At 45.3% G+C, this 211,990-nt stretch carries 223 protein-coding genes, 9 tRNA genes, 11 pseudogenes and 3 riboswitches; of the genes and pseudogenes, 167 read left to right on the top strand and 76 right to left on the bottom strand.

What is annotated here, in order from left to right:
- Positions 1-103 precede the first annotated feature (103 nt).
- Positions 104-1,582 carry a peptide MFS transporter gene (locus AC3WTF_RS11165; RefSeq protein ID WP_492314259.1) on the bottom strand — a complete coding sequence of 493 codons (1,479 nt, stop codon included), beginning with the start codon at positions 1,580-1,582 and terminating at the stop codon, positions 104-106.
- A 278-nt stretch (positions 1,583-1,860) separates the two neighbouring features.
- Between AC3WTF_RS11165 and AC3WTF_RS11160 the strand changes: the two genes are divergently transcribed.
- Complete coding sequence (locus AC3WTF_RS11160; protein ID WP_007410253.1) at positions 1,861-3,606, top strand: right-handed parallel beta-helix repeat-containing protein; 1,746 nt, start codon at positions 1,861-1,863, stop codon at positions 3,604-3,606.
- A 92-nt stretch (positions 3,607-3,698) separates the two neighbouring features.
- Here AC3WTF_RS11160 and AC3WTF_RS11155 read toward each other — a convergent pair whose 3' ends face one another.
- Positions 3,699-3,920 (bottom strand): YczF family membrane protein, encoded by a 222-nt coding sequence (locus AC3WTF_RS11155; RefSeq protein ID WP_007410254.1) that lies wholly within the window; start codon positions 3,918-3,920, stop codon positions 3,699-3,701.
- A 121-nt stretch (positions 3,921-4,041) separates the two neighbouring features.
- Between AC3WTF_RS11155 and gerKA the strand changes: the two genes are divergently transcribed.
- The 10 genes from gerKA to AC3WTF_RS11105 all read left to right on the top strand — a co-directional run bounded on the left by gerKA (position 4,042) and on the right by AC3WTF_RS11105 (position 14,829).
- Positions 4,042-5,682 (top strand): spore germination protein GerKA, encoded by a 1,641-nt coding sequence (gerKA, locus tag AC3WTF_RS11150; protein WP_007410255.1) that lies wholly within the window; start codon positions 4,042-4,044, stop codon positions 5,680-5,682.
- Positions 5,669-6,895, top strand: a complete 1,227-nt coding sequence (locus AC3WTF_RS11145) for a Ger(x)C family spore germination protein (protein ID WP_015239146.1) — start codon at positions 5,669-5,671, stop codon at positions 6,893-6,895. The genes gerKA and AC3WTF_RS11145 overlap by 14 nt, the downstream gene beginning before the upstream one ends.
- Before the next feature lie 24 nt (positions 6,896-6,919).
- The gene (gerKB, locus tag AC3WTF_RS11140; protein ID WP_032866961.1) at positions 6,920-8,038 is read left to right on the top strand and encodes an endospore germination permease GerKB; all 1,119 of its coding nucleotides are present in this window, start codon (positions 6,920-6,922) and stop codon (positions 8,036-8,038) included.
- 168 nt (positions 8,039-8,206) lie between these two features.
- Positions 8,207-9,532 (top strand): LLM class flavin-dependent oxidoreductase, encoded by a 1,326-nt coding sequence (locus tag AC3WTF_RS11135; protein ID WP_029326230.1) that lies wholly within the window; start codon positions 8,207-8,209, stop codon positions 9,530-9,532.
- A gap of 13 nt (positions 9,533-9,545) precedes the next feature.
- Positions 9,546-10,037, top strand: coding sequence for a GNAT family N-acetyltransferase (locus AC3WTF_RS11130; protein ID WP_003156352.1), 492 nt, complete (start codon positions 9,546-9,548; stop codon positions 10,035-10,037).
- Between the two features lie 28 nt (positions 10,038-10,065).
- Positions 10,066-10,857 (top strand): amino acid ABC transporter substrate-binding protein, encoded by a 792-nt coding sequence (locus tag AC3WTF_RS11125; RefSeq protein WP_012116791.1) that lies wholly within the window; start codon positions 10,066-10,068, stop codon positions 10,855-10,857.
- Positions 10,858-10,879: 22 nt separating this feature from the next.
- Positions 10,880-11,554 (top strand): amino acid ABC transporter permease, encoded by a 675-nt coding sequence (locus AC3WTF_RS11120; protein ID WP_020955318.1) that lies wholly within the window; start codon positions 10,880-10,882, stop codon positions 11,552-11,554.
- Positions 11,555-11,567: 13 nt separating this feature from the next.
- A complete protein-coding gene (locus AC3WTF_RS11115) occupies positions 11,568-12,317 on the top strand; it encodes an amino acid ABC transporter ATP-binding protein (protein ID WP_042634818.1) in 750 nt (249 codons plus the stop codon).
- Positions 12,318-12,334: 17 nt separating this feature from the next.
- Complete coding sequence (locus tag AC3WTF_RS11110; protein ID WP_007410263.1) at positions 12,335-13,486, top strand: M20 peptidase aminoacylase family protein; 1,152 nt, start codon at positions 12,335-12,337, stop codon at positions 13,484-13,486.
- A complete protein-coding gene (locus AC3WTF_RS11105) occupies positions 13,483-14,829 on the top strand; it encodes an MmgE/PrpD family protein (protein WP_007410264.1) in 1,347 nt (448 codons plus the stop codon). Before AC3WTF_RS11110 ends, AC3WTF_RS11105 begins: the two co-directional genes overlap by 4 nt.
- 103 nt (positions 14,830-14,932) lie before the next feature.
- Here the strand turns inward: AC3WTF_RS11105 and AC3WTF_RS11100 are convergent, their stop codons facing one another.
- Entirely contained in the window at positions 14,933-15,616 is a 684-nt protein-coding gene (locus AC3WTF_RS11100) for an ABC transporter ATP-binding protein (RefSeq protein WP_326245585.1), read from the bottom strand.
- A 14-nt stretch (positions 15,617-15,630) separates the two neighbouring features.
- Positions 15,631-17,067 carry an ABC transporter permease gene (locus AC3WTF_RS11095; RefSeq protein WP_061581761.1) on the bottom strand — a complete coding sequence of 479 codons (1,437 nt, stop codon included), beginning with the start codon at positions 17,065-17,067 and terminating at the stop codon, positions 15,631-15,633.
- A gap of 212 nt (positions 17,068-17,279) precedes the next feature.
- Here AC3WTF_RS11095 and yclJ point away from each other — a divergent pair, with 212 nt between their 5' ends.
- The 4 genes from yclJ (at position 17,280) to phrC (ending at position 20,787) form a co-directional block, all read left to right on the top strand.
- Positions 17,280-17,963: a two-component system response regulator YclJ gene (yclJ, locus tag AC3WTF_RS11090; RefSeq protein ID WP_007410267.1), complete on the top strand. Its 684-nt coding sequence runs from the start codon at positions 17,280-17,282 to the stop codon at positions 17,961-17,963.
- The gene (yclK, locus tag AC3WTF_RS11085) at positions 17,950-19,383 is read left to right on the top strand and encodes a two-component system sensor histidine kinase YclK (protein ID WP_161968256.1); all 1,434 of its coding nucleotides are present in this window, start codon (positions 17,950-17,952) and stop codon (positions 19,381-19,383) included. The genes yclJ and yclK overlap by 14 nt, the downstream gene beginning before the upstream one ends.
- Positions 19,384-19,535: 152 nt before the next feature.
- The gene (locus AC3WTF_RS11080; RefSeq protein ID WP_007410270.1) at positions 19,536-20,684 is read left to right on the top strand and encodes a Rap family tetratricopeptide repeat protein; all 1,149 of its coding nucleotides are present in this window, start codon (positions 19,536-19,538) and stop codon (positions 20,682-20,684) included.
- Positions 20,668-20,787 (top strand): phosphatase RapC inhibitor PhrC, encoded by a 120-nt coding sequence (phrC, locus tag AC3WTF_RS11075; RefSeq protein ID WP_003156334.1) that lies wholly within the window; start codon positions 20,668-20,670, stop codon positions 20,785-20,787. Before AC3WTF_RS11080 ends, phrC begins: the two co-directional genes overlap by 17 nt.
- A 149-nt stretch (positions 20,788-20,936) precedes the next feature.
- Here phrC and AC3WTF_RS11070 read toward each other — a convergent pair whose 3' ends face one another.
- Together AC3WTF_RS11070 and AC3WTF_RS11065 are read right to left on the bottom strand one after the other, a co-directional pair.
- Positions 20,937-21,047: a YjcZ family sporulation protein gene (locus tag AC3WTF_RS11070; RefSeq protein ID WP_369878517.1), complete on the bottom strand. Its 111-nt coding sequence runs from the start codon at positions 21,045-21,047 to the stop codon at positions 20,937-20,939.
- Positions 21,048-21,126: 79 nt separating this feature from the next.
- A complete protein-coding gene (locus tag AC3WTF_RS11065) occupies positions 21,127-22,491 on the bottom strand; it encodes an aspartate kinase (RefSeq protein ID WP_020955323.1) in 1,365 nt (454 codons plus the stop codon).
- Positions 22,492-22,904: 413 nt separating this feature from the next.
- On the opposite strand from AC3WTF_RS11065, the gene AC3WTF_RS11060 reads away from it, so the two are divergent.
- The 4 genes from AC3WTF_RS11060 to AC3WTF_RS11045 are packed head-to-tail and all read left to right on the top strand — an operon-like array spanning position 22,905 to position 26,513.
- A complete protein-coding gene (locus AC3WTF_RS11060) occupies positions 22,905-23,858 on the top strand; it encodes an ABC transporter permease (RefSeq protein ID WP_015239156.1) in 954 nt (317 codons plus the stop codon).
- Positions 23,848-24,795: an iron chelate uptake ABC transporter family permease subunit gene (locus tag AC3WTF_RS11055; RefSeq protein ID WP_014416905.1), complete on the top strand. Its 948-nt coding sequence runs from the start codon at positions 23,848-23,850 to the stop codon at positions 24,793-24,795. The genes AC3WTF_RS11060 and AC3WTF_RS11055 overlap by 11 nt, the downstream gene beginning before the upstream one ends.
- Positions 24,789-25,547, top strand: coding sequence for an iron ABC transporter ATP-binding protein (locus AC3WTF_RS11050; protein ID WP_003156330.1), 759 nt, complete (start codon positions 24,789-24,791; stop codon positions 25,545-25,547). Before AC3WTF_RS11055 ends, AC3WTF_RS11050 begins: the two co-directional genes overlap by 7 nt.
- Positions 25,548-25,568: 21 nt before the next feature.
- Entirely contained in the window at positions 25,569-26,513 is a 945-nt protein-coding gene (locus AC3WTF_RS11045) for a siderophore ABC transporter substrate-binding protein (protein ID WP_007410275.1), read from the top strand.
- Positions 26,514-26,554: 41 nt separating this feature from the next.
- Here the strand turns inward: AC3WTF_RS11045 and AC3WTF_RS11040 are convergent, their stop codons facing one another.
- The 4 genes from AC3WTF_RS11040 to AC3WTF_RS11025 all read right to left on the bottom strand — a co-directional run bounded on the left by AC3WTF_RS11040 (position 26,555) and on the right by AC3WTF_RS11025 (position 30,083).
- Positions 26,555-27,979, bottom strand: a complete 1,425-nt coding sequence (locus AC3WTF_RS11040) for an MDR family MFS transporter (RefSeq protein WP_032866944.1) — start codon at positions 27,977-27,979, stop codon at positions 26,555-26,557.
- Between the two features lie 17 nt (positions 27,980-27,996).
- Positions 27,997-28,872, bottom strand: a complete 876-nt coding sequence (locus AC3WTF_RS11035; protein WP_492314258.1) for a TetR/AcrR family transcriptional regulator — start codon at positions 28,870-28,872, stop codon at positions 27,997-27,999.
- Positions 28,873-29,032: 160 nt separating this feature from the next.
- Positions 29,033-29,779, bottom strand: a complete 747-nt coding sequence (gene nfsA / locus AC3WTF_RS11030) for an oxygen-insensitive NADPH nitroreductase (RefSeq protein ID WP_015416815.1) — start codon at positions 29,777-29,779, stop codon at positions 29,033-29,035.
- A 16-nt stretch (positions 29,780-29,795) separates the two neighbouring features.
- A complete protein-coding gene (locus tag AC3WTF_RS11025) occupies positions 29,796-30,083 on the bottom strand; it encodes a putative quinol monooxygenase (RefSeq protein ID WP_003156323.1) in 288 nt (95 codons plus the stop codon).
- A 141-nt stretch (positions 30,084-30,224) separates the two neighbouring features.
- On the opposite strand from AC3WTF_RS11025, the gene AC3WTF_RS11020 reads away from it, so the two are divergent.
- A complete protein-coding gene (locus AC3WTF_RS11020; RefSeq protein WP_012116810.1) occupies positions 30,225-30,539 on the top strand; it encodes an ArsR/SmtB family transcription factor in 315 nt (104 codons plus the stop codon).
- Positions 30,540-30,566: 27 nt separating this feature from the next.
- On the opposite strand, the gene gabR is transcribed toward AC3WTF_RS11020, so the two are convergent.
- Positions 30,567-31,976, bottom strand: a complete 1,410-nt coding sequence (gabR, locus tag AC3WTF_RS11015; protein ID WP_095352400.1) for a MocR-like transcriptional regulator GabR — start codon at positions 31,974-31,976, stop codon at positions 30,567-30,569.
- Between the two features lie 107 nt (positions 31,977-32,083).
- Here gabR and gabT point away from each other — a divergent pair, with 107 nt between their 5' ends.
- The 4 genes from gabT to gdh all read left to right on the top strand — a co-directional run bounded on the left by gabT (position 32,084) and on the right by gdh (position 36,709).
- A complete protein-coding gene (gene gabT, locus AC3WTF_RS11010) occupies positions 32,084-33,391 on the top strand; it encodes a 4-aminobutyrate--2-oxoglutarate transaminase (protein WP_492314257.1) in 1,308 nt (435 codons plus the stop codon).
- Between the two features lie 105 nt (positions 33,392-33,496).
- Positions 33,497-34,885 carry a succinate-semialdehyde dehydrogenase gene (gene gabD, locus AC3WTF_RS11005; RefSeq protein WP_007410282.1) on the top strand — a complete coding sequence of 463 codons (1,389 nt, stop codon included), beginning with the start codon at positions 33,497-33,499 and terminating at the stop codon, positions 34,883-34,885.
- A 154-nt stretch (positions 34,886-35,039) separates the two neighbouring features.
- Positions 35,040-35,903, top strand: coding sequence for a RhaT/GlcU family sugar-proton symporter (locus AC3WTF_RS11000; RefSeq protein ID WP_003156317.1), 864 nt, complete (start codon positions 35,040-35,042; stop codon positions 35,901-35,903).
- A 20-nt stretch (positions 35,904-35,923) separates the two neighbouring features.
- Positions 35,924-36,709 carry a glucose 1-dehydrogenase gene (gene gdh / locus AC3WTF_RS10995; protein ID WP_007410286.1) on the top strand — a complete coding sequence of 262 codons (786 nt, stop codon included), beginning with the start codon at positions 35,924-35,926 and terminating at the stop codon, positions 36,707-36,709.
- Positions 36,710-36,754: 45 nt separating this feature from the next.
- Here gdh and AC3WTF_RS10990 read toward each other — a convergent pair whose 3' ends face one another.
- The 3 genes from AC3WTF_RS10990 to AC3WTF_RS10980 are packed head-to-tail and all read right to left on the bottom strand — an operon-like array spanning position 36,755 to position 39,612.
- The gene (locus AC3WTF_RS10990; RefSeq protein WP_039062620.1) at positions 36,755-37,366 is read right to left on the bottom strand and encodes a YcnI family copper-binding membrane protein; all 612 of its coding nucleotides are present in this window, start codon (positions 37,364-37,366) and stop codon (positions 36,755-36,757) included.
- Positions 37,367-37,378: 12 nt separating this feature from the next.
- The gene (locus AC3WTF_RS10985; RefSeq protein WP_061582004.1) at positions 37,379-39,007 is read right to left on the bottom strand and encodes a copper resistance CopC/CopD family protein; all 1,629 of its coding nucleotides are present in this window, start codon (positions 39,005-39,007) and stop codon (positions 37,379-37,381) included.
- 32 nt (positions 39,008-39,039) lie between these two features.
- Entirely contained in the window at positions 39,040-39,612 is a 573-nt protein-coding gene (locus tag AC3WTF_RS10980) for a DeoR family transcriptional regulator (RefSeq protein ID WP_032870800.1), read from the bottom strand.
- Positions 39,613-39,788: 176 nt separating this feature from the next.
- On the opposite strand from AC3WTF_RS10980, the gene AC3WTF_RS10975 reads away from it, so the two are divergent.
- The 5 genes from AC3WTF_RS10975 (at position 39,789) to AC3WTF_RS10955 (ending at position 43,788) form a co-directional block, all read left to right on the top strand.
- Positions 39,789-40,130: a hypothetical protein gene (locus tag AC3WTF_RS10975; protein WP_003156306.1), complete on the top strand. Its 342-nt coding sequence runs from the start codon at positions 39,789-39,791 to the stop codon at positions 40,128-40,130.
- A gap of 175 nt (positions 40,131-40,305) precedes the next feature.
- A complete protein-coding gene (locus tag AC3WTF_RS10970; RefSeq protein WP_492314256.1) occupies positions 40,306-41,745 on the top strand; it encodes a PTS mannitol transporter subunit IIBC in 1,440 nt (479 codons plus the stop codon).
- A gap of 24 nt (positions 41,746-41,769) precedes the next feature.
- A complete protein-coding gene (locus AC3WTF_RS10965; RefSeq protein ID WP_012116817.1) occupies positions 41,770-42,201 on the top strand; it encodes a PTS mannitol transporter subunit IIA in 432 nt (143 codons plus the stop codon).
- A gap of 1 nt (position 42,202) precedes the next feature.
- The gene (locus AC3WTF_RS10960; protein ID WP_007410292.1) at positions 42,203-43,324 is read left to right on the top strand and encodes a mannitol-1-phosphate 5-dehydrogenase; all 1,122 of its coding nucleotides are present in this window, start codon (positions 42,203-42,205) and stop codon (positions 43,322-43,324) included.
- A gap of 68 nt (positions 43,325-43,392) precedes the next feature.
- Positions 43,393-43,788: a 3-hydroxyacyl-ACP dehydratase FabZ family protein gene (locus AC3WTF_RS10955; RefSeq protein ID WP_003156298.1), complete on the top strand. Its 396-nt coding sequence runs from the start codon at positions 43,393-43,395 to the stop codon at positions 43,786-43,788.
- Between the two features lie 38 nt (positions 43,789-43,826).
- Here AC3WTF_RS10955 and AC3WTF_RS10950 read toward each other — a convergent pair whose 3' ends face one another.
- Positions 43,827-43,991, bottom strand: a complete 165-nt coding sequence (locus tag AC3WTF_RS10950; protein WP_003156294.1) for a YczO family protein — start codon at positions 43,989-43,991, stop codon at positions 43,827-43,829.
- 127 nt (positions 43,992-44,118) lie between these two features.
- On the opposite strand from AC3WTF_RS10950, the gene AC3WTF_RS10945 reads away from it, so the two are divergent.
- The 9 genes from AC3WTF_RS10945 (at position 44,119) to AC3WTF_RS10905 (ending at position 51,529) form a co-directional block, all read left to right on the top strand.
- Positions 44,119-44,868 (top strand): Cof-type HAD-IIB family hydrolase, encoded by a 750-nt coding sequence (locus AC3WTF_RS10945; RefSeq protein ID WP_007410293.1) that lies wholly within the window; start codon positions 44,119-44,121, stop codon positions 44,866-44,868.
- A gap of 205 nt (positions 44,869-45,073) precedes the next feature.
- Positions 45,074-45,838: a 5-oxoprolinase subunit PxpA gene (locus tag AC3WTF_RS10940; RefSeq protein WP_020955332.1), complete on the top strand. Its 765-nt coding sequence runs from the start codon at positions 45,074-45,076 to the stop codon at positions 45,836-45,838.
- A 22-nt stretch (positions 45,839-45,860) separates the two neighbouring features.
- Positions 45,861-47,075: an NRAMP family divalent metal transporter gene (locus AC3WTF_RS10935; RefSeq protein ID WP_007410295.1), complete on the top strand. Its 1,215-nt coding sequence runs from the start codon at positions 45,861-45,863 to the stop codon at positions 47,073-47,075.
- 4 nt (positions 47,076-47,079) lie between these two features.
- Positions 47,080-47,874, top strand: a complete 795-nt coding sequence (locus AC3WTF_RS10930; protein ID WP_492314255.1) for a putative hydro-lyase — start codon at positions 47,080-47,082, stop codon at positions 47,872-47,874.
- A 29-nt stretch (positions 47,875-47,903) separates the two neighbouring features.
- Complete coding sequence (gene pxpB / locus AC3WTF_RS10925) at positions 47,904-48,635, top strand: 5-oxoprolinase subunit PxpB (RefSeq protein WP_012116821.1); 732 nt, start codon at positions 47,904-47,906, stop codon at positions 48,633-48,635.
- A 2-nt stretch (positions 48,636-48,637) separates the two neighbouring features.
- Positions 48,638-49,645 (top strand): 5-oxoprolinase subunit C family protein, encoded by a 1,008-nt coding sequence (locus AC3WTF_RS10920; RefSeq protein WP_124693436.1) that lies wholly within the window; start codon positions 48,638-48,640, stop codon positions 49,643-49,645.
- Positions 49,646-49,662: 17 nt separating this feature from the next.
- Entirely contained in the window at positions 49,663-50,412 is a 750-nt protein-coding gene (locus AC3WTF_RS10915; RefSeq protein ID WP_047935226.1) for an IclR family transcriptional regulator, read from the top strand.
- Positions 50,413-50,476: 64 nt separating this feature from the next.
- Positions 50,477-51,118 (top strand): spore germination lipase LipC, encoded by a 642-nt coding sequence (gene lipC, locus AC3WTF_RS10910; protein ID WP_047935228.1) that lies wholly within the window; start codon positions 50,477-50,479, stop codon positions 51,116-51,118.
- 195 nt (positions 51,119-51,313) lie between these two features.
- Positions 51,314-51,529, top strand: a complete 216-nt coding sequence (locus AC3WTF_RS10905; protein WP_369719110.1) for a YczI family protein — start codon at positions 51,314-51,316, stop codon at positions 51,527-51,529.
- Here the strand turns inward: AC3WTF_RS10905 and AC3WTF_RS10900 are convergent.
- The gene (locus AC3WTF_RS10900) at positions 51,500-51,820 is read right to left on the bottom strand and encodes an antibiotic biosynthesis monooxygenase family protein (protein WP_003156282.1); all 321 of its coding nucleotides are present in this window, start codon (positions 51,818-51,820) and stop codon (positions 51,500-51,502) included. The two genes, AC3WTF_RS10905 and AC3WTF_RS10900, sit on opposite strands and share 30 nt — an antisense overlap.
- Positions 51,821-51,976: 156 nt before the next feature.
- Between AC3WTF_RS10900 and AC3WTF_RS10895 the strand changes: the two genes are divergently transcribed.
- From AC3WTF_RS10895 to amj, 9 genes are all read left to right on the top strand, one after another.
- Positions 51,977-53,980 carry a penicillin-binding transpeptidase domain-containing protein gene (locus AC3WTF_RS10895; protein ID WP_047935229.1) on the top strand — a complete coding sequence of 668 codons (2,004 nt, stop codon included), beginning with the start codon at positions 51,977-51,979 and terminating at the stop codon, positions 53,978-53,980.
- Between the two features lie 113 nt (positions 53,981-54,093).
- On the top strand, positions 54,094-54,996 hold the full coding sequence (locus AC3WTF_RS10890) for an aldo/keto reductase (protein WP_025284247.1): 903 nt from the start codon (positions 54,094-54,096) through the stop codon (positions 54,994-54,996).
- Positions 54,997-55,295: 299 nt separating this feature from the next.
- Positions 55,296-57,380, top strand: a complete 2,085-nt coding sequence (locus AC3WTF_RS10885; RefSeq protein WP_047935231.1) for a BglG family transcription antiterminator — start codon at positions 55,296-55,298, stop codon at positions 57,378-57,380.
- 222 nt (positions 57,381-57,602) lie between these two features.
- Positions 57,603-59,117: a class I adenylate-forming enzyme family protein gene (locus tag AC3WTF_RS10880; RefSeq protein WP_007410305.1), complete on the top strand. Its 1,515-nt coding sequence runs from the start codon at positions 57,603-57,605 to the stop codon at positions 59,115-59,117.
- A 158-nt stretch (positions 59,118-59,275) separates the two neighbouring features.
- The gene (locus AC3WTF_RS10875; RefSeq protein ID WP_020955337.1) at positions 59,276-60,136 is read left to right on the top strand and encodes an SDR family oxidoreductase; all 861 of its coding nucleotides are present in this window, start codon (positions 59,276-59,278) and stop codon (positions 60,134-60,136) included.
- A gap of 12 nt (positions 60,137-60,148) precedes the next feature.
- Positions 60,149-60,652, top strand: a complete 504-nt coding sequence (locus AC3WTF_RS10870; RefSeq protein WP_007410308.1) for a D-lyxose/D-mannose family sugar isomerase — start codon at positions 60,149-60,151, stop codon at positions 60,650-60,652.
- Positions 60,653-60,739: 87 nt separating this feature from the next.
- A complete protein-coding gene (locus AC3WTF_RS10865; RefSeq protein WP_020955338.1) occupies positions 60,740-61,363 on the top strand; it encodes a GNAT family N-acetyltransferase in 624 nt (207 codons plus the stop codon).
- Positions 61,364-61,369: 6 nt separating this feature from the next.
- Positions 61,370-61,792, top strand: coding sequence for a pyridoxamine 5'-phosphate oxidase family protein (locus AC3WTF_RS10860; protein ID WP_003156270.1), 423 nt, complete (start codon positions 61,370-61,372; stop codon positions 61,790-61,792).
- A 497-nt stretch (positions 61,793-62,289) separates the two neighbouring features.
- The gene (gene amj, locus AC3WTF_RS10855) at positions 62,290-63,099 is read left to right on the top strand and encodes a lipid II flippase Amj (RefSeq protein WP_012116831.1); all 810 of its coding nucleotides are present in this window, start codon (positions 62,290-62,292) and stop codon (positions 63,097-63,099) included.
- A 37-nt stretch (positions 63,100-63,136) separates the two neighbouring features.
- Here the strand turns inward: amj and AC3WTF_RS10850 are convergent, their stop codons facing one another.
- Positions 63,137-63,427 (bottom strand): DUF3817 domain-containing protein, encoded by a 291-nt coding sequence (locus AC3WTF_RS10850; RefSeq protein WP_003156265.1) that lies wholly within the window; start codon positions 63,425-63,427, stop codon positions 63,137-63,139.
- 176 nt (positions 63,428-63,603) lie between these two features.
- Here AC3WTF_RS10850 and lrpC point away from each other — a divergent pair, with 176 nt between their 5' ends.
- The 10 genes and pseudogenes from lrpC to AC3WTF_RS10800 all read left to right on the top strand — a co-directional run bounded on the left by lrpC (position 63,604) and on the right by AC3WTF_RS10800 (position 78,055).
- Positions 63,604-64,038, top strand: a complete 435-nt coding sequence (gene lrpC, locus AC3WTF_RS10845; RefSeq protein ID WP_007410180.1) for a transcriptional regulator LrpC — start codon at positions 63,604-63,606, stop codon at positions 64,036-64,038.
- Between the two features lie 63 nt (positions 64,039-64,101).
- Positions 64,102-66,288 (top strand): DNA topoisomerase III, encoded by a 2,187-nt coding sequence (locus tag AC3WTF_RS10840; RefSeq protein WP_047936382.1) that lies wholly within the window; start codon positions 64,102-64,104, stop codon positions 66,286-66,288.
- A gap of 233 nt (positions 66,289-66,521) precedes the next feature.
- On the top strand, positions 66,522-67,607 hold the full coding sequence (locus AC3WTF_RS10835; protein ID WP_047935242.1) for a hypothetical protein: 1,086 nt from the start codon (positions 66,522-66,524) through the stop codon (positions 67,605-67,607).
- Positions 67,588-68,435, top strand: a pseudogene (locus AC3WTF_RS10830) (diguanylate cyclase domain-containing protein). The gene AC3WTF_RS10835 and the pseudogene AC3WTF_RS10830 overlap by 20 nt, the downstream one beginning before the upstream one ends.
- Positions 68,425-70,152 carry a DUF2334 domain-containing protein gene (locus AC3WTF_RS10825; RefSeq protein WP_076851406.1) on the top strand — a complete coding sequence of 576 codons (1,728 nt, stop codon included), beginning with the start codon at positions 68,425-68,427 and terminating at the stop codon, positions 70,150-70,152. The pseudogene AC3WTF_RS10830 and the gene AC3WTF_RS10825 overlap by 11 nt, the downstream one beginning before the upstream one ends.
- Entirely contained in the window at positions 70,145-71,407 is a 1,263-nt protein-coding gene (locus AC3WTF_RS10820; protein ID WP_017419244.1) for a glycosyltransferase family 2 protein, read from the top strand. Before AC3WTF_RS10825 ends, AC3WTF_RS10820 begins: the two co-directional genes overlap by 8 nt.
- A 5-nt stretch (positions 71,408-71,412) precedes the next feature.
- Positions 71,413-73,518, top strand: coding sequence for a cellulose biosynthesis cyclic di-GMP-binding regulatory protein BcsB (locus AC3WTF_RS10815; RefSeq protein WP_492314254.1), 2,106 nt, complete (start codon positions 71,413-71,415; stop codon positions 73,516-73,518).
- Positions 73,519-73,652: 134 nt separating this feature from the next.
- Positions 73,653-73,799, top strand: a riboswitch (cyclic di-AMP (ydaO/yuaA leader).
- 156 nt (positions 73,800-73,955) lie between these two features.
- On the top strand, positions 73,956-75,776 hold the full coding sequence (locus AC3WTF_RS10810) for an APC family permease (protein ID WP_007410187.1): 1,821 nt from the start codon (positions 73,956-73,958) through the stop codon (positions 75,774-75,776).
- Between the two features lie 53 nt (positions 75,777-75,829).
- Positions 75,830-76,276, top strand: a complete 447-nt coding sequence (locus AC3WTF_RS10805) for an NUDIX hydrolase (RefSeq protein ID WP_007410188.1) — start codon at positions 75,830-75,832, stop codon at positions 76,274-76,276.
- A 57-nt stretch (positions 76,277-76,333) separates the two neighbouring features.
- A complete protein-coding gene (locus AC3WTF_RS10800) occupies positions 76,334-78,055 on the top strand; it encodes a pyruvate oxidase (protein ID WP_014416943.1) in 1,722 nt (573 codons plus the stop codon).
- A gap of 115 nt (positions 78,056-78,170) precedes the next feature.
- Here AC3WTF_RS10800 and AC3WTF_RS10795 read toward each other — a convergent pair whose 3' ends face one another.
- Entirely contained in the window at positions 78,171-78,584 is a 414-nt protein-coding gene (locus AC3WTF_RS10795) for a GNAT family N-acetyltransferase (RefSeq protein ID WP_007410190.1), read from the bottom strand.
- 478 nt (positions 78,585-79,062) lie between these two features.
- On the opposite strand from AC3WTF_RS10795, the gene AC3WTF_RS10790 reads away from it, so the two are divergent.
- From AC3WTF_RS10790 to AC3WTF_RS10765, 6 genes and pseudogenes are all read left to right on the top strand, one after another.
- Positions 79,063-79,224: a hypothetical protein gene (locus AC3WTF_RS10790; RefSeq protein ID WP_007410191.1), complete on the top strand. Its 162-nt coding sequence runs from the start codon at positions 79,063-79,065 to the stop codon at positions 79,222-79,224.
- A gap of 21 nt (positions 79,225-79,245) precedes the next feature.
- Positions 79,246-79,915 (top strand): annotated as a pseudogene (locus AC3WTF_RS10785) (XkdQ/YqbQ family protein); the annotation flags it as partial.
- Positions 79,912-80,178: a DUF2577 family protein gene (locus tag AC3WTF_RS10780; RefSeq protein WP_047935247.1), complete on the top strand. Its 267-nt coding sequence runs from the start codon at positions 79,912-79,914 to the stop codon at positions 80,176-80,178. The pseudogene AC3WTF_RS10785 and the gene AC3WTF_RS10780, both read left to right, overlap by 4 nt.
- Positions 80,179-80,271: 93 nt before the next feature.
- Positions 80,272-80,970 (top strand): aspartate/glutamate racemase family protein, encoded by a 699-nt coding sequence (locus tag AC3WTF_RS10775; protein ID WP_007410193.1) that lies wholly within the window; start codon positions 80,272-80,274, stop codon positions 80,968-80,970.
- 98 nt (positions 80,971-81,068) lie between these two features.
- Positions 81,069-81,493 (top strand): annotated as a pseudogene (locus tag AC3WTF_RS10770) (DUF2634 domain-containing protein).
- Positions 81,486-81,650, top strand: a pseudogene (locus tag AC3WTF_RS10765) (baseplate J/gp47 family protein); the annotation flags it as partial. The pseudogenes AC3WTF_RS10770 and AC3WTF_RS10765, both read left to right, overlap by 8 nt.
- Before the next feature lie 250 nt (positions 81,651-81,900).
- On the opposite strand, the gene AC3WTF_RS10760 reads toward AC3WTF_RS10765, so the two are convergent.
- The 4 genes from AC3WTF_RS10760 to AC3WTF_RS10745 form a co-directional block, all read right to left on the bottom strand.
- Positions 81,901-82,458: a hypothetical protein gene (locus tag AC3WTF_RS10760; protein ID WP_047935249.1), complete on the bottom strand. Its 558-nt coding sequence runs from the start codon at positions 82,456-82,458 to the stop codon at positions 81,901-81,903.
- A gap of 95 nt (positions 82,459-82,553) precedes the next feature.
- Positions 82,554-83,132 carry a hypothetical protein gene (locus AC3WTF_RS10755; RefSeq protein ID WP_020953893.1) on the bottom strand — a complete coding sequence of 193 codons (579 nt, stop codon included), beginning with the start codon at positions 83,130-83,132 and terminating at the stop codon, positions 82,554-82,556.
- A gap of 224 nt (positions 83,133-83,356) precedes the next feature.
- Positions 83,357-83,623, bottom strand: coding sequence for a hypothetical protein (locus tag AC3WTF_RS10750; protein WP_014416946.1), 267 nt, complete (start codon positions 83,621-83,623; stop codon positions 83,357-83,359).
- Between the two features lie 105 nt (positions 83,624-83,728).
- Positions 83,729-85,006 (bottom strand): Nramp family divalent metal transporter, encoded by a 1,278-nt coding sequence (locus AC3WTF_RS10745; RefSeq protein ID WP_094032124.1) that lies wholly within the window; start codon positions 85,004-85,006, stop codon positions 83,729-83,731.
- A gap of 655 nt (positions 85,007-85,661) precedes the next feature.
- Between AC3WTF_RS10745 and AC3WTF_RS10740 the strand changes: the two genes are divergently transcribed.
- Positions 85,662-86,015: a hypothetical protein gene (locus AC3WTF_RS10740; protein WP_007410203.1), complete on the top strand. Its 354-nt coding sequence runs from the start codon at positions 85,662-85,664 to the stop codon at positions 86,013-86,015.
- A gap of 58 nt (positions 86,016-86,073) precedes the next feature.
- Here AC3WTF_RS10740 and AC3WTF_RS10735 read toward each other — a convergent pair.
- The 3 genes and pseudogenes from AC3WTF_RS10735 to AC3WTF_RS10725 form a co-directional block, all read right to left on the bottom strand.
- Positions 86,074-86,289 (bottom strand): annotated as a pseudogene (locus tag AC3WTF_RS10735) (DUF2188 domain-containing protein); the annotation flags it as partial.
- A gap of 57 nt (positions 86,290-86,346) precedes the next feature.
- Positions 86,347-86,754, bottom strand: coding sequence for a DUF5360 family protein (locus AC3WTF_RS10730; RefSeq protein WP_007410205.1), 408 nt, complete (start codon positions 86,752-86,754; stop codon positions 86,347-86,349).
- Positions 86,751-87,116, bottom strand: coding sequence for a DMT family transporter (locus AC3WTF_RS10725; protein ID WP_007410206.1), 366 nt, complete (start codon positions 87,114-87,116; stop codon positions 86,751-86,753). The genes AC3WTF_RS10730 and AC3WTF_RS10725 overlap by 4 nt, the downstream gene beginning before the upstream one ends.
- Before the next feature lie 166 nt (positions 87,117-87,282).
- On the opposite strand from AC3WTF_RS10725, the gene AC3WTF_RS10720 reads away from it, so the two are divergent.
- The 4 genes from AC3WTF_RS10720 (at position 87,283) to AC3WTF_RS10705 (ending at position 89,389) form a co-directional block, all read left to right on the top strand.
- Entirely contained in the window at positions 87,283-88,089 is an 807-nt protein-coding gene (locus AC3WTF_RS10720; protein ID WP_012116852.1) for an EcsC family protein, read from the top strand.
- Positions 88,090-88,189: 100 nt separating this feature from the next.
- On the top strand, positions 88,190-88,561 hold the full coding sequence (gsiB, locus tag AC3WTF_RS10715; protein ID WP_012116853.1) for a glucose starvation-inducible protein GsiB: 372 nt from the start codon (positions 88,190-88,192) through the stop codon (positions 88,559-88,561).
- A gap of 133 nt (positions 88,562-88,694) precedes the next feature.
- Positions 88,695-89,036, top strand: coding sequence for a cupin domain-containing protein (locus tag AC3WTF_RS10710; protein WP_042634851.1), 342 nt, complete (start codon positions 88,695-88,697; stop codon positions 89,034-89,036).
- Complete coding sequence (locus tag AC3WTF_RS10705; RefSeq protein WP_047935251.1) at positions 89,030-89,389, top strand: DUF4937 domain-containing protein; 360 nt, start codon at positions 89,030-89,032, stop codon at positions 89,387-89,389. The genes AC3WTF_RS10710 and AC3WTF_RS10705 overlap by 7 nt, the downstream gene beginning before the upstream one ends.
- A gap of 36 nt (positions 89,390-89,425) precedes the next feature.
- Here AC3WTF_RS10705 and AC3WTF_RS10700 read toward each other — a convergent pair whose 3' ends face one another.
- Entirely contained in the window at positions 89,426-90,247 is an 822-nt protein-coding gene (locus tag AC3WTF_RS10700) for a manganese catalase (protein WP_014416954.1), read from the bottom strand.
- A gap of 84 nt (positions 90,248-90,331) precedes the next feature.
- Positions 90,332-91,384 (bottom strand): TRAP transporter substrate-binding protein, encoded by a 1,053-nt coding sequence (locus AC3WTF_RS10695; RefSeq protein WP_047935252.1) that lies wholly within the window; start codon positions 91,382-91,384, stop codon positions 90,332-90,334.
- 80 nt (positions 91,385-91,464) lie between these two features.
- Between AC3WTF_RS10695 and dctS the strand changes: the two genes are divergently transcribed.
- From dctS to AC3WTF_RS10655, 8 genes are all read left to right on the top strand, one after another.
- Positions 91,465-93,087, top strand: coding sequence for a two-component system sensor histidine kinase DctS (gene dctS, locus AC3WTF_RS10690; protein WP_014416956.1), 1,623 nt, complete (start codon positions 91,465-91,467; stop codon positions 93,085-93,087).
- Positions 93,062-93,733, top strand: a complete 672-nt coding sequence (gene dctR, locus AC3WTF_RS10685; RefSeq protein ID WP_003156219.1) for a two-component system response regulator DctR — start codon at positions 93,062-93,064, stop codon at positions 93,731-93,733. Before dctS ends, dctR begins: the two co-directional genes overlap by 26 nt.
- Positions 93,734-93,841: 108 nt before the next feature.
- Entirely contained in the window at positions 93,842-95,098 is a 1,257-nt protein-coding gene (dctP, locus tag AC3WTF_RS10680) for a C4-dicarboxylate transporter DctP (RefSeq protein ID WP_012116859.1), read from the top strand.
- 185 nt (positions 95,099-95,283) lie between these two features.
- Positions 95,284-96,333, top strand: coding sequence for an AI-2E family transporter (locus AC3WTF_RS10675; protein WP_047935254.1), 1,050 nt, complete (start codon positions 95,284-95,286; stop codon positions 96,331-96,333).
- A gap of 101 nt (positions 96,334-96,434) precedes the next feature.
- Positions 96,435-97,361, top strand: a complete 927-nt coding sequence (locus tag AC3WTF_RS10670) for an ABC transporter ATP-binding protein (RefSeq protein ID WP_007410216.1) — start codon at positions 96,435-96,437, stop codon at positions 97,359-97,361.
- Positions 97,354-98,121: an ABC transporter permease gene (locus AC3WTF_RS10665; RefSeq protein ID WP_007410217.1), complete on the top strand. Its 768-nt coding sequence runs from the start codon at positions 97,354-97,356 to the stop codon at positions 98,119-98,121. Before AC3WTF_RS10670 ends, AC3WTF_RS10665 begins: the two co-directional genes overlap by 8 nt.
- 94 nt (positions 98,122-98,215) lie before the next feature.
- Complete coding sequence (locus AC3WTF_RS10660) at positions 98,216-98,551, top strand: hypothetical protein (RefSeq protein WP_007410218.1); 336 nt, start codon at positions 98,216-98,218, stop codon at positions 98,549-98,551.
- A gap of 114 nt (positions 98,552-98,665) precedes the next feature.
- Positions 98,666-99,811, top strand: coding sequence for an acyl-CoA dehydrogenase family protein (locus tag AC3WTF_RS10655; protein ID WP_047935257.1), 1,146 nt, complete (start codon positions 98,666-98,668; stop codon positions 99,809-99,811).
- Between the two features lie 25 nt (positions 99,812-99,836).
- On the opposite strand, the gene fbpB is transcribed toward AC3WTF_RS10655, so the two are convergent.
- Together fbpB and AC3WTF_RS10645 are read right to left on the bottom strand one after the other, a co-directional pair.
- Positions 99,837-99,983, bottom strand: a complete 147-nt coding sequence (gene fbpB / locus AC3WTF_RS10650) for a Fur-regulated basic protein FbpB (RefSeq protein WP_003156206.1) — start codon at positions 99,981-99,983, stop codon at positions 99,837-99,839.
- Positions 99,970-100,149, bottom strand: a complete 180-nt coding sequence (locus tag AC3WTF_RS10645) for a Fur-regulated basic protein FbpA (RefSeq protein ID WP_003156203.1) — start codon at positions 100,147-100,149, stop codon at positions 99,970-99,972. The genes fbpB and AC3WTF_RS10645 overlap by 14 nt, the downstream gene beginning before the upstream one ends.
- 213 nt (positions 100,150-100,362) lie before the next feature.
- On the opposite strand from AC3WTF_RS10645, the gene AC3WTF_RS10640 reads away from it, so the two are divergent.
- Positions 100,363-101,256 (top strand): cation diffusion facilitator family transporter, encoded by an 894-nt coding sequence (locus tag AC3WTF_RS10640; RefSeq protein ID WP_032866894.1) that lies wholly within the window; start codon positions 100,363-100,365, stop codon positions 101,254-101,256.
- Here AC3WTF_RS10640 and AC3WTF_RS10635 read toward each other — a convergent pair.
- Positions 101,253-101,570, bottom strand: a complete 318-nt coding sequence (locus AC3WTF_RS10635; protein WP_003156200.1) for a thioredoxin family protein — start codon at positions 101,568-101,570, stop codon at positions 101,253-101,255. The genes AC3WTF_RS10640 and AC3WTF_RS10635 overlap by 4 nt on opposite strands.
- A 153-nt stretch (positions 101,571-101,723) precedes the next feature.
- Here AC3WTF_RS10635 and AC3WTF_RS10630 point away from each other — a divergent pair, with 153 nt between their 5' ends.
- The 5 genes from AC3WTF_RS10630 to AC3WTF_RS10610 all read left to right on the top strand — a co-directional run bounded on the left by AC3WTF_RS10630 (position 101,724) and on the right by AC3WTF_RS10610 (position 108,123).
- Entirely contained in the window at positions 101,724-102,809 is a 1,086-nt protein-coding gene (locus tag AC3WTF_RS10630) for a D-alanine--D-alanine ligase (RefSeq protein WP_047935259.1), read from the top strand.
- Positions 102,810-102,885: 76 nt separating this feature from the next.
- Positions 102,886-104,256 carry a UDP-N-acetylmuramoyl-tripeptide--D-alanyl-D-alanine ligase gene (locus AC3WTF_RS10625; protein WP_492314253.1) on the top strand — a complete coding sequence of 457 codons (1,371 nt, stop codon included), beginning with the start codon at positions 102,886-102,888 and terminating at the stop codon, positions 104,254-104,256.
- Positions 104,257-104,586: 330 nt separating this feature from the next.
- Positions 104,587-106,071 carry a degradosome RNA helicase CshA gene (cshA, locus tag AC3WTF_RS10620; protein WP_015239193.1) on the top strand — a complete coding sequence of 495 codons (1,485 nt, stop codon included), beginning with the start codon at positions 104,587-104,589 and terminating at the stop codon, positions 106,069-106,071.
- Positions 106,072-106,187: 116 nt separating this feature from the next.
- Positions 106,188-106,667: a PH domain-containing protein gene (locus tag AC3WTF_RS10615; RefSeq protein WP_007410226.1), complete on the top strand. Its 480-nt coding sequence runs from the start codon at positions 106,188-106,190 to the stop codon at positions 106,665-106,667.
- Entirely contained in the window at positions 106,657-108,123 is a 1,467-nt protein-coding gene (locus AC3WTF_RS10610) for a PH domain-containing protein (RefSeq protein WP_129003779.1), read from the top strand. Before AC3WTF_RS10615 ends, AC3WTF_RS10610 begins: the two co-directional genes overlap by 11 nt.
- On the opposite strand, the gene AC3WTF_RS10605 is transcribed toward AC3WTF_RS10610, so the two are convergent.
- Positions 108,120-108,719 (bottom strand): rhomboid family intramembrane serine protease, encoded by a 600-nt coding sequence (locus tag AC3WTF_RS10605; protein WP_020953896.1) that lies wholly within the window; start codon positions 108,717-108,719, stop codon positions 108,120-108,122. The two genes, AC3WTF_RS10610 and AC3WTF_RS10605, sit on opposite strands and share 4 nt — an antisense overlap.
- Before the next feature lie 92 nt (positions 108,720-108,811).
- Here AC3WTF_RS10605 and acpS point away from each other — a divergent pair, with 92 nt between their 5' ends.
- The 14 genes from acpS to AC3WTF_RS10535 all read left to right on the top strand — a co-directional run bounded on the left by acpS (position 108,812) and on the right by AC3WTF_RS10535 (position 119,584).
- Positions 108,812-109,177 carry a holo-ACP synthase gene (gene acpS / locus AC3WTF_RS10600; RefSeq protein ID WP_007410229.1) on the top strand — a complete coding sequence of 122 codons (366 nt, stop codon included), beginning with the start codon at positions 108,812-108,814 and terminating at the stop codon, positions 109,175-109,177.
- Between the two features lie 164 nt (positions 109,178-109,341).
- Positions 109,342-110,349 carry a LolA family protein gene (locus AC3WTF_RS10595; protein WP_007410230.1) on the top strand — a complete coding sequence of 336 codons (1,008 nt, stop codon included), beginning with the start codon at positions 109,342-109,344 and terminating at the stop codon, positions 110,347-110,349.
- Between the two features lie 116 nt (positions 110,350-110,465).
- A complete protein-coding gene (gene alr / locus AC3WTF_RS10590) occupies positions 110,466-111,635 on the top strand; it encodes an alanine racemase (protein WP_061581784.1) in 1,170 nt (389 codons plus the stop codon).
- A 119-nt stretch (positions 111,636-111,754) separates the two neighbouring features.
- On the top strand, positions 111,755-112,036 hold the full coding sequence (endB, locus tag AC3WTF_RS10585; RefSeq protein WP_003156188.1) for a type II toxin-antitoxin system antitoxin EndoAI: 282 nt from the start codon (positions 111,755-111,757) through the stop codon (positions 112,034-112,036).
- A gap of 5 nt (positions 112,037-112,041) precedes the next feature.
- Positions 112,042-112,392, top strand: coding sequence for a type II toxin-antitoxin system endoribonuclease NdoA (gene ndoA, locus AC3WTF_RS10580; protein WP_003156187.1), 351 nt, complete (start codon positions 112,042-112,044; stop codon positions 112,390-112,392).
- A gap of 117 nt (positions 112,393-112,509) precedes the next feature.
- Positions 112,510-113,331: an STAS domain-containing protein gene (locus AC3WTF_RS10575; protein WP_003156182.1), complete on the top strand. Its 822-nt coding sequence runs from the start codon at positions 112,510-112,512 to the stop codon at positions 113,329-113,331.
- Between the two features lie 4 nt (positions 113,332-113,335).
- On the top strand, positions 113,336-113,701 hold the full coding sequence (gene rsbS, locus AC3WTF_RS10570) for an RsbT antagonist protein RsbS (protein ID WP_003156180.1): 366 nt from the start codon (positions 113,336-113,338) through the stop codon (positions 113,699-113,701).
- Positions 113,702-113,703: 2 nt separating this feature from the next.
- Positions 113,704-114,105 carry an anti-sigma regulatory factor gene (locus tag AC3WTF_RS10565; protein ID WP_003156178.1) on the top strand — a complete coding sequence of 134 codons (402 nt, stop codon included), beginning with the start codon at positions 113,704-113,706 and terminating at the stop codon, positions 114,103-114,105.
- A gap of 11 nt (positions 114,106-114,116) precedes the next feature.
- On the top strand, positions 114,117-115,124 hold the full coding sequence (locus tag AC3WTF_RS10560) for a PP2C family protein-serine/threonine phosphatase (protein ID WP_007410233.1): 1,008 nt from the start codon (positions 114,117-114,119) through the stop codon (positions 115,122-115,124).
- Between the two features lie 63 nt (positions 115,125-115,187).
- Entirely contained in the window at positions 115,188-115,517 is a 330-nt protein-coding gene (gene rsbV / locus AC3WTF_RS10555; protein ID WP_003156176.1) for an anti-sigma factor antagonist RsbV, read from the top strand.
- The gene (rsbW, locus tag AC3WTF_RS10550; RefSeq protein WP_003156173.1) at positions 115,514-115,996 is read left to right on the top strand and encodes an anti-sigma B factor RsbW; all 483 of its coding nucleotides are present in this window, start codon (positions 115,514-115,516) and stop codon (positions 115,994-115,996) included. Before rsbV ends, rsbW begins: the two co-directional genes overlap by 4 nt.
- A complete protein-coding gene (gene sigB / locus AC3WTF_RS10545; RefSeq protein WP_003156171.1) occupies positions 115,962-116,750 on the top strand; it encodes an RNA polymerase sigma factor SigB in 789 nt (262 codons plus the stop codon). The genes rsbW and sigB overlap by 35 nt, the downstream gene beginning before the upstream one ends.
- Positions 116,750-117,352 (top strand): phosphoserine phosphatase RsbX, encoded by a 603-nt coding sequence (gene rsbX / locus AC3WTF_RS10540; RefSeq protein WP_007410234.1) that lies wholly within the window; start codon positions 116,750-116,752, stop codon positions 117,350-117,352. Before sigB ends, rsbX begins: the two co-directional genes overlap by 1 nt.
- 72 nt (positions 117,353-117,424) lie before the next feature.
- Positions 117,425-119,584 (top strand): Tex family protein, encoded by a 2,160-nt coding sequence (locus AC3WTF_RS10535; RefSeq protein ID WP_047935263.1) that lies wholly within the window; start codon positions 117,425-117,427, stop codon positions 119,582-119,584.
- A 9-nt stretch (positions 119,585-119,593) separates the two neighbouring features.
- Here AC3WTF_RS10535 and cmpA read toward each other — a convergent pair whose 3' ends face one another.
- On the bottom strand, positions 119,594-119,707 hold the full coding sequence (cmpA, locus tag AC3WTF_RS10530) for a cortex morphogenetic protein CmpA (RefSeq protein ID WP_003156164.1): 114 nt from the start codon (positions 119,705-119,707) through the stop codon (positions 119,594-119,596).
- Positions 119,708-119,806: 99 nt separating this feature from the next.
- Between cmpA and AC3WTF_RS10525 the strand changes: the two genes are divergently transcribed.
- From AC3WTF_RS10525 to AC3WTF_RS10490, 8 genes are all read left to right on the top strand, one after another.
- Positions 119,807-120,256: a SprT family protein gene (locus AC3WTF_RS10525; RefSeq protein WP_020953898.1), complete on the top strand. Its 450-nt coding sequence runs from the start codon at positions 119,807-119,809 to the stop codon at positions 120,254-120,256.
- A 135-nt stretch (positions 120,257-120,391) separates the two neighbouring features.
- Positions 120,392-120,466 (top strand) — tRNA-Asn (locus AC3WTF_RS10520).
- 3 nt (positions 120,467-120,469) lie between these two features.
- Positions 120,470-120,560: transfer RNA gene (locus AC3WTF_RS10515), tRNA-Ser, on the top strand.
- Positions 120,561-120,579: 19 nt separating this feature from the next.
- Positions 120,580-120,654, top strand: a tRNA-Glu gene (locus tag AC3WTF_RS10510).
- Positions 120,655-120,665: 11 nt separating this feature from the next.
- A tRNA-Gln gene (locus AC3WTF_RS10505) sits at positions 120,666-120,740 on the top strand.
- Positions 120,741-120,773: 33 nt separating this feature from the next.
- A tRNA-Lys gene (locus AC3WTF_RS10500) sits at positions 120,774-120,849 on the top strand.
- A gap of 8 nt (positions 120,850-120,857) precedes the next feature.
- Positions 120,858-120,939: transfer RNA gene (locus tag AC3WTF_RS10495), tRNA-Leu, on the top strand.
- Between the two features lie 68 nt (positions 120,940-121,007).
- Positions 121,008-121,091: transfer RNA gene (locus AC3WTF_RS10490), tRNA-Leu, on the top strand.
- A 434-nt stretch (positions 121,092-121,525) separates the two neighbouring features.
- On the opposite strand, the gene AC3WTF_RS10485 is transcribed toward AC3WTF_RS10490, so the two are convergent.
- Complete coding sequence (locus tag AC3WTF_RS10485; RefSeq protein ID WP_007409585.1) at positions 121,526-121,975, bottom strand: hypothetical protein; 450 nt, start codon at positions 121,973-121,975, stop codon at positions 121,526-121,528.
- 685 nt (positions 121,976-122,660) lie between these two features.
- Between AC3WTF_RS10485 and AC3WTF_RS10480 the strand changes: the two are divergent.
- Positions 122,661-122,819: pseudogene (locus tag AC3WTF_RS10480) on the top strand (cystatin-like fold lipoprotein); the annotation flags it as partial.
- A gap of 71 nt (positions 122,820-122,890) precedes the next feature.
- Here the strand turns inward: AC3WTF_RS10480 and AC3WTF_RS10475 are convergent.
- Positions 122,891-123,361: a MauE/DoxX family redox-associated membrane protein gene (locus AC3WTF_RS10475; RefSeq protein WP_032866860.1), complete on the bottom strand. Its 471-nt coding sequence runs from the start codon at positions 123,359-123,361 to the stop codon at positions 122,891-122,893.
- 244 nt (positions 123,362-123,605) lie between these two features.
- Positions 123,606-124,109 carry an RrF2 family transcriptional regulator gene (locus AC3WTF_RS10470; RefSeq protein ID WP_004393007.1) on the bottom strand — a complete coding sequence of 168 codons (504 nt, stop codon included), beginning with the start codon at positions 124,107-124,109 and terminating at the stop codon, positions 123,606-123,608.
- Positions 124,110-124,305: 196 nt separating this feature from the next.
- On the opposite strand from AC3WTF_RS10470, the gene AC3WTF_RS10465 reads away from it, so the two are divergent.
- The 7 genes and pseudogenes from AC3WTF_RS10465 to AC3WTF_RS10435 all read left to right on the top strand — a co-directional run bounded on the left by AC3WTF_RS10465 (position 124,306) and on the right by AC3WTF_RS10435 (position 128,654).
- The gene (locus AC3WTF_RS10465; RefSeq protein ID WP_007409582.1) at positions 124,306-124,947 is read left to right on the top strand and encodes an FMN-dependent NADH-azoreductase; all 642 of its coding nucleotides are present in this window, start codon (positions 124,306-124,308) and stop codon (positions 124,945-124,947) included.
- A gap of 8 nt (positions 124,948-124,955) precedes the next feature.
- Positions 124,956-125,810, top strand: a complete 855-nt coding sequence (locus AC3WTF_RS10460; protein ID WP_047935316.1) for an NAD-dependent epimerase/dehydratase family protein — start codon at positions 124,956-124,958, stop codon at positions 125,808-125,810.
- 85 nt (positions 125,811-125,895) lie between these two features.
- A complete protein-coding gene (locus tag AC3WTF_RS10455; RefSeq protein ID WP_025284278.1) occupies positions 125,896-126,525 on the top strand; it encodes an FMN-dependent NADH-azoreductase in 630 nt (209 codons plus the stop codon).
- A 49-nt stretch (positions 126,526-126,574) separates the two neighbouring features.
- Positions 126,575-127,015: a GNAT family N-acetyltransferase gene (locus AC3WTF_RS10450; RefSeq protein WP_047935318.1), complete on the top strand. Its 441-nt coding sequence runs from the start codon at positions 126,575-126,577 to the stop codon at positions 127,013-127,015.
- Between the two features lie 79 nt (positions 127,016-127,094).
- Positions 127,095-127,388, top strand: a pseudogene (locus AC3WTF_RS10445) (NAD(P)H-dependent oxidoreductase); the annotation flags it as partial.
- Between the two features lie 421 nt (positions 127,389-127,809).
- The gene (locus tag AC3WTF_RS10440) at positions 127,810-127,923 is read left to right on the top strand and encodes a response regulator aspartate phosphatase (protein WP_157870126.1); all 114 of its coding nucleotides are present in this window, start codon (positions 127,810-127,812) and stop codon (positions 127,921-127,923) included.
- A 206-nt stretch (positions 127,924-128,129) separates the two neighbouring features.
- On the top strand, positions 128,130-128,654 hold the full coding sequence (locus AC3WTF_RS10435; protein ID WP_047935320.1) for an NAD(P)H-dependent oxidoreductase: 525 nt from the start codon (positions 128,130-128,132) through the stop codon (positions 128,652-128,654).
- 187 nt (positions 128,655-128,841) lie between these two features.
- Here AC3WTF_RS10435 and AC3WTF_RS10430 read toward each other — a convergent pair whose 3' ends face one another.
- Complete coding sequence (locus AC3WTF_RS10430; protein WP_076982829.1) at positions 128,842-129,000, bottom strand: ester cyclase; 159 nt, start codon at positions 128,998-129,000, stop codon at positions 128,842-128,844.
- A gap of 475 nt (positions 129,001-129,475) precedes the next feature.
- Here AC3WTF_RS10430 and AC3WTF_RS10425 point away from each other — a divergent pair.
- From AC3WTF_RS10425 to AC3WTF_RS10405, 5 genes and pseudogenes are all read left to right on the top strand, one after another.
- Positions 129,476-129,845, top strand: a pseudogene (locus AC3WTF_RS10425) (BCCT family transporter); the annotation flags it as partial.
- Positions 129,846-129,883: 38 nt separating this feature from the next.
- Positions 129,884-131,287 carry an MFS transporter gene (locus tag AC3WTF_RS10420; protein ID WP_007409580.1) on the top strand — a complete coding sequence of 468 codons (1,404 nt, stop codon included), beginning with the start codon at positions 129,884-129,886 and terminating at the stop codon, positions 131,285-131,287.
- 339 nt (positions 131,288-131,626) lie between these two features.
- The gene (locus AC3WTF_RS10415; protein WP_020955368.1) at positions 131,627-131,938 is read left to right on the top strand and encodes a MarR family winged helix-turn-helix transcriptional regulator; all 312 of its coding nucleotides are present in this window, start codon (positions 131,627-131,629) and stop codon (positions 131,936-131,938) included.
- 160 nt (positions 131,939-132,098) lie between these two features.
- Positions 132,099-132,450, top strand: a pseudogene (locus AC3WTF_RS10410) (cystatin-like fold lipoprotein); the annotation flags it as partial.
- Between the two features lie 125 nt (positions 132,451-132,575).
- Entirely contained in the window at positions 132,576-133,001 is a 426-nt protein-coding gene (locus AC3WTF_RS10405) for a MaoC family dehydratase (RefSeq protein WP_007409577.1), read from the top strand.
- A 265-nt stretch (positions 133,002-133,266) separates the two neighbouring features.
- On the opposite strand, the gene AC3WTF_RS10400 is transcribed toward AC3WTF_RS10405, so the two are convergent.
- The 3 genes from AC3WTF_RS10400 to AC3WTF_RS10390 all read right to left on the bottom strand — a co-directional run bounded on the left by AC3WTF_RS10400 (position 133,267) and on the right by AC3WTF_RS10390 (position 134,384).
- On the bottom strand, positions 133,267-133,608 hold the full coding sequence (locus AC3WTF_RS10400; protein ID WP_492314252.1) for an MmcQ/YjbR family DNA-binding protein: 342 nt from the start codon (positions 133,606-133,608) through the stop codon (positions 133,267-133,269).
- A 54-nt stretch (positions 133,609-133,662) separates the two neighbouring features.
- Positions 133,663-133,851: an AAA family ATPase gene (locus tag AC3WTF_RS10395; RefSeq protein ID WP_232321972.1), complete on the bottom strand. Its 189-nt coding sequence runs from the start codon at positions 133,849-133,851 to the stop codon at positions 133,663-133,665.
- Positions 133,852-133,940: 89 nt separating this feature from the next.
- Positions 133,941-134,384 carry an Rrf2 family transcriptional regulator gene (locus AC3WTF_RS10390; RefSeq protein WP_007409574.1) on the bottom strand — a complete coding sequence of 148 codons (444 nt, stop codon included), beginning with the start codon at positions 134,382-134,384 and terminating at the stop codon, positions 133,941-133,943.
- Positions 134,385-134,581: 197 nt separating this feature from the next.
- Here AC3WTF_RS10390 and AC3WTF_RS10385 point away from each other — a divergent pair, with 197 nt between their 5' ends.
- The gene (locus AC3WTF_RS10385; RefSeq protein WP_032870355.1) at positions 134,582-135,220 is read left to right on the top strand and encodes an NAD(P)-dependent oxidoreductase; all 639 of its coding nucleotides are present in this window, start codon (positions 134,582-134,584) and stop codon (positions 135,218-135,220) included.
- A 196-nt stretch (positions 135,221-135,416) separates the two neighbouring features.
- Positions 135,417-135,542 carry a hypothetical protein gene (locus AC3WTF_RS10380; RefSeq protein WP_256994856.1) on the top strand — a complete coding sequence of 42 codons (126 nt, stop codon included), beginning with the start codon at positions 135,417-135,419 and terminating at the stop codon, positions 135,540-135,542.
- 315 nt (positions 135,543-135,857) lie between these two features.
- Here the strand turns inward: AC3WTF_RS10380 and AC3WTF_RS10375 are convergent, their stop codons facing one another.
- A complete protein-coding gene (locus AC3WTF_RS10375) occupies positions 135,858-137,093 on the bottom strand; it encodes a toll/interleukin-1 receptor domain-containing protein (protein ID WP_085341756.1) in 1,236 nt (411 codons plus the stop codon).
- Positions 137,094-137,341: 248 nt separating this feature from the next.
- Here AC3WTF_RS10375 and AC3WTF_RS10370 point away from each other — a divergent pair.
- Positions 137,342-137,415, top strand: a pseudogene (locus tag AC3WTF_RS10370) (class D sortase); the annotation flags it as partial.
- Positions 137,416-138,112: 697 nt separating this feature from the next.
- On the opposite strand, the gene AC3WTF_RS10365 reads toward AC3WTF_RS10370, so the two are convergent.
- Positions 138,113-139,087, bottom strand: a complete 975-nt coding sequence (locus AC3WTF_RS10365) for an NAD(P)-dependent alcohol dehydrogenase (RefSeq protein WP_012116887.1) — start codon at positions 139,085-139,087, stop codon at positions 138,113-138,115.
- 177 nt (positions 139,088-139,264) lie between these two features.
- On the opposite strand from AC3WTF_RS10365, the gene AC3WTF_RS10360 reads away from it, so the two are divergent.
- Entirely contained in the window at positions 139,265-139,600 is a 336-nt protein-coding gene (locus tag AC3WTF_RS10360; protein WP_085341757.1) for a winged helix-turn-helix transcriptional regulator, read from the top strand.
- Between the two features lie 542 nt (positions 139,601-140,142).
- On the opposite strand, the gene desA is transcribed toward AC3WTF_RS10360, so the two are convergent.
- On the bottom strand, positions 140,143-141,171 hold the full coding sequence (gene desA, locus AC3WTF_RS10355; protein ID WP_032866854.1) for a Delta(5) desaturase DesA: 1,029 nt from the start codon (positions 141,169-141,171) through the stop codon (positions 140,143-140,145).
- A gap of 177 nt (positions 141,172-141,348) precedes the next feature.
- On the opposite strand from desA, the gene AC3WTF_RS10350 reads away from it, so the two are divergent.
- Together AC3WTF_RS10350 and cspC are read left to right on the top strand one after the other, a co-directional pair.
- Positions 141,349-141,447, top strand: a complete 99-nt coding sequence (locus AC3WTF_RS10350) for a molecular chaperone TorD family protein (RefSeq protein ID WP_108725306.1) — start codon at positions 141,349-141,351, stop codon at positions 141,445-141,447.
- Positions 141,448-141,893: 446 nt separating this feature from the next.
- On the top strand, positions 141,894-142,097 hold the full coding sequence (gene cspC, locus AC3WTF_RS10345; RefSeq protein ID WP_003156143.1) for a cold shock protein CspC: 204 nt from the start codon (positions 141,894-141,896) through the stop codon (positions 142,095-142,097).
- A gap of 662 nt (positions 142,098-142,759) precedes the next feature.
- Here cspC and AC3WTF_RS10340 read toward each other — a convergent pair.
- A complete protein-coding gene (locus AC3WTF_RS10340; protein ID WP_032866853.1) occupies positions 142,760-143,221 on the bottom strand; it encodes a CarD family transcriptional regulator in 462 nt (153 codons plus the stop codon).
- A 572-nt stretch (positions 143,222-143,793) separates the two neighbouring features.
- Between AC3WTF_RS10340 and AC3WTF_RS10335 the strand changes: the two genes are divergently transcribed.
- On the top strand, positions 143,794-144,474 hold the full coding sequence (locus tag AC3WTF_RS10335; protein WP_047935342.1) for an aspartate/glutamate racemase family protein: 681 nt from the start codon (positions 143,794-143,796) through the stop codon (positions 144,472-144,474).
- Positions 144,475-144,582: 108 nt separating this feature from the next.
- Here AC3WTF_RS10335 and AC3WTF_RS10330 read toward each other — a convergent pair whose 3' ends face one another.
- Positions 144,583-145,152 (bottom strand): DUF2812 domain-containing protein, encoded by a 570-nt coding sequence (locus tag AC3WTF_RS10330; protein WP_007409565.1) that lies wholly within the window; start codon positions 145,150-145,152, stop codon positions 144,583-144,585.
- Positions 145,139-145,456, bottom strand: a complete 318-nt coding sequence (locus AC3WTF_RS10325) for a PadR family transcriptional regulator (RefSeq protein ID WP_043021443.1) — start codon at positions 145,454-145,456, stop codon at positions 145,139-145,141. Before AC3WTF_RS10325 ends, AC3WTF_RS10330 begins: the two co-directional genes overlap by 14 nt.
- Before the next feature lie 352 nt (positions 145,457-145,808).
- Here AC3WTF_RS10325 and AC3WTF_RS10320 point away from each other — a divergent pair, with 352 nt between their 5' ends.
- Together AC3WTF_RS10320 and AC3WTF_RS10315 are read left to right on the top strand one after the other, a co-directional pair.
- Positions 145,809-146,714, top strand: a complete 906-nt coding sequence (locus AC3WTF_RS10320; RefSeq protein ID WP_020955383.1) for a bifunctional helix-turn-helix transcriptional regulator/GNAT family N-acetyltransferase — start codon at positions 145,809-145,811, stop codon at positions 146,712-146,714.
- Between the two features lie 16 nt (positions 146,715-146,730).
- Entirely contained in the window at positions 146,731-148,023 is a 1,293-nt protein-coding gene (locus tag AC3WTF_RS10315) for an MFS transporter (protein WP_047935344.1), read from the top strand.
- 94 nt (positions 148,024-148,117) lie between these two features.
- Here the strand turns inward: AC3WTF_RS10315 and cotR are convergent, their stop codons facing one another.
- Positions 148,118-149,083 (bottom strand): sporulation hydrolase CotR, encoded by a 966-nt coding sequence (cotR, locus tag AC3WTF_RS10310; protein WP_047935346.1) that lies wholly within the window; start codon positions 149,081-149,083, stop codon positions 148,118-148,120.
- Between the two features lie 214 nt (positions 149,084-149,297).
- Here cotR and AC3WTF_RS10305 point away from each other — a divergent pair, with 214 nt between their 5' ends.
- The 5 genes from AC3WTF_RS10305 (at position 149,298) to AC3WTF_RS10285 (ending at position 152,893) form a co-directional block, all read left to right on the top strand.
- Entirely contained in the window at positions 149,298-149,774 is a 477-nt protein-coding gene (locus AC3WTF_RS10305; RefSeq protein WP_020955386.1) for a DinB family protein, read from the top strand.
- 35 nt (positions 149,775-149,809) lie between these two features.
- On the top strand, positions 149,810-150,175 hold the full coding sequence (locus tag AC3WTF_RS10300; protein ID WP_020955387.1) for a cupin domain-containing protein: 366 nt from the start codon (positions 149,810-149,812) through the stop codon (positions 150,173-150,175).
- A 162-nt stretch (positions 150,176-150,337) separates the two neighbouring features.
- On the top strand, positions 150,338-150,523 hold the full coding sequence (locus tag AC3WTF_RS10295; RefSeq protein WP_007409558.1) for a hypothetical protein: 186 nt from the start codon (positions 150,338-150,340) through the stop codon (positions 150,521-150,523).
- Between the two features lie 301 nt (positions 150,524-150,824).
- Positions 150,825-151,145, top strand: a complete 321-nt coding sequence (locus AC3WTF_RS10290; protein ID WP_032866846.1) for a hypothetical protein — start codon at positions 150,825-150,827, stop codon at positions 151,143-151,145.
- Positions 151,146-151,546: 401 nt separating this feature from the next.
- Positions 151,547-152,893 (top strand): FAD-binding oxidoreductase, encoded by a 1,347-nt coding sequence (locus AC3WTF_RS10285; RefSeq protein WP_032866845.1) that lies wholly within the window; start codon positions 151,547-151,549, stop codon positions 152,891-152,893.
- A 115-nt stretch (positions 152,894-153,008) separates the two neighbouring features.
- Here the strand turns inward: AC3WTF_RS10285 and AC3WTF_RS10280 are convergent.
- Positions 153,009-153,431 (bottom strand): annotated as a pseudogene (locus AC3WTF_RS10280) (VOC family protein).
- 192 nt (positions 153,432-153,623) lie between these two features.
- Between AC3WTF_RS10280 and AC3WTF_RS10275 the strand changes: the two are divergent.
- Together AC3WTF_RS10275 and AC3WTF_RS10270 are read left to right on the top strand one after the other, a co-directional pair.
- A complete protein-coding gene (locus tag AC3WTF_RS10275) occupies positions 153,624-154,565 on the top strand; it encodes a cation diffusion facilitator family transporter (protein WP_007409554.1) in 942 nt (313 codons plus the stop codon).
- A gap of 63 nt (positions 154,566-154,628) precedes the next feature.
- Complete coding sequence (locus tag AC3WTF_RS10270) at positions 154,629-155,666, top strand: flavin-containing monooxygenase (protein WP_007409553.1); 1,038 nt, start codon at positions 154,629-154,631, stop codon at positions 155,664-155,666.
- 99 nt (positions 155,667-155,765) lie between these two features.
- Here AC3WTF_RS10270 and AC3WTF_RS10265 read toward each other — a convergent pair whose 3' ends face one another.
- Entirely contained in the window at positions 155,766-156,398 is a 633-nt protein-coding gene (locus tag AC3WTF_RS10265) for a hypothetical protein (protein WP_007409552.1), read from the bottom strand.
- A 305-nt stretch (positions 156,399-156,703) separates the two neighbouring features.
- On the opposite strand from AC3WTF_RS10265, the gene AC3WTF_RS10260 reads away from it, so the two are divergent.
- The 10 genes from AC3WTF_RS10260 to AC3WTF_RS10215 all read left to right on the top strand — a co-directional run bounded on the left by AC3WTF_RS10260 (position 156,704) and on the right by AC3WTF_RS10215 (position 165,261).
- Positions 156,704-157,498 (top strand): dihydrodipicolinate synthase family protein, encoded by a 795-nt coding sequence (locus AC3WTF_RS10260; RefSeq protein WP_020955390.1) that lies wholly within the window; start codon positions 156,704-156,706, stop codon positions 157,496-157,498.
- A gap of 143 nt (positions 157,499-157,641) precedes the next feature.
- Positions 157,642-157,845 (top strand): hypothetical protein, encoded by a 204-nt coding sequence (locus tag AC3WTF_RS10255; RefSeq protein WP_007409550.1) that lies wholly within the window; start codon positions 157,642-157,644, stop codon positions 157,843-157,845.
- 150 nt (positions 157,846-157,995) lie between these two features.
- Positions 157,996-159,045, top strand: coding sequence for a Cfr family 23S rRNA (adenine(2503)-C(8))-methyltransferase (locus tag AC3WTF_RS10250; protein ID WP_007409549.1), 1,050 nt, complete (start codon positions 157,996-157,998; stop codon positions 159,043-159,045).
- Positions 159,046-159,154: 109 nt separating this feature from the next.
- The gene (locus AC3WTF_RS10245; RefSeq protein WP_032866838.1) at positions 159,155-159,535 is read left to right on the top strand and encodes a YdeH family membrane protein; all 381 of its coding nucleotides are present in this window, start codon (positions 159,155-159,157) and stop codon (positions 159,533-159,535) included.
- Between the two features lie 87 nt (positions 159,536-159,622).
- Positions 159,623-159,726: riboswitch (TPP riboswitch) on the top strand.
- Between the two features lie 77 nt (positions 159,727-159,803).
- Positions 159,804-160,268, top strand: coding sequence for a TIR domain-containing protein (locus AC3WTF_RS10240; protein ID WP_032866832.1), 465 nt, complete (start codon positions 159,804-159,806; stop codon positions 160,266-160,268).
- The gene (locus tag AC3WTF_RS10235) at positions 160,265-161,275 is read left to right on the top strand and encodes a thymidylate synthase (protein ID WP_032870385.1); all 1,011 of its coding nucleotides are present in this window, start codon (positions 160,265-160,267) and stop codon (positions 161,273-161,275) included. Before AC3WTF_RS10240 ends, AC3WTF_RS10235 begins: the two co-directional genes overlap by 4 nt.
- Positions 161,272-162,030, top strand: coding sequence for a class I SAM-dependent methyltransferase (locus AC3WTF_RS10230; RefSeq protein WP_007409545.1), 759 nt, complete (start codon positions 161,272-161,274; stop codon positions 162,028-162,030). The genes AC3WTF_RS10235 and AC3WTF_RS10230 overlap by 4 nt, the downstream gene beginning before the upstream one ends.
- A 14-nt stretch (positions 162,031-162,044) precedes the next feature.
- The gene (gene thiD, locus AC3WTF_RS10225) at positions 162,045-162,863 is read left to right on the top strand and encodes a bifunctional hydroxymethylpyrimidine kinase/phosphomethylpyrimidine kinase (protein ID WP_007409544.1); all 819 of its coding nucleotides are present in this window, start codon (positions 162,045-162,047) and stop codon (positions 162,861-162,863) included.
- An 8-nt stretch (positions 162,864-162,871) separates the two neighbouring features.
- On the top strand, positions 162,872-164,110 hold the full coding sequence (locus AC3WTF_RS10220) for an HAD-IIA family hydrolase (RefSeq protein ID WP_020953905.1): 1,239 nt from the start codon (positions 162,872-162,874) through the stop codon (positions 164,108-164,110).
- A 188-nt stretch (positions 164,111-164,298) separates the two neighbouring features.
- The gene (locus AC3WTF_RS10215) at positions 164,299-165,261 is read left to right on the top strand and encodes an arsenic resistance protein (RefSeq protein ID WP_053104555.1); all 963 of its coding nucleotides are present in this window, start codon (positions 164,299-164,301) and stop codon (positions 165,259-165,261) included.
- A gap of 59 nt (positions 165,262-165,320) precedes the next feature.
- Here the strand turns inward: AC3WTF_RS10215 and AC3WTF_RS10210 are convergent, their stop codons facing one another.
- Positions 165,321-166,370 carry an NAD(P)-dependent alcohol dehydrogenase gene (locus tag AC3WTF_RS10210; RefSeq protein ID WP_007609682.1) on the bottom strand — a complete coding sequence of 350 codons (1,050 nt, stop codon included), beginning with the start codon at positions 166,368-166,370 and terminating at the stop codon, positions 165,321-165,323.
- A gap of 159 nt (positions 166,371-166,529) precedes the next feature.
- On the opposite strand from AC3WTF_RS10210, the gene AC3WTF_RS10205 reads away from it, so the two are divergent.
- Both AC3WTF_RS10205 and AC3WTF_RS10200 read left to right on the top strand, forming a co-directional pair.
- A complete protein-coding gene (locus AC3WTF_RS10205; protein WP_007409338.1) occupies positions 166,530-166,934 on the top strand; it encodes a MerR family transcriptional regulator in 405 nt (134 codons plus the stop codon).
- Between the two features lie 223 nt (positions 166,935-167,157).
- Positions 167,158-168,447: a Na+/H+ antiporter NhaC family protein gene (locus AC3WTF_RS10200; protein WP_039062685.1), complete on the top strand. Its 1,290-nt coding sequence runs from the start codon at positions 167,158-167,160 to the stop codon at positions 168,445-168,447.
- A gap of 30 nt (positions 168,448-168,477) precedes the next feature.
- Here AC3WTF_RS10200 and pdxR (AC3WTF_RS10195) read toward each other — a convergent pair whose 3' ends face one another.
- The gene (gene pdxR, locus AC3WTF_RS10195) at positions 168,478-169,860 is read right to left on the bottom strand and encodes a MocR-like pyridoxine biosynthesis transcription factor PdxR (RefSeq protein WP_047935352.1); all 1,383 of its coding nucleotides are present in this window, start codon (positions 169,858-169,860) and stop codon (positions 168,478-168,480) included.
- Positions 169,861-169,977: 117 nt separating this feature from the next.
- On the opposite strand from pdxR (AC3WTF_RS10195), the gene AC3WTF_RS10190 reads away from it, so the two are divergent.
- A complete protein-coding gene (locus AC3WTF_RS10190; protein WP_047935354.1) occupies positions 169,978-170,598 on the top strand; it encodes an FMN-binding negative transcriptional regulator in 621 nt (206 codons plus the stop codon).
- Positions 170,599-170,646: 48 nt separating this feature from the next.
- On the opposite strand, the gene AC3WTF_RS10185 is transcribed toward AC3WTF_RS10190, so the two are convergent.
- The gene (locus AC3WTF_RS10185; protein WP_047935356.1) at positions 170,647-171,009 is read right to left on the bottom strand and encodes a hypothetical protein; all 363 of its coding nucleotides are present in this window, start codon (positions 171,007-171,009) and stop codon (positions 170,647-170,649) included.
- 226 nt (positions 171,010-171,235) lie between these two features.
- A complete protein-coding gene (locus tag AC3WTF_RS10180) occupies positions 171,236-172,426 on the bottom strand; it encodes an MFS transporter (protein ID WP_025284320.1) in 1,191 nt (396 codons plus the stop codon).
- Between the two features lie 259 nt (positions 172,427-172,685).
- On the opposite strand from AC3WTF_RS10180, the gene AC3WTF_RS10175 reads away from it, so the two are divergent.
- Positions 172,686-173,264 (top strand): TetR/AcrR family transcriptional regulator, encoded by a 579-nt coding sequence (locus AC3WTF_RS10175; RefSeq protein WP_007409331.1) that lies wholly within the window; start codon positions 172,686-172,688, stop codon positions 173,262-173,264.
- 77 nt (positions 173,265-173,341) lie between these two features.
- Here AC3WTF_RS10175 and AC3WTF_RS10170 read toward each other — a convergent pair whose 3' ends face one another.
- Positions 173,342-174,226: a DMT family transporter gene (locus tag AC3WTF_RS10170; protein WP_007409330.1), complete on the bottom strand. Its 885-nt coding sequence runs from the start codon at positions 174,224-174,226 to the stop codon at positions 173,342-173,344.
- Between the two features lie 126 nt (positions 174,227-174,352).
- Between AC3WTF_RS10170 and pdxR (AC3WTF_RS10165) the strand changes: the two genes are divergently transcribed.
- Positions 174,353-175,741, top strand: coding sequence for a MocR-like pyridoxine biosynthesis transcription factor PdxR (pdxR, locus tag AC3WTF_RS10165; protein WP_047935360.1), 1,389 nt, complete (start codon positions 174,353-174,355; stop codon positions 175,739-175,741).
- Positions 175,742-175,806: 65 nt separating this feature from the next.
- Here the strand turns inward: pdxR (AC3WTF_RS10165) and AC3WTF_RS10160 are convergent, their stop codons facing one another.
- The 10 genes from AC3WTF_RS10160 to AC3WTF_RS10115 all read right to left on the bottom strand — a co-directional run bounded on the left by AC3WTF_RS10160 (position 175,807) and on the right by AC3WTF_RS10115 (position 182,782).
- On the bottom strand, positions 175,807-176,106 hold the full coding sequence (locus AC3WTF_RS10160) for a spore coat protein (protein ID WP_014417026.1): 300 nt from the start codon (positions 176,104-176,106) through the stop codon (positions 175,807-175,809).
- Between the two features lie 15 nt (positions 176,107-176,121).
- On the bottom strand, positions 176,122-176,319 hold the full coding sequence (locus tag AC3WTF_RS10155) for a hypothetical protein (RefSeq protein WP_007409327.1): 198 nt from the start codon (positions 176,317-176,319) through the stop codon (positions 176,122-176,124).
- An 18-nt stretch (positions 176,320-176,337) separates the two neighbouring features.
- Positions 176,338-177,474: a zinc-dependent alcohol dehydrogenase gene (locus tag AC3WTF_RS10150; RefSeq protein WP_032870411.1), complete on the bottom strand. Its 1,137-nt coding sequence runs from the start codon at positions 177,472-177,474 to the stop codon at positions 176,338-176,340.
- A gap of 18 nt (positions 177,475-177,492) precedes the next feature.
- On the bottom strand, positions 177,493-177,861 hold the full coding sequence (locus tag AC3WTF_RS10145) for a spore coat protein (protein ID WP_003156070.1): 369 nt from the start codon (positions 177,859-177,861) through the stop codon (positions 177,493-177,495).
- A gap of 17 nt (positions 177,862-177,878) precedes the next feature.
- Entirely contained in the window at positions 177,879-178,124 is a 246-nt protein-coding gene (locus tag AC3WTF_RS10140; protein WP_007409324.1) for a hypothetical protein, read from the bottom strand.
- A gap of 149 nt (positions 178,125-178,273) precedes the next feature.
- The gene (locus tag AC3WTF_RS10135) at positions 178,274-178,417 is read right to left on the bottom strand and encodes a hypothetical protein (protein WP_157680796.1); all 144 of its coding nucleotides are present in this window, start codon (positions 178,415-178,417) and stop codon (positions 178,274-178,276) included.
- A gap of 107 nt (positions 178,418-178,524) precedes the next feature.
- Complete coding sequence (locus tag AC3WTF_RS10130) at positions 178,525-179,247, bottom strand: gamma-glutamyl-gamma-aminobutyrate hydrolase family protein (protein ID WP_015239265.1); 723 nt, start codon at positions 179,245-179,247, stop codon at positions 178,525-178,527.
- Between the two features lie 125 nt (positions 179,248-179,372).
- Entirely contained in the window at positions 179,373-181,004 is a 1,632-nt protein-coding gene (gene abc-f / locus AC3WTF_RS10125) for a ribosomal protection-like ABC-F family protein (protein ID WP_061047202.1), read from the bottom strand.
- A gap of 277 nt (positions 181,005-181,281) precedes the next feature.
- A complete protein-coding gene (locus tag AC3WTF_RS10120; protein WP_007409317.1) occupies positions 181,282-181,809 on the bottom strand; it encodes a GNAT family N-acetyltransferase in 528 nt (175 codons plus the stop codon).
- A gap of 115 nt (positions 181,810-181,924) precedes the next feature.
- Entirely contained in the window at positions 181,925-182,782 is an 858-nt protein-coding gene (locus AC3WTF_RS10115) for a YitT family protein (RefSeq protein WP_003156057.1), read from the bottom strand.
- Positions 182,783-183,064: 282 nt separating this feature from the next.
- Between AC3WTF_RS10115 and AC3WTF_RS10110 the strand changes: the two genes are divergently transcribed.
- Both AC3WTF_RS10110 and AC3WTF_RS10105 read left to right on the top strand, forming a co-directional pair.
- On the top strand, positions 183,065-184,198 hold the full coding sequence (locus tag AC3WTF_RS10110; RefSeq protein ID WP_014304447.1) for a glycerol dehydrogenase: 1,134 nt from the start codon (positions 183,065-183,067) through the stop codon (positions 184,196-184,198).
- Positions 184,199-184,343: 145 nt separating this feature from the next.
- The gene (locus AC3WTF_RS10105) at positions 184,344-185,555 is read left to right on the top strand and encodes a Bcr/CflA family efflux MFS transporter (RefSeq protein WP_015239269.1); all 1,212 of its coding nucleotides are present in this window, start codon (positions 184,344-184,346) and stop codon (positions 185,553-185,555) included.
- Between the two features lie 28 nt (positions 185,556-185,583).
- On the opposite strand, the gene fabF is transcribed toward AC3WTF_RS10105, so the two are convergent.
- A complete protein-coding gene (fabF, locus tag AC3WTF_RS10100) occupies positions 185,584-186,819 on the bottom strand; it encodes a beta-ketoacyl-ACP synthase II (protein WP_492314251.1) in 1,236 nt (411 codons plus the stop codon).
- 108 nt (positions 186,820-186,927) lie between these two features.
- On the opposite strand from fabF, the gene AC3WTF_RS10095 reads away from it, so the two are divergent.
- On the top strand, positions 186,928-187,767 hold the full coding sequence (locus AC3WTF_RS10095; protein WP_007409314.1) for a helix-turn-helix transcriptional regulator: 840 nt from the start codon (positions 186,928-186,930) through the stop codon (positions 187,765-187,767).
- Between the two features lie 41 nt (positions 187,768-187,808).
- On the opposite strand, the gene AC3WTF_RS10090 is transcribed toward AC3WTF_RS10095, so the two are convergent.
- Together AC3WTF_RS10090 and AC3WTF_RS10085 are read right to left on the bottom strand one after the other, a co-directional pair.
- On the bottom strand, positions 187,809-188,552 hold the full coding sequence (locus tag AC3WTF_RS10090; RefSeq protein ID WP_015416927.1) for a sulfite exporter TauE/SafE family protein: 744 nt from the start codon (positions 188,550-188,552) through the stop codon (positions 187,809-187,811).
- 157 nt (positions 188,553-188,709) lie between these two features.
- On the bottom strand, positions 188,710-189,168 hold the full coding sequence (locus AC3WTF_RS10085; RefSeq protein ID WP_047935368.1) for a GNAT family N-acetyltransferase: 459 nt from the start codon (positions 189,166-189,168) through the stop codon (positions 188,710-188,712).
- Positions 189,169-189,299: 131 nt separating this feature from the next.
- Here AC3WTF_RS10085 and AC3WTF_RS10080 point away from each other — a divergent pair, with 131 nt between their 5' ends.
- From AC3WTF_RS10080 to AC3WTF_RS10065, 4 genes are all read left to right on the top strand, one after another.
- Positions 189,300-190,121, top strand: a complete 822-nt coding sequence (locus tag AC3WTF_RS10080) for a MerR family transcriptional regulator (RefSeq protein ID WP_015239273.1) — start codon at positions 189,300-189,302, stop codon at positions 190,119-190,121.
- A 215-nt stretch (positions 190,122-190,336) separates the two neighbouring features.
- Positions 190,337-191,209 carry a DMT family transporter gene (locus tag AC3WTF_RS10075; RefSeq protein ID WP_047935370.1) on the top strand — a complete coding sequence of 291 codons (873 nt, stop codon included), beginning with the start codon at positions 190,337-190,339 and terminating at the stop codon, positions 191,207-191,209.
- Between the two features lie 174 nt (positions 191,210-191,383).
- Entirely contained in the window at positions 191,384-192,001 is a 618-nt protein-coding gene (locus AC3WTF_RS10070; protein ID WP_007409309.1) for an NUDIX hydrolase, read from the top strand.
- Positions 192,002-192,036: 35 nt separating this feature from the next.
- Positions 192,037-192,819, top strand: coding sequence for a class I SAM-dependent methyltransferase (locus tag AC3WTF_RS10065; RefSeq protein ID WP_007409308.1), 783 nt, complete (start codon positions 192,037-192,039; stop codon positions 192,817-192,819).
- Between the two features lie 48 nt (positions 192,820-192,867).
- Here the strand turns inward: AC3WTF_RS10065 and AC3WTF_RS10060 are convergent, their stop codons facing one another.
- Positions 192,868-193,926, bottom strand: coding sequence for a tartrate dehydrogenase (locus tag AC3WTF_RS10060; RefSeq protein WP_007409307.1), 1,059 nt, complete (start codon positions 193,924-193,926; stop codon positions 192,868-192,870).
- Between the two features lie 182 nt (positions 193,927-194,108).
- Here AC3WTF_RS10060 and AC3WTF_RS10055 point away from each other — a divergent pair, with 182 nt between their 5' ends.
- On the top strand, positions 194,109-194,795 hold the full coding sequence (locus tag AC3WTF_RS10055) for a GntR family transcriptional regulator (protein ID WP_007409306.1): 687 nt from the start codon (positions 194,109-194,111) through the stop codon (positions 194,793-194,795).
- Positions 194,796-194,935: 140 nt separating this feature from the next.
- Positions 194,936-196,129: a macrolide family glycosyltransferase gene (locus AC3WTF_RS10050; RefSeq protein WP_007409305.1), complete on the top strand. Its 1,194-nt coding sequence runs from the start codon at positions 194,936-194,938 to the stop codon at positions 196,127-196,129.
- 57 nt (positions 196,130-196,186) lie between these two features.
- Here the strand turns inward: AC3WTF_RS10050 and AC3WTF_RS10045 are convergent, their stop codons facing one another.
- The gene (locus tag AC3WTF_RS10045; protein ID WP_007409304.1) at positions 196,187-196,441 is read right to left on the bottom strand and encodes a hypothetical protein; all 255 of its coding nucleotides are present in this window, start codon (positions 196,439-196,441) and stop codon (positions 196,187-196,189) included.
- 229 nt (positions 196,442-196,670) lie between these two features.
- Between AC3WTF_RS10045 and AC3WTF_RS10040 the strand changes: the two genes are divergently transcribed.
- Both AC3WTF_RS10040 and AC3WTF_RS10035 read left to right on the top strand, forming a co-directional pair.
- A complete protein-coding gene (locus tag AC3WTF_RS10040) occupies positions 196,671-196,940 on the top strand; it encodes a hypothetical protein (RefSeq protein WP_007409303.1) in 270 nt (89 codons plus the stop codon).
- A gap of 136 nt (positions 196,941-197,076) precedes the next feature.
- Positions 197,077-198,435 carry a serine hydrolase domain-containing protein gene (locus AC3WTF_RS10035; protein ID WP_492314250.1) on the top strand — a complete coding sequence of 453 codons (1,359 nt, stop codon included), beginning with the start codon at positions 197,077-197,079 and terminating at the stop codon, positions 198,433-198,435.
- Positions 198,436-198,487: 52 nt separating this feature from the next.
- Here the strand turns inward: AC3WTF_RS10035 and AC3WTF_RS10030 are convergent, their stop codons facing one another.
- Positions 198,488-198,661 carry a hypothetical protein gene (locus tag AC3WTF_RS10030; protein ID WP_165458413.1) on the bottom strand — a complete coding sequence of 58 codons (174 nt, stop codon included), beginning with the start codon at positions 198,659-198,661 and terminating at the stop codon, positions 198,488-198,490.
- A 196-nt stretch (positions 198,662-198,857) separates the two neighbouring features.
- Here AC3WTF_RS10030 and AC3WTF_RS10025 point away from each other — a divergent pair, with 196 nt between their 5' ends.
- Positions 198,858-199,424, top strand: coding sequence for a YdhK family protein (locus AC3WTF_RS10025; RefSeq protein WP_032870442.1), 567 nt, complete (start codon positions 198,858-198,860; stop codon positions 199,422-199,424).
- Between the two features lie 51 nt (positions 199,425-199,475).
- On the opposite strand, the gene AC3WTF_RS10020 is transcribed toward AC3WTF_RS10025, so the two are convergent.
- Positions 199,476-200,636: an MFS transporter gene (locus tag AC3WTF_RS10020; RefSeq protein WP_007409299.1), complete on the bottom strand. Its 1,161-nt coding sequence runs from the start codon at positions 200,634-200,636 to the stop codon at positions 199,476-199,478.
- 54 nt (positions 200,637-200,690) lie between these two features.
- Positions 200,691-200,790, bottom strand: a riboswitch (purine riboswitch).
- A gap of 177 nt (positions 200,791-200,967) precedes the next feature.
- On the opposite strand from AC3WTF_RS10020, the gene AC3WTF_RS10015 reads away from it, so the two are divergent.
- From AC3WTF_RS10015 to AC3WTF_RS10005, 3 genes are all read left to right on the top strand, one after another.
- A complete protein-coding gene (locus AC3WTF_RS10015; RefSeq protein WP_015239282.1) occupies positions 200,968-201,684 on the top strand; it encodes a GntR family transcriptional regulator in 717 nt (238 codons plus the stop codon).
- Positions 201,685-201,805: 121 nt separating this feature from the next.
- Positions 201,806-202,492, top strand: coding sequence for a FadR/GntR family transcriptional regulator (locus AC3WTF_RS10010; RefSeq protein WP_015239283.1), 687 nt, complete (start codon positions 201,806-201,808; stop codon positions 202,490-202,492).
- On the top strand, positions 202,482-203,696 hold the full coding sequence (locus AC3WTF_RS10005) for a CynX/NimT family MFS transporter (RefSeq protein WP_012116961.1): 1,215 nt from the start codon (positions 202,482-202,484) through the stop codon (positions 203,694-203,696). The genes AC3WTF_RS10010 and AC3WTF_RS10005 overlap by 11 nt, the downstream gene beginning before the upstream one ends.
- 59 nt (positions 203,697-203,755) lie before the next feature.
- Here the strand turns inward: AC3WTF_RS10005 and AC3WTF_RS10000 are convergent, their stop codons facing one another.
- The 6 genes from AC3WTF_RS10000 to AC3WTF_RS09975 form a co-directional block, all read right to left on the bottom strand.
- On the bottom strand, positions 203,756-204,070 hold the full coding sequence (locus tag AC3WTF_RS10000) for a DMT family transporter (RefSeq protein ID WP_007409295.1): 315 nt from the start codon (positions 204,068-204,070) through the stop codon (positions 203,756-203,758).
- Positions 204,070-204,399: a DMT family transporter gene (locus tag AC3WTF_RS09995; RefSeq protein ID WP_003156023.1), complete on the bottom strand. Its 330-nt coding sequence runs from the start codon at positions 204,397-204,399 to the stop codon at positions 204,070-204,072. The genes AC3WTF_RS10000 and AC3WTF_RS09995 overlap by 1 nt, the downstream gene beginning before the upstream one ends.
- A 72-nt stretch (positions 204,400-204,471) precedes the next feature.
- Positions 204,472-205,053: a TetR/AcrR family transcriptional regulator gene (locus AC3WTF_RS09990; RefSeq protein WP_007409294.1), complete on the bottom strand. Its 582-nt coding sequence runs from the start codon at positions 205,051-205,053 to the stop codon at positions 204,472-204,474.
- Between the two features lie 116 nt (positions 205,054-205,169).
- On the bottom strand, positions 205,170-206,732 hold the full coding sequence (locus tag AC3WTF_RS09985; protein WP_015239284.1) for an APC family permease: 1,563 nt from the start codon (positions 206,730-206,732) through the stop codon (positions 205,170-205,172).
- A 237-nt stretch (positions 206,733-206,969) separates the two neighbouring features.
- A complete protein-coding gene (locus tag AC3WTF_RS09980; protein WP_007409292.1) occupies positions 206,970-207,824 on the bottom strand; it encodes a manganese catalase family protein in 855 nt (284 codons plus the stop codon).
- 111 nt (positions 207,825-207,935) lie between these two features.
- Entirely contained in the window at positions 207,936-208,403 is a 468-nt protein-coding gene (locus tag AC3WTF_RS09975) for an SRPBCC family protein (protein ID WP_020955414.1), read from the bottom strand.
- 127 nt (positions 208,404-208,530) lie between these two features.
- Between AC3WTF_RS09975 and AC3WTF_RS09970 the strand changes: the two genes are divergently transcribed.
- The 4 genes from AC3WTF_RS09970 (at position 208,531) to AC3WTF_RS09955 (ending at position 211,840) form a co-directional block, all read left to right on the top strand.
- Positions 208,531-209,532, top strand: coding sequence for an NADPH:quinone oxidoreductase family protein (locus AC3WTF_RS09970; RefSeq protein ID WP_020955415.1), 1,002 nt, complete (start codon positions 208,531-208,533; stop codon positions 209,530-209,532).
- Positions 209,533-209,959: 427 nt separating this feature from the next.
- The gene (locus tag AC3WTF_RS09965; RefSeq protein WP_020955416.1) at positions 209,960-211,378 is read left to right on the top strand and encodes a sugar porter family MFS transporter; all 1,419 of its coding nucleotides are present in this window, start codon (positions 209,960-209,962) and stop codon (positions 211,376-211,378) included.
- A 303-nt stretch (positions 211,379-211,681) separates the two neighbouring features.
- Positions 211,682-211,758 (top strand) — tRNA-Arg (locus AC3WTF_RS09960).
- Positions 211,759-211,766: 8 nt separating this feature from the next.
- Positions 211,767-211,840: transfer RNA gene (locus tag AC3WTF_RS09955), tRNA-Gly, on the top strand.
- The last annotated feature ends 150 nt before the right edge of the window (positions 211,841-211,990 follow it).

The following is a 211,990-nucleotide window of genomic DNA, read 5'->3' as shown; positions in this document are numbered from 1 at the left end:
CTAATTTCGGATAACAACGATCCGTTTTCAAACTTGAAGGTGTTTTTTGTTTGTCTCATATTATGGGGTCAGTCCCACGATTCCGCAGGCTTTTCTTTATCTGTTATTGAACGCCTTTCATCGCCCGTTTAATGACGGGAGACAGAAGAATCAAAATAATACCGAGAATGATCGAAACAAGACCGATTGAGCCGAAGTAGGCCGCTTCAGAAATCTTATCAAACAAACCGACTACTTTTGCGTTCAGGGCTTGACCGCAGGCGTTTGTTAAAAACCACATACTCATCGTCTGCGCTGAGAAAGCGGCAGGCGCAAGTTTCGTTGTGACGGATAAACCGACCGGTGAAAGGCAAAGCTCACCAAGCACAACCAAAAGGAAGCTGAGCACAAGCCAAAGCGGGCTCACAAGCTCGCCGCTTCCGCCCATAACCGGAAGCGCCATGACTAAAAATGATAATCCGGCAAGGATAATGCCGATCGCGAATTTAATCGGTGTTGAAGGCTGGCGTTTGCCGAGCTTCATCCAGATCCAGGCGAACACCGGCGCGAAAATAACGATGAATAATGGGTTCAGAGACTGGAACCATGAAGACTCAAGATGCATGCCTGCAAAGGAAAGTCTCGTGCGCTGATCCGCATATAAAGCAAGAATCGTCGCGCCCTGCTCCTGAATCGCCCAGAACATTGCCGCTGCAATAAACAGCGGAACATAAGCCGCAAGCCGTGATTTTTCCGTTTTCGTCGCTTTTTTGCTCGTGAACATCACGATAAAGTAAATAACCGGAATGACAATGCCGAGGATACTGACGGTGTCAATCACACGCTGGATCGTCAGCCAGCCGGTTTGAATCAGAACGATAATAACGGCTGCTGCGATGACCACTCCGATTCCCGTGCCGATCACTGATGATTTAGAAATCGGATTCGGTACATTGGAGCCTGCTTTGCCGAGGTATTTCTTTCTCGTAAGAGCGAAAACAATCAGTCCGAGGAACATACCGGCCGCGGCGCATCCGAAGCCTAAGTGGTAGTTGTACTTCTGTCCGAGTGTTCCGACAATTAGCGGCGCAAGCAATCCGCCGAGGTTGATCCCCATGTAAAAGATGCTGAAACCTGAGTCGCGGCGCTCGTCTTCCTTCGTATATAAATCTCCGACAACGCTGGATACGTTTGGTTTAAGCAGGCCGGTTCCGATAATGATCAGAGCCATGCTGGTAAAAAACGCCGCCGTGCTGCCAGGGAAGGCAAGAGCGATGTGCCCGAACATAATTAAAATTCCGCCGTAAAATACGGTGTTTGCCGTGCCGAATACCCGGTCGGCCAGCCATCCGCCGATGACGCTCGACATGTATACGAGAGACCCGTATATGGACATGATGGCAACTGCGGTCGTTTTATCAAAGCCGAGACCGCCATGAGCGACTTCCGTGTATAAATAGTAAAGCAATATGGCTCTCATACCATAGTAGGAGAAACGCTCCCAAAATTCGGTGAAAAACAGTGTGAACAAGCCGCGGGGATGACCGAAAAAGCCTCGTTGCGGCACAGTTTCTGTTATAGAATCCTTATCAATAGATGCCACCTGAGCCAACCCTTTCTTAAAAAAGTGTATTACAAAAATCATATTCTTATATAATACTTGTGTCAATATAATTTATACTGAATTCAAAAAATTCCAGAATGAAAAGATATTAAAACGTTGAATATAGACGAATTCTCCTAATTCCAATGACTTATTTTGTTATATTATCTGACTAAACTATCTTTATAAACTTTTTTAATAAAATTTAAAGTATGTACAGGCGGAGCGGGATATGGCGGAATAAGATGACAATAAGAGAGGAAGGAGGAGATTATCACTTGCCGAATCGTATATTGGATATAACGGATTGCGGTGTGGCGGCAGACGGAAAAACCGACGTGACGGGCGCCATCAACCAATGCTTGGCCAGGGCCGTCAGCGAAGGCTGTCATACGGTGTTTTTTCCGCCCGGAACGTATAAAATCAACGGCACGTTTGGCGGCGACAGCAGCCAGCCGTTTCGGAACGCCGGGATTAACGTGCCGAGCCATCTCTCCATCGTTTTAGATCCGGAATGCACGATTAAAGTGGCGCCGAACAGCTCCTGGGGCTACTCGGCTTTCTATATAGGCAGGCGGGAAAATGTCACCATCACCGGCGGCCGGATCATCGGGGAACGGGATGAACACACGTATACCAATGTCCCTTTGCGGCCGACCCATGAATGGGGGTTTGGCATCTGTATAGAAGGCAGCAGCAATGTGCTGATCGAAAATGTGAAGATTTCGGATTTTACGGGAGACGGCATTATTGTCAGCCCGCTCGGGTTAAAAACAAACAGTGATTACGAAACTTCAGAACAGGTGACCATCCGCCGCTGTGAGATCAGGCAGTCAAGGCGAAACAACATTTCAATCACCGGCTGCAATACCGTTACGGTGGAAGAATGTGTGATTGAAGACGCCGGGCAAGGGAACGGAACGGCTCCGAAATTCGGAATCGATATTGAATCGTACGGAGAAGGCGATATAGATTATGAAGAAGCTCTTCATATTACAGTCCGCAACAACTTCTTTTCCGGAAACGCCGCAAGCTCAGTCACCAATTTTAACGGATATAATGTGTTAATTGAAGGAAATCATTCCGATAACACGATCAGCTACGGGTATGGGGCACATACCGTCATTTCGGGGAATGTCTTCTTTCGGTCAGACGGAGGTTCAAGGACCGCAATCGCCGGACAAGGTGTGTCACAAGGACAGGACAGCAGCAATGCCGTCATTTCCAACAATCTGATTACCGGTTTTTCCACCGGAATAGATGTAAGGGGAAAAAGCGTCCTCGTCACCCATAACAAAATCAATCAATTTGAAAATACGGGCATTTCCGTCTATCAGGCAGAAGATGTAACCGTTGACGGCAATGTCATTGAAAACGGACGTTCCGAAACGAGACGAAGCACGGGGATGCGGGCGACGCTGTCCGAAAACGCCGTCTTTACGAATAACACTCTGAATCAGGTGACAGACGGAATCACCATGTCGGCCGGCAGTATCATCGTGAAACAAAATGTGCTGAAATCGTTCAGCCGGGGCATATGGGTCACAGGCGGAAATGCCGTTATTGAAGGAAATACGCTCATTCCGAATGCGTATCAGGGCGCCGCGGAGTCCTATGCCGTATCTGTGACAAATGACGCCAGGGCTGTCATCAAGGGAAATCTCTTCAAAAGCTACAAAAACTATCCCATTTTCAGTTCAACATCCTCGGGAACCTCTGTCATCAGCAACCGCTTTGAATCATCACCGCTTATCGTTACCGTGTATCTGAATTCAGGCACGCATGAAGTCATAGACAATACGCTCACGATCAACCGAACGGCGGGCAGCCCGATCGGCATCTATCTGAACGGAGCCTCAAATTCCCTCGTGTCGGGCAATACCATCAACAACCTTTCCGCCGCTTCTGCTTCCGCCATCCAAACCAATTCCTCCGCAAGTACTAAAATCATCGGCAACCGCATTATCAAAGGCGTCATTGTGAAACACACGACAGATACGGACAGCGGAAATATCGTCATCTGAAAACAATCTGCATCGGAAAAATAAAAAGAACACATGAACTCCGAAAGAAGGAGGGATGTGTTCTTTTTTGACACAATACAGCCGTGCGCCTGTCAGGCATCTTTTTTACCTGATTTATATAAAACGATCATTTCTCTGATTAAAAAGAGGGCGAATAAAAACAGCATCAGCCATTCTGAGAAGGTGGTCAATTTAAAAGCGGACAGGTTGTTTTGGACCGCTCCATAGAAACTGAAACCTTGCAGCATATCTATCGTTACTGAAATGATCAGACAGGCAGCCAGCAAAAAAAATGAAACCCCCAATATTTTCATGCGCATCACTCTCCCTTTTTATCCTTTTCGATTACACAGAACTTATACAGACTTTCCGCCGTGCATAATCTTTTGCCGTACAGGAAGAATATGAAAAAAACGAGGAAAGGTTTTTTGCGATATGCCGCCATTTTTTAAGCAGAAGAAACAAAAAAAAGCCGATCAAAACGACCGTGACAATGAAGGCAGAAAAGAAGCGGACAGCCAGCCGGACAAAGAGCGGGATGAGCCGATCTCCCTCAGCTTAAAGCAAAATATGAAGAAGCTGTCTGGGAGGTTCGGCAACAGTGCCGATGTCGTCATCCGCCGGCTGAAAATCGGAAAAGAAGAGCTTCCGGCCGCAATTGTGTATATCGCCGGTTTGGTAGACGAACAGCTCGTCAGTCAATCCCTTCTGGAGGATTTAATCGACATCCCGTCCGTTCAGCCGGAACAAGCGGTCTGCCTGATATACGATAAAACGCTTGCGATCGGCGGGGTGAAAGAGGAAGAAAAATGGAAAAGTCTTTATGCCGGGCTGGTGGCGGGCAGCACGCTCATTTTTGTCGACGGGGCTGACAAGGCGCTGATCGCCAGCACGGAAGGGGGAGAGCACCGGTCCATTCAAGAGCCGAGCACTCAGGTCTCTTTCCGCGGTCCGCGGCAGGGATTCACTGAATCTCTGCAAACCAATATTTCCATGATCCGCAGGTATGTAAAAACGCCTGATGTATGGGTTGAAAAAATGGAGATCGGACACGAAACGAATACGGATGTCGCGCTGATGTATATTAACGGAATTTGCGATAAAAAGCTGATTAAGGAAGTCCGCAAGCGGCTGAAGCACATTGACATCGACAGCATTCTGGAATCCGGCTACATTGAACAGCTCATTGAAGACGCGCCGTTTTCTGTGTTTCCCACCGTATATCATACGGAGCGGCCGGACGTTGTGGCGGGGAATCTGCTGGAAGGACGATTTGCGATTATCGTGGACGGAACGCCGTTCGTTCTCATCGCGCCGGCCTTATTTATTCAATTTTTTCAATCCGTTGAGGATTATTATTCACGATTTGATATCGCCACTAGCATCAGGGTGCTACGGGTTTTGATCTTCTTCATTTCACTGGTGGCGCCGGGGATTTATGTGGCGGCGACGACCTTTCACCAGGAAATGATTCCGACGCAGCTACTGATTGTCATCGCGGCTCAGCGGGAGACGGTGCCGTTCCCGGCCGTGATTGAAGCGCTGACGATGGAAGTGGCCTTTGAGATTCTCAGGGAGGCGGGTGTCCGGCTTCCGAGAGTTGTCGGCTCCGCCGTTTCCATAGTCGGAGCGCTTGTCATCGGCCAGGCCGCCGTACAGGCCGGCATTGTTTCCCCAGCCATGGTTATCGTCGTCGCCCTGACGGCGATTGCCAGCTTTGCGACCCCGGCTTTTGACATGGCGATATCTGCGCGGCTGATCCGGTTTCTCTTTATTCTGTCGGCGGCGGTCATGGGATTTTACGGGCTGATTCTGGGCATTATCATGATGTTTGTCCATCTGTGCGGCCTGCGTTCATTCGGATTTCCGTATATGTCCCCGCTCGCTCCTTTAACCCCGGGCGGGTTGAAAGATTCCCTCCTCCGCGCCCCGTTATGGGCGGATGAAAAAAGGCCGGGACTGCTCGTGCAGGAAAACAACAGGCGCCAGGGGGAACATCAAAGACCGAAACCGGAGACATCCAGAGGAATGGTTAATAAAGATGTAGAAGAGGGCGACGGTAATGAAAAGACGTAAATGGATGCTTATCCTTTGTACGATGGTTTCCCTTATGTTTGTATCCGGATGCTGGGATAAAAGGGAGCTGACCGATTTAGCGGTGATCTCCGCCATCGGTATTGACCGGACCGAAACGGGAAAATACGTCCTTCACTTGCAAATTATCAATCCGGGAAACGTGGCCGGCGGTCTGCAGGGCGGCGGAGCGGGAGACCGGCCTCCGGTTTCCGTCTATTCGGTGTCCGGAGACAATATGACGGAAGCTTTGAGAAAAGGCTCGATGAAAGTGTCCAGAAGGCTCTATTTTGCGCATACGAATCTCGTGGTGTTCAGTGAAAAACTGGCGAAAGAGGAAGGGCTCAGTTTTATTCTGGACAATCTTGACCGCGACACCGAATTCAGGACGACCGCAACCGTTGTGATCGCGCATAATTGCAAGGCTGAAGACATTATTAAAGTGCTGACGCCGATTGATAAAATCCCTTCCAATAAAGTGAACAAGACGCTCAGCTTCACGCAGGAACAATACGGCAGAGTCATTAAAACCAACCTTCAGGACGTTCTGATTGATCTCGCTTCTCCGGCCGGGTCGCCGTTTATTCCGGGTTATGAAATGCACGGAGACGATAAAGCCGGTCCTACGATGGAAAATACGCAGACAACTGAACCGAAAGCAGTGCTGTCAGCGGACGGACTGGCGGTGTTCAAAAAGGATGGGAGGCTGGATTACTGGATTGAGGATAACGACAGTGTGGGGGCTGTATGGCTGCTCAATAGGATCAAGCATACGTTCATCAATGCGGATTGGAAGAACGTGAAGCATGCAATCAGTCTGCAGGTCACCCGCCAGAATACAAAAGTGACGGCCACTTTTCCGAACGGAAAACCGCATATTCACGTGCATGCTCAGGTCGAGGGGCTGGTGGACGCTGTCAGATACCCTTTCCATCTGTCTGATCCGCAAGTGCTGATGACGATGCAAAAGGCGCTCAGCGTGCAGCTTGAGAAAGATATCACCAAATCGATTGAAGATATAAAAGCCCATAAGAATGACTTCGTCGGCTTCGGAGACCTGATCTATCGGAAGCATCCGGACAAATGGAAAAAGTTCAAAGGGAAGTGGGATGAAGAATATTTCCCCAATCTCCCCGTAGATGTCAAAACGGAAGTCATTATCAGAAGAACGGGCTTGCGGAATAATCCTCTCTCAGACAAGCTTGAGCATGATTGATTTGAGGAGAAAGGAGCGAAGCGTATGGAAAATGCGAAAATCGGCACGCGTCAGCTGTTTATTATGATCATTTTGTTTGAATTGGGCAGTTCGTTATTGATCCCGCCGGGCACGATGGCCGGGCGGGATGCGTGGCTGTCCGTGCTTCTCGGGTGCGTTATCGGTCTCGGACTTTTCTACGTTTATCAGGCGCTGTATCAATTTTTTCCTGAGTCTTCTCCGAGAGATTACATGAACGAACTGATCGGCAGACATCTGAGCTGGGCGGTCTCCCTTCTTTATATTCTCTATTTTGCTTATATCGCCGCCCGCGTATTGCGGGATTTTGGCGAAATGCTTGTCACCTTCGCCTACCAGGACACGCCGCTTTTAATTGTGAATGCCATGCTGATGATCGCCGCGATATTTGCGGTCAGAAAGGGAATTGAAGTGATAGCGAGAGCCGGCGAGCTGCTGTTTGGCATTATGTATTTCCTGACAGCCGTCGGGCTGATCCTCATTATCAGCTCAGGCACGATAAACCTCAGATTTCTCCAGCCCGTTTTAGCGGAGGGTGCAGGAACGGTCATTTCTTCCGTGTTTAAACAGACGATGTTCATCCCGTTCGGTGAATTAATCGTGTTTGTCATGATTTTCCCTTATTTAAAAGATCGGAAAAAGGTGAAGAAAACCGGCTTTCTGGCGATTATCATCAGCGGGCTGTTTTTGGCAATGTCAGTGGCGATTAATATTTGTGTGCTGGACGTCAACTTAATGCTCCGCTCTCAATTTCCGCTGCTGAGCACCATACAGACAATTAAAGTGGAAGAGTTTTTAGACCGGCTGGATGTCTTTTTCATGCTCGTGCTCGTCATCGGCGGTTTTTTCAAAGTCAGCCTTTTTACATATGCGGTTGTCGTGGGCGTGTCCACGCTGTTTAAAGAAAAAAATCCGTCCCAGCTGGCCTTCCCGGTCGGATTGGGGGTGCTGATTCTCTCCATCAGCATCGCAAGCAATTTTTCGGAACACATGAATGAAGGCTTAAACATTGTGCCGATCTATATTCATCTTCCGTTTCAAGTGCTGTTCCCCGTTTTGCTGCTTATCATTGCCGTTATTAAGAAAAAGGTCAAAGGGACCGTCTATACAGTTTCGAAGAAATAACCCGGCCGGTGCGCCGGGTTTTTTAAAAAATCATGATTTTTGTCTTAATGCATTGACAAACTTGCGTGACAATTGTACATTTTGATTTATTCTTATAAATTTACTAGGAAATATAGGTTTAGTGGTGTTAATATGTTCCGAACCGTATTTCAGAATAGAAGGAGATCCATCATGACAAAGAAAAAAGAAATCAAACTCGGTGTGTTTCTCGCGGGCACCGGCCATCATGTCGCTTCTTGGAGACATCCTCAGGCACCGGCGGACGCGAGCATGAATTTGGATTATTTCAAAGAATTGGCGAAAACAGCGGAGCGGGGGAAATTGGACATGCTGTTTTTGGCGGACAGTTTATCAATAGACGGCAAATCACACCCGAATGTGCTGACGCGCTTTGAGCCGTTTACGCTGCTGTCGGCGCTCGCTCAGGTCACATCCCGCATCGGTCTGACGGCGACCGCGTCTACCACATACAGCGAACCGTTCCATATCGCGAGACAATTTGCATCGCTTGACCATCTTTCCAACGGCCGCGCGGGCTGGAATGTCGTCACATCTTCGATTGAATCGACCGCGCTTAATTTCAGCGGCGAAAAGCATCTTGAGCACCATCTCAGATATCAGCGCGCGGAAGAATTCGTTGAAGTCGTCAAAGGATTATGGGATTCGTGGGAGGAAGACGCCTTTATCCGTGACAAAGAATCAGGAGCATTTTTCGATAAAGACAAAATGCATGAATTGAACCATAAAGGAACATATTTCTCCGTGAGAGGGCCGTTAAATGTTGCCCGCACACCTCAAGGGCGCCCGGTCATTATTCAGGCCGGATCATCAGGAGACGGAAAAGCGCTGGCCGCCAAAACGGCGGAGGTCATTTTTACCGCGCAAAATCATTTGGAGTCCGCGCAGGAATTCTATCAATCTATTAAAGAACAAGCGGCTTCTTTCGGCCGTGATCCTGAAAAAATCGCGATCATGCCGGGAATTTTTCCCGTTATCGCCGATACCGAAGAAGAAGCGCAGGCAAAATATGAAGAGCTCCAAGACCTCATCATTCCGTCTGTCGGACTGAACATTCTGCAAAACTATCTGGGCGGCGTCGACCTTTCCGCCTGCCCGCTTGACGGCCCGCTGCCTGAATTGGATGCGGATGCGTCGAATGCCGTTAAAAGCCGCTTCAAGCTCGTTCAGGAGATGGCCAAACGCGATAACATGACCATCCGCGAGCTGTACAAATATGTGGCGGGTTCAAGAGGCCATCATATCTTTGTCGGAACGCCAGAACAGCTTGCCGATAAGATGGAAGAATGGGTCGGAAAACAAGCTTGTGACGGCTTCAACATCATGCCGCCGCTTTTGCCTGAAGGTCTCACTCTTTTTGTAGACAAAGTGATTCCGATTTTACAAGAACGGGGCGTGTTCAGAAAAGAGTATGAAGGAACGACGCTCAGAGAACATTTCGGACTGGAAAAACCGGCAAACCGATATGCCGACTAAAGGAGGGCTCATCATGTCAAGACAATACCGGCTCGCAACGGAGGCAGACGCTGATGAGCTGCTTTCACTGACACTGCGGGCGTATGAACCGATCCGCAAGCTCGGCATCAACTTTGCCGCTGCCACGGCGGATAAAGAACTCGTTTTGAATAACATACAAAAAAACGCCTGTTACGTTTTGGAGGAAGACGGCCGGATTCTGGCGACGATTTCTCTGCGGATGCCGTGGGGGCCTAATCCCGGGCCGTACGGTGTTCCTCATATTTGGTGGTTTGCCGTCGATCCTGAAACCGGAAAAAAAGGGACGGGCTCAGACATGCTGGAGTGGCTGGAGAATACAGTGCTCCGCGACACATTAAAAGCGCCTTTCGTGTCACTGGGCACAGCGGACAAGCATCCGTGGCTGATCGGCATGTACGAGCGAAAAGGCTACGTCCGTGCAGGCGAAAAGGATCTAGGAAAAGGGCACATCACCATTTATTTAAAAAAACAATTGCAGGATTAACATATTCATAGAAAAAGGCGGGATTTCAATGAAAAAGAAAACATGGGCTTTGCTGCTGTCTGCCGCGCTTTTGGCGGTCTTATCAGCATGCGGAAACGGAAAAGAAAGCGAAGGCGGCGATAATGTATTGCATGTCGGCGCCACGGGACAAAGCTATCCGTTCGCATATAAAGAAAACGGCAAGCTGACCGGCTTTGACGTGGATGTCATGGAAGCCGTCGCGAAAAAAATCAACATGAAGCTGGACTGGAAGCTGCTTGAATTCAGCGGTCTGATGGGAGAGCTCCAGACCGGCAAACTCGACACCATCTCTAACCAGGTCGCTGTCACGGACGAACGCAAGAAAACGTATAACTTCACAGAACCGTATTCGTATGCGGGCACTCAAATCGTCGTCAAAAACGATAACAAAGACATCAAATCAGTCAACGATCTAAAAGGAAAAACAGTGGCGGCCGTTCTGGGCTCAAACCACGCGAAAAACCTTGAGAGCAAGGACCCGGATAAAAAAATCAATATGAAAACGTATGAAACACAAGAAGGCACGCTGAAAGACGTGGCTTACGGACGGGTTGACGCTTATGTAAACAGCCGCAGCGTCCTGATCGCCCAGATCAAAAAGACCGGTCTGCCTCTGAAATTAGCAGGAGACCCGATTGTCTATGAAAAAGTCGCTTTCCCGTTTGCGAAAGATGCGGCTCACGATAAAATCCGCAAAAAAGTAAACAAAGCCATTGAAGACCTGCGAAAAGACGGCACGCTGAAAAAGCTGTCTGAAAAGTACTTTAAAGAAGATATCACAACAGAAGCAAAGCATTAAGAAACGGCGGTGAAAATCGAGAATGAACAGCATTGATTGGGGATTTATGTTTTCAGCTTTTCCCGCGTTAATCGAAGCCTTGCCGATCACATTACTAATGGCCGTCGCGGCCATGGTATTTGCCGTGATCGGCGGCCTTATATTAGCGCTTATCACAAAAAATCGTGTTCCTGTGCTTCACCAGCTGTCAAAGATGTATATTTCATTTTTCCGGGGCGTGCCGACGCTCGTCCAGCTTTTCTTAATTTATTACGGCCTGCCTCAGCTGTTTCCCGGAATGAGCAAGATGACGGCGTTAACTGCGGCGATTATCGGGTTAAGCCTGAAGAATGCCGCCTACTTGGCTGAAATCTTCCGCGCGGCGCTCAATTCAGTCGATGAGGGGCAGCTTGAAGCCTGTCTGTCTGTCGGAATGACAAAATCCCAGGCGTACAGACGAATCATTTTCCCGCAAGCCGTCAGAAACGCGCTTCCCGCGACGGGAAATACGTTTATCGGCCTGTTAAAAGAAACATCGCTCGCCTTTACATTAGGAGTGATGGAAATGTTCGCCCAAGGAAAAATGTACGCATCAGGCAACCTCAAATATTTTGAGACGTATTTAGCCGTCGCGGTCATGTACTGGATTCTTACGATTATTTACAGTGTGCTGCAGGATCTGCTCGAACGGGCGATCAGCAAGCCTTATCGCACATAGGAGGAGGCTCAGGATGATACAAGTCAGACATATTCGAAAAGCATTTAAAGACCTTACCGTACTTGACGGGATCGACCTTGAGATCAAAAGCGGCGAAGTCACGGCCATCATCGGCCCGTCAGGCTCGGGAAAATCAACGCTCCTCCGTTGTTTGAATCTGCTGGAGCGCCCGGATGACGGCATCATTGAAATCGGTGATGCAAAGCTGAATGCAGCGTCCTATTCGCGCAAAGACGTTCATAAGCTTCGCCAGCAGACGGCGATGGTGTTTCAGAATTACAGCCTGTTCAAAAACAAAACCGCCCTGCAAAATGTGACAGAGGCGCTGATCACCGCGCAAAAGAAACCGAAAAAAGAAGCGGAACAGATCGGTATGGATCTGTTGAGGCAAGTCGGTTTAGAACACAAAGCGGACAGCTACCCGATTACGATGTCAGGCGGGCAGCAGCAGCGGATCGGGATTGCGCGTGCCTTGGCCGTTGATCCTCACGCGATTTTACTGGATGAACCGACTTCGGCCCTTGACCCTGAGCTTGTAGCCGGGGTGCTCCAAGTCATCAAATCAATTGCCGAAAAACAGACAACCATGATCATCGTCACGCATGAGATGGCTTTTGCTCGTGAAGTGGCCGACAAGGTCATATTTATGGCGGACGGACGCATCATCGAACAGGGAACGCCGGAAGAGCTGTTTGACAATCCGCAGAACGAACGGACGAAAAAATTTATTAAGCAAGTGGGAGAGCCCGCCGAACTTGTCTAAGAAGGGAAGAAGAAGAAATGGCAAATGAAACGTATGAATCATTAAACAAACGTTTAATCAATATCCGCCGCGACCTTCATGAACACCCTGAGCTGTCAGGCGAGGAATACGAAACGACGAATAAAATCCGCCGCTGGCTGGAGGAAGAAGGAATCACGGTTCTTGATATGCCGAAACTTCAAACCGGAGTGATCGCTGAAATCAAAGGAGACAAAAGCGGCCCCGTCATCGCCGTCAGAGCGGACATCGACGCACTGCCGATCGAAGAGAAAACAAACCTTCCGTTTGCTTCGCGCAACAGCGGCGTGATGCACGCCTGCGGCCATGATTTCCATACGGCATCTATCCTCGGCACGGCTTTTTTATTAAATGAGAGAAAGCATGAGCTGAAAGGAACGGTGCGGTTTATTTTTCAGCCCGCGGAAGAAATCGCCGCCGGAGCAAGACAGGTCATTGAAGCCGGCGCGCTTGACGGTGTATCGGCGATATTCGGCATGCATAACAAACCTGACCTCCCCGTCGGCACGGTCGGTCTGAAAGAAGGCCCGCTGATGGCGAGTGTCGACCGCTTTGAAATCACTGTTAAAGGAAAAGGCGGCCACGCCGGAATCCCTGATAACAGCATTGATCCGATTCAGGCGGCAGGGCAGATTATCGGCGGCCTGCAATCAGTTGTCAGCAGAAATATCAGCTCGCTTTATAATGCCGTCGTCAGCATCACAAGAGTTCAAGGCGGCAGCTCTTGGAATGTCATCCCGGACCATGTTGAAATGGAAGGCACCGTCCGGACGTTTCAAAAGGAAGCGCGTGACGCTGTTCCGAAACATATGAAGCGGGTTGCCGAAGGAATCGCAGCCGGATTCGGGGCAGAGGCTGATTTCCGCTGGTATCCTTACCTTCCGTCAGTGATGAACGACGCCCGTTTCATACAGGCGGCGGAACAAACGGCTGAAAGCCTCGGGCTTCAAACCGTTCGGGCAGAACAGTCGCCCGGCGGGGAAGACTTCGCATTATATCAAGAAAAAATCCCCGGCTTCTTCGTCTGGATGGGAACAAACGGAACGGAAGAATGGCACCATCCCGCCTTCACACTCGACGAAAAAGCGCTCCCGGCAGCGGCTGAGTTTTTCGCCCGGCTTGCCGTCAACGTATTGGAGCAGACGGAATGAATACGGAAAATCTGACGGCCGGACTTGCTCAGGCCGTCATGTCGTCTGTGCCGGAAACATCCGCTGAAGCGATGAAAGAAGCGCGCAAAGGACTGCTTGATTTTACAGCGGCAGCTTTTGCGGGGAGACGGGATAAAGGAGTTGAAAAGCTGGTAAAACTGGCCGAAGAAGAAGGCGGGGTGCCGATAGCGCCGCTTATCGGCAGAAATCAAAAAACCACGCCGTCCCAATCCGCGCTCATTAACGGATTCATCGCACATGCGCTTGATTTTGACGATGTTCATTCTGATGTAAGAGGACATCCGAGCGCAGTCATCCTTCCGGCTTTGATTGCAGCCGCATCAGCCGGCCGGATAGACAAGAGCCGCTTTCTCGGTGCTTATGTGACGGGAATCGAAGTGATGGCGCGGCTCGGCGAGTCAGCTGGAAGGCATCATTACGAGAAAGGCTGGCATAATACAGGAACGTTAGGTGCCATTGCGGCCGCATGCGCCGTCGGATTCGCGGAGAATCTGAATCAAAACCAATTGCAGAAAGCAATCGGGTTTGCGGCTGCCCGCTCCGGAGGCATGAGAGTGCAATTCGGGACAGAAATGAAGCCGCTCCACGCCGGACTGGCCGCTCAAGCCGGGTTGTTCGCCGTAAAGCTTGCAAAGGCCGGTTTCGGCGGCTCAGTTCATGCGCTCGACGGGGAGAAAGGTTTTTTCGGACTGTACGGCGATCTTGAACGGGCAGAAACCCTCCTTGTAAGCGGGTGGGGAAAACCTTGGCGGATTGTGAGCCCGGGACTTTGGTTTAAGGTTTATCCGTTTTGTTCGGCGGCTCATCATGCGGCGGACGCCATTCTCAAGCTGAAGGCCGAACATGGTCTCACTTTCGGCCAAACGGAACGGATCGACGTGATTTATCCGCCGGGCGGTGACGCCGCATTGACAGAACGGCGTCCGAAAACAGGCGAAGCGGGGCGGTTCAGCGTGGAATATGTGATCACCTTAGCTTTGCACGGTAAGGATTTTTCAGTTGAACATTTCACATCCGAGCCGATTCCGGAATCCCTTCAAAAAGGATTTGAGCGGATTCACCGCAGTTGCGATGACCAAATTCAGCCGGCTGACAACGCCGTTCCGAAGGGCCGTTTTACAATTGTACGGGTCACGGCTTCCGGCGGTCATGTCTATGAAACACGTATCGACTGTCCGAAGGGAGCGCCGGGAAACGGTCTTTCTGAAAAAGACATTGAAGACAAACTCCGGCTCGCTTTGCCGGGAGAAGAGAAAAAGGCGGAAGAATTGATCAAAGCAGCCGGACAATCAAATATGGACCGTTATTTACAGCTGATATAAATAAAAAGAGCGGGGGGATGCAGCCCTCGCTCTTTTTACGTTCACTTCTATTGAATAGGGGGATATAGGGTGCGCCCCTGTCTGCGCTGGCAGGGGCGCGGTATCAGGAAACGGCCGTGCCGTTTTCTGATACCGTGAAACTTCCTCTTGATAAGCGGATGTTGATATCCGAAACTTTGGCAATTTGTTCGTCGTGCGTAACCATGATGACGCATTTGCCGTCTTTATGCGCCAGATCCTGAAAGAGCCGGACGATTTCCTTTGACGTATCCTCGTCGAGATTTCCCGTCGGCTCGTCCGCGCAAATCAAATCCGTGTCACAGCAGAAAGCCCGCGCAATTGAAACGCGCTGCTGCTGTCCGCCGCTTAATGTCAGCACCCGCTGACGGGCCTGCTGTTCGGTGATGCCGACTTTTTTCAGCATGCTGAGCGCGAACGCATCTTTGTTGTTCTCCTTAGAGCCGGTGATCTCCATCGCCGTTGTGACATTCTGGAGCGCCGTCATATACGGGATCAGTTGATAAGATTGAAAGACGATAGAGACATATTGATTTCTGAATTTGGTTAATCCGATTTTGGAGATGTCTTTTCCGTTATAAAGGATGCTTCCCTCTTTAGGTGTGTCAAGGCCGCCCGCCAGAGACAGAAACGTTGTTTTCCCCGTTCCGGAGGCGCCGGCAATTGTGTAAAACTTCCCTTTTTCAAAGCTGATCGTTATATCCTGAAACAGCGGCTGTGATTTGTCTTGGTACCAGTAGCCGGTCTGTTGAAAGGTTAATAGGCTCATTATGCTGCCTCCTCTTATTCCTGCTTGGTCAGGATCGTTTTAGGGTGAAGCCGCATGACTGATACAGACGGCAGTAATGTGGCGATGACGGCAATTGCGACGCCGATCCCGCCAAGAATCAGAAGGTCATTCAGCGAGACGTTTACCTGCATTGTACTGATGACATCCGCGCCGGATGAATGCTGACCGAACATGCCGCCTCCCCGCAGCATTTCTCCTCCGCCCCAGCCGCTTGTTTGCTGCTGTGAATCATCGGCTGAGCTGACTTGCTGGGAAAGAAGCTGATTTCCGAGCTGATTCGCCACAAGCTTGCCCGTGACGGATGCGATCCCGATGGCAATAACGGCGACAACCAGAATTTCCGTTAAGAATTGTCCGATGAGCTTCCAGCGCTTTTCGCCGATCGCCATCAAGACACCCATTTCATACTTGCGTTCCCTGATCGCCATCATCACGATCAACCCGAGAATGACCGCACCCGCGATGGATACAAGGTATACCACGTTTTTAGAAAATGACGCGACATTTTCAATCGGGCCGACCATTTGCTGATACACCTGATCATTTGTCGTCAGCGCGTAGGTTTTATCATCTATAGATGTTTTTTTCGCAGCCGCAACGAATGAGTCAATATATTTGGCATCATCCATATAATAAACAGCTGAGCTGATTTTGTTTTTGTTATCAGACCCTTTTAACGCCGCCGCGGCGGTGTAAGGCGTATAGATTTTATTGTCAGGATTTAAGAATGAAAAATGCTGTGCCTGATCGGCTCCTGATGATGTTGTTTTATAGATTCCCACAATTTTAAGCTTCGTTTTCTTAGAATCATCCGCTGCTGAGGAAACGGTAATGGAGCCGCCGACCTTCAGCTTGTTTTGATCTGCCAGCGTTTCATTAATCACGGCGACTTTTCCGTCCGCATCTGTTTTTGTGATGGCGCGGCCGTCAGTGATTTTTGAGCTCCCGCCTGTGAAATCATCAAGCAATGCCGTAGAGAGCACGCCTTCGATCGAGATATCAGCTGAAATCATCTGTCTTCCGCCGCCTTGAAAACGGCCGGCGCCGGAACTGTTATCGGCTGATTCGCCTGAGCTTTTTATCGCATCAAAGCTTTCTGCATTTGCTGACGCTGTCGTGAGGAAGTTGTAATTTTTAACATGCTGTAAAGATGTAAGCTTCTTGGCATCTGAGACGGAAATCGGCGTTGATTCAAACGTCCTCTTTTCACCGTCTTTTTGCTGCTGCGCCATTTGCTTTTGGCGGTCAGCCTGGAGTGTGACGCTCCCGCCGAGCTGCTGCCTTGCCAGTTCGCTTGATTTCTTTGCCGCTGACTGGATCGTAAGACCGGACAGGACAAAAATGCAAATCACTGAAAACACAACCAGCTGCAAAAATGTTTTTCCCTTTTTTGCCTTCATGCTCCAAAAGGCTCTTTTTATAAAGTTCATGTCTGTTCCTCCGTGTGGGTGTCAGATCTTGTAAAAATGGCCTTCTTTAGCACCGGCCATCCGATATGTATATAGTAGGAGAAATGTATGAAAAAAATATGAACAAACTATTTCCGGGTGATGAAATAAAAACTAACAATTGTGAAACCCGAAAACACCCGGGTAAAATGGTGCTATTATAAGAAAAAGCGTCAAGATAAGCGGAGGAACCAATGAAGATATTAATGATAGAAGACAATATAAGCGTATGCACCATGACAGAAATGTTCTTTTTTAAAGAAGGATTTGAAGCCGAATTTGTCCATGACGGAGTGGAAGGCTATCAGCGGTTCACGGAAGAGGACTGGGATTTGGTCATTCTGGACATTATGCTTCCATCCATGGACGGAGTGACGATCTGCCGGAAAATAAGAGAGACGAGCAGTGTGCCGATTATTATGCTGACCGCAAAGGATACGGAGTCTGATCAGGTGATCGGGTTTGAAATGGGGGCGGACGACTATGTCACCAAGCCGTTCAGCCCGCTGACGCTAGTAGCGCGGATTAAAGCGGTGATCAGAAGATACCGGGCGACGGGGCAGGCCGTAAAAAGCGACGACTTGATCGAAACGGCGTGTTTTTCAATCAATAAGAAGACGCGGGAAGTGTTTCTGCACGGAAAACCTGTCGAGAATCTGACGCCGAAGGAATTCGATCTGCTCTTTTATCTCGCACAAAACCCGCGCCAGGTTTTTTCGAGAGAGCAGCTGCTTGAGCAGGTGTGGGGCTATCAATTTTACGGCGATGAACGTACGGTTGATGTTCATATTAAACGGCTGCGCAAAAAACTGTCCAGTGAGGAAAAACCGTTTTTATATACGGTGTGGGGGGTAGGATACAAATTTGATGAGGATTAAATACTTATATCAGCTGCTGTTAAGCCATGTCAGCATTTTGATTTTGGCCTTTTTCATCATCATTTCCCTGTTTTCGCACTTTGTGAAAGATTTTGCGTATCAAAATAAAGTGGATGAGCTGTCTTCTTACGCGCAGCAGATCACAAGTGAGCTGAACGGCCGCGATCTTGATCTGCGCCGCCTGTATCCGTATCAGGACATGTTAAAAACGCGCGAGACCAGGTTTATTATTTTCGATGAACATCAGCGGCCTTACTTTTTTCCTGACGATATGCCGCCGCGCGAGAAGCTGAAAAGTAAAGAGTGGCACATGCTGAAGCAAGGGAAAACCGTTCAGATCAGAGCGGAGATGAACCGTTTTAATACAGAAGGTTTAGAAGTATCGCTTGTCGCAAAGCCGCTTTTTATCAACGATCAATTTAAAGGCGCGGTGCTGCTCGTGTCTCCCGTCAGAGGGGTCGAGCAGATGATCAGCCAGGTCAACCGCTATATGTTTTACGCGATCATCAGCACCCTTATCATCACGATTCTGCTGAGCTGGCTTTTATCTAAATTTCACGTCAAGCGGATTCAGACATTGCGGGATGCGACCGGAAAAGTGGCATCCGGTGATTACGATATTTCGCTCAAGAACAGCGGCGGCGATGAAATCGGCATGCTGGCGTCTGATTTCAACACCATGGCCAAAAATCTGAAGCAATCGAGAGAGCAGATTGACCGCCTTGAAAAACGGAGGCGCCAATTTATCGCCGATGTCTCCCATGAGCTGAGAACGCCTTTGACGACCATTAACGGACTTGTGGAGGGGCTTAACAGCAACACCATCCCGGAAAAAGATAAAGAGAAATGCTTCTCGCTGATCAGCGAAGAAACGAAGCGGATGCTCAGGCTCGTGAAAGAAAACCTGGATTATGAAAAAATCAGATCCCAGCAAATCAAACTGGACAAGCTCAGTCTGCCGCTCATCGAGGTGTTTGAAATTATTAAAGAGCATCTCAATCAGCAGGCGGAGGAAAAACAAAATCAGCTGCGGATTCAAGTGGAGGATGGCGTCAAAGTGTTCGCCGATTATGACAGGCTGATCCAGATTCTCGTCAACATCACGAAAAACAGCATTCAATTTACGCAAAAGGGAGACATCACGCTGCGCGGGTATGAAGGCTATAAAGAAACGGTGATTGAAATCGAAGACACCGGGATCGGCATCTCCAAAGAGGAAATTGAGCATATATGGGAGCGGTTTTATAAGGCGGACGTGTCCCGGACGAATACGGCATACGGCGAATACGGACTCGGCCTGTCCATCGTCAGGCAGCTCGTCGAAATGCACAAGGGCACGATAGATATTGACAGCGAAAAAGGAAAAGGCACGACCTTTACAATCCGCCTTCCGCTGAATACGAAACATGAATCATCTTGAAAGCGGCGGTCCCGTCTGGCCGCCGTCTGTTTTAACTCCACTCGGAAAATTGCGCTCTGCCGAAACAAAGTTTGCGTGTTTTTCGGGATGGAAAGAGACGGAAACGTGATAAAATAACTGGTAAACAGGTCTTGGATGGGGAGGGTGAAGGAATGAAGAGCGGGTTAATTCCTTCTTCAGCAGTCGGGCAGAAAATTAACGAGTGGTATCGATACATCAGAACATTCAGCGTGCCGGATGCGGAGATCTTGAAGGCCGAGATCAAACAAGAGCTTGACCATATGGAGCCTGATTCGAACTTAGTGCTTTATTATTCCCTCATGGAATTTCGCCATCAGCTGATGCTGGACTACTTGGAGCCGCTGGAAAAACTGAAGATAGAAGACCAGCCGACCCTGTCGGAAATTCTTGATAACATTGATAACAGCCAGGCCGGCCTCAAAGGGCTTCTCGATTATTACGTCAACTTTTTCAAAGGCATGTTTGAATTTGATAAAAGAGAATTTATCTCAGCGATTACATATTATAAACAAGCTGAGAAAAAACTGGCCTTCGTATCGGACCACGTGGAACGGGCGGAGTTTTATTTTAAAGTGGCCGAAGCTTATTATCATATGAAACAAACGTATTTTTCTTTGATACATATAAAAAACGCTTATGAAATTTACGTAGAGCAGGACACATATAACGTCCGGATCATTCAATGCCATTTTGTATTCGGCGTCAATTTAATGGATGAAAGGCGCTTTGAACAGGCGGCCAAACATTTTCAGCACGCTCTGCAAATGGCCGAAAAAGAACAAAAAGCGCAGCTTGTCGGGAGGGCGCTGTATAACCTCGGACTGTGCTACTACAATCAGGACCGCATCGGCGAAGCGATTCCGTACTTTGAACGGGCGGTCGATACATTTGAATCACAAAGAATCGTCAATTCTCTTCCTCAAGCATATTTTCTAATCACACTCATTTACTTTAAACTCGGAAAAAAAGAAAAAGCGTCGGAATATCACAAGCGGGGATATGAATATGCTAAAGAAACAGACGATCCCGTTTATACGGTAAAATTCGAATGGCTGCAGGCTCTGTATCAGGCGAAACCGGATGAGGAAACAATCAGCGCGTGTTTCCGTTACCTGGAAGATAAAAATTTATACGCCGATATAGAGGATTTAGCACTAGAAGCAGCTAAATATTACTATGAACAAAATTGCTTTAAAATTTCTTCTGACTATTTTCTGAAAGTCGAAGAGGCAAGGAAACAAATACAAAGGAGTGAGGGTTTGTATGAAATTGAAATCTAAATGGTTTGTTATTTGTTTAGCAGCCGCCGCGATTTTTACAGTGACAGGTGCAGGCCAGACAGATCAGGCTGAATTCCATGTAGCTGAAAGAGGAATGACGTGAGGAGAAAATAACCAGAACAAAGGAAAAGACTGCCCGAGAATGTTCCCGGCAGTCTTTTTTTTGCGCGGCCGGACTTGGACAGCGGCGGAAAACAAAAGAAAACGCCGCAGGTCAAAACCCGCAGCGTCCTCATATAGACGGAGTGATGTTTAGAAACCGCCAACGAAGGCAGTACCTACAATAATCAACAGGATAAATAAAACAACGATCAAAGCGAAAGAGCTGACTCCAGAATATCCTGACATGAGCTTCACCTCCATATTGTCTATACCATACAATATGTAAAAGAAGCTGCTTTGTAAGGGATATTAGTGGACAAGAGAAAAAAGAGGCGGTGTCCTATGAGAGTAAGACTCCGGCGAAAAATTCATCATACAGTGCCCGCACCGCGTGTTTTTCCTGTTCTTCTTTCACTCCGAACATCATGCTGACTTCCGATGACCCTTGATTAATCATCTCGATGTTGACGCCGGCTTCCGACAGTGCTTTGGATGCCCTGGCGGTTGTGCCGACATTATGGCGCATCGCTTCCCCGACGACCATAATCAGCGCCAGATTGTGCCTGACTGTGACTTCATCTGCTTGAAGTTCCTGCTTCAGACGGGTGACGAGCCTGTGTTCCAGTTCTGAGTCCATCTGATTGTGCCGAAGGATGATCGTGATGTCGTCAATGCCGGATGGAACGTGTTCATACGTCAATCCTTCTTCCTCCAAAATGTGAAGGGCTTTGCGGCCGAAACCGATTTCCCGGTTCATTAAATATTTGCTTATGTAAATGCTGCAAAAGCCCGTGTCGCTTGCGATGCCGATGACTGGCCCGTTCGTATTGTCACGGCTGCTGACGACGCGTGTTCCTTTCGCATCCGGATTATTCGTATTCTTAATCTGAACGGGGATGCCGGCCCGAAATGCGGGAATCAGCGCTTCATCATGAAAAACGGAAAATCCGGCATAGGAGAGCTCACGCATTTCCCGATACGTCAGTTCGTTAATTTCTTTCGGATGCCGCACGATTGACGGGTTGACGGAATAGACGGCGTCCACATCAGTAAAGTTTTCGTACAGGTCGGCTTTTAAGCCGCTGGCGAGAATGGAGCCGGTAATATCAGAACCGCTCCGGGAAAACGTCACAATCTCATGCTCCTTCGTGTAACCGAAAAATCCCGGAAAAATGATCAAGCCTTCACGGTTTCTCAGACGGTACAAATGACCATAAGACTCGGGGAGCACCTGCGCGCTTCCGGGTTCATTCGTCACAAACAGCCCCGCTTCTTTCGGACTTACGTATTCCGCTTTCACGCCCTGCCGTCGGAAGTAGGCTGCGATCAGCTTCGCGTTGTTGTCCTCGCCGCTCGCCTTCACCGCATCCATATATTGTTCGGGATTGGTTTTACAGCTGTTTAAAAGAGCGAATAGGTCACTGCGGATTCTTTCTATAATAGAGAAATCCAGGTTCAGCTCACGCGCGATGGCGGCGTACCGTTCAATGACCGTTTCGGCAAGCTCGGGCGCTGCACCTTTTTGCAAATAATGCTCCGCACAGCGGATTAACAGATCCGTCACCTTTGTATCGTCCGAGAAGCGTTTTCCCGGCGCCGATACGACGACGGCTTTCCGCGCGGGATCAGCCGTCACGATTTGAAACACTTTCTCAAGCTGGGCTCCTGACGCAAGAGAGCTGCCTCCGAATTTTACAACTTTCATGATTTACATCCCCTAATATTTAAATTTTCTCACAAATTTAATTTTTATTATCTCTCTTTCAAACATGTAAATCAAGGATTTTTTCTACGTGGGGAGAACATTTGTATTTTCATGGAGGAATTTTGCCGCTGTTTGTCAGATTTGTTTCCCTCAAGCGTGTCATCATGTGCAAAAAATGATAAGCAGCCAAATGAAGGTTATAGAAAATCCTGCAAATTCTTGATAGACTGATTGTAAGATAATTTAGTGTACGGCCCGCGGATGACCGCTTTTGAAAGCAAAACTGTATTGACTGCGCTTGGAAAGATGATAAGATTATAATTGTCGTTGATAATGATAATCATTACGAGTGGGATATATGGGAGTTGTTTGGCAATCAGTCATACCGTTTGTGATGGGTGCAGGGAGGCAGCATGAAGCTACGTTACTTACTTTTGCTACTGGCGGTTTTGGCGTGTACTTCTATATTTATCGGTGTAGAAGATTTGTCGCCGCTGGATATTTTTCATTTAAATAAAGAACAGGCAGGTACATTGTTTGACAGCCGGCTGCCGCGTTTGGTGAGCATTATCATCGCCGGCATGAGCCTGAGCATCTGCGGATTAATCATGCAGCAGATCAGCCGGAATAAATTTGTATCGCCGACGACTGCGGGGACGATGGACTGGGCAAGGCTCGGAATCTTGATTTCATTAATGCTTTTTACGTCAGCGAGTCCGCTTGTGAAAATGTCTATCGCTTTCGTTTTCGCGTTGGCGGGGAATTTCCTTTTCATGAAAATCCTCGAGAGAATCAAGTTCAATGATGCGATTTTTATTCCTCTCGTCGGTTTAATGCTTGGGAATATTGTCAGCTCAATCGCCACGTTTATCGCATATAAATACGATCTGATCCAAAACCTGTCATCATGGCTGCAGGGAGATTTCTCACTGGTCGTCAAAGGCCGGTATGAGCTTTTATATCTGAGTATCCCGCTGGTGATCATCGCTTATGTGTATGCAGATAAATTTACGGTGGCGGGAATGGGAGAGAGCTTTTCCGTCAATCTCGGCCTGAAATACAAACGCGTCGTTAATATCGGTCTGATTATCGTGTCGCTCATCGCTTCACTGGTGATCCTGACCGTCGGGATGCTGCCGTTTCTCGGTTTGATCATTCCCAATATGGTGTCGATTTACAAAGGGGACAACCTGAGGAGCAGCCTGCCTCACACCGCTCTGCTGGGCGCTGTTTTTGTGCTGTTTTGCGACATTTTGGGAAGGGTGATCATCTTCCCGTACGAAATTTCCATCGGCCTGATGGTCGGTGTTATCGGCAGCGGCATCTTCCTGTATATGCTGTTAAGGAGAAAAGCATATGAGTCATAATAAAAAAATTACGCTGCTGGCGGCGCTCGCCATGATATGTATCGGATTCTTCCTGTTCTACGGACTGGGCAATTGGGAATACTCCCTGCCGAGACGATGCTTCAAAGTGCTTGCCATGATGCTCACCGGAGGAGCGATCGCGTTTTCAACGGTCATCTTCCAGACGATTACAAATAACCGCATACTGACACCGGGCATTTTAGGCCTCGATTCCCTGTATATGCTCATTCAGACCGTCATCGTGTTCCTGTTCGGTTCAATGAATATCGTCATGATGAACAAAAATCTTAATTTCGTCATCTCCGTCGGGCTGATGGTGCTCTTGTCCCTCGTTTTGTATCAGCTCATGTTTAAAGGCGAGGGGCGGAACGTGTTTTTCCTTCTGCTTGTCGGCGTCGTGTTCGGCACGCTGTTCAACAGTCTGTCATCCTTTATGCAGATGCTGATTGATCCGAATGAGTTCCAGGTTGTTCAGGACAAAATGTTTGCCAGCTTTAACAATATCAACACCGATCTTTTATGGTTTGCCGGTGCTGTCTTTCTTCTGACGGGCATTTATGTCTGGCGGTTCACGCGGTTTTTTGACGTGCTGTCGCTCGGCAGGGAGCACGCCGTCAACCTGGGGATTGATTACGATAAGCTTGTGAAACAGATGCTCATTGTCGTCGCCATTCTTGTGTCTGTCTCTACGGCTCTTGTCGGGCCGATTATGTTTTTAGGACTGCTTGTCGTCAATCTGGCGAGAGAGTTTTTAAAAACCTACAGGCACACGTATTTAATCGCGGGTTCTGTCCTGATCAGCATCGTCGCGCTCGTCGGGGGCCAGTTCGTCGTGGAGAAAGTGTTCACGTTTTCCACGACGCTGAGCGTCATCATTAATTTTGCCGGCGGGATTTATTTTATCTATCTGCTGTTAAAGGAGAATAAATCATGGTAGAGGTCAAAAATGTAAGCAAACAATACGGAGGGAAAACCGTCCTTGAGAAAACGTCTCTATCCATTCAAAAGGGCAGGCTCACCTCATTTATCGGTCCGAACGGCGCGGGAAAAAGCACGCTGCTGTCTATCATGAGCCGGCTGATTAAGACGGATTCCGGGGAAATCACGGTCGACGGGCAAGAGATCGGGGCCTGTAAAAGCAACGATCTGGCAAAAAAAATCAGCATCCTGAAGCAGACGAACCAAATCAATATCAGGCTGACGATTAAAGACCTGGTCAGCTTCGGCAGATTTCCGTATTCCCAGGGGAAACTGACGGATGAAGATTGGGTGCATATCAACCAGGCACTCAGTTATATGAAGCTGGATGACTTAAAGGATAAATATCTCGATCAGCTCAGCGGGGGCCAGTGCCAGAGGGCGTTTATCGCGATGATCATCGCTCAGGATACGGACTATATTTTTCTCGATGAGCCGCTGAACAATTTAGATATGAAGCATTCCGTTGAAATGATGAAGCTGTTGAAGCGGCTTGTGGAAGACTTCGGAAAAACGGTCGTCGTAGTGATTCACGATATCAACTTCGCATCCGTATATTCAGACCATATCGTTGCACTGAAAAACGGCCGGATCGTCAAAGAAGGGCCGGCGGAGGAGATCATTGAAACCTCCGTGCTTGAAGATATTTATGATATGACCATCCCGATTCAAGAGATTGACAGTCAGCGGATCGGTGTGTACTTTTCTTAAAAACCAGATGAGGTGAAAATCATGAAAAAATTCGCATTGCTATTCATTGCGCTCGTTACGATTTTTGTTGTTTCTGCATGCGGAAACGGGGACAAAACATCAGGCAAATCAAAAGAAACAATCACAATCAAAGATGACCTGAACAAAGAAGGCGTCAAAGTGCCGAAGAATCCGAAAAAAGTCGTCGTATTCAACTTCGGAATGCTGGACACGATGGATGAACTGGGTTTACAGGATCATGTGGCGGGGCTTCCGAAACAAAACATTCCAAAATACTTATCTTCATATAAAAGTGATAAATACACCAATACAGGCGGTTTAAAAGAACCGGATTTTGAAAAAGTCGCGGATATTGACCCGGATTTAATCATTATCGCTCACAGACAATCTGATTCTTATAAAGAGTTCTCAAAAATCGCGCCGACGATTTACCTTGATGATGACTATACAAACTACGTTGACAGATTCAAGCACAACACCGAAGTGATCGGCAAAATCTTTAACAAAGAAAATGAAGTGAAAGATAAGCTTGCGAAAATTGACAAATCCATTGCGGATCTGAAGAAAAAGACAAGCAGCACGGATAAAAACGGGTTAGTGGTGATGGCGAACGACGGCAAAATCAGCGCGTTCGGATCTAAATCAAGATACGGCTTCATTCATGATGTGTTCGGCGTCAAACCGGCTGACAAAAACATCGAAGCCTCATTGCACGGACAAAGCATTTCTTATGAATATATCGCCAAAACAAACCCTGATTATATGTTTGTCGTTGACCGCGGAACAGCGATCGGCACAAAATCTTCAACAAAACAAGTGGTTGAAAATGATTATGTAAAATCGGTGAAAGCGGTGAAAAACAACCATGTTGTCTACCTTGATTCAGCTACATGGTATTTATCAGGAGGCGGCCTGGAATCCATGGCGCAAATGGTGAAAGAAGTTAAAGACGGAATCGAGAAGTAAAAAAAGAACCCGGTCACATACGTGATCGGGTTCTTTTTGGTTTACCGCGTAACGGCCTGCTGCTGCTCGGGCTGACGCGGTTTTTTCTTCAATATAAAAGATAGGAGGAAGCCGGCCAGCGCGATGCAGGCGGCTACGACAAATGCCGCATTCATGCCGTGCAGGGCGGCGTTTGCCGGAGTTGTCGCATTTGCGTGCGCGGCCTGGCTGCTCATCACGGAAACTAGCAGCGCCGTACCGATAGAACCGCCGACTTGGCGGACGGTATTGTTCATGGCTGTGCCGTGCGGAATTAAGTGGCGCGGCAGGGCGTTGATTCCCGCTGTCGTCACCGGCATCATAATCATGGCTGTTCCCAAAAGCCGCGCGGTATAAACGACGACAATCCAAATAAGAGACGTCGAGTCCGTCAGATTCATAAACGGCAGGGACGTGAGCAGGATGATGAAGAATCCGGTCATCGCAAGGCCCTTTCCGCCGATTTTGTCAAACACCCGGCCGATAAACGGAGACATCATCCCCATGACAATCGCGCCCGGCAAAAGCATTAATCCGGTATCAAACGCGGATACGCCCCGGACTTTTTGCGTGTAAAGCGGGAGAATGGTTTCCGTTCCGATCAGCAGCGCGAAAACAAGCGTTCCGAGCAGGGTGGTCAGGCTGAAAATCCCGAAAGAAAACACGCGGAATTCCAGCATCGGTTTTTTGAGCTTCATCTGTCTTGCGATAAAGAAAATCAGCGCGACCGCTCCGACAAGCAGCGAAGTCAGCACTTCAGCACTGGTCCATCCTGAGGAACCGGCGCTTGAGAAGCCGTAAAGCAGACCGCCGAATCCGAGGGTCGATAAGATCACGGATAAAATATCAATCTGTGTTTCTCGTAATGTCGTGACGTTTTTCATCAGAATAATCGCTAAAAGCAAATCGATGACTGCGATCGGGAAGATAATATAAAACAAAGACCGCCAAGAGAATGCTTCGACCGCCCATCCGGAAAGCGTCGGGCCGATCGCCGGCGCGAACGAAATAACCAAGCCGACCATACCCATGGCGCGGCCGCGCTTTTCCATCGGGAAAATCGTGAGAAATACCGTCTGCATGAGCGGCAGCATAATTCCGGCGCCGGCCGCCTGAATAATCCGGGCCGTTAAGAGCACCGGAAAGTTCGGGGCGAATGCGCCGACAATGGTGCCCGCCGTGAAAATACTCATGGCGGAAATCAAGAGGGTGCGGCTTGTGAATTTCTCTATTAAAAACGCGGTAATCGGAATCAAAATCCCGTTCGTCAGCATAAACGACGTTGTCAGCCATTGCGCTTTGTTGGCGTCTATATTGAAGTCATTCATAATGTGCGGCAGCGCCGTAATAAGCAGTGTCTGGTTCAAAATGGCGACGAACGCACCCGCCAAAAGAATCCCGACAATGACAGAGCGGTTGTATGGTGCAGTTTTAATACTCTTATTCAAGCTGATTCCTTCTTTCTTTATAGTTTGAGCAATGTTTTAACGGCTGCAAGCGGCTGGTGCAGCGGTCCGGCCTGCTCCAAATAACCGATGAGCGCTTTGATGAGAAAATCCCGCGGCTGTTTGTCCGCTGATTCTTTCTCCAGCATAGCCGCCGCGGAAGCGAGTCCTGCGGCGTCATATTTTTCCTCCGGAAGGGCTGAGACGGCTTCTTTCAGTTCCTTCAGGCTTTCAGCCAGCAATATGGTTTTGTCTTTCGGCTCAAATGAGGAAGCGGAGGCGATATAAAGGTCAATCATCTCCTGAGGCAAAGCGGTTTCGGCTGTCCTGTTTTCGACGATGAGATTGAGGTGGCGGATGATAAACTCCGTGAGCGGCTCCAGGGCGAGCGGTTCTTTTTCCAGCTTAATCAGCGTGATGCATTCTCTCAGGAGCCCTTGCAGGACGATTACCAGCTCCCATACATAAGGAATAATGTCTTCACCGTACGTCTGAATCAGTGAATCGCGATGCCAGCAGATAAAGGTGGAGCGGGCCCTGTGAATATGCCGTTTTACCCGTTCATTAATGGAAGAGGGGCTTCCGTACATCAGCATATTAAAAAACTGCTGATTGCGCCTGAAGCCTTCAAGCTCAGCCATCAGTTTTTTGGCAAACCGTTCCTCAGGGGAGAGGCTTGTTTCTTCATTCAATAATGAAGCGGCGGCTACCATCTGTTTCTGGTTAAAATCGAGCAGCTCCAGGAGCAGGTCTTCCTTTGATTCAAACAGCTTATATAAAGACGCTTTGGAGACTTTGCACTCCTCTGCGATCGCCTGCATCGAAACCGACGAAAAGCTTTTCCCGGAAAAAAGCTTCCTTGCCGCCAGCAGAATATCCGTTTTCTTATCATTCATAAGCCCAGATTCCTTCTTTCGTCACAATAGAAAACCCATCGGTTCACAGAAAACCAATGAGTATATGATGAAAATATTAACAAAAATTTTTACATAGTGTCAACGTTTTTGTTTGAGAAATAGAAAAAACCTGCCGGAGTGTTCCGGCAGGCTGATACGTTTATTTATCCGTCTTAAATCCTTGTTTTTCAAGCATTTCACGAATGTGAGGATAATAAACCTGCTTATAGTAGGAAGTGATGCCTTGTGACCAGTTTCTTGTTTCCTGTCCGTCGGTGCGTTTTTTCATGTATTCGGACATCTGCTTGTCATAGGCCTCGATATGGGTTCTTACATCTTCTTCTTGATACGTTTCATGATGCAGAACGGCTGCTTGCGGCAGACGCGGTTTTTTCGCGGAGCGGTCTGCCGGATGGCCGATGACGAGACCGGAAACCGGGAAAACGTATTTCGGAAGTTTCAGCAATTCAATGAGTTCGTCAGGTTTGCCGCGCACGGCGCCGATCGGCACAGTGCCGAGTCCCATTGATTCAGCCGCAGCCGTTGCCGTACCCAGCGCAATCCCGACATCTACGGCTCCGACTAGAACGGACTCTAAACCGTTCGTGATCTCAAGCGGTGTATCATTATATTCTTCAAGCGCAATTTTGGCGCGGTTAAAATCAGCGCAGAATAAAAGGAAAACAGGCGCTTGGTCAATCCACGGCTGGCCGCCGGCCAATTCGGATATTTTTTTCTTCCGCTCCTTATCTTTCACCGCAATAACGGTAAATTGCTGGCCGTTAATGGAAGTCGGCGCTGCCTGAGTTGCTTGGATGATAAGGTCCAGCTGCTCATCCGATACGGGTTCATCTGTGTAGCTGCGGATGGAACGGTGGTCTGTTAATATTTGAAGGACTTCGTTCATGTCATTCATCCTTTCGTTACTCTGACAGTTCTGTGCGGACGACGTCAAGCGGCGCACTCAGCACTTCTTTTGCTTTTGCCACGAATCCTTGGAAATGGTCAGTTGCGTTGTGGAATTTCATCGCTTCTTCATCTTTCCATTGCTCAAGCATAACGAATGTATTTTCCTCACCGACTTTTTCGAAAAGATCGTATTGCACATTTCCTTCTTCCGCGCGTGAATGCTGAACAAGTGATTGCGCTTCTCCTAAAAATTCCTCGCGTTTATCCGCTTTTACTTTCATGTAAGCCTGTAAGACGATCATTGTTATTCCTCCTGATTGGGTTTATTTGTTATAGTTCGAATATTATCGAACTAACTGTAACATGTTTCGCTGCGAATGGTAAAGGAAAAACCCTCACCGCCTAAATTGTCACCCGCCGATGATCTGTGTTACATTTGACTCATGAACATTCCAAACCATCCTGAAACCGAACGCTTACAGCTGACAAAGGTTCTTCATGCTCTGAGTGATCCGCTCCGCTTAGAGCTGGTCAAACAATTGGCGGAAACAACAGAAAAAACGTGCGGAACCTGCGCTGATGTCCGGGTCGCTAAATCAACGCTGTCCCATCACTTCAAAGTGCTGCGGGAAGCGGGGATCGCCCAAGTGCGCATAGACGGGAAGCACCGTTATTATTCCCTGCGCAAAGATGATTTACAAGCGGCGTTTCCCGGCCTGTTGGAGGCGATTTTGCAGACAGAACCGGACCGCTGGTAAATAAGTCCCCGAATTCCGGGGGTTTTTTTATGCGCCGAAAACCGCCCGGTAAAGCCTGTAGACGCCTTCTTGAATATCGCTCTCCTTCAGGCGTGCGAACCCCAGGATAAGCTGCGGTTTGTTTGAATCGCCTCCCGCTTTCAGACGGAACCGGCTCATCGCAAACAGATCGAGCTGTTCTGCATCCGCCCGTGCCAATATCTCTTTTTCTGAACGGGCGCATTCAAACTCAGTGACAAAATGAAGCCCCGCATTGGCGCCCTTTACACTGATTCTTTCTCCGAATGTTTCTTCCAAAGCCGAAATGAGGCATTCCCGCATGTTCTTATAATGCTGCTTCATCTTTTTAATATGTTTCTGATATTCACCTGAGTCGATAAATTCTTTCAGCGCGAGCTGGGCAAGCGTGCTGCACGTATGCAGGTCATACGTTCTCTCTTTGAACGTCCGCAAAAGCCCGGGCGGCAGAACCATATAGCTGATGCGCAGACCTGGGAAAAGGGATTTTGAAAAGGTCCCCATGTATATGACATTTTGAAACCGGTCAAGGCTTTGAAGCGCCGGTATCGTATCGGCGTCATATTTAAATTCACTGTCATAATCATCTTCAATGATGAAGCGGCCGTTCTGTTCGGCGGCCCAGTTTAAAAGCTGAATCCGCCGGGAAGCCGGCATGATCACGCCTGAGGGGAATTGATGGGAAGGCGTGGTGATCAATACAGAGGGCCGGCGTTTTTCGATTTCGTTCATGGACATGCCTTTTTCATCAAGGCTGATCGTCGCAACCTTTTTCCCGAGGTTTTGCAGCAGCCGGTACATCCTCATATATCCCGGGTTCTCCATGGCGTAGAGCGCGTCTTTTGGCAGCAGTTCCGTCAGCAGCTGCATCAGCATTTGTGTGCCCGCTCCGAGCACGATTTGTTCCGGGCGGCATGTAACGCCCCTTGTCAGGGAAATAAGCCGCGAAATTGTTTCACGGACTTCATATAAACCTTGAGGATGGACGAGTTCTCCGAGTGTATGAAATGAACGGGCGGCTGCTTTCTGCTCACAGCGGAACCAGCTTTTCAGGGGGAAATGCGCCGTATCCACGCTCATATGTGAAAATGAAATCCAGCCGCTTTTATCCGTCTCCCGCTCTTTCAAATCATCAGGCAATAGGAGCGAAGGCGTTTCTTCATAATAAACCGTATCAATTTCCTCCACGAAAAAGCCTTTTCTTTCGACCGCATATAAATAACCTTCCGAAAGCAGCTGCTGATAAGCTGAATTCACTGAATTCACGCTGACCTTCAGCGTCTCGGCAAGCTCCCGTTTAGACGGCACCTTTGTATGAGGCATCAGGCTGCGCTTCAAAATGGCCGCTTTTATGTGCTGATAGATCTGCTGATAGATATAATCCGCCGTTTCCGAATGGTCAATGGAAATCGTCAGCATCCAGACCCTGCCCCTTTCTGATACCATGGATAAATTGATTTTGGTACTTTTCATCATACCAAAAAGAAGTCAGAATGATAAGAAAACAATGCAGGGGGATGGAATCTATGAGTCGAACAGCATCATCGGAAGTGACAACTGTCCAGTGGCAGCAAAAACGGGATCAATTCGTTTCCAAGGGGGTCGGCAACGGAAACCGCAGCATGGCGGTAAAAGGGGAAGGGGCGCTTTTGTACGATTTGGACGGCAGTCGATTCATTGATTTTGCCGGAGCGATCGGAACGCTGAATGTCGGCCATTCCCATCCGAAAGTGGTGGAGGCCGTGAAGAAACAGGCGGAGGATCTGATTCACCCGGGATTTAACGTCATGATGTATCCGTCTTATATTGAGCTGGCCGAAAAACTTTGCGCCCTTGCGCCGGGAGATCATGCGAAAAAAGCGATTTTTCTCAATTCGGGGGCGGAAGCGGTGGAAAACGCCGTGAAAATCGCCAGAAAATATACGAAGCGCCAGGCTGTCGTGTCATTTACAAGAGGGTTCCACGGCCGCACGAACATGACGATGAGCATGACGAGCAAGGTGAAGCCTTATAAATTCGGTTTCGGCCCGTTTGCCTCAGAGGTGTATCAGGCGCCGTTTCCTTATTATTATCAAAAGCCGGCCGGCATGAGCGACGAGCAGTATGACGACTTTATCATCAGCGCTTTTGAGGATTTCTTTATCGCCGCAGTTGCACCGGAAACCGTCGCCTGTGTCGTCATGGAGCCGGTTCAGGGAGAGGGCGGCTTCATCATTCCGTCAAAACGTTTCGTGCAGCACGTCGCCGCTTTTTGTAAAAAACACGGCATCGTTTTTGTGGCGGATGAGATTCAGACCGGTTTTGCCAGAACGGGAACGTATTTTGCGATTGAACATTTCGGGGCCGTTCCTGATTTGATCACCGTTTCCAAATCACTTGCGGCCGGATTGCCTCTGAGCGGCGTCATCGGCCGGGCGGAAATGCTTGATGCCGCCGCGCCGGGTGAACTCGGGGGCACATATGCGGGAAGCCCGCTCGGCTGTGCGGCTGCGCTCGCGGTCTTGGATATTATTGAAGAAGAAGGGCTGAATCAGCGTTCCGAGGAGATCGGCCGGATCATCGAGCATCAAGCGCTCGAGTGGAAAAAAGAGCATGCCTGCATCGGAGAAGTGCGCAGACTCGGCGCGATGGCGGCCATCGAAATTGTCAAAGATCCGGACACGCGGGAACCGGACAAAGCAAAAGCCGCGGCGATCGCCAAAACGGCGAACGAGAACGGACTGCTGCTGCTGACGGCCGGCATTAACGGCAACATTATCAGATTCCTGACGCCGCTTGTCGTGACGGATGAGCAGCTCAAAGAAGGCCTTTCCATTATCGAAGCAGCTCTGTGAGTTCAATTATTGGAATGCCGGCGGATGTGTCTGCTATCATGAAAGTGTGAGATACATCAACTAGCATTCAATGGCTTTACTATAACAGAGAAAGGAATGTTCAATATGCCAGAACAATTAACAGTGTACAACCCGGCAACGGGAGAGGCGATCGAAAGCATCCCCCAGCAGACGGCCGAAGATGTTGAAAAAGCGATTGAACGTTCACATCAAGCGTTTCAATCATGGTCCAAAACATCAGCGGGAGAACGTGCCTCACTGCTGAGAAAATGGTATGAGCTGATTGTTGAAAATAAAGAAGAACTTGCGGAATTAATTACGAAAGAAAACGGCAAACCGTACGAAGAAGCGGTCGGAGAAGTTTTATACGGCGCCGGCTATATTGAATGGTTCGCCGAAGAAGCAAAACGGATTTACGGCAGAACAGTACCTGCGCCGACAACGGGCAAACGGATTGTCGTCACCCGTCAGGCGGTCGGCCCGGTAGCCGCGATCACGCCGTGGAATTTCCCGAATGCGATGATTACAAGAAAAGCCGCGCCCGCTTTGGCGGCAGGCTGTACGTTCATCATCAAACCGGCGGAGGATACGCCGCTTTCCGCTTACGCCCTTGCGCGTCTCGCATATGAAGCGGGAATTCCGAAGGACGTGCTGCAAGTGGTGATCGGTGACGGAGCGGAAATCGGAAACGTCTTCACCAGCAGCCCGAAAATCCGCAAAATTACCTTTACCGGCTCAACGCCTGTCGGCAAAATCCTGATGAAAAACAGCGCCGACACCGTAAAACATATGTCAATGGAGCTTGGCGGACATGCGCCGCTGATCGTGGATGAAGACGCTGATCTTGATCTGGCGGTAGCCCAAACAATGGCCTCTAAATTCAGAAATGCCGGCCAAACCTGCGTCTGTGCGAACCGGCTGATCGTACACGAATCCGTAAAAGACGAGTTTGCGAAAAAACTGAGTGAAGAAGCTGCGAAACTCAAAGTCGGAAACGGTCTTGAAAAAGGCGTAAACGTCGGCCCTGTCATCAACAAAAAAGGCTTCGATAAAATCGTCGGCCAAATTAATGACGCCGTGGAAAAAGGCGCAAAAGTGCTGACGGGCGGAACGTATGACCAAAACGATGAAAAAGGCTGCTATTTCGTGACACCGACCGTGCTGTCAAATGTAGATACATCCATGAACATCATGCATGAAGAAACATTCGGCCCGGTTGCGCCGATCGTTACGTTCTCAGATATTGATGAAGCGATCAAGCTTGCGAACGATACGCCGTTCGGGCTTGCGGCTTATTTCTTCACAGAAAACTACCGCCGCGGCATCTATATTTCTGAACAGCTTGAATACGGCATCATCGGCTGGAATGACGGCGGTCCGTCCGCGGTTCAAGCGCCGTTCGGAGGAATGAAAGAAAGCGGCATCGGCCGTGAAGGCGGTACGGAAGGCATTGAGCCGTACCTGGAAACCAAATACATGTCTATCGGACTTTAATGAGCCGAAAAGAAAGCCCCGCTTCTAAGCGGGGCTGTTTTTATTGAGCAGTCTGCCGGTGAATATCGCCGGCAGGCTTTTTTGATCTTGCGGGAATAATCGGTTCGATTCCAGACAAAATAACAGCAAATACGATTGAAAGAAGGTCGCCATCATGGATATATTATTGGCTCTTCTCCCGGCTTTATTTTGGGGGAGCATCGTGTTATTTAACGTCAAATTAGGCGGCGGGCCTTACAGCCAGACGCTGGGAACGACAATCGGGGCGCTCATCGTTTCGTTTGTGCTGTATCTGTTTGTCCACCCGGTGCTGTCCGGGCGCATTTTTATTGTCGGCATCATCTCGGGGCTGTTTTGGTCGCTCGGCCAAAGCAATCAGCTTAAAAGCATACAGCTGATGGGCGTTTCAAAAACGATGCCGATATCAACGGGAATGCAGCTCGTCTCGACTTCTTTGTTCGGTGTGATCGTATTCAAAGAATGGTCAACCCCGATCGCGATTACGCTGGGTATTCTCGCCCTTATTTTTATCATCATCGGGATTGTGCTCACATCTTTAGAAGATAAAAAGGGGCGGGCGGACGGAGAACCGGGAAACTTAAAAAAAGGCATTGTCATCCTGCTGATCTCCACGCTCGGTTATTTGGTCTATGTCGTTGTGGCCCGGCTGTTCGGCGTATCCGGATGGTCAGCGCTCCTGCCGCAGGCGATCGGGATGGTCATCGGCGGACTGCTCCTGACGTACAAGCATAAACCGTTTAATAAGTACGCCCTCAAGAACATTCTGCCGGGAATCATCTGGGCGCTCGGGAATATGTTTCTGTTCATCTCACAGCCGCGCGTCGGAGTTGCGACAAGTTTTTCCCTCTCTCAAATGGGGATCGTCATCAGCACGCTCGGCGGAATCTTCATTCTCCGTGAGAGCAAAACGAAGCGTCAGCTGGTCGCCATTGCCATCGGGATTATCCTGATCATTGTGGCCGCGGTATTCTTAGGCGTTGCGAAATCAAATTCATAACAAATGCAGGAGGTTTGAACATGTACACGGATTTAAAAGGAAAAGTCGTTGCCATTACGGGAGCTTCATCAGGATTAGGAAAAGCGATGGCGATCCGCTTCGGACAGGAGCAGGCGAAAGTCGTGGTTAACTACTATAGTAATGAAAAAGACGCCCAAACCGTTAAAGAAGAGATTCAAAAAGCGGGAGGCGAAGCGGTCATCATTCAAGGCGACGTCACAAAAGAAGAAGATGTCAAAAACATCGTGCAGACCGCGGTGAAGGAATTCGGCACATTGGATGTCATGATCAATAACGCCGGTATGGAAAATCCGGTTCAGTCGCATGAAATGCCGCTCAAAGACTGGAACAAAGTCATTAATACCAATCTGACCGGCGCTTTCTTAGGAAGCCGCGAAGCCATTAAATATTACGTAGAGAATGATATTCAAGGAAACGTCATTAACATGTCAAGCGTACATGAAATGATTCCATGGCCTCTGTTTGTTCACTACGCGGCGAGTAAAGGCGGCATCAAATTGATGACGGAAACGCTGGCGCTGGAGTACGCGCCGAAGCGCATCCGTGTCAACAACATCGGGCCGGGAGCCATCAATACGCCGATCAACGCGGAAAAATTTGCGGATCCCGTTCAGAAAAAAGATGTGGAAAGCATGATTCCGATGGGATATATCGGTGAGCCGGAAGAAATCGCGGCTGTCGCCGTCTGGCTTGCTTCAAAGGAATCAAGCTACGTAACCGGCATTACGCTGTTTGCTGACGGGGGAATGACCAAATATCCGTCATTCCAGGCAGGCCGCGGATAAGAAAAAAAGCGATCGCAGGCTCTTTAGAGCCGGATCGCTTTTTGCTTACGCGCGTTTTTTCTTTACAAGCGCCGCGATGGAAAGGATAATCGCCGCAGCTGACAGAACGATGGCTGCAATATCAAGCGCTGATACGCCGGATTTGCTTTCTACGTTTGACTGTTCAGCTCCGTGCGCATCCGTCACGCTGGCCGATTTCGTGATTTTCGTAATCGAGTGAGGCGTGTCGGCTTTCTCATCACCCGTCCATTCTACAATGCTGCCGTCTTTGTAATATTGGTAAGCGTCCCAAGCGGCATCTCCGCTCTTTTCAGGATTTTTCGCAACGAACGTGAACTGCTGGAATTGGCCGGGCTGAATGCCGCCGTCTTTTGCTTCCCAAGTGACGGAGACCGCTTTGTCATCATGTTTGGATACGGATGTTTTCCAGCCCGGAATCGGCTGATACTGCTGAAATTCAACGCCGGCGGGCATTTTCAGCACGACTTTCGTTGTCGGCTCATTCTTTTCCACAGGCACTTTCATCGTGTAGGTTTCCCAGGAACCGGCCGCGGATTCCGCGGGTTTGACTGAGACGTGGGCGCTTGCTGTCGCCGTAAAACCGACGAGTGACAGGGTCACGGCGGATATGAATAATAAAGCCTTTTTTTTCAACATGAGATACACTCCTTAGTTTGTCGTTGAGAATATTTGGTTGATTTCATTAAAATCGTTTGTCAGCCCGTGGACTTTGATCTTCCAGTTTCCCTTTTCGGTGATGGACAGGTTGGCGGCTTCGAATGTGCCTTCCTTCGTCTTCTTCAAATCAAAGGTGCTTTCATGCTGTTTGCCGCTGAAGCCCGTCTGGTAAACAGTGACCGTAAATTGCTGAATGTCTTTTACCAAGCTGCCGTTGTGATCGGTGACAATGACTTGAAATTCATTTTTACCCGGCTGGTTCGGCGTAATGTGCAAGGACAGGGTTTCCCCGTTTCCGATCGTTTCTGAGCCGTTAAAAGGCAATGGAGCAGGCGGCGGCGGGCTGGGCAGGCTTGTGAAGACGGCGGTTGTAAATAATACCGCGATGCCTAGTGCCCATTCGGCCTTTATCGTTGCGCTGATGCTCCTTTTTCTGCTGAACTTAGTCATCCATACGTGAACGGCGCCGAGCACAAGCATGATAACAAACAGTCCGATTTTCAAAAGGAGCGTCTTACCGTAAGCGGTGTGAAAGAGTGAATCAAACGTGCGGATAATGAAAAATCCGTTCAGCACACCTGAAAATAACAGCACACCGACAGAGGCGAACGCCCAAGGAGAAAACCGTCTGACCGTTTCCCAAGCGATGGTTTTATCGGGTTTTCTCCACTCTGATGAAAGAAGCAGCACAAGCGCGGCGATACCGCCCATCCATACAGACGCGGCCGATAAATGGAGAAAGTCCATCGCGATGCCGACCGCTTTTTCGTCAATGACCGCCGCATGCCCGGCGAATGCTTTTGCCAAAAGCGAAGCGAAGAAGAACAACAGCGGCGCCGTCCAGTACGCAAATGACCGGAATGCTTTCTTCTTCAACAGCGGGATCATGGACAGGGCGAGCAGGATAAATAAGCTGATCTGGATCATCCAGACGTACCCGCCTGCCGTTTTCAGAAGCGTTTCTTTTACATAGTCCGGCTGGAACGCGGCGCTCCAAGCGCCGCCCGCGTTTTCTTTCGTCTGGATCGGGAGCTGGCAGATAAGCGCGAGCCCCGTTACACATAAAGAAATCACGAGCAGCTTTACAGTTCGTTTTGCTTTTGATGAATCTTTATTATTTCTGTACCAAAACAGATGGAAAAAAGCCGTGCCGATAAACAGGGAGAGAGCGGTGTACAAAATACCGCGGTCGATGGCCGCTTCGGGATGAAGCGCCGCTTGCGATGATGTCTGCTCCCGAAGTTCTCCGCCGGCTTTTCCGATACTGAAAGGGATGACGCCGGATACCGGATGTCCGTCGGCCGATACCGCGTTCCATTCCGCTCTGTAAATATCATGCGGCAGATTTTTTTTCAATGCCGCGGTCATGATGCGGGCATCATTTTTTTGAATCACCGTTTTTCCCGCATCGACCCGTTCGCCGGATGAATTATAGACCTTAATGGAGTGGAAGCCTTCTTCAATCTGTTCATTAAACTCAATTTCAATCTGCTTCGGCGCTTGTTTTAATTCGCTGTTCTCACCCGGATTTGAGTTTGTGATGTAGGCGTGGGCGAAGCTTGTTTTCGGAATCAAAACAAGGAACAGCAAAAAGATGAGCCAGCGTTTGTTCTGTCTCATGGATGATGACACCGCCTTCCGGTTGGTTGTTGTTATGTCTTGCTGCAGGTGCATCCCTTCTGCCTGTCGTGTAAGATGATGTCCGCCGCCTCGTCAAAGGTGCAAATGATCCCGCCGAATCCTTTTTGAAACCGTTCTGCGTAATCAAGCGTTGAGAAGGGAATCGCCTGAGGCCGGCAGCAGTGAAGGTCAATATCGGCATGGACTAAAAAGTATGCGGAAGCGGCCGTCAGCGTCGTCTGGAGAAGAAAATCTTTACAAATGACGTGGGACACTTCTTCCTTTTTATCCTCATACCGCAAAATCGCGCAATGAATGCAGCACATCTGCTCAACGGCTTGTGAAACGGTAATAAGCTGAACAGAATACGAATGCTGAATCGGCCGCAGGCAATAGCCGCATTGATTGGCGCTTCGTTCTGAAGCGGGAGGGAGCGTAATGCCGCCGGGTGTCCGGATAATCCGGTTTGCATCCGCCAGCTGATTGACGTCTCTGTACACGGTCATCTCGGAGACGCCGAATCTCTCGCTTATGTCAGAGATTTTCAGCGCGCCCTCTTCTTTCAGCCATTCAAGCAAGGTTTGCTGTCTGTGAATCGGAAGCAATTCTGCATCCTCCTTTTTATGCGAATGAGTGATGAACCTCCCTCTAAGAGTAGATGTTTTCACAAATGCACACAAGAGCCTGATGATAAAATATGTGAAAAAATGTTGAACAATCACAAATGTAAAAGACGTAGCCAGACTCTGTTATAATAGAAGAGTTGAATGGAGGAATAAACATGAAAGAAACGACCTGCCCGAACTGCGGCAAGCCGATTACAGGCGACATGGTCAGATCATCCATGATCCCGTGCCAGTTTCAGTGCGGGCATTGCCATGTGAAATTGCGTGAATATAAAGTATCAGCTCCGATTATGGCTGCGGCCATTGCGATCACGGTGCTTTTGATTTATCTTGTGCAGATGGCCAGAACCGCCGTCATGCCGATGTTTCCGGCAGCGCGGTATGTGCCGGCCGCCATTTTCGCGCTCGTATGTGCGTATCCGGTGTTTATTGTCAGTGAGCGGCTCATTGCCAAACTCGTCGTCACAAAAGGACACATTATATACAGAAAGCGGTAAGACACCTTTGATGAGGTGTCTTTTTTTTGTTAAGGAGTTGTCACAGTCTCTGTGCCAAACTCCTCTTTACTTTTCATTGAATGGGGATTGTAAGCGTTTTATGATGAAGACACAGGGGAGAGAGAAACCCCGTGTCTTATTTATTTTCATCTGAAGGCAAGCAAACAGGGAGGGAATGAACATGCAGCAAGAACAGCAAGCTGGCATGAAAGTGAAGATACAGCGGTTCGGCAGTTATTTAAGCGGTATGATCATGCCGAATATCGGCGCATTTATCGCATGGGGAATTATCACCGCGCTGTTTATTCCTGCGGGATGGTTTCCGAATTCGCAGCTGAATACATTGGTAAGCCCGATGATTACGTATCTACTGCCGCTTTTAATCGCATATACGGGCGGAAAAATGATTTACGATCACCGCGGGGGAGTCGTCGGAGCAACGGCCGCCATCGGAGTCATTGTCGGAGCGGACATTCCGATGTTCTTAGGGGCAATGATTATGGGGCCTTTGGGCGGTTATCTCATTAAACAATTAGACCGTGTGTTTAAAGATAAAGTCAGACAGGGTTTTGAAATGCTGATCAACAACTTCACGGCGGGAATTATCGGAGCTGTGCTGACGATTATCGCATTTTATGCGATCGGCCCGGTCGTCCTGTCTCTTAACAAATTGCTGGCGGCAGGTGTGGAAGTCATTGTCCACGCGAATTTGCTGCCGATTGCAAGCGTTTTCGTAGAACCGGCGAAAGTTCTGTTCCTGAATAACGCGATCAACCACGGCATTTTAAGTCCGATCGGAATCGAGCAGGCCGCCAAAGCGGGTAAATCCATTCTGTTCTTAGTGGAAGCGAACCCCGGGCCGGGACTCGGTATTTTACTGGCATATATGTTCTTTGGGAAAGGCTCTTCAAGATCGACGGCTCCGGGAGCGGCGATCATTCATTTCTTCGGGGGGATTCATGAAATCTATTTCCCTTACATTTTAATGAAACCGATGCTGATCCTCGCGGCGATCGCCGGGGGAGCGAGCGGACTGCTTACATTCTCGATCTTTAACGCGGGTCTTGTCGCCGCATCATCTCCGGGAAGCATCATCGCCATTTTGGCGCTGACGCCGAAAGGAAGCTATCTCGGCGTGCTGGCGGGCGTCATCGTTGCCGCGGCCGTATCGTTTATCGTCTCGGCGCTTATTCTGAAATCGTCTAAAGCGGGCGAAGAAGATTTGACAGCCGCGGCGGAAAAAATGCAGGAAATGAAAGGCAGGAAAAGCGAAGCTGCGGCCGCGTTGGCGGACAAAGAGGAAGAGCCGGAAAACAGCGCCGCTGATATTTCCGCCGACCAAGTCAGCCGCATTATCTTCGCGTGTGACGCGGGTATGGGATCGAGCGCAATGGGCGCCTCCATTTTAAGAAACAAAGTGAAAAAAGCAGACCTGGATATTGATGTGACAAATACGTCGATCAATAATCTTCCGAATGACGCGGATATCGTCATTACGCATAAGGACCTGACTGACCGCGCGAAAGCGAAGCTGCCGCAGGCGGTGCACATTTCGGTTGATAATTTCTTGAACAGCCCGAAATACGATGAACTGATTGAAAAGCTTAAAAACTAATCAACAGAAAGAGGGATCTTCATCATGGAAGTATTGGCTAAAGCGAACATCAAACTGAACCAGACGGTGAACTCAAAAGAGGATGCCATCCGCCTCGCGGGACAGACATTGATTGATAACGGCTACGTGAAGAACGGCTATGTGGAAAAAATGTTCGAACGTGAAGAAACATCATCCACGTTTATGGGGAATTTCATCGCGATCCCGCACGGCACGGAAGATGCGAAGGATGAGGTGCTTCATTCAGGCATTTCCGTCATCCAGATTCCGGACGGTGTGGAATACGGTGAAGGCAATACGGCAAAGGTCGTTTTCGGTATCGCCGGAAAAAACAATGAACACTTAGACATCCTGTCAAACATCGCCATCATCTGCTCAGAGGAAGAAAACATCGAACGGCTGATCAGTGCAAAGACGGAAGAAGAACTGGCCGCTATTTTCAGCGAGGTGAACTGACATGATTGCCCTTCATTTCGGAGCGGGAAACATCGGGCGGGGCTTTATCGGCGCCCTGCTCCATCATTCCGGCTATGAGGTAGTTTTCGCTGATGTGAATGAAACGATGGTCAGCCTTCTCAATGAAAAGAAGGAATATACCGTGGAGCTTGCCGACGGCGGCCGGCAGACAGAAATCATCGGCCCCGTTTCAGCCATCAACAGCGCGGTGCAAGAACAAGAGCTGTACAGGCTGATCAATGAAGCGGCGATCATTACGACGGCGGTGGGCCCGAACGTTCTCAGACTCATCGCCCCGTCCATCGCGGAAGGGCTGAAGCGCAGAACGTCCTCTGAGCCTCTCAATATCATTGCCTGTGAAAATATGATCGGCGGCAGCAGTTTTCTGAAAAAAGCAGTTTTCGGACATTTGACGGAAGCGGAGCGGGAACTCGTGAACCGGACGGTCGGCTTCCCGGATTCTGCGGTGGATCGGATCGTGCCGATTCAGCACCATGAAGATCCGCTGAAAGTATCTGTAGAACCGTTTTTTGAATGGGTCATAGACAGAACCGGCTTTGCCGGCGGCCAGCCGGTACTGGAAGGCGCGTTGTTTACGGATGATCTTACACCTTTCATCGAGAGAAAGCTGTTTACCGTCAATACCGGTCATGCCGTTACGGCGTACGTCGGCTATCAGCGCGGATTAAAAACCGTCAAAGAGGCCATCGGCCATCCGGAAATCCGGCGTGTCGTGTACGATGCACTTTCAGAAACGGGCGAGTACTTAGTGAAAGCGTACGGCTTTAAGCAAGCCGAACACGAGCAGTACATGAAGAAAATCATCGGCCGCTTTGAAAATGAATACATCACGGATGATGTGACGAGGGTTGCCAGATCACCGCTCAGAAAACTCGGAGCGAATGACAGATTAGTAGGGCCGGCCAAAAAAATAAAAGAACCGAACGCGCTGGCAGAAGGCATCGCCGCCGCCCTGCGCTTTGACTATCAGGATGATCCGGAAGCGGTTGAGCTGCAAAAGCTTATCGCGGAAAAAGGCACGAGCGGCGTTCTTCAAGACATTTGCGGTATTCAGCCGCATGAACCGCTGCACGGCATCGTGCTCAAAAAGCTCAATCAATAAAAATGAACCCGCGTCGGGGGACGCGGGTTTTTTCTTGCGTTATAATGAGAGGGAAGGGAGGTTGCGTGATGAATCAGAAGCTATTGCCCCATCGTTTTCCGTTTCTTTTGATTGACGGCACGACGAACAGTGAAGCCGGAAAATGGGCGGCTGCTTACAAAAACATCAGTGAAAATGACTGGTTTATAACTGAATCCCAAAGAGAGATGCCATTTTCGCTCGTCGTTGAAGCAATGGCCCAAACGGCGGCTTGCGCGGGAATTACCGGCGGTGACGGCCTCGGTCTCTTATCCGCGGTGAAGAAAGCGGAAAGGTTAGGTGCCGCTTTGCCGGGAGACCGTCTGGATCTTTTTTTTGAGGTCACGAGAATCAGACGCGGTTTTGTGTTCGGCCGGGCGAAAGCGTCCGTTGCCGGGAAGCCTGTGGCGGAAGCTGAGCTCAGCATATTTATCCAGCCATCGTAAAAAAAGCCGCCTCCAGCGGCGGCTTTCGTACAAGTCTGTTATTTTGTATCATAATCTCTTTCACTTTGTGAATTGTCCCTTTGGTCATGTTTGTGTTTTTCGTCATTGGCGTTTTCCTTCAGCTCTTCCAGCGGAATCGGATCGGTTAAATCATGATGTTCAGGATTTTCATTCGGTTTGTTCTTTTGTTTTCTTTCTTTCATCCTCCATCACCTCAATATTTCTTTTCCTCAACGTTCCCCCCGCCAAACGCAGAAAGCGGTTTTTTGTTCCTGTGGGTCATATGTATTAAAATAGAGACGACTACATTATAAAAAGTGAGGTACATATATGCCGATACAAAGAGAAGACGCAGATATTAAACTGATCGCGATTGATATGGACGGAACCCTGCTCAATGACGAGCAGCTCATCCCGGAGGAAAACCGGCGGGCGATCAAGGAAGCGGAGGCGAAAGGAATTCACGTCGTCATCAGCACAGGACGCACGCTGATGACCTGCCGCGAACTGGCTGAGTCTCTCGAGCTGTCATCCTTTTTAATCACGGCAAACGGCAGCGAAATCTGGGATTCCGACTTTGAGCTGGTTGAGCGCAAGCTTCTTCATACCGATCATATTCAAAAATTATGGGATCTGAGGAATAAGCACAACACGAATTTCTGGGCCTCTACCGTCGATAGAGTGTGGAGAGGGGAATTCCCGGAAACGATTACGGATCATCAGTGGCTCAAGTTCGGATTCGAAATCGAGGATGACGAAGTGCGGAATGAGGTGCTGAAAGAGCTCAAGGAATACAAGGAGCTCGAGATCACAAACTCCAGTCCGATCAACATCGAAGTCAATGCCCTCGGTATCAACAAAGCGGCTGCGCTGGCGAAGGTATCGGAAAAACTCGGCTTCACGATGGAAAATGTGATGGCCATGGGTGACAGTCTGAATGACATTGCCATGATTGAAAAAGCGGGTGTCGGCGTCGCCATGGGGAATGCGCAGGACATTGTGAAAGAAACAGCTGACTGGGTGACTGATGTCAACACGGAAAACGGGGTCGCCAAAGCGATCCGCCACTGGGTGTTATAATAGAAAAAAGAGAGAGTCTCAGTATGAGGCTCTCTTTTTTTGTTTTGTCAGATTTGTGACTAGGTCCATGGTAGGTTTTCTGACAAAAGGATGTTCAAACCTGTCAGAAATAAATATAATGAAGAGAAATCCAACAATTCGGAATAGTCATTCCGAATAGCGGAATGATAATCATATAAAACGTTTACAATACAGGAGGGATCTTATGTTTCAGATTGACATCAATTGTGATTTAGGAGAGAGTTTCGGTGCTTATAAAATCGGGCTGGATGAAGAGATTTTGGATTATGTGACATCTGCAAACATCGCCTGCGGCTTTCATGCGGGTGATCCCAGCGTGATGCGCAAAACGGTTGCGCTTGCGGCGGAAAAAGGCGTGAAAATCGGCGCTCATCCCGGGCTGTTCGATCTGCAGGGATTCGGGCGGCGGCAGATCACGATTACACCCGAGGAAGCGTATGATCTGACGCTGTACCAAATCGGCGCGCTGTCAGGGTTTTTAAAAGCAGAAGGTGTCGAGATGCAGCATGTGAAGCCGCACGGCGCTTTATATAATATGGCCGCCGTCAATCCCGGCCTGTCAGAAGCCATCGCTCAGGCGGTCTGTCATTTTGATCCCGGGCTTATTCTTTTCGGGCTTTCCGGAAGCGAGCTGATTAAAGCGGGAGATCGAATCGGACTGAGGACGGCAAGCGAAGTGTTTGCGGACCGCACCTATCAGGAAGACGGCACGCTGACGCCGCGTTCAGAGCCGGATGCGCTGATTCAGGATGACAAAAAAGCGGTCGGTCAAGTGATTCAAATGGTGAAAGACAGCACGGTGACATCACGTAAGGGACAAGCTGTAAGCCTGAAAGCGGACACGGTCTGCATTCACGGAGACGGAGCCCACGCCCTCACATTCGCAAAAACAATCAAAAAAGAATTAAAAGCGGCAGACATTCAAATCAGCGCACTTTCAAAAGACTGAGCAGCAGAGGGAGGAAGACAGCATGGAGCAAAAGAAAAAAACAGCCGGAAAGGCTTCCGGCAAATGGTCGCTTCTTTTAGGCGCGACATTTTTGATGGCGACATCATCAATCGGGCCCGGCTTTCTGACGCAAACGGCCACGTTTACCAATACATTGGCGGCAAGCTTCGGCTTTATCATTTTAATTTCTATTATTTTGGACATTTTCGCGCAAACCAATGTATGGCGGATTATCGCGGTTTCCGGAAAGCGCGGCCAAGAGATTGCCAATATGGTGCTTCCGGGCGCCGGTTATGCCATTGCTTTTCTGGTCGTGCTCGGCGGACTTGCGTTTAATATCGGAAACATCGGCGGCGCGGGTCTCGGTCTTCAAGTATTATTCGGGATCAAACCGGAGATCGGCGCTTTAATCAGCGCAGCGGTCGCGGTGCTGATTTTTGTCATAAAGGAAGCCGGAAAAGTCATGGACCGTTTTATGCAGATCGCCGGAATCGTCATGATCGTATTGACTGTGTATGTTGCCGTAACGACGGCTCCGCCGGTCGGACACGCCGTTGTGAAAACTTTTATGCCTGATCATATCAGTGTGCTGGCGATCGTGACGCTTGTCGGCGGCACGGTCGGCGGATACATTACATTTGCCGGCGGCCACCGTTTGCTTGATTCAGGCATCCAAGGGAAGGAAGTCCTCCCTCAGGTTACGAAAAGCTCCATCACAGGCGTTCTGATTACATCGATTATGCGGATTGCCCTGTTTCTCGCCGTGCTCGGCGTCGTCTCAAAGGGCCTGAGCATTGATCCTGATAATCCGGCGGCTTCTGTATTCCGGCTTGCGGCGGGAAATGTAGGCTATAAAATTTTCGGCGTCATCATGTGGTCTGCCGCTATCACGTCTGTCATCGGCGCCGCCTATACATCGGTATCATTTTTCAAATCATTTTCAACAAAAATCGAAAAGCACTCACATGGCGTCATTATCGGTTTTATCATCGTATCCACTCTTATTTTTGTTACGATCGGCCAGCCTGCCAAAATTCTGGTCGCGGTCGGTTCGCTTAACGGCTTAATTCTGCCGCTTGCATTAGCGATGATACTGTTGGGCGCTTATAAGAAAAAAATCGTCGGCGATTACAAGCATCCGATCTGGCTCACGATTGCAGGGGCGATCGTAGTGGTTGTCATGGCGGTTATGGGCATCTATACATTATTCACGCAGATGCCGCAGCTATGGAGCTGATGATATGAAAAACCATATGAGTGACATGAGCCCCGAAGAAGTCAGACAGCTGATCAGGAAGGGGCAGATGACCGGGCCGACGGCGGGGATGGCCGCTTCTTACGCACAAGCCAATCTCGTCGTTTTGCAAAAGAATCTTGCCTTTGATTTTCTCTTATTCTGCCAGCGCAATCAAAAGCCTTGTCCGGTGCTTGATGTGACGGATGCGGGTTCACCCGTTCCGGCAATAGCTGCGCCGGGAGCTGATATCCGGACGGACTTTCCGAAATACAGGATTTATCGGCATGGCGTGCTTACTGAAGAGGTAACGGATATTACGCCGTATTGGAAGGATGATTATGTCGGGTTTTTAATCGGCTGCAGTTTTTCATTCGAGCAGGCCCTTATTAATCAGCACATTCCAATCAGGCACATCGATGAGGGTGTGAATGTCCCCATGTATAAAACAGACATTGACTGTGTTCCCGCCGGCCCGTTTTCTGGAAAGATGGTCGTCAGCATGAGACCGATTCCGGAAAGGCTTGCAGTCCGCGCGGCGCAGGTCACGTCACGTTTTCCCGCCGTGCACGGCGCCCCCGTCCGCATCGGAAATCCGCAAAGCATCGGTATCAGCGATTTGCATCAGCCGGATTTCGGAGATGCCGTAACGGTGCGGGAAGGCGAAGTTCCCGTATTCTGGGCTTGCGGCGTTACGCCCCAGGCGGTGATCATGGAAGCAAAGCCTGGCATCGTAATAACACATTCACCGGGGCACATGCTGATCACCGATATACGAAATGAATCGCTTGCTGTCCTGTAAGTGAGAAAGAATACAACGAGGTGATGACAATGATGCAGTATAGCGGAAATACAGCGCTTGATATACAGCCGTACGGTGATTCCGCCGTTATCATCCGCTTTGGCGGGCACATCAGCGAAGAGGTCAACAGCCGGGTGCATGCGGCGGCAGCCTGTATGGAAGAACGGCCGTTTCCGGGCTTCGTTGAATGTATTCCGGCATTCACAAGCTTAACGATCTTTTATGATGTGTATGCCGTCTCAAACATAAAAAAAGGCGTCTCTCCTTTTGCCCTGGTCAAGAAAGAAGTGACAGAACGTCTCAGCCATATAATGACCGGCCGCAAAGAAGAGCGCCGGGTGATGGAAATCCCCGTTTGCTACGGCGGTGATTTCGGTCCCGATTTAGAAGAGGTCGCTGAGATGAACGATCTGACCCCGGAAGACGTCATCCGCATTCATACTGAAGGCGAATATCTCGTTTATATGCTTGGATTTGCGCCGGGATTTCCGTTTTTAGGAGGAATGTCTGAGCGGATCAGAGCGCCGAGAAAGGCGTCGCCAAGGCCGTCCATCCCGGCCGGTTCAGTAGGAATCGCGGGAATGCAGACCGGTGTGTATCCGATATCCACTCCCGGCGGCTGGCAGCTGATCGGCAGCACCCCGCTCCGTCTTTTCAGGCCGGAAGAACATCCGCCGAGTCTTTTGAGAGCGGGCGATACGGTGAAATTCGTCCGGATCACGGCAGAGGAGTACAGCCGCATCAAGGAGGGAGCCGAATGAGTATGAAAGTGGTAAAGCCCGGTCTCTTGACGACGGTTCAGGACACGGGGCGGACGGGATATCAGAAATACGGTGTGCTGGGAAGCGGCGCAATGGATACGATCTCACTGCGCATCGCCAATCTTCTTGCCGGAAATCAAGAAAAAGAGGCGGGACTGGAAATTACGCTCATGGGGCCCGGGCCTTCCTTTGAATTTTCAGAACCTGCGGTTATTGCTGTCACGGGAGCTGATTTCGCCCTTCATATTAATGGGGAGCCCGCCCCTCTGTGGAAACCGGTTTTGATAAAGGAAAACAGCGTCGTCTCATTCGGGCCGTGCAAGATGGGGAGCCGCGCTTATCTCGCCGTCGCGGGGGGATTTGACGTGCCCGCCGTCATGGAAAGCAAAAGCACGTATGTCAGAGCGGGGATCGGCGGCTTTTGCGGAAGAGCGCTGCAAAAAGATGATGAGCTGCCGCTCGGCCGTATGACGCCATGTTCGGAATCAATCGCGTACCGTCTGAGCGATTCTTTCGGACAGCATGGTTTCTCAGCGCCTGATTGGTCTGTCAGCAGCAGAGGATTTCTGCCGCTGAAAAAAAATCCGGTCATACGAGTGCTTGAAGGCGCTCAATTTCATGCTTTTACAAAAGAAGCAAAATTGCGTTTTTATCAAGAGTCATATACGGTCACGCCTCAATCCGACCGAATGGGCTACCGGCTGAAGGGCGCTCCGCTTGAATTGAGGGAGCCGCTGGAAATGGTATCTGAGGCCGTGACGTTCGGAACGGTGCAGGTGCCGCCGGACGGCAATCCGATTATTCTGCTGGCTGACAGACAGACGACGGGGGGCTATCCGCGGATGGCGCATATCATATCCGCCGATCTTCCTCTCGTCGCCCAAACGATGCCGGGGGAACATATCACGTTCCGGGCCGTTTCTCTGGAGGAAGCGGAAATGCTGCTTTTGGAGAAGGAACAGCAGCTGAAGGAGCTGAAAGCAAGGCTCAAAATGGAATGGCTGATCTGACAAAGGGGCTAAAGACCATGGAAAACAAAAACAAAACCGTCATCAAATCAATGGAACTGCTTCATTTGTTTCTGACTGAACCGAGCCTGAGCTTAAATGAGCTGGTTTCTCTATCGGAAATGCCGAAGACCTCGGTTCACCGGATGGCAAGCTCGCTGGAGGAAACGGGATTTCTCACCCGGGCAGCGGACGGCCGTTATCAGCTTGGTCTGATCTTTTTACAATTCGGCCAGCTCGTCTCTGAACGTCTGGACATCAGGAAAATAGCCAAACCGATTATGGAAGAGCTGTGCGGCGAAGTGGATGAGGCCGTTCAGCTGATCATGAGGGACGGAGATGAAGCCATTTACGTCGAAAAAATTGAAGGCACTCAAACCGTCCGCCTGTATACGGCAATCGGCCGCCGGTCGCCGCTGTACGCGGGAGCGTGCGCCAGAAGCGTTCTATCGTTTCTGCCAAAAGAGGAGATTGACACATACATTCAGAAGACAAAGCTTGCCGCAATCGCCTCAGGCACGATGACGGATCGGGCTGAACTGCTTCAATCCATTGAAAGGTCCTTACAATCAGGTTATACGATCAGCTATTCGGAATTAGAAGATTACACGGCGGCGATCGGGGCGCCGATTTTCAATCACGAAGGTAAGGTGGCTGCCGGAATCAGCATCGCCGGCTTCGAAGCCCGGTTTTCAGAGGATAGGCTGCCGTATTTAACCGAAAAGGTCAAAACCGCCGCACAGCATATTTCTGAGAAATTGGGTTATTGACCGAGCCAATTTTTCTTCACTCGCGTACATTACAATATCGATAGTAACGAGTGGAGGAAAGTAAATGGGACTTGTTTATACGGCGCTGGGGGATTCTTTGACGACGGGGAGGGGATCCGGGCCGTTTTCCGCCGGTTTTGTCCAGCGGTTTGGGCGTATGATGGCAGAAGATTTACAGACAAGAACTGACGTATCCATCTTTGCCAAATCAGGCCTTGAGACGGGAGAAATTCTCGGGCTTATGTCCTTGCCGTACATTCAGAGGCGGATTCAGGCTGCTGATATGATTACGATTACAGGCTGCGGCAACGATTTGATCGATTCGGTTCAGGCATATCAGCAAACATCGGACGCTTCGGTGTTCACCAGCGTGTCCAGTCACTGCCATGAGAACTTTGAAAAGATGATTGCCAAGATCGCTGCCTTAAAAGGGCCGCACCCGTCTCCTTATGAGATCCGCGTCTTTAATTTATACAATCCTTTCCCGGGCATCTCCATTGCAGAAAAATGGATATCCTCTTATAATACGCACCTCATCACACTCGCATCGGCGCCGCACGTCAAAATTGCCGACGTCCACAGCGCTTTCAAAGGAAAAATGAATGAATATCTCTCTCATGACCGCGTACACCCCAACAGCAAGGGGTATGAAGTCATGGCATGCGTCCTGCGGGGGCTCGGATACGGAAGCCTCGCCCGCTCATAACCGCGCGCTCCTTTTTATCGGGAGCGCGCTTTTCGTGCTCCTTAAAACAAACTTAAAATTGTCCGACTTTCGTTCTATCCGCGCAAAAAATACGCTAGAATAATGGGGGATAAAGACAGAAATAGAATTGTGTTCAAAAAATGATAACAGAAAGGATGGATTGCTTTGCTGCGCGCCTTAAAACTGTCACTCGCGATGCTGATTATTATACTTGCGGCCGCCGCATTTACGTATGCGGAACATACCTCTGTCATACAGCCGGTTATGCTCGTGTTTCTCGGTGCGGTCATGTTCATTCAGGGGCTGGAGGAAAAACGGAAAGAAAACGACGGTTCCGGGAAATTCAATATCTATACCGCCGTTTTTGTATGGTCGATCTCCTTAATCGGTTTTACGCTTCACGCGATCTGAGTCTGATAGATCCTGAAAATGCTCCACAACGGGAAATGGTGAATAAAAACGGTGCAGTAAGGCTTTCCATTCCTGATATTCCGGCGATCCGCGAAAGCCTTTTGTATGATCTTCTAATGTCTCCCATTCCACAAGCAGCAAATATTTATGCGTCTTTTCCATACATTTGGACAAGGAATGGGACAGATAACCTTTCATGCCCGCGATAATCGGCTCCGCCCGGCGGAATGCCTCTTCGAATTCCCCCTCAAGACCTTCTTTTACATACAGCATGGCTGCTTCTCTGATCATCTGAAATTCCCCCTTTTTTTAATAGATACATTGTATAAGAATATGGCCCGTGACGGCAGGAAAAACAAAAAAATTTTAAACAATATGAGAAAAAAATCCTTGCCAGCCTGATTTGGTTTAGGAGAAAATAACAGTTGGAAGGCAGGGGAATAGACAGTGAAAAAAGGGTTATACCTATTACTTTTACTCGCAGGAATCATAGGTTTGATCGGCTGCTCGAAAACGGAATCGGCCGAAGACAGAATGAAAGATTTCGTAAAAGACTGGAACGGCGGTCATTACGATAAGATGTACCAAAGCCTCACCCAGGATGAAAAGAAAAAACGATCCAAAAAGGATTTTGTAAAGCGATATGAAACCATTTATGAACAAGCAGGGGTCAAAAATCTGAAAGTCACTGCCGAAAAACAGGACGAAGACGACAAGAAAAAAGATGACCTCCAGCACATCGATTATAAAGTCAGCATGGATACAAAAGCAGGGAAGGTCGCTTTTGAAAACACGGCCGTCCTGAAAAAAGAAAAAACAGACGATGGAGAATCATGGAACATCGACTGGAATCCTTCTTTTATTTTCAAACAGCTTTCCGATGACAAAACCGTGCAGATCGCAAATGAAGAACCGAAGCGCGGACAAATTTACGACAAAGACGGAAAAGGTCTCGCCGTGAATACCGAGGTGCCGGAAATCGGCATTATCCCTGGAAAACTCGGCAAGGATAAAGACAGCGTGATCAAAAAACTGTCTGAAAAACTGGACCTTTCTGAAGACGATATCAAAAGTAAACTGAACCAGGGCTGGGTAAAAGACGACTCCTATGTCCCGCTTCAAAAAATCAGACCGGATGATGAAAGCAAGGTCAAAAGCCTGCTCGCATTAGACGGCGTGACGAAAACGAAAGTCAGCTCCCGCTACTATCCGTACGGCGAAAAAGCGGCCCATCTGACCGGTTATATTAAAACCATCACAGCGGAGCAGCTGAAAAAAGCGAAAGACGGCCAATACAGCGATACTTCCAAAATCGGCATCGCCGGCCTTGAGAATGTATATGAAGACAAGCTGCGCGGCACGACCGGCTGGAAAATTTACGTCCCGCAAACAGGTGAGGTCATTGCTGAAAAGAAAGCCGAAAGCGGGCAGGATATTCATGTAACGATTGACATGAAAACGCAGACGAAGCTGTATGATTCTATGAAAGATGACAGCGGAGCGGCAGTCGCCCTCGAACCGCAAACGGGAGAGACACTCGCGCTCGTCAGCGCACCGTCTTATGACCCGAATGGCTTTCTTTTCGGCTGGAGCGGAAAAGAGTGGAAAAAGCTGAATGAAGATAAAAACAATCCGTTTTCAGCGAAATTCAACAAACTTTATGCGCCGGGATCAACGATTAAACCGATTGCCGCGGCAGTCGGCCTGACAAACGGCACATTGAAAGCGTCAGAAAAGAAAAAAATCACCGGAAAAGAGTGGCAGAAAAATTCGAGCTGGGGCGGTTACCATGTCACACGCGTATCAGAGCGCCTGAATGAAGTGGATCTCGAAAACGCGCTGATCACATCAGACAACATCTACTTTGCGCAAAATGCCATAGATGCCGGAGCGGACGCGTTTACAAAAGGATTAAAAACATTTGGCTTTGATGAAGAGATTCCGTACCAATTTCCGATTGAAAAGTCTTCAATCGCTAACGGCAAGCTTGATTCCGAGATCCTTCTCGGAGATACGGGCTACGGCCAGGGGCAGATGCTGATGTCTCCGCTGCACTTAGCGGCTGACTATACCGCATTTGTAACAGACGGAAATCTCGTCAAACCGACATTGATCAAAGACGGAGAAAAAACACCGCAAATCTGGCATAAGCAAGTGGTATCGAAAGCCAATGCCGAAGAAATCACAAAAGGGCTGAGAGGCGTCGTTGAAGATCCGCGCGGCTCTGCATATCAGCCGGCCGTAAGCGGCATTACCGTAGCCGGGAAAACCGGTACAGCCGAGCTGAAAACGTCTAAAGAAGATAAAGACGGCAAAGAAAACGGCTGGTTTGTCGGTTACGATTATAAAAAGAAAGACCTCTTGATCGCGATGATGATTCAAGACGTCAAAAAACGCGGCGGAAGCCATTACGTCGTTGAAAAAGCGAAAAAGCAGTTTCAGAATCACTAAATGACGATTTTTGCGGGCTGAAAGGAAAATCAGCCGCCTAAGCAGAATGAAACAGCATGGGCAATTCCTGAAAACAGAGATACAAGAGGCTCTAAGAAAAAGGGGGATTTCACATGCAGCGCATTCAATTGGCTGAAGACCTGGAATTTTCAAGAGTGATACACGGGCTTTGGCGTCTGAACGAATGGAATGTTTCAGACGGAGAGCTGCTGAATTTGATTGAATGGTGTATCAGCCAAGGCATCACCACCTTCGACCATGCCGATATATATGGCGGTTATACGTGTGAAAAGCTGTTCGGCGGCGCTTTGTCCCTTTCGCCTTCAATAAGGGAGCAAATCGAAATCGTCACAAAATGCGGGATTGTCATTGAATCACCGGAACGGCCCGGAAACAAGTCGCATCATTATAATACGTCGAAGTCTCACATTTTAGCGTCGGCGGAGCAGTCGCTTTTGAATCTGAATACGGATTATCTGGATGTGCTGCTCATTCACAGACCGGACCCGCTTATGGACCCGGAGGCTGTGGCTGAAGCGTTTCACGCGCTGAAAAGCTCGGGAAAGGTCAGATATTTCGGGGTATCGAACTTTAAAGCGCACCAGTACAGAATGCTCGAATCCTATTTGGATGATCCGCTCATCACAAACCAAATTGAAATCTCGGCGTACGAGCTGGAAAATATTCATGACGGCACGCTGGATTTCTGTCAGGAAAAACGCATTCCGCCGATGGCGTGGTCACCGCTTGCGGGCGGGAGCGTCTTTACCGGACAATCAGATAAGGACGTCCGTATCCGTGCCGCGCTTCGTTCCGTACAGGAAGAAATCGGCGCCGCTTCCATTGACGAAGTCATGTACGCGTGGCTGTTCACCCACCCGGCAGACATCATGCCGATTGTCGGCAGCGGAAAAGAGAACCGCATTTCCGCCGCGGTGCGTGCATCCGCGTACAAACTCAGCCATGATCAGTGGTTCCGGATTTATACCGGTGTCCAAGGCTGCGATATTCCATAAACAGAACAAACGCCCGGAAGCTATCTTCCGGGCGTTTGTTTATGTGGTGTGCAATGTCTAAAAACAAGTAAGGTCACTTTGAAGTATAGCCGTGCGGATCAAGAGTAACAAGCGTCATGGCATATTATCTGACACATTTTTCTTTTTCAATACTGTCACACGGCCCAGTGCCAAATTGCCATTTGAAAATGGTTGAATAATCATTGAAAGCGTTTTATATTATAACTTACACCACTTTCCCCGGCAGCACTCCCCATATGCCATACTTCTCACAACTAGAAAATCTGGAGGCGCGTTTCATGTATATGACAGCGAGAGAACAAAAATTAATGAAACATCTATTACTGCAGAACCGGTACGAGACAGTGCATGAACTGGCGGAAGCTTTACAAGTCAGCACAAGAACCGTTCACCGCGAGTTGAAAACAATCAAACCGATGATGGAATCATTCGGTCTGGCACTTGATAAACAGCCCGGCAAAGGACTGAAAGCGGTAGGAAACCCGGAGGACAAACAAAAACTCCTGTCAGACCTGTCCTATGAACAGCATGAATACAGCGCTGAGGAGCGGAAACTTTTAATTCTATGTTCACTATTAGAGTCTCAAGAGCCGATCAAGCTCTACAGTCTGGCGAACGAACTGCAAGTGACAAACGCGACGATCAGCTATGACCTGGATGAGCTGGAGACTTGGATTGCGCCCTTCGGCTTGACGCTGATCCGAAAAAGGGGCTTCGGCATTCAGCTGACGGGGCCGGAAAATGCGAAACGGAAAATCGTCGGCAATCTCATCGTCAACCGCCTTGATATTCAAAGCTTTTTGGAAGCGGTTGAATTGAATATTAAAGGAAAACCGGACGATGCTGAAAAAATGTTCGGCGTCGTAAATAAAGCGGAACTTTTGAAAATGGACCGGCTCTTAATTCAGCTCAAGGAAAAAATCGCGATCGCCTTATCTGACAGCTCATACATGGCGCTTGCGGTTCATTTAACCTTTGCGATGGACCGGATCAGGCTCGGAGAAACCATCACGATGGAGGCTTCGGAACTAAAAGCGCTGCAGCAGACGAAGGAGTACGGCTCTGCGCTGGAAATGGCAAAAGAGCTTGAAAAAGCGTTCGGCGTTTCAATTCCGGAAGCTGAGATCGGATATATCACCATTCATTTGCGGAGCGCCAACCGCAAATACAAAACGGAATTCAAACCGGAAGACATAGAGGTTGAAACGGCCTTGCAAACGAAGCAGCTGATCGGCTTCATTTCTGAAAAAATTAAAATTGATCTGACGGAAAATGGCTCTTTATACGACGGTTTAATCGCCCATCTGGAGCCTGCGATCAACCGGGTAAAAGAAAATATCGACATGTACAACCCGATGACCGAGCAAATTAAACGCGACTACTTTCTGCTGTACATGGCCGTAGAAGAAGGAATGGAAAAATTCTTTCCGGGGCTTCTTTTCTCTGATAATGAGATCGCTTTCATCGTTCTTCACTTCGGCTCCGCTTTGGAAATCAAACGGGAAGAAGCGAAGATCAAAGCGCTGATCGTCTGTTCAAGCGGCATCGGGTCGTCCAAAATGCTCGCATCCAGGCTGAAAAAAGAGCTTCCGGAAATCCGTTCCTTTGATATGTCTTCCCTCATCGAACTGAAGGATCGAGACATCACCGCGTATGACATGATCGTATCCACCGTTCCGATCCCGTATGAAAACATTGATTACGTCATGGTCAGTCCGCTTTTAAACGAAGAAGACGCTGATCAGGTCAAGCAGTACATCAAAAGAAAAATTCCGCTGATTCTTGACAAAAAAAGAAACGGTAAAAGAGAAGAGAAGCAGCCGGAGACGCCTGATATGCTGGAAGCGGCCGGCCGTATGGCGCATTACGCGGCGGTTATCCAAAGCGTGCTGCGGAACTTTTCGGTCAAATCCATTGATTCAAACACGGCGTATGAACTGTTTTTGAACCGTATGTTTGACATGCTGGAGCAGGAAGGATTGGTTCATAATGCCCAAAAAACCGCACAGCGCCTTGCTGAGCGTGAACGACAGGGCGGACTCGGCATTCCGGGAACGGCGATGGCCCTGTACCATCTCAAAAATGAAGAAATTGTCACGCCTTTTTTCAAAATTTATGATTTGACAGCTCCATGCAGTGTCAAAGGCATGGACGGAAATTCCCTGACCGTCGACCGCGGTTTGGTGATGATGGCGCCAGCTGATATGCCCGCTGAAGGATCGGAAATACTAAGTGCGGTCAGCTCGGCCATCATCGAGTCCGAAGACAGTATAAAAGCCTTCCAGACTGAGGATGAGGCCGATTTATACAAACGTTTAAACAAGCTGTTTTATCATTTCATTCAGGAGAAAGGACAGCGGTAAACAGGAAGCGCACACCTCATGTGGGGTGTGTTTTTTTGTGCATGTATGAGGGTAAGGGGAAGGGAAGAAACTAAAAACACGGGACTATTGTATCATTCACTGATGGAATAGTTCTAAAACAAAATAGTTTTACAAGTTATATTTTTTGGTTTAAAATGGGTTGCGTGAGAAAGAAAATCTGACAGAGTTTTTTTGTGATTTATCATTATGGGAGATGAAAATATGGAGACATTACAGCATCTGATTCTGCATGACATTTCAAATAGCGAAGAGATCGAAGCTGTAAAAAGCGGTGCGTATACCCTGACCTACGCGGAATATCGAAAACGAATCAACCAGCTTGCACAAGCGCTTCTTGATAAAGGAATAAAAAAAGGCGACAGAGTGGCGATGCTTTGCAAAAACGGCCACGCGGCATCCATTGTCATGTTTGCGGCACTCGAAATCGGCGCGGTGGTTGTGCCGGTCAGCTGGCAATTAACACCTTACGAAATGAAAGGCATTTTAGCAGCCTGTGAACCGAAAGCTGTTTTTTACGGCACTGAATTTAAAGAGATCATGGAAGAAGTGCTTCCTGCGCTGGTATCTTCTCTTAAACTGAAGGTCGAGACCGGAACAGCTGCGGAGACAACGCCTCAGTTTGACGCTTTATTGACAGGCTCCGGTGATACACCGGATGTCGAAACGGTGTCTGAAAACGATACGGCATTGCTGATGTTTACCTCAGGTACAACCGGCAATCCGAAACGCTGCATGATCACTCACGGCGGCATATACAACTACGTAAACGCGACATTGGCATACACGGGGAGAATGCAGCATGTCCGCTTCTTAGCATGCCATCCGAATTACCATACGAGCGCGATTATCTGCCAGATGGTCGGCACGATGAGCGGAACGACATTCATTATGACAGACAATCAGGACCCTGTGGAAAACCTGAAGCTCATCGAAAAAGAAAAAATTCAAACCATCATGGCGCTGCCAGTCTATTTCACATACCTGCTGAAAGCATGGGAAACGCACCAGACTGACATGTCTTCTATCGTTTATATGATGACGGGAGGCACAAAGGTGCCAAGCAGCCTGATCCAGCAGTATCTCGACATCGGTATTCCGCTCATGCACGGATACGGAAGCACGGAAGCGTGGGGCATCAGCTCTTGGAATCCGCAAATGGGAATGGATAAAGCCGCTTCCGCGGGTAAACCGATGGAAGAAGTGGATGTCCGCGTTGTAGATCCGGAAACAGGTGAAGTCCTTCCGCAAGGCTCAATCGGAGAAGTCGTTGTGACAAGTCCGTTTTTATTCAAAGGCTACGAAGGTAACGAAGAAGCGACACGAAAAGTGCTGAAAGACGGCTGGTTCCATACCGGCGATTCCGGATATGTGGATGAAGACGGATTTATCTTTATCACCGGACGTTATAAAGATGTCATCATCTACGGCGGCGACAATATTTATCCCGACCAGATTGAAGAGGTCATTCAGCAAGTGCCGGGCATTCTCGAAACGGCGGTTGTCGGTATCCCTGATCCGCTTTACGGTGAAAAGCCGAAAGCGTTCATCGTGACAAACGGCAGAGAAGACCTGACAGAAGAAGAAGTGACCCGATTCCTTCAAGAACGTCTTGCCGCCTTTAAAATTCCGGAAATTGAGTTCGTCAGCGAACTTCCGAAAAACAACCTTGGAAAAGTGAGAAAAGACGTGCTCCGCAAACAAGCGGTACGTTCATAATTGAAAACAAAAACCCGGCTGCCAGCCGGGTTTTTTTCTTGCGTTCCATGTGAAACATTTTTCTCCGAAAACGTTTTGAACTGTCTCAATCATGTTTATCCGGAGAACTGCCGAGGTAGACAAGAAATATGAGATCGAACAAGAAGGAGGAACTTGACATGGAAAACTATCCGAAGGAATTCCCAGCGGAATCACAAAACCGCCAGCCGGGCATTGAAAGCGAAATGAATCCGACGCCTGTTTATGAATACAAAGAATATAAAGGCGCTGATAAATTAAAAGGGAAAACCGCACTTATCACAGGGGGCGACAGCGGTATCGGACGCGCCGTAGCGGTTGCTTACGCGAAGGAAGGCGCAAATGTCGCGATCGTCTATTTTGATGAACACGGTGATGCGGAAGATACAAAAAAACGAGTGGAAGAAGAAGGCGTAAAATGTCTGTTAATCCCCGGCGATGTCGGTGAGGAAGACTTTTGCAATGAAGCGGTTGAAAAAACGGTTGAAGAATTCGGGCGTCTTGATATTCTCGTGAATAACGCCGCGGAACAGCATCCGAAAGAAAGCATTAAAGACATCACAAGCGAGCAGCTTCACAGAACTTTTAAAACAAACTTTTACTCACAATTTTATTTGACTAAAAAAGCGATTGATTACATGAAGCCGGGCAGCGCGATCATCAATACGACATCCATTAATCCTTACACAGGCAATCCGCAGCTGATTGACTACACGGCTACGAAAGGCGCGATTAACGGTTTTACGAGATCCATGGCGCAAGCGCTCGTCAACGACGGTATCCGTGTCAACGCCGTGGCGCCGGGGCCGATCTGGACACCGCTTATTCCGGCGACATTCTCAGAAGAAACAGTCGCTTCCTTCGGTCAGACTACGCCGATGGGCCGGGCAGGCCAGCCTGTTGAACATGTCGGCTGCTATGTGCTCTTGGCCTCAGACGAATCATCTTATATGACTGGACAGACGCTGCATGTCAACGGCGGCAAATTTGTAACCACATAAGGGGGCTGAAGCATGACGATATCGAAACATGATGTGAATGCATACTATCAAAAAGCGGGAATCGTTCTGACTGATAATGAAGTCGAAGACATTCAAATCATGGATTACGGCTTAGGCAAGCTTGAGGAAACCGGGCTTCAGCTGTTTATTTACGTGAATACCGACCGCTACTGTTCGAAAGAATTGGTGCTCTTCCCGCGCCAGACGTGTCCGGAACACCGCCATCCGCCGGTCGGCGGCGAGAAGGGAAAACAAGAGACATTCCGCTGCCGCTGGGGGAAGGTGTATCTCTACGTGGAAGGCGAAAAGACAGAGAACCCAAGCGTCCTCCCGCCGGAAGAAGACAAGGAATACTACACCGTCTGGCATGAGATTGTGCTTGAGCCGGGCGGACAATACACCATTCCGCCGGATACGAAGCATTGGTTTCAAGCGGGAGAAGAAGGGGCGGTCGTCACGGAAATGTCATCGACAAGCACGGATGATCACGACATTTTCACCGACCCGCGCATTTAAGGATGAGGCTGCACGCCTCATCTTTTTTTGTATGGAAAAAAATGAATTTACCTGTATAATGGCTAATAAAGGAAAGAAGGTGTGATCGTGTTTTCCTGTCAAATCCGGGAACATCTGACGATCAGATTGCTTGCCAAAGAAGATACGGACGAATTGTATTCTGTTATGAAGCGAAATCAAAACCATCTCAGCGAATGGCTCAGCTGGGCGGAAGAACTGGCTGATATCGATACGTACCGCGATGTGATCATCCCCGAATGGCGCTATAAATACGCGGAAGAGAATGGGTTTGACGCCGGAATTTTTGTGAAGGGCCGGTTTTGCGGCATGATCAGCATCCATAATGTCGATCCAGTCAATCAAAAAGCAGAGATCGGCTACTGGCTGGATCGAGAGCATGAAGGATTCGGCATTATCACCGCAAGCTGCCGGGCGGTCATCACCCATGCATTTCAGGATCTCGGGCTGAACCGCATTATGATCAGCGCGGCTGAAAAAAACACGAAAAGCAGGGCGGTGGCGGAGCGGCTCGGGTTTCAGAAAGAAGGACTGACGAGAGAAGGCATTTTCGTACAGGGCGCCTATCATGACACGGTGAACTACAGCATGCTGAAGCGGGAATGGAGCGAAGATCGGCAGAAGAGCACATTTCTTGGTTTAAATGTCTCCCCAATGTGGAAAAGTAAAAGCGGAGACGTTAAAAAGGAGTGATTCTTCATGAATCAAAATGAAATCAAAGAAAAAGTGCTTGAAGTACTGGATCATCATAAAGTCGGTTCGCTTGCGACGGTAGAGCAAGGCAAACCGCATTCACGCTACATGACATTTTTCCATGACGGCTTAACGATTTACACGCCGACGAGCAAAGACACTCATAAAGCGGAAGAAATTGAAAACAATCCGAATGTTCATATTCTGTTAGGGTATGACTGTGAAGGATTCGGAGACGCTTATGTGGAAGTGGCCGGAACCGCCAAACTGAACAACTCAGCCGATTTAAAAGAAAAGCTGTGGGATCCGAAACTGGAACGCTGGTTTGACGGAAAAGACGATCCGAACCTGGTGATTCTTGAAATTGAACCGAAGCAGATCAAGCTCATGAACGCGGGTGAAAAAACGCCGGCCGAGCTGGAACTTTAATAAATCATTTGATTATTCAGGGGCAATCTGTTATACTTAATTGCTAAGTGACAACATGCAAATAAAAAAGAAAGTAAACTTCTTTTTTCTGTTTTGATATAGAAGCTTCAGGCTTCAACGGACAGCTTGAAAAAAAGCTGAGCTTATTCTTTTCCTTCTGACATTCGCCCCTAACGAAGAGATGGAAAAAAGACTTTTTGTTTTACAATTCACACCGGCGCGGCTTCGGAGCCGCAGTGACGATTGAGAGGTAGGGCTTTCGTTGTCTTGTGTTCAAGAACTTCCATGGTGTTTACTTTCGAAGAATGATTCTGTCGGAACTGTTAATACGAATCACCCGCGGGCTAAGGCGGGCAACCATATATTATTTATTTGCGTAAGAAAAGAATAAGACAAAACCGCGCCGGACATCCGGGCGGTTTTTTTATGTAAACGGCCGAAACCTCGCCGCAGTCTGCAGAGTCTAATCAGTAGAAAAGATTTGGAGGAATCATACATTGCACGTTATTACTTCACAAGTACTGTTTATCTTCTGTTTTCTGTTGCTGATACATTCGATTGAAACGCTTGCCTATGCAACACGGCTTTCCGGCGCGAGAGTCGGTTTTATCGCGTCCGCGCTGTCATTATTTAATGTCATGGTCATCGTGTCGCGCATGTCAAACATGGTTCAGCAGCCGTTTACCGGACATCTGATTGATGCCGCCGGATCAAACGCCCTGTCTCTTGTGGGCGCCCAGTTTCGATTTTTAATATTCGGCTCCACGGTCGGAACGATGCTCGGCATCTGTCTTTTGCCGACATTCGTCGCGTTATTCTCCAGGGCGATTATACACTTGGCGGACGGAGGAGGCTCCGTCATGCAGGTATTTAAAAAAGGATTTTCACTGAACGGGCTGAAGCATGCGCGTTCTTATATCAGACTGCCGTCAGTCTCCTATTTAAAAGGGCTTCAATTCCGAATGATTCCGAAACGCTTGTTTGTCATTAATATGGTCATTACGTCTATTTACACGATCGGTGTTCTGTCCGCTCTGTACGCCGGCCTTCTGGCGCCTGAGCACAGCACGACCGCCGTGATGGCATCAGGCTTAATCAACGGAGTTGCGACTATGCTGTTGGCTGTGTTTGTTGACCCGAAAGTCTCCGTACTGGCAGACGATGTGGCGAAGGGCAAGCGCAGCTACGTCTCCTTAAAATGGACATCATTGACGATGGTCACATCAAGGGTCGCTGGTACGCTTCTCGCCCAGCTCGTATTCATCCCCGGCGCTTATTATATCGCCTGGGTGACGAAATGGATGTAACGCATGAAAAAAGCTCCTCTGCAGAAGAGGAGCTTTTTTATTGATAATTTCTCAGGCCGCGATCATAAATAAAATTACCGAACGGAATAAAGGCCGCGATAAAACCGGCGGCTGACCATTTCACATGCCATTTGACAGTAAACGCCGCATACGCCAGCACCGCCAGATAAATGATAAACAAACCGCCGTGAATGGAACCGGCAATGGTGACGGCGAGCGGATGATGAGCCCAATACTTCAGCGGCATCGCGATAAACAGCAGCACCAAAAGCGACATTCCTTCAATAAACCCCATCGTGCGAAGTCTGCCGATAGGCGTGTGTAACATACAGCTCCCTCCTGTCGGACATCTTTTTTCCTCTATACTATAAGCAAAGGGCAGTCCTAATATGACCATTTCGCGTCAGTTCCTGAAAAAACCTGCATGATTTCAGCCAGTTGTTCTTGTCATTTTTCGGATTTCTCTTGATAATATAGCCAAAAGGGTAAGGAAGGACTACAGTCATGAAACTAGATAATGTGGATCTGAGCATCATTAAAGAGCTGCAGCGGGACAGCCGCCTGTCCATGCGGGAACTGGGCAGAAAAATCAAATTGTCAGCTCCGTCCGTCACAGAGCGTGTCAGACAGCTTGAATCCTTCGGCGTCATTAAGCGCTATACATTGGACATTGATCAAAAAAAGATCGGGCTTCCTGTTTCCTGCATTGTCGAAGCGACAGTGAAAAACGGAAAATACGATCAATTTAAAACCTACATTCAATCCATTCCCAACATTGAATTTTGTTTTCGGGTCGCCGGGGCGGCGTGTTATATGCTGAAGATGAACGCGGACAGCCTGGAAACGATCGAACACTTCATCAACCGCACCTCTCCGTATGCCCAAACCGTGACCCACGTCATTTTCTCAGAAATTGACACAAAAAACGTCCTCGATTAGAGAGAGCGTGAGGAAGTCTGTTATAATAACAGGATGATTGTGAAAGAAAGAGAAGTGAAAAGCATGTCAAAAACAGTTGTATTAGCTGAAAAACCTTCAGTCGGCCGGGACTTGGCCCGCGTTCTGAAGTGTCATAAAAAAGGAAACGGATATCTTGAAGGCGACCGCTACATCGTCACATGGGCGCTCGGGCATCTGGTAACGCTCGCTGACCCTGAAGGATACGGCAAAGAATTTCAATCATGGCGGCTTGAGGATCTGCCGATTATTCCGGAGCCTTTGAAGCTCGTCGTCATTAAAAAAACAGGAAAACAGTTCAATGCGGTCAAAGCTCAGCTTGTCCGAAAAGACGTCACCCAGATCGTAATCGCTACAGACGCAGGACGGGAAGGGGAGCTTGTGGCCCGCTGGATTATCGAAAAGGCAAACGTCCGCAAACCGATTAAGCGGCTGTGGATTTCCTCTGTGACGGATAAGGCGATTAAAGAAGGATTTCAAAAGCTCCGCAGCGGCAAAGAGTACGAAAACCTGTATCATTCCGCCGTTGCCAGAGCGGAAGCGGATTGGATCGTCGGCATCAACGCGACCCGCGCCCTGACGACGAAATTTAACGCACAGCTGTCATGCGGACGCGTCCAGACTCCGACACTGGCGATGATCGCCAAGCGTGAAGCGGACATTCAGGCGTTCAAACCCGTTCCTTATTACGGTCTCCGTGCGGCGGCTGATCAGATGACGCTGACATGGCAGGATAAAAAAACAAAGCAGACAAGAACATTCGATCAGACGGTGACCGGCCGTTTGGCAAAAGATTTCCAAGGAAAGCCGGCGGTCATTTCAGAATTGAAAAAAACGGCGAAGAAAAGCTTCGCTCCCGGTCTTTACGACTTGACGGAATTGCAGCGGGACGCTCATAAGCGCTTCGGTTTTTCCGCAAAAGAGACGCTGTCCGTGCTTCAAAAGCTGTATGAACAGCATAAGCTTGTCACTTACCCGCGGACGGATTCCAGATTCCTTTCCGCAGACATCGTGCCGACTTTAAAAGACCGTTTAAACGGCATGGAAGTTAAGCCGTACGCACAGTACGTCAATCAAATACTGAAGCGGGGCGTCAAAGCGCATAAAGGATTCGTCAATGATGCGAAAGTATCGGATCACCATGCCATCATTCCGACAGAGGAGCCGCTGATCCTTTCAAGCCTCAGCGACAAAGAACGAAAGCTTTACGACCTGATTGCCAAACGTTTTCTCGCCGTGTTAATGCCGGCGTTCGAATACGAAGAAACAAAGGTCACAGCCGATATCGGCGGCGAAACATTTACCGCAAAAGGGAAAACGGTTCAATCGCCTGGCTGGAAAGCCGTGTATGATATGTACGAGGATGACGACGATCATGAGGAAGACAAAGACCAGACCCTCCCGGATCTTCAGCAGGGTCAGCGCCTCACTGTCTCATCACTGAAAGAAACGAGCGGACAGACGAAACCGCCGGCGCGCTTTAATGAAGGCACGCTGTTATCCGCGATGGAGAACCCAAGCGCCTTTATGCAGGGAGAAGAGAAGAACCTTGTGAAAACATTGGGTGAAACCGGCGGACTCGGAACAGTCGCCACCCGCGCTGATATTATTGAAAAACTGTTCAACAGTTTCTTAATCGAGAAAAAAGAAAAAGATATTTTCATTACGTCAAAAGGGAAGCAGCTCTTACAGCTCGTCCCGGAAGATTTAAAATCACCGGCCTTAACCGCTGAGTGGGAGCAAAAGCTCTCCGCCATCGCAGCGGGCAAACTGAAATCCGCCGTCTTCATTAAAGACATGAAAACATATGCGGGCAAAACGGTGAAGGAAATCAAAAACAGCAGCCAGACTTTCAGACATGACAACATTTCAGGCACCGCCTGCCCTGATTGCGGCAAAATGATGCTTAAAGTCAACGGCAAACGCGGCACGATGCTCGTATGTCAGGATCGTGAGTGCGGCAGCCGGAAAACGCTGGCAAGAAAAACAAACGCCCGCTGTCCGAACTGTCATAAGAAAATGGAGCTTCGCGGCCAGGGCGAAGGCCAAACCTTCGCATGTGTATGCGGCCACCGGGAGAAACTGTCCGTCTTTGAAAAGCGAAAGGCGAAAGATAAATCCGGACGCGCATCCAAGCGGGACATCAACTCTTATATGAAAAGCCAAAACAAAGAGGAGCCGATGAACAACGCGCTGGCAGAACAGCTGAAAAAACTCGGCCTGGATAAATAGATCAGAGAAAGGCAGCATTTGTAAAGAAATGCTGCCTTTTGTTGTGTTTTTAACTGTAATGGGAATACGATCCAGACGAAGAGGGAAAAGGTGAGCAGACGGCGCTCCCATTTAAAATTTCCCAATGTGAAAAAATGCTAGTATTCTTTTATCGTTTCCTATATAGTAAAAATACTTTGTGAAAAAATAAGATATGGGTCTAAAAAAGGATTTATAAAATAGGAGGATGGACTGTGAAGCAATTCGTTTTTCGTCTGATGATCCTTTTGATTTCGATCGTTCTGACGGCGGGGTGCGCGGAGGCCGGCACTGAAAAACAGGCGGCAGCCGTACCGTCCGGACCGCTTCAGCCCGCAGAGCATTTTATTTATCATAATTTGATGAACGGGCGGGGGATGATCCGGACGAACATAACCGGTGAGCCGGAATATTTATCAGAGTCTCTCGGACTATGGATGGCATTTTTGCTGAACAGGAAAGATGAACGGCAGTTTCAAGCGCAATATCAGCTTCTCACCGATTCGTTTCTGACGAAAAACGAGCTCGTGTCGTGGAAGATTGACGGGAATAAAGCGAGCGGCACCAATGCCTTAATTGACGATTTCAGAATCATGAACTGTCTGAATGAGGCCGGAACCCTATGGGGAAACAGTGAATACGGGAAAACAGCGGTGCAGATCGGGAAGGCGCTGGAAAAATACAATACGAATGACGGGTATTTTACGGATTATTATGATGCCGCTTCAAATGCCGCGTCAAAGACCGTGACGTTGTCCTATGTCGACCCCGGCGCCTTACAGATGCTCAGAGAAAAGGGGATTATCGATGAGAAAACGGAAAACCGGAACCTCGATGTTCTCAATCTTGCGCCCCTGAAAAATGGTTTTCTGCCGAAATCGTTCAATACCGAAACTAAGGAATACAAATATGACAGCGAAGTCAATGTCATCGACCAGCTGTATGCCGCCGTGAATCTGAAGCGGGGCGATGGCAAAGCCGCTGTGCTGTCGAAATGGATGATAAAGGAATTTAAGTCGCGCGGACAGCTGTACGGACGATACAGCGCAGACACGAAGGAGCCGGCGGTTCAATACGAATCACCGTCCGTTTACGCCCTGGCCGTTCTTTTTTTAGCAGAACAAAAAGCTGATCCGGCTGTCATCAAGCCGCTTTATGAAAGAATGACTTCATTTGAAACACTGGACACGCTGAAACCTGATTACGGCGGCTATATGAGCGGGGGCGATACACATTCTTTCGATAATCTGCTGCCGCTTCTGGCTGAAAGGAAATTGTTTAATGAAAATATCATTCAATGAATCACAAAAACTGTGCAGCTACACAGCAGTTATGCTGGTGCTGCTGTCTTTTTTTATTTACTATGCGTCTCAGCAATCCGCAGGGCTTCTGATAACCTGCATCACATTGCTTGTCACGGGAGCCGGCATATGGTTCGGGGCAATCTATGCGCTCGTCATCACCTTACTCGTCTTATTTGTTCTCGGCAGCCTGCTCCTGTGGTTTCAGACCGGGAGCTTTATGGCGTCTGCCGGTGCCGAAAGTCTGCAGGTGCTGGTCATTTGGGGGATTGCGCTGCTCGTCTTTTCTTACATAGCGGGAAGGATTCACGAGTTGGCGAAGGGGCTTGAGCGCTCAGTGAAACAGCTGCGTGAAGAGATTACGAGCTTTGTCGCCGTCGACAGGGTGACCGGCTTTGACAACCATCTGCGGATGAAGCTGGAGCTTTCCGAGGAGATCAAGCGGGCGGAACGCTACGGCAATTCCTTCGTCTTTTTGCTGCTGCACATGCATTATTTCAAGGAATTCAAATCCCTCTACGGAGAAAAAGAGACCGACCGCCTGCTGGCATTTATCAGCCGCCAAATCCGGTCAAGCGTTCGGGAAACAGACAAAAAATTCAGGCCGTCCGCCGAACGGTTCGGCATCGTGCTGACCCATACGCCTGAAAAAACATGCCGGCCGTTCTGGCGAAGCTGAAAAAGGAATTGGATACGTACCGGCTGCAAAACGGTAAATACGTCTCCATCACCTTCCGTGTATGTTACTTGGCGTACCGAAAGGATTTACAAACGGCCGAGCAATTTTTAAATGAACTGGAAAACGAGATGATGATGAATGAACTCTAAATGGATACGTCTCTTACTCTCGGCGCTCTTCATGATTTCGGCGGTTTATGTTCCCCTTACGGCGGAAGCAAAAGACAAAAAGGACGGCATTCTCATTATTTATACAAGCACGGACGGCAAAGAAACCGCTGAGGTCAAAATGCTTGATCTGACCGCGGGCCATTTCTCATCCGCCGTCACCGTGAAAAGCGACGGAGACATCACAGCCGCGGACCTCAAAAAGAATCGGCGGGTCATCTATTACGGCGTCACGAAAAAAAAGCTCAGCACATCATTCGTGTCTCTGATCAGCAGCATGCCGCAGCAGCTTATCAGCATCGGCTATAACGCCGGACAGTTCCGCCAATTTGCGGGTTTGTCCCTGACAGAGAAAGAAACGGTATACCGCATTTACGGCAAAGAAGAAAAAACAGACATGCCGCTTGAAAAAGGGATGTCCGTGCTCGGCGTATCGGGAGTAAAAGGAAAGTCCCTTTATACATACCGGTCCGGTGACGGCAGCACCCGCCCTTTTATGTGGAAAACGGCGCGCTCTGACTATTATTTCGGTGTGACGAGCCTGTTAAATGATTCGTTTCTGACGGCGAAAGCGCTGCGCAACGCATTCGGAGAATCAGCGGGCGGCACCCTCCTTTATTTACGGCTTGAAGACATCAGTCCGATGTCAGATGAAACATTGCTTTACGAAGCGGGCGCTTACCTGCATAAAAGACACATTCCGTTTATTCTGGCGGTCATTCCGGTCTATCTCAATCCGGAAAACGGAGAAAAAGTATACCTGGCGGACAAGCCGAAAATGGTCAGCGTCCTGAAAAAACTTCAGCAAATGGGCGGCAGCATCATTATTCACGGCTACACGCACGCATACCGATACAGCGAAACGGGAGAAGGCTTTGAATTTTGGGATGCCAAAGCGGATCAGCCGATTACGTCAGAAAATGCGGATGATACTCCGGTCAAGCTTGAAAAGGAACAGGATTTTCCGAATGAAAAAGCGTACCGGGCGTATGTGAAGCCTTTCCGTGAAAAAGAAAAAATCTACACGAGAACGAAGCTGGAGCAGGCGATTGACGATCTGACAGAGCTCGGCCTTTACCCGCTGTCATTCGAAGCGCCGCACTATACGATGTCTGAAGAAGGCTACAAAATCGCATCTTCTTATTTCTCCAGCATTTTCGGACAAGTGCAGCTCAGCGGCACGACGTGGAAAACCTCGGGCGCCCCTCCGTTCGTCTCAAAGCCGGCTATGCTTGACGGGATGACGCTGTACCCTGAAACAATCGGTTATGCCGATAACTCAAAGGAAAATCCGCTCGGAGATATGGAGAATCATATTTCGCAGATGATTGATTTCGGCGGCGGAACGGCGGGCGGTTTCTACCATCCGTATCTCGGCATGAAATACCTCCCCGAGCTCGTCAATCAGATGGAGCGGATTCCCGGCGGCGAGTGGCTCGATCTGAAGAAAACGAAGCAAACGGTAACGTCGGACAGCGTCAAGATCAAAACGGACGGAGACGGGACCATTCATGTGGAAAACAAGATTCATCCGATAACGGCCTTTTTCAATCACCATCAGCAGACGCCTCTGGAAAAAGCGCTTTGGATTCTCTCCGGCGTGGTGTTATTGTTTATCATCATGTTCGCCTGCTACGTCCTTTATTTGCGCGCCACATTAAAAAAACGAATTTTTAAGGAGAGAAGGAGCCTTGAGTAACATTCTGTTTTTTATCTCATTAAGTTTAATATGGGTGATGCTTCTCTATCACATGTTTCTGATGCAGGGCGGATTCAGGCATTATATGACCTTCGAACGGAACATTCCGAAATGGCGCGCAAAGATGGGGGAGCTCCCGAAGGTCAGCGTGCTCATTCCCGCGCATAACGAAGAGGTCGTCATCAGGCAGACGCTGAAGGCGATGGTGAATCTGTATTATCCGAAAGACAGGCTTGAGATCATCGTCGTTAATGATAACTCCTCCGACCGGACGGGAGACATCGTCAATGAATTTTCCCGTCAGTATGACTTCATTAAAATGGTCATTACAAAGCCCCCGAACGCCGGAAAAGGAAAATCTTCGGCGCTGAACTCAGGGTTCGCGGAATCGAACGGAGACGTGATCTGCGTGTATGATGCGGACAACACGCCGGAAAAAATGGCGGTGTACTACCTGGTTCTCGGTCTGATGAATGATGAGAAAGCGGGAGCGGTTGTCGGGAAATTCCGTGTCATCAACGCGGCCAAAACGATCCTGACGAAGTTTATCAATATTGAAACCATCTGCTTTCAGTGGATGGCGCAGGGCGGCAGATGGAAATGGTTCAAAATCGCCACCATCCCGGGAACGAACTTCGCGATCAGGCGGAGCATTATCGAACAGCTCGGCGGCTGGGATGATAAGGCGCTGGCGGAGGATACCGAGCTGACCATCCGCGTGTATAATCTCGGCTATCATATCCGCTTTTTCCCGGCGGCTGTGACATGGGAGCAGGAGCCTGAGACATGGAAGGTGTGGTGGCGTCAGCGGACAAGATGGGCGCGCGGCAACCAATACGTTGTTCTCAAGTTTTTATCCCAATTTTTTAAGCTGAAACGCAAGCGGATCATCTTCGATCTGTTTTATTTCTTTTTTACGTATTTTTTGTTTTTCTTCGGTGTGATCATGTCAAACACGATTTTTATCATCAATCTTTTTTACGACCTGCATCTGGCAGTCGGGTTTTTGGCGATGATTTTGTGGATACTGGCCTTTTTCCTGTTTATGACTGAGGTCATGATTACTTTAAGCATTGAAAAAACAGAAATGAACAAACAAAACTTCTTTATCGTATTTCTGATGTACTTTACATACTCCCAGGCTTGGATCGTGCTCGTCATCTGGTCATTATTCACAGAGATCAAGCACCGCTTGTTCAAGCAGGAAGTCAAGTGGTACAAAACGGAGCGATACAATCAAAATAAAAGCGGGTGACCTTTTTGAAAAAAGCGATCATATTGATAACTGGCCTTTTGCTATTGATGTCTAACGGGCAGGCGGCCGCGGCCCGGGAACTGAAAACGGACGGTTCCGCCCTCGGAACAAGCGCCGGCGCAAAAGAGCAGCAGGCGCTGACTGGCGATCTGATGACACTGTACGGGGCGAAAGACAGCGCAGAGCTGACCTATCAGATTCCTGCGGGAGCTTCGAATGCCGATCAGTCGCTTCTGATTGATTACGAGGCGTCAAACTTATTAATTGCCCCGTCTTCTTTAACCATCGCCATTGATGATGAACCCGTCAAATCCATTAAGCTTGACGGCAGTTCCAAGCGGAAAACGGTGAAGCTCAATCTCAGCAAAAGCCAATCCGCCCAAGGCTTTCACAATGTATCATTACGATTTTACGGCGTATTAAAAGAGGGCGTCTGCGTCAGGCAGGATACGTCAGGCAACTGGATAAAAATTTATCCGGACAGCCGCCTTGTGCTTTCAGAAGCAAGCAAGTCAAAGGGAGCGGATCTCGGCCATTTCCCGTATCCGTTTGCCCAATCAGGCAATACGGGTGAAGAAACCGATATTATCCTTCCTGACAAACCGACCTCGGCGGAAGCTGAAGCCGCAGTCAAAACAGAAGCATTTCTGAAAACGGCAGACAGCAGGCTGAAGGTATCCTATGTAAAAGAATCCGACGCCGGCAAAATCAGCAATCCGTCAATTGTCATCGGCGCTGATCAGCATTGGAACGGGAAAATAAAAGAACTTTTCGAACACGGGAACATCAAAGCGGAAGACAACAAACTTCTTCTCGCTGAACGGGTTCTGACATCAGGGGACAAACGGCAGCCCGTCCTGTTTGTCACGGCGCAATCAGACAAAACGCTGGCGGATAAAATCCGCGTCATCACAGACAGCGCTTATTCAAGCCAGCTGGGCGGAGATACTTTGACAATCGGCCGCCTTCAGCCCGCTGCGGAAAAGACAGGCAATAAACTGACACTAGAGGACTTCGGCGCGGGAAATGTAACGGTCGGATCAAACAAAACGGCGTCAGAGCACTTCTTTTACCCTGCGGCGGCCGCTGTTGATAAAGACGGTAAGGTCAAGCTTTCACTTACATTAAAGACGTCGGAATTGATCCGGACGAAGGCGGATTCAGCAAATGACGCCGAGAGAGCGGAGCTGAACGTCACGGTCAACGGACAGCCGAATGCGGTGCGTCTTGATGATCTCGGCAATAAAGATAAAGACGGCTTTTACCACGTCTCCATCCCGATTGATCCGAAGCTTTTGCGAAGCAGCAGGTACATTGATCTGCAATTTGTCACATCAGGTTTGAAACATAACAATCCGTGTATCGACCGTGACGAAAACAAATGGGTCTATATTGATAAAAGCAGCACGCTGACGTATCCGGTAAGCGATGCGGCGCAGAAAGCTGATTTCGGGCAATGGCCGCTCCCGTTTGCGGGCGGCGGGAAAGAGAAAACAGTGATCGTCATCCCGGATGACGTAAACATGCAGACACTGAAAGAGCTTTCTCTGGTGGCGGATTCATTCGGAAACGGCTTTACCGTAAAGACGGCATCAGACATGAAGGAAGCGGATGCCAAAGGCCGGAATGTTGTGTTTATCGGAGGCCTGCCGCAAATCCCGCTTTTAAAGTCAAACGCCTCTAAGCTTCTCGTGCCGTCAGACCGCAGCGGCGCGTACGATGTTTCTTCGTTTCAGATGCTGAATGAGACGACGAAACAAGTCGCGTTTACCCAGGAATCACCTTGGGACTCCGGCCGGAGCATCGCTGTTTTTGCTCCGTTATCAGGAAGCGGCGCGTCTGTCACAAAAGAGCTGATCAGCTTTTTAGACAGCACAAGCGATGCCGCAACCGTCATTAACGAAACAGCCGGCCGGCAGCTGTTTTCGAATCATCAGCAAATCAAGTCCGATGACAGCAGTCCGGCGGCTGATACGAAGAGCCGGTCCGCAGCACTGAACGTTACGTATATTGCTGTTTCCGCGGCGCTTATGATCATTGCGGCCGGTCTGATCTGGCTGACGGCAAGAAGGAAAAAAAGAAAAGCGGATCATGAAAAAAGCGAAGAGTAATGAAGGAAAAAGAGGCCGTTAACAGGCCTCTTTTTTTGTATTTTTATTTCCATTTTTGGCGGTGATTTTTTTATTTTTGAAACAGCATAAAAGCCCCTTTACAACTGAACGGGACGGGAGTATGATCTCTTTTATAATCTATATCGCTTAATCTGTAATCAGAGCGGGGGAACCAATTTGCGGCGCGTGATGCCGCTTGGGGTGAATCCTTTTTCAGGTAGGGCCAACTCTCATCAGCCCGAATCCGACAGCTAACCTCGTAAGCGTTCATGAGAGGAGATGAATGAAACCTGTGCACGATTATGGCGCAGGGGCATCCGTTTGCCTCTGTGTCTTTTTGCTGTGCTGAAATATGGCATGCAATCAGCATTCGGAGACATCATAGCAGTAAGGGTTTGTAAATCAAACGGAAAATGAAAAAAAGGGGAAGACAACAAATGTACCATTCAATCAAAAGATTTTTGATTGGGAAACCGCTGAAATCACAGGCTGCCGGAGAGCAGAAACTCACGAAACTCAAGGCGCTCGCCATGCTTTCTTCAGACGCGCTGTCATCAGTTGCTTACGGAACGGAACAGATTCTGATCATTTTGGCTGCGGTAAGCGCGGCCGCGTTTTGGTATTCCATTCCGATCGCAGCCGGTGTTCTCATTTTGCTGCTTGCTTTGATTCTGTCCTACAGACAGATTATTTACGCTTATCCGCAAGGCGGGGGCGCTTATATGGTGTCAAAAGAAAACCTTGGTGAGAAGCCGGGCCTGATTGCGGGCGGCTCATTGCTTGTTGATTATATTCTGACGGTGGCGGTAAGCATTTCTGCCGGAACTGACGCGATTACATCGGCATTTCCGGCTTTGCACCCGCATCATTTGCTCATTGCTGTTTTGCTTGTGATTCTGATTATGATTTTAAATTTGAGAGGACTGTCAGAGTCGGCGTCCATTTTGGCGTATCCCGTCTATCTGTTTGTGGCGGCGCTTGTCCTTTTGATCGTCGTCGGGCTGTTTAAACTCATGACGGGCCAGGTTCACCCGGCCGAACACACGCCGATCGGCACACCCGTGGCGGGCATCACGCTGTTTTTGCTGCTGAAGGCCTTTTCTTCAGGGTGTTCGGCGCTGACCGGTGTTGAAGCCATTTCAAACGCGATCCCGGCCTTTAAAAATCCTCCGGCAAAAAACGCGGCCCGCACTTTGGCCATGATGGGGATTCTGCTGGCGATCTTATTTACGGGGATTACGGTGCTGGCGTACGGCTACGGCACGGGTCCGAAGCCTAACGAGACCGTTATTTCACAAATCGCCGCGGAAACCTTCGGACGGCATACGGTGTATTATTTCATTCAAGGCGTTACATCATTGATTCTCGTGCTTGCGGCGAATACGGGCTTTTCCGCATTTCCGCAGCTGGCGTTTAATTTAGCGCGCGATCAGTATATGCCGAGAATGTTTACGGTCCGCGGCGACCGGTTAGGCTTTTCAAACGGCATCATCTTTCTCGGTATCGCGTCCATCCTGCTCATTCTTTTATTCGGCGGCCGCACGGAACATTTAATTCCGCTTTATGCCGTCGGCGTGTTCATTCCGTTTACGCTGTCGCAGACGGGAATGTGCATCAAGTGGATCAGGCAGAAGCCGAAGGGCTGGGCGGTAAAAATGCTGATTAACTCATGCGGCGCCGCCATTTCATTTATGGTGCTGTGCATTTTATTCGCGACGAAGTTCAATCTTGTCTGGCCGGTGCTGTTATTCATGCCTGCTGTCGTCATGCTGTTTTTCGTCATTAAAAATCACTACACCGCGGTCGGCGAACAGCTGCGGGTCGTTGATCAGCAGCCTGAGGAAATCAGGGGAACCGTCGTCATCGTGCCTGTCGCCGGTGTCACCACCGTCGTCCAAAAATCGATTCAGTATGCGAAATCATTATCAGATCAGGTCATTGCGGTTCATGTTTCCTTTGACAGAGAAAACGAAAAAAAGGTGGAAAAGCGCTGGGAAGAGCTTCATAACGGTGTCCGCCTCGTCACCCTGCATTCCTCATACCGCAGTCTGGTTCACCCGTTTGATAAATTTTTGGAAACGGTCGAACAGAAAGCGAAAAAAGAACAGTTCTCCGTGATGGTGCTGTTTCCGCAATTCATCACGAAAAAACGCTGGCAGACCATCCTTCACAACCAATCAGCCTTCTTGCTCCGCGTCCGGCTGTTTTGGAAGAAGGACATCATCGTCGCCACCCTGCCGTATCATTTTAAAAAGTAACGGCAAAGACCGCAGGCTAAAATGCCGCGGTCTTTTTTGTAAAGGAGGACGACATGGCACAAGGCGCTTTTGTCATCATACAAAATGACGGGCGGGACATATTGCTCGTAAAACGAAAAGACATTCCCTTATGGGATTTGCCCGGGGGCAGGATTGAAGAAGGTGAAACATCTGAAGCCGCAGCCGTCAGAGAGGCCTTCGAAGAAACCGGTTATAACGTGACCATCCTGCAAAAAGCCGGTGAGTATGAAAGGCCGGCATTTGAAGATACACAACATGTATTCATCGGAGCCATTAATGGGGGAACTCCGCTGATGAACGGGCCGGAAACCGCCGCTTTACGCTGGTTTTCCCCAAACCGGCTGCCGCTGTTCATGGTGCCGAACAGAAAACGGCAAATAAAAGACGGACTCAATGGGGCGGCAAATCAAAAGGCAGTCCTTAAAGACCGAAATCTGTTATCCATCCTTGATCTGCTAAGAAAAAAGCTGAGAGTATAGCTCGTGTTTCAACCTGTATGAAAAAGGGGATGAATACAGGTAAAAGGAGGATGCAGTATGCCAAGTAAAACAGCAGGACACGTAATGACGGAGCTGCTTGAACAATGGGGAGTCGGTCATATATACGGCATTCCCGGAGACAGCATTAATGAATTTATCGAAGAACTGAGACATGAACGGAATAACCTGACATTCATCCAAACCCGGCACGAAGAAGTCGCAGCCCTGGCAGCCGCGGCTGAGGCAAAACTGACCGGCCAGATCGGTGTCTGCCTTTCAATCGCAGGACCGGGGGCCGTTCATCTGCTGAACGGTTTATACGACGCCAAAGCGGACGGCGTTCCGGTGCTGGCGATTGCGGGACAGGTGGCTTCCGATGAAATCGGCCGTGACAGCTTTCAGGAAATCAAATTAGAGCAAATGTTTGAGGACGTGGCGGTATTCAACCAGCAAGTACATACGGCAGAAGCGCTGCCCGATCTTCTGAATCAGGCGATCCGCACGGCTTACAGCAAAAAAGGCGTTGCCGTTTTAACTGTTTCTGATGATTTATTCGCGCAAAAAATCAAACGGGAGCCGGTTTACACATCGCCGATATACCTCAAAGCTGATATAGAGCCGAAAAAAGAACATCTCGTGACATGCGCGCAATATATTAACAACGCAAAAAAACCGGTCATTCTCGCCGGCCAAGGGTTAAAATCAGCAAAAGAGGAGCTGCTCGCATTCGCCGATAAAGCGGCCGCTCCGATTGTCATTACCCTTCCGGCAAAAGGCGTCGTGCCTGACAGCCATCCCCACTTTCTCGGGAATCTCGGGCAAATCGGCACAAAGCCCGCCTACGAAGCAATGGAGGAATGCGATCTGCTGATCATGCTCGGCACATCGTTCCCATACAGGGATTATCTCCCGGATGATACGCCCGCCATTCAGCTTGATTCGGATCCGGCGAAAATCGGCAAGCGCTATCCCGTCAATGCGGGAATCGTCAGTGATGCGGCTCTGGGGCTGAAAGAGCTGACGGAATACATTGAATATAAAGAAGACAGAAGATTTTTGGACGCCTGCACCGAGCACATGAAGCATTGGTGGAAGGAAATCGAAAAGGATGAAACCGAAGCGACTCATCCGCTCAAGCCGCAGCAGGTCATTGCCCGGCTTCAGGATGCGGCCGCAGAGGACGCCGTCCTGTCAGTGGATGTCGGAACGGTTACGGTGTGGATGGCCCGCCATTTTAAAATGAAGAAGCAGGACTTTATCGTCTCAAGCTGGCTCGCCACGATGGGGTGCGGGCTTCCGGGAGCGATTGCCGCAAGCCTTGCCGAACCTGAGCGGCAGTCCATCGCCATTTGCGGAGACGGCGGATTTTCAATGGTGATGCAGGATCTGCCGACAGCTGTTAAATATAAACTGCCGATTACGGTTGTCATATTAAACAACGAAAATTTAGGCATGATTGAATATGAACAGCGGGTCAAAGGCAACATTGACTACGTCACCCAGCTGCAAAATATGGATTACGCCGCTTTTGCAGAAAGCTGCGGGGCAAAAGGGATCAAAGTGACGAAACACGAGGAATTGGCTCCCGCTTTTCATGAAGCGCTCAACTCAAATGAGCCGGTCGTCATCGACGCCGTCATCGGCGACGAGCCGCCGCTTCCGGGAAAAATCACTTACGGTCAAGCGAAGGGCTTCAGCAAATACATGCTGAAAAACTTCTTTGAAAACCAAAAAATCGAAATGCCGTCACTCAAGAAAAGCTTAAAACGGCTGTTTTAAAAAATAAAAATAAACAGGCAGCATGCCTGTTTATTTTTTAGTTATTTACCCAGATAAGCCATAGTAAAAGTCCTGCTTTTTATTTTAGGCTTTTCTTCAATAAGGTCATCCCGGGTTAAATGGAATAGGTCAGCCAAGTTCCAAGAGAGCCACCCATCTTTTCATAGAATTTTTGTGCACGGTAATTATCGGATGCAGTTATCCACGACATATGCGCATACCCGTTTTCTTTTGTAAATGTTTCGCATCTTTTAAACAGTTCTTTGGCTGCTCCTGTACCTCTTGCTTTTTCTATCACGATTTTATCTGCTTTCGTCGTAAAACTAAAATATAATGTTGCAAAGCCAATAAGTTTCCCATCTTGTTCAGCAACGAATTGAATACCCCTGTTCTTCTCAAATAACATTTCAATCAAATGATGTATCTTTTCAATCGGTGGCTTAGGTCTTTTATAAAAATCCACGATATATAAATACATTAAATCGGTCAATTGTTTTACATCATAGTGTTCTGCGCTTCTGATTATCATATGTTTCCCTCCTCACTCTTTTTAAATTTTTGTTATACAAAACTTACGAAAATATTCTGAATAATTAAATATTTTATATTGGTTTTGAATCGGTTTGTTGTTTAAGAAAAAATAAGAAGGCGGAATCATTCTCATGAAGCGCTTAACTCAAATGAGCCGGTCGTCATCGACGCCGTCATCGGCGACGAGCCGCCGCTTCCGGCATTCAGCATGAGGATATGTATTTAACGCCCGCTCTATTACTTTAAGGAGGAAACAGAATGCAAGCAGTCAAACAATTTTCATTCAATCCGGAAGTATCGGGCTGTTTTTTAATCCGTTAAATTAAATTCAACTTTTAGAGTCTCAGCTGTGCGAGAAGGCTTTATAGTCAAGGCTTTTTTCACTGGTGTACTTATGTGTTGCACGATAAAATTGCAATAACTGAAAGGAGGGGTGCAAGTGATAAAAAGAAAAAGGACTCAGAGGAGTTTAGATAATGGATGAAAAAAAGAAAGAGGTTCAAAGAAAATATAGAGAAGAGATTAAGAGAAAGAAACAGCAAAAAGAAGATGATAAAAACTTCACAAGAGAAGCCTTTATTGTTGTGACGATAATCGTGCTATTTATTTTTTTGAATTTCATGTTCAAAAGTTTTTAACAAAAAATCCCTGATCCCCCTGATCAAATAGTAAAACGGTTGGCCCGAGATTTTCAGATTCCTGCCGGGTCCATTGCAAAAACAGCCTATACTATTAAATCATTGGTCTTTAAAGATGATACAAGCCTTTATGACATGATATTAAAGGCATTGAAGCAAACAAAAAAAACAGACCGGTCATAATTATCAGTTATATGCTTCAAAGGGTAAGCTTTGTCTCAGGGCTTGGCCTGACCCGTCGGAAGTTTGGGTATTAGAGACGGGCGTAAACATCACAGGATTTCAGTATAGCACCTCAATTAATGAGACAGCTACGAAGGTCAAACTCCGGCGCCAGAAAGACAATAAGACGTACACTGCCACTGCAAAAGATAATTCAGGAATTAATAAATACGGGGTTCTGCAGTATGTGGAAACTGTCTCGGATAATATTAATCAGGCGCAGCTTCAGCAGCGAGCGAACGTACTCCAATCACAGAAAGAAGGTGTGAAAAAGGAATTAAAGAGTATTCAAGCAATTGGTATTCCTGATTTGCAGAGCGGGCTTCCGGTGTATATTTCTATTCCGGAAGTGGGCGTAAAGAAAACATATTGGATTGATTCCGACAAGCACGAATTCAAAGGCAGCTCCCACACGATGACAATTGATGTGGTTGAGAAAAACACAATTCCGGACGGGGCTTCATCATGAGGTTAAGCGAAGCAATTAAACATCTGGCTGTCGGTGCTGTTGGCTCTGAGTCGCCGGTGGATATTATGCCGGCTGAAGTGGTTTCCTTTTCACCTATTGAAATAAGGTTTAATGAAAATGACAAATTAATAATACCCTCTGATTTGATTATTGTTCCAAAGCGTCTGCGGGTCGGTGAAGAAGAAGCGTTGAATACTGGTGAACGTGTGATGGTTGTCTCCTTAAAAGGCGGGCAATCATTTTTTATTCTCGATAAAATTTAATGATAGTAATCCTGAAAAAATAAATAATTGTAAAGGCCTAATCTATGCCTTAAAATAACTATAATATTTTGAAAATTTTATCCGAGGTGGGTTATGAAAACTATTGGTCTTATTGGCGGAATGAGTTGGGAATCTTCAGCTGAGTATTATCGAATTATCAATGAAGAAATAAAAAAGAAGTTAGGAGGGCTTCACTCGGCAAAATGCCTTTTATACAGTGTTGATTTTAAGGAAATTGAACATTATCAATCCATAGGAGCTTGGGATAAAGCAGGTGAAGCTTTAGGTCAAGTTGCAAGATCATTAGAAAAAGCAGGTGCAGATTTTATTGTAATATGTACAAATACTATGCATAAAGTTCTTGGATATATCCAAGAAATGATCACTATACCTATTTTGCATATTGCCGATGCAACTGCAGAACAAATTATTAGACAAGACATTCGCTCAGTAGGATTGCTAGGTACTAAATATACGATGGAACAAGATTTTTATAAATCACGTATCGCGTCTCATGATATTAATGTCATTGTTCCTGATGATGATGAAAGAGAATTGATAAATAATATTATTTATCAAGAACTGTGTCTGGGTGAAATTAAACAGTCTTCCAAAAACATTTATAAGAAGATCATAAATAATTTGGTGGGTAGAGGAGCAGAAGGAATCATTCTTGGATGCACTGAAATTGGACTATTAGTAAAGGTAGAGGATTCAGAGGTGCCATTATTTGATACGACTTTAATCCATGCTCAAAAAGCAGTAAATAAATCCCTTTCGATTTCTTCTTAGAATGATTACTTCTTATATTTTAAAACCGCTCTTTAGAGCGGTTTTTATTATGGTTCATTCAATCAATAAATGGAGGACGTTATAGGAGTGATTTTTTCTTGAACCTTTCCCCAGAAATTGAATTTGATGATATTGAAGATGACAGTGAAGTAATAGAGACATCGCGCACATATAGAATTGACTTTGAAAATGGGCGAATTACTAACGAGCTGATCGCAGGGCTTGAGGAATTAAGCAATTTGTTTATATGGCCCTGTATACAGAGCGGTATTCCTATTCTATTTTCAGTCATGACATTGGAAATGAGCTTCAAGAGGTTTTTTCTGACAACGAGACAACAGACGCATATAAAAAAATGGAGATCCCGAGACTGATCGAAGAAGCTTTAATTTATGATGATCGAATTTCTTCAGTCACTGATTTTGAGATTGATAAATCAGGTAATAGGTTCATAGTTTCTTTTATCGTAGAGACAGACGAGGGCACTGTGGAGATCAAGGAGATGCTTGGCGAGGATGTTTGAAGATCAAACGTTTGAGGAGATTATGGATCGTATGCTGTCCCGTATTTCTGCGGATATTGATACAAGAGAAGGCAGCGTCATTTACAATGCGCTCGCGCCTGCGGCCGCTGAGCTCGCAAAGTCATATATTTGGCTTGATACAGTGCTGGAGCTCGTGTGATCCGGAATCATTTCAAAACGAAAGAGAAGCCCGAGGATTATTAAAAAACAGTCCCTAATTTGTCCGCTTATTTTTGAACATTTGATCCAAGATGAACATAAAGAGGGTGAATAAGAAGGACACCGTAATCATATCTATCAGAAATATATTAGAGGTTCTTTTTATTAATAGCAGCCATACCACCTGCAAAACTAAAGAAATAGAAAAATAGGATATATATGTCATTATTCTCATATTTGTTACCCCCTTAGCCTAATTTCTCTTTTGTGATCTCATCCAAATTAGTGAAAAGGATATCCAATCCCGAAAATAAGAAAGTGATGAACAATGAAAGAAGAATTTCTCCACCTTGAAATATAGATATGTTCTCAATGATATGATTGGAAACGTATTGGATTGAGAAGTAAACAGCAGCCCATGCAAAAATGAATTCAAGGATATAGGCTGACCAAGCAGGCAATGTCAAAACATGAGTCATTCCTTTTACAATTGCTGTAAGGATAAGCATATAAACTAAAGCTAAGATACTTACGACGACAGAAAATATGTATAAGTCTGAAAGTGAACCATAGATGATATATTCTCCGAAAAAATGATTTACAGTTATAGCTGCAAAATACATAACTAGGCTGGGTACAGTTATAGCCAAGAACAGGGAGAATCCAATAAGTACGATGAATGCTGCATGAGCTAAGCGGTTGGGCGGTGTATCCACGATCTCTTTTTTTAATAGAATCATAAAAATAAGAGATGAAATCACAAGGCAGCATAAGAAAGTGAGCAGAACAGTAAAAAAGACAGTCATGTGACATCTCCAATGAAAAAGTGCTATTAGAGTGAATCTAACAGCACTTTGCATTACTTCATACGTATTTTCCTGACGATCATTTATGAATGATTTTAAAATGCTTTCATTGCTAAAGTTGTCAATTGAGCGAGGTTTTTAGCCTGGCTGTCAGAAAGTCCGGACTTTTTAAGTGAAAGATAAAGATTCTTTTCCACGTCAGCCCAGCTTAAGGCGACATACTCGTTCAGCATTTTCTTTAAAACCGGTTCGATGTGTTCATTGAAAACGGATTCGAGTTCATTTCTTATTTTCTTTCCTGCTAATTTTTCAACAAGATTGAATAATTTTGTTTTATTTTTCAGCACTTCTCTGATTACATCTTTGACTGGTTTTGACACAGATGCATCGCTTTGTGCTTTAAGTCCGTAGGAAAATTGCGTATCAGTCTGATAAAAAAATGATTTGGTCGTTCCAGTGGCATTGGCAGTATTATTATGATTTTCTTTAGCTAAGGATGCGGGGACAAAAGCAGTAGTTACAAGGGCTAAAGATGCGGCAAACAGAATGCCTTTAGCTGCGTGTCTAATGGGAAATCCTCCTTTAGAAATGTAGTGTAGAGAGAAATGAAAGACTATGTATTTAGGCGGGACCGATATGATCCGCTTTGAACATTTTCCCCTCTCAGATACCATTCTATCAATAGGTATTTTTGGGGTAAATAGGATTTTAATACAGTATTTTTCTTATAATTCAAAATCTTCTTTAGTAGGATTCATTTTGGCTGCAGTTTCGATGAGATGGGACATGGGCTGGAGCCTATATAACACATGTACAGGCTGATTGAGGCGGAATCACATTATCGGAGCGGTTTATAATTTAGGGTTAATGAATAAAAATAAACAGGCGGCATGCCTGTTTATTTTCGTTTGCGTGAAAGAGCGAAGAAAAACGGGAAGGCGGAGCCGGCCAATAACGTACCGAATAAAAACATGCCCCCGATGAACACATGATAGTTCACCCCGCCGATCCAAAGCCCCGTGATTAAGGAAACGATGCTTAATGCGATCATCAAAAAGCCGGGAATCAGACGTTTCTTACCCGTTGTCCGATAAGCAAAAAGAGAACAGAAGATGCCGATGACAATCGGCACAATCCACAGATAAAAAAGGATAAATACTGACATAAGCAAAACTCCGATTTTTCTTCTATCATACCAAAAACGCCCGGAAAAAGATACGAACGGCACCCGGCGTCAAAAGAAAAACCGGCCATTGCGGCCGGTTTTTTTCTAACGGAATGAATCGTAGATCACAAACAGATTAAGCGCGATCACCAAAACCGCAATCAGCCAGGCGAGAGCCGTCACCCATTTTCGGTTCGTCAGGGCGCCCATCAGGCGTTTGTTGCTTGTAAACATAATCAGCGGCACGAGCGCAAAGGAGATGCCGAATGAAAGAACGACCTGGCTCCATACGAGCGCTTCTGTGGCGTTGACCCCCGAGATAATGATGATCATCGGCGGAATGATGGTAATGAAACGCCGCAAATAAAGCGGGATACGGTAACGGATGAAGCCCTGCATGATAATATCGCCTGACAATGTGCCGACAGAAGAGCTTGAAAGCCCTGCGGCCAGCAGCCCGATCCCGAAGAGAATGGCTGAAGCCGGTCCGATATAGTGGCCGAATTGCTGATAAGCCACGTCTAAATCTTCTACATACAGCCCGTTCTTGAAGAAAAGCGCGGCAGCGACGATGAGCATGCTTGCGTTAATCGCCCCGGCGATCACCATCGCGATGAGAATGTCAATCGTCTCGAATCTAAAAATCTTTTTCCGCTCACTATCCGTTTTTCCGACGACACGGCGCTGTGTCAGTGCGGAATGTAAGTAAATGGCATGCGGCATCACGGTTGCGCCGAGTATCCCGGTTGCCAAGAGCACACTGTCCATTCCGTCAATTTTCGGGATAAACAGCCCCTCGAGAACGGAGGCGGCGTCAGGTTTGGCAAAGAAGGTTTGCAGAGCGAAGGCGATCACCACGACGAACAGAAGTCCGGCAATGCCCGCTTCCAGCGCCCGGTAACCCCGGCGCTGCAGCTCTAAAATCGCGAATGATCCGATCGCCGCGATAATGGCCGCTTCAACCATCGGTATGCCGAACAGCAGGTTGAGTCCGAGCGCCGCCCCGATAAATTCTGCCAGATCAGTTGCCATAATCACCAGTTCACCCTGTATCCACAGCCCGGCTGATACCCATTTCGGATACCGGTCTCTGGCGATTTCCGGAAGGTTTTTACCCGTGGCAATGCCGAGCTTCGCGGAAAGAACTTGAATTAAAAAAGCCATCAAGTTTGAAAAGAGGATGACCCACAGCAGCATATACCCATACTTCGAACCAGCTGAGATATTCGTAGCGAAGTTTCCCGGATCAATGTAGGCAATCGCCGCGATAAAGGCGGGGCCTAAAAAAGGCAGAAGCCGCTTGAATCCCTTGCTTTTGCCGTCAAGTGCATCCTGCACGGCTTTTGCTTGCAGTGATTGTGCTGAGATGTCTTTGCTCATTATGTCTCACCTAAATTCCGATAGATTTTTAGCTAAATAACAAAAAGTTTCCTAGATGCAAATTATTTTATCTACATCATAAATCCGCTATTATAAGATGTCAAGTTCTTTATGTTCAATAAACCGGCACATTGATGCCCTGTTTTATCTATGATATGTATCCCGCCGAAGAAAGGTCCGAAAATGAAAACGGCATCGTTCCGGGAAAGAAGCGATGCCGTTCGCAAAGCGTGTTTCCGCGTCGGATCATGCGCGGATGCGTGGAGCGTTCTTTTAAAAAGGTGAAAAGAGGACACTTGCCTATATAACTTCACAACTTTCTGTCCGCCCAACTGATTTGAGAAAAAGACGCTGTATTTCCTCCGTTTTCCCGGGTAAATAGAATAATAATGTTTCTTTCCATTGGAAGATAAAACCTTTCTGTACCATTCAAATGACCTCCGGAAAAACTCCGGCCGCTCTGAATAAACGTTTGAATCAACGATATTTCAGTGATTCCAGTCTAATAAACCGCTGTTATCTATCAAAAAAAGAATCGGCATGGTCACTTGCGAAGAAAAGAAGTTGGAGCATTAGACTTATTTCAGTCTCCCGGGCGAAAAAGTATAATAACGTCAGGAAAGCTTTCCGGCCATATGATAAAAGAGGGGGAATTTTCTTGGTACGTCGTTTGTCGATCATTTCTTTAGCCATGATTTTTGCTGTTTCTTTATTCGCTTTTGGCGGCTCTGCATCAGCAGCAGCTTTCAAACCTAAAGCTGAACCGGACGTTTCCATTTTAGCCAGCGGGGGCACAGTCGGTATTTACGGTGCTAATATGCGCTCATGCTCTAAGGTCAGCTGTTCAACGATCACAACATTCTCAAGCGGTAAAAAAATTACTGGTTCTTGGGTAACCGGAGAATATGTTCAAGGCCACTACACCAATTCCAATAAATGGCTGAAGGTCACGTATGCAGGAGCGACAGGCTACGTTTCAGTCACCACTTTATCCTATTATTACGGTTTATAATCAGAAAAACCTCGTTCTCTTGAGAGCGGGGTTTTTCCTTTATTCCGATTCAATTTCCGCGTTTCGTTTCATCATCGTGTTCCATCAGCTGATCGATTTCTTCCTTAGAAGCGTTTTTTTTCCACTCTTTCGCCTGACTTGTCGCAATGGGAATAGCCCGTCCTTCTTCATAACCCTCATCTACCATCGCATTCGCGATTTCGATCGCTTTTTTCTTCACAGGTTCCTCGAGATTCTTCAATGATTGCGGATAATCCTTCATAGACCAAGGCATGTCTATCACTCCTTTATGAAAAGTGTTTCCCGCCTGAAGAAAAAGAAAACCGCCTCATCAAAAAGAATGACAGCTATTTTTACGAGAGACCAGCAATTTCTGAATAAAATATAAAGGATAAAGAAGCAAGTACAGATTGAATGCCCACCACATAAGATCAAAATCACCGATAAATACCCAAAAGGCTATCGCTTGCAGGCCTGAACAAAAGGTCAGCACAAGTGATATTAATGCGAAAGAGCGCCATAACGCATGTTTCCGTTTATAAAGAAACAAGCTGTACAGCCCGGTTATCGAAATGAAAATATCTAAGGGAAAGAATGACCAGTTCCAGGCCATGATCATGGCGTTATCATAATCTTTAAACACCATGTTTTTTGGAATCCACTCAAAAAAAGTAACAATCCAATAAACGATAAATCCAATATCTGTAATGAGGAAGAGAACCTTTAACCCTTTCATCATCTGTTTCTGTCCGTATGAACGCTGATGCCGTTTGATGACGTTTCACTTTCAGAAATAAAGTTTAAGGAAACGACACCGATGATGATCAGAAGAACAGAGACGGCTTTTATGACAGAGAACTGTTCATGAAAGAAAAAAATTCCGATCACGGAAATCAGCACGATCCCCATCCCCGACCAGACCGCATACGCGATGGAGACACTTATATATTTCAAAGTCAAAGTAAGAAAACAAAGGCTGCCGATATAAAACAATAATAATAAAATACTTGGGACAAGTTTTGTAAATCCATTTGATAATTTCATGCTGACCGTACCCAATACTTCAAAAATGATCGCTAAACTTAAATAAATCCATTGCATTCAACATTCTCCTTCAATCGTATTATTCAAAATTATACAATATACAGAATTTGAAGGAAATTAAACAATGGGATGTTTTCCGGATAAAAAATCCGTCCGGGTGTAAAAAGAAAACGCCATAAAGGTATACTATGAAGAAAGAAATCAGAAAGGACGTGCAGGACGGGTGACAGAAGAGCGGACAGACCTGGAAAGACAACTGAGAGACATTCAAAAATGGGAAAAGGCGCAGCAGAGGGTGATGTTCTGGCAAACATTCACCCGCTTGCCGTTTCAGCTTTTGGACAAGCTGACACCGCAATTTATTCAGAGGAAAATCGGACTCATTCTCGATGAAACGGGAACGTTTATTCAGTCAGGCGGACAGTACCTGACATCAGAAAAGCGCATCATGAAAAAGTTTCAAAAACGGCTGCCGCACGGTACATGTCAAACGCTTCACGACATCCGCAATGCGCCGCTTGCCGTCATGGACGAAATCGCAGAAGCCATAGCGCGTACAAGCGTAAAGGCCGCGACGGTGCAGGGAGCCGCAACGGGAGTCGGCGGCGTATTCACGCTGGCGGCAGACATTCCGGCGATGCTCGGCCTGTCCTTAAAGACGCTGCAGGATATCGCGGTTGCTTACGGCTTTGATCCGAAAGACAAAAAAGAACGCGTGTTTATCGTCAAATTGCTACAGCTTGCATCCAGTGACGTCATCGGAAAAAAAGCGATCCTGCAAGATTTACGGCAATATGATCAAAACGACCGCGCCTATCAGCGCGTCGCCTCGCAAATCCAAGGCTGGCGGGAAGTCGTTTACAGCTATCGCGATACGTTCGCCGCGAAAAAACTGCTGCAAATGGTTCCGGCCGCAGGCATCATCTTCGGCGCGTCCGCCAACCGTTCAGCTTTAGAAAGCATCGCGGAAACAGGCATCATGCTTTATAAAAAACGCCGGATTCTAAAACGCATGAAGGATACAGAATGATAAAAAACCACCCGAAAACACATTCAATGTGTTTTCTTTGTTTAGCAGTTCTGAAATCGGGAAACCAACAACCAACACCAATTAAAGGAGGAATTCAAAAATGGCACAAGATAATAACAAAATGAGCAGAGAAGAAGCAGGTAAAAAAGGCGGAGAAGCGACAAGTAATAACCATGACAAAGAATTCTATCAGGAAATTGGTCAAAAAGGCGGAGAAGCCACTAGCAAAAATCACGACAAAGAATTCTATCAGGAAATCGGTGAAAAAGGCGGAGAAGCCACAAGCAAAAATCACGACAAAGAATTCTATCAGGAAATCGGTGAAAAAGGCGGAGAAGCCACTAGCAATAACCATGACAAGGAATTCTATCAAGAAATCGGCCAAAAAGGCGGAGAAGCCACTAGCAAAAATCATGACAAAGATTTTTATAAGGAAATCGGCCAAAAAGGCGGAAACAGACGAAGCAGCTAATAAAAGCATAAAAGGCAGACAACCTGCAGATCAAAAGCGATCCGGCGTATCAGCTGGATCGCTTTTTATTTTGGGAAAATCTTGATCTGAGCCGCCGTTGCGATACAATAAATGAAAAAGGGGTTTTTCACTCGTGTCTGACATGCTGAATTTGCTCGCTATCGCCAATAAAGTCAAAGAAAAACACGACAATTTTTCAATCGCGGAGATCAATGACCACTGTGTGCGCCTCGCAGTGTTTACGGGAGAATATGACTGGCACCATCACCCTGACTCAGATGAATGGTTCATCGTTCTGGAAGGGGAGCTGCTGATTGATTTTAAGGACAAAGAAACCGCAGTGCTCAAGGCAAATGACAGCCTGCTCATCCCGAAAGGCACGATTCACCGCACCCGCTCTTACGTCAGAACCGTGAATCTTTGTGTCGAGCATACGCATGCGAAAACAGTCATCACAGAGGAATTGTCATGCTGATCAAAAAGATTGTATGTGAAACAGACGCTGCAAACGCTGAAGCATTTGCGCAAGCACAGTCAAGGTGGGGAGCATTATCATGTGTAAATGGCTTCGTCAAACAGGCCGGCGGGTGGCGGAAAAACGCAGACGGCCTGTTCATCGCAGAGATCATCAGCGTTTGGGAGAACAGACAGGCCTATGGTGATTTTATGGAGAACGAACATGACCGCATATACGAAGAAAACGAGCAGAAGGCTGCGATTCATTCAATAGAAGTGATGCTGTATGAAGAGGATGAAGCTATCATTCACGAGCTGTTACATCACCCGGACATCCGATACGAACCGGACTGGACGGTTCTGAAGGCATAATGAAAGCCCAAAACAGTTTGTTTTGGGCTTGTGTCTTTACTCGCGTCCGGGAAGCGTATTGTGGACATACGGCGGGACGGGATCCAGCTTAGCTATTTCGCCGTGCGCTTTCGGTTCCTTTTCGTATTCAAATGGTTCTCCGTCCGGCGCTGTTTCCTTCAGCCAATTTTGTTCAGCGCTTTCTGCTCCATCTGAGAAATGAATGAGCTTATGGGAGAATGACTGTTTTTCCAGCGCCTTCGGGAATGTGGAAGGAACGATCGGACCTTCCTGTTCTTCTAATTCTTTAATGGCCGCAAGCCATTGGTTTTGATGCATGGTATCGCGGGCCAATAAAAAGCTGAGCATATCTTTCACGCCTTTATCATCGGTCATTTCATACAGGCGTGCGACTTGAAGCCTTCCTTGTGATTCGGCGTTCAGATTGGCGCGGAAGTCTGCCAGAAGGTTTCCGCTTGCGACGATATAGCCTGCGCTCCACGGAACGCCCGTGCTGCTCTCCGGCATTGCGCCGAGTCCTGAGACAATTGCATGATGCGGATTCATCCCGCCTAAAATGGACCCGATGACCGGATCATCAGCCGCTTTTTCCTGCTCTGCCAGCGGGGCGTCTTCTAACAGTCTCGCAATCATCGTCGCGATCATTTCGACATGGCCGATTTCTTCCGTCGCGGTATCCATCAGAAGATCCTTATATTTTTCATTGCCCCGTGTATTCCATCCTTGGAACAAATATTGCATGGCGACGGATATTTCCCCGTATTGTCCCCCTAAAATTTCCTGCATCTTTTTTGCGAACAGCGGGTCAGGACGATCCGGTTTAGCCGGATGCTGCAGTTTTTTCGTATGTGTAAACATGTCTCCATCTCCTTTTTTTGCTCTGTCCCTATTTACTTCCCCGGCGGGAAAAGGGTTGAAACGGAGATGGGCGTATTGGTCCTGCTAAGGCTCGCGGCGCAAGGATAACAAATCCTGCACAAGCCCGCGGCCGATCACCTGTTCATATTGTCCGTAAATCGGGTCGAGGCGTTTCATCCATGTGTTCTTTTCCGCTTTGCTCAGCACATGAATATGAATGGATGAATTCTTCTTTATCTCTTCAAGCTGGTCTTTATTCATTTTCTCAGCGGAGGCTTCGTTCCATTCCGTCGTTTCTCTCATCGCCTCCGTTAAGATGGTTCTCGTTTTTTCTGTCTGCGAATTCCAGAAATGCTCGTCGGTCATCACGGCATAACCGAGGTACCCGTGATTGCTGATTGTCAAATAATGTTGAACATTATAAAATTTTTTAGAATAGATATTTGAAATCGTATTTTCTTCTCCGTCTACGAGATTGCTTTCCAAGAGCTGAAACGTGGAATTAAAGGAATCCTGCCGCGGGCGCGCGCCGAGCAGGCGGTACTGGTCTTCGATCACGCTGCTCGGCATGATCCTGAGCGCCTGTCCTTTCAAATCGTCCGGAGTGAAGATCGGCCCTTTATTTGACGTAAGCTGCTTAAACCCGTTCGTCCAGTACGCCAGTCCTTTCAAATGATGCATTTCTAATGAAGCGAACAGGCGTGTGCCGATTTTGCCGTTGAGGCCTTCTTGCACGGCTTTATAGTTTGTAAACGCGTACGGCAGATCCAAAACACCCCATTCGGGAGACAGTGATCCGAGCTTTGAGGTGGAGGGAGCGATGAATTGCACGTCCCCGTTTTGGAGGGCGTTTATTTCTTCATTATCTGAATAGAGGCTCCCGTTTGGAAACACCTCTACTTTAATGGTGCCGCCGGACTTTTGATAGACCAGGTCGGCAAACTTATTCGCCGCCCGCCCTTTTGGCGTGTTTTCAGCAACGACATGGCTGAATTTGAAAACGATTTGATCTTTCAGGCCTTCCTGTTCGTCATCATAATACGGTTCTTCCGTTGAGAAACGATCATGAAAGCCGATGAATAAAGCGGTTCCGATACCGAGTACCATCAGGCTGAGACAAGTCAGCAAGCTTTTCATCGAAAACCCCCTCCGCCATTTTCTATAACAAGCATAATCGGGCGGGCCGTTTTCGTAAAGAGACGGAAAGGAAGAGGCCAATGACGAAAAAAAAGCTCACCATCCGCTGGAAAATCACCATACTTTCGTATATCGTCGTGCTTTTTACCTTTTTGATCGTCGGCATCGTGCTGATCGGCAATATTCAGCATACAGAGGAGCGCGAGCTGAAAAAACGGCTGATGAATACCGCGCGGACGGTATCTGAGATGACCGATGTCAAACGCGCCCTCGAGCAGAAAAAACAAAGGGAAGACGTGCGCCATGCGGTCGAAGAAATAAGGATCATCAATGAAGCGGACTACATCGTCGTCATGGATATGGATCATATCCGCTATTCACATCCCGTCAGCACAATGATCGGAAAGCGTTCAAGGGGTGAGGACGAAGCCGCGGCGTTCGCCGAGCACATTTATTTTTCCGAAGCAAAGGGAGAAATCGGCACCGCCGTCCGCGCTTTTTATCCCATTAAAGACCGGGATTTGAATCAGATCGGGGTCGTTCTGGCCGGTAAAACGCTGCCCGGATTCGGTGAAATTCTTCTTCAGCTGAAACATGAAATACTGTTTATCGTTCTGCTGGCGCTCGGGTTCGGACTGGCCGGCTCCTTTTTGCTGGCCCGCCACATCAAAAAACAAATGTTTTGGCTGGAGCCCCATGAGATCGTGAGAATGTATGAGGAACGGACCGCTACGTTTCATTCGATGAATGAGGGCGTCATCGCGATCGATAATCAGCATCACATCACCATTTTTAATGAAAAAGCGAAGCAGATATTCAATGTCAGACAAGAGACCGATGGCAGGCTGATCTGGGACGTGTTAAAAGATTCGCGGCTCCCTGAGATCGTCGAGCGGAACCGAGCCGTATATAATGAAGAAATCCAAGTCAGCGGAAAGGTGATCATGAGCAGCAGAATTCCGATCGTCATGAAAAAGAAGGTCATCGGAGCCGTCGCCATTTTTCAGGACAGGACGGAAGCGGCGAAAATGGCGGAAGAACTGACAGGTGTGAAAAATTTTGTCGATGCGCTCAGAGTTCAAAATCATGAACATATGAACAAGCTTCACACCATCGCGGGACTGATTCAGCTCGGAAAATCAGAAAAAGCGCTCCAGCTTGCTTTTAAGGAATCATCAGAACAAGAAAGCGTCACCGATTTTCTTCATCAGGCCATTCAGAATGACGCTGCGGCGGGGCTGCTGTTAAGCAAAATCAAAAGAGGAAAAGAGCTTGGCATTTCTGTGAAAATTGATGAAAACAGCAGTTTCTCGGCATTTCCGGAGCATGTCGACCAGCATGACATCGTCGTCCTGCTCGGCAATTTAATTGAAAATGCGTTCGGCGCATTCGAAACAGCGGACACGGAGGACAAACATATTGACATCAGTATCGAGCAAAATGATGAAGTGCTTGCTATATTAATAGAAGACAACGGAAGCGGGATTTCCGATCAGCACATCCCGCGCCTTTATGACAAAGGGTTTACCGTCAATAAAACGGGAGGAACGGGATACGGCTTGTACCTCGTCAAACAAATCGTCGACAAAGGGATGGGCGTTATTGAAGTCGACACACGGCAGGGACAGGGAACGGCATTTTCTATTTTATTTCCGATGAAGGGGGAGGAATCATTCGATGGACATCAAGGTGCTGCTTATTGAAGATGATCCGATGGTGCAGGAGGTGAATAAAGAATTTATCACCGGTGTTTCGGGGTTCAGCGTCATCGCCACAGCCGCTGACGGAGACGAGGGAATCAGGCTTATTAAAGATCTGCGGCCCGGGCTCGTGGTATTAGACGTATACATGCCGAAAAAAGACGGAATTAAAACGCTCCAGGAAATCAGAAAACAAAAGCTCGAAGTGGACGTCATCATCGTCTCGGCCGCAAAAGACAAAGAAACAATCCAGCTTATGCTGCAAAACGGTGCGGCCGACTATATTTTGAAGCCGTTTAAGCTGGAGCGGATGAGACAGGCGCTCGAAAACTATAAACAATATAAACGGAAAATTGAAGAGCATGACACCATGTCGCAAGAGCAGCTTGACATGCTGCTTAAAATTCCGCAAAATCCGTCCCGGGATCTGCCGAAGGGGTTAAATCATTTTACGATGAATGAAATTTTGACCTATATGAAACAGCAGACGGAGCCGCTTTCAGCTGAAGAAGCCGCCAAAGCGCTCGGAATCGCCAGGGTGACAGCGCGGCGTTATCTTGATTTTCTTGAGAAAGACGGCCAGATTAAGCTCGACATTCAATACGGGGGAGTGGGCCGGCCGGTTAACCGCTACAAATTCGTCCGCTAGCCGAGACCAAAAAGACCAAAATGTCCGTTATGATCATAAGCTTCCCCCCTTCGCTTGAAAACGCTATCATTTTCGTGTAGACGCAGCGAGAGGCAAGGGGGAGTAGGGATGAAAATTTTCAAAAATCTTACGGTGCAGGTCATCACGGCGGTGATCATCGGCGTCATTGTCGGACTCGTATGGCCTGAGGCCGGGAAGCAGATGAAGCCGCTCGGCGATACATTTATCAATGCGGTAAAAATGATTATCGCACCGATCATATTCCTGACGATCGTGCTTGGCATCGCCAAGATGGGAGACATGAAAAAAGTCGGCAAAGTCGGGGGAAAAGCATTTATTTATTTTGAAGTCGTGACCACCATCGCCCTTATTATCGGACTTCTGGTCGTCAATATCATGAAACCCGGTGAGGGGCTTGATTACAGCAAGCTTGAAAAAGGGGATGTCTCTCAGTACACGCAAAACGGGGGACAGGGGATTGACTGGATTGAATTTATCACTCACATCGTTCCGTCAAATATGGTTGACGCTTTCGCAAAAGGCGACATTCTTCAGGTCTTATTCTTTTCTGTTTTATTCGGTGTCGGCCTGGCGGCGCTCGGTGAAAGAGGCAAAAGCATTATTGATTTCTTCGATAAACTGTCGCACGTTTTTTTCAAAATCATCGGCTACATCATGCGCGCGGCGCCGATCGGCGCATTCGGGGCCATGGCCTATACGATCGGGCACTTCGGCCTTGATTCCATCAAGCCGCTGGCGAGTCTGATGCTGTCTGTATACGTTACGATGTTCCTGTTTGTATTTGTCGCTTTGAATATCATTTGCAAACTATTCGGTTTCAGCTTGTGGAACTATCTCCGTTTTATTAAAGATGAACTGCTCATCGTTCTCGGCACAAGCTCTTCTGAGTCCGTCCTTCCGCGGATGATGGATAAAATGGAGCGCTACGGCTGTTCCAAATCGGTTGTCGGCCTTGTCATTCCGACGGGATATTCTTTTAACCTGGACGGCACCTCGATTTATCTGTCCATGGCGACGGTTTTTCTGGCGCAGGTGTTCGGCGTTGACCTTACCATCGGCCAGCAGGTTACGATCATTCTCGTGCTGATGCTGACATCAAAAGGCGCGGCGGGCGTAACCGGAAGCGGATTTATCGTGCTCGCCTCCACTTTATCGGCGCTTCAGGTTATTCCGCTGGAGGGGCTGGCGCTGCTCCTCGGCGTCGACCGCTTTATGAGTGAAGGAAGGGCGATCGTCAACCTGATCGGAAACGGAATCGCCACCATCATCGTAGCCAAGAGCGAAAATGAGTTTGACGAAGCGAAAAGCACACAGGCCGTTAAAGAAATGAAAACGGCGGTATAAAAGGAAAGGAACGGCATGCATCGGGCATGCCGTTCTTTTTTTCGGCCGCCATGAGTAAAAAAGATAAATTTGTTTAAATTTATTAGGAGGTGGACAAAGACCTTAGCGTCATTTTGTTATATAATTTACAATTAGAGAGTGAAAGATGAAATCTAAGGGCTTTTTGTCCTAGCAGGAGTGTATAAATGGCGGCTATTTTTAAATTTTTTCAGCATCCGGGTGTCAGACGTTTTTCCGTTTTTCTTGTTTTGACTGGGGTGTTAGTTGTATTCCAAAGTATGATTAATTTGATTTTGCTTACGTTTATTTTTACTTTTCTGATGGATCGGCTGGAGACTGTCATCCGGCACGTGTTGAACCATTTTTTCCGGATCAGCCAGAGGGTGGTCATCACCGTTTTATATATTGCGCTGGCTGTCGGGGCGACTGTCGGAGGCTTTGTCTTTTACCCGATTGTTGCCAAGCAGATTGAACAGCTGATTAAGCAGATCAAGCACATCGCGTATCATCCCGATGTCATCCCGTTTTATGATGAGATATCGAGCGTGTTCGGCGATATCAATATCGGTTCCTATGTAAAAGAAGGTTTTAATGTACTGTATACATACTTGGCCGATATCAGCACTTTCGGTTTGCAGGTCGTGATGTCACTGATTCTCAGCATGTTTTTCCTGTTCGAGAAAAAGCGGCTCACGGAGTTTATGAAAAAATTTCAGCACAGCAAGCTGTCTGTTTTTTACTACGAACTTGCTTATTTCGGCAGCAAGTTTGCGAGAACATTCGGCAAAGTGCTTGAAGCCCAATTTATTATCGCGCTGGTGAACTGTATCCTCACCTTGATCGCATTGGCGATTCTGCATTTTCCGCAGCTGTTCGGCCTGTCCATCATGGTCTTTTTCCTCGGGCTCATTCCCGTTGCGGGTGTGGTGATTTCGCTCATTCCGCTCAGCATCATCGCATATACGACGGGCGGCGCAGCGTATGTCATCTACATCGTGCTGGTCATTTTCGTCATCCATGCGATTGAGACGTACTTCCTTAATCCGAAACTGATGTCAGCGAAAACGGAACTGCCGATCTTTTTTACCTTTACAGTTCTGATTTTCTCGGAACATTTCTTCGGCATTTGGGGCTTGATTATCGGAATTCCGATTTTTGTGTTCCTGCTTGATATTCTGGATGTCGTCAATAATGAAGAGAAGGAAAAAAACGGACCGGTCCCGGATAAGACATAACGTCGGCTCCGGCTCTTCACGAATATATGACTAATGTTATAATGCAGACAGTGCCTTTGTACGGGCACTGTTTATTTTTTGTGAAAAAGGAGGAAGGCTGTATGACTGAGCCGATTTTACATATTGAAGGCCTTGACAAAACAATAGGCAAAAAGCACATTTTAAAAAACATCAGCATGGATGTCAGGCAGGGCGAGATCATCGGTTTGCTCGGTCCGAACGGGTCGGGAAAAACCACACTTATCCGAATCATCGTCGGTCTTTTAAAGAAAAACAGCGGCACGATTACAATTAACGGCTTTCAGCACGATGCTGATTTCGAAAAAGCGCTTGAATCCGTCGGAGCGATCGTGGAAAATCCTGAATTCTACCCGTACCTGACGGGGTGGGAAAATCTGAAGCACTTTGCCAACATGCACAAAAACATCAAAGAGGACAGGCTTCAGGAAGTCATCGAGCGGGTCGGGCTCACAAATGCCGTTCATGACAAAGTTAAAACGTATTCCCTTGGCATGCGTCAGCGTCTCGGGATTGCGCAGGCCATTCTTCACCGTCCGAATCTGCTCATTTTAGATGAACCGACAAACGGGCTTGATCCCGGCGGAATGAAGGATTTCCGCGATCACTTAAAGGAACTCGCGGAGCTTGAAGGGACGAGCATCCTTTTTGCGACGCATTTATTGCGTGAAGTGGAGGACCTTTGCGACCGTGTCATCATCATTCAAAAAGGTGAGATCAAAACAGAGGTTGTTCTGCGCGGCGCTGAGGAAAAAGAAGAAAAAGCCGTCCTCGACATTCAGCCGGCTGACGAAGCATTCGAATGGCTGTCCCAACAGCAATTTGCTCCGGAGAAAAACGGCGGGGGCATTACCGTCACCGTAGCGAAGAAGGACATCCCGGCATTAAACCGTGCGCTCGTCGGACAAGACTTTCTCGTGTATTCCATCATGCCGTATGCGGAATCGCTGGAGGATGAATTCATGAAAGTGACGACGGCGCTTCAAGAGGAGGAGGAGACGAATGTTTAAATTGACAGCGAATGAGCATATGAAACTCTTTAACCGAAAAGTCTCATTAGTGGCGCTGATTCTGATGGCCGTTCTCCAATTTATTATGGCGCTTGTCATTAAACGGCTTGTCATCAGTTCCGGAACGGATGAGAATTTCATCGGCTATATGGCGTACGCGCCCGGGCTGAATATTCTGCTTGAGGCATTAACGATCGTGATCGCGGCAACGATCATTTCCGCTGAATTTGATAAGAAAACGATCAAATTTTTGTTAATCCGCCCGGTAAAGCGGGAGCGGATTTTTGTATCTAAACTCATTACCGTATTTTTGGTCAGCTTGTACCTGTATGCGGCGTACTATATTCTGTCTCTGCTGTTCGGCATGGCTTTCTTCGGCGTGTCGGTGACATCTGAATCAGGGACGCTTCTTATGAACACCTTGAAAGTAATCGGCACGAACTGGGTCGAGGCGTTTGCGATGGCATGCTTTGGCTTGTTGTGTTCTTCTGTATTCCGAAACAGCGCAACGGCCGTCATTTTGTCATTTATCGTGCTGTACGGCGCAAAATCACTCGTGACGATTATGTCGCTCTTCCAAAACAAATGGGGAAGTTTTCTGCTGTTCGCAAATACTGACCTGACGCAATATATGAGCGGGGCGAAACCGCTGTTTGCGGGAATGACGCCGTTATTTTCCGCAGGCATTATCATTATCCATATCGTATTCTTCTTAGCCGTCGCTTGGTGGAGCTTTTGCAAACGCGATGTTCGGGTATAAAGTAAAGGAATGACATTTTTGTGAAAAAGATCACGATAAATCAATAATTTATGCTATTTTGATTTATAATAAAGGTAATGACGGAGGTGCTCACTTGAGAAATTTTATTACCGCATTACCGATTGTGTTATTGCTTGGTTTTTCCTTTGTGTCATTCATGTTCCAATTCGAACATCTTGTTTATTTCAGGCTTGCGCTGGGTTTGTTTTCTACAGTGGGGCTGTTTCTCTTATATAAAATGAAGTCGGGATTCCGTTATTTCATCATCTACCTGTATGCAAGCTGGATCGTGCTTGCGGCAGTTACCGCGTTTGAAGAGCCGATTTTTTCAAGCTTTTTCTTTGGCGGGCTTGTGATGACGATGGGTTATCTCACATATATGCTGATTTATCTCGGGCTTAAGCAGGACCGCGGCCCGGAAGCAGTCTGAACGCGCTATTCCATGGAATAGCGTGTTTTTTTGTACAGCCTCACAGTTGCGAAACGAGACTTGAATCTCTATAATACTTATTAACTTTATCGGAATTATAATGGGGGGATTCCAGTGTCTTTATGGATACAGAATGAACGGCAGAGGGAATGGATGGAAAAAATCGGCCTGCTTGCAGACGAATTTCAAAAAACAGCCGCGCTTGATGATGAGGCGGGCCGTTTTCCCGCGGAGAAAATTCAAAGACTGCGCGACGCAGGATATACGGCGTTAACGGTACCTGAGGTATTCGGCGGTGCAGGCATTCCCGTTTATGATATGGTGCTGTTTCAGGAACGGCTGGCGCGAGGAGACGCGGCCGTTGCTCTCGGAATCGGCTGGCATTTATCCGTCATGGGTGAGCTCGGAGAAGGAAACAGCTGGGATGAAGATGTCTTTTCATTTATCACAGAAGAGGTGAAAAAGGGAGCTGTCCTGAACAGGGCAGCGACGGAACGGCAGACCGGCAGTCCGACGAGGGGAGGAAGACCCGGCACCTCCGCTGTCAAAAAAGACGGAAAATGGGTGCTGAACGGCCGAAAAACCTTTACAACCCTTTCACTGACTTTGGATTATATGCTTGTGACGGCATGGATTGAAGAAAAACAAACGACCGGTGTTTTTCTCATTCATAAAGATCAGGCAGGCGTTTCAGTCGAGGAAACATGGGATATGATTGCCATGAAGGCGACCGGAAGCCATGATCTCCTTTTAGATCATGTCACGGTCAGTGACGAGCGGCTTGTGGAGCTTATCAGCGGGCCGAGAGCGGCGAAAGTGAATGGCTGGCTGCTTCACATTCCGGCTGCTTATCTGGGCATCGCTCAAGCGGCAAGGGACTATGCCGTCCGGTTTGCATCCGAATATTCGCCGAACAGCCTGAACGGACCGATTAAAGACGTGCCGGCCGTTGGGCAGCGTGTCGGGGAAATGGAGCTTGAATTGTTAAAAGCGAGACAGTTTCTCTTCACGGCGGCGCAAATGTATGATGACCCGAAACGCCGTCCTTTCATCAAAAGCGAGCTTGGCGCCGCAAAACATATTGTGACAAATGCGGTCCTTTCTGTTGTTGATAAAGCAATGAGAATCACCGGCGCAAAAAGCCTGGAGCGAAACAATCCGCTTCAGCGGTATTATCGGGATGCCCGGGCCGGCCTTCACAATCCGCCGATGGACGATGCGGTCATCGGCAAATTAGCGGCGGAAGCCTTTGAGCAATAAAAAAAGAGCCTGAAAAAGGCTCTTTTTATGTATGGCTGTTGTGCCGGAGCAGTTTTTGATGCTTGCGGTCAATTCTGTCATAGATCACATTCATCAGCTTTTGATTATTCATAATGGCCGCCTTGTTTTCTTTTATCAGCTGTTCGTATGTTTTTATTTTACGTTTCGCCATGAGCCCGCACCTTCCTTACATATTTGTATTCGCTTTCTAATTCTCCGAGCGATAATTCATATAAATGCCGTTCCGACTTTTTGTATATTCCGTTATTGATCAGCAAATGGATCAGATGTTTTTTTCGTCCTTCAACTGATGATCTGAGCTGAGGAGAAGACCTCATGATTACCCTCCTAATCAAATGATATTGAGAATCATTATCAGTTAATGAAAGTATACAATGGGCATATTCATATGTAAAGGGAAAATACCGCCAATTTTTCGACAAAAAGTTTCCCGGGGAATAATGCTGTCGAATATTGCATTTGCTCAGATCAGAGCTGCTATTTTTCCGCTTTTCCATCCATACTATGAATGAGAATGGAGGAGTCCTTACATGAATGATCAAACGGCAAACTTAAAACGGGGTGAGAAAGGCGCGATTCTTAATATCGCCGCGTACCTCATCCTTGCCGCCGTCAAACTGGTGATCGGTCTTATTTATCATTCCGAAGCGCTCAGAGCGGACGGGTTAAATAATGCCACGGATATTGTCGCATCACTGGCTGTGCTGATCGGGCTCCGGATTTCCCAGCGCCCCGCGGACAGTGATCATGCCTACGGACATTATCGGGCTGAAACAATTTCTTCATTAATTGCGTCTTTTATTATGATGGCGGTCGGTATTGAAGTGCTGATCGGAGGAGCAAAGGCGATTGTCAGCGGAACGGAGGCCGAGCCGAGCTTCATTGCGGCATGGACGGCGCTCGGAAGCGCGATTGTAATGTACGGCATGTATGTATATAACAGCCGTCTTGCGGATCGGGTTAAAAGTTCTGCGCTTCATGCGGCGGCGAAAGACAGCCGTTCTGACGCCTATGTCAGTATTGGGGCGTTTATAGGCGTCTTAACCGCCCGGCTTCATCTGCCGTGGGTTGATCCGGTCATTGCTTTTCTGATCGGAATCATCATCTGTAAGACGGCATGGGACATCTTCAAAGATGCTTCCCACTCATTGACGGACGGGTTTGATCTGAAAGATTTGGAGCCGTATAAACACACGGTGAAAGAAATAAAAGAGGTCATCAGGCTGAAGGATGTGAAAGCAAGGTATTTAGGGAGCACGGTTCATGTGGAAATGGTCATTACGGTAGATCCGGGACTGTCTGTGAAAGAAGGCCATGAAGTAGCCGATGAGGTCGAATATGCAATAAAACATGAACATGATGTGACTCATGTCCATGTTCATGTAGAGCCTGAAGTCATAAACAAAGATCGTGAAACGAATTAAATATGCTGTGATAAAAACTCTGTGACTTCTTCGGGCGTTTTCGCGTTTGCGCTGTGAAGATGCGCTTTCTTTTCCCCGTTTTTAAAGATCAGAAGGCTCGGAATGCCCATAACCTGATATTTGTCGGCAAGCTCAGGGAGCTCGTCTCTGTTCAGTTCATACCAATCATTTTGATTATATTCTTCCAAAATATCGCCGATGAACATATTCATGCGCGTGCAGTCAGGGCACCAGTCAGCGAAAAATTTCACGATGATTTCCTTGTCGGATTGAATAAGTTCATTAAATTGTTCTGTTGTACTGATTTTTTTCATATGACACATCTCCTTTTCCATGCCATTTTAATATAAAATAAAAAGGAATTACATACAAATGCTTTCATATTCAGAATGCCCAAAAATAATTAGATCATTTTCTGAGGAAAGTGATAAGATAGTAAAGATGAATTGTTGTGGGGGGAATATCCATTGAAAACAAGTCTAGGATTGGTGTACGGCGGAAAGTCAGCCGAACACAATGTATCGCTGCAGACAGCATTAGCTGTAACAAAAGCGCTTAATACTGAGAAGTTTGATATACATCCGATTTACATCACTGAAAAAGGAGAATGGCAAAGAGGCCCGCTGCTGACTGAGCCGGTTTCCAACGTGAAAATGCTTCAGCTGGAACAAAACGGTGAAAATTTCGCTCTATCAGCATTGAACCGGGAAATGTTTCCTGAAGCGTCGCCTGACGAAAAGGCGCCGATCGATGTCGTATTTCCGCTTCTGCACGGACCGAACGGTGAAGACGGCACCATTCAGGGTCTGCTGGAATTGCTGAACGTTCCTTATGTCGGCAACGGGGTGCTTGCATCATCAGCCGGCATGGATAAAGTCATCATGAAGCATTTGTTCGCTCAAGCGGGGCTTCCGCAGGCGAAGTACGCCGCTTTCTTAAAAAAGGACTGGAAACAGACGCCGGACAGCTGCTTACAGCAGGTTGAAAAGGAGCTGGGATATCCGTGCTTCGTCAAACCGGCGAACCTCGGATCAAGCGTCGGAATCAGCAAATGCCGAAACCGTGAAGAGCTTGAAAAAGCCTTCGAACTGGCTTTTGAGTATGACCGGAAAATTGTGGTGGAAGAAGGAATCGCCGGCAGAGAAATCGAAATCGGCGTACTCGGAAATGACGAACCGAAATGCTCCGCCGTCGGTGAAATCGCGCCGAAAACCGACTTTTACGATTACAAAGCGAAATATGAAGACGGCGACACGGATTTAATGATTCCCGCGCAAGTGACGGATGAACAATATGCGGAAATCAGCGAAATGGCGATTAAAGCCTTCAAAGCGATTGACGGATCAGGCCTTGTCCGCGCCGATTTCTTCCTGACCAATGACGGTCAAGTGCTCATTAACGAAGTGAACACAATGCCGGGCTTCACGCCATTCAGCATGTTCCCGCTGCTTTGGAAAGAAGCAGGTGTAGATTACAGTGATCTGATCGAACAGCTGGTTGAGCTGGCAAAAGAACGCCATGCCGAAAAACAGCTGATTAAACATACATTTTAATGAAGACGGACACTGCCTGAAGGGGCAGTGTCTTTTCCCGTAACAGACAACATTTTCAGAAAGCGAGGTGCCACCTTTGATAAAGCGAACTGTAAAACGAATCGCAGACATGGTCAAAGGCACACTGACAAATCCCGAATTTGAACAAACAATGATTGAGGGCGCCGCAACCGATACGCGGACTTTGGAAAAAAATCAGCTGTTCATTCCTTTAAAAGGCGAGCATTTTAACGGCCATACCTTTGTGCCGCAAGCATTCGAAAAAGGCGTTTCCGCGGTATTGTGGGACCGCTCTGAACCGAATCCGCCGGAAGGGCGTGCTGTCATCCTGGTCAATGACACGCTGGAGGCGCTGCAAACATTGGCAAAAGCTTATTTGGAAGAGCTCGGCACACGGGTTATCGGGGTGACCGGGAGCAACGGAAAAACGACAACGAAAGACATGCTTCACGCCGTTCTCGGCACGCAGTACCGCGTTCACAAAACCGCCGGCAATTTCAACAATCATATCGGCCTGCCGCTGACCGTGCTTGCCATGCCTGAAGATACAGAAATCGCCGTTTTAGAAATGGGAATGAGCGCGAGAGGCGAAATTGATTTTCTGAGCCGTCTTGCTGAACCGGAAGCGGCCGTCATTACCAATATCGGCGAATCCCACATGCAGGATTTAGGCTCAAGAGAAGGAATTGCGGAGGCGAAACTTGAAATTATAAACGGACTTCGGGAAGACGGCGTTCTGTTTTATTTCGGGGATGAGCCGCTGCTGCGCGAAAAGACGTACACTTGCCGGACAACGACATACGGCGCAGGCGCGGACAATGATCTCCGCCTGAAAGAAATAAAACAAGCGGAAGAAGGCACGTACTTCAATATCGACGGGATCGACCGTTCTTTCTTTATTCCGGTTCTCGGCAGACATAATGTGATGAATGCCATGGCTGCATACGCCGCCGGCATCTATTTCGGCATTACGCCGGAAAATGCCGCTCTGGGACTGAGCCGCCTGAAGGTGACGGGGATGAGATTGGAACTGGTCAAAACGGACAACGGCATCTCGATCGTAAACGACGCATATAATGCGAGCCCGACGTCAATGAAAGCGGCGGTCGAATTAATCGAAACGATGAAAGGCTATCGGAAGAAAATGCTCGTGCTCGGTGATATGCTTGAACTTGGTGATGAAGAAAAAGCATTCCACGAAGAATGCGGAGCTGCGGTCAATCCGGCGGAAATCGACCATATATTTACTTACGGCACACTCGGCGCATTCATCGCTGACGGAGCGCGCCGGCATTTTGAAGAAGGGCGCGTCAGCCATTATCTTGACAAAAAAGAACTGCTTCACGCCATACAGAAAATGGCCGCTTCCGGCGATCTCCTTCTGTTTAAAGCATCGAGAGGTATGAAGCTCGAAGAAATCGTTAAAGATTTATTAGAGAAGAACTGAAAAAATACTGATCAGCATCATAAAAATATACAAAAATGAAGAAACTAATTCAGGGTGAAATAATTCTGTCCGTATGAAAAAGAAAGACCGCCGGCTGGGAAATCCCGTCCGGCGCGGGGTCCGGCCTCGTTCGCGGGAAGAATCCGGTCAGGCCGCTTCCGGCCGCCTGACCATCTCGCCTTATTGAAAAACACATAGTGTAATGGTAAGATTAAACGTAAAGTAATTCGGGCTTTGTATACGTATGATCCTGTCCTTTGGATGAAAGGGCGGTTTTTAGTGGTAAATCACGACATTACTGAAACAGCAATCAGAAGGAGTTTGAATAATTTGACTATAACGTTTCAAGATTTCCAATTAAGTTCTGATCTCATGAAATCAATCAATCGTATGGGATTTGAAGAAGCAACACCGATCCAGGCACAAACGATTCCGCTCGGACTTTTAAATAAAGATGTCATCGGACAAGCGCAAACAGGTACAGGTAAAACAGCTGCGTTCGGTATACCCCTTGTTGAAAAAATGAACCCCGAGTCTCCTAATATTCAAGCAATCGTAATCGCGCCAACCCGTGAATTAGCCATTCAAGTATCTGAAGAGTTATATAAAATCGGACAAGATAAGCGTGCGAAAGTACTGCCTATTTACGGCGGCCAGGATATCGGACGTCAGATCCGCGCATTGAAGAAAAACCCGCATATCATCGTAGGTACGCCAGGGCGTCTTCTTGACCATATCAACCGCCGCACGATCCGTTTAAACAACGTGAATACGGTTGTCATGGATGAGGCTGATGAAATGCTGAACATGGGATTCATTGATGACATTGAATCCATTCTCTCAAACGTGCCGAGCGACCACCAAACGCTCTTATTCTCAGCAACAATGCCTGCGCCGATCAAACGGATCGCAGAGCGTTTCATGACTGAGCCGGAACACGTAAAAGTAAAAGCGAAAGAAATGACTGTGTCCAACATTCAGCAGTTCTACTTGGAAGTGCAGGAGCGCAAAAAATTCGATACGCTGACTCGTCTTCTTGACATTCAGTCTCCGGAACTTGCGATCGTATTCGGACGTACGAAACGCCGTGTCGATGAGCTTGCTGAAGCCCTGAACCTTCGCGGATATGCGGCTGAAGGAATTCACGGCGACTTAACGCAGGCGAAACGTATGGTAGCGCTCCGCAAGTTTAAAGAAGGTGCGATCGAAGTGCTTGTAGCGACTGACGTTGCCGCCCGCGGACTTGATATCTCAGGCGTTACCCACGTTTACAACTTTGACGTGCCTCAAGATCCTGAAAGCTACGTTCACCGTATCGGAAGAACGGGCCGTGCAGGAAAAACGGGTATGGCGATGACGTTTATCACACCGCGTGAGAAAAGCATGCTTCGCGCGATTGAACAAACGACAAAACGCAAAATGGACCGCATGAAAGAGCCGACCCTTGACGAAGCATTAGAAGGACAGCAGCAGGTGACGGTTGACCGTCTGCGCACGGCGATCAGCGAAAACAACCTGAACTTCTACATGACGGCAGCTGCGGAATTGTTAGAAGATCATGATGCAGTGACAGTTGTGGCTGCAGCCATTAAAATGGCGACAAAAGAGCCGGACAGCACGCCTGTACGCCTCACTGATGAAGCGCCGATGGTCAGCAAACGCTATAAAAACCAGCGTACTTCTAAGCGCAGAGACGGCCAAGGCGGCGGCTACCGCGGCGGCAAAGGGAAAACCAACAACCGTTCTTCCTACGATAAAAAACGCTCAAGCGACCGCCGTTCTTCAGGTGACAGACGCCAGAAAAAATCATACTAAAACACAGGAAGCGGACCCTTGTACGGGGTCCGCTTTTTTTTGATATGCCGGAAAGTGAATCTTTTTTGCAAATCAGCCGTATTTGTATGTATGATAAAAAATGGGAGGTAGGTATGTTGAGAGCACAGCCAAAAAATCGAATCAGTCCAAGCGGCTTAAAAGTCTGGCGTCTTCAGGAAATCATCCTGTCCGCCTTCTGTCTTCTGGCCGTTATAGCAGCAGCTGTTTTAAGCCATTTCTTCCATTGGCCGTATTGGATCACCGGAGTCCTCGGCATCATTTGGATATTCGGTTCAGTGATATCCGTCTATGCCATACCGAAAATCAGGCACAGGATCTGGCGCTATGAAGTCCATGAAAATGAAATTGATATTCAATCCGGCATTTTTATTGTCAAACGGGTCATTGTGCCGATGGTGAGGGTGCAGCACGTAGATACTTCACAAGGCCCGCTCCTCAGAAGGTACCGTCTGGCCTCAGTCAAAATCTCCACGGCGGCAACCGTTCATTCCATTCCGGCGCTTGATATGGAGGAAGCTGACCGGCTGAGGGATTCCATTTCCCGTCTGGCAAGGGTGACGGAAGATGATGTCTGAGCCGAAACGTCTGCACCCGGCGTCCGTGATTTTGAACTTATTCCATATTATTATCGAAACCATTAAAAACATTATTCTGCCATTTTTTCTCGTCTATATTGTAAACTCCAACCACTTCATCCGCTTTTACGGAGGCATTGCGCTCGCCGTCCTGCTTATCTGGCTGATTACGGCTAGTGTGATCGAGTGGAGAAAATTTACATACCGGATTGAGGACGGAGAATTCAGAATTGAAGAAGGCTTGTTTTTTACGAAAAAGAGATACATCTCCATTGACCGGATTCAATCAATGAATACGAGTGCCGGCATCATTCAGCAGCTTTTTAAGCTTGTTAAGCTTCAAATCGAAACGGCCGGCGACGGGAAAAACGCCGAGGCCGTCTTATCCGCCATTACTGTGGAAGAGGCGGAACGGATCAGAGCGGCTGTTTTTCAGCAAAAAGCGGAGCAAGAAGAACGAGGGGAGACCGCAGCGGAGCAGGAGCCGATGCGCGGGGAAGATGTGCAATCCGTTTACCGACTGTCTGTAGGTGAGCTGCTTATGGCCGCCTCAACATCCGGGGGAATCGGTGTCATCATCTCAGCGGTATTCGCCCTCTTTTCTCAGATTGATGAAGTGCTTCCGATGGACTGGCTCTATGACAGGTTTTCTTTTCTCAAGCATGCGAGCATCGGTATATACGCCGTGATCATTTTCATAGGATTGTTCATCGCCTGGCTGTTAAGCATCGCCGGTATGATGATCAAGCATGCCAACTTTAAGATAGAAAAAAAGGAACACGAATTGGTCATTACGAGAGGAATTATTGAAAAACATCAAGTGACAATCCCGCTCCGTAAAATCCAAGCCATTAAAATGAAAGAAAATGTGATCAGGCAATTATTCGGATACGCGACAGTGGCGATTGTCAGCGCCGGCAGTGCGGGGAATGAGAAAGAAGGAGCACAGACGATTCTGTTTCCGATCATCCGCAAATCAAAGCTCGGAGTGATGCTGAACGGTTTCACACCGGATTACGTGCTGGAAGAAAACCGAAATCATTTGCCGAAAAGGGCGCTGCGCCGGTATTTATTCCGATCCATAATCTTCTCGGTTTTCGTGATCATCCCGCTTTGTATTCTGTTTAAACCGTGGGGATATGCATCGCTCCTTGTGCTTCCCGTCGAACTGGTGCTTGGATATGCCTCGTTTAGGACAGCATCATGGTGCATAAACGGCGGCAGGCTTCAGATTACCACGAGGCTGGTCGGGAAGACGACCACGATTATGCTGAGAAGAAGAATGCAGATGTTTGAAGTCAGCCGCTCCTTTCTGCAAAAAAGAAGGCGGCTCGCATCTGTGGCTACCGCAGTGAAATCAGCTCACCACATGGAGCATGTCATGCTGAAGGATGTCAGCGAGGAAGATGCCGAACGCATCGGGCGCTGGTATTCATATGAAAAAGCGGACGGTTAATACCGCCGCTTTTTTTGCTGCACGCATAAAAAGGAAAGCAAAAATCCGCCTGCCAGTCCGAACAAATGCGCCATAATGTTAATATTAGAGTTTATAAACGTCGACAGCACCGCGATGATAAGCAGGGTCATAATCATTTTCGACTGATCCCGGCCGATCAGCTCCTTGCGGAAAACAGTCAAAAACACATACACGCCGAAAAGTCCGAAGATCGCGCCGGATGCGCCGACATGCACATAATCAAGCGGTTCGGCAAGATACGTGCCGATATTGCCGATGATGCCCGATGCGATGTACACAACCAGAAAACGGACTTTTCCGAGCATCTGCTCAAGCGGGGGCGCGAATAAAAAGAGAGACATGGAGTTAAACAAAAGGTGAGTGAAATTCGCGTGTAAAAACATCGGTGTCACCAGCCGCCACCATTCTCCCGAGGAAACGCCGTAATTATAGCCGGTCACAGCATCTGACCACATCATGACGGAATGAAGCGGCATACTGAAAAACAGCCACAAGAACGCCTGCAGCGCCAAGATACAGCTGACGGCCGGATAACGTCTGATAAAAGTCTGGAAATTTTCCGTTCGTATAAACATCGCAAGCCCCTTTGCATCTGATTTGTTACATATATAGTAACACGTTTATGACATAAACCGTTTTTTAGTACGGACTTTTAGGAGGAATTCACATGATTTTCGGAATCGGAATCGACATCGTTGAACTGCACAGAATTGAAAACATGCTCAGCCGGCAGGCAAGATTTCCGCAAAGAATATTGACGGAGGCTGAATACGCCCGTTTTACATTGCTGTCGGACAAAAGGAAAATTGAATTTCTCGCGGGAAGATTTGCGGCAAAAGAAGCCTTTTCGAAAGCATACGGCACAGGTATCGGCAAAGAGCTCAGCTTTCAGGATATTGAAACCGGAAACGACAAAGCGGGAAAGCCTGTGCTGGCCTGCGCCAAGCTTGACGGCGCGGCGGTTCACGTCTCCATTACCCATACAAAAGAATACGCCGCGGCCCAGGTCGTGATTGAAAGGTTGTCACGCTAGTCTGCATATTAGCCGGAACCCCTTCATATATTTGATAGTGCATTAAGGGAGACAAGTTGTTTGAGGCTTTTATGGTACGCGTCCGTCCGTTCAGGGCGTACCGTTAAAGTCAAACAAGCGATTTCTTCCCTTTACATCAATTGAGAAGAAGGGGTTGAAAAAAGGTGAGAAAAAGCTTTGTTTTGCTTTTAACGGGACTGCTTGCCGTCCTTATTCTTTCGGCCTGCGGCCAAAAATCACAGGAAGATATCGTGAACGGTTTAGATAAGAAGGCGAAAGAATACACCTCGTACAAAGCGAAAGCCAAAATGACCATCGAAACGGGGAGTGATCCGCAAGTATACAATGTGGAAATCTGGCATAAAAAACCTTCCCTGTACCGGGTCTATTTGGAAAATCCGAAAAAAGACCAAAACCAAGTCATTTTACGGAACGCCAACGGAGTCTTTGTCCTCACGCCGTCTCTAAATAAGAGCTTCAGATTCCAAAGCGACTGGCCGAATAACAGCAGCCAAGTATATTTGTTTGAGTCACTTGTAAAGGACGTGCAGCATGACAAAGACGCCGTCTATTCCGCCAAAGATAAAAAGTACACGTTTGAAACAAAAACAAACTATCAGCACAACAAAATGCTGCCGACTCAGGAAATCACTTTCAACAAAAAGGACATGAGCCCGTCGCTCGTCAAAGTCATGGATACAGACCGGAAAGTGATGGTAAAAGTCGAATTCAAAAGCTTTGAATTCAACAAGCCGTTTGATAAAGACTCTTTTGACGAGAAGAAAAATATGACGCTTTCCCAGATGGACGTCGCCACAAGCGCCAAGCCGTCTGATTCATTTGCGGTCAAAACACCGCTTCAAGTGCCGGCCGGCGTCAAAAAGCTTGAAGAGAAAGATATTTCAACGGCGGACGGCAAACGGATCGTCATGACTTACGGCGGAGAAAAATCATTCACCCTTATTCAAGAAAAAGCTCATATCGCAAAAGCCGCCTCTGCCGTCACGCTGAAAGGCGAACCGGTTAATCTCGGCTTCACGGTTGCGGCATTATCTGATACGTCTTTAACGTGGACATATGACGGAGTGGATTATCTTCTGTCGTCACAGGATCTGACAAAAGATGAAATGGTGGCCGCCGCCAAAAGCATGCAGGGACAGTCGTCAAAATAACGTCAAAAAAGAGGCCGCCGCTGTCGGTCTCTTTTTTGATTCCATTTCACTTTGCAGAATAATTTTAGTATGATAATAACAATATGAATTGAAAATAATGCTAGGAAGTGTATCGAATGACCACAGCATCCTTTTACAGAGAAACGTGGGCGGAAATCAATCTGTCCGCGATTAAAGAAAATGTCACGCATATGAAAAAACACATCGGGCAAAACGTCCATCTCATGGCGGTTGTAAAGGCGAACGCTTACGGCCACGGAGATTTGGAAGTTGGGAAAGCCGCGCTTGAAGCGGGTGCCTCTTGTCTTGCCGTAGCCATACTGGATGAAGCGATTTCATTGAGAAAACGGGGCATTACAGCGCCGATTCTCGTGCTTGGCGCCGTGCCGCCCGAATATGTACAAGCAGCTGCCGAGTATGACGTAACACTCACGGGATATTCTGTTGAATGGCTTCAGGAAGCTGCGCGCCACCTCGGAAGTGCAACATTGCCGTTTCATCTGAAAGTCGACACCGGCATGAACAGACTCGGAGTCAAAACGGAGGAAGAAATCCAAAGCGTGTTAAAAATCCTCAGCCAAAATCCCGGTTTAGTCTGTAAAGGCGTATTCACCCACTTTGCTACCGCGGATGAGAAAAACAGAGATTATTTCCTCTTCCAGTTTGACCGCTTTAAAACATTGATCGCTCCGCTCCCTTTAAAAGAATTGATGGTGCACTGCGCGAACAGCGCTGCCGGACTTCGTCTTAAAAAAGGCTTCTTTAACGCGGTTCGTTTCGGCATCAGTATGTACGGGCTTCGTCCTTCTGCTGACATCCAAAGCGAAATTCCGTTTCAATTAAAGCCGGCTTTTGCGCTGCACTCTGTTTTATCCCATGTGAAAAAGATCCGCAAAGGGGAAAGCGTCAGCTACGGCGCAACATATACGGCAGAGAAGGATCAATGGATCGGAACGGTTCCCATCGGCTATGCGGACGGGTGGCTCCGCAAGCTGAGCGGCACGTCTGTGCTGATCGGCGGCAAACGGATGAACATCGCGGGAAGAATCTGCATGGATCAATTGATGGTCGAATTAGATCAATCTTATCCGCCGGGCACCAAAGTCACCCTGATCGGCAGCCAGAAGGGAGAAACGATCACGATGGATGAAATCGCCGGGCGGCTTGAGACGATTAATTACGAGGTCCCTTGTACCATTAGTTCCCGCGTTCCCCGTATGTTTTTGGAAAATGAGAGTATAATGGAAGTAAGAAATCCTTTACTGCAAGATAATACAAACAAGTAGCCGTCATCCGGAAAAAGAGAATTTATAAAACAGCTTTGCTTGACGTTTGAATAATGGTATCATTATGTCTGGATGGATGTATTGGTCGTATCCGTAAGTTTGGTGGAGGTGTATGTTTTTTGTCTGAATCCAGCGCAAGAACCGAAATGAAAATCAGCTTGCCTGAAAACTTAGTAGCTGAATTGGATGGTGTAGCGATGCGGGAGAAACGAAGCAGAAACGAACTGATATCACAAGCAGTGAGAGCGTATGTCAGCGAACGGACAACTCGCCATAACCGTGATTTGATGAGACGCGGGTATATGGAAATGGCGAAAATCAACTTGAATATCTCTTCTGAGGCTCACTATGCTGAGTGCGAAGCAGAAACGACCGTTGAGCGCTTAGTCAGCGGAGGATAATCATTTTGATTGTAAAGCGCGGCGATGTTTATTTTGCTGATTTATCTCCTGTTGTTGGCTCAGAGCAAGGCGGCGTACGCCCGGTTTTAGTGATCCAAAATGATATCGGAAATCGCTTTAGCCCGACTGCTATTGTTGCAGCCATAACAGCCCAAATACAGAAAGCGAAATTACCAACCCACGTCGAAATTGATGCAAAACGCTACGGTTTTGAAAGAGATTCCGTTATTTTGCTGGAGCAAATTCGGACGATTGACAAGCAAAGATTAACGGATAAAATAACTCATCTGGATGATGAAATGATGGATAAGGTTGATGAAGCCCTGCAAATCAGTTTGGCACTCATTGATTTTTAGTCATATTTTGGTTGCTCATAAAGAGCAACTTTTTTTGTTTTCGAAAAACATAAGCGCTATAATAAAGAGATAATCAAACAAAATTTGTTGTTTTGTGTCGGGAGGTCAGTGAAACCCATGTCGAATCAGAAAGTGTATCAGTTCATCATTGATCAGCATGATGAACTGCTTGATACTTGGACAGCCAAACTAAAAGAAGTAGGCAATCAGGAAGACTATCAGCTTACGAATCACATATGTGAAAATATTTGTAAAGACTATATAGACATTCTTTTATTATCGACTAAAAATGACGAGGCCACGGAAGAGCAGATCAGTGAACTCGCACTGCGCGCCGTTCAGCTCGGCCTGTCACTGAAACTTCTTTCAGCCACCCTGTCAGAGTTTTGGAAACTGCTTTACGAAACGATGGTCGACCTTAATATGGCCGATCAGGACAGAGCAGATTTGATTTTGGAAATAGACAGCTTTTTCAATCCGATCAATACGGAAATTTTAAATCAGTATTCTATCTCCTGGGAAAAGACGGTTACTTTGCAAAAAATCGCGCTTCAGGAATTGTCGGCTCCGCTGATCCCGGTATTTGAGCATGTAACGGTCATGCCGCTTGTCGGGACGATTGATACGGAGCGTGCAAAGCACATTATGGAAAATCTGTTAAACGGCGTCGTAAAGCACCGTTCACAGGTTGTATTAATTGATATCACGGGCGTGCCGGTCGTTGATACGATGGTGGCGCACCATATTATTCAGGCATCGGAAGCGGTGCGGCTTGTCGGCGCGAAATGCCTGCTCGTCGGAATCCGTCCGGAAATCGCGCAGACGATCGTTAATCTGGGAATTGATTTGTCGCAGGTTATTACGAAGAATACCCTTCAAAAAGGAATTCAAACAGCGCTTGAAATGACAAATCGAAAAATCGTTTCATTGGGGGAATAACATTGTGAGACATCCAAAAATCCCGATCCTGAAACTGTATAACTGCTTATTGGTATCCATCCAATGGGAACTTGACGACCAGACAGCTTTGCATTTTCAAGAAGATCTGCTGAACAAAATCTATGAAACCGGCGCAAACGGGGTCGTCATTGACCTGACATCCGTTGACATGATCGATTCATTTATCGCGAAAGTGCTCGGCGATGTCATCACCATGTCTAAATTGATGGGCGCAAAGGTCGTATTGACGGGAATTCAGCCGGCTGTGGCGGTCACATTGATTGAACTCGGAATCTCACTTGAGGAAATTGAAACGGCGCTCGATTTAGAGCAAGGGCTTGAGACATTGAAGCGGGAATTGGGGGAATAGCGATGAACGACCAATCCTGTGTGAAAATCATGACAGAATGGGATATCGTAGCCGCCAGACAGCTTGGCCGCAACGTTGCGAAGGAATTAGGCTTCGGTACGGTGGACCAGGCCAGAATCACGACGGCTATCTCAGAATTGGCCAGAAACATTTACTTATATGCAGGCAAAGGCCAGGTCAGCATAGAACAAGTAAACGACAGAGGGAAAAAAGGCCTTAAAATTATAGCAGAAGACAAAGGACCCGGAATCCCCGACATCCGTAAAGTGATGGAAGACGGCTTTTCAACGTCAGGCGGACTGGGAGCGGGACTTCCGGGCGTCAAAAGGCTGATGGACGAATTCAGCCTGCAATCTGTTGCAGAGGAAGGAACAGAGATTCAAGCCGTGAAATGGCTTCGGTAGGAGGTTAGAACGTGGATTTCAGGGAGGTTATAGAGCAGCGGTATCATCAGCTGCTTAGCCGATATATAGCCGAATTAACAGAAACATCTTTATATCAAGCCCAAAAATTCAGCCGAAAAACGATTGAACATCAGGTTCCTCCGGAGGAGATTATCAGTATCCACCGAAAAGTAGTAAAGGAACTGTATCCGGATCTGCCGGAAGATGTTTTTCATTCGCTGGATTTTTTAATAGAAGTCATGATTGGCTACGGGATGGCTTATCAGGAACATCAAAGTCTGAGAGATATCCAGCAGGAGCTTCGTTCAGAAATTGAAATTGCCGCAAATGTTCAGCAGACGCTGCTTGGCACAAAAATTCCTGAAGAAGAAGATCTGGATATCGGGGCGATCAGCGTCCCCGCCAAACAGATGAGCGGGGATTATTATCACTTTGTCAAAGACAAGGAATCGATTAACATCGCGATAGCCGATGTCATCGGAAAAGGAATACCCGCCGCATTGTGCATGTCGATGATCAAGTATGCCATGGACTCTCTTCCGGAGATCGGCATTCACCCCTCCCAAGTGCTGAAAAATCTTAACCGCGTTGTAGAACAGAACGTGGACTCAAGCATGTTTATCACCATGTTTTACGCAAACTACAATACGAAAAATCACCAATTTACATATGCCTCTGCGGGGCATGAACCGGGCTTCTACTACTCTGAAAAAGAAAAAAAGTTTTATGATCTGGAGGCAAAAGGATTGGTGCTGGGAATTTCTCAGGATTTTGATTACAGCCAATATGAACAGCACATGGACGAAGGAGACATGATCGTTCTTTTTTCTGACGGCGTCACCGAATGCCGTACCGAAAACGGTTTCTTAGAACGCAGCGACATTCAGCGCATGCTGGAAGAACATATGGACTGCTCCGCGCAGGATATGGTCAAAAATATTTACGACAGCCTGCTGAGACTCCAGGACTTTCAGCTTCATGACGATTTTACGTTAATTGTTTTGAAAAGAAAGGTTTAAAAAAACAGCAGCACGGGTAAAAAGCCATTAGCACGAGTAAGGATAACTTTCAGAGGTGATACGATGAATTTAACGGTAGATATGAAGGAGAATCTTTCAGATATACAAATCAATATCGCTGGAGAAATCGATGTATACTCAGCTCCGGTGGTTCGTGAAAAGCTGATGCCCCTGGCAAACGAGGGGAAGGACATGAGAATCTGCTTAAAAGATGTAAATTATATGGACAGTACGGGTTTAGGCGTTTTTGTAGGCGTGTTTAAAACGGTGAGCAAGGAAGGCGGCTCTCTCAAGCTTGAGAATCTTTCCGACCGGCTCGTCCGTCTGTTTGAAATTACGGGGCTTAAGGACATCATTGACATTTCGGCAAAGTCAGAAGGTGGCGTGCAATGAGTACATCAGTTGATTATATAGAGATGAAAATTCCGGCCGAACCGGAATATGTAGGAATCGTCAGGCTTACGTTATCAGGGGTCGCAAGCAGAATGGGCTATACCTATGATGACATTGAAGATTTAAAAATCGCTGTCAGCGAAGCTTGTACAAACGCTGTCCAGCATGCATACAAAGATGAAAATAAGGGAGAAGTATCCGTGCGGTTCGGTGTGTTTGAGGATCGGCTGGAGGTCATTGTCGCCGATCAGGGAGACAGCTTTGATTTTGATCAGAAGCAGCAGGATCTCGGGCCGTACACACCTTCACACACAGTCGATCAATTGTCAGAAGGAGGGCTCGGTCTGTATTTAATGGAAACGCTCATGGATGAAGTCAAAGTTCAAAGCAACTCTGGCGTAACCGTGGCGATGACAAAGTATTTAAATGGGGAGCGAGTTGATCATGGCACAACCATCAAAAACTACGAAACTAACTAAAGATGAAGTTGATCGGCTCATACGCGACTTTCAAACACATGATAATAAAGAAGCCCAGGAAACACTCGTCGAGGTGTATACCAATCTCGTCGAAATGCTGGCAAAGAAATATTCGAAAGGAAAAAGCTTTCACGAAGATCTCCGCCAGGTCGGGATGATCGGACTTCTCGGAGCCATTAAACGGTATGATCCCGAGGTCGGCAAATCCTTTGAAGCATTTGCGATTCCGACCATCATCGGCGAGATCAAACGCTTCCTCAGAGATAAAACATGGAGCGTACACGTCCCGAGACGGATTAAAGAACTCGGGCCGCGCATTAAAATGGCGGTGGATCAGCTGACGACAGAGACGCAGCGGTCGCCGAAAGTCGAAGAAATCGCAGCCTTTCTCGATGTGTCAGAAGAGGAAGTGCTTGAAACGATGGAGATGGGAAAAAGCTATCAGGCGCTTTCTGTCGATCACAGCATCGAAGCGGATGCGGACGGAAGCACCGTCACGATTTTAGATATCGTCGGGTCGCAGGAGGAAGGATACGAACGCGTCAACCAGCAGATGATGATCAAAAGCGTGCTTCATGTGCTGTCCGACCGCGAAAAACAGATTATCGATCTAACATTTGTGCAAAATAAAAGCCAAAAAGAAACAGGGGACATTCTCGGAATATCTCAAATGCACGTCTCGCGCCTGCAGCGGAAAGCGGTGAAAAAACTGAGAGAGGCCTTGATTGGAGATCCCTCCATGGAGCTAATGTAATGATTCAGGTTGAAGAAAATGAACATGTTCAAACTCTTGTATACCAATTAAATAAAGAAGGCAAGTCCATATGCGGCGACAGCTTTTTTATGAAGGCGAATGAAGAAGAATTAGTTTGCGCGGTAGCGGACGGTCTCGGCAGCGGATCTCTTGCCAACGAATCCTCGTCAGCCATTAAAGACATCGTGGAAACGTATGCGGATGAGGATGTGGAAAGCATCATTGAGCGCTGCAATCAAGCGATGAAAAACAAAAGAGGGGCGACTGCCTCCATCTTAAAAATCAATTTCATCAAAAGGGAATTGACATACTGCTCGATCGGCAATGTCCGTTTCTTCCTGCACTCCCCATCAGGCGAAGTCTTTCATCCGCTGCCGATTTCGGGTTACCTCTCAGGCAAACCGCAAAGATACAAAACGTATACGTCATCATACGAAAAAGGGGCGAGGTTCATCATCTACACGGATGGGCTTGAGGTTCCGCATATCCGCACCTGCTTAAAGCAGGGACACTCAATAGAAGATATATCAAAATCACTTCATCCGTACACAACATCCAGACGTGATGATTTGACCTATATTCTAGGGCAGCTTTTATCGTAAGGCTGCTTTTTTTATGTTCCGCCGTTTTTTGATACACTAGAGAAAGAATGAAGAGATGGAGGCTTTTGTGATATGGAAACGTTAGCCCTTTTGAAAAAACAAATTGCTGAAGAAACAGCGTTATCCCAAAAACATGTCGAAAGTGTCATCCGCCTGCTGGAAGACGGCAATACCGTCCCGTTTATTGCGCGGTACCGAAAAGAGCAGACCGGCTCAATGGACGAGGTGCAGATTCAGGCAATCTCCGAGCGGTGGCAATACATACAAAACCTGACGCAGCGGAAAGAAGAAGTCATCAGATTGATCTCTGAGCAGGACAAGCTGACGGAAGGGCTGAAGCAAAAAATCGAACAAGCGATTAAGCTTCAGGAAGTCGAGGATTTATACCGTCCCTTCAAACAAAAACGGAAAACAAAAGCCACCGTCGCCAAAAGCAAAGGTCTTGAACCGCTTGCGGACTATATTCTTTCTCTCCCGAAAGAAAACCGCCTTCACGACATCGCTGATCAATATATCAGTGCAGAAAAAGAAGTCGCTTCAAGAGAGGAAGCCATTGAAGGCGCGAAGCACATCATAGCCGAGCAAATCTCGGATGATCCTCATTTCAGAAAGTGGATTCGCCAGGAAACGTATAAAAAAGGAATTCTCACTTCCGCGGCAGGCAAGTCAGCCGCAGATGACGAGAAAAACGTCTATGAAATGTACTACGAGTACGAAGAGCCGATCCAAAAGGTCGTTCCTCACAGAGTGCTTGCGATGAATCGCGGTGAAAAAGAAGGCATTTTAAAGATTGCGATCGAACCGCCCGCCGACCAGATAAAAGCTTATTTAGAAAAGCAAATTATCAAACACCGTGAAACGCCTGTGAAAGAAACGCTGAAAGAGGCCATTGAGGACAGTTACAAACGTCTGATCCAGCCGGCTATTGAGCGCGATATCCGCAAAGAGCTGTCAGAAAAAGCAGACGCGCAGGCGATTCATATTTTCGCTGAAAACCTGCGTAAGCTCCTGCTGCAGCCGCCGATGAAGGGGAAAGTTGTGCTCGGCGTCGATCCGGCCTTCCGTACGGGGTGCAAACTGGCAGTTGTTGATGAGACGGGAAAAGTGCTGAAAATCGACGTCATTTATCCGCACGCTCCCGTAAAAAAGATAGCGGAAGCCCGAAAAAAAATCAAACAATTGCTGGACCGGTACGAAGTCGAGGTTGTGGCGATCGGAAACGGCACGGCATCACGAGAGACAGAGCAATTCGTCGTTGATGTGTTAAAAGAAACAGAGCGGGACATTTATTATGTCATCGTCAACGAGGCCGGAGCAAGCGTGTATTCCGCGTCAGAAATCGCCCGTGAGGAGTTTCCGGATTTTCAGGTCGAAGAGCGCAGCGCCGTCTCCATCGCGCGGAGATTGCAAGACCCGCTGGCCGAGCTTGTTAAAATTGATCCTAAATCCGTCGGCGTCGGACAATACCAGCATGATGTCAGCCAAAAGCATTTAAATGAATCACTCCGTTTTGTCGTAGAGACCGTCGTCAACCAAGTCGGGGTGAATGTCAATACAGCATCAGCCGCGCTGCTTCAATATGTAGCCGGGTTATCCAAAACCGTTGCCGGTAATATCGTTAAAAAAAGGGAAGAGCTCGGAAAATTTACAAGTCGCAAAGAGCTGAAAGAAATCCCGCGTCTCGGCGCAAAAACATATGAACAGTGCATCGGCTTTTTGAGAGTGCCCGGAGGACGGGAGCCGCTCGACCGCACCGGGATACACCCGGAAAGCTATAAAGAGACAAAGGCGCTGCTCAAAAAACTGCAGCTCACTGCGGATCAGATCGGAAGCGCGGACGTAAAAGAGAAAATAAGCGTATTGCCGCTGTCTGAAACGGCTGAAGAGCTCGGTATAGGGGAAATTACGCTTGCGGATATTTGCGGGCAGCTGACAAGGCCGGAGCGCGATCCTCGTGACGAAGTGCCGAAGCCTTTGCTGAAAAAAGACGTTCTGCAGCTTGAGGATTTAAAGGAAGGAATGGAATTGCAGGGCACCGTCCGCAACGTTGTAGACTTCGGCGCTTTCGTCGATATCGGCGTCAAGCAGGACGGGCTTGTGCACATTTCAAAACTGAGCAATCAATTCGTCAAACATCCTCTCGACGTCGTATCGGTCGGAGACATCGTCACCGTATGGGTCGAAGGGGTGGACGTGCAAAAAGGCAGAGTGTCGCTGTCTATGGTAAAATAAAAGCACTGCTTACGAGCAGTGTTTTTTTCTGTAGAAATACCAGCACTGATTCAGCAGTTTGATTTGGTAATTGTCCTTTTCTAAAAACGCTTTTTGCATTTGTTTCATCAGCCAATTCGGCATGGCTCATTCCTCCTCAGCTTTTAGTTAGAGGTCGGTTTTAACTCATTGTATGCGAACGGTGAATTGTCCCGTTCAATGTTTTTAAAGCGGGGTGCACTTATGGATAACGAACAACTTCAAAAGCTGACGGAAGACATCTCTGCACAAGATTTCGGAAAGCCGTTCCGTCACCGGGCCTTTTTCAATGACCGGCTGAAAACGACAGGCGGCCGGTACATGCTGTCTTCCCATAACATCGAATTAAACCGAAAATATCTTCTCGAACACGGGCAGAGCGAGCTGGAAGGAATCATTAAACACGAGCTGTGTCATTACCATCTTCACCTTGAAGGAAAAGGGTACAAGCACAGAGACAAAGATTTCAGAGACCTGCTTCAGAAAGTCGGAGCGCCGAGATTCTGCACGCCGCTGCAAACCAAAAAGACACAAAAGAAAACATATATGTATAGATGCGCGGCCTGCGGCCAACAGTATATAAAGAAGCGGGCAATGAATCCGGAAAGATATGCCTGCGGAAAGTGCAGAGGAAAAATCAAAAGAATTTTTTAAAAAGGCTTGACTCATTTTAATGTTCTATGTTAAATTATAAAAGTCGTTGAGAGACAACGACACTTTCTTAAAAAAATAAATGTTGCTTCTTGACACAATATGTCGCATCATTTATAATAAAGAAAGTCTGATTATTCCACAGTAGCTCAGTGGTAGAGCTATCGGCTGTTAACCGATCGGTCGCAGGTTCGAATCCTGCCTGTGGAGCCATATGGAGAAGTACTCAAGTGGCTGAAGAGGCGCCCCTGCTAAGGGTGTAGGTCGCGTAAGCGGCGCGAGGGTTCAAATCCCTCCTTCTCCGCCAGATAAGTTCTCAACCAGACGGCCCGTTGGTCAAGCGGTTAAGACACCGCCCTTTCACGGCGGTAACACGGGTTCGAATCCCGTACGGGTCACCATTTACCTTCGTTGGGCTATAGCCAAGCGGTAAGGCAACGGACTTTGACTCCGTCATGCGTTGGTTCGAATCCAGCTAGCCCAGCCATTTTATTTAAAATTTTTGAATCACTTTTAGAGCGAGCCATTAGCTCAGTTGGTAGAGCATCTGACTTTTAATCAGAGGGTCGAAGGTTCGAGTCCTTCATGGCTCACCACTTGTCACGCGGGTGTGGCGGAATTGGCAGACGCGCTAGACTTAGGATCTAGTGTCTTACGACGTGGGGGTTCGAGTCCCTTCACCCGCACTTTCTTTTCAAAGTGCTGATCATCATCACTAGCTTATATGCTTAGTGGAAAGACAGCTTCATAGCACGCGGTCGTGGCGGAATGGCAGACGCGCTAGGTTGAGGGCCTAGTGGGTGAATAACCCGTGGAGGTTCAAGTCCTCTCGGCCGCATCAATGATACCAAGGGTTTAGACACTCTTGGTATTTTTTGTTTATAGAAATTTATCTGTTACTGCCCACTTACTTATAGTAAGTCATCTAGTTTGATGCCCTTCGTTTTTTATTTTACTTATCTTGGTGAGTGGTCAAGGTCTCTTTACTCCCATTTACTGTCCAGAAAATATGAAAATACATCAAAAAAGGTGTAAATAATGATAATGAGCGCTGTATAACCCTTAAATATAGGACATGATAATATTCGTAAGGTTGAGGGGAAAAGAGCAGGAAAAGCAGGAGCAGAAAATTGGAGAAAAGTAATTACTAATGGGGTTGATTTGCATCATATAGGATTTAATACAAAACCTTTTATTTAAGGAATCTATTAAAAAACTAAAAAAATGATGAAATTACGGAAAGGTAATAAGTGATTACCTTTCCGTAATTCGTTAATTATTTCTTTGAGCAATTTTATATTTCATCTTAACACTACCACCTTGAGCCGTTGGTGAAGCTGTAAATGTGTAATTGTATGTCCAACCAAACCAACCATTTTTAACCTCGGCAGAAATGTTGCCTTGCTTGCCTGGTGCGATGGTTCTTGAGACTTTTCCATCAATTGATATTTTTATGTCATTACTTCCGTTATTTGAAATCCAGAAGTTTACTTGTGCTCCGTCATTCTCATCTAATTCGAACTCCCGACTCCAGCTTGATTGATCAACAGAACCCTCTGAAATTTCCCTATCTAGAGCTTTGAATACTCCACTTGTAACTGCATAATTTTTCGACGATACACTTGTAGTCGACTCCGCAAAAGCAGGTATAGTACAAGTTCCAACAATTACACCAGCTATCAGAGTCGATGTTACTCCTTTGAAAATGGACTTAAGATTCACGATCAAGCACTCCTTTTAATTTCATTTATTATACATACATATTTCGTATGCATGATACAAATAATACCATGTAAAATAATTACAGTAAACATTCTTTTGGATAATAATGTTTGTAACTCAACTTTTGTACCCCATACATCCCAAATCAGACAAGTAAGCCTTGATATAGCTAGGTAAGTGGAATTTGCGATCTTTTATTGAGGTACTGCTACTAGCAAAGATTTTCCGATACCCGCAAAACCAAAAAACACTATCCTTTCTCTAAAGTAACGAAAAGGGTAGTGTTTTTTGTGCTATTCAAGATTAATACGTACTCTTTTTTACTCAAAATCGGACAAGTCAAGATACTACCAAAAGAAAAAACTATCGCACCTATTGGGCGAGACCACCTTACTTCTTTTGTTAGTGGTTTCTTAGATCTTAGTTGGAATTACAAATTTAAAGCTAATATTTTCAGTGATTTTTTTAAAAAAAGTAATGCCTAATTTTTGCCCAAAATTCATAAAAAAAGAAGAAAACAAGTGGAAATGTAGATAAAGAATGCTTTATTTATAAGGTTTATGTAATACATGATACGTTTTCACTATGTTGATGGCCCAGCGGGTGAGTAACCCGTGGAGGTTCAAGTCCTCTCGGCCGCATCTCAATGATACCAAGGGTTGTAGACGCCCTTGGTATTTTTTTTGAAGAAAGTTCTCGTAAGCTGACTGCTTATTCTTATTATGAGAAGCTTGGAGATTCTTATGAGGAAATGGCACATATGCCGGGTGATGGCGACCGACTTGGTCTGTATAAGAAAACACCTGATTATGAAGAAGTTAAAGGGAAGGAAACCGAAAATTAAGGAGTAGACTTTATGTCTGCTCCTTTTTTATGCTTCGATATTTCTTTCCCTATCTTTTAGAGGTTTGAGGGCTATTTGTCTGACTCAAGTGAAAATGATTCAGCCTCTACAGTTTTTTTCATGAGTAAAGCATCTATACTATAGGGTATTCTTTTAAAATAAATTAATATGAATGCACCTGCAGATGCAGAGAATACAGAATAGTCAAGAGAAGTCTTAAAACCTGTTCCTACTGTTAAACCTAGAGCGAAAATAATCAACATAGCACCACTCAATACAGCAGTTATTCTTGTTTTGAAACCAATGATCAAAAGTATTCCTAAGATGGTTTCAAACATAGTTGCTATCCATCCTGCTATCGGTACAAGAGCATTTGGTATAAAAGGAGTTAAGGCAGCGACATAATCCGTGTAATTTTCAATGTTTCCCCATACGACATTAGGCTTGCCAGGTGTCCCCCATAGTCCGAATCGATCGGCTACAGAAGATAAAAAGCTAATTCCTAAAGCGAGCCTAAGATACAGAGTCATTAATGCTTTCATTTTACATTTCTCCTTCCTTTTTTGAAATTAATCTGTAAAAAAGAAGATTGTTATTCTTTTTTATAAGAGACCGTATAAATCGGCGATTAATATAGTCTTTAATATGAGTATAACATTTGCGCTTTCTTATGCAAGAGAAGCACCAATAGGTACGGCATTGTTTTTACAAATTCAAACGTCGAGATGGAAAACGAAAAAACATAATATGACTTGTAATAGCACAAAAAAGCTCTGACTAATTAATTTAGTCAGAGCTTTTTTTTATGAAGTATTCCCGAGTATCTGTCCTTGTTTTTTTAGGCAATACTACGTCCAATTCTTTATTTAACCATGCGAGCGTTTTATTACGAAGATAATTACGCATCTGTTCTTCTGCTTCAAGCATTACCAAGTTAATTGTACAAGAAGAATTGCTGGATTCACAGGAGTTGCATTTGTCTCGATAAAGCAGACCATTGCTTACAATATTTTTACATTGAAAAATGGGTTTTGGTCCTTCAACAGCCTCTATTACATCCCAAAAGGAAATATCTTCTGGGGATTTTGCTAACCTGTATCCTCCCTTTACACCGGGGACAGAATTTACAATACCAGCTTTAGATAATTTACCGAAAACTTTTGAAAGAAATGTTTCTGAAAGTCCTTGGAACTCTGCAAGGTCCCGAATCCCGACACTTTCCTTGGAGGGAACATCTATTAAATAAACCAGACAATGTAAAGCATATTCAACCCCAACACTGTACTGCATATAAACTCACCTGCTTTTGATTTTAAGGGTTATCACATTGTATCTTAGGAGTATTTTTGGTGATAGTCAATCATAAAACCCTTCTTTAGTATATTATTTGTTCCGTTTGACAAAATAAACTGCAGAGTTTATATTAAAGACCGAATTGATCGTCGATTAAATTAATCTTTAATATAAAATAAAAGGAGAGTTTTAAATGAGCAAAACACTTATCATTAATGCACATCCAAAAGTGGATGATACGTTGTCATATAGTTTACGGGTAATGAAACACTTTTTGGAAACTTACAAAGAATTAATTCCAGAGAGTGAAGAGCTTGAGCAGATTAACTTGTATAGTGATGAAGTGCCTATGGTTGATAAAACAGTTTTAAGCGCATGGGATAAGGCTGGAAAGGGCGAAGAACTGACAAGTGATGAACAAAAAGTAACAGAACGCATGACAGAAGTATTGAAACAATTCAAAAGTGCAAAAACGTATGTCATCGTTTTGCCTTTGCATAATTTCAATATTCCATCAAAATTAAAAGACTATATGGACAATATCATGATCGCACGCGAAACATTTAAATATACTGACACTGGGTCAGTGGGTCTGCTTAAAGATGGACGAAGAATGCTTGTCATACAAGCTAGCGGATCAATTTATACAAATGATGACTGGTATGAAGAAGTTGAATACTCTAATAAATATTTGAAATCAATGTTCAATTTCCTCGGTATTGAGGATTATCAAATTATCCGAGTGCAAGGAACAGCTTTACTAAGTCCGGAGGATGTTTTACAAAAAGCAAATAAAGAAGTTGAAGAAGCTGCTTCAAGATTAGCAGGTAAATAAGGTATAGCATGAAGATCATTGTTGCCGGGGGGACTGGAGTAATTGGTCGGTCCCTTCTTCCTAAATTAATACAAAACGGCCATCAAGTATTTGCATTGACCCGAGGTAATCGGTCGAACACGTTCCTCAAAAGAATAGGGGTAACTCCTGTAAAAGCAGATGCAATGGATCGAGATGCTGTTCTTAATGCTTTTAGGAAAATTCAACCTGAGGTTGTTGTCCATCAGCTTACCTCTTTAACAAGTTACAATCTTGAAGAAAACGCGAGAATCAGAATTATAGGTACGAGAAATATTGTTGATGCGTGTCATGAAGTTGGAGTGAAGAGGATAATTGCTCAAAGTCTTTCTATGGCCTATGAACCCGGATTAATACCTGCCAATGAAGATGTCCCTTTAGATCTCAACGCACCGAATCCAAGGAAAGTAAATGTAATTGGAGTGGCATCATTAGAATCCGCAGTTGCTGAATTACCCGAGTATGTCATCCTGCGGTATGGGCCGCTTTACGGATCAGGTACATGGTATGAAAAAAACGGATTGATTGGTCGGCAGGTATTAAAAGGAGAAACTAAAGCCGATGATAGCATCACATCATTTTTACATGTGGAAGATGCAGCACAAGCCTCAGTTGAAGCATTAAACTGGCCGAATGGACCGGTTAATATTGTGGATGATGAACCAACCACGGGAAAAGAATGGCTCACGCTATTTGCGAGCGAGATCGGAGCACCAAAACCAATATTTATAGATGGAAGTGAACGAGGAGAACGTGGGGCCTCAAATGGAAAAGCGAAAAGAGAATATGGTTGGAAGCCCACTTATCCATCTTGGCGTATTGGTTTTAAATTATTAGCCACTTAATAATTCAGAGCGAGTGTAACTTCATAATTAAAGCCTTGGATTTTTCATTAATATGGAATTTCTTCACAAAGGAGAGAGACTTAATATGTCGAAAATTTTATATATTACCGCTAATCCAAAATCAGTTGAAAATTCAGTTGGTCATAGGGTAGGACGTGCGTTTCTGGAATCTTATCGTGAATCTCATATAGGGGATGAAATTAGGACAATTAATTTATATGAAGATGAATTCCCAATAATCGATGAAGATATCCTTAATGGCTGGGACAAATTGCGGGATGAGGGTTCAGAGTTAAGGCAAGTAGAGAAGCATAAAATTAACGCACTCAATAATTTCACTGACAGGGTAGCAAGCGCTGATAAATTTGTATTTGTATCTCCTATGTGGAACTGGGGGATTCCTCCAAAATTGAAAGCTTTCATCGATTCCTTTGTTGTAGTAGGGAAAACATTTCACTACACTGAGAATGGACCGGTTGGTCATCTAAAAGGAAAAAAAGCTATTCACATTCAGGTGAGTGGTGGGGTTTACTCGCATGAACCTTTTGCGAAAATGGATTATAGCCACCCGTATTTAAAACATGTACTTAATATCATTGGTATACAGGATGTAGCAGTATTATATGTTGAAGGACATGAATTCAATCGAGACGAAGCGAAAGAAATTATTCACAAAGGTATATCAGATGCGAGAAAGTTAGCAACAACTTTTTAATACAAATCAAATAAATATAAAAACATATTAAAAGGGGAGAGGATTTGTAATGGCTACGAATATTAGAAAAGCTGAAGCTAAGGATATTGACCAATTAACTGAGATAATGTATGAATATATCGTTGATTTTTATCAGAGACCGAAACCTTCAATTGAAAAACTTTTTTATACACTTCTTAATCAAAAAGAAGGTATCCAATTTGTTGCAGAACAAAATGATAAGCTAGTTGGTTTTGCTACATTATATTTCACTTACAATACACTATTTGCACAAACAACAAGTGTACTAAATGATTTATACGTTTTGGAAGATGCAAGGGGGACAGATGCTGCGAATGGCCTCTTCAAAGCATGTGAAAAATTTTCTAAAGACAATGACTATGCTGATATGTTTTGGCTAACTGCTCATGATAATAAACGAGCTCAGCGTTTTTACGAAAAGATGGGTGGAACTCCTGAAAGATGGGTCCCTTACTCAATTCAATTTTAGTAAACGACATTAAAACATTGCAAGAATATGTATCAATGGGAATCTGAAAAAAATGAAATTACGAGATTTAAATTAATGGTGGGAAGATGATGTGTTAACACATGGCTGGGCTTATGGAACTGGAGGTACTAAATTGCATGGAAAAGAACTGCTCTTAGCGATCTCCTTAGGCGCACAGGAATCTGATTATCAAGCAGGCGGAGAATATAATATCACGATCAGCGAGCTTATCAGACCGTTTCAAGTCACTGCTAACTATATAGGAATGCGTTTTCTTCCTGCCTTTACACAATATGGGACACTTCACCTTTCAAAAGAAGATGTTAAGAACAGTGCGGAGAAATTGGTTAACTATCTTAAAGCTGAGCATTGATCCGGTATTCGCGAGGGAAGCTGAAATAAATGATGTGAAACTAATTACAGCAGGGCGATGAGTACATATTTCTTGATGAAATGTAGATTTCCTTGGTCTCTAATAGGTGCCCAGTTTGTGCTCCGAATTCATGAAAAATGATGAAAATAAGTATAAATAAAATAAACAGATGCTTTGAATAAAAGCTTTTGTAACTCATGATAGGCTTTTACTAGGTTGAGGGACCAGCGGGCGAATAACCCGTGGAGGTTCAAGTCCTCTCGGCCGCATCTCAGTGATACCAAGGGTAATAGAGAGATCCTTGGTATTTTTTTGTGCTTGTTTTTAAATGATCTACTGCCCACAAACTGCCCACTTACCTAAAGTAAGTCATCTGCAGTCGACATCGCACAAATATTTTCATCATTATAGGTAGTTACTAATGCCTCAAGCTCCAATTTGCAAAAGTAGAGAAAGTATTACAAGCATGGAGGAAAACAAAGATGCCTTGTTATATGATCAGCTATTAGAATTTAGACACGAGATAATAGGGTAGGGGCATAAAGGTACTGAAAAGGCTTAATCTTTTTTAATAGGTTAAGCCTTTTTTTTTGGCTATAAATGTAATCGGTGTCCAATAGTTGCCCTGAATTCATGAAAAAGGATAAAATAGGTGTAAATAAGTTGTTATTTTAAAATTAGAAGCAATTCTTTATCACAAAAGCAATAATAACTAATCGGCGAAGAAAGGATAACAGTCAAATGAAAACATTAGTTATCGTTATACACCCTAATTTGGAAACGTCTGTTGTCAACAAAACCTGGATGAATCGTTTAAAGCAAGAGAATGACATTACGGTTCATGACCTGTACGGTGAATACCCTAATTTTATCATTGATGTAGAAAAAGAGCAGCAGCTCCTGTTAGATCATGAGCGTATCGTTTTTCAGTTCCCAATGTATTGGTACAGCAGTCCCGCGTTACTCAAACAATGGGAAGATGATGTGTTAACACATGGCTGGGCTTATGGAACTGGAGGTACTAAATTGCATGGAAAAGAACTACTCTTAGCGATCTCCTTAGGCGCACAGGAATCTGATTATCAAGCAGGCGGAGAATATAATATCACGCTCAGCGAGCTTATCAGACCGTTTCAAGTCACTGCTAACTATATAGGAATGCGTTTTCTTCCTGCCTTTACACAATATGGGACACTTCACCTTTCAAAAGAAGATGTTAAGAACAGTGCGGAGAAATTGGTTAACTATCTTAAAGCTGAGCATTGATCCGGTATTCGCGAGGGAAGCTAAAATAAATGATGTGTTGTGAAAATAAGGATTTGTGATAGATGTTAATTAAACTTTATTTCAAAGTTACATCGACTGAATGCAGGAGGGCATAGAGCGAGGACTTAATTATAAAAAAAGAGACCAAGCTATTCACCTGGTCTCTCACTATTTCAACTTTTTACTGTTAATTAACGCCAAGCTGACGGAGAATATCATGTACATCCACATGAGATCTATGTTCAATAATTTTACCGTCAACAATACGTAACAACATCATAAGAGAGAATTTAACGCTTTTTCCTAAATTCAATTGTCGGTGATTGGCCTGTTTAAATGCATCCATTATTTCATACCCGGTGCTACTTATTTCTGTTGTAGTCTGTGTACTGATTAATAGGTAAAGAAAGTCGAAAAGGTATACGAAATTCTTCATACAAATTAAAGTTTTGAATGAAAGAGCAGGATTACTCCTGCTCTTTTTCTTTCTAATTGGGCTGGATTAAACGCAGACGGTTATTCCTTGGGAAGAACAAAAAAATTTCTTCTATCCATTGACTAGCTGGGCTTTAGCCGGGTTTCTATCACCCTGTTGAGCTTGTCAGATTTTAAAAAGATATGATACGTTTATAGTGTTTTGTTTCACCTGATTGTGGGGTAATAAAGATAGAATCAGTAAATAATTCTTAGGAACGACATCAATCTTATAATAAACATATTGGAAGACGTAATGGAAGAACTAAAATAAAGGTTTAGGATACTTTGAAGAAATAAAAGTTTTTTTTGATTGTGATAATATTCACAATAGATCTGTATGAAGGGGAATCATTTCTCCAAATAGTCTGCAGAAAATACCAACCACAGCCCAAGGATATATCACTAACCGCTTTGGCTGGTATTATTTGTTGGATGTTTCTCTTTTTGTTGCTTTTTGTATTATTTTTAGTCCAATCGGCAAAAATAAGTTAAGGAAACCAGCGAAAGAAAAAACTGAATTTCATCCTTCTTTCTTGGTTTACAATGTTATTTGGCGCTGATATGGATATTAGTCTAGTCTTTTAGGTACAGTTGAACCAATCATCCACTATGCCGTTAGCTCTCCATCAGGTGAAACAGAAACCCCCAGACTTTTAGAGAAGCATTACGCTATACATTCTGGGACTGCATGCTTGGACCGTTTATACGCTTGTATAATGTGGATTTGATAATCAAGGAGTCGATATTATTAAATGAAGTTTAACAAGAAAAAAATTAACGTTGTAGACATTCAAAAAGCGAAGAAAAGCGTGTTTGCTACAGGGATAGGAAACGCGATGGAATGGTTTGATTTTGCTTTATATTCTTATTTGGCAGTTATTATTAGTAAAAACTTTTTCAGTCCAGTTCAAAACGATGAATTAAAGTTAATATTTACTTTTGCTACATTTGCAATTGCCTTCTTACTTAGACCGGTAGGCGGAATTATTTTTGGTAAAATGGGTGATAAATTTGGTCGGAAAATAGTATTAACAATTACTATTTTAATGATGGCTTTATCTACTTTAATAATTGGTGTGCTTCCTACCTATGAACAGATTGGTGTATGGGCCCCTATATTATTACTCTTAGCTCGTATTCTGCAAGGTTTTTCTGTGGGTGGAGAGTACGCTGGTGCAATGGTATATATCGCAGAATCTTCTCCAGATAATAAGCGTATAAGGTTAGGCAGCGGTTTAGAAATCGGCACATTATCTGGTTATATAGTAGCTTCTGTTTTAGTTACAGTACTTTTCTGGACTTTATCTGATGTTCAAATGAATAGTTGGGGATGGAGAATTCCTTTCTTCTTAAGTATTCCAATAGGATTATTTGGTTTATATTTGAGAAGTCATTTAGATGAATCACCAATTTTTGAAAATGACATCTCTGAAAGCCAAGAACAACAACCAGGTTTATTAGAAGTCATTAAAACATATAAAAAAGATATCTTTTTATGTATCGTATTTGTGGCATTTTTCAATATAACCAATTACCTATTGTTAGGTTATATGCCTTCTTATTTAGATGAGAACCTTGGTATAAGTGATAATATAAGTACACCGGTTACAGCAATTGTATTGATTATTATGGTACCGTTCGCTTTAACTTTTGGTAAATTGGGAGATAAATTAGGAAATAAAAAAGTTATAACAATTGGATTAGTATTAGGAATTGTATTTTCGATTATCTCTTTTCAATTTCTTAATATGGGGAATATAACATTCTTATTTATAGGACTTTTAATGTTAGGTATTGTATTATCTGTATACGAAGGTACTATGCCAGGATCTTTACCTACGTTGTTCCATACTGACATTAGATATCGTACGTTATCCTGGACATTCAACTTATCAGTTTCTATTTTTGGTGGAACAACACCTTTAGTTGCTTCTTGGTTAACCCATGTGACAAGAAACAATTTGGCGCCGGGTTTCTATTTATTAGCAGTTAGTTTAATTGGCTTAATAGTTGTGTTAACCTTATTTAAAGATACTTCAGGTAAATCTTTAAAAGGTTCTTACCCAACAGTTGCTTCTAAAGCTGAGTTTCAAGAAGCTGTTGAAAATCCAAAAGATTCACTGTGGTGGAAAATGGAACAAACAGAAAAGGAATGAAAAAAACATCCATTTAATTGACCGGCTACTCGAAATACAGACTCAGAATAAGCTGGGATTATCCGAGCAGCAATGACTGCAGCTCTTTTATATTCTGGAGGGCTTACTGCTTTGCAAAAGCAGCGTTGCTATTCTCGATCGTCATTATTTTATTGGTTGTGTCCTAATAATAAAACGTTGACGCAAGAACGAAGAGAAATTAAAAGGTCCGAGCAATACAGCAAAATAAGAAGCAAGAAGCTTTGTTATGCCAGTTCTTCTCCCGAAGGAGAGCTGGCTTTTTATTTTCTATATGGGGTCCAAAGCAGAAAACGAGAACTTGTACGCTAATCACAGTATTTGGTTCTTCTTGTTTTATGGGAGAAGGAAAAAATATCTGTTAAAGGTTTAGGCGAAGAATTATATCTAGACTCCGGAACATTAACTCCAGTTTTAAAACGACTTGAGGAGCGAGGACTTATTATAAGAGAGCGTTCAAAAGAGGACGAACGAAGTGTAATTATTACGTTAACAACTGAAGGGAATGAGTTTAAAGAAAAAGTCACATTGATTCCTAATGCAGTATTTGATAAAACCGGTTGTAATGAAGAAGAAATTAAAAGTTACAAGGAAATTCGTAATTTACTTAACATGCTGACAACTGAGCAATAGTTTTATGAATATAGATGGCGGGCCCAGCGGGTGAATAACCCGTGGAGGTTCAAGTCCTCTCGGCCGCATCAATGATACCAAGGGTTTTGACACCCTTGGTATTTTTTGTTTATAAAAATTCATCTGTTACTGTCCACTTACTTATAGTAGGTCGTATGATTTGTCAGTCACCTTCATCCTTCTGCTGACTGCGTGCGGCGGTAGTAAATATGATAATGATTAATGAAGTGATGAAGCAGGAGAAGAAAATCAGAAAAGAAATGCGAACAGATTCAGATGAGTACAAAAGAGATAACGCCATAATTCTTGTATATGATGACGGGAAGTATATTCAACTTGCGTTTTATCAGCCAGAAGAAAGTTCTCGCAAGCTTACTGCTTATTCTTATTATGAGAAGCTTGGGGATTCTTATGAAGAAATGGCACATATGCCGGGTGATGGTGATGGCGACCGCCTTGGTCTTTATAAGAAAACACCTGATTATAAAGAGGTTAAAGGCAAGGAAACAAAAACAATGTGCTTGTTCATTCCTGATAGGGGAACAATCGTTTTACCGTTAAGTTGTTGTGTGAGAGCCAGTATGTTAAAATGCTACGTAGATTTAATAATAAAGTTTAGATTCAGGGAGATTTATTTATGAAGTTGGATGAATTCACCGTCGGGCAGGTTTTTCAAACTAAATCTTTTGAATTAACAAAAGAGAATATAATGAATTTTGCAGAAGTGTATGACCCACAATACATGCATTTAAATGAAGAAAAAGCAAAAATGGGCAGGTTTAATGGAATTATTGCTTCTGGAATACAAACGTTATCTATTACTTTTAAGCTTTGGATTGAAGAAGGGTGTCATGAAGACGATATTATTGCTGGGACAGGAATGAATAATATAAAATTCCTAGCACCTGTTTACCCTAATGATAAACTGAACACTATTGTTAAGGTTATTGATAAAAAACCAAATAAAAGCCAGACGGGGATACTTACTGTATTGTTATCTACCTATAATCAGAAAGAGGAAAAAGTGTTTGAAGGTGAGTTATCAGTATTAATTAAACGCTAAATGACCTTTGCGGCATATCATCGTCACCTTTCAATTTTTATAGGTGTCTGGATGAAATAAGCAATCATCTAAATTAATTGAGTGGACTTTGAGTCTGCTCTTTTTTTATTTGTTCAACCTATGTCGAGAAACAAAGGACTCACAATAACGAAAAAATCATCTCGTAAATACGAATTTAAAAATTGCTGCCTTGAGGTTTTTTTGCATATTCCTCTGTATCATTGCGCCGGGTGAATAATTATAATGAGCGTTCTATCCTTCGATGTTATATTTCCTTTTTACTTTTTGGTTTTGTCAGTTCAAAGCTGTACTTTACCATGTCATGGATTTGATGCTCTGGGAGTCCCTCATCTAAGGTAAGAGTATTCCAATGCTCCTTGTTCATATGGTATCCGGGCTTGATTTCTTCAAAAAGACCACGTAAAAAATCAGCCCTTTTAGGTTCGCATTTAAGGTTGACACATAAGTGTTCGTCGCGAGTGAAGATAAGTGCAAATATTTTCTTATTCCCTTTGTGCCGAATTGCAGTCCAACCATCTCCAAAAGGATGGTCTTCATAAGAGTTTGGAAAGGTTAGGAAGTAATCTTTTATTTCACCATAATTCATTATCAATTCACTCCATACCTCATTATTTTTATATACAGAACATATTCGTTCAAACTAAGATTTGCGGTTTCTTTTATACCAATCCGAGATTTCCTCAAGTCTTTGTTTGAACTTAGCTTCTGAACCTTGAGTTGTTGGATAGTAATACTCACGTCCTATTAAAGAATCTGGCATCGTCTGCATTGTCGTTAATTTTTTATCATGAGCATATTTATATCCCTTACCGTAATCTAAATCTTTCATCAAAAGGAGTAGATTTTATGTCTGCTCTTTTTCATCAAAAAGCCATTTTTCTTATCCCCAGTCTGATAAAAGATTTTCTGTGAAATCATTTAAAAATTATTGGTCAATTTTTCTTTTTCAATAATATCCTTTACCACATCCTCAATTGTGATATGCCCAAGAGCTTTTTCCAAGGCAGATTGGGCGATTTCAAATATTGGACCAATTGTACTTTGAATGTTCCGGCCTACGGGACATTGAGGATTGGGATTTTCATGTATACTAAACAATTCTTTATCTTGAACAACATTAACTGCTCTATAAACATCAAGTAAGGTGATTTCAGTTAAATCCTTCGCTAATTCAGCTCCTGCAATACCTGGCCGAACATTTACTAAACCTGCTTTTTTCAGCATCCCCATAATTTTTCTTATTAAGGCGGGATTTGTATTTACACTTCCAGCTAAAAATTCAGAAGTGCTAATTCCGTCTTCATTTATTTCAATAAGAGCCAATATATGAATTCCTACAGCAAAACGGCTGCTAATAGACATGATTTCTTCACCACCCTCATTACTTTACACTCTTTATAGTACACTTGTAACTGAATGTATTACAAGTTCTTTTACTCTAATATGCTCAATTAACAAGATGATAAAAGTATTGACAAATAAATAAGGTGTAACTAAACTTATTACATGTAATCGATATGGTTACATTTAAAATTTTGAATGATTAGGAGGACTTTAAATTGAAAATTGGAATCATTGGTGCAACCGGAAAAGCTGGAAGTCTTATCTTGAAAGAAGCGGTAAGCAGGGGACATGAAGTAACTGCAATTGTAAGAGATGCTGCAAAACTTAAAGAGGAAAAGATTGCAATCATTGAAAAAAATATAATTGATCTTACATCGGATGATCTAAAAAAGTTAGATGTAGCAGTTAATGCCTTCGGTGCTCCATTAGGAGAAGAACAGGCACATGTAGATGCTGGCCGGGCATTAATTAGGGCATTAAAAGGAACGGGTACAAGAGCCGTAATTGTAGGTGGAGCAGGGAGTCTTTATGTAGACGAAAATAAAACTGTCAGTGTAATGGATACACCTGATTTCCCGGAGATTTTTATTCCGACAGCTAAAGGGCAAGGTCGTAACTTGCAAGAACTAAAGGAAACTTCTGATATTAACTGGACATTTATCAGTCCTTCAGCGGTATTTGACCCAGACGGGAAAAGAACTGGATTTTATCAGTCAGGAAAAGATCATCTTCTTGTGAATTCGAAAGGTGAAAGTTATATCAGCTATGCAGACTATGCAATTGCAGTATTGGATGAAATTGAAAATCCAAAACATATAAATGAACGCTTTACAGTTGTTGGAGAAGCTGAATAAGTTATTGAGTAGAAACAAAGGGTACCATTAGTGTCATCGCTAATGGTATCTTCCTTCTAAGAATGTACGGAGACATTGAAAACTTTGCAATCAGAGTAGCTGATTATTTTTTGAAAAAGGGGATTTATCACGTTCCAATGAGTATTATCGACTGAGTATTAAAGCGGGACGGAAAATAAAAAAGGGGAGATAATTAATGAAGATTAGCCGGACTTTGTTTGCAGTGATATTATTGGGTAGTATCGTAGGAGTGATTTTAACAAATGATGTTCCTGTTATCAAAGCTCCTTTCCATGTTGCTGATGATAGAGTAGGTGCGTAACAGGTGATTATAATAGAGCGATATTTTCATTTTATGGGGACACGGAAATTTTAGTGTATATCGAGCTAATGATGAGGCTGTGCAACACTCATATTAATTAGCACCGAACATGTGCTTATATGCTGACTTTAGGAGTGAATTAGAGGTACTTAAATAGCAAACCTTCATTGGTAGTGGTGGTATTGAGGAGGCCTTCACTCATTTACATGAGCATAAGCAAATCAATTGAGATAAATATCGCATAAGATAAAGTTGTTGTTAAGCGAACATAGAAAAAGAGCATATATTAAAAATTTGCTCTTTTTCATGTCTAACTTAATTTTTAAGATTCCAATCATTATAAGCGTGACTTAATGTACTAGAAAGTATGTTTTCAATTCTACCGAACCATATAATTAAATCATCAATTGAAAAAGATTTATCATATTCATCAAGGACTTCTTTGACAAAATGAAATAAGGGGTTTTTTTCGCCTAAGAACTTAAGACATTCAATGTAGGTGCTTTGCCTTATTGTTAACGCATTTGAATGTAGTTCATTTAAGTCGGTTTCATTTTTTAGTTGTTTATTATTTAAGTACTCTAAAATATCTCTAAGTTTACCATTCTTATAATAAAAATGGTAATCAGAAGGAACTTTAGGTAAAAGGATAGGTTCTTGTGGACCATAATAATAAACGGGATAATCACATTGTTGTTCTTTTTGAATAACTTTAGCTATATCAATAATTGTAGTTGCATCTCTTAGATCCCTAACTAAGTTTAAAGGCGCTTGACACCATAGCCAATCAGCTTTTGGGATTGAAAGTTTTCTAAACTGAACTTCCATATTTCTATCCCAGTCTCTATAGTATGAATCGTGATAATGTGTACCGTGCTGCCACTCTCCATTGTAATTGAAATAATGTACAGTTATTGCCCAAGAGTCATGTGTTTGATATGTTATGTCTTTCAATAATAAAAATCCCCTTGGGAGTAACCAAATTATTCTCTCGCTATTACTTTTATCAAAGACAATATCATAATCATCATTTCTCTCGTTACTACTTTTGAAGTCTGGCTTACTTCCTCTTTTTGGGGGAGTTAGCCTTGGCTCATCCCAAATAAGATGTATTAAATCTTCATACTGTTTTTCAAAATCTCCTTTTTCTAAAATCGGTAAAACCAATCTTGACTTTATAAAATCAGGTAAGAGCAACTGGTTATCGACTGATGATTCCATTGCAATAGGAATGAATTTATCTTGTTTAGTGTCTTCGTAAATCTCGGGTGTAAGTATAATGGTTTCTGACCCTACTCCTCCAACTCTATTATTTGCTTTTTCACAGTAAGTTTTATCGCAAATTACTATTACCTTGTCAGCTTGTCTTATACTCTCTTCCATAAATTTATATCTATCATGTCCAATTTTTAAGTGCCACCTGTCTAAAATGACTTCAACTCCAGATTTAGCCTCTAATCTATTAGCTAAATCAAGTACCCATTGTTTATGAGCCTCAGAAGACCAACTGTAAGATATAAAAACCTTTGGTACCTTGACATCTTTCTCCATATAAACCTCCTAATAGGAACTTTTTATCTAAATATACCATATTTATTCTTTTCACGGTGCTAAGGATCTGATTTCTTTAAGGGCATTATGTTTAGAAGGATGTTTTTGAACTTTAAATAAGCTTCAGGTTGCTTTTCAATAGCATCTTTTTTTATGTATGTCACTCTCATGGCATGCCTAGGCAGTATAACCCTTTTTAGAAGTAAAGAAGTTAAGGTATTTTTTGCTCACCAATTATTAACCGCAATCTTACAACCTGTTATCCCTTTTCAATATCGGTAATGTACCGAAACGATATATCATTTATGGAAAGCGAATTTGAGAAAATGCAGAATATTAAAGATTAGGCTGACGAAATTTTCGTCAGCCTTTTTAATAAGAAGAAAGAAATTAAAACTCTAATCAATACACATGAAAAAGTTATAGTGATTGTTATTTTGGCTCACCATTTTTTAACCATAATTCATATAAACGTATATAATGATGACAAATGAAAATAGGAAATGTAATGAAAATAAGCTTTCATAATCAGTGATACGGATTTACAATGTTGAGGGCCTAGTGGGTGAATAACCCGTGGAGGTTCAAGTCCTCTCGGCCGCATACCAATAATCCCAAGGGTTTGACCACCTTTGGTATTATTTTTTTGTGCGGAAAATACAGCTATGGGAGAAGACTTGCTTACCAAAACTTTCTAGGTTGAGGGCTTAGTGAGGTTAAACCCGTGGAGGTTCGACTCCTCTCAACCGCATATATGAAGTAGTCCAAAAGACCAAACTCACAAGAGTATTGGTCTTTTTTGTTAATTGAAATTACAGATTTTCCACTATACCTTTTTCGGTTATTCATACTATTCTTGGTACTGGTGAAAAGACGATCTATATTATAGCGGCTAAAGTACTGAATGCATCAGCAAATTGAGTTGATCTCAATCCATCTAAAGCCCCGCCTAATAACGCCGCAAATGGAGCAACGCCTTTTACAAGAAATGAGCGTCCATTTTATCCTGAAATGATGGTTTATTTTTTATCAAGTAAATTTATGATACGTTTTCCTCGTCCACCTCCAGCTTCTAAGGAATGATGAGCTTTGGCAACATCAGATAAAAAATAAATGCTATCAATAACTGGTCTGACCTTGTTGGAATCTACATAAGATGCTAATTCTTTTAGAAGTTCATTTTTGGGATTTGCGCTGAATGTGCGAACTCTACGAGAACCGAAAGTAGTTGAAGCTAATATATATATGAAGGACGAAAAACTAGGAAATCCAATAGTAACCATTCTACCGTTCTTTGCAAGCAAGCGCCTATAATGTTTGAGGTCAGTTCCCACTGTGTCCATGACTACATCAAACTTTTTAAGATCAGTAGGAGATGTTTTTTTATAATCAAATACTTCGTCTGCACCTAGCTCTTGAAGAAAAGTAAGATGTTTTTCGTTTGCAAGAGCAGTTACATGAGCACCCAACATTTTACCAATTTGAATCGCAATGCTTCCGACTCCTCCACTTGCACCACGTACAAGTAACTTTTCGCCTTTTCTAAGTTTCGTTTTATATTTTAAGGCAATAATTGCAGTAACACCTACACCAGGCAATGCCGCGGCTTGTAAGAGATCAACCTTTGTAGGAATTTTAGATATTTTCTCAGGTGATATAGCTACATATTCAGCGGCACTACCAATTTGGCTCCTTAAATTCATAGGAAGAACCCCCCACACTCTATCACCTAATTGATAATTTTTTACGTTCGATCCTACCTCAACAACCTCACCAGAAAAGTCTGCCCCTGTTCCTTTTGGGAATTGATTACCCGTTAATAGTTTCAGCTTGCCTGATCGAAATAGCGTATCCATGGAGTTTACACTCGACCCATGTACACGAATGAGTACTTCTCCAGTTTCTATAACAGGCTTTGATATAGAATCTTCAAAAAGAACATTCGGTGATCCATATTTAGTATATTGTGCAGCACGCATCTTTTCACTTTTCATTTACTCACTCCATCTCCTTGAAAAAGTATTAACTTGAAGGGTTTTATGATCAATTTAGCTCTCTAATACATGGGTGACATGGTTTACATATTTGATTATAATAAATGGAAAAGATTTAACAAGTACTCAATATAAACTGACTAAGTAAGGAAAAACTGACTAAGGAGTGGATAAAATATGACTGAAAGTGAGCTAAATAAAGCGATAGCTCCAGCAAGTTATGCATTAAATATATTAGCGGGAAAATGGAATTTAAAAATCTTAGCTGTACTATGTAGTTACAATGATATTCGATATAATGAGTTAAAGCGTAAAGTGTATGGAATTACAGGAACAATGCTCAATCAATCATTAAAGGATCTGATTGAATACGGAATTGTTCAACGAGTTCAGTATAATGAAGTTCCATCAAGAGTAGAATATTCATTGACTAGGGCAGGACTAGAGCTGAACCCTATATTTGAACAACTTTTTTTATGGGGCGAAAACCAATTAGAAAAATCAAAGCCATAATAAAATGAATATACAAAGAAAACGATGATCACGAGTAAAATAACAAAATAAAAATTAATTGTAAATAAATGTTGTTTTATTTGTAGAAGAGATTGGCGAATTCATTTCAATTATAAACTGATAGAAGTATGAACAAGGTGATTCAAAAACGAACGTTTTGACAATATTAATATGATTGTTCGATATTATAATAATGATTATTCTTTGGAGGGTTTCCGAGTGGTGAAGTATTAGGGAATTTTAAGTCTTCAAGATGGCTGATAAAGTAATAAAAACGAGTAAATGTGTGCAATGGATATAAGTAAATGAAGGATATAACATGGATGCACCCAATTGAGGGCCCAGCGGGTGAATAACCCGTGGGTTCAAGTCCTCTCGGCCGCACCCTAATGATACCAAGGGTTTTGACACCTTTGGTATTTTTTTGTTGTAAGTGCATGTGGCATTAAAAAAGTGCTGACCTCTGCACAAAATCTTTGCGCGAGTCTGCACTTTTATTATGCAAGATACACTGCACATTATCATCGATTATGGGCGTTTATTTAATCCGTTCTTAGCCGAGCTGATACCTGGCTTTTAGAAGTTTTTTTAAAGTGGGTAAAACCAACAAATTTTTTGCCTTCTTCATCCCATAGGCGGAACTTTAACGACTTAATACTTGTTGCCAGTGTGATGGTCGGAACGTTTTGCAATGGTTCAGTGTTGTTATGCACGATTTCAAGCTTATAGTTTGGGACTCTTGGGCTTAAATGATGAACATGATGGAAACCGATATTGCCTGTTAACCATTGCATGACTTTTGGAAGCTTATAAAAAGAGCTTCCTTCAACGGCTGCTTTTACATATTCCCAATGCTCATCTTCTTCGAAATATGAATCCTCAAACGTATGCTGAATATAAAACATCCAAATTCCGAGGGATCCCGATATCATAAAAATTGGTGTCTGGACCAGCAGAAAGTTTTGCCAGCCGATAGCCCAACATAAAAGTGCTGCCAAAGCGACGATCCCCAGGTTCGTTACATATGTATTCATCCGTTCTTTGCGTTTTGCCCCTTTACGATTAAAACGATTGGTAATCCCGAAGACGTAAATCGGTCCGATAATAAACATAACAAACGGATTTCTGTACAAACGGTACATTATTTTTGTCTTAGTTGAGGCTTCCTTATATTCCTCAACAGTCAGTACCCAAATATCGCCCGTACCGCGTTTGTCCAGGTTGCTGCTTGTCGCATGATGGACAGAATGATCGTGTGCCCAATGATCAAACGGATGCAGAGTCAGAATTCCAGTAATTGTTCCAAGGATTCGATTCGCCTTTCGGTTCTTAAAAAAGGAATAGTGGCAGCAATCATGAAAGATGATGAAGGTTCTTACTAAAAAACCTGCTGCAACGACAGAAATGGCTAATGTAAGGAAATAAGAAATGGACAAGCTCTTATATGCCAAATACCATAGCAGGAAAAATGGCACCAATGTGTTAATGATTTGACATATACTTTTTTGTAAATCGGACTTTTCATAGGGTGTAACCAGTTTTCTCAAAGTCCTTAGGTTTTGTTCATTCATTTTTTAAAGATTTCCCCTTCCCTGATGTTCTTCTAAGTATCGAAAACGTTTGTCTTTGAAGTCACAGCGTCATACACCATAGATGATAAGTATCTTTCCCATTCGTCTGTGAAATTATTGGAAATGAGATACTTGTTTCCATCTCGATTAAATCTTTATTAGCAATGGCCAGCCGGGATACAAAAAGCGTATGAAGATTATACCCGGCTCTTTATCGGGCCAAACTCTCTCCATGCTCCCCAATGTGAATCGGTTTATTTAGACCGTAAATTTTGATTGTTTGAGGAACAAACATGACAAGTTAATACCGTTAAAATAGGGGTATACCTGAGTGATCGTTTGGAAACATCTGCAGAAACAAAGCTGTACCAGTGAACAGCCAAGAATATCTTGTACTTGAACAAGAAACAGCTGAGCTTTTTAAAGAAATCTTTAACAATCAATATGAAGTACTGGGTTTGAAGGCACTCGTGATTCATTTTCACGGTGTTTTCAAACCATAGCTATTAATAGGCATCTTATTTTGCACTGGTATCGACAGGTTTAACAAATAAAACATGAATGAACACATTATTAATTTGCAGTTATTTCCGTTTCGTGATATGATAAAGGAGAATTATTTTTGTTCGTGTAAAGGATAGTATGAATATCGACTTTTCGTCTTGATGATACTTTGGGCAAGGATAGTAATACAATGTGTAACACACTAGGAGGCAACAAAAATGGAACAAGGTACAGTTAAATGGTTTAATGCAGAAAAAGGTTTTGGATTTATCGAACGTGAAAATGGAGACGATGTATTCGTACACTTTTCTGCAATCCAAAGTGACGGATTCAAATCTTTAGACGAAGGTCAAAAAGTAACGTTTGACGTTGAGCAAGGTGCTCGCGGAGCTCAAGCTGCTAACGTTCAAAAAACTGCTTAATCTTCAATCGTTTATACAAACAGGCTCTTTATATAGGGCCTGTTTTTTTATGTTCTCTGTATCATAGTGAATAAAAAAACCCTACTCAACGTTCGAGTAGGGACAGTTGCTACAAGGTAAGAAAAAGGTTTAAAACCTCAAAGGATTGTTTACAGTATAACATACCGGATTGACGATATGTGGAATATATATAAATGATTTGTTTTTATGTTCTCAAGATAACTGTATGTTATTCTTTGTTACAATTCGCATATCTCTTTTATGAAAAGAAGATAACCAACTGCTATTCACTGTGGAAGCAGATGTAAGAAATTTTAAAGATAAAGAGGGGAGTGGTTGTTTTTTCTTCTGGAAATAATCACTTAGACCTAAAACAATGAAAGCCCTGCCTCTCTTCCATCCTTACGGCTCCTTGTCCGTGCCAGTGTGAATCAGGATTACAAAAATCAAGTGACTATTTCATCGAGTTTTTTGATAAAACATCAAATGTTCGTTGAAGAAATTTTTAATAATAAAAACAGATTAGATTGTAGGAATAATAAAAGAGGTTAATGTTCTAAAAGTAAGTTGAAGAAGTTAAGCGTCTTTGAAATATTTTAATCGTAATATTCCGAAAACTCGCGGGTGCTTTTTGGAATGCAAAACATTATTTAAAATTAACCTTAGCAGAAACTTTTTATTTGTTTTTCAGTGATTCCTTTAATGACTTCCAGTTCACTAATCAAAAATTCATATGCATTATCCAACATTTTTTTTTCGCTTGAATTAAGTGCTTTTTCTTTCTTCATTCGCATTAAATCACGTACAACTTCAACGCCTTCTTGTATTTCACCCGTTTTTATTTTGTTCGTGTTTACTACATACCTTTGCTTCCACGGCAGTAACTTATCTGATTCTCCATGCTGAAAAATGTGTATAATGTGTTTTAATGCACGTATATCAGTAACTGGCCGTATATTTGAACTCAATATTTTACGCGTTGGAATCATAACTGTCATATTACTGATTGACATTCTTATGACATAATACTGTTGTTTTTCCTCTAAGAATTGTTTTTCTTCTATGGCTTCAATTGTACCTGCTCCGTGCATTGGATAAACAATGTTATCGCCAATTTGAAACATATAATCCACCTCCATATATGGGAACTTAACTTAAGGTTATCATATATGGAGTGAGATATCAAATTTTTAATGATAACATGGTCATTTATTGGTGTCAATAACTTTTTTTAAAAAACAACATCAAAACAAGAGGGAACCTGTGGGATTCCCAAAAAAGGAAAGATCAATTCAATTGGTCCGTGTATATCTTGGAATCTCGACTAATTAACAGAGATCAGTTTTTCGTTGAAAATGAGTTATTAAATCTCCTTTAGGAGTTCATGCCTTGACATCAATGACACTTTACTAATCTATATGGGCACAATTTAATCACCGATTTTTAACCATAATTCATGAAAACATATAGAAATGATGAAAGTGGAGGATAGAGAGTGTAATGAAAACAAGCTTTCATAACCTTAATGTATCTGCCATTCTTCTGCGTGCGGCGGAATTAGATATGATAATTCGATTAATGAAATGATAAAATAAGAGAAGACAGCCAAAAAGAAATGAGAGCAGATTCAGATGCGTAACACAAGAATAACTTATCGTGGTCGTATTCGTACACATTTTTACAGAGGAGGACAATTATGATTGGAATACTGGCAGGAATGGGGCCAAAATCTACTGGGCCATTTGTAGATAAGGTAGTAGACGAGTGCCAAAAAATATATGGAGCAATACATGACATGGATTTCCCTCATATGATGATTTATTCTTGTCCGACTCCTTTCTATATGAATAAACCTCTCAATCATACGGACATGGAAAAGGCAATTATTGAGGGGGCTGTAAAGCTTGAAAAAACGGGTGTTGATTTTATTGCAATCCCATGTAATACCGCACATATCTATTTTAACCAAATAAAAAAATCGATTTCAGTCCCTTTACTAAACATGATTGATGAAACCATAAAAAAAATACCTAAAGGCTCCAAAAAAGCAGCTCTTTTAGCCACTGTTCCTACGGTTCAATCTGGAATATTTCAAGAAGCGTTAAACAGAGAAGGTTATGATTTTTTACATCAAGATAGTTGGCAAATCTATGTCGATCACATAATAGAAAAGATTAAACAAGGTCAAATCAATGAGGCTCGTACATTATATGATGAATTACACCGTGACTTAGCAGAAAAGGCTGATACGGTTATCATTGCATGTACGGATTTAAATACGGTCACGGATCAAAAAAGAAGCGGACTTACCTTTGTTGATTCATCAGCTTGTCTCGCTCAAGCCATTGTAAATAAGTATGTATTATTAACAAAATAAGCCGTCTGATTTATCAGCAAATTCAGGGCGCTTTTTTTTCCGTTAAAGCGCCCGGCTTCGGCAAATACATGATCCTCGAGTTACTTCTTTGAATGTAACTTCCCCGCGTTATTGTTCTTTTAACATTGAATACTTTCGATACGCTTTATAGAAACTGCAGCCAAATAGAACAGCCATAAGGGCGGGAAGCGACCTCAAAAGGGCAAATGGAGTTTCAAATAAAAATGCTTTCCAAAACATTGCGCTTTCCATACTCCACAGACCTTCAGTTAAATACAAACCTGAATCCTTGTAAATCAAATAAGAATAAAACAAGCACAGTAAACCAAAACAAGATGAAAAACTCATTAGTCTTTTATAATAATTACTCTTTGATTGGCGATCCGAGAAGATTTCATTTTGATCATCATCTTCTTTTTGCCAATATCGAGTTCCGCTAAGCCATGGGCTGTTTATATAACTCCAGCCGAAGTCTTCATAGATCTCTTTGTAGTCTTTGAACTTTTTCTTTGATAAATAATCTTGATAATCCAGTCGCATTACATATTTTTTGTCGGTTTTTTCGAAAGTGTATATTCCTAATCCGCTGATATTTGTACAGTGATAGCCTTTTTGTAGGTGCTCGTTCAGCCATTGCTCCTCTTTTTCAATATCAAAAAACATCTTACATTTCTTCATTCGATTCACTTCCTTCGTACAGGGATAAAATATGAAGTAATCTGTTTTGTTCCATTTTCAAAATGGCGCTTCCTTCCGCAGTTATCATATAAACTTTTCTCCGGCCCGATTCTCCAACAGGTTCAATCCAGCCATGCTTATTCAAGTTTTCAATCGCGCCGTATAATGTGCCGGCTGCTAAAATAACAGTTCCGTTACTCATCTTTTCGATCTTCTGCATGGCAGCATAGCCATGAAGCGGCTCCCGCAGAGCTAATAAAATATAATGCATGGTTTCAGACAGCGGTAATAATTTATGTTTCATATCCTCATCCTCTATTCAGTCTGACTATATAGTTAAACTTAATACAGTTCAACTGAATAGTCAATGGTCTTTTCAAAATTTGTCAAAGGAACTTGAAAATCAAATCTAAAAAGTCGCTTTTCTTACGTAATGGAAGCGGCTTTTTGTATGTCCATATTGACGCCAAAAAGAATTTATCGCGGTACGCAGCTGTTTTCCGATGTAGCAGTGTCGTTTATTTTCAATGTGTTTTTTACGGTAAGAAAATCATCAAATTGAAAGGGGATGAAAATTAATAGTTGACTTAAGCAACTGTTTCGATTACGATGGAAAAAAGTTGCTTAAGTCAATCTTTTGGAGGAGGTTCATCAATTTGGAAACAAAACGTGTTTTGGCATTCAGACAATTTAATAGATTTTATACTGATATTTTGGGTTTTCTAAATGAACATATTTATGACAGTCCATTCTCTTTAACGGAAACCAGGATTTTATACGAAATTTATAATACGCCCGATTGTACAGCAAAAATCATTCAAGAAAGGTTAGACTTGGACAGAGGATATGTGAGCAGAATAGTCAGAAAATTCGAAGAAGAAGGCTTCATATACAAGCAAAAATGCAGAGAAGACGGACGCAATCATTTCCTTTACGTAACCGCATCAGGGGAAAGTATTTATAAAAGTCTGGAGAAAAAAGCGAATCAGCAAGTTGAATATATCCTTGAATGCATAGACAAAGAGGAACAAGAAAAACTTGTACATTCAATGGAAACCATTCAAAATATTTTGCAGCATTCTTTTTATGATAAAGAATCTCCGATTTTAATAAGAGACTATTATACTTCAGAGGATGTCAAAAACATAATTGAGAAACAGCGATTATTTTATGCCGAATCCCATGGCTGGGATGATACATTTTTATCCTATCTTCACGATACGTTTAAAGCTGATATTAAAAAAATATGGGTGGCAGAAAGCGGAAATCAATTTGCGGGTTGTATCGGCTTAGTGAATGACGATGAAAAAACAGGACAGTTAAGGTGGTTCTTAGTCGATCCGTCTTTTCAAAGAAAAGGTGTCGGCAGCCGTCTGATTAAGGCACTTGTTCAATATTGTAAAGAAAATGGATACGAGCGTATATTTCTTTGGACGGTAAGAGACATGTCAACAGCCCGGCCATTGTATAAAAAAAACGGATTCGAAATTACAGAAATTCATGAAGAAAAACCTTTATGGGGATCAAATTTAATAGAAGAGCGTTGGGATTTGGAATTATAAAGTGAGGGGGGATAGGATGCGAATAAAATATCACTATGCATGGATCATTGTGTTTGTCACTTTTTTCACCTTTTTAGCGGTTCAAGGCGCGCGTCTTTCATTTGGAGCTTTTGTTGAACCATGGGAAAAAGATTTTTCTATGAATAGAGGAACAATCTCACTTATTTCCACTCTGAGTTTTATCATATATGGCATATCTCAGCCCATAATAGGGAGGCTGGTTGATAAATTAGGTCCCCGAATGATTTTGTCAGTCAGCACTTTCGTAGTCGGGGTCAGCTTTGTATTGACTTCTTTTGTGAATCATCCATGGCAATTATTTATCCTTTACGGAATTGTTATCTCCGTCGGTGTTGGAGGGGCATCTAATGTAGCCGCAACAGTTGTTGTTACAAATTGGTTTAATGAAAAACGCGGACTTGCTTTTGGGATTATGGAGGCAGGGTTTGGCGCTGGTCAGATGCTTCTTGTTCCCGGCTCTCTCATTTTGATTCAATGGTTTAACTGGAAATTAACTGTAGTGATTTTGGGTCTGCTTTTAATGGTTATTGTTTTTCCTGTCATACTGTTATTTTTACGGAATCATCCCGGCGAGATGGGGTTATCTCCTATGGGTGGTTTTATGAAAGCAGAAGCTGAAAGTGAACAGCATACGGCCCGCTTTTCTGTTTGGGCAGTGTTTTGCAAGAAACAATTCTGGTTTTTAATATTACCTTTTGCTATATGCGGTTTTACAACTACAGGGCTGATGGATACCCACCTTATCCCTTTTTCTCATGACCATGGATTTTCAACAAGTGTAACCAGTGCCGCAGTTAGTGTATTGGCGGGATTTAATATATTGGGGATAATCATCTCAGGAATTGCGGCAGACCGTTGGAGCAGTAAAAAGATGCTTATTCTTTTATATGTCATACGCGCATTATCAATTTGTATCCTGTTATATAGTCATCATCCGGTCATATTGCTTATTTTTGCCACCCTGTTTGGACTAGTTGATTTTGCAACTGTAGCTCCTACTCAAATGTTAGCCACGCAATATTTTAAACAATATTCAGTTGGTTTTATTTTAGGCTGGTTATTCCTGAGTCATCAGATAGGATCAGCGCTGGGAGCTTATGTACCAGGTTTTCTCTATAGTGAAATGGGTAACTATGATCTTTCTTTTTATTTCTCAATTATTATTTTGTTGGGAGCGGCAATATTTACTTTCTTACTGCCTGAAACGGTGAAAATAAAAAAAGAACAAAAACCGAAGACCGATTCAGCTTCAAATGAAACAGTATCCAAGCGTGTGAATACCCCGTGAAGGTCCAAACCCTCTCGGCCGCATTAATAATACCAAGGGTTTTGAGTCCCTTGGTATTTTTTGTTCATTGAATTATTATAAACTTCTAACTTAGTTAATGGCTGTCGTTCCAGTTTCTCTCTATAAATGTATTCGCAGGTTGTAAGTTGGTTTTGTTCGCAATTTCAATGACAGCGGGAACCACGGAAGGGTCTGTTTTGGAGAAGTTCGGAATCCGCGGATCTAACCGGAAAAAGCGATCTCCCAGCAGATTCGCGCTGACCATGGATTCATAGTAGCCATTTCCGCCGGAGATCATCTGAAGAAATGGCAGTAATGGTTCATTAGGCGACCTGTCCAAAAGGACTCCCCAATTTGGAGGAAGGTTCTTCAGGTTTTCGGGACGTATGTTATCCGCACTCACCATTCCCCATCCCCTCGTATCTCTTCTTAACCGAGTCGGGGCTTCACCTGTACCGATGGATAGCGCCGCAATTTGATCCAATGGCACGTTGGCTTTACCAACCGCAAACGCGATACTGGCCGTACTGGGGTTCGTTGCCACTACATATCCGTCCACGTAGTTTTGATAGGCGCGCTGCGTCGCGGGAGCACCGCTGCTCCGCAGTATGACATCACTCACTTTCTCATTTAAATAGGGAGAGCCGGGAAAGTTGTGAAATAATACGGGCGTCCAACGATCCAGTGCTGGGGAGTATAATTTGAATGAAGGGACAACAATTCGTTTTCTTACATCTTTAAGGCGAAGGCCTGGCGGGAAAAAGTTTCGTACCGCTTTAATAAAATCGGAATATGGTAATTGTTGATTGAAAACAGGTCCGCCCGGCCGGGAAGTGCTGAATGCGGGCAGGATTTCATCCTCAAAATACTGAAGTGTTTCCTTCGGAGATCTTCCGCTTGCTAATGCAAGGGCAGTAAATGAACCGATTGAATTTCCCGCAAATACATGGGTTCGGCTTATTAATGCTGGATTTTCTTCAGCCAGTCTGTTCAATAGTTGTAAACTTAAAGCACCTAAGGTACCGCCCCCGTCAAAGGTCATGATCCGATACTTTGCCAAAGCTGATTTCTCCTTTCTGATGAAAACTATCATTCAGTATATGTTCAACCAGAGTCTATTGTATGGATGAATGAATATCTCATACCATAAAAATTGCTCAATTTATCAATCTAACGGGGTGGGAAAGAAAATATTTTTAAGTTTAAGAGGCAGCTCATGAAGGTATTCCTGGAAAGAAGGAGAATAGGTTATAAAAATAAAAGGGGGAAAACACTTGAATACAATTGACCTTATTATTTTACATTTTGAAGAGGTAAGACGGCGAAGCATCAAGTTATGGGCAGCTATACCTGAGGAAAAAATGGACTGGCGCCCGGATTCCGAAGCCATGTCGTGTAAGGAAATGATAAGACATGTATTAGAAGCAGAATTTCTTTATCATCAAATTTTAATGAAAAATATGAGTGAGTTTTCAGAGGAAACTATTAATCCTTATGAATCAAAAATGTTTACCACTGTAAGCGAAGAATTAGAATTTGCAAAACCGTATCGGGCCGAGTTTTTGACATTCATCAAATCGTTAAACGAAACAGATTTAACAAATATAAAGATTGACAGGTCTGATGTTGGATATATTCGCGAACTAGGAGACATGTTATTAAGAATCGCTTACCATGAGTCCGTACATACCGGTCAGCTTTTAGACTATCTCAGAACTGCTGAAGTGGACAGGCCTTTAATTTGGGACTAGTTAAATGATAGAGTTTTACAAGGAAAGCGGAAAGAATGGAATATAAACCGATTAATTTTCAAGAGAAATTAGCTGCGTTCCAAGATCAATGGTCTCCAAAAGTAATCGCTGAAATGAATGACTATCAATTTAAACTTGTTAAGGTACAAGGGGATTTTGTTTGGCATAAGCATGACGAAACAGATGAAGTCTTCATTGTCATTGAGGGTAATTTAATCATTGAATTTCGTGATGGAGAAGTAACATTAAATGAAGGTGAAATGTTTGTCATTCCGAAAAATGTTGAACATAAACCTTATGCAGAATCAGAGTGTAACATTTTGCTTGTAGAACCTAAAGGTGTTGTGAATACCGGGCAGGAAATAACTGATCAAACAGCTGAAAATGATGTCTGGGTCTAGCCTGTAACAAAAAAATGATCAAAAATCCGAAAGATCGAAGACGATTAGAGAAAATGATCAGGAAAACCAATTAAGAATGATTTAAGGTAAAATATTGAAAAATTTTGTTAATATTATAATACATTGTTTGGAAATGTAATCATTTTATAAGGAGTTTTCTAATTGCGTTGGAGTAAATGGTTCAATATTTTTTGTATAGCAGCATTGGGGTCAATATATGGCTATAAATTGTTTACTAACCAAGAAGTCAGTACGACTCGTTTAATCATAGCTGCTGCAATTATTTTGTGGAACATTGTCGGACTTTTTAGCAAAGAACCAGTAAAACAAACACAGCAAGCAAACTAAAAGTCAAAAAACACTTTCCAATCGTTCAACAAAAAGTTGGTACAGAAGGATGCTGCAGCGTGCAGCATCCTTTTTATCATTTTCACAAAAAAACCAAGGGTTTAACCCTTGGTTTTTTCGTAGTCTCCCTTTTTACGCTGCTTATCATAAACATTTAAGTTTCATCAAGCATCCAGAATCTGTTGTATCGATAAATGAAAATTATCCTAAAATGTGCCGGTTCATCAAAATACCAGTCCAAGCTGCAGTTATTTCTTTACATAGTATGTAAAGATTAAAAGATGAGAGAAGGAGTGGCGTAATGTATTATAACGAAGGTGAAGATCAACAGTACGTTCAGAAGAAAAAGCCATACAACGAAGCCTGTGACCTTGGCCATGATTTTGATATGGCGGACGACGCAGCAAGAGCGGAAGCAGCAAGAGAAGCAGAAGCGAGAGCCAGAGCGGAAGAGGCAATAGCAAGAGCGGAAGAAGCAAGAGCCAGAGCAGCAGAAGCAGCAAAAGCAGCAGCAGAAGCAAAGGTAGAAGCGGCAAAATTAGCAGCCAAAGCAAAATGTAAAAAACGTCATAAGAAAGAGAAAAAACATGATTGCAAACGTAAGCACAAGAAGAAAAAATAAGATCTTTTAATCATGTAAAAGATAAGATTCAATGTGTATTGATTTTAACCGTACAGGGGTGCAAAAACGATAAAGAATAAGATTCTTTGTCGGGGGATCAAGCAGAAAGATTGCTCAGCCGGTGTCTCAGCAGAACCACGCATGGCAGGGCAAACATGATTTTCTATGGACTTCCATAGTTTGGTCGGGATATCACGCCAATAAATGTAAGTGCCTATCATGATAAAAAAGGCAGGAGAGACAAGAGTTTCGGCAGCTTGCCGCTCTTGTCTTTTTTTTGTTTTTATATCATCTTCGCGTATATGTATCTATTTTTAAGTTTGCAGAACATCTGTCTAAGAATTTGTCCAATTCCTACATATACTGGTATCGGAATCAAATGCTTATTGGGAGTGAAATAGATGGGATCAGCACAGTTAACAGGACGCGTCATCTTCAAAGGGGACCCCGGCTATACACAGGCGGTTAAGAATTGGAACCCTTATGTTGATGTCTGTCCGCTTGTCTTTGTTTTTGCACAAAATTCATACGATATAAGTAATGCTATTAAATGGGCTCGTGAGAAGAATGTGCCTATGCGTGTCAGAAGCGGCCGCCATGCTCTGGATAAAAATCTTTCCACGGTAAGTGATGGAATTGTTATTGATGTGAGTGACATGAATAAAGTTTTCTTAGATGAAAAAAACGCGGTAGCAACCGTTCAAACCGGCATTCACGTCGGCCCGCTTGTAAAAGGTTTAGCTCGGGAAGGTTTTATGGCCCCGTTCGGAGACAGTCCAACCGTCGGAATCGGAGGAATCACAATGGGAGGCGGATTTGGAGTGCTTTCCCGATCGATCGGCCTGATAAGCGATAACCTTCTCGCACTGAAAATGGTAGATGCCAAAGGCAGGATTATTCAAGCAAATCAATCCCGCAATGAAGATTTACTGTGGGCTTCCAGAGGCGGCGGGGGAGGCAATTTCGGATATAACACCCAATATACATTCAAAGTTCACCGTGCCCCTAAAACCGCAACCGTCTTTAATATCATTTGGCCGTGGGAACAGTTAGAAACGGTATTTAAAGCGTGGCAAAAATGGGCGCCGTTTACAGACGAACGATTAGGATGCTACCTTGAGATTTACAGCAAAGTAAATGGCTTGTGCCATGTGGAAGGATTGTTCCTCGGTTCAAAACCAGAGCTGGTTCAATTATTAAAACCTTTATTAAATGCCGGAACGCCGGCACAAACAGTAATCAAAACACTATACTACCCGGATTGTATAGATTTCTTAGATCCTGACGAACCGATTCCCGGCAGATCTGATCAGAGTGTTAAATTCTCCTCGGCGTGGGCGCTCAATCTTTGGCCGGAAGAACCTATTGCAGTAATGAGACAATTTTTAGAAAAAGCGACTGGGACAGAAACCAATTTCTTTTTTATCAATTGGGGCGGCGCGATAAGCAGAGTACCAAGCAGTGAAACAGCCTTCTATTGGCGCCGTCCGTTGTTTTATACGGAATGGACGGCCAGTTGGAAAAATAAATCACAAGAAGCTTCGAATCTTGCATCAGTTGAAAGAGTGCGTCAGCTGATGAAACCATATGTAACAGGTTCATATGTGAATGTTCCGGATCAAAATATCGAGAACTTCGGAAAAGCATATTATGGCTCAAACTTTGCAAGGCTTCAAAGAATAAAGGCGAAATACGATCCCGAAAATGTATTCCGTTTTCCGCAAAGCATCCCGCCATCGTATAAATAGTTTGATCGTTTTGGGAAACAAATAAAATGCTGCGTTTGCATTCTAAACATCATTATTGGAGCACACCAGAACATTTAGGTGTGTTTTTATTGATGTTTTCATTTCTGAAATGTGGTTATTCACTTATATCCCAGTGCGGATTCCAAACGATTTCCCATAAGTGTCCATCGGGGTCTTGGAAGTGACCGGAGTATCCGCCCCAAAAAGTATCATGAGCGGGATCAGTTATCGTTGCTCCTGCCTGTTTTGCCTGTTCCATGACTTTATCGGCTTCAGCTTTACTGCCAACATTATGTCCTCATGTAAATTCTGCAGGGCTTGGCGCAGTTAACGTAACGTTTGTTTCATGTGCGATGTCTTTGCGGTTCCAAATGGCAAGTTTCAGTCCTGTTTGTAAGTCAAAAAAGGCAACTGCGCCATGTTCAAATTCTGTACCGACTATTCCCTCTGTAGGCAGACCCAAGCCATCTCGATAGAAGTGAAGCGATTTTTCTAAATTGTCTGCGCCTAAAGTAATTACTGTAATCCGCGGCTTCATAGCAATCATTGATCAAGAGCAATATAAAGTATTGGACATTTTCATTGAAAAGATTTTGACATTTCAGTAAAGAACCTATATATTCATATATGAGCACATAATCATATAAGGTTATTTTTTTGTCCATGTTAGAATGCTTCATAACAGAAAAGAAATAATAAATGCAGTGTATGAGATAAGGAGGAGATTTTTATGGGTCACAATCACAATCACGCTGGCGGATCCAATAAGAAGGTTTTATTGATCTCTTTTATCATGATTACAGGTTATATGATAATAGAAGCGATAGGCGGATTTTTAACCAATAGTTTAGCGCTTTTGTCAGATGCAGGCCATATGCTGAGTGACTCGATCTCATTAATGGTTGCTCTGATTGCTTTTAAATTGGCCGAAAAAAAGGCAAGTCATCATAAGACATTCGGCTACAAACGATTTGAGATTCTCGCAGCTGTGATAAACGGTGTTGCATTAATATTGATTTCCCTTTACATCATTTATGAAGCAATCAAACGTTTCTCTCATCCGCCGGAGGTAGCAACAACCGGCATGCTGACGATTAGTATCATCGGGTTAGCTGTAAATATATTGGTCGCTTGGATTATGCTGAACGGCGGAGATACAAAGAATAACCTGAACATAAGAGGGGCTTACTTACATGTGATAAGTGACATGCTCGGATCTGTAGGTGCCATACTGGCTGCGATCCTTATCATCTTTTTCGGGTGGAGCTGGGCAGATCCAGTGGCCAGTGTCATTGTGGCTATTCTTGTTCTGAGAAGCGGTTACCATGTGACGAAAGACTCCATTCACGTATTAATGGAAGGAACTCCGGGAAATATCGATGTCACTGACATCATTCATACAATTGAAGAGACAGAAGGAATTCAAAGCATTCATGATTTGCACATATGGTCTATCACAAGCGGATTGAATGCTCTTTCCTGCCACGCAGTTGTTAACGATCAACTGACCATTTCTGAAAGTGAAAGTATTTTACGCAAAATTGAACATGAACTTGGAGATAAAGGCATTACACATGTAACCATTCAAATGGAAACAGCAGCGCATAATCACGACAATACGATTCTTTGTCAGGCCCAAACTGAGAATCCGCGTGACCATCATCATCATTAAAGAAGGAAATAGGGACTCACTTTGTCTGCTGACAATTAAGATAAAACCGGAGGGGGGATTCATATGTACGACACGATAGTAATCGGAGCCGGTCAGGCAGGAATCTCAGTAGGATATTATCTAAAGAAGTCGAAACAAAAGTTTATCATTTTGGATAAAAGTCATGAAGTGGGAGAAAGCTGGAACAACCGGTATGACTCATTGGTTTTATTTACTTCTCGAATGTACAGCTCTTTGCCTGGAATGCAGCTTGAAGGAGACAAGCATGGACTCCCTTCAAAAAATGAAATTGCTGCTTATCTGAAAAAATATGTTGAAAGATTTGAAATCCCGATCCAATTACGGACAGAAGTAATAAGTGTCCAAAAATTAAAGAACTATTTCTTAATAAAAACAAACCGGGAAGAATATCAAACGAAGAATCTTGTGATGGCCGCAGGTCCTTTTCATACCCCTAATATTCCATCAATATCAAGGGATGTAGCCGATCATATTCATCAATTACATTCTTCACAATATAAACATTCAAAACAACTGGCGCCTGGGAATGTACTGGTAGTCGGCGGCGGGAATAGCGGGGCTCAGATAGCTGTTGAATTATCCAAAGAAAGAGTTACATATTTGGCTTGCAGTAATAAACCGGTTTATTTCCCTTTATGGATTGGAAAAAGAAGCATCTTTTGGTGGTTTGATAAATTAGGAGTTTTACATGCAAGTCATACATCAATATTAGGCAAGTTCATTCAGAAGAAAGGCGACCCCATATTTGGGTATGAATTAAAACATGCAATAAGACAGAAGAAGATCATCTTAAAACAAAGAGTCATAGCCGGAAAGCAAAATGAAATGATTTTTAAAGATTCATCTTCATTAGAAGTAAACAATATCATTTGGGCAACTGGTTTTAAGAATCCGCTTTGTTGGATGAAAATAGAAGGTGTTTTGGATAAGGAAGGCCGAATTATACATCACCGGGGTGTATCAGCTGTGGAAGGATTGTATTTTATTGGTTTGCCTTGGCAGCATAGGCGAGGTTCAGCGCTGCTTCAAGGTGTAGGAAATGATGCTGAATACATTGTAAAACAAATGAACGGCGGATAGACAGAGGAGAGCAGTAACTTACGTGTTTACTGCTCTTTTTTTGTGTTGAATAAGTCCGGTTATGTGACTGTGTAAAGCCGAAAAAATCTTTTGGCTTAATTAATAAGAAGATCCCTGACTCATTGATTGTGCAACATTCTGACGTACTTCCCGAGCTAACTGCGCGGCACGTAAGGAAGCCTGCCAAATAGCCGGACTCACTGCAGATTGACTGATGGATAATGCCTGTTGTGTGGCTGGAACCATTGGTCTTAGGAGATTTTCCGCCTCGTCTACAGATGACGCGTATTGGTGACCGGCTGCTCTTCTCAGGTCTGCTATCGCTGCGGGGAAGTTTGACCATAGACGAAGTATTGAATTCATGCAGCCAACCATAAGAGGAAAATGAGGAGCCCGGCCTTGTCCGGCGGCGAGAAGCTCTGCTGCGCCTAAAGCGGAATAAACGTGATAGCTCAACGGAGTAAGATATTTCGCGTGTACAGTATGAAGTTCTCGTAATCCCCAAGTGTCTGGAAGAAATCTGAATTCTGAACTCATACCGCATCCCAGAGCGAGTGCTCTGCTGACAGCCTGCAAGTGTTTCACTACCGCAGCCATTGATTGTTGAAAGGAGGATGAGTGTATTGGAATTTGTTGAATCGCAGATAAATGGCTTCGCATTTTATGATTTGCCTGGCTTAAATCAGGCTGCTGTCTGTAATCATATACATAATACGGATAATAATAATACATATCTAAACTCCCTTTATGAATGACTTTTAGGAGCAGGATATGCACCCAGATTGTTTTTGATAAGGGCATGTGCCTAAATTATCCATCAAATGTTGATGAGTCTGAATATTTTAGCCTTCCAAAACCAATTGGATAAAACAATTATGGCCGAAGCAATGAAGCAGGCTCTCTTTGCCTGCTTTTTTTGTGTGTCGGCCTTTACATCTGACATGTTGAGTTATCTGAAACTGTACCTTTTTAAATGTCAGACAGTGTTATATGATACTCTGCAGATATTCAAGAATATGTACTTGGAGGACATTCTCATGCGAAATTTTAATGTTGCTATCCCTACGCCTTTTCATGAAGATGAAAGTTTATATGTAGAAGGATTTGATGCTATTGTCGAACATTTGAAAAACAGCGGTATCCATTCGTTACTCATATGCGGTACGACTGGTGAACAGCATTCACTCAGCATAGATGAGCGTCTTCAGATCATTGAGTATGTTAATCAGCGAAAATTTGAAGATGTTGAACTGATGTTCGGTGTTTCAGCCGTAAGAACCAGTGATGCTGTCAAACTGATGAAACACATCGAGAAAACCAATATTGATTCTGTACTGATTGGTTTTCCTCCTTATATAAGACCGACACAGCAGCAAGCCGTTTATTACGTTGACGAACTTCTCAGTCATACCTCTAAAGAGGCTGTGCTTTATAATAACCCCGGCCGGACCGGTTTTAATCTGAGTGAGAAAGCGCTTAAAGACTTAATAAGCCGGCATCCCGGGATAAGGGGGCTGAAAGAAGGAGGAGACGTTCTGCGTCATAAACAAACAGAGTTCCCTGATCACTTTATTTTGTTTGCGGCAGGAGATGTTGAATTTCCGAAGATGCTGAGTAACGGGTGTAACGGCCTGTCAAGCATGGCCGGAAATGTCTATCCTGAAGAAATCAGAGAAAGCTTCAGCAGCTTATCAGAAAATAAACCGATTAATCTGGATCGAATAAACGATCTGATTGCTGAAGTGACAAATCATCATACTGTCATGAATATAAAAAATCACTATAGGAAGATTGGGATTCAAGCAGGCAGCTGCCGGTCACCCATTATATAAGAAATGTTCCGTCGCGGATAAGTGAAAAATGTGATCAGCGCGCTTTCTGTACTTGGATTAGGCTTAATAAGCAAGTTATATAATACTGTCATTAGCGGGGGCGTAAGCATTTGTTTAGCTTTACATAAGGGAAACCTTATGATATGGTGATTATTGCTAATATTGACAAGAAAGAGGTGAAAGCGATGATAACGATTTATGGAATTTTGTATGGTAAAAATGCAAAAATTGGAAACATTTTGGCGGACAAAGGGAGCAGTCTGTCCTTTTTTAAGCCAAATCACCATACAAAAACAGTTATCGGTGCTTTTTCTCTATGTCAAATAAACGATAATCCAATGACATAATGTCCTTGTTTATTTGTGCATGATGTTATTTAAGCGTAACACCGATAATTGTGTCGGTGTTTTTTTGTGCCTGATTTTAAAAAAAGGTTAGATGATCACTCCCTTCTATTTACTCAAACAAACAAGAGTATTATGGAAGGATGAGAAAACATGCAACAAAAAAACAAGTATATAAGAATTCAAGAGTTCCTGAAGCAAAATAAATTTCCTGATTTTAGAATGAATCAAATCAAAAATGCTGTATTCCAAGGGAGAATAAATCATTTCAATGAAATAACGGTTCTTCCTAAATCCTTGAGAAAATTGTTAATAGAGGAGTTCGGAGAGTCAATTTTAAATATTGCTCCTTTAAAAGTGCAGCATTCTGAGCAAGTTACAAAAGTCTTATTTGAAATTTCAGGAGACGAAAAAATAGAAACGGTTAATATGAAATATAAAGCCGGTTGGGAGTCATTTTGTATATCCTCGCAGTGCGGCTGTCATTTTGGCTGTAAATTTTGTGCAACAGGAGATATTGGTTTAAAACGCAATTTAACGTCAGATGAAATGACTGACCAAATTTTGTACTTTCACTTAAAAGGACATTCAATTGACAGTATTTCTTTTATGGGAATGGGAGAAGCATTAGCGAATGTACAAGTTTTTGATGCTTTACATGTGCTTACAAATCCGAAGTTGTTTGCTTTAAGCCCTCGCAGGTTATCTATTTCGACCATAGGTATTATTCCGGGCATTAAAAAAATCACTCAGGATTATCCGCAGGTCAACCTGACGTTTTCATTACATTCTCCTTTTAATGAACAGCGAAGCAAGTTAATGCCGATTAATGAACGCTACCCGTTATTGGAGGTAATGGACACATTAGATGAGCATATACGTGTGACCTCAAGAAAAGTTTATATTGCTTATATTATGCTGCCGGGAGTTAATGATTCTATTGATCATGCGAATGAAGTAGTAAATCTTTTAAGAAGCAGATATAAGAGAGGGAACTTGTTCCATGTAAACATCATTAGATATAACCCGACTGTTAGTTCACCTATGAGATTTGAAGAAGTAAATGAGAAACAAGTTGTAAACTTCTATAAAAAATTAAAGTCAGCAGGAATTAACGTGACCGTCAGAAGTCAATTTGGCATTGATATAGATGCTGCTTGCGGACAATTATATGGAAATTATCAAAAAAATAAGAACCAATAAATCAGGTGCAGAACTCGGTTTGACTTCATATTATTTCATTTGATAACATAAAATGGTTATTGTGATTGAAAAAAAGATACCCGTTTTTATAAAAAAAGGAGTCATAACGTTGCTGAAAAGGTTTTTTCTTGTTTTTCTTACACTGATAATGTCTATATTTGCTGTATTCGCGGCTGCTGAAGAGTCTCCCGGCGATCGTGTCATTTCTTTTGACGAGCCTATGATTTTATTGATCTCACTCGGAATCATCTTATGTTTGTTCATTCCTCCATTCGTCATGTCCTTTTTTGGCAGTTTGGTTGTGAGAATCATATCCGGAGTCTATCAATGTTTTATCGTCCTCACGTTTGCGGGGCTCATTCCGATTGGATTTCTGATCCCCAATGGCTTTTTGACAATTCTTGCTGCCGTACTGGGGACTTTGGTCAGTTCAGCGAGTGTTGCCGTGACCTTATTCGTTGGCAGGAAAAAAGAGGCCGGAAGGTTTTAAAACTAGTGGGTAAGCTGCAATATTGAAGGGAAAGTCATTGTTTGACTATTTATATGGAATAGCATAGAATTAAAGTAAATATTTATAAAAAGTCACTAGGGGAGCTTTAATAGCTGAGAAGAGACAATACGTCCTGACCCTTTGAACCTGATTTGGTTAATACCAGCGTAGGGAAGTGAAAAATTAGAGAGATTCTTTATCTTATCTATATTTAAGCCACTTTCCATAGAGGAAAGTGGCTTTATTTATTTTGAAAGGGTGATATGAAGTGGCGACTAAAAAAGTTTTTCTGGCAGGGCCTTTTAAAAGTTTAGTAGATGAGAAAACTGGATTGATGAGTGCGTATGAGAGGGGAAAGCTGGAATCATTAATTTCCTTTTTTGAGAATGAAGGATGGCTGGTTCATAATGCTCACAAGCGGGAAGGGTGGGGGAAAGATTTCATGACACCCCTTCAATGCACTAAAATTGATTTTGATGAAATAAGTACTTGCGACCTTTTTGCAGCATTTCCCGGATCACCCGCTTCTCCTGGAACACATATAGAAATTGGATGGGCTTCCGCCTTGAAAAAAAAGATCGTGCTATTTCTAGAAAAGGACAAGGATTATGCTTTCTTAATTCAAGGGTTACATGCAGTGGCGGATGTTGAGTACATCAGCTATAAAGATACAGATGATTTATTAGAGAACATTAAAAATACCTTTGCAGCATATAAGGCGGAATCTCAATGAGAAAGAGAACTTTTCATGAAGCATATACGGAAACGCTGTATGACATCTATCACAACCCTGAATTTTTCAATTCACCGCGCGGACAAAAAAGCAGAGAACAATTGAACTACCATCTGACTCTGGAAAATCCAATAGAACGTGTCACTTATTTATCCTCAAGAAAAACCAATATCGTGTTTAATTTTGCTGAAGTGCTATGGTATTTATCGGGGAGTAACGACTTAGATTTTATCAGTTATTACAATAAAAAAATGCCTTCATACTCAATGAATAAAAAAACATTAACAGGCACTGCGTACGGGCCTAAAATATTTGAATTCGGAAATGCAAAACTAAATCAATGGAATAGAATAAAAAATCTTTTGACACAAGAAGATATTGATTCAAAAAGGGCATTTATTCAAATATTCGATGCTTCGGAACTCTTCGTTTTAGAAAATATAGATGTTTCCTGCACAATCGGTTTGCAGTTTTTTGTGAGGGAAGGCGAATTATACATGTCTTCTGTCATGCGTGCAAATGATGCTTTTCGCGGGATGATCAGTGATCTTTTCTCATTTACCTTCATGCAGGAATTAATGGCCAGAGAACTGCGTGTAGAAGTCGGAGAATATTTTCATAATGCGGGATCAATCCATATTTATGATTCAGATCATGAATGGGCGAAAACGGTGCTTGAAGAAGCTGAAAATCACCATGATATTCCGGAATTTGAATTTCCGAAAATGCCTGAGGGAAATAACTGGCCGTCCATTGAAACAGTCTTAAAGTACGAAGAATTACTTAGGAAAGATCAAATTTCTATGACTAAAAACGATATTGAAATGCTTGATTTACCTGATTACTGGAAACAGATTCTTTTCCTTTTCAGTATATACCAGCATATTGCATATAAACGGGATATGGATCATTCTCTATTTCAAAGTTTACTTCCTATATATCAATTTTTCGTCAGGAATAAGTGGTTTCATTATTTCTCAACTGAGCAAAAGGAGGAAATTCAATGAAAACTTCATGGAAAGAAGACAGTGTTGCTGGTAAATTCGATGCTTATAATGACGTTTTAGAACAAACGTTAGGTTTTGAGTTTGTTTTTCGTACTTTTGATAAAGCGGAGATTAAAAAGGTGCTCGATTTCGGATGCGGTCCAGGAAAGGTAGCTTATAGGCTGGCTGACAGAATAGGCTGCAATGTGATCGCAGTCGATGAATCAAGGAAGATGTTAGATATAGCAAAGGCAAAAAGACAACATCCTCATGTGGACTATCATTTAATTGAACACGATAATCTTTCCTTCTTACCAGATCACTCAGTTGATGCTGCAATGGCCTGTTATGTTTTTATTAATACGGATAGTGACCAGCGTATCAAAGGTATCATAGATGAAATTTTTCGTGTGTTAAAACCAGGAGCTTCATTTGTCATACTCGATACGAATCCTGATTCAACCGGAATTGAATTTTCAACCTTCCGCAATGGAATACCGGGGAAAGAATATTCTTACGGAGAAGAAAGAAATGAATGGCTCCATGTTCCCGGACAAGCAGATTTAATTTTAAATGATTTTCATTGGCCGAAGTCAATGTATTATAAACTATTAACTCATGCAGGTTTTGAAAATGTAACTTTATCAGAACCAACGTTAAACGATATTGACCAAGAGCATGTAAAAGCCATAGAGAAAGAGTTTCAATTTAATAATTGGAAATGTGAAAAGGAATATCCGCCTTTTGTCATTTTTAAAGCAGTGAAACCTGCCTGAAGGAGGAGTGTAAGTTGACGGATATTTATAAAGCGCTTTCGATTGCTGGGACTGATCCTTCCGGAGGGGCGGGAATTCACGCGGATTTAAAAACATTTCAGGAACAAAAGGTATATGGAATGGCAGTTATTACATCAGTTGTTGCACAAAATACACTTGGTGTGAAAAGTTTTGAGGAGATGTCTCTTCAGAATATATCTCAGCAAATAGACTGTGTCATGGATGATATAAAACCGGATGCTGTCAAAACCGGTATGCTTGCAAGTATAGGAATTATTGAATTGCTGGCAGAAAAGTTAAAAGACGCAAATATTCAATCGTATGTGATGGATCCGGTTATGATTGCTAAAAGCGGACATCATCTGCTCCATAAGGACGCCATTGATTATTTGAAGAAATTATTAATACCCCAAACAACTGTTATTACACCGAACATTCCGGAAGCGGAAGTAATCATCGGCAAATCAATCGAGACTGTACAGCAGATGCGTGATGCGGCGAAAGAAATAGTGGAGGTATACGGGGCAAAAAGTGCTGTCGTAAAAGGGGGGCACCTGAACGGAGAAGCCCGTGATATTTTGTACTTTGACGAGGACTTCGAGGAATTTGTTTCTCCCCGCTTTGATACAAAGCATACTCATGGAACAGGCTGTACGTTTTCAGCTGTGATAACTGCAGAGCTGGCAAAGCAGCACAGCATACCGGAATCAGTGGCAACTGGAAAGGAATTCATTTCAGCAGCCATTAAACATCCCTTAGGAATCGGGAAAGGACAAGGCCCTACAAATCATTTTGCGTATCGCTCAACTATTAACCAAGAGACAACCGCTTAAGGAGTGTTATGATGATCTCCAAGAATTATGATGTATTTTTATTTGATTTAGACGGAGTGATATATATAGGAGATAAAGCTTTACCAGGAGCTGTGGCTTCTTTAAAACGACTCCGTGAAGAAAAGAAAGCCATTCGCTTTTTAACGAATGATCCTTGTGTTACAAGAGAAACGATTGTGAAACGCCTTCATAAACTGGGGATTTCAGCAAGTATTGATGAAGTGTTTACTGCGGGGTGGGCAACAGCTGATTACCTTGTCAGTGAAGGAATAAAGAAGGCATATATATTGGGAAATGACCAACTTAAAAGTGAAATTCAAAAGGCCGGTATTGATCTTACGGAAGATCAGGCGGAGGCTGTTGTCATTGGATGGGATCAAAATATTACATTTCAGGATGTGCATAAGGCAGTAAACCTCATCCGCTGCGGGGCTTCATTTATCGCTGCAAACGGGGATAAAACATTTCCTGCCGCTAACGGACCAGCTCCCGCGACAGGCGCTATAGTCGCGGCTGTTAAAACAGCAGCTGCTAAAGAGCCGATTATAATTGGAAAACCGGCGTCTTCAATATTTGAAAAAGTACTCGAGTCTTTTGAAGATAAAGAGAGATGCGTTATGATTGGGGATACGCCTGAAACAGATATTGTCGGAGCAAACCAAATAGGCATAACTTCCGTATTAGTTTCTGAACAAAATACTTTATTTCCTGCAAAACATGATTTTAGAAATCCGGATGTTGTGATCCGCGATCTGAAAGACTTGTTCGATAATGAAATAAAGGCAGAAGTACGTAAAAAACCGGATTTCCAATGGACAGAACAAGTGAAAGCCGGAGTCGCTGGAATTATAATTAAAGAATCAAGTTCCGTTTTATTAATGAAGCGTGCTGATAATGGTTTATGGGGCATTCCTTCAGGACATGTGGAACCTGGTGAAACAGTTGAACAAGCAATTATAAGAGAAATAGAAGAGGAAACTGGATTAGTGGTGAAAGTCTCTAAAATGATAGGCGTTTATTCTGATCCGAGTTCACAAACCTTTATATACCCTGACGGCAGAGTCAGCCATTTTATTACCAATTGTTTTCAATGTGACGTCATCGGCGGCACTTTGAAAAAGTCCACAGAGGAAGCTATGGAAATCAGATATTTTGATATCCATGAATTACCTGAACATCTCTTGCCGATGCACCCGAGATGGCTGGATGATGCTTTGGAAATGAAAGAGAATGCTTTTATTCGATAAGGAACAGTATGTCAAAAATACTTTTTGGGGGTTATTTACAAGGATTAACGGTTTTCAACCTGTTTTTCTCGGCCGCGTTCCAAAAACACCAAGTGTCACAGACCCTTGGTGTTTTTTAATTCCGGCAGAACCATAATGCAAGAGCGGCAGAAAAGAAGGTATAATGGGCGGAGAAGAGGTGTCAGCCAATGAAAATAACCAGAGAGACATTAGAAAAACAGCAAATTTGGATATATGGTGTGACTCTTGTAATCGGCGGAATAGCGGGGATCGCCGGGAAAGATTCAGGACTTCGCTGGGGATGGACGATATCACCGCTTATCGCTGTTCTCATGTATGCCATGTTTGCCCAAATCCCATTCTTGAAGCTGAGGGAAGCCATGTCAAACCTCAAGTTTATGGCGGCTTTACTGATCGGTAATTTCTTAGCTGTACCTGTCGTTGTATGGGTGTTAACCGCCATTTTTCCTCAATCTCCTCCTATATTATCAGGGGTTTGTTTGGTATTGCTTACACCTTGTATTGATTACGTCATCGTCTTTACTCAGCTCGGCAAAGGAAATGAGAGATTAATACTGGCTTCCACGCCGGTTTTGTTCGCCGTTCAGATGGTATTGCTTCCGTTATACCTGTGGCTGTTTATCGGGAAAGAAGTGATAGGGGCTGTTCATGCGGGGCCGTTTCTGGAAGCATTCTTATTGTTAATAGCAGTGCCGCTGCTGGCGGCGGTGATGACTCAATTATGGGCTGATAAGAAGCCGGCGGGAGAAAAGGTGTTGGAATGGACGGCGTGGCTGCCTGTTCCTTTTATGGCTCTGGTCTTATTGGCGGTCGTCGCCACACAAATCGGCAAGGTCATCAGTGATGCTGGCATCATTATACGTGTGATTCCGATCTATCTGTTATTCCTGCTCATTATGCCGTTTGTCTCCCGGTTTATTGCATATGCGTTCCGTCTGGATACAGGTGAAGGAAGAGCATTGATCTTCAGCACGGGCACAAGAAATTCTCTCGCAGTCCTTCCGTTAGCGCTGGCTCTGCCGGATGCTTGGGCCTCATTAGCCGCCGCTGTTATCGTCACACAGACGATTGTTGAATTGATAGGCGAATTGGTTTATATAAAAGCGGTGCCCGGATGGCTGCTGAAATAAAAAATAATTTGAACTGAAAAAAACATACCAACAAATATTGGTATGTTTTTTTATGTCGATTATAAAGTTGAAATATCAATGACGAAACGGTAGCGGACATCGCTTTGGAGAACCCGTTCGTACGCTTCGTCAACTTGATTGGCCGGTATCACTTCAATTTTAGGAGCAATGCCGTGCTCGGCGGCGAAATCAAGCATCTCCTGAGTCTGCGGAATACCGCCGACGAGTGAACCCGCAATGCTGCGGCGGCCCGTGATTAAGGAGAACACACTGTATGAGTCCGGCTTAGCGGGCGCTCCCACATTTACCAATGTACCGTCAATGCGAAGCAGGGATAAGTAGGCATCTACGTCAAGGTTCGCGGATACTGTATTTAAAATAAGATCAAATCGTCCGGCCAGCTCAGTAAATGTATCCGGATCGCTTGTTGCAAAGTAATGATCGGCTCCAAATTCAAGCGCTTCGTCTTTTTTGTTCATTGAGCGGCTGAGGACGGTGACCTCTGCGCCTAAAGCGTGCGCGAATTGAACGGCTAAATGTCCGAGCCCGCCCATTCCGACAATCGCCACTTTTTTGCCGGGGCCGGCATTCCAGTGTTTCAGCGGAGAATAGGTGGTAATGCCCGCGCACAATAGCGGGCTGGCAGCATCCAAATCCAGCTGATCCGGAATCCGGACAACGAATCTGTCAGTGACAACTATTTTCTGGCTGTAGCCGCCGTACGTAGGGTTTCCGTCGTAGTCCAGGTTATTATAAGTCTGAACAACGCCTTTTGTGCAATATTGTTCGTCTCCGTTAAGGCAGTATTCACATTCTCCGCAGGAGTCTACAAAACAGCCGACACCCACACGGTCTCCGACGGCAAATGTGGTGACTTCTTCACCCACGGCTTCCACAACTCCGGCAATTTCGTGTCCGGGAACCATCGGAAAGATTCCGCCGCCCCATTCATCGAATGCACTGTGGATGTCTGAGTGACAAATCCCGCTGTACTTAATATCAATCAGGATATCGTGCGGCCGTAATGCTCTTCTCTCAATCGTTGTCCGCTCAAATTTAGCTTTTGCATGCGGAGCGCTTAATACACGAGTCGGATGATTATTGCACATGGTTATCTTCCTTTCCAAGATAAAGTGATGAATCCTCTGTTCGATTTTACTTTAAATGTTAAAGCGGACTTTAAGTCAAGGAGTTTGGTTTATTTTTTTATGAAATGATATTCTATAATGGCACGCTTATGAAAGGTATGAAGGACGGGTGGTAAAAATATGAAGATTGCGCAGGCTGCAAAGCAGGTTGAGTTATCAGCCGCAACGCTTAGGTATTATGAAAGTATAGGACTGATTCCTCCGGTAAAACGCGATGAAAGCGGCATCCGCGATTATGACGAAGATGATGTGAATTGGATTCAATTTATAAAATGCATGAGAAGTGCCGGGCTGTCGATTGAGGCGCTGATTGAATATACCGCTTTATTTATTGAAGGAGCCGATCATACGATCGAACCCCGAAAAAACATCCTGATAAATGAAAGGAAAAGGCTGACGGAGAAACAGAGGGAAATTGATGAAACCATAAAACGATTAAACAGGAAGATTGAGGATTACGAAGATATCCTTGAAAATGAAGCGAAACTTAAAAACAGATTGAAAGCTGAATGTATTTCTGAATGAAGAGAAGTTGTCCCGGACGCGGGGCCGCATGAAATGTACCAAGGGAAACGAGCCTTGGTTTTTTTATTTTCTAAAGAGTGGAAACAAAACAGCTTTTTCTATCTTATCAATCATTATTTATCCTTTTTTCAGCTTGACTTTTTTACTGCAGACTTTTAAAGTGTGAAATGTTGCTTAGACTGTGATTAGCGACTTTAATGCTGAAAAGAGGTGGTTTACCCAGATGAACAATAAAAAGAACCCTTGGGCGTTATTGCCTTTAGTCTTATTCGTAGGGCTTTTTGTCGGCTCTGGTCTGGTGACCGGAGATTTTTATAAATTGCCGATCTTGATTGCCGCGATCATTGCGTCAGCTTTTGCGCTGTTATTTAACCGGAAGAAATCGCTCAATCAAAAAATAGAATGGTTCGCTTCCGGTGCGGGACATCCTGATATTATCATTATGGTTATGATTTTTATATTGGCAGGTGCCTTTGCTTCAGCGGCTGAAGCGATGGGGGCGGTGCATTCAACTGTCAATCTTGCTTTGAGCGTTATTCCGCAGCAGTTTTTGCTGCCGGGGCTGTTTATCATTGCTTGTTTTATTTCTATATCGATGGGAACATCAATGGGCACGATTGCGGCGGTTGCGCCGATCAGCGCGGGTTTGAGCGGAGAGCTTGGCATCTCCGGCGCGATTACGATGGCGGCTGTGGTCGGCGGAGCTATGTTCGGAGATAATCTTTCTTTTATTTCTGATACGACCATCGCGTCAGTCCGGACGCAAAAAACACAAATGATGGATAAATTCAAAACGAACTTTCTGATTGTTTTGCCTGCTGCCATTGTGACTGTTATTATCTTATTTTTTATTCCGGCAGGCCACGCCGGCCATACGGGTGCTGAATCTTACAACTGGATTAAGGTGCTTCCTTATGTCGCCGTGTTGGTTTTTGCGTTAATCGGTATTAATGTGATGGCTGTCATATTCGGCGGATTGGTTTTGACGGGAATCATCGGATTAGCGGGCGGCAGCCTGACGCTTGACTCTTATTTTAAGGCGATTACGGATGGAATTGCCGGAATGAGCGATCTGATCATCCTGTCCATGCTGATCGGCGGGATGGTCGGCGTGATGAAACAAAACGGCGGGATCGACTTTTTACTGGAGTTCATCACGAAACGAATCCGTTCGAAAAAAGGAGCCGAAGCCGGCATTGCCGGACTGGTCAGCGTGACGAATCTGGCTGCGGCCAATAATACGATCTCGATTATCGCAGCCGGGCCGATTGCAAAGAATATCGCTGATAAATTCAACATCGACAACAGAAAATCGGCAAGTATTCTGGATATCTTTTCGTGCATGATTCAAGGATTGATTCCTTACGGCGCGCAGCTGTTATCAGCCGGGAAATTCGGGAATATTTCACCAGTCAGCATCCTGCCATACTCTTTCTATCCCGTTTTCATCGGAATCTGCGGCATCGCCGCCATCATATTTGGACTGCCGAAATTCACAAGAAATACGAAATAAAAAAAGGCGCCGTTCGGCGCCTTTTTTCTTTCATGACAGCCAAGCATTTCTCAAAAGCTGTACGCCATGTGTGATCTGATCCGTATCGAGATGGGCGAAACCCAGCTTTATGATCGGCGGTTCGGGTTTTTCGGCAACGAAATAAACGGTGGTAGGATATACCTTCACTCCGTACTGAAAAGCGCGTTCGATTAATGTTTCTTCTGTATAGTTCAGGTGAACTCTCACCAATATATACAATCCCGACTGGTCGCCGATGATCGTCACATGACCGCCGAACTGCTGCTTTACATGTGAAATCAAGTGCTGCATTTTTCGCCTGTAAACAATGCGCATGCGCTTAATATGGCGGGTCCATTCACCGGCCTTCATCAATTCAGCCATGGTCAGCTGGTTAAGCGAAGAAGCGGTGCTTTCGAAATGAATAAACCGTTCTTTATACCGGTGCAAAAGGCGCTGCGGCAAAACCATATAGCTTATGCGGATGCCCGGAAGAAAGGATTTTGAGAAATTCCCTAAATAAATCACCCGGTCTGATTGAATGGAAGCAAGAGCGGGAAACGGCTGCTGTGTATAACGGAATTCACTGTCATAATCATCCTCAAGAATATAACCCTCTCTATGATTCACCCAATTGATCAGAGTTTGGCGCTGCTGAATGGACATGCTAACGCCGTAAGGGCTGTGATGGGATGGGGTCACATAGATTAATGTTTCTTTCATTGCATGTAATTGAGAAAAATCAGCTCCGTTTTCATAGACAGGCATCGTTTCCAGAGATAGCCCGTGAAATTGAAAAGCCGCTCTGGCACCGTCAAATCCCGGGTCTTCAACGATCATTCCCGAAAAATCCTCTTTCAGAATCCGGCTGAGATATATCAGCATCTGCTGCGTGCTGCTGCCGATGATAATGGAATCCGCATCTGTTTTCACTCCGCGGGATTCCAAGAGATAAGCGGCAATTTGTTCACGCAGGTCTCTCTCGCCGAACGGTTCACCGTACAGGAAGCTTTTCTCTGATGTCAAAACTTGATTGTATAATTTTCTCCATGTTTTCAGAGGAAAATGCTTTTGATCGACGGCTCCGGCGCGAAAATCAATCAGGACCGGCTGAGTTGATTCGGTTTTCTCAGCGTGGACAACATCGTTTTCTTTTTGAAATAAAGAAGGTTCTACTTCATTTGCAAAATAACCTTTGCGTGTTTCCCCGCGAATGTATCCCTCCGCTAAAAGAAGATCATAAGCCATCAGCGTTGTATTGCGGCTTACCCGCAGGGAATCCGCCAGCTCCCGAATCGAAGGCAGCCGTTCATCTGCCTGAATATTTCCCTGCTCAATCAATGCTTTGAATTGCTCGTAAATTTGTTTGTATTTCGGGGTGTCGCTTCCGAAAGCGAAAATCATATTTTTCATCAGATGTTCTCCTCTGACATGTGTATTTATTTGAAACTGTATCTTTTTAAATGTCAGTTGATATCTTATTATAGCGGAAAGCGCTTTATCAATCCATTTCAGAGAGGAGAGTTTTGTATGTATATTCCGGCTCCATTTCAGCTGAGTGAAGCTGAAGCGTGCGATGTCATCAAAGAGTATGGTTTCGCAGCATTGTTTTCAACGGCGGGAGGCATGCCGTATGCAACCCACCTGCCATTGATGATGAATAAGGATAACGAATGCTTATACGGTCATTTTGCATTGCCGAACCCCCAATGGAAAGAGATTGATGGCCAAAACGTGTTAGCCGTTTTTCAAGGGCCTCATTGTTATATCTCGCCTAAATGGTATGAGACGAATCAGGCTGTTCCCACATGGAATTATGTGGCGGTTCATGTTTACGGAGAGGCGGAGCTTTTGGATGAGGAAGAAACCGTGCAGTCGATGAGTGATCTCGTATTGAAATACGAAAGCCCCGACAGCCCGTACAAATTAGAGGATGTCGATGCGAAATTGCTGGCAGGCATGAACAAAGGGGTAAAAGGCTTTAAAATCAAAATCAGCAAAATAGAGGGGAAAGCAAAGCTGAGTCAAAATCATTCAGCTGCAAGACAAGGGCTGGTCGTACAACAGCTCAAACAGATTCCTCATACAAACGAACAGCTCATTTCCGGCTTGATGGAAGAAAACATCAAACGGATCACTGCGAACAACTGACAAGCATGTTAAAAACATACCGGCAGCATCCGGTATGTTTTTTTCTGATTATGAAGCTTTTCTCAGGATGAATAACGACTCAAACAGCACATAAATCAACGGCGCCATTAAAATGAAGAAAGAATGAAAAATAGCATACGGTATGAGTAAGTAAACGATAAGTTTCAATAGAATGGTAGACGGTTTATTGAATGTCCAGCGGTTCTTCAAGATATCAGTCATACAAGCTAAAACAAGGCCGACCGTCAAATATCCGGCTGCGATGTACATATAAATAAAAAGGTAAAACGGATAAGAAGACAACTGCGGTGTGTCTTCCTGTGTCACTTTTAAACTCACATAAAAGACCAATAAAAAGCAAACGGACGAAACGAGAGCTGACAAAAGGTGTTTATATAAATACTTCTTCATGTGTTCACCTGCTTATGGCGCAATTATTTCTTAACATATTATGACATGGTTTTACCGCTGCTGAAAGAATCGGCAGCGGGCACGCGCCCGTCTATATGAGCGGGGCGTAAAGAATCAATATCATCTTTTCATGAATCGGGATTTTTTGTTCGGATGGATGTAAAGAAGAATACACCCCAAAAAAAGCTGTCAGCTTGGTCCTGACGGCTTATTTTTGGTGAAAGGCTTATTTCTCCGTGGTGAAATAAAGCAATGCGATGACCGGAAAAGCGATTCCAATCCATAATGTGATACTCCACCCGCCTGAGGCGTATGCCCATCCTCCGATTGATGATCCTATAGCACCGCCCAGAAAGAAGATGGCCATAAATAATCCGTTTAATCGGCTGCGAAATTCAGGTGCCAACGAAAAAATGGCACGCTGACTGAGTACGAGATTGGCAGATACACCCATATCCAACAGGATAGCTGCGGCCACCAGAACTGCTATGCCGACGTGAGAGCTGCTTTGAATCATGAGCGGGAGTAATAAAGAAACGATGACAACACCGAGAGCGATTCCGGTGGCAAGCCGGGTCAAGCCGCGATCAGCCAGACGGCCGCCTATCGGTGCAGCCGCTGCACCTGCAATGCCCGCTAATGCATACAGCGCGATTGCCTTTTGAGAAAAATGAAAAGCAGGACCGGACAATAATAAAGGTACAGTCGTCCAGAACAAGCTGAAAGCTCCAAATACAAACGCATGATAAATGGCACGGCGGCGTAAGACCGGAGTCGTGCGCAGCAGCTTCCACATTGAGCCGAGTAAGACGGTATAGCTTGTGTTTGCTGTTGGTTTTCTGGCAGGAAGCACTTTTGATAAGACGATTGCCAGGACAACACTTAACGCGGCGGATAAAGCAAATATGGCATTCCACCCCCATATATCAGCGACCAGACTGGATATCGGACGGGAAAGCATAATACCGAGCAGCAGGCCGCTCATCACATTGCCGACAACCCGGCCGCGTGCGGCGTCCGGTGCAAGGTATGATGCGAACGGAACTAGCACTTGGGCTGCGATGGATCCCAGTCCGATGAAAAACGCAGCGGCTAAAAACAGTGTTCCATGCTTCGCAAATGCTGTCAGTGTCAAAGCGGCTGCGCTTAGAAGGAGCGATACAACGACAAGTTTTTTGTTTTCGATAATGTCTCCCAAAGGGACGAGAAACAGTAAGCCGGCAACGTATCCGATTTGAGTCAGCGTGACAATCAGTCCGGCACTGCTTGGAGAAAGCCCGATTGCCGCACTAATGAATCCTGCCAAGGGCTGTGCATAATAAAGATTAGCGACAATGATACCGCATGCCGTTGCGAGAAGAAGGGTTAAACCAGGTGAAATTCCCTGATCTGCTGTTTGTTTGTTTTCTTTAGCCATATGAATGAACTCCTTTTTAAGTGGTTTTTATGATGCTTTGATAAATGATTTGCTGATTCATCTCCTTTACGCAGAGGCTTTGGGAGTCTATGTTTCATCAAGATTTCCCTCAAGTTATTTTATAAACTGAACGTTTAGTTTCATTATAAGCAAATGATATACTAAACGTTCAGTTTTGTAAATAGGTTTCTGTTTTCTTTTTTTATACAGGTTAAGTATACTGAACGTATCGTTTATAATTCGGGAAGGAATGATTCATGTGCAGAGTAAACGAGGACGGCCGCGCGATGAAGGAACACATAAGGCGATTCTTTCTGCAGCCTATGATCTATTGTTGGAAAATGGCTTTGACGCGGTGACAGTCGATAAAATTGCTGAGCGTGCCAAAGTAAGTAAGGCAACGATTTATAAATGGTGGTCAAACAAGGCTGCCGTTATCATGGACAGCTTTCTTTCGACCGCTACGGACAGACTGCCTGTGCCCGATACAGGATCAACAGTGCAAGATATATTGACCCACGCCACGAATTTAGCAAGGTTTTTGACGAGCCGGGAAGGAACCGTTATTAAGGAATTAATCGGTGCGGGGCAGCTGGATGCAAAATTGGCGGAAGAATATCGCACGAGATTTTTCAAGCCCCGCCGCCTCCAAGCGAAAGGCCTTCTGGAAAAGGGAATTCAAAAAGGTGAATTAAGAGAGAATCTTGATATTGACGTAAGCATCGATCTCATTTACGGACCGATTTTCTATCGTCTGCTTATTACAGGTGATGAGGTGAATGATTCCTATGTGCATGATCTAGTGATGAGTGCGTTTAAGGGAGTTCAGCCTGCCTGAAAAATAGCCGGATCATGTGAAAGAGATACAGACTTCTGCTGCCTACGGGCGGAATATAATGAAAAGGCCGAACAAGTTCATTGTTCGGCCTTTTCTGATTGATTTGCGAACTGCCGGGCGGCCGCCACGCAAGCGATAACGCCGGCATTCACCGCCGCAAGTTCCCATCCTGCTTTTTCATGGAGAATCATGGCGGCCAGTAACAGTCCGAAGAAAGGCTGCAGAAGCTGCAGCTGCCCGACCGCGGCGATGCCTCCCTGGGCGAGTCCGCGATACCAGAATACGAAGCCGATCAGCATGCTGAATATTGAGACATATGCAAGACTGAGCAGTGCGGGCGCGCCGATGTTTGACCATGAGTCCGGCATGAAGCAGAAAGACAGGATGAACATAAGGGGAAGCGATAAAACGAGTGCCCAAGAGATCACCTGCCAGTTGCCAAGCCGCCGGGAGAGGCGGGCGCCTTCGGCATAACCGAGACCGCACACGATAATCGAAGCGATCATGTACGTATCACCGAGCGGAGAGGATTCTCCTCCTTGCAGCAGAGCATATCCGGCTACGAGGATGCTGCCGGCAGCCGAGAAAATCCAAAAGACCGGCCTGGGCCGTTCGCCTCCTCGCAGTACGCCGAAGATCGCCGTCGCAAGCGGGAGAAGCCCGATGTAGACAATGGCATGAGCGGATGTGACATGCTGAAGCGCTAAGGCTGTAAGCAGCGGGAAACCGATCACGACGCCGAGCGCTACTGTTATTAGTGAAATGATGTCGCTTTTGGCAGGGCGTTTCTCCTGAAAAATGAGGAGCAGAGCGCCTGCCAATATACCGGCTATCGCGGCGCGGCATACGGTGAGAAATACCGGGTCAAAGTCCGCTACAGCCAAGCGGGTCGCAGGAAGCGAGCCGCTGAAAATGAGCACGCCGATAAATCCGTTAATCCAGCCGTTTGCGGCTTTCTTCATTCCAATCACTCCAATATATATTTCTAAACCCATTTTCAAAGTTTATAATGACTATAAACTGAAATTGGTCTTATACAAATGGCCAGTTTTTATAAAAAGAAGAATGCCAGTTTGGAGGGAGTAAAAATGGATATCACGCCATTTTTAAATAGAGATCTGAATATTCCGCTTTATCAGCAGCTTTATCGGCATTTTAAGGAAAATATGCATCAGGGCCGTCTTCCTAAAGGACTGAAGCTTCCTTCAAAAAGGCTTTTGTCAAGTCAGCTTTCCATCAGTCAGACGACTGTGGAGCGGGCCTATGAACAGCTTGCCGCCGAAGGCTATATTGTCAGTAAGCCGAGAAGCGGATGGTTTGCCGATTATGACTCGGACGCCGTCTATGTGAAAAAGCCGGGCGCTTCGCCTGTTCAAACAAAGGCGAAGGAAGACCGCCAATGGATTGATTTTCACTACGGCACTGTGGATGCCGCTCATTTTCCGTTTTCGGCATGGCGCAAAAGTATGGTTGCAAGCTTAGATCAATACGGGCATGAGCTGTATCGGCCCGGGGATGATTTGGGCGAGCTTGAACTGAGAACGCTCATTTCAGAGTACTTATATCAGTCGCGCGGCGTGAATTGTCTTCCTGAACAAGTGATAGTCGGCGCCGGGAACCCTGCTCTTTTGCAAATGCTGTGCAAAATATTTGAAGCAAATCTATCCATCGGATATGAAGATCCGGGTTATCCGAGAGCGAGGGAGATTTTTAAAGCCAATCACATGAAGATCATTCCGATACCCGTCGACGATGAAGGAGTCTGTATCCGAAAGCTGAATGAAGAGCGGCCGCGTCTTGTATATGTCACACCTTCTCATCAATTTACGTTAGGAACGATTATGCCGGTAAACAGAAGGATTCAGCTGCTGAAATGGGCGAAGGAACATCAATCGTTCATTATAGAAGATGATTATGACGGAGAATTCAGATACAACGGCCAGCCGATCCCATCATTGCAGGGGCTTGATCAGCATCACCGTGTCATTTATATGGGAACGTTTTCCCAATCTCTGCTTCCTTCGCTGCGCATCAGCTATATGATTCTTCCTTTGCCGCTTATCGAAAAAGGCAGGGAAATCGCTTCTTTATATAAACAGACCGTTTCCTGCCACAGTCAGCTGACGCTGGCTCAATTTATCAAAAGCGGAGAGTGGCAGAAACATATTAACAGAATGAGAAAGCTGTACCGGAAAAAAAGAGCGGTATTATTAGAGGCCGTGCGGCGCGAGCTGGGACAATACGTCAGGATTCGCGGAGAAAATTCCGGACTGCGGATTTTACTTGACATTCAGCTGCCTTTCAGTGAAAAAGAGCTGATTGAAAAGGCGGAGGAACAAGGCGTCAAAATCTATCCCGTGTCTCTCACCTATCAAAAACAGCTCCCTGAAAAAACAGTTTCTCTCGGTTTCGCGGGGGTTTCTGAAACCGATATACAAGAAGGCATAAAAAAACTGAGAGCCGCCTGGGCGCTGTAAAAGGCAGCTCACAGTTTGAAATACTGAAGCTTGAGTCAGGGGTGCAGTCTCAGCAGCAAAACGATTTATAGGACGGGCAGGCGGAGCGCAGTATCAATATTTTGTAAATTGAGCCGGACTTGTTCATTTGTGTTCCACGGGTGATACCAGCCTTTTTCCATCATATAGCGTGAGATTTGCTCGTGCATGTCAAGGGCTTCTTCTAAGTGCCGGGTGAGGATCGCTTTCACTTCAGGCGTTCCGGCTTCCGTCGCCGCCATCGCATAGTTTCTGACACCGCTTTTTGCCGAATTCAATAAATCCATTGCGACAATTTGGTCTGTCAGTGCATTCATTCCCGTCAAGTATTCAATAATCGGATTCATTCGTCATTCATCTCCTCATTCATGCTGTGCATCAGATAAAATCGAGGCAAACTCCTGCAATTGCCTTGTTGATGTATCCGCATCCTGCTGCATGATTTCTTTCAGCTGCGGATCGGATACGAGCGCTTTCATGGTTTTGGATTTCGTCAGACAAAGTGACTTAAAAGAAGCCATCTCCTGAATTTCGAGTAATTCATGTAAGGCGCTGGCCATTTCTGTAGCCTCCGTTCTTTAAGGTTTGAGTACAACTTTAATACAATCATCTGTTTTCGTGTCAAACATCTCATAGCCGTGCTTCGCTTCGCTGAGCGGAATGACATGGCTTACAACATCGCCCGGATCAATTTTGCCGGTAGACACCAGTTCAAACATATACGGCATATAGTGGATGACGGGAGCTTGTCCTGATCGGATATTGACGTTTCGCTGCATGATATCGCCAAGGGGAAACCCGTTGTATCTGCCGCCGTACACACCCGTAATCTGGATCGTTCCGCCTTTTCGCACCGCTTGGGACGCGATGACCAATGCGCTCATCGCTCCGCCTTGAAGTTTTAATCCGCTGGCGAGGAATTCCAGGTCCGTCATTTTTCCGTCCATGCCGACGGCGTCAATAACCACGTCGGCGCCGCCTTTAGTGATTTCCTTCAGGTAGCTGCCCGTATTTTCGTGGTCTTCGAAGTTCACGAGTTCCACTTTATTCGTCCGTTTCGCATGCTGGAGACGGTAGTTGACATAGTCTACGGCTATTACGCGTTTTGCTCCCTTTAACCAGCAGAATTTTTGAGCGAAAAGGCCCACGGGCCCGCAGCCGAGAACGATAACTGTATCGCCTTCTTTTACGCCGGCATTGTCAACGCTCCAAAAGCCGGTTGTCATCGCATCGGCAATAACACTCAATTTCTCATCCGGTTCTTCACATGTTTCGGGGACTTTAAAATGAGTAAAGTTCGCAAAAGGGACGCGTAAATATTCGGCCTGGCCGCCCGGATAGCCGCCGGTACTCCCTGAATAGCCGAAATAAGCGCCCATATCGCCGTTTTCATTTGATTGGTCACATTGGCTTTCTAGGTGATTTTTACAATAAGTGCATTCTCCGCAGGCGATATTAAAAGGAATAATGACACGGTCCCCTTTTTTGACTTTCGTCACGCCGGGGCCGACTTCTTCCACGATGCCCATCGGTTCATGCCCGATGATGTAGTCTTCCTGCAAGTTCGGGATGAGTCCGTGGATTAAATGTAAATCAGACCCGCAAATTGCCGTACTTGTGACTTTTATAATCATGTCATCGTGTTTTTCAATCTTCGGATCAGGCACGTCTTTGACAACGACGTTTTTCACTCCTTGATACGTTACGGCCTTCATGCTGTAATACCTCCAGTGTTAGTGTTCATCAGGTGTGCGGTCAAACATCCCTTTTCTGTTTGTTTCAACGGGAAACAGATTCATATTTCCGACCATGAGGGTATTTTTCGCAGAGAGCTGATCCAATTTATACTGTTCGCTCAGATCATGCGGGTGAAACCACTTTTTGCTGACCATCAAGTCTGTTATCTCCTGATGCATCGCGATTCCCTGCATGAGCTGTTTGCGCAGCAAAGCTCTTACATCAGGTGAAGCGGTTTCTGTTAAAGCGACGGCGGTATTTCTGACGCCTTCTTTGGCGCGTATGAGAAAATCCATTGCGAATGTCATGTCTGCAAGTTCAGGGACATGTAATGAATTGATCGGATCTAAATGGTCATGATTCAATGATGCTTACCTTCCTTTCAATTGATGATCGAAGTCGGCCGGTTTTGAGGAACGGGAGCCTGAAACGTTGCCCGTTCATAAACCGCCTGCAGATCAGCCAGGTCTTGTGAGGCTTGCTGAACATCTTTCTCCATTAACGTTTTCAGGTCCTGATCAAACACAAGCCCTTGCATGAGCTTGGATTTCGCGACACAAAGCGTCTTGAAGTTAATGATTTCATGTAAGTCCAGCGACTCGTGAGCCGCTAATTCACGCTTTTCCATAATTATCTTTAAACCTCCTCTTCTCAATTACGTAATTAATTTCCCCTGAGAAAAGAGCTCTAGTCTTACAAATTTTGTTTATCAGAAAAAGCGGAGAAAAAGCCTGACGGTGCATCAAAAAAAGAGGAAGCACAATCGCTTCCTCTTGTTCACATGGAATGGCTGTTGGTGTCATGAACATTTTTCTGATGCGCGGGCGGTTTTGCCGCGCGGGAGACGAGCCCGCTGAGCACGATGCCGATCAGTACGATGATCGTAAAATAGTTGGGGGATGCAGGGAGAAAAAACGGCATTGAGCATCACTCATTGTGATATCGAAGGCCATAAGCTGACACAAGGCAAAACACCGGAGAAACCGGAAGAATAAAATGAAAAAGCAGATCGTTATGATCTGCTTTTTTTATGTGCTGACCGCATCCATGAAAAGAGAAAAAAGCTTTTTCATGTCTTCATGTTTTTTTGTCAGCATTTCGGGATGCCATTGCACGCCGACGACAAATAATTCACCCGTCCGTTCAATTGCTTCAATGGCCCCGTCTTTCGCATAAGCCGAGGCTTTAAACGAAGGCGCCGTCTCTTTTATGATCTGGTGATGGAATGAATTCACCCGCGCTGAATCGCCAAACAAGGTATGGAGACGTGTCCCTTTTTCAAAAGAAACATGATGGGTTTTTAGCGGCGGATCTTTTTCTTGATCATGCTTAATGTCAGCAAACGAAGCGTGTGTCAGGTCTTGATATAAAGTTCCCCCGTAAGTGACGTTTAACATATGCATCCCCCGGCAGATGGCCAGAATCGGCTTTTCTAAAGCAACCGCCGTGAGAATCAGCTCCTTCTCGTAGGCGTCCCGATCAGGAAAGGTCTTTCTTAAAGCCTGTAAAGGTTCTTCGCCGTAAAACAGCGGGTCTATATCCTGACCGCCGGACAGAATGATCCCGTCAACATGAGAGACCTGTTCCTTTAAAAGCGCCGTCTCTTGAATCACCGGCAATATAAACGGCACACCGCCGGCCTCAGAAACAGACTGAATATAATCATTATTGACATATGCCCGATTATAACCCGGGAAAGGGCCGGATTGATCAGCCATAATGTTTCCCGTAATTCCAATGCGTTTGGCCATTCTTCGCCCCCCTGAACCATGCTCATAATTAATCTGAACGTAGGTTGTACAAATCAGTTTGAAATTATTCTTCATGATACGTGAGCTTTCCAAAACAAAACCCGTGACAGTCACGGGTTTTTCATTCATTTCAATTTCTTGATTTCTTCCGTCAGCTCTTTGAATTTTTGATCAAGCTCACGATATTGTTTATCAGCCGGAGTCATGAAGCTGAGTTTTCCGAGGACTTCCTGCCGTTCGGTCTCAAGCTTTAATCGCAGTTCTTCAGCATCGTCCCTGACGGAGGGAGATTCTTTCCATTGTTTTCGGACGCTGCCGTTTGAGATATCAAGCCGGATGTCCGTCGTCTTTTCGACAAAGTAACGATCATGAGATACGATGATGAGCGTTCCGTCGTATCGGGCCAAAGTGTCTTCAAGCTGCTCGCGTGACGGCAGATCAAGGTGGTTTGTCGGCTCATCCAGAATCAGCACATCTTTCTCCTCCAGAATAAACGCCATCAGTTTGCATTTGACCCGCTCTCCCATGCTCATCTTGCCGATGGGTTCCGTCCATTGCGCTGCGGTAAATCCTAAATGCTTCATGAGGGATTGAACATTTCCCCTTGCTTCGAACGTTTCTTTGTAAAAAAGCTGTTCGGGGGTTTTATCAAGCGGGAGGTCGAATACTTCCTGGGTTAAATATCCGACGTTTGCAGACGGAGAAATCCATATGCTGCCGTCCTGTGCTTTTTCCTGACCGAGGATGACCTTCAATAATGTTGTTTTCCCGCTGCCGTTCGGGCCTGTAATCGCGATCTTTTCACCGTGCATCACAGTGAAATTCACGTTTTTGAAAAGCGTTCGGCCGTCATATGACTTTGCGGCATCCCTTACTTCTAAAAAACGCTTTCCCGCTTTTTTGCGGTGTTCAATGGAAAAACGGACTTCATACTCCGCTTCAACCGGTTCTGCTTTCGCTTTTTCAAGCTCTTTTTCAAGACGCTTCTGCTTTGATTTAATCTGGGCGTCCGTGCGTTTTGCTTTGACGCGATGGTATTCTTTAAAGCCTTCTATTTTCGTTGATTGGGCATGGGCTTTTTTTGACCAGGCGCTCAGCTCGTTCATTTGAGCTTCAATCCGTCTGATCATATGCTGCTGATTCTCATATTCCCGCTGCTGTGTCAGCCTTCTCTGTTTGCGGACCTCCATATAGCTTGAATAATTCCCTTTATGTTCAATGAGTTTCTTTCCTTCGATGGCCCAGATTTTTGTCGCCGCTGCATCTATAAAAGCACGATCATGCGAAACAAAAATAATGGTGCCTTTGTAATTCTTGATCTGATTTAGCAGTATTTCTAAACTGTGCTGATCGAGGTGGTTCGTCGGCTCATCTAATAACAAAAGGCTGCTTGAGGAGGAGAAACCTTTGGCAAGACGGGCTTTCAATTTTTCTCCGCCGCTTAATTGCGAAAAGGCGCGTGCGGGCACGTTCCACTTTTCCAACAAGGCTGCCTCCGCAGGCTCCGGATGGCCGGAATCATAAGCTTCCGTTTCTTGTTCCACCATATATATGTTCACATCTTGCATCATCTGGATCTGTCCTTGTGACGGCGCTTTTTGATTGCAGATCAATTGCAGCAATAACGATTTGCCGGCGCCGTTTTTACCGATAACGCCGATGATGTCACCTTGCTGAACGCTCGCGCTGATCTGTTCAAAAAGGGGAACACTGTTGATTTCATAACTGATGCCGCTTATTTTTAACATTTCTTTCATATGTCAATCCCTCGCTTTAAAGGGAGGACCAAAAAAATCCTCCCAATTGATTTGGAAGGATTAGCCGTACCTGTGCATGATCAAATAAGCTATTTTTACATAGCTTTCGTATCGTATAGAAAATGGGCAGACTAATCCTATTTTTTCTGATTTGAAATATTTGATTTCAAACGGTCAAAATAAGATTAGTTAATCATTGTCCACCCATCATCCCTTCGTATTTGTTACAAACAGTGTAGCACACACTTATCTGTAAAAGCAAAGGGTATAAGCCTTTTTATTCCAGATTGGAGACTTCCCATTCTTCTTCTAAAACGGCATAATAATATTCGTCCCACCATTCATTATCATGGGGGATGCATTTTTTGAAAAAGCCTTCCCGTCTCATCCCGATCTTTTCCATCACCCGGTGCGAAGCCATGTTTTCCGGCTGACATGTCGCAATGATCCGGTGTAATTTCATCTTGTTAAACCCGAATGCCAGCACGGCGCGCGCCGCCTCTGAAGCATATCCTTTGCCCTGGTATTCCGGGTGAAACACCCAGCCGATTTCATACGTATGATCGCCAAAATACTGAAAAAAAGCAATGTGGCCAATGACCGTTTTCTCATCCTTCAATAAAACGGGAAACTTCCCGGCATGTTCACCGCTGTTTTCAGTAACGAATTTCCTAACATCTTCTTCAGTAAAGACACCCTCTGGTATATATTTCATGACATTCGGATTTGAGGTGTACGCATAGACATCCTGCCAATCTTCCGGTTCAAATGTCCGAATTATGAGCCTGTCAGTTTTGATATTCATTTTTTATGTTCCTCCATCAAAAAGGTTTCATTTACTACTTCGATTGAAAGATGTAAAAACCTTTAAGCGGGGAAGAGCCGAATAAAAAAAGCCTGCAGCTATACACTGCAGGCGGTTATTTTTCATTTGCGGCGGCGGGCAGGTTTGTAAACCCGAATTGCCCTCCGACAGCTTCTTTTACTTCATGAATAACGATAAATGATTTCGGGTCAATTTTTTGAACATGTTTTTTGATTTTCAGCAATTCGTTCTTTTTAATGACAACATAGATAATGCGCTTGTCTTTGCTGCCGTAATAGCCGTATCCGTAAAAAATCGTCGCCGCGTTGCCGTACTCGGAGGTGATGGCTTTGGCGATTTCTTCGTATTGGTCAGACATAATGGTGAGAGCTTTTTTATTATGGAAACCCTCAATGACAATATCGACGATTTTGGCGCACAGATATACGAATATAAACGTATACAGCATATGATTGATGCCGATCGCTAAAACGGATGCGAAAATGATGACACAATCCATATAAAACATGCTTTTCGAGATGTTAAAGCCCTTTGTGTAATTTAATAAATACGCCAACAGCGTGGTCCCGCCGGTAGATCCGTCAGCAATAAAGATCAATGCCAGCCCCGCTCCCATCAGCAGAGCGCCGAATACAATCCCGAGCACCATATCGTGCACGCCGAACGGAATAAAGCTGACGATGCTGAGAAAAACAGAAGTCATTCCCGTACCGAGTATCGTGTATAAAATCGTTTTTTTCGTTAAAAATTTATAAGCCAGCCCGATAAAAATCAAATTTACAACCAGAGTCGTAATACTTGCAGGTATATGGAAAAGATAATATAACACGAGAGCGATTCCCACGGTGCTGCCGTCCCCTAAATGATTCGGGATGACGAAAAATTCCACGGACGCCGCAATAAGAAAGGCTCCGGCCATAATCATCAGTATATCCTTGCAAATGTTCTTCATGTGCAAACCTCCTCTGCAGTCAAAAATATATAAAAAACAAAAACGCCTCAAAAATTATCCAGCAGAACTAAATAATTTTTAAGACGAATCATTCACAATCTCGTTTGTTCATTCAGTAAAGAATGATCAGCTTCAATATCGAAGATTATATAGACACCTTCACATCTTGTCAATGCCGTGAAAATTGATTTTTCTGCAGTGTATATGAGGTTTAAATCAATTTAAAACGAGGAATGATATCAGAAGAGTTTTCATTTCTGCTCTATCAATAAGAGAAATGTAATGAGAGACAACGAAGAAGGGATGATGACATTGGAACGAATTTTTATCAGTCCGGCCAAATACGTGCAGGGAAAAAACGCCATTGAAACGATCGGCGGACATCTGGAGGGCGTTGGTGAAAAAGCCGTCGTCATCGCGGACAAAACCGTATGGGATATCGCGGGCCACAAGGTGACGGCTGAATTAAAGAAAAGCAATATCTCTTCTGAAGAGGCGGTTTTCAACGGCGAAGCCTCCCAGGAAGAAATGAAAAGAATTGCCGGCATCGCAGAAAAAGCAGGCGCGACTATTGTCATCGGAGTCGGCGGCGGTAAAACGCTTGATACGGCCAAAGCCGTATCAGATGAAATAAACGGCTATACCGTTATCGTGCCGACGGCCGCTTCAACTGATGCTCCGACAAGCGGGCTGTCTGTCGTGTATTCTGAACAAGGCGCGTTCGAAAACTATCGTTTCTATCATAAGAATCCTGACTTGGTTCTGGTCGATACGAAAATCGTCGCGGAAGCCCCGCCGCGCTTTTTAGCATCAGGGATTGCCGATGCGATGGCGACGTGGATAGAGGCGCGCAGTGTCATCGCCAATGGCGGTAAAACGATGGCAGGCGGAATTCCGACAATCGCCGGAGAGGCTATCGCGGAAAAATGTGAAGCGGTATTATTCAAATACGGCCGTCTCGCTTATGAGTCTGTGAAAGCGAAAGCCGTTACGCCCGCATTGGAAGCGGTGGTTGAAGCCAATACACTTTTGAGCGGACTGGGATTTGAAAGCGGCGGCTTAGCTGCGGCACATGCCATTCATAACGGATTTACCGCGCTTGAAGGTGAAATCCATCACTTGACCCACGGTGAAAAAGTGGCATTCGGCACGCTCGTTCAATTGGCGCTGGAAAAACGTTCGCTTGAGGAAATTGAGCGGTATATCGCGTTTTATATCAGCTTGGGGCTGCCTGTCACACTTGAAGACATCAAATTGAAAGACGCATCTAAAGAGGACATTATGAAAGTGGCAGAAGCCGCGACGATTGAAGAAGAAACAATTCATGCCGCTTTTGACGTGACGGCTGACGACGTGGCGGATGCCATTATAGCGGCTGATCAATACGCAAAAGCATTTAAAGAAAAACACGCGTAAAACCTTTTACCGTGTGACCCGGACCCAAGGGCTGTTACAGCCCTTGGTTTTTTTATGCCCTTTGAAAACTTTTAAAAATAAAGAAAAAATTATGATACAATATACAAATGTTTTGAGAGATTGACAAAGGAAAGGTGGGAACGATATGCTGCATAATCCGACCGGTAAGGAGCGGCTTGCGCTGGCTTTTCTTCTCGGAATGCTTGCGATACTGGGGCCGCTCAATATAGATATGTATCTGCCGAGTTTCCCTGAAATCGCTGAAGATTTAAGCGCCCGCGCATCGCTTGTCCAGCTCAGTTTAACCGCATGTCTGATCGGACTGACAATCGGACAGGTTGTTGTCGGCCCGTTAAGTGACGCGAAGGGAAGAAGAAAACCGTTATTACTATGTATTTTTTTATTTGCGTTGTTTTCTCTGTTTTGCGCACTTGCACCGAACATTACTACATTAGTGATTGCCCGTTTTCTTCAAGGATTCACCGCTTCGGCAGGACTCGTTTTATCCCGTGCAATCGTCAGAGATGTGTTTTCGGGAAGAGAGCTTTCTAAATTTTTCTCGCTGCTGATGGTCATTACCGCCGTCGCGCCGATGGTGGCGCCGATGACGGGAGGCGCGATTTTACTGCTTCCGTTTGCATCATGGCATACGATTTTTCTCTTTTTAACCTTTATCGGGTTTTTGCTTGTTCTTATCATTGCGCTCAAGCTGACAGAAACCCTGCCGCCGGAAAAGCGGATTCCGAGCTCCATCGGAAATTCCGTGCGGACAATGGGAAGCCTGCTGAAGGATCGGTCATTTATCGGTTATGCGCTGACGGTCGGTTTTATTCACGGCGGGAGCTTTGCGTATGTCTCCGGAACGCCTTTCGTGTATCAGGATATTTACGGAGTATCGCCTCAGGTATTCAGTGTTTTATTCGGCATAAACGGTCTGGCGATCATTACCGGAAGCTTTATCATCGGGCGTTTCGGCGGAATCATTCACGAAAAAAGCCTGTTGAGAATCGGCGTGATTACAGCGATGACGGCGACTGCCGTTCTGCTCGTCATGACGATCATTCACGGACCGCTGGCGGCACTGGTGATTTCAATTTTTATTTATATGATTACGATCGGCATGACGCTGACAAGCACCTTTACATTGGCGATGGAAAAGCAGGGACACCGCGCGGGAAGCGCAAGCGCACTGCTTGGCATGCTTCCGCTTCTTCTCGGTTCCATCGTGTCGCCGCTTGTGGGGATGAATGAAGCGACGGCCGTCCCGATGGGGGCAATTATGTTCACGACATCCGTTATCGGTTCCATCGCTTTTTTCGCCTTAACAACAAAACCGGAGAAAGCAAAAAAGGAGTGAAATGATTCACTCCTTTTTTTGATGCCCGTTATTCATATTTCTTCAGCACGATCGCCGAATTATGCCCGCCAAAGCCGAATGAGTTGGAAAGGCCGATCGTTAACGATTGATGGCGGGACCCGTCTGCTACATAGTCCAAATCACATGCCGAATCAGGGTGCTGCAGATTGATCGTCGGCGGGATGATGCCGTGTCTCAGGCTTTCTGTCAGAGCGATGGCTTCAACGCCGCCTGCCGCGCCAAGCATGTGGCCGAGCATTGATTTGTTGGCCGTAACCGGAATATCATACGCAAGCTCCCCGAATAATGTCTTGATGGCCAATGTTTCAGAAAGATCTCCGGCTTTTGTGCTTGTCGCATGGGCGCTTACGACATCAATGTCTTCCGCTGAAACATTCGCCTTTTTCAAAGCGTTTTTCATCGCCAGGTATGCGCCCGTTCCCTCCGGATGGGAGGCCACCATATGATAGGCGTCAGAGCTCGCACCGTAGCCGAGCACCTCACAAAGGATCGGGGCATTTCTGCCGATTGCGCTATCCAATGATTCCAATACTAAGATGCCCGCGCCTTCACTCATGACAAATCCATCGCGATCCGCGTCAAACGGCCGGCTTGCCGCGGCGGGGTCTTCGTTTCTCGCTGACAGCGCGTGGGCATTGCCGAAGCTGGCTAATGACAAATTCGTAATCGCCGCTTCCGCTCCCCCGGCAAACATGATATCTGCGTCATCATTCCGAATGGCGTTGAATGCTTCCCCGATCGACGTATTGCCGATGGAACACGCGGTGACGGGAGAAAGTGAGGGGCCGAGCGCGCCTAATCTGATGCTGATTTGAGCGGCGGCCGCATTTGAGATCATCATGGGGACAAGGCTTGGGCTCACTTTTCGCGCTCCCCGTTCATTTAAAGTATGAACGTTATCAATCAAAGTCGTGATGCCGCCGATTCCCGAGCCGACGTACACGCCGAGGCGTTCACGGTCAATCTGATCGAGCTGAATCCCGGAGCTTTCAAGCGCCTGTTCCGCTGCCGCTAAAGCAAACTGGCTGAAACGGTCAAGCCGTCTCGCTTCTTTTCTGCCCCATCTTTCTTCTGCGTCAAAATCACGGACGGTGCCGGCTATTTTTGTCTTGGAGCCGGAGACATCAAACGAATCGATGAAAGAGATTCCCGATTTTCCTTCCGTCAGGTGTTTCCAAAATGTATGCACATCATTGCCGAGAGGTGAAATCACTCCCATTCCGGTGATCACAACTCTTTTCATGGTCATTCCTCCTTCGGTATGTATTTATTTTAACTCGTAATTATCCTATTACAAGTTGTTGATTATCCTAGTATAATAAATACCAGGGTAAGAGAGGAGAGATTCGGTATGATACCAGAAGGAAGATTGCAGGCGCTCTCAGAGTTTTTAAAAACGCAGCGGGCCAAAATTTCTCCGCAGATGGCCGGGCTGCCGATGGGCACAAGGAGAAGAACGCCCGGACTCCGAAGAGAAGAGGTCGCGCAATTAGCCGGCGTAAGCACCACGTGGTATACGTGGCTGGAGCAGGGCAGAGACATTAAAGTGTCCGCAGCCGTATTGGACGCCGTTTCCGATGCGTTGCAGCTGAACAAAGATGAGAGAAATTATTTATACGCCCTTGCCATTGAGGAGGGCGTGAAGCAGCCGTTTGCTGCGGAGGAAGAAGCGGTTATCAGCCCGTCGCTTTCAAAAATCCTGCAGGAGCTCCGTTATTGTCCCACCATTATCTCGGACAGGCGGTGTCATATCGTGGGATGGAACCAGGCCGCGGCTCACGTATTTTTAGATTTTGAACAAATTCCTCCTGAAAAACGGAATCTCATAGAGCTTTTGTTTTCCAGAAAAGAATTAAGAAGTTTAGCCGTGAACTGGGAGCACTTTGTGAAAGGATTCATCGCCATTTTCAGAACGTATTACGGCCAGTATGTAGCTGATACGTGGTATTCTCAGTTTATAGAAGAAATGGAGAAAACGTATTCGGAATTTCATACGCTGTGGAATGAGAGCGAAGTCAGCTCGGCACCCGAAGTATTAATTGAGTTCCGCCACGCGAAGGCGGGAAAAATGGTCTTTAACCTGACTTCATTTCAGGTTCAGGGCAACAGTGATCTGCGCTGCAGTGTGTATACGCCAGTAGATCATACCGAAACGGAAGCAAAGCTGAAAAAGCTCTTCGAAAACAGATGAAGAACAGAAAAAAACGGGAGGCGGCCGCCTCCCGTTTCAGTTTAAAATAAAAGCATGAGACCGGCGATGGCCGGTGTTAAAAAGATGGCTGATTTCAGAATGACTTTCGGCACGAGGTTGGTGAATTTCGCTCCGACATATGCGCCGCACATCGTTCCGATCAGCACTTTGACCAACAGCATATAATCGACAAATCCTTCCGTCACATAACCGAGTCCTCCGCCGACCGCAAGCGGGATAATGACAAGCATGGTGGTGCCGACCGACTGGCGGATGGATAAGCGCAAAAGAATCATTAAGCCGATTTGGATGAAAGGGGCAGAGCCGATCCCGAACGTTCCGGACAAGATTCCTGCGATGACACCGAGTACAACGGCTTTCACCCATATGTTCAGATTGCTTTGCTGTCCGGAATCTTCTTGTGTTTCTTTTACAATAAATAACCGGACTAAAATAAGCAGAGCAGATAAAAACAGCATGCCCGCCGTCAAGTAATGCAGCAAATCTGCGGGGATAAGGGAAGTAAGCCTTGCCCCGAAAAACGAACCGAATGCCGCAAAAACGCCGACGATGAGACCGATTTTCATCTGAATATTGCCTTCACGGTAGTGGCTGAATGCCCCCGATAAACTTGTGAAAGCCATTCCGGCAAGGGAGGTGCCTAAAGCCGTATGAATCGGTACGTGAAACAGTATAGTTAAAAGTGCAATGACAAAACCGGCTCCCCCGGCGCCGATAAACCCGAGAATAATCCCGAGAAGAAACATAACGAGTATAATAAGCACAATCTTCTCCTCCATTTAGATGCCTGATCACCATGTTCCGCTCCGCTGTATCAGGTTTTAATAATCGACCGTAGTCCGTCGACCGTCGTCTAATATCTTTATGTTACCTCAAATTTAAGGTATTGGCAAGAAGCCGAATTGCTTTTATACAGAGGGTTTACAGCTCTTTCACCATCACTTTTTCACCATTGAAGTCCAGCTCTCCATTGAATAAGAAGCCGAATTTTTGATAAAGCCGCAATGCGTGGACGTTATCTTCAAACAGGCTTAAATAAATCCGTCTGCAATCATATATTCGAACGAGATGACGGATTAGGGCATCAAGCAACAGCTTGCCCAATCCCCGTCCCTGATAACGTTCATCAATAAAAAAACGGTCAAGCCACACTCTGCCGTTTTCATTTTCCTCATCATATTCCGGAAACCATCCGTACATGGCAAAGCCGACCAATTCCCCGTTAACATAAAGACCGGCCGGCTGATAATGCCGGCAATCCTCAGCATCTTGTAAGCACTCTTCCGCGGTTTCAATAAATGAAGTCTGGCTTTCCCTTACATGAAGCGCCAGTATATCGGCACGGTTTTCTTCCGTGACTGTTCTGATTTCAATCGTCATACTTGATACTCCTCTTCCGCTTTTTTTGAGACGGTAAAGCTTTCATTGCGTAAGCCATTTGTGAATCAGCCTTCTCTCGGATACAATGATCATCATAAAGGATATGGTTACCGTATAGTCAAGGAGGCATTATGAGCGAAGACGTCAGAAAATACTTCACAACGGGTGAATTTGCAAAACTGTGCCACGTAAAAAAACAAACCCTGTTCCATTATGACGAGATCGGCCTGCTTTCTCCGGAAATCAAAAAAGCGAACGGATACAGATACTATTCCTATCATCAATTCGAACTGTTCCAGGTCATCGGTCTGTTTAAGGAGGTCGGCGTGCCCTTGAAGCAGATCAAACCGCTCTTAACAGACAAAACCCCTGAGGGTATCATCGCGCTTTTAAAAGAGAAATCTTCAGAAATCGAAAGCAAAATCAAAAAGCTGGAGCACCTGCAAAGGATGATTCGGACGAAGGTGAAGCTGACCGAACAAGCCTTGGAGACAGACTTTTCCTCCGTCTCATTGCAGCGATTAGATGAAGAGACACTTATGATAGGACGGCCCGTACTCCATTTGCCAGAACGGCAATATACTGCCGCCATTTCCGAATTGATCCGCTATATGCGGGTACATGAACTCGATCAGGGGCATCCGGTCGGCGGACTGTTTGCGCGGGAGCAGATTCTGAAAAAAGAATTCTACAACTACACCCATTTTTATATGAAGACAGAAGAAGGCATAGAGAATAGAGACCTCCATATCAAGCCGAAAGGGCTTTATGCCGTCGGGTACCAAATAGGGGATGAAGCGGAAGCGGCTTACCGCAGCATCATGCAGTTTACTGAAGAGTATGGGCTGGAAATGGGCGATTATGCATATGAAGAATATATGCTTGATGAGGTTGTGGCGGACGGGTTTGACAATCAGATCACAAGAATCCAGCTGCAAGTCCGCAATCCATAAAGCCGATGCCGCCGTTCATTTACGTCTTTTAACAAACCTTGTATAATGAGAAAAATCAGATTGCAATTGAGGTGAAAAACGATATGTTTCTAGCGCCCTTATTTGAACATGATGTACCGGCAGCACTTCTCCGCCCTTAATGGAGGAAGGTGACTGCGCTTCTCTCCGTTAGGGCATATGACGTGACCTAATATGATAACGGAGGGTGCATCAAATTGAAAAATACATTGTTCGGTTCGATTTATTTGGCATTGGCCGCCAGTATCTGGGGCGGTATGTATGTCGTTGTAAAAGTTGTGGTAGCGGTCATTCCGCCGCTTGAACTGGTATGGCTGAGATATGCGGTGGCGCTTCTTTCGCTTTTGATTCTCAGTTTATTTACACGCCAATCCTGGAAAGTTCATAAACGTGATTTATTACTGATCGCTGCGATCGGATTGATCGGCAACACGATTTCGATCGTCACGCAGGAAATCGGCACGAAATTATCAACCGCGCAGATGGGTGCGATTATTACGGCATCCACTCCCGCATTTATGGTTGTATTTGCCCGGCTGATGTTGAAAGAACGGTTAACGCTGAAAAAAGGAATATCGACAGGGCTGGCGACGATCGGAGTATTGCTCATTGTGGGGAACGGAGATCTCAATATGTCGAGCCAGCTCGGCGGTCTCTCGCTTCTGGCTGCGGCGCTGACATGGGCTTTGATGTCCGTGCTGATGAAACGGGTTCCCGGCCATTACTCACCGCTTGTCGTCACAACGTATTCCATTTGCGTCGCATTTGTCATCCTGACCCCGTTTACAGCGGGCCCGCTTCGGGAGATTCCTTTGTCTCAGCTTGCCCGGCCTGAGATATGGGGCGGACTTTTATATCTGGGTGTGATCTCAACCGCCTGCGCGTTCATGCTTTGGAATCGCGGATTGCAATTACTGAATGCGGCAAGCGGCGGTCTGTTTTTCTTCTTTCAGCCGCTTTCCGGGACTTTGCTCGGCTGGCTGCTGCTGGGAGAGACGATCGGAGGAACCTTCTGGATCGGGGCGGCTCTTATTGTTTCAGGCGTCGTTCTCGTCATGATAGAAAAATAGAAAATGAAAAAAAGCCATTCAGCAAATGAATGGCTTTTTTCTGATTTCCGGCAGGATTCGCTCCTCCATAAACAGAAAACAAGGAGCAGAAACGGATCATGGGCACCGGTACTCTCAAGGTGCAATATCCTGACTCTTGGGGTTTCGTCAATTAACATAACGGGCGGTGAAAAAATGGAGCCAAAATGGCTTGAATGGGCAAAACAGCTTCAATCCGCGGCGCAAGCGGGGCTGGCTTATTCCAAAGACATATATGATATTGAGAGATTTGAAGAAATAAGAAAAATAAGCGTGGATATCATGGCGCATCATACCGGCACCGACAAAAGGATCATCAAAGACGTATTCGCCGGTGACACGGGCTATCCCACTCCGAAAGTTGATATCAGAGCGGCAGTTTTTAAAGATCAGAGCATATTAATGGTAAGAGAGAAAAGCGACGGCAGATGGGCGCTGCCGGGCGGATGGGCTGATATCGGGATTTCTCCGGGCGAGACCGCTGTCAAAGAAGTAAAAGAGGAATCGGGAATCGAAGTAAAGCCCGTTAAACTGTTAGCTGTAATGGATAAGAAATGCCATTCCCATCCGCCGTCCGCCGCCCACGTTTACAAAGTGTTTATCAAATGCGAGATCATCGGCGGCCGGATCAGGGAGGGAACAGAAACAAGCGCCGCCGGTTTTTTTGCGGAAACGGAACTGCCGCCGCTATCTGAAGCCCGCAATACAGAAAGTCAGATTGAAAAGATGTTTGCGTATCTCAAACATCCGGACGAACCCGTTTATTTTGATTAAGGCAGCAATCAGAAAGAAAAGGGGGCCCGAGTATAATGGAGGATTCAATTAAACAGCAGGCGCAGCGGCAATTTGCCAAAAACGCCGCGAAATATGTGACTAGTCCAGGACACGCCGCAGGAGAGGATTTGGCGTATCTCGTTTCAGCCTCCGGTGCCGAAAAGCATATGGACGTGCTGGATATCGCGACGGGAGGCGGACATACGGCTAACGCTCTCGCTCCTCTCGTACGCTCTGTTATCGCCTATGACCTCACGGAAGAAATGTTAGCAGCCGCTGAAGCATTTATAACCGGAAACGGATGGACGAACGTGTCATTCGAAAAAGGCGATGCTGAAAAGATGCCGTTTTCCGATGCTGCTTTCGATATCGTCACATGCAGAATCGCAGCGCATCATTTTCCCGATGTCAGAGCCTTTGTTCATGAAGCGTTTCGGGTTGTCAAACCGGGCGGCAGACTGCTTCTCATTGACAATACCGCACCTGAAAAGGATGAATATGACCATTTTTATAATGACATTGAAAAGAAACGGGATCAGAGCCACTTTCGAGCGTGGAAAAAAACAGAATGGCTCCGTTTTCTGGAGACAGCCGGCTTCCGGATTGAATCCGCTGTCTGCTTTTTGAAACCATTTCAATTTACCGTCTGGTGTGAACGGGCAGGCCTGACTGAAGAGAAAGCCGCATTACTGGAAAAACAGATGCTGGATGCTCCTCGTGATATACAGCGGTTTTTTTCTGTAGAAAAGGATCAATCAGGCCGTATTGCGGGCTTCACAGGTGAATCGGCCTGTTTCTGCGTGATCCGTCCCGTCTGAGACGAAAAAAACCGCTGTGCAGTTTTCCTGCCCGCGGTTTTTTTCGTATTATCTGTTCTTGATTTGAGAAATAATAGCGGAAGTGACATCTTCCGTTGAATGTTTTCCGCCGACATCAGGAGTCAGAATGCCGCTGTTTGTGACCGTTTCAATAGATTGTAAGAGGAGATGACCCAGTTCCTCTTCTCCGAATGAATCGAGCATTAATTTCGCCGTCCATATTTGGCCTATAGGATTGGCAATTCCTTTCCCGACAATATCCGGGGCGGAGCCGTGAACAGGCTCAAACATGGAAGGATATTTGCCGTTTACATTGATGTTGGCTGCGGGAGCGATTCCGATGCTTCCCATAATCGCCGCGCCGATATCTGTCAGCACATCTCCGAACAGATTCGAAGCGACAATGACATCAAAGCGTTCCGGCTGCGTGACGAAGAAGGCCGCCAGTGCATCGATGTGCTGGGAATCCGTCTCAATCCCGGCGTACTCCCGGCTGACCTCTTTAAAGATGTCATCCCAGAACGGCATCGAGTGAACAATACCGTTTGATTTCGTCGCGCTTGTGACGTGTTTCCGCCGACTTGCCGCCAGTTCGAAAGCATACCGCATCACTCTTTCCGTACCCCGGCGGGAAAAGACCGCGTTTTGTATGGCGATTTCGTCCTCACCCTGATAGATTCTGCCGCCGACAGAGCTGTACTCGCCCTCACTGTTTTCGCGGACGACTATCAGATCAAAATCTTTCGGGTTAACGAGGGGGGAAGTGATTCCCGGCAGGAGCTTCGCCGGCCGCACATTAATCACCTGTTCAAATTCCCGGCGTATCTTGATGAGCAGCCCCCACAGCGAAACATGATCGGGGACGAGTTTTTGATTCCCCACCGCTCCCAAAAACAAAGCATCAAAGTGCTGTAACCTTTCTAATCCATCATCCGGCATCATAGTCCCGTGTTCCAAATAATACTCGCAGCTCCACGGAAAAGAAGTGAAATCAAAGACAATGCCTCCATGTAATTCGGCGATCGCATTCAACACCCGCTCCGCTTGAGGGACTGTTTCTTTCCCCACACCGTCCCCCGGTATGCTGGCAATCTTGTATGTTTTCATGTTTCCGTCACCTCTGAATGAATTGTTTTCGGTTTACGGCAGACCGTCGACCGTCGTTCATCATAATTCCATATTACGCCACCTCCGATATGCTGACAAGCTCGGGAATGTTGCTTCCATAGATAAACTGTTATATGATCTTGGTAACAATAAGGCCTAAATTGTATGAAGAGGTAGGAAAGATGGATAATTTTAAATTAGATAAGCCAATCCCGTATTATCTGCAATTTTATTCCCAATTGAAAAAAATGATATTTGACGGGATTTTTAAACCGGGTGAACGGCTGAATGAGACTCAGCTGGCCAAGGATTTCGGAGTCAGCCGGTCGCCGGTCAGAGAAGCCATGCGGCTCCTTGAAAAGGACGGGCTTCTGACGGCAGACGATCGAAACGGCTTTGTCATTTATTCGTTGTCCGTTAAGGATGTTGAAGAGATTTATAAAATCAGAATGTCACTTGAATCACTGGCGGTCGAACTGGTTATTGATGAAGCGGCTGAGAGTGAAATTGACCTCATTGAAAAACAGCTGCGGGAGACGGAAGAAGCCATCAATAAAGGCGTCAAAGAGACTGAGATTATTTCCTTAAACGAGTCGTTTCATCGGCTCCTTGTGGATTTCAGCCGCAACAGCCGGCTGGCCATGCTGCTTGAGCATGTCAATGTGCTGATTCATTTTTGCAGAGTTCTTAATTTTAAAGGAGATGACCGTGCGGAAGTTATTCTGCATGAGCACCGGAAAGTCTTTGAAGAAATAAAAAAGGGCGACAAAACAAAAGCCGTGCAATATATGACGGAGCATCTCAAGCATGATGAAGAACATCTGAAAGGCGTGCTGAGAGCGGAAGAAACAGACGAATCATCACGATAGACAAGGCGAAATGCCTTGTCTTTTTTTGCCGATGTCATCGAACCGTCATAAAGACCTGACGGATGTTCCTTGCATGATTTTTTCCGCGTCATTTATGATGGATATGGAAGAGACGCAAAACAAGCAAAGGAGATTGAAAAATGGCGAAACATATTCTGATGATCAATTTTCCCGCAGAAGGACACGTAAACCCGACTTTGGGTATGACAAAGGCCTTCAGCGAACGGGGCGATCACGTTCATTATATCTCAACGGAAAAATACAAAAGCAGACTGGAAGGAGTAGGAGCGAAAGTTCATCTTCACAGCGATCTGCTCAGAATGACACCCATTGATCCCGGCAGTCCGTCCGGCATACTTGCATTTTTAAAGGTTCATATCAAAACGTCACTGGAGATTTTACATATTGTGCAGCGGCTTGCAGAGGACATTCAATTCGACGCCGTCTATTATGATAAATTCGGTGCGGGAGAGCTGGTGCGGGACTATCTCAACATTCCCGGCATCTCTTCTTCAGCATCCTTCCTGTTCAATGAAGACCGTCTGAAAATACTGCCGCTCCACCCGGAATCGGGCGTGCCGTTTCAGCCGGACAGGGAATGTGAAGAGCTGTTGGCCGAGATGAAAGACAAATACGGTGTCGCCCCTGACAGCATGGTTCAATTTATGAACAACACAGGTGAATTGAACGTCGTCTATACAAGCAGATATTTTCAGCCCGAAAGTGAGACATTCGGAGATGAGTATTTATTTATCGGTCCGAGTTTTCCGAAGAGAAAAGGGCGCGTCGACTTCCCGATTGACGCATTAAAGAATGAAAAAGTCATTTATATCTCAATGGGAACGGTGCTCGGGGACACGGAAGCGTTTTTCAATCTGTGCATAGACGCGTTCTCAGATTTTGAAGGAAAAGTAGTCATTGCCGCCGGGGAAAAAGCCGATCTGTCGAAAATCAAACAGGCGCCGGAAAACTTTATCATCGCCCCGTACGTGCCGCAGCTTGAAGTGCTGGAGCAGGCCGACGTGTTTGTCACGCATGGCGGAATGAACAGTGTAAATGAAGGCATTCATTATCAAGTGCCGCTGGTCGTCATCCCGCACGATAAAGACCAGCCGATGGTTGCGCGCCGCCTGACTGAATTGGATGCAGGCTATACAGTGCAAAAAGATGAAGTAAGCGCTGAAAAGGTAAAGCTTGCCGCGGAAGAAGTGCTGCATAACGGAAAATACAAACAAGGCATTCAAGCCATTAATGAAAGCTTTAAAGAATGTACGGACATGAAGGATGTTCTCGCCCGGATCGACCGGTTTATTGAACAAAAACATGCTCAATAATACATGGAAAAAGCCTGTTTCCTCTGTCAAAGGGAAACAGGCTTTTTATAATGGCTTTTAGATGATGTGATGTTCTGCATTTGCAAGTTTCACAAGAGTCAAAAGAGATTCTGCCTCACGTGCGTCGAGTGTTTTTGCCAGACGGTCTTTTTCAAAGATCTGCTGGCCGAAGACATTCACTGACGCCTGGTCAACCGCCGTGTGCCAGTTCTTTTGTGAATGATTCTCAGAAAAAGAGAAAACGAACACGGTGAAGACCGCTATAAGCATCGCCATGACCCAAAATTTTTGCCGATTTCCTGCTGCTGACATAGGCCGCCTCCTAAACATTTTACTGGTATTAGATCATATATGAGCTGTTTTTAACAGAGTAAAGAAGTCATTATTTCATGTAGTCCAAATGAAACGGAGCACAGCCGAAAGCCCGCCGGTCAGGCCGATGAGCCAATTCATATTTTGTTCATATTTTATTAAAAGTTTATCCAAGTCTGTCCTTTACAGTAGATATAACCACAAAATGCTGCTGAAGGGGCCTTGAAAAATGCATATTCATATGATCAACAAAAACCAGTTTGAGAGTGACTTGGAGGCGGCCGGCTTCAGCCGTCAGGCAGATGATATTATCGGCAAAATGAAAGAGTACGTAACGGAATACGCGGCTTCATCCGAACGGTTCCTGATTGAAATTCAAACCGTCATGAACGAATACAAAGCCGTCGTCTGTGCGATGTTTTCGACCATGGAAATTGCCGGTGCAAATAAAGACGAGAAGCATGTTGAATTCGAAGCCTGCACAGTATTGTGTGAATAAAAGACATTCATCAAACCTCCGCGGCTGCCTGAACGGCAGTATACTGACTGGTGTTCAGGAAAGGGGAAATATTGAAACTTCTAAAGCGGCCGTTCGTATAAAAGAGTAAATCAGCTTGTGTATGGAGGTTCGTGAAATGAACGATAAGAAAAAACAAGCGTTTGAACAGCTTTTCAGCACTTTAGACGAAAGACATGAAATAAACGGCGCTGTATTGGCAGCGGAAAACGGCCGCATCTTATACCAGGGTTCATTCGGCGCTGCAGAACTGAAAACAAAGAGGATGCTGAATGACCAATCGGTCTTTGAATTGGCCTCAGTATCGAAGCCGTTTACAGCTTTAGGCGTTATCATTTTAGAGCAGCAAGGGAAGCTGTGTTATGACGATATGATAGAGCGGTGGCTTCCTGATTTTCCTTATCCGGGCATTACCATTCGGCATTTACTCCATCATACGTCAGGATTGCCGGACTATATGGAGTTGTTCTTAACACATTGGGACCGGGACAGAATTGCCGTTAATCAAGATGTGATCAATATGCTTAAGCAGCATAAACCGGATGCTTATTTCCCGCCGGGCAAGGAGTGGCTTTACAGTAATACGGGGTATGTGGTGTTAGCGGTTATTATAGAAATTGTATCAGGCATGAGTTTTGCTGAATTTATGAAACAAGCCGTATTTCATCCGCTCCGTATGCACGATACGCGCATTTATAACAGAAGGCTGAGTAAAGAAAACATTCCGAACTATGCATATGGCTATGTGTATGATGTTCATTCCGGAGAATATGTGCTGCCGGATGAACTTGAGGAAACTGATTATGTCGTCTTTCTTGACGGAATTCAAGGTGACGGAACCGTTAACTCCGCTATTAGAGATTTATATCTGTTTGATCAGGCTCTTTATACGGAAGAAATCATCGGCAAAGAGTCTAAAGATCAAGCGTTTACACCGGGCTATTGGAATGAAGAAGAGCAATTCGGATACGGATTTGGCTGGATGATTCAAAACAGCCCCCAAAAAGGGAAGGTTATCAGTCACGACGGAGGCTGGCCGGGCTATTCAACTCTGATGATCCGGTATATTGACCAGAATAAAACATTGATTTATCTCAGCAATATGGAACAATCGTATCAATTTGAACAAGCTGTAATTGCCGCGGCTGTAAACATCTTATTTGATCAGCCATACGTGATTCCGAAACGTCCGGCAGATCAGAAAAAAGCAGATATCGATCCTGCGATTTACAGCAGATTTACCGGCAATTACTCATTTCAGGATGACACACATGCATCGGTGGCGGTAAAAGAAAACCGATTGTATCTTACAATAGACGGGCAGACCCCATTCGAATTATTCCCAATGACGGGAACCCGTTATTTTGTCAGGGCGCTGCCGCTTGAAATTGAATTTGCAGGTGATAAAGCACAAACAGCCCCGCATTTCGTTTTATATCAGGACGGCACAGAAGAAACGGCTGTGCGGATAGACTGAGTGACATGCAAAACAAAACCGCCGTCCTGAGAAGACGGCGGTAATAGAAAAGTCAAACCTCTTTGATAACGCGAAATTTTCTTTTCGGCTCTGACATAAATATAGAAGAAAAAATCATAGCTCCGAGCATTGTGATGTATTCCATATAAAGCGAAACTTCTGCCAAAACCAACCCCGCAATCATTAAAACAGCGCCCAATACCACCGCAAAAACCTTCGTTTTCATGATGAGTTCCCCCTATTATCTGATAATTGAATTATACTGCATCTCCATTAATGTGTACATTTTGTGAACAATTTCACCTGATGAAAGGCAATAAAGAGAGAGTTGAAGAATTAGGAGAAATGACAGGCCATCTTTTTGTTTTACTGAAGAAACGAAAGGGAAAGTGAAAAATCAAAAAGGCAAAGGAGTTCTTGAAATGAAAGCGAGACTATTTTTATTCAGCATGTTTCTCCTGATCCCCGTTCTGGCGCTTGCCGGATGCAACAGCCAATCTTCAGGAGGAAGCGAAAAAGCGAAAGACAAAGAAACGCACTCTCACGAAGACATGAATCACTCGGGTTCATCCGAGGTGCCGAAAGGTTTAAAGAAGGCAGAAAATCCGACTTATAAGGTCGGCAGTGACGTCATGATTTTAGCTTCTCATATGAAAGGCATGAAAAATGCGCAAGGAACCGTAAAAGGTGCTTATGATACAACGGTTTACAGTGTATCTTACACTCCGGAAACGGGAGGAAAGCGCGTCGAAGGTCATAAATGGGTCATTCAGGAAGAGCTGAAGGGCGCCGGGGATAAAACGTTAAAACCGGGTGACAAGACCGTGATCGAGGCATCCCATATGAATGGCATGAAGGGCGCCGAAGCGGTTATTGATTCAGCCAAAAAGACAACCGTTTATATGGTCGACTATACACCGACTGACGGCGGCCAAAAAGTAACCAATCATAAATGGGTGACAGAAGACGAGCTTGCTGCCGCAAAATAAAAAGACCGCAAAAGCCGAAGGAATTCCTTTGGCTTTTTTGCGGTCTCACATTTATGCGGATTTTCTTTTCAAAGCGGGTCTCGTTAAAGAGAATACAGCTAACGCGACAGCGATAATGACAATCAAACCGCCGCACCAGGCTGTTGCTGTGACAGAACCGGTTTGTCCGATCACGCCGCCGCCGATGGCTGACCCGAGCGCGATGCCGATCTGCAAAGCGGACGTGTTGAAGCTTTGCTGAATATCGGAAGACTCAGGCGCAATTTTGATTAAATAGCTTTGCTGCGCCGGCGCAAGGCTCCAGCTGAGCAATCCCCAGATCACCATCGCAGGCAGGAAAATGATTAAAGAAACCGTTGTCAGCGGAAGAATAAACAGGATCAGAGCGAAAGAAACGGTCACAAGCATGATGCTTTTAAATGCTCCTAAACGGTCATACAGCCAGCCTCCGAACGGGCCGCCGCATACCGCTGACAGACCGAACAAAAAGTAGCATACACTGACCCAAACGGAACTCAAATGAAGCGTTCTTTCCAAAAAAGGCGCAAAGTAGGCATAGAGTGTGTAATGCCCCGCCAATGTAAACAAGGTGACAAGATGTGCGCTGGCAATTTTGGCGGTCCCGATCGTCTTGATCTGCTCACGAAACGGAATCATTTTTTCGGCAGGTATTTTTTCAAAAAAGACGCTGATAATCAGCATGGAAACGAGAGATAATACGCCGATTCCCAAGAACAGAACGCGCCATCCGAAGGCATTGCTGATGATAATACCGACAGGCACGCCTAAAGCGATTGCGGAGCTGAACCCCATGAAAATGATGCCGATCGCCCGCGCTCTGTATTCAGGCGCCACGATTTTAGGAGCAATCGTTAAAGAAAGGACGACAATCAGCCCTGTGCTCATGGAAGCGAGCACCCGTGACACCATAAGTACGGCGAAATTGGGACTGAAATAAGCCACCAGATTACTTAGGAAGAAAATAAACAGTGCGATTAAATAAAGCCGCTTTCGTTCAGCCTTTGCCGTCACCGCCAAAAGCAGCGGGCCGGATACCGCGTAACCGAGCGCAAACACGCTGATCAGCTGCCCCGCGCTGACGATAGATATATCTAAGTCGGAAGCGATTTGCGGAAGAATACCGCCCACAATTAATTCAACCAATCCGACTGCGATGGTAGATGCTGCAAGCAGAAATACTTTGAAATTCATGTACAGATACTCCTTTTTTTATTTTTTAGAAAATAAAAAATCCTGATTACAAAAAGTGTACGGGACAATTTTTGTAATCAGGATTTTACGGTTCCTGGTAGACACCCTCAAACCATATCATTGAGGTTATACAATGTATGCAATATTCGGTTGTGTCCGTTTCTGCAAAAAATTCTACCATAATAGTGAGGGAGATTCCATAGAAAATTCGAGGAAATCCTTTCAATTTCAATATCGGCGGCTGTAACGTCATTGATGAAGCAGGGAAAAAAATTTATGATAACCGTAAGGAGTCTATACAGATCAAACATTATACAGCCGGAGGAAACCGATGAATAAGTACGAAAAAATCGCCAACGAAATGAGAAAGAGGATTAAAAGCAGTGTATATGACATAGATCAGCCGATCCCGGATGAAAAGACGCTCGCTGCGGAGTTCGGGTGCAGCCGGATGACGATGAAGCGGGCGCTTGATACACTTGCGGCTGAAGGGATGCTTTTCAGAAAAAGAGGGCACGGCACGTTTATCATTCAATCAGCCATGCAGGATGAGCACGTTCACGTAGTCAGCAACGAAATTCTCGGCTTGAGCAATTTGTTAAAAGGCAAAGATATCAAGAGCAAGGTCATCCGGTTTGAAGTGCAGTTTCCGTCTCAAGATGTCGCCGCACATTTGGCCATCGATGAAAAGACTCCCGTCTATTATGTTGTGAGGCTCAGAATTGTTGAAGGCGAACCGTACGTTCTTGAAAAAACGTACATGCCGTCGAGCCTTATACCCGGCATTAATGATGAGGTGCTCAACCATTCCATCTACGATCATATTACGCGGGAACTCCAGCTCAAAATCGCAGGCTCACACAGAAAAATCAGAGCGTGCAAGTCGGATGATATGGATCAGCAATATCTCGGCTGCCGGCCGGATGACCCGATACTTGAAGTCGAGCATGTAGGCTTTTTGGACAACGGCACTCCCTTTGAATATTCATTTTCCCGCCACCGTCATGACAAGTTTGTCGTGACCTCAGTCAATATAAAACGTTCATAAAAGCGCCGAAGAGTGAGAGAAAAACTCACTCTTTTTTTGTTGCCGCTGATTTACATCTTCGCTTCTTTTATGTTATATTACCCAATGATAGAATCATCCTACAAATTTCAGAGGTGTTTTGATGGAGATATCCAAAACAAGCAGACTGTCGCTCGTAGAACAAGTGGTGACGCAAATTGAATCGTTAATTCAATCGGGTAAATGGCCGGTCGGGACGCGCATTCCCCCTGAGCTGGATTTAATGAAGCAATTTGATGTGAGCCGAAACACATTGCGTGAGGCCATTCGGGCGCTCGTACATGCCGGCCTGCTTCAGACAAGGCAGGGGAGCGGTACGTATGTCAGCTCATCCAGTGTTCTCGGCGCGGCATTTTACCGCCATATTAAAAAATCAAATTTGCTTGAAACATTAGAAGTAAGATACGCACTCGAAAGAGAAGCTGCGCGATTGGCGGCGGAAAGGCGTAATGACGAAGACCTGAAAGCACTGAAGGTGTGCTTGGATGAATGTGAAGCGGCCTTGCAAAATGAAGATCGAAAACGGTATGCCGAAGCCGACATTAAACTGCACAAAACCATTGTACAGGCGGCCCATAACAACATGCTTTCTGATCTTTACGAGCATATGACGGAGGCGCTTTGTGCGTCAGTCCATAACCTGTTGGAAATCACCCCTGCTATACGGATCCACACCCAGCTTGCCGCCGCGATTATCGGACAGAAACCGGATCAGGCCATGGAGGCCGTCAACCAATACATCACAGTATTTAAAGATACAATACACATGGAGGATGAACATGAAAATTAAAGACGAACATCAAATTCTGCAAGCAAGTCAGCGTAAAAAACTGATATTGCTGGTCATCGGAGTCATATTGATAGGGGCCAACCTCAGAGCGCCTCTGACATCGGTCGGGCCGCTCGTTTCCTCAATTCGGGACAGCCTCGGCATGACCAATGCGGCTGCCGGCACCATTACGACAGTGCCGCTTTTGGCCTTTGCATGTCTGTCGCCGTTTGTTCCTTTATTGTCCCGGCGCTTCGGGACCGAGATTGTGTTACTGTCATCATTAATTGTCCTGACAGCCGGAACTCTGCTGCGCTCCATCGCCGGAATCGGCACTCTCTTTTTCGGAACGATTCTGTTGGGATTGTCGATCGCCGTATGCAACGTCCTGCTGCCGAGTCTCATTAAACATAAGTTTCCCGGAAATTTAGGCATCATGACCGGCGTCTACTCGGTTTCTATGAATCTGTGCGGCGCGATTGCATCCGGCATCAGCGTGCCGATCGCCTCTTCAGCGGGGTTAGGCTGGAAAGGCGCGCTCGGCTGCTGGGCTATCCTTTCTTTCATTGCGTTTGTCATGTGGATTCCGCAAATGCGAGGACGCGAACTGCCCGTCCGCACGACTGGGACAAACGGAGAGAAGAAAAGCAGTCTGCTGCGGTCTCCGCTGGCTTGGAAGGTGACGATGTTCATGGGGCTGCAATCCCTTATTTTTTACACCGTCATCGCTTGGCTGCCGGAAATTCTTCAGCAGAATGGACTCAGCTCAAGTAAGGCGGGATGGATGCTTTCATTAATGCAATTCTCAGTCCTGCCGATTACTTTTATCGTGCCGATCGCTGCCGCTAAAATGAAAAATCAGCGCGCACTCGCCGGACTGACGGCTTTATTTTTCCTTATCGGCATTGCCGGCGTTCTTTTCGGAAGCCCGGCTCTCACTCCGCTATGGGTCATTTTAATCGGAATTGCGGGAGGCTGTGCGTTCAGCTTGGCGATGATGTTCTTCAGCCTGCGGACCCGGCATGTCCATGAAGCCGCGGCGCTTTCCGGCATGGCCCAGTCATTCGGATACCTGCTTGCCGCGTTCGGGCCGCTCGTATTCGGTTTGCTGCATGACATCACGCACGGCTGGACGGTTCCGTTATTCATGCTGATCGCAGTCTCCGTTCTGATCTTCATTTTCGGAGTCGGAGCGGGAAAAGCGGAACAGATCAAAACAGCATAAAAAAACAAAGGGCCCGCTTAGGGTCCTTTGTTTTTTATTTAAAAAGCTGTCTCAGGCCGTTACGTTGTCAGTTTTAAGCCGATGACACCGATGAGGATAAGCCCCAGAGACACCAATTGTGACAGGTTGAATTTTTCTTTAAACCAAAGTATGCCCACGGCCGAAACGCCGATGCTTCCCATGCCGGTCCAAGCGGCATACGCGACACCTGTGGGAAGAACCTGCATCGCTCCGGAAAGGCAAAAGAATGAAAGCATAAAGCCTGTTACCATGACAATCAGCGGCCACTTTTTTTTAAAACCGTCAATATGTTTCATGGCAACGGCTGCTACAACTTCCTCCGCTCCGGCAATAAATAACAGCAGCCATGCCATTAATGTTCACCCCTTGTTTCAGTTTCTTTCGTAAATACCTTCATTCCTAAAATGCCGGACAACAGCAAAGCCAAAAAGAATATTTGCCCGATTGAAAACGATTCGCCTAAAATGACGCCCGTTACATATGTGCCGACGGTGCCTATTCCGACAAAAACGGTATATGCGGCAGCCATCGGAATTTTTTTATAAGAGCGGATCAGCATCAGAAAGCTGACGGCAATCAGAAGGAAAATACCAATCCAATCAAAGAGCGAATCCGCATGCTTCAGGGCGGACGCCCAAACTACTTCTAACAGTCCGGCTATCAATACAAGCAGCCAATACATGATACAGTCACCTCAGTTATGAATGAATGTCAGTCATTTTTACGGCGGTCAAAAATGATCGGTCTCCGCCAATCATTTCTGCAAGCTTCTTTTGAGAAAGCTGAATATTTCTTTTTTATATACTTCGAGATCGACATCCTGTTCACAGCCGATATAAAACCGTTCAGCCGCGTTCTCGACAACGTTGATAATTGTTCTGGCCGTCCATCTGACATGAATGCCGCTGTGGACCTCACCCTGTTCAATGGCCGTATTGATCACGCCTTCCAGCCAGGAATAATAAGGCTGATAAATGGCTTCCCATTTCTCCATCGAATGATCGATGGCAAGACCGGAATAACAGAGAACGATAATATCTTTATGAAGCCGGGTGATGTGAAATGTCTCATCTACCAAAATGTCCAGCAACGTCCAAAAATCTTCAGAACCGTCCGTTTTCCCTTTTATTCTGTCCAGCGTAGTGTCGAGCAGGTTTTCTGCAATCGCGGATATCAGTGCGTTTTTAGAAGAAAAATATAAGTAAAACGTACCTTGGGCCGTTCCGGCTTTTTTGACGATTTCTGAAATGGATGCTTTGTCTAATCCTTTTTCAGAAATGACTTCAATCGCGGCTTGCAGGATCTTTTCGTATTTTCCCGAGCTTTGTTTTGCCAATAGAGGGGTTCCTCCTTTTATGAATGACTGTCATTCATTTTATCGCATGTTCGCTTTTTTGTCATCCCTTAAAATAAAAATACCGGAAAGAAGACCATACTTCTTTCCGGTATTCGTCATTTATCACTGTCGATCATAGCCTTCGGCAGTCCCGTATATTTTGCCCAGTAATAAATACCGAGCGAACCGATGGCGATCAGAATCAGGTCAAGCGGATTGCTGATAATGCCCAATCCGTGGCCGAACGAGCCGAGATAGGAGAAAATCAGCATCATGACATAAAAGCCGACGATCCACCATGCTGATTTCAGCTGCTGCCGTATGCTGACATCATCTTTGGGAGCATATTTACTGAAACAGAGATAGATCAGAAACATGACAATTTGAGAACCGAGAAGCCAGGATACGGTGCGCCATCCGGACCAATATACAATATAAGAGGTAAAAATAAACGACAGCGGCCCGATGATGCTCATCCCTTTTAAATAAAACGGTCTGTTAATATTCTTCGCGTTGACTCTCAGCGCCGCAGAAGAAATCGGCGCAATCGCATAAGACAGAATCAATGCGACGGAGCATACGTTGACAAGAGCGTTCCAAGAAGGGAACGGAAGCGTCCAAAAAACAGCCAGACCGAACGAAAGCCAAAGGGAGGCACGCGGTGTCCCGGTTTCTTTATTGACTTTAGAAAAAATGCTGAATAATGTTCCGTTTCTGGCCCAGGCATAGACGAGACGTGAAGTCGTATTCATAAAGATATTTCCGTTACCGCCCGGTGATAAAATCGCATCTAAAATGACCAATGTCGCCAGCCACCCCAAACCGAGCAAAACGGCGATATCTTTGAACGGAAGGGAGAATTCAGTCCCGATAGCCGGCCATCCGTGCTTCAGGGTATCCGCCGGGATCGCCCCGATAAAAGTGAGCTGCAGCACGGTGTAAATAATAGTAGACACGATAATACAGACAATCAATGCGATCGGAATGTTCCGCTTGGGGTTCTGCACTTCACTCGCGACAGCCACAATCGGATGCAGCCCAAGATATGCAAACATGACGCCGCCTGTGGAAATCGCGGCCTGAATTCCGGTGAAACCAAAAGGCGAGAATCCGTGAACGGTCATATTGCCCGGGTGAAAATGAAAAATCAGTACCACAATTACCGTAATCGGTACGACATATTTAAAAATCGAAATAATGAAGTTTGCTTTCGCAAAGGTTTTGACACTCCAGTAATTGAGGAGGAAGAACAGGCAGAGCAGCGCAAATTGCAATATCCACCCGGCAATTGTCGGAGAATCGGAGCCTTTTACGGTCAAACCGGGAAACCAATACGCCACGTATTGGCGGACTGCCGTGACTTCTATAGAAATAAGACTCGTGTATGCCACAATGGTGACAAAGGAAATTAAATATCCGACGAGGTGTCCGTGTGAATATACGGGATACCGGATAATTCCCCCGGTCCGCGGCAGCGCGGCGCCCAGTTCCGCATAAACCAAGCCGATCAATAAGATGATTCCCCCGCCGATCAGCCAGGAAAAAACGCCTGATGGACCCGCTTTAGAGGCGACGTTACTGACGGCAAACAGCCATGCCGAACCGAATATGGCTCCCATGCCGATTAAAATAAGATCAAAAAGTGACATAGTTTTCTGGAAGTTTCCTTGCTTAGACATTCGCTGCCTCCTTAGAAAAGACATTGTTCTCTTTACATAATTCCCATTATCATTCAAACATACCCAGCCGGCCGGCTGGAAAATTAGGACAACTTTCGAAACGAAGTATGTACAGCAATGTGCTCACATTATAATAACGGCCGTATGGCAAGATCTCCCGGCTTATATTCCCCGTTTTAAACACATTCAAACCTCATATTCAGAAAAACAAAAAACGCCCGAAACAGGCGTTTTTTGTTACAAGTTCATATCTTTCAGTCCGGGGCTGTGCTCATTCGGAAGTTCAGGAAGTTCCGGCACGGGGAAACCTTTAGGAGGCTCGGACACACTTAATTCGCCGCCGTTTCGGCTCGGCGTCGTTCCCTGCAGAATTTCTCCGATCCGTGTCGGATCCAGTCTGAAATTAAATTGGGTATTATGATAACCCATCTCAACGAATTTCCGGCATTCCGGGTATTTTTCAATATCATAATTCGGCACGGGAAATAATTTGCCCCATTCGACACCCAGTGTTTCCAACGCTTTTGTAAATGCATTTTGATGGGCGTTGTCACGGACGATCAGAAAACCGAGTGTTTCTCTGAACGTCTGATTTGAACTCATTTCATAAATGCGTGTCTTTTGCAGCACGCCGGTTGATTCCAGCACGACATTGTCCAATAAATCGGAAATCAGATTCCCGTGGTTGTATACCCAAGACCCGTTCCATGGATTGCCGCCGGCGTCTACAGGAAGAGAACTTTGCGCTCCGATGATAAAATGGTGCGGATTGGCGTGTTTAACTGCTTCGTCAAGCGGCGCCTGATCTGCCGCCTGATTTCCGGGGCCCTCAGCGCCGCTTTCGTCGAGCAGCGCATTAATCGTATGCTGGACAAGCTCAACGTGTGCGATCTCTTCTAAAAATACACCACGAAGCAGGTCACGGAACTGTTTTTCTTTTCCTCTGAAATTAGAGCTTTGGAAAAAGTATTGCATCATCGTCCGCATTTCTCCGTAGTGCCCGCCTAAAATTTCCTGAAGCACCTTGGCCGCGGCCGGGTCCGGCTTGTCCGGTTTAATGATATTGATCAGCTCTTCTTTGTAATAATACATAAACAGCGCCCCCTGAAAGAAGTTTTCGGTTCTTCTATTAGTGTCTTTGCAAAGTCAGTTTTTATGTATCGGCATCAAAAAAAGGACGGGAAGCGTGTCCGTCCTTTTGTGTTAAGCCTCAACCGCCCCGCGAAGTTTCGTGTTGACAAGCCCGTTCCATCCTTGATCCATCGTACTGTGAATCTCGGAGCTTTTCCGATTGACTTTATTGATGACGGCTTCCGGCTCTTTCCATCCGCCGTGAATGAGAGTGAATTCCGTATCTCCGCTTTCCGTTTCCTTTAAGACAAAAGAAACGATCCAGCCTTCCGTATCCCACGAAAAAGAAAGGCGGTACGGCGCTTCAATATCCAGCAGCTTGCACGGAGACGGACCGAACGGAGATTCCAGCTGAAACTCACTGTCTTCTTGAGGTGTGAAATCATTCGGCATAAACCAGAGAGACAGGCCGTCCGCAGTGGAGACCGTATCCCAGACAACTTGTATCGGCGCCTTGAAAACGGCGGTATGAATAATGTCCGGTAATGGCTGATTGCTGCTGTTGTTGTTTTTGTTATCTTTGTTTTGTTTATCAGACATGATGCGTAACCACTCTTTCGCTGTTTTTACTTTTGATCATACTACACGGGGCAGGACATTTGAAAACAAATCAAACTTATTTTATGCTTTTCCAAAGCCATTCAATTCATTTTAAGGAGACGTAGTGATGACAGATCAATTTAAAGCGTTAGTAGTCGATCAACGTGAAGACCGGTTTTCAGTCAGCGTACGGGAGCTGGCGGTTCAGGACCTTCCCGAGGGTGAAGTGCTGATTAAGGTTTGCTACTCAGGGGTGAATTATAAAGACAGCTTGGCTGCCATTCCTGACGGCAAGATCGTAACGTCGTACCCTTTCGTGCCGGGAATTGATTTAGCAGGAATCGTCGTTTCCTCAGATGACGCCCGTTTCAAAGAGGGGGATAGGGTCATTGCGACAAGCTACGGCATAGGTGTTTCCCGCTTTGGCGGTTATAGCGGGATGGCCCGCATTCCGGCAGATTGGATCGTGCCGCTGCCTGAAGGTCTGACACTTAAAGAAGCCATGACGATCGGAACCGCCGGCTTCACTGCCGCATTGTCCGTCCAGCGTCTTGAAGAAAACCATGCCGCTCCTGAAAAAGGGAAGGTGCTGGTGACAGGAGCGACAGGCGGCGTCGGAAGCTTTGCCGTCTCCATTCTTTCAACTTTAGGTTACGAGGTCGAGGCCAGTACGGGAAAAGAAGACGAAAGCGGCTATTTGAAGAGCCTCGGAGCAAAGACGGTCATTCACCGTGACGAAGTGTATAACGGCACGTTAAAACCAATGCAAAAACAAAAATGGGCAGCGGCCGTCGATCCGGTCGGAGGTGAGCCGCTTGCTTCAGTTCTCAGCCAGATTCAGTACGGCGGATCAGTTGCTGTGAGCGGACTGACAGCGGGAACGAAACTCCCGGCTACAGTCTTTCCGTTTATATTGCGCGGCGTCAGTCTCTTGGGAATCGATTCCGTATTCTGTCCGATGGAGACAAGAAAGAAAACATGGCAGCGTTTAGCTGATGACTTCAAGCCTGCAGATCTGGAGGCCTTTATTCAAAAGGAAATTACACTTGAAGAGCTGCCGGATACGCTTCCTGCCCTTTTAAAAGGAGAAGCGAGAGGGAGAACGATCGTTACAATAAACGAAGAATAAATCAAAAACCCCCAACTGCTGATTGGGGGTTTTCACTATATAATCAATTATTTATCAAAAAGAGATTAACTATTGATAATATAGTGAAAATTAGTTGATTAAAAACATAAATTGGTTACATATAGGTAATATAAAGGTAAGTTATAAAATTTTCTGAAATATTCATTGACTGAAAGCGCTTTTAAAATTATGATAATAACATAAGTGCCAATAATATCATTATAACTTCACTATAAAGTAACTATAAAATAACAATTTGACGAGAGGGGAGAGCGGATAATCACTATAAATGATAACGCTTTCAGATTATTTTCTTCTTATATAACTGTTTTGGACGGTCAGAACTTGTATGCAGACGTTATAGGTGTAAATATTGATAACTGAATATTCCGATATTATCTCTGTGTAAAACTAGGAGGATTTGAAGATGAATAAAAATAGCAGCCAGCATTCATTTTTGAGAACCATCATTTTAGTATCGACGTTCGGGGGTCTACTTTTCGGCTACGATACAGGTGTAATTAATGGGGCGCTGCCGTTCATGGCGGAAGCTGACCAGCTTAATCTTACCGCTTTGACTGAAGGGATGGTGGCGAGCTCCCTGCTCTTGGGTGCTGCGATCGGCGCAGTTTTCGGAGGGAGATTGTCGGACTATAACGGCAGACGTAAAAATATCCTTATCCTTGCCGTTTTGTTCTTTGCAGCGACGCTTGGATGTACACTGGCGCCTAACGTATCTGTTATGATCATCTCCCGTTTTCTGCTGGGGCTTGCCGTCGGGGGAGCATCCGTAACCGTTCCGGCGTATTTGGCTGAAATGTCGCCGGCGGAAAGCCGAGGGAGAATGGTTACCCAAAATGAATTGATGATTGTAACAGGCCAGCTGCTTGCCTTTACGTGTAATGCTATCATCGGCAATGTGCTTGGTGATACCTCTCACGCCTGGCGTTATATGCTCGTTATCGCGGCCCTTCCGGCGGTATTCTTGTTTTTCGGTATGCTGAAAGTTCCTGAAAGTCCGCGCTGGCTGGTTTCTAAAGGGAGAAAAGAAGATGCTCTGCACGTTCTCCGGCGAATAAGGAATGAAGAGAAAGCGAAGTCTGAGCTCACTGAGATTGAATCTGCCTTTCATAAGGAAGCTGAGATGGAGCAGGCCGCCTTTAAGGATCTTGCCGTTCCGTGGGTGCGCCGCATTGTGTTTATCGGGATCGGAATTGCGGTAGTGCAGCAGCTCACCGGCGTGAATTCAATTATGTATTATGGAACTCAAATTTTAAAAGATGCCGGTTTCGAGACAAAAGCCGCATTAATCGGCAATATCGCTAACGGTGTGATTTCGGTGCTCGCGACTTTTGTAGGAATATGGCTTCTCGGCAAAGTCGGCCGCCGCCCGATGCTGATGACGGGGCTGATCGGAACGACTGCGGTGCTGCTTTTGATCGGAGTTCTGTCTGTCGTGCTGAAAGGATCACCTGCTCTTCCTTATGTGGTTCTTTCATTAACAGTCACTTTCCTTGCGTTTCAGCAGGGGGCTGTCTCTCCGGTGACCTGGCTGATGCTGTCGGAGATATTCCCGCTTCGATTGCGGGGACTTGGTATGGGGGTCACTGTCTTCTGCCTCTGGATCGTGAACTTCCTTGTAGGTTTCACTTTTCCGATCCTGCTCGCAAACATCGGATTGTCTGCAACCTTCTTCATTTTTGTCCTGTTAGGGATAGCGTCCGTTATATTTGTGAAAAGGTTCCTTCCGGAAACGAAAGGTCTGTCGCTCGAACAGCTTGAACAAAACTTCCGTGCTTATGAAAAAACAGATCGTAATAGCGCAGAAGCCGAGGTGAGCGGGTAATCTGAATAGACGCGGGGTTCCTAGGAATCCTGCTTTTTTATTTATTATATAGAAGGGAATAATAAGTGAGAAAAAAGTTTCGTAAAAGTGTTGACCTAATTTAAAGTGCATGGTATATTATTAAACGTCGCTGATGAACAAAGCGAAAACAACAAATGAGAAAATGATCTTTTAAAAAAAGACTTTACAAATTCTCAAAAGCGTGTATAATGAATGAGGTCGAGAAAAAGACTTCGAAAAGAAATAAAAAAAACACTTGACATCATAACTGATTGGTAGTATGATAGTTAAGTCGCCTGATAAGCGCCCGTAGCTCAATTGGATAGAGCGTTTGACTACGGATCAAAAGGTTAGGGGTTCGACTCCTCTCGGGCGCGCCAATTCAAACGCGGGTGTAGTTTAGTGGTAAAACCTCAGCCTTCCAAGCTGATGTCGTGAGTTCGATTCTCATCACCCGCTCCATTATAATGATCTTTGAAAACTAAACAAGACAAAACGTACCTGTTAATTCAAAGTTTTAAAAAAATCGCACAGTGATGTGCGTAGTCAGTCAAACTACTTTATCGGAGAGTTTGATCCTGGCTCAGGACGAACGCTGGCGGCGTGCCTAAT

This window comes from Bacillus sp. EB106-06-01-XG163 (assembly GCF_058791615.1).
The sequence above is the reverse complement of the archived record's forward strand: the minus strand, read 5'-3'. Positions and strand labels throughout refer to the sequence as shown.

What these genes read in the sequence shown, in the direction of transcription:
- AC3WTF_RS11155 (WP_007410254.1), bottom strand. Translation starts at nt 3,920, where the DNA reads ATGAAAATATTGGGGGTTTCATTTTTTTTGCTGGCTGCCTGTCTGATC.
- gerKA (WP_007410255.1), top strand. Translation starts at nt 4,042, where the DNA reads ATGCCGCCATTTTTTAAGCAGAAGAAACAAAAAAAAGCCGATCAAAAC.
- AC3WTF_RS11145 (WP_015239146.1), top strand. Translation starts at nt 5,669, where the DNA reads ATGAAAAGACGTAAATGGATGCTTATCCTTTGTACGATGGTTTCCCTT.
- gerKB (WP_032866961.1), top strand. Translation starts at nt 6,920, where the DNA reads ATGGAAAATGCGAAAATCGGCACGCGTCAGCTGTTTATTATGATCATT.
- AC3WTF_RS11130 (WP_003156352.1), top strand. Translation starts at nt 9,546, where the DNA reads ATGTCAAGACAATACCGGCTCGCAACGGAGGCAGACGCTGATGAGCTG.
- AC3WTF_RS11125 (WP_012116791.1), top strand. Translation starts at nt 10,066, where the DNA reads ATGAAAAAGAAAACATGGGCTTTGCTGCTGTCTGCCGCGCTTTTGGCG.
- AC3WTF_RS11120 (WP_020955318.1), top strand. Translation starts at nt 10,880, where the DNA reads ATGAACAGCATTGATTGGGGATTTATGTTTTCAGCTTTTCCCGCGTTA.
- AC3WTF_RS11115 (WP_042634818.1), top strand. Translation starts at nt 11,568, where the DNA reads ATGATACAAGTCAGACATATTCGAAAAGCATTTAAAGACCTTACCGTA.
- AC3WTF_RS11110 (WP_007410263.1), top strand. Translation starts at nt 12,335, where the DNA reads ATGGCAAATGAAACGTATGAATCATTAAACAAACGTTTAATCAATATC.
- AC3WTF_RS11105 (WP_007410264.1), top strand. Translation starts at nt 13,483, where the DNA reads ATGAATACGGAAAATCTGACGGCCGGACTTGCTCAGGCCGTCATGTCG.
- AC3WTF_RS11100 (WP_326245585.1), bottom strand. Translation starts at nt 15,616, where the DNA reads ATGAGCCTATTAACCTTTCAACAGACCGGCTACTGGTACCAAGACAAA.
- AC3WTF_RS11095 (WP_061581761.1), bottom strand. Translation starts at nt 17,067, where the DNA reads ATGAACTTTATAAAAAGAGCCTTTTGGAGCATGAAGGCAAAAAAGGGA.
- yclJ (WP_007410267.1), top strand. Translation starts at nt 17,280, where the DNA reads ATGAAGATATTAATGATAGAAGACAATATAAGCGTATGCACCATGACA.
- AC3WTF_RS11080 (WP_007410270.1), top strand. Translation starts at nt 19,536, where the DNA reads ATGAAGAGCGGGTTAATTCCTTCTTCAGCAGTCGGGCAGAAAATTAAC.
- phrC (WP_003156334.1), top strand. Translation starts at nt 20,668, where the DNA reads ATGAAATTGAAATCTAAATGGTTTGTTATTTGTTTAGCAGCCGCCGCG.
- AC3WTF_RS11070 (WP_369878517.1), bottom strand. Translation starts at nt 21,047, where the DNA reads ATGGAGGTGAAGCTCATGTCAGGATATTCTGGAGTCAGCTCTTTCGCT.
- AC3WTF_RS11065 (WP_020955323.1), bottom strand. Translation starts at nt 22,491, where the DNA reads ATGAAAGTTGTAAAATTCGGAGGCAGCTCTCTTGCGTCAGGAGCCCAG.
- AC3WTF_RS11060 (WP_015239156.1), top strand. Translation starts at nt 22,905, where the DNA reads ATGAAGCTACGTTACTTACTTTTGCTACTGGCGGTTTTGGCGTGTACT.
- AC3WTF_RS11055 (WP_014416905.1), top strand. Translation starts at nt 23,848, where the DNA reads ATGAGTCATAATAAAAAAATTACGCTGCTGGCGGCGCTCGCCATGATA.
- AC3WTF_RS11050 (WP_003156330.1), top strand. Translation starts at nt 24,789, where the DNA reads ATGGTAGAGGTCAAAAATGTAAGCAAACAATACGGAGGGAAAACCGTC.
- AC3WTF_RS11045 (WP_007410275.1), top strand. Translation starts at nt 25,569, where the DNA reads ATGAAAAAATTCGCATTGCTATTCATTGCGCTCGTTACGATTTTTGTT.
- AC3WTF_RS11035 (WP_492314258.1), bottom strand. Translation starts at nt 28,872, where the DNA reads ATGAATGATAAGAAAACGGATATTCTGCTGGCGGCAAGGAAGCTTTTT.
- nfsA (WP_015416815.1), bottom strand. Translation starts at nt 29,779, where the DNA reads ATGAACGAAGTCCTTCAAATATTAACAGACCACCGTTCCATCCGCAGC.
- AC3WTF_RS11025 (WP_003156323.1), bottom strand. Translation starts at nt 30,083, where the DNA reads ATGATCGTCTTACAGGCTTACATGAAAGTAAAAGCGGATAAACGCGAG.
- AC3WTF_RS11020 (WP_012116810.1), top strand. Translation starts at nt 30,225, where the DNA reads ATGAACATTCCAAACCATCCTGAAACCGAACGCTTACAGCTGACAAAG.
- gabR (WP_095352400.1), bottom strand. Translation starts at nt 31,976, where the DNA reads ATGCTGACGATTTCCATTGACCATTCGGAAACGGCGGATTATATCTAT.
- gabT (WP_492314257.1), top strand. Translation starts at nt 32,084, where the DNA reads ATGAGTCGAACAGCATCATCGGAAGTGACAACTGTCCAGTGGCAGCAA.
- gabD (WP_007410282.1), top strand. Translation starts at nt 33,497, where the DNA reads ATGCCAGAACAATTAACAGTGTACAACCCGGCAACGGGAGAGGCGATC.
- AC3WTF_RS11000 (WP_003156317.1), top strand. Translation starts at nt 35,040, where the DNA reads ATGGATATATTATTGGCTCTTCTCCCGGCTTTATTTTGGGGGAGCATC.
- gdh (WP_007410286.1), top strand. Translation starts at nt 35,924, where the DNA reads ATGTACACGGATTTAAAAGGAAAAGTCGTTGCCATTACGGGAGCTTCA.
- AC3WTF_RS10990 (WP_039062620.1), bottom strand. Translation starts at nt 37,366, where the DNA reads ATGTTGAAAAAAAAGGCTTTATTATTCATATCCGCCGTGACCCTGTCA.
- AC3WTF_RS10985 (WP_061582004.1), bottom strand. Translation starts at nt 39,007, where the DNA reads ATGAGACAGAACAAACGCTGGCTCATCTTTTTGCTGTTCCTTGTTTTG.
- AC3WTF_RS10975 (WP_003156306.1), top strand. Translation starts at nt 39,789, where the DNA reads ATGAAAGAAACGACCTGCCCGAACTGCGGCAAGCCGATTACAGGCGAC.
- AC3WTF_RS10970 (WP_492314256.1), top strand. Translation starts at nt 40,306, where the DNA reads ATGAACATGCAGCAAGAACAGCAAGCTGGCATGAAAGTGAAGATACAG.
- AC3WTF_RS10965 (WP_012116817.1), top strand. Translation starts at nt 41,770, where the DNA reads ATGGAAGTATTGGCTAAAGCGAACATCAAACTGAACCAGACGGTGAAC.
- AC3WTF_RS10960 (WP_007410292.1), top strand. Translation starts at nt 42,203, where the DNA reads ATGATTGCCCTTCATTTCGGAGCGGGAAACATCGGGCGGGGCTTTATC.
- AC3WTF_RS10955 (WP_003156298.1), top strand. Translation starts at nt 43,393, where the DNA reads ATGAATCAGAAGCTATTGCCCCATCGTTTTCCGTTTCTTTTGATTGAC.
- AC3WTF_RS10950 (WP_003156294.1), bottom strand. Translation starts at nt 43,991, where the DNA reads ATGAAAGAAAGAAAACAAAAGAACAAACCGAATGAAAATCCTGAACAT.
- AC3WTF_RS10945 (WP_007410293.1), top strand. Translation starts at nt 44,119, where the DNA reads ATGCCGATACAAAGAGAAGACGCAGATATTAAACTGATCGCGATTGAT.
- AC3WTF_RS10940 (WP_020955332.1), top strand. Translation starts at nt 45,074, where the DNA reads ATGTTTCAGATTGACATCAATTGTGATTTAGGAGAGAGTTTCGGTGCT.
- AC3WTF_RS10935 (WP_007410295.1), top strand. Translation starts at nt 45,861, where the DNA reads ATGGAGCAAAAGAAAAAAACAGCCGGAAAGGCTTCCGGCAAATGGTCG.
- AC3WTF_RS10930 (WP_492314255.1), top strand. Translation starts at nt 47,080, where the DNA reads ATGAAAAACCATATGAGTGACATGAGCCCCGAAGAAGTCAGACAGCTG.
- pxpB (WP_012116821.1), top strand. Translation starts at nt 47,904, where the DNA reads ATGATGCAGTATAGCGGAAATACAGCGCTTGATATACAGCCGTACGGT.
- AC3WTF_RS10920 (WP_124693436.1), top strand. Translation starts at nt 48,638, where the DNA reads ATGAAAGTGGTAAAGCCCGGTCTCTTGACGACGGTTCAGGACACGGGG.
- AC3WTF_RS10915 (WP_047935226.1), top strand. Translation starts at nt 49,663, where the DNA reads ATGGAAAACAAAAACAAAACCGTCATCAAATCAATGGAACTGCTTCAT.
- lipC (WP_047935228.1), top strand. Translation starts at nt 50,477, where the DNA reads ATGGGACTTGTTTATACGGCGCTGGGGGATTCTTTGACGACGGGGAGG.
- AC3WTF_RS10905 (WP_369719110.1), top strand. Translation starts at nt 51,314, where the DNA reads ATGCTGATTATTATACTTGCGGCCGCCGCATTTACGTATGCGGAACAT.
- AC3WTF_RS10900 (WP_003156282.1), bottom strand. Translation starts at nt 51,820, where the DNA reads ATGATCAGAGAAGCAGCCATGCTGTATGTAAAAGAAGGTCTTGAGGGG.
- AC3WTF_RS10890 (WP_025284247.1), top strand. Translation starts at nt 54,094, where the DNA reads ATGCAGCGCATTCAATTGGCTGAAGACCTGGAATTTTCAAGAGTGATA.
- AC3WTF_RS10885 (WP_047935231.1), top strand. Translation starts at nt 55,296, where the DNA reads ATGTATATGACAGCGAGAGAACAAAAATTAATGAAACATCTATTACTG.
- AC3WTF_RS10880 (WP_007410305.1), top strand. Translation starts at nt 57,603, where the DNA reads ATGGAGACATTACAGCATCTGATTCTGCATGACATTTCAAATAGCGAA.
- AC3WTF_RS10875 (WP_020955337.1), top strand. Translation starts at nt 59,276, where the DNA reads ATGGAAAACTATCCGAAGGAATTCCCAGCGGAATCACAAAACCGCCAG.
- AC3WTF_RS10870 (WP_007410308.1), top strand. Translation starts at nt 60,149, where the DNA reads ATGACGATATCGAAACATGATGTGAATGCATACTATCAAAAAGCGGGA.
- AC3WTF_RS10860 (WP_003156270.1), top strand. Translation starts at nt 61,370, where the DNA reads ATGAATCAAAATGAAATCAAAGAAAAAGTGCTTGAAGTACTGGATCAT.
- AC3WTF_RS10850 (WP_003156265.1), bottom strand. Translation starts at nt 63,427, where the DNA reads ATGTTACACACGCCTATCGGCAGACTTCGCACGATGGGGTTTATTGAA.
- lrpC (WP_007410180.1), top strand. Translation starts at nt 63,604, where the DNA reads ATGAAACTAGATAATGTGGATCTGAGCATCATTAAAGAGCTGCAGCGG.
- AC3WTF_RS10840 (WP_047936382.1), top strand. Translation starts at nt 64,102, where the DNA reads ATGTCAAAAACAGTTGTATTAGCTGAAAAACCTTCAGTCGGCCGGGAC.
- AC3WTF_RS10825 (WP_076851406.1), top strand. Translation starts at nt 68,425, where the DNA reads ATGAACTCTAAATGGATACGTCTCTTACTCTCGGCGCTCTTCATGATT.
- AC3WTF_RS10810 (WP_007410187.1), top strand. Translation starts at nt 73,956, where the DNA reads ATGTACCATTCAATCAAAAGATTTTTGATTGGGAAACCGCTGAAATCA.
- AC3WTF_RS10805 (WP_007410188.1), top strand. Translation starts at nt 75,830, where the DNA reads ATGGCACAAGGCGCTTTTGTCATCATACAAAATGACGGGCGGGACATA.
- AC3WTF_RS10800 (WP_014416943.1), top strand. Translation starts at nt 76,334, where the DNA reads ATGCCAAGTAAAACAGCAGGACACGTAATGACGGAGCTGCTTGAACAA.
- AC3WTF_RS10795 (WP_007410190.1), bottom strand. Translation starts at nt 78,584, where the DNA reads ATGATAATCAGAAGCGCAGAACACTATGATGTAAAACAATTGACCGAT.
- AC3WTF_RS10790 (WP_007410191.1), top strand. Translation starts at nt 79,063, where the DNA reads ATGGATGAAAAAAAGAAAGAGGTTCAAAGAAAATATAGAGAAGAGATT.
- AC3WTF_RS10780 (WP_047935247.1), top strand. Translation starts at nt 79,912, where the DNA reads ATGAGGTTAAGCGAAGCAATTAAACATCTGGCTGTCGGTGCTGTTGGC.
- AC3WTF_RS10775 (WP_007410193.1), top strand. Translation starts at nt 80,272, where the DNA reads ATGAAAACTATTGGTCTTATTGGCGGAATGAGTTGGGAATCTTCAGCT.
- AC3WTF_RS10760 (WP_047935249.1), bottom strand. Translation starts at nt 82,458, where the DNA reads ATGACTGTCTTTTTTACTGTTCTGCTCACTTTCTTATGCTGCCTTGTG.
- AC3WTF_RS10755 (WP_020953893.1), bottom strand. Translation starts at nt 83,132, where the DNA reads ATGGTATCTGAGAGGGGAAAATGTTCAAAGCGGATCATATCGGTCCCG.
- AC3WTF_RS10750 (WP_014416946.1), bottom strand. Translation starts at nt 83,623, where the DNA reads ATGTCAGTATTTATCCTTTTTTATCTGTGGATTGTGCCGATTGTCATC.
- AC3WTF_RS10730 (WP_007410205.1), bottom strand. Translation starts at nt 86,754, where the DNA reads ATGATGAAAGGGTTAAAGGTTCTCTTCCTCATTACAGATATTGGATTT.
- AC3WTF_RS10725 (WP_007410206.1), bottom strand. Translation starts at nt 87,116, where the DNA reads ATGCAATGGATTTATTTAAGTTTAGCGATCATTTTTGAAGTATTGGGT.
- gsiB (WP_012116853.1), top strand. Translation starts at nt 88,190, where the DNA reads ATGGCACAAGATAATAACAAAATGAGCAGAGAAGAAGCAGGTAAAAAA.
- AC3WTF_RS10705 (WP_047935251.1), top strand. Translation starts at nt 89,030, where the DNA reads ATGCTGATCAAAAAGATTGTATGTGAAACAGACGCTGCAAACGCTGAA.
- AC3WTF_RS10700 (WP_014416954.1), bottom strand. Translation starts at nt 90,247, where the DNA reads ATGTTTACACATACGAAAAAACTGCAGCATCCGGCTAAACCGGATCGT.
- AC3WTF_RS10695 (WP_047935252.1), bottom strand. Translation starts at nt 91,384, where the DNA reads ATGAAAAGCTTGCTGACTTGTCTCAGCCTGATGGTACTCGGTATCGGA.
- dctS (WP_014416956.1), top strand. Translation starts at nt 91,465, where the DNA reads ATGACGAAAAAAAAGCTCACCATCCGCTGGAAAATCACCATACTTTCG.
- dctR (WP_003156219.1), top strand. Translation starts at nt 93,062, where the DNA reads ATGGACATCAAGGTGCTGCTTATTGAAGATGATCCGATGGTGCAGGAG.
- dctP (WP_012116859.1), top strand. Translation starts at nt 93,842, where the DNA reads ATGAAAATTTTCAAAAATCTTACGGTGCAGGTCATCACGGCGGTGATC.
- AC3WTF_RS10675 (WP_047935254.1), top strand. Translation starts at nt 95,284, where the DNA reads ATGGCGGCTATTTTTAAATTTTTTCAGCATCCGGGTGTCAGACGTTTT.
- AC3WTF_RS10670 (WP_007410216.1), top strand. Translation starts at nt 96,435, where the DNA reads ATGACTGAGCCGATTTTACATATTGAAGGCCTTGACAAAACAATAGGC.
- AC3WTF_RS10665 (WP_007410217.1), top strand. Translation starts at nt 97,354, where the DNA reads ATGTTTAAATTGACAGCGAATGAGCATATGAAACTCTTTAACCGAAAA.
- fbpB (WP_003156206.1), bottom strand. Translation starts at nt 99,983, where the DNA reads ATGGCGAAACGTAAAATAAAAACATACGAACAGCTGATAAAAGAAAAC.
- AC3WTF_RS10645 (WP_003156203.1), bottom strand. Translation starts at nt 100,149, where the DNA reads ATGAGGTCTTCTCCTCAGCTCAGATCATCAGTTGAAGGACGAAAAAAA.
- AC3WTF_RS10640 (WP_032866894.1), top strand. Translation starts at nt 100,363, where the DNA reads ATGAATGATCAAACGGCAAACTTAAAACGGGGTGAGAAAGGCGCGATT.
- AC3WTF_RS10635 (WP_003156200.1), bottom strand. Translation starts at nt 101,570, where the DNA reads ATGAAAAAAATCAGTACAACAGAACAATTTAATGAACTTATTCAATCC.
- AC3WTF_RS10610 (WP_129003779.1), top strand. Translation starts at nt 106,657, where the DNA reads ATGATGTCTGAGCCGAAACGTCTGCACCCGGCGTCCGTGATTTTGAAC.
- AC3WTF_RS10605 (WP_020953896.1), bottom strand. Translation starts at nt 108,719, where the DNA reads ATGTTTATACGAACGGAAAATTTCCAGACTTTTATCAGACGTTATCCG.
- acpS (WP_007410229.1), top strand. Translation starts at nt 108,812, where the DNA reads ATGATTTTCGGAATCGGAATCGACATCGTTGAACTGCACAGAATTGAA.
- alr (WP_061581784.1), top strand. Translation starts at nt 110,466, where the DNA reads ATGACCACAGCATCCTTTTACAGAGAAACGTGGGCGGAAATCAATCTG.
- AC3WTF_RS10575 (WP_003156182.1), top strand. Translation starts at nt 112,510, where the DNA reads ATGTCGAATCAGAAAGTGTATCAGTTCATCATTGATCAGCATGATGAA.
- AC3WTF_RS10565 (WP_003156178.1), top strand. Translation starts at nt 113,704, where the DNA reads ATGAACGACCAATCCTGTGTGAAAATCATGACAGAATGGGATATCGTA.
- rsbV (WP_003156176.1), top strand. Translation starts at nt 115,188, where the DNA reads ATGAATTTAACGGTAGATATGAAGGAGAATCTTTCAGATATACAAATC.
- rsbW (WP_003156173.1), top strand. Translation starts at nt 115,514, where the DNA reads ATGAGTACATCAGTTGATTATATAGAGATGAAAATTCCGGCCGAACCG.
- sigB (WP_003156171.1), top strand. Translation starts at nt 115,962, where the DNA reads ATGGCACAACCATCAAAAACTACGAAACTAACTAAAGATGAAGTTGAT.
- rsbX (WP_007410234.1), top strand. Translation starts at nt 116,750, where the DNA reads ATGATTCAGGTTGAAGAAAATGAACATGTTCAAACTCTTGTATACCAA.
- AC3WTF_RS10535 (WP_047935263.1), top strand. Translation starts at nt 117,425, where the DNA reads ATGGAAACGTTAGCCCTTTTGAAAAAACAAATTGCTGAAGAAACAGCG.
- cmpA (WP_003156164.1), bottom strand. Translation starts at nt 119,707, where the DNA reads ATGCCGAATTGGCTGATGAAACAAATGCAAAAAGCGTTTTTAGAAAAG.
- AC3WTF_RS10525 (WP_020953898.1), top strand. Translation starts at nt 119,807, where the DNA reads ATGGATAACGAACAACTTCAAAAGCTGACGGAAGACATCTCTGCACAA.
- AC3WTF_RS10475 (WP_032866860.1), bottom strand. Translation starts at nt 123,361, where the DNA reads ATGAAAGCATTAATGACTCTGTATCTTAGGCTCGCTTTAGGAATTAGC.
- AC3WTF_RS10470 (WP_004393007.1), bottom strand. Translation starts at nt 124,109, where the DNA reads ATGCAGTACAGTGTTGGGGTTGAATATGCTTTACATTGTCTGGTTTAT.
- AC3WTF_RS10465 (WP_007409582.1), top strand. Translation starts at nt 124,306, where the DNA reads ATGAGCAAAACACTTATCATTAATGCACATCCAAAAGTGGATGATACG.
- AC3WTF_RS10460 (WP_047935316.1), top strand. Translation starts at nt 124,956, where the DNA reads ATGAAGATCATTGTTGCCGGGGGGACTGGAGTAATTGGTCGGTCCCTT.
- AC3WTF_RS10455 (WP_025284278.1), top strand. Translation starts at nt 125,896, where the DNA reads ATGTCGAAAATTTTATATATTACCGCTAATCCAAAATCAGTTGAAAAT.
- AC3WTF_RS10450 (WP_047935318.1), top strand. Translation starts at nt 126,575, where the DNA reads ATGGCTACGAATATTAGAAAAGCTGAAGCTAAGGATATTGACCAATTA.
- AC3WTF_RS10440 (WP_157870126.1), top strand. Translation starts at nt 127,810, where the DNA reads ATGCCTCAAGCTCCAATTTGCAAAAGTAGAGAAAGTATTACAAGCATG.
- AC3WTF_RS10435 (WP_047935320.1), top strand. Translation starts at nt 128,130, where the DNA reads ATGAAAACATTAGTTATCGTTATACACCCTAATTTGGAAACGTCTGTT.
- AC3WTF_RS10430 (WP_076982829.1), bottom strand. Translation starts at nt 129,000, where the DNA reads ATGGATGCATTTAAACAGGCCAATCACCGACAATTGAATTTAGGAAAA.
- AC3WTF_RS10420 (WP_007409580.1), top strand. Translation starts at nt 129,884, where the DNA reads ATGAAGTTTAACAAGAAAAAAATTAACGTTGTAGACATTCAAAAAGCG.
- AC3WTF_RS10405 (WP_007409577.1), top strand. Translation starts at nt 132,576, where the DNA reads ATGAAGTTGGATGAATTCACCGTCGGGCAGGTTTTTCAAACTAAATCT.
- AC3WTF_RS10400 (WP_492314252.1), bottom strand. Translation starts at nt 133,608, where the DNA reads ATGAATTATGGTGAAATAAAAGATTACTTCCTAACCTTTCCAAACTCT.
- AC3WTF_RS10395 (WP_232321972.1), bottom strand. Translation starts at nt 133,851, where the DNA reads ATGAAAGATTTAGATTACGGTAAGGGATATAAATATGCTCATGATAAA.
- AC3WTF_RS10390 (WP_007409574.1), bottom strand. Translation starts at nt 134,384, where the DNA reads ATGTCTATTAGCAGCCGTTTTGCTGTAGGAATTCATATATTGGCTCTT.
- AC3WTF_RS10380 (WP_256994856.1), top strand. Translation starts at nt 135,417, where the DNA reads ATGAAGATTAGCCGGACTTTGTTTGCAGTGATATTATTGGGTAGTATC.
- AC3WTF_RS10375 (WP_085341756.1), bottom strand. Translation starts at nt 137,093, where the DNA reads ATGGAGAAAGATGTCAAGGTACCAAAGGTTTTTATATCTTACAGTTGG.
- AC3WTF_RS10365 (WP_012116887.1), bottom strand. Translation starts at nt 139,087, where the DNA reads ATGAAAAGTGAAAAGATGCGTGCTGCACAATATACTAAATATGGATCA.
- AC3WTF_RS10360 (WP_085341757.1), top strand. Translation starts at nt 139,265, where the DNA reads ATGACTGAAAGTGAGCTAAATAAAGCGATAGCTCCAGCAAGTTATGCA.
- desA (WP_032866854.1), bottom strand. Translation starts at nt 141,171, where the DNA reads ATGAATGAACAAAACCTAAGGACTTTGAGAAAACTGGTTACACCCTAT.
- cspC (WP_003156143.1), top strand. Translation starts at nt 141,894, where the DNA reads ATGGAACAAGGTACAGTTAAATGGTTTAATGCAGAAAAAGGTTTTGGA.
- AC3WTF_RS10340 (WP_032866853.1), bottom strand. Translation starts at nt 143,221, where the DNA reads ATGTTTCAAATTGGCGATAACATTGTTTATCCAATGCACGGAGCAGGT.
- AC3WTF_RS10335 (WP_047935342.1), top strand. Translation starts at nt 143,794, where the DNA reads ATGATTGGAATACTGGCAGGAATGGGGCCAAAATCTACTGGGCCATTT.
- AC3WTF_RS10330 (WP_007409565.1), bottom strand. Translation starts at nt 145,152, where the DNA reads ATGAAGAAATGTAAGATGTTTTTTGATATTGAAAAAGAGGAGCAATGG.
- AC3WTF_RS10325 (WP_043021443.1), bottom strand. Translation starts at nt 145,456, where the DNA reads ATGAAACATAAATTATTACCGCTGTCTGAAACCATGCATTATATTTTA.
- AC3WTF_RS10315 (WP_047935344.1), top strand. Translation starts at nt 146,731, where the DNA reads ATGCGAATAAAATATCACTATGCATGGATCATTGTGTTTGTCACTTTT.
- AC3WTF_RS10300 (WP_020955387.1), top strand. Translation starts at nt 149,810, where the DNA reads ATGGAATATAAACCGATTAATTTTCAAGAGAAATTAGCTGCGTTCCAA.
- AC3WTF_RS10290 (WP_032866846.1), top strand. Translation starts at nt 150,825, where the DNA reads ATGTATTATAACGAAGGTGAAGATCAACAGTACGTTCAGAAGAAAAAG.
- AC3WTF_RS10285 (WP_032866845.1), top strand. Translation starts at nt 151,547, where the DNA reads ATGGGATCAGCACAGTTAACAGGACGCGTCATCTTCAAAGGGGACCCC.
- AC3WTF_RS10275 (WP_007409554.1), top strand. Translation starts at nt 153,624, where the DNA reads ATGGGTCACAATCACAATCACGCTGGCGGATCCAATAAGAAGGTTTTA.
- AC3WTF_RS10270 (WP_007409553.1), top strand. Translation starts at nt 154,629, where the DNA reads ATGTACGACACGATAGTAATCGGAGCCGGTCAGGCAGGAATCTCAGTA.
- AC3WTF_RS10265 (WP_007409552.1), bottom strand. Translation starts at nt 156,398, where the DNA reads ATGTATTATTATTATCCGTATTATGTATATGATTACAGACAGCAGCCT.
- AC3WTF_RS10260 (WP_020955390.1), top strand. Translation starts at nt 156,704, where the DNA reads ATGCGAAATTTTAATGTTGCTATCCCTACGCCTTTTCATGAAGATGAA.
- AC3WTF_RS10255 (WP_007409550.1), top strand. Translation starts at nt 157,642, where the DNA reads ATGGTGATTATTGCTAATATTGACAAGAAAGAGGTGAAAGCGATGATA.
- AC3WTF_RS10250 (WP_007409549.1), top strand. Translation starts at nt 157,996, where the DNA reads ATGCAACAAAAAAACAAGTATATAAGAATTCAAGAGTTCCTGAAGCAA.
- AC3WTF_RS10235 (WP_032870385.1), top strand. Translation starts at nt 160,265, where the DNA reads ATGAGAAAGAGAACTTTTCATGAAGCATATACGGAAACGCTGTATGAC.
- AC3WTF_RS10230 (WP_007409545.1), top strand. Translation starts at nt 161,272, where the DNA reads ATGAAAACTTCATGGAAAGAAGACAGTGTTGCTGGTAAATTCGATGCT.
- AC3WTF_RS10220 (WP_020953905.1), top strand. Translation starts at nt 162,872, where the DNA reads ATGATGATCTCCAAGAATTATGATGTATTTTTATTTGATTTAGACGGA.
- AC3WTF_RS10215 (WP_053104555.1), top strand. Translation starts at nt 164,299, where the DNA reads ATGAAAATAACCAGAGAGACATTAGAAAAACAGCAAATTTGGATATAT.
- AC3WTF_RS10210 (WP_007609682.1), bottom strand. Translation starts at nt 166,370, where the DNA reads ATGTGCAATAATCATCCGACTCGTGTATTAAGCGCTCCGCATGCAAAA.
- AC3WTF_RS10205 (WP_007409338.1), top strand. Translation starts at nt 166,530, where the DNA reads ATGAAGATTGCGCAGGCTGCAAAGCAGGTTGAGTTATCAGCCGCAACG.
- AC3WTF_RS10200 (WP_039062685.1), top strand. Translation starts at nt 167,158, where the DNA reads ATGAACAATAAAAAGAACCCTTGGGCGTTATTGCCTTTAGTCTTATTC.
- pdxR (WP_047935352.1), bottom strand. Translation starts at nt 169,860, where the DNA reads ATGAAAAATATGATTTTCGCTTTCGGAAGCGACACCCCGAAATACAAA.
- AC3WTF_RS10190 (WP_047935354.1), top strand. Translation starts at nt 169,978, where the DNA reads ATGTATATTCCGGCTCCATTTCAGCTGAGTGAAGCTGAAGCGTGCGAT.
- AC3WTF_RS10185 (WP_047935356.1), bottom strand. Translation starts at nt 171,009, where the DNA reads ATGAAGAAGTATTTATATAAACACCTTTTGTCAGCTCTCGTTTCGTCC.
- AC3WTF_RS10180 (WP_025284320.1), bottom strand. Translation starts at nt 172,426, where the DNA reads ATGGCTAAAGAAAACAAACAAACAGCAGATCAGGGAATTTCACCTGGT.
- AC3WTF_RS10170 (WP_007409330.1), bottom strand. Translation starts at nt 174,226, where the DNA reads ATGAAGAAAGCCGCAAACGGCTGGATTAACGGATTTATCGGCGTGCTC.
- pdxR (WP_047935360.1), top strand. Translation starts at nt 174,353, where the DNA reads ATGGATATCACGCCATTTTTAAATAGAGATCTGAATATTCCGCTTTAT.
- AC3WTF_RS10160 (WP_014417026.1), bottom strand. Translation starts at nt 176,106, where the DNA reads ATGAATCCGATTATTGAATACTTGACGGGAATGAATGCACTGACAGAC.
- AC3WTF_RS10155 (WP_007409327.1), bottom strand. Translation starts at nt 176,319, where the DNA reads ATGGCCAGCGCCTTACATGAATTACTCGAAATTCAGGAGATGGCTTCT.
- AC3WTF_RS10150 (WP_032870411.1), bottom strand. Translation starts at nt 177,474, where the DNA reads ATGAAGGCCGTAACGTATCAAGGAGTGAAAAACGTCGTTGTCAAAGAC.
- AC3WTF_RS10140 (WP_007409324.1), bottom strand. Translation starts at nt 178,124, where the DNA reads ATGGAAAAGCGTGAATTAGCGGCTCACGAGTCGCTGGACTTACATGAA.
- AC3WTF_RS10135 (WP_157680796.1), bottom strand. Translation starts at nt 178,417, where the DNA reads ATGCCGTTTTTTCTCCCTGCATCCCCCAACTATTTTACGATCATCGTA.
- AC3WTF_RS10130 (WP_015239265.1), bottom strand. Translation starts at nt 179,247, where the DNA reads ATGGCCAAACGCATTGGAATTACGGGAAACATTATGGCTGATCAATCC.
- abc-f (WP_061047202.1), bottom strand. Translation starts at nt 181,004, where the DNA reads ATGAAAGAAATGTTAAAAATAAGCGGCATCAGTTATGAAATCAACAGT.
- AC3WTF_RS10120 (WP_007409317.1), bottom strand. Translation starts at nt 181,809, where the DNA reads ATGAATATCAAAACTGACAGGCTCATAATTCGGACATTTGAACCGGAA.
- AC3WTF_RS10115 (WP_003156057.1), bottom strand. Translation starts at nt 182,782, where the DNA reads ATGAAGAACATTTGCAAGGATATACTGATGATTATGGCCGGAGCCTTT.
- AC3WTF_RS10110 (WP_014304447.1), top strand. Translation starts at nt 183,065, where the DNA reads ATGAGAGACAACGAAGAAGGGATGATGACATTGGAACGAATTTTTATC.
- AC3WTF_RS10105 (WP_015239269.1), top strand. Translation starts at nt 184,344, where the DNA reads ATGCTGCATAATCCGACCGGTAAGGAGCGGCTTGCGCTGGCTTTTCTT.
- fabF (WP_492314251.1), bottom strand. Translation starts at nt 186,819, where the DNA reads ATGAAAAGAGTTGTGATCACCGGAATGGGAGTGATTTCACCTCTCGGC.
- AC3WTF_RS10095 (WP_007409314.1), top strand. Translation starts at nt 186,928, where the DNA reads ATGATACCAGAAGGAAGATTGCAGGCGCTCTCAGAGTTTTTAAAAACG.
- AC3WTF_RS10085 (WP_047935368.1), bottom strand. Translation starts at nt 189,168, where the DNA reads ATGACGATTGAAATCAGAACAGTCACGGAAGAAAACCGTGCCGATATA.
- AC3WTF_RS10080 (WP_015239273.1), top strand. Translation starts at nt 189,300, where the DNA reads ATGAGCGAAGACGTCAGAAAATACTTCACAACGGGTGAATTTGCAAAA.
- AC3WTF_RS10070 (WP_007409309.1), top strand. Translation starts at nt 191,384, where the DNA reads ATGGAGCCAAAATGGCTTGAATGGGCAAAACAGCTTCAATCCGCGGCG.
- AC3WTF_RS10065 (WP_007409308.1), top strand. Translation starts at nt 192,037, where the DNA reads ATGGAGGATTCAATTAAACAGCAGGCGCAGCGGCAATTTGCCAAAAAC.
- AC3WTF_RS10060 (WP_007409307.1), bottom strand. Translation starts at nt 193,926, where the DNA reads ATGAAAACATACAAGATTGCCAGCATACCGGGGGACGGTGTGGGGAAA.
- AC3WTF_RS10055 (WP_007409306.1), top strand. Translation starts at nt 194,109, where the DNA reads ATGGATAATTTTAAATTAGATAAGCCAATCCCGTATTATCTGCAATTT.
- AC3WTF_RS10050 (WP_007409305.1), top strand. Translation starts at nt 194,936, where the DNA reads ATGGCGAAACATATTCTGATGATCAATTTTCCCGCAGAAGGACACGTA.
- AC3WTF_RS10045 (WP_007409304.1), bottom strand. Translation starts at nt 196,441, where the DNA reads ATGTCAGCAGCAGGAAATCGGCAAAAATTTTGGGTCATGGCGATGCTT.
- AC3WTF_RS10040 (WP_007409303.1), top strand. Translation starts at nt 196,671, where the DNA reads ATGCATATTCATATGATCAACAAAAACCAGTTTGAGAGTGACTTGGAG.
- AC3WTF_RS10035 (WP_492314250.1), top strand. Translation starts at nt 197,077, where the DNA reads ATGAACGATAAGAAAAAACAAGCGTTTGAACAGCTTTTCAGCACTTTA.
- AC3WTF_RS10030 (WP_165458413.1), bottom strand. Translation starts at nt 198,661, where the DNA reads ATGAAAACGAAGGTTTTTGCGGTGGTATTGGGCGCTGTTTTAATGATT.
- AC3WTF_RS10025 (WP_032870442.1), top strand. Translation starts at nt 198,858, where the DNA reads ATGAAAGCGAGACTATTTTTATTCAGCATGTTTCTCCTGATCCCCGTT.
- AC3WTF_RS10020 (WP_007409299.1), bottom strand. Translation starts at nt 200,636, where the DNA reads ATGAATTTCAAAGTATTTCTGCTTGCAGCATCTACCATCGCAGTCGGA.
- AC3WTF_RS10015 (WP_015239282.1), top strand. Translation starts at nt 200,968, where the DNA reads ATGAATAAGTACGAAAAAATCGCCAACGAAATGAGAAAGAGGATTAAA.
- AC3WTF_RS10010 (WP_015239283.1), top strand. Translation starts at nt 201,806, where the DNA reads ATGGAGATATCCAAAACAAGCAGACTGTCGCTCGTAGAACAAGTGGTG.
- AC3WTF_RS10005 (WP_012116961.1), top strand. Translation starts at nt 202,482, where the DNA reads ATGAAAATTAAAGACGAACATCAAATTCTGCAAGCAAGTCAGCGTAAA.
- AC3WTF_RS10000 (WP_007409295.1), bottom strand. Translation starts at nt 204,070, where the DNA reads ATGGCATGGCTGCTGTTATTTATTGCCGGAGCGGAGGAAGTTGTAGCA.
- AC3WTF_RS09995 (WP_003156023.1), bottom strand. Translation starts at nt 204,399, where the DNA reads ATGTATTGGCTGCTTGTATTGATAGCCGGACTGTTAGAAGTAGTTTGG.
- AC3WTF_RS09985 (WP_015239284.1), bottom strand. Translation starts at nt 206,732, where the DNA reads ATGTCTAAGCAAGGAAACTTCCAGAAAACTATGTCACTTTTTGATCTT.
- AC3WTF_RS09980 (WP_007409292.1), bottom strand. Translation starts at nt 207,824, where the DNA reads ATGTATTATTACAAAGAAGAGCTGATCAATATCATTAAACCGGACAAG.
- AC3WTF_RS09975 (WP_020955414.1), bottom strand. Translation starts at nt 208,403, where the DNA reads ATGTCTGATAAACAAAACAAAGATAACAAAAACAACAACAGCAGCAAT.
- AC3WTF_RS09970 (WP_020955415.1), top strand. Translation starts at nt 208,531, where the DNA reads ATGACAGATCAATTTAAAGCGTTAGTAGTCGATCAACGTGAAGACCGG.
- AC3WTF_RS09965 (WP_020955416.1), top strand. Translation starts at nt 209,960, where the DNA reads ATGAATAAAAATAGCAGCCAGCATTCATTTTTGAGAACCATCATTTTA.